This window comes from Streptomyces sp. NPDC031479 (assembly GCF_055581065.1).
Map to the genome: position 1 here is coordinate 1 of NZ_JBVIKC010000011.1, position 211315 is coordinate 211315.

Below are 211315 nucleotides of genomic sequence, written 5' to 3' on the forward strand. Positions count from 1 at the left end.
TGGCAAGGGCCGCCGCGCGGGAGTGAGGTGTCGAACACCCCCCGCGCCCGGCGCCCGGCGTTTGGCCACGGCCACGGACACGGCGAAGGGGCGGGGAGACCGGATGGTCTCCCCGCCCCTTCGCCGTACGGGTACCTCAGTGACGGGCCTGGAGGAGGTCCTCCAGCTGCTCCTCGCGGGCCTGGGCGGCCACGAAGAGGAGCTCGTCGCCGGGCTCCAGGGTCTCCTCGCCGTGCGGCGTGAGCACCCGGTTGCCCCGGATGATCGTGACGAGCGAGGTGTCCTCCGGCCAGGAGATCTCGCTGATCTGGGTGCCCGCGACCGAGGAGTCGGCCGGCAGGGTCAGCTCGACGAGGTTGGCGTCGCCGTGACTGAAGCGCAGCAGCCGTACCAGGTCGCCGACGCTGACGGCCTCCTCGACGAGGGCCGACATCAGGCGCGGGGTGGACACCGCCACGTCGACGCCCCAGGACTCGTTGAAGAGCCACTCGTTCTTCGGGTTGTTGACCCGCGCCACGACCCGGGGGACCCCGTACTCGGTCTTGGCGAGGAGCGAGACGACCAGGTTGACCTTGTCGTCACCGGTGGCGGCGATGACCACGTTGCAGCGTTGCAGCGCGGCCTCGTCCAGCGAGGTGATCTCGCAGGCGTCGGCCAGGAGCCACTCGGCCTGGGGGACCCGCTCCACCGAGATGGCGGTCGGCGCCTTGTCCACGAGGAGCACCTCGTGGCCGTTCTCCAGCAGCTCGCCCGCGATGGAGCGGCCCACGGCGCCGGCTCCGGCGATCGCGACCCTCATGCGTGTGCCTCCTCGGGCCCCTCGGCGAAGGCCGCCTCAACCTTGTCGATCTCGTCCGTGCGCATCATCACGTGGACGAGGTCGCCCTCCTGCAGGACCGTCTGCGAAGTCGGCAGCATCGCCTCGCCCAGGCGGGTGAGGAACGCGACACGCACGCCCGTCTCCTCCTGGAGCTTGCTCACCTTGTGCCCGATCCAGGCGGCGGAGGTGTGCACCTCCGCGAGCTGCACACCGCCGCTGGGGTCGCGCCACAGCGGCTCGGCACCCGAGGGCAGGAGGCGCCGCAGCATCTGGTCGGCGGTCCACCGCACGGTCGCGACGGTGGGGATGCCGAGGCGCTGGTAGACCTCCGCGCGCTTGGGGTCGTAGATGCGGGCGGCGACGTTCTCGACGCCGAACATCTCCCGGGCCACGCGGGCGGCGATGATGTTGGAATTGTCACCACTGCTGACCGCGGCGAAGGCGCCCGCGTCCTCGATCCCGGCCTCCCGCAGGGTGTCCTGGTCGAAGCCGACCCCGGTGACCCGGCGGCCGCCGAAGGAAGCCCCGAGCCGGCGGAATGCGGTGGGGTCCTGGTCGACGACCGCGACCGTATGCCCCTGCTGTTCCAGGGTCTGCGCGAGGGCGGAGCCCACTCTTCCGCAGCCCATAATGACGATGTGCACGGCCGTCCTTCCGGCTGACAGCGGCTCGCTGGTTACCAGCCTCATTGCATGCTCTGGCTAAACAGGGTCTCAGACCATGGCCCAAGCTACACACGGGCGGTCACCAGTGTGGCCTTTTGGGGTTCGTGGGGTGCCGTATTGGGGGCCCGTCGCCACGGATAAGGGGGCGGGGGGTTCGTCAGCCGGATTTCGAACGCTTACGATCCTCTGCGTGTCCAAACTGACCGACGTGCCCAAACGGATCCTGATTGGCCGGGCGCTACGCAGCGACCGCCTCGGGGAAACCCTCCTCCCCAAGCGGATCGCCCTTCCTGTGTTCGCATCCGACCCGCTCTCCTCGGTGGCCTATGCCCCGGGCGAGGTACTGCTGGTCCTGTCGATCGCGGGTGTGTCGGCGTACCACTTCAGCCCATGGATCGCGGTCGCGGTCGTCGTGCTGATGTTCACGGTGGTCGCCTCCTACCGGCAGAACGTCCACGCGTACCCGAGCGGCGGCGGTGACTACGAGGTCGCCAACACCAACCTCGGGCCCAGGGCCGGTCTCACCGTGGCGAGCGCCCTGCTCGTCGACTACGTGCTCACCGTGGCCGTATCGATCTCCTCCGGCGTCGAGAATCTCGGCTCCGCCGTCGATTTCGTCATCGAGCACAAGGTGCTCTCGGCGATGATCATGATTCTGCTCCTCACGCTGATGAATCTGCGCGGGGTCAAGGAATCCGGGAAACTCTTCGCCATTCCGACGTACGTGTTCGTCGGGGCCGTCTTCGTGATGATCGCGTGGGGCGCCTGGCGCGGCCTCGTGCTGGGCGACACCATGGAGGCACCCACCGCCGGCCTGGAGATCAAGGCGGAGCACCAGGGGCTGGCGGGCTTCGCGCTGGTCTTCCTGCTGCTGCGGGCCTTCTCCTCCGGCTGTGCCGCCCTGACCGGCGTCGAGGCGATCAGCAACGGCGTGCCCGCCTTCCGCAAGCCCAAGAGCAAGAACGCCGCCACCACCCTCGCCCTCATGGGCGCCCTGGCCGTCACGATGTTCTGCGGGATCATCGGGCTGGCCATGGCCACCGACGTGAAGATGGCCGAGGCCCCCGCGACCAACCTGCTGGACAACGGCGTCCCGGTCGGCGACTCCTTCGTCCAGCACCCGGTGATCTCCCAGGTCGCCGAGGCCGTCTTCGGCAACGGCAGCTTCCTGTTCATCCTGCTGGCGACCGCCACCGCGCTCGTCCTGTTCCTGGCCGCGAACACCGCGTACAACGGCTTCCCGCTGCTCGGCTCGATCCTCGCCCAGGACCGCTACCTGCCCCGCCAGCTGCACACCCGCGGCGACCGGCTCGCCTTCTCGAACGGCATCGTGCTGCTCGCGGGCGCCGCCATGCTGCTCGTGTGGATCTACGACGCCGACTCCACCAAGCTGATCCAGCTCTACATCGTGGGTGTCTTCGTCTCCTTCACGCTGAGCCAGATCGGCATGGTCCGGCACTGGAACCGCCACCTGCGCAGCGAGCGCGACCAGGCCGCCCGCCGCCGGATGCAGCGCTCGCGGGCCATCAACACCTTCGGCGCCTTCTTCACCGGCATGGTGCTGGTCGTCGTCCTGGCCACGAAGTTCACCCACGGCGCCTGGGTCGCCCTGCTCGGCATGGTGATCTTCTACGGAACCATGACCGCGATCCGCAAGCACTACGACCGGGTCGCCAACGAGATCGCCGCCGCCGAGGGCCCCAGCGACGACAGCGTGCGCCCCTCCCGGGTCCACTCGATCGTCCTGGTCTCCAAGGTCCACAAGCCCACCCTGCGCGCCCTCGCGTTCGCCAAGCTGACCCGCTCGGACACCCTGGAGGCGCTCAGCATCAGCGTCGACGCTGACGAGACCAAGGCGCTGAAGGCCGAGTGGGAGCGGCGCGGGATCAACGTCCCGCTGAAGATCCTCGACTCTCCGTACCGCGAGATCACCCGGCCGGTCGTCGAGTACGTCAAGGGGCTGCGCAGCGAGAACCCGCGCGACGCCGTCAGCGTCTACATCCCCGAGTACGTCGTCGGCCGCTGGTACGAGCACCTGCTGCACAACCAGAGCGCGCTGCGCCTCAAGGGCCGCCTGCTCTTCACTCCGGGTGTGATGGTCACCTCGGTGCCCTACCAGCTGGAGTCCTCGGAGCTCGCCAAGCGGCGGGCCAAGAAGCGCCAGGACTGGAACGCCCCGGGCGCGGTGCGCCGCGGTCCCGTCGACACTCCGCGCCCGCGGCCGAAGGACCCGGCGGGCAAGTAGCGCCGGAAGGGATGGTGAACGGCCGGACGAGATCCACGTAAACTGGTGGGTCGGTCGTCCGGCCGTTTCCCTTTGTCTTCACCTTGACCTCCTGGAGCCTCCCCACCATGACCGAGCAGAACGAGAAGCAGTCACTGGTCGGGGAGGAGTACGAGGTCGAGGTCGGTCCCGTCGCGCACGGAGGCCACTGCATCGCCCGCACCGCCGACGGCCGCGTCCTGTTCGTCCGCCACACCCTCCCGGGAGAGAAGGTCATCGCCCGTGTGACGGAGGGCGAGTCCGACTCCCGCTTCCTGCGGGCCGACGCGATCACGGTCCTCGACGCCTCCAAGGACCGCGTCGAGGCCCCCTGCCCGTACGCCGGCCCCGGCAAGTGCGGCGGCTGCGACTGGCAGCACGCCAAGCCGGGAGCCCAGCGCCGGCTCAAGGGCGAGGTCGTCGCCGAGCAGCTGAAGCGGCTCGCCGGCCTCACCCCGGAGGAGGCCGGCTGGGACGGCACCGTCATGCCGGCCGAGGGCGACAAGCTGCCGGCCGGGCAGGTCCCGCAGTGGCGCACCCGCGTCCAGTTCGCGATCGACGAGGACGGCAACGCGGGCCTGCGCAAGCACCGCTCGCACGACATCGAGCTGATCGACCACTGCATGATCGCGGCCCCGGGCGTCTCGGAACTCGGCATCGAGAAGCAGGACTGGCCCCAGATGGCGTCGGTCGAGGCCATCGCGGCCTCCGGCTCGAACGACCGCCAGGTGGTCCTGACCCCGCGCCCCGGCGGCCGCCTGCCCCTCGTGGAACTCGACAAGCCGGTCTCGGTCCTCCGGGTCGAGGAGAAGGACGGCGGCGTCCACCGCGTCCACGGCCGTCCCTTCGTCCGCGAGCGCGCCGACGGCCGTACGTACCGCGTCGGCATGGGCGGCTTCTGGCAGGTCCACCCGCAGGCCGCCGACACCCTGATCAAGGCCGTCATGCAGGGCCTGATGCCGCGCAAGGGCGAGATGGCCCTCGACCTGTACTGCGGCGTCGGCATCTTCGCGGGCGCCCTGGCGGAGCGCCTGGGCGACACCGGGGCCGTCCTCGGCATCGAGACGACGAAGCGCGCCGTCGAGGACGCCCGCCACAACCTGGCGGACTTCCCCCGGGTCCGCATCGAACAGGGCAAGGTCGAAGCCGTCCTCCCGAAGACCGGCATCACGGAATGCGACCTGGTCGTCCTGGACCCGCCTCGCGCTGGCGCCGGCAAGCAGACGGTCCGCCACATCGCGGGCCTCTCCGCCCGCCGCATCGCCTACGTGGCCTGCGACCCGGCGGCCCTGGCCCGCGACCTGGCGTACTTCGCCGACAACGGCTACAAGGTCCGCACGCTGCGCGTCTTCGACCTCTTCCCGATGACGCACCACGTGGAGTGCGTGGCGATCCTGGAGCCCATCGCAAAGGGTGTCTGACCCGTACCTTTACCCGGCGTGCGCGCCATGGGCGACTTCTTGAGGCGTGCCTGACGCGCGCCCGCCGTCTCCCCTGGCGGCGCATCAGCACGGAAGAGCCGCTTCTCGGACGGGACGTCGAACCCGGTTCGAGGGGCGGCTTTTCGCATGGGGAAGCCACCCGAGCTGCGCCGGCGGTTCGGGGACGGACTCCGCCGTCGCGTTCCGGTCCGATCCGTCAAGTGGTTCGGGGCATCCGGCTGGTCGATACGTGTTGGCCGACCGGGCAGAAGGTCGGGAGACTCAGGCTGTGAAGATGGGGATCTCTGGTTTCGAGCCGTCCTTCCTGGTCGGGCTCGACGCGGTTCGACAGGCGCACGGATCACGGCTGGCGGCGCTCGCCGGCAGGCGGTTGACGCGGTTCGCCGTGGTGCGTTTCGTCGAGGACGGGGACTGGTTCGCCGAGTGCCCGGTGGTGCTGGACTTCGACGGCGTCCAGGTGGAGGTCTGCCACTGGAAGTTCGACGAGCTCTCGATCGGCTGGGACACGATCGACACCGCGGCGGACATCGCCGGGTGGGAGTGGTCCGAACTGACGCCCCAGTGGTCTCAGCGCGATGGGCGCCTCGAACCGTTCGTCGGCCAGGAACTGCGCGAGGTCGCGCTCCTTGAGTGGCGGCCGGCAGGCCGTGACCTGGCGGCCGGAACGGTGACGGTGGAGTTCGCCTTCGCCGGGGGCTGTCTGCGGATCGTCAACGGACTCGACGAGAACCACATCGAGCTCGGTGGGGCCCAGCCGGACTACGTTCGGCACCGGCTGGGCCGATGAGTGCTACTGCCCCGTCTGTTTCCGGTTGATCTCCATGACCGGCAGCAGGGTGGCCCGAGCGAGGACCCCGATCTGCCGGGGAGCCGGCCCGGCCGGAGCGCCGGCGAATGCGGCCGACCCGGAGTAGGGGAGGACGCGCTCGCGCCGGGGCCGCAGCGAGCACCCGGTCCGCGCGACGTGGAAGACCCACCCCCAAGACCGCCCGCGGTGAGGTCAACGAACGTCTCAGCAGCGGGACATGGCAGATCTCGGGCACGGTCTCAGACGAGAGTGTGGCCGGCGGGACCACGCGCCGGTCGCCGCGTCCGTTGAATCGCCGGGGGCCGAGGAGTGGAGGCTCAACAGAATTGAGCCTCCGTTGAGGATTCACGAGGAAGTGGGAATTCGCGCGAGTCAAATTTCCCTGATCGGGGCCTGGAATCACAAAGAGGAAGTAAAGGGAGGTCAAGTGACGGCAGGGTTTCGGGAATTGAATGTGCAACTACCTGTGGAGTATGTCCGGATTGCCACTCTTTGCGTGTCGTCTTGCGTGCCGAGGTCTGCGGAAAATGTTCTGATTGTGTCCGAGTTTGTCCCCTTTCGGGGAGGGGTTTGGAGTGCTCGGGGCTGCAATTGACACGCCCCATTCGTGTTCGTAATGTTGCGAACACGCCAGGCGGAGACCAACGCCAAGGCGGGGCGCCCGTGCCAAACAAGCCGTCTGCACGGGTTCGAAACAAACTACGGGGGTAGTTCTGTGCACGGCGGGGACTCGGGTGGTTACGGCGGGGACAGTGGATCTGCGGGCGTTGTAGCCGGCAGTGGGTCCCAGGGTGGCGGCCACAAGACTTATAGGGATGACCTGCGAGAGTGGGCACCCATCTTCGGCATCAGCGCGGCGGTCATCGTGATCGGCCTGCTTGTTGTTGCCCTTTTCTGACAGGCTCTCCTGACTGCCGCCACGTCTGCGGCTTCGCGAAGCAGTGAGTGAAGCTCCTGCCTGCCTGCCTGTCTTCTGCCTGCCCATGCGGGCTCGTTGAGGCTCTCGCGAATGTCGTCGAGCGGGTACTCGTGATGGCGCGAAGTCATTTCGCCCTCCTCTGGCTCCTTCTCGTGTTCGCCGACGGTTTTCGGCATCTCCGGCCCGAGTCGGGCGGCGCGCGTCTCTCTGCGCTCCGGGAATTGCCTCTTTCGACTTCCCCACCCTTTCTCAGTGGTGCGGTTTCATTTCTCCATGCCCGTTCTGTGGTGCACTTCCGTGCGGCCTCTCCTCGGCATGGGAAAATTCCGGCGCGTCATGTGCCGACGGAATGGAGGTGGAAAAACAATGGAGAACAACACTCTGGATGCCCCGGTTCAGCACGAGGACATCGCTATCGAGGAACTCGCGGACACGGCCGGTGCGGGCACCGCGTTCTGTGTCGGGTCGGCTGGTTGCCCCAGCTCTGCCGGAACTGCGTCCAGCTTCGGCTAGAGGCCCTTTCCCGCCTGTATCGCGAATTTTGAGGGGAGGTGAAAAGCATGGAGAACACCCAGAACATCGAGATCGTCGAGGAGTTCGACGACATCGCCATCGAGGAGCTCGGTGACATGGCCGGTGCCGGTGGCACGACCAACACCGGTGGCACCTTCGGTTCGACCACCTGCCCCGCCTGCATCGGTACCGCGTTCAGCTGGAGCTGACGCGGACCTGCAAGGGCGCTGTGTGGACCCTCTGTTGTCGAGAGGAGGTGAACAGTGAACGACACCATCGCGGAAGCGGACCTCGACCTCTTCGAGGACGTAGCCATCGAGGAGCTGTCCGACGCCAGCGGCGCGGGCTGGTGCCTCGGCTCGGCCGGCACCTTCGGTTGCCCGAGCTCGGCCGGTTCGTACGGCACCACGACATCGCACTGACGTCTCGACGCGCTCAGGAGAACAAATGATCGACGATGGAATCCTCGCGGCCGAGCTGTCGGCCGGCCACACCGAGGACATCAGCATCGAGGACCTGACCGACGCCACGGGCGGCAGCTTCTGCCTCGGCACGGTCGGATGTGCGGGCTGCCCCTCTTCGGCCGGATCCGTCGGTACCGCCAGCTCTCACTGAGCCGCAAGGCCGCGGCCCGGCATCGCCAGGACGGACGTTTACGAGGTTCATGCAGAGAACCTCGTCCACGGGTCGATGGCGACGCCGGATGCCGTTGCCGGCACTTCTCAGTATGGCGGACCACGGCCTTCGCGGCCGACCCGATTCCCAGAAGGAGGTGAACTACATGAACTCTCTCGACGTCATGCGCAGCGAGATCGACGCCGCGGGCAACGCCCTGGCGGAGGACATCGCGATCGAGGAGCTGACCGAGGCGGGTGGCACCAACTGCTTCGGCACGCTCGGATCGATGGGCTGCCCGACCTGCTTCGGCACGTACGGCTGCGCCACCTGATGCACCGTCATCAGTGTGGCTGAGTAGCGCCTCGGGTGCTGCGCCCCGCCGCTGGATCACCGTCCAGCGGGACAACGGGGTGCAGCACCCGTCCAGTTTTGTTACGGCATGAAAGTGCCAGGCCGTTAAGGAATGTGGGAGTGTCAACGACTGAGAGTGCGCGACGCGTGTGGCGCTGGTTCGCCATGCAGGAGGACTCCGCCGCCGACAACACCGATCTCTTCGCGCAGCTGGTCACAGAATCGCCCGTTGTTCACTTTCCCGGGCTGTGGGTCATCTCGCGCCACGATCTGGTGGCGAAATTCAGCAACCATCCCGGGCTCACGATGGTCAGCCCCGACTTCCCGGCCGAGATGCGGGAAGAGAACCCGGACTTCACCGAGTTCTTCGGGAATTCGATGTCCGTGCGGGCGCCGGAGGACCACCGCAGGCTCCGCGGCGTACTCGCCCGGGAATTCACAGGGCGGTCCGTCGAGCGTCTGCGCGAGAAGATCTCCCACATCATCGACACGCTCCTGGCCGGCCCCACGGCCGAGGGCGGATGCGAGTTCGTGTCCCGCGTGGCGGTCCCTCTGCCCTCTCTGGTCACAGCGGCGCTGCTCGACCTGCCGGAGGAGGACTGGGCTCAGGTCACGACGTGGTCGCGGGGCATGCTGGCCCAGTTGGGCAAGAGCTTCCCCGGCAACCGGCCGACGGCGGATCCCATTTCCGTCGAGGGCTTCCGGGAGTTGCGCTCCTACGTCGAAGCGGTGGTCCGCGAGCGGGACGCGCTCAATGCCACCGACGTCATCTCTCGCCTCAACGCGTCGCGCCGCAGCGGCCAGCTGAGCCATGACGAAGTCGTCAACATGGTTCTGCTGCTCTTCATGACCGGGGTCGATACGGTCACCAGTGGCCTGACCAATGCCCTTCTCTGTCTGCTCACTCGGCCGGCGGAATGGCAGCGGGTTGCCGAGGACCCTGGGAAATGGGCTGCCCCAGCCTTTGCAGAATCGATCCGCCTGCGCGCGCCGGTCACCTTCGGGGCACGTGTCGCCGCGGAAGACCTCCCGATCGGAAATGTCGTCATACGCAAGGGGGAGATCGTGCTGCTCGCTTTCGCCTCCGCCAATCTCGACCCCCGCCGGTTCGAGGCGCCGCTGGAATTCCGCTGGGACCGCACCCAGAACGCCGGAATGTCGTTCGGTCACGGCGCCTATTTCTGCCTCGGTGCCGGGCTGGGCTCTCTCCAGTCCGAGTTGTTGCTCGCCCGGCTGGCCCAGGACGGCGTCGCCCTCGCGCAGACCGAGGACTCCCTTCCCTGGCGACGTGAGCTGACCTTCAACAGCCCCGCCGCCCTCCCCGTGCGGCTGGGATCCGGGCTGGAGGCGTGAGGATGCGCGACACGTCTTCCCCGAAGCGCGCGGTCGCCCGCCCGGTCAGAACCCGGCATGTGCGCCAGGTCGAGGAGGCCGACTGCGGAGCATCCTGCCTGTCGGTCCTCCTGGCCTGGTTCGGACGGCACGTGCCCTGGGGCGAGTTGCAGCAGGTGTGCGGGGGCGGACGCGACGGCGTGACGGCCGCCACCCTCATTCGCGCCGCCGCCCACTACGGACTGGCGGGAAGCGGCAAGCGGATCCGGCTGTCCGGCGACGACCAGGCCGACGCCAGGACCATGCGGTCCCTGGCGGCCCCCGCCATCCTCTTCGTCGGCGGCAACCACTTCGTGGTCCTGGACCACGTCTCCGAGCGGGGGGCCGTCAGCCTCAACGATCCGGCGATCGGCCACCGACTCATGCCGATGGCCGAGTTCCGTGCCTTCTTCAGCGGCATCGCCCTCGTCTTCACGCCCACGGAGGACTTCCGCCCGGCCGGGGTGCCGCACCGTTTGCGCGGCGACGTGCTGTCCTGGGCACGCCCGCGCCGTGGTCTGCTGGCCGGGGCGGTGATCGCCGGCACGTCGGCCGCCCTGGCGGCCGTGGCCACCGCACTGCTCATGCGGGCCGTCGTCACGGAGACGGCCCGTCCCGGCTCCGCCGGAGCCGGCACCATGCTGTGGGCCCTGGGGGGTGCGGCGGTCGCCGCGTTCACCGCGACCTGGATGCAGACCCGACTGCAGTCGGCGCTGCTGCGCCGCCTGTCGGTGGACCACTCCCGCTTCTTCGTACGGACGCTGCTGGATCTGCCCGCTTCCTTCTTCCAGCGGCGGTTCACGGGCGGGGTCGCGGCCAGAGTGCAGATCGCCGACACCATCGCCAACCAGCTCGCCGGCACCGTCGTACCGGTCTTCGTCGGCGGCGTGAGCATGGCGGTCGTGCTGGCCGTGCTGGCCTGGTTCGCCCCGGGTATCGCCGTGCTCGTGCTCTGCGGTGTCGGCTGCTCCATGGCGATCCTGCGGCGGGCCTCCACCGACGAGGCCTCCCGACAGGGCCGGCTGCTGGCCGAACAGGCCTCCCGGGACGGCGAGATGATCAGCGGCCTGAACATGATCGAGACATTGAAGGCTGAGGCCGCCACCACGGTGCTGCTCGATCGCTGGGAGCAGTCCCATGCCCGTGGTCTGGCCGTGGCGCACCAGTCCATGAGGTCGGCCCAGCGGATGCTGGGTACGGCCACGGTCGTCGACTCCCTCGTCTCCGTCGCCTCGGTGCTCTGGGCGGCCGCCGATGTCAGGCGGGGTGCCATGGCGCTGCCCGATCTGATGTCCGTCATCACCCTGGTCGGTGTCTTCCAGGCGTCGGCGGGCGCAGTGGCGCGCGGCGGTCTGTCGTTCGGGCAGTTGCGCGCCGGCTTCGCGGCCTTCGCCGACGTGGCCGGTTCGTCCGCCGGTTCGTCCGTCGGGCCGGACGATCCCGCGCGGCCGCCTCGAAGTGGCGAGACCACCGACGCGGCCCAGGCGGACGCGGTCCCCGTTGCCACCGGGACCGCGGCGCCCCGCACCGGCGCCGCCTCCGCACCCGCCGGCCGGCTCGAACTCGGCACCCTGGAATTCGGGTACGACGTCAACCGTCCGCCCCTGGTCCGCGGCGTCGACGTGCGGGTGCCGCCCGGCAGCCGCCTCGTGGTCGTCGGAGCCACGGGCAGCGGCAAGTCCACCCTGGCCCGTCTCGTCGTGGGAAGCAGCGCCCCGTGGGCCGGTTCGGTCACCCTCGACGGCATCCCGGTCACCGACCTGCCGCCCGGCTCCGTCGGCTACGTCAGCCAGCATCCCGTGCTCTTCGAGGGGAGCGTCGCCGAGAACGTCGCCTTCGGCGACGACGAGTTCGCCCCGGACCTGATCGACCAGGCCTTGGCCACCGCCTGCCTCGACGGGGTCGTAGCCCGCCGGGGAGGTCCGCGCGACGCCCGCGTGGAGCCGAACGGACAGAACTTCTCCGGCGGCGAGCGGCAGCGGCTCGCACTCGCCCGCGCCCTGTGCCGCCGACCCGCACTGCTGGTCCTGGACGAGGCGACGAGCGCGCTCGAAGGCCCTCTCGAAGCCAGGGTCGACGCCAACCTGCGCCGCCTGGGAACCACGACCGTGGTGGTGACCCACCGTCTCGGCATCGTGGAACCGGACGACCTGGTCCTCGTACTGCACCGCGGCGCACCCGCCCAGCTCGGTACGCACCGCGACCTGTCCGCCCGGCAGGGCCAGTACCGCGAACTGCTCGGAGCCAGCCGGTGACCCCGGCGGGAGAGGCGTGGGCCGCCCACCGGGACGCTCTGGAGCCGTTGCTCGCCGCCCTGGGCGTATCCGGGGAGGCGCTGCCGGACCGCTCGCCGGACGCCCCCGACCCGGTGGCCGCGGCCGCCGAGCGGTGCGGCGTCCGGGCCCACCGCGTGCCGGTCGGCGAGGCGCTCACCCGGCTGCCGAGGGTTCCCCTGCTCGCGTCCCGCGGCGGTGAACCGGTGGCACTGCTGCCCACCCGGCGGGGCTGGACCGCCGTCGCGGCAACGGGTGCGCCGGGACGTGCGCTGACGGCCGCCGACGCCAGGGGGTTCGACGAGAACTGCTGGGTCATGCGGCCCCGGCTGCCGCACACCGGGATCACGGGCCGTCGCCTGCTGCGGTTCTCCGTGCGCGGCGGCGCGATGCCCCTGACCGGTACGTTGCTGGGCGGCCTGCTGGCCGCGGTGCTGGCCTTCGCCGCCCCCATCGGCTCGATGCTGCTCATCACGGCGGTCCTCACCGACGACGACTCCCTCTTCGGCTGGACGTGTGCCGCGGTGCTCGGCGCCGTCCCGCTGGGCCGGCTGCTCGCCGAGATGCGCGACCGCTCCACCAGCGGACTGCAGACGCACATCGAGGCCGCCGTGGAACCGGCCGTCTGGGAGCGGGTGCTCAGTCTTCCGCTGCCCTTCCTGCGCCGCTATTCGAGCGTGCGGCTCCTCAACCACGCCGGGGGTATCGGCCGGCTGAGGTCCCTGCTGGGCCCCTCCGGCCTGGACGCCCTGCTGAGCGCGCTCTTCTCCGCCGTGGCGATCACTTTGCTCATGCTCGTCGACGGGGTGCTCGGTCTCGTCGCCGCGGCAGTCACCGCGGGCCTGCTGGCGCTGCTGGGATGGCTCTCGTGGGCACAGCAGAGGCACGACATGCGCGTGTACGACGCCGTGGAGAGCGTGCAGTCCACCGTCTATCCGGCGCTGCTCGGCATCGACGAGGTCCGCGCGTACGGAGCGCAGAAGCTGGTCTTCCGCAGGTGGTGGCAGGGGTTCGACGCCCAGAAGCGTGCCGACGACGCGGGCCTGCGCCATGCCGAGGTGTCGGCCGCGCTGATCGCCGCCGCGCTGCCGCTGCTGCTGTGCGTCCTCCTGCCGGTGGTCCAGTCGCGAGGCATCGGGATGACCGGCATCTGGGCGGTGTCCTTCGCCGGCGTCCAGCTGAACCTGGCGCTGAGCCGGCTGCCCGGCGTGCTCCAGGCGGTCTTCACGCTGCGCACCACCTACGCCCGGCTGGAACCCATCCTGTCGGCGGAGCCCGAGACGCCGCCCGCGGGCGTCGTGCCCGGCCGTCTCACCGGACGTGCCGAGCTGCGGGGGGTCACCTTCGGCTACCCGGGATCCGCGGAGCCGGTCCTGGACGGTGTCGACCTGACGGTGGCGCCCGGCGAGTTCCTGGCGGTCATCGGCGAGTCGGGTGCGGGCAAGTCCACCCTGCTGCGGCTGCTGCTGGGACTGGACCGGCCTGACGCCGGCGCCGTACTGCTGGACGGGCACGACCTCGCCGGGCTGGACCTCGGCGCGGTGCGCGGGCAGATCGGATACGTCCCGCAGGACAGCAAGGTGCTGCGCGGCACCGTCCGTTCGGTCATCCTCGGCAGCACCCTGGAGCACGACGAGGAAGCCGCCTGGCACGCCGCCGGGCTGGCCGGGATCGCAGAGGAGATCCGCGCCCTGCCGATGGGCATGGACACCCGGGTCACGGACGGCGAGTCCGGCTTCTCCGGCGGACAGCTGCAGCGCCTGCTGATCGCCAGGGCCCTCGTCGGCGAGCCGCGCATCCTGCTTCTCGACGAGGCCACCAGCGCGCTGGACAACGCCACACAGGACGAGATCAGCACGGCGATCGGGGCCCTCGGGATCACCCGGATCGTCGTCGCCCACCGCCTCAGCACCATCCGCCGGGCCGACCGCGTCGTGGTCGTCTCCGGCGGACGGATCACCGAATCCGGCAGTTACGACGCGTCGGCCGCACCCCGCGGCCTCTTCGCGGACCTCGACGCAACGACTTTGACGTGAGAAGGAAAGGCAACCGCACCATGACCAGCACCACAACCCGGTTCAAGAGGTACGTGCGCAGCACGACCGTGGCAGGGGACGGCGTCTACCTCACCACCGAGCGGTCCGGCCAGCTCCGGCTGGAAGGCCGGATGATCGAGCTCATGGCCCCGCTGCTGCAGGGCGGCCACACCCGCGAGGAGATCGCGGACCGGCTCTCGGGCGAGTTCTCGCCCGAGCGGGTCGGGCGCGCCCTGGACAAGCTCATCGCCGCCGGCCACGTCGTGGAGAGCGACGCCTCGGTCGACCCGCGCGCCGGGGGCTACTGGGAGCTGCTCGGCGTGAACGGCGACGAGGCCGTGCGTACGGTGCAGAACGCCGGTGTGGACGTAGTGGCTCTCGGCGACGTACGGGCCCAGTGGTTCACCGACGCGGCCGAGGCCTTCGGCATCCGTCTCGCGGACGCACCGGACAGCGCACTGACGGTCGTGCTGACCGACGACTACCTGCGGCCGGAACTGGACGACATCAACCGCCGGGCTCTCGCCGGCGGCAAGCCGTGGCTGCTGGTGAAGCCGGTCGGGGCGACGGTGTGGCTGGGGCCGGTCTTCCAGCCCGGCGTCAGCGCGTGTTACGAGTGCCTGCGCATACGGCTGGCCAACAAGCACATGCTGACCTCGTACCTCCGCCAGCGCGGCGTCCTCACCGACGTCCTGGTGAACTCGGTGACCGATGTGCCGGCCACCGTGGGGGTCGCCGCCCAACTGGCCGCCCTCGAAGCCGCGAAGTGGCTCGCCGGGGCCGTCGGCGGTGCCCTGCCCGGCACGGACGTCCCCCGCGACCAGGTCACGTCCCTCGACACGCTGACCCTGCGCACCGAGCAGCACCCGGTCACCCGGCGCCCGCAGTGCCCGGCCTGTGGCGACCCGGACCTCCAGGCGAAGCGGCAGCGGGGCCCGGTGGAACTGTCCAGCCAGGTCAAGGCCGTGGCATCGGACGGCGGCCACCGTGCCAAGGACCCGCAGGAGTTCCTCGACACCTTCCAGCACCTGGTCAGCCCGATCAGCGGCCCGGTGAGCAGCCTGGTCAAGGTTCCGCTGGACGTCGAAGGGCTCCACACGTACACGGCGGGACAGAACTTCGCCGTGCCGATGGCCAACGCCGCCGACCTGCGTGCCGGACTGCGCAGCGCCAGTTCCGGCAAGGGCATCAGCGACGTACAGGCCAGGGCGAGTGCCCTCGGCGAGGCGATCGAGCGGTACTCCGGGGTGTACCACCGGGACGAGGCGCGCATCACCAGCTCGTACGAGGAGCTCGGCGCCGACCGGGCCATCGAGCCCAACCTGCTCCACCAGTACAGCGACCGGCAGTTCGCGGACCGGCTCGAGTGGAACGCGCGGCCCTCGCACTTCCACTGGGTGTCGCCGCGGATGGACCCCGCCGAGCCGGTGGACTGGTCGCCGGTCTGGTCGCTGACCGAACAGCGCCACAAGTACCTGCCGACCTCGGCGCTGTACTTCTCGTACTCCAGCTCCGGCGAGGCGGTGCGCTTCAACGCGGGCGCCAACTCCAACGGGTGCGCGGCCGGCACGACCCTGGAGGACGCGATCCTGCAGGGCTTCTTCGAACTCGTCGAGCGGGACAGCGTCGCCATGTGGTGGTACCACCGGCTGCGGATGCCCCGGATCGACCTGGACAGCTTCGACGACCCGTACTTCCGCAAGTGGCAGGACCGCTACCGTTCGCTCGGCCGCGAGACGTGGGTGCTGGACGTCACCAACGACCTGGGCATCCCGTCGGTCGTCGCCGTGTCCCGTCGCACGGACAAGCCGGTGCAGGACGTCCTCTTCGCGCTCGGTTCGCACTTCGACATCAAGATCGCCATCGGGCGTGCGCTGTCCGAGATGAACCAGTTCCTGCCCGCCGTGATCGGCATGGGTGCGGACGGCTCCGGTACCTACGCCTACAACGACCCGGACCAGCTGAAGTGGTGGAAGACCGCGACCGTGGAGAACCAGCCGTACATGCGGCCGGCCGACGGGGTCGTACGGACCGCCGCCGACTACACCGAGCACCACTCGACGGACCTGCGCGAGGACGTACTGCGCGCGCAGCGTGCCGTCGAGGACAAGGGCATGGAAATGCTCGTCCTGGACCAGACACGGGTGGACATCGGCCTGCCGGTGGCCCGGGTCATCGTGCCGGGGATGCGTCACTTCTGGCCCCGCTACGCGCCCGGCCGCCTCTACGACGTACCGGTCGAACTGGGCTGGCTCGACCGCAAGCCCACCGAAGACGACCTCAACCCGATTGCGATGTTCCTCTGATGACCAACACGGATGTGATCCCGCACGGCCCGCTCACCGAGGCCACGGCCCTGCGCCAGGGCGTTCTCTGCGAGAACCGTGACTCCACGGTGCTGCTGTCGCTGCGCAACCAGACCGGGTACCGGCTGCGCGGGGTCACCCCCGGGATCCTGGGAGTGCTGGAGCGGCTCGCCCGCCACGCCGTGCCGACCGACCGGCTCGCCGCCGGTCTCGACACGCACGAGGAGCGCCAGCTCACCCGCGTGCTGGAGCGGATCTCGCCGTTCCTGGCCCGCTCCCTGATGTACCGGGACGTGGAGCTGATGGCGGTGGAGGCCACCGCCCCCGCCGAACCGTACGAGGTCGTCGACGTCCCCCTGGACGCCCCGGTCCGGCTGTCGAAGTTCGCGTTGCTGCGCCGGCGCGAGGGCGCGCTGGTGGTGGAGACACCGTTGACCGCCTACCGCTGCGTGCTCAGGTCGGCCGAGGCGGCCGCGGTCGCCTCCGCCCTGGGCGAGACGGCGACCGCCCGGGAGCTGGCCTCCGGGGAGCTGCCGGCCGAGGCCGTCGCCGCCGTGCTCGGGCACCTGGTCGGAGCGGGCTTCGCCGACCTGGGGACGCACCGGGACGGTTCGCCGGTCTTCGCCGCCGACGACGACGAGGTGCTGCGCCAGTGGGACTTCCACGACCTGTACTTCCACTCGCGCAGCCGCCTCGGCCGCACCGACGAACCGTACGGCGGCCGCTTCCCGTACGTCGGCACGATCGAACCGCTGCCGCCGGTCAAGCCGGCCCCGCCGGGCGAGCCCATCCCGCTGTTCCGTCCACTGCTCACCGACGTCCTCGCCAACGACCCGAGCCTCCTGGCCGTGATGGAAGGCCGGCAGTCGATCCGCAGTTACGGTGAGCGCCCGCTCGACGCGCGGCAGCTCGGCGAATTCCTCTACCGGACGGCGCGCGTCCGCGGCACCTACGGGCCGCGTCCGGACCAGAAGATGCCGTACGCCGGCTCGACCAGGCCCTATCCGTGCGGCGGGGCGGCCTACGAGCTGGAGCTGTACCTGACCATCAGGCGCTGCGAGGGCATCGAGCCGGGCATCTACCACTACGACGCGCTGGACCACTGCCTGCGTCTGGTGAACGCCGACCCGGGCCTGCGGCAGAACCTGCTCGACGTCGGATCCCTCTCCACCGGAGGCGAGGCGGTCCCGGACGTGCTCATCACGATGACGTCGAGGTTCCAGCGGCTCTCGTGGAAGTACCAGTCCATCGCCTACGCCGTGACGCTCAAGCACGCCGGTGTCCTCTACCAGACGCTGTACCTGGTGGCCACCGCCATGGGGCTCGCCGCCTGCGGACTCGGCAGCGGGAACTCCGAGCTGGCCGAGCGCGCCTTCGGACTCGATCCCCTCAAGGAGTCGGCCGTCGGCGAGTTCCTGCTGGGCAGCGCGCCGCAGATCAGGCCGCTCGGGGAGAGCGCTCGTCACGCCGCCGACTGGCGTCCGGGCAACGACCCGCAGTGGCAGCAGGAAGTGCGGCACCTGCTCCCTTGAGCAGGGCACGGAATCGAGAGCGAGGGAACTCCGTCATGGTGGACAGTGCGCCGATTGTGGTGTCCCGGGTCTGCGGACTGCCGGTGAGGGCGTTGGAGGCACTGCGGGCCGAGGAGACGCTCTCCCTGGTGCGCAAGGCGTTGGACCGCGAGGACCGCGCCGAACGGATCACCGAGGCCGTGGCCGACGATCTGCACCGGCTGGTGCCGACCGACGGGCTCGACCGGGCGGTCCGCAGGGGCGCGCTGCGCTTGCGCCGCGACGTGCACAACCTGCGGCTGACCGGGGCGACGGAGCAGGCGGCCGCGCTGGTCGCCCCCTGGCTCGACGGCGAGGCCCGAGACCGGCTGGAGCTGTGGTGCGCGGCGGTCCGGGAGCGGGCCGCACTGGTGGCACGGGCCGAGCGGGTGGCGGACAAGGAGATCGCGGACGCCGGGACCGCCATGACGGGCCTGCTGCGGGAGGAGCGGATCGCGCGCGGCCTCTCGCTGGCCAGCCCCTCCTTCACCCTTGAGCTCTTGGGGCACCGTGCCGGCAGGGCTCCCGCGTGGGATTCCCGGCTGGCACGCAGCGCCGCGGCGTATCTGTCGCGCGCCGCCGTCAAGCCCAGCCCGTTCGGCACCTTGACCACCGTCGGTGTGGCCGAGTGGCACGGCGGCCAGGCGGCGGCGTACCCGTCGCTCCCCGCCCGGGTGGTCTCCTCCTCCCGGGCGGCGGCGCTGGATCTGCTGCGCTCCTGGGTCGGTCACCCGGACGCGCCCGCGGGTCTGCGGCTGCTCGCCAACCCGAGCGTGCGGGCCGTCGGCGGAAGTGAACTCGCCGCCCTCCCGCTGTACTGCCACGCGGGCGGGGTCTACCTGCGTGCGGACGAGATCACCGATGTGGTCGAGGTACGGGGGAGGCTGAGTGCCCTGCCCGCCGGCCCGGTATCCGTCGCCGAGGCCATCGCGGCCCTTGAGGAGTTCGGGGCGGACGCCGCCTCCGTGCGGCGGCTGGTGGCCATGGGCGTGCTCCTCCCGGTCACCCCGTGGAGTGCCGGCGAGGGCCGCCACTTCACCGCGCTGGGACGCACCACCGGGCAGGCGCCCGGACCGGTCGCGGAGGCGGTCCGGGCCCTGGCCCGGGCGGAGGAGCTCGTGGCAGGTGACGCCGACGCGGGGGAGCGCGCCCGGGCGGTCACCCGGGCCCGTACCACCCTGGTGGAGGCCTGCCGTGCCCAGGACCGTCGGCCGCCCGACTGGCTGGCCGGTGCGGGGCTTGTGCACGAGGCAGTCGCCCATGACCCGCTTGCGAGCCCGAGGCTGGGCGAAGCCGTAAGGGCGGATCTGCACACCGCCGCCTCGGCGCTCACGCCGTCGATCCGGCGTGCGGCCCTGTACGACAGGATGCTCGGCCACTTCACACGGTGGTACGGCACGGGCGGAACGTCCGACCTGCTCTCCTTCTGCTACCGGTTCCTGGCCGCCGCTCCGGCGACGACGTGGCAGCCGGTGCCCGGCCTGCCGGTCGGCGCCGTGCCGACGGAGGGGCAGATGCGCGGTGACCGGACGCTGAGCCGGCCGAGCCACGTCGTCTTCTTCCAGGTGGCCGCGGGATCGGCCGAGCAGGTGGAGAGGGGTGACCACCTCCTGGTGGTCAACCGGGTCCACAGCGGCTTCCCCGGCATGGTCGGCCGATGGGCGGCGATCCCCGCCCTGCGCAGCGGGATCGACGACGCACTGACGCGGTGGCTGAGTGATCTCCATCCCGGCTGCCGGGTGTACCAGATGTCCGCGCACGCGGACTGGATCGAGTTCCAGCGCCCCGCTCTGCGCGGACTGCCGCGCGTCGGGTGGGGACCCGAACTGGCCGAGGCCGACGGCGGGACACAGGACCTGCGGGGATTCACCCTGGCCCACGATCCCGTCACGCACACGTTCCAGGTCCGGGACGCCCGTGCGGATCCGGCGGCGTTCGCCTACCTGGGGGCCGTCCCGGTGGCCTCGCTCCACGGGGTGGACCGCCTGCTGGCGACGCTGAGCGACCCCTGGGTCCTCGACACCGGCGACACCGGCGACACCGACGGTGCCGGTGGTGCCGGAGCGCCCTCGTCCTACCGGCCGCGCCTCCAGCGGGGCCGGATCGTCATGCGCCGGGCGTCGTGGCTGGTGGCCCCCGGCGAACTGCCCCGCCCGGGCCGGGGCCGGTCACCGGTGGACTTCCTGCTGGAGGTGGAGCGCTGGCGCGCCCGACTGGGCCTGCCGGACGAGGTCTTCCTCTCCCGCGTCACCGATCACGAGGGCATCCACCACAAGCCCCAGTGGGTCGGCTTCGACCACCCGCACGCCGTGTGGGCGGCCTTTCGGCAGATCGACGACGCCACCGCCTCGGTGGAGATCACCGAGGCGCTGCCCGCCCGCGACGGGCACTGGGCGGCCGACCCGCACCACCCCGCGGCGGCGACCGAATTCATCGCGATGCTGAGGCAGGACGGCCAGTGAGTGATCAGCAGGAATGGCTCTACTACCGGGTGTACGTGGCGAGCATCGCCGAGATACGTGACCTGGTGGAACAGGTGGTCGGCCCGGCCGTGCGCCGCTTCACCGCCGAGGACCCCGCACTGCGCTGGTTCTTCCTCCAGTACGTCGACCTGATCGGTCTCCAGCTGCGCCTGCGGCTGAGGGGCACGCCCGATCGACTGGCCCGATACGAAAGGGAGCTGGACCAGGACTTCCGTCGGGCGCTGGACGTCCTCGCCGCCGCGGACGGACCGCGCGGACCGCTGGCCGCCCACCGTATGGTCACCAAGCGCCTCTACGAGCCGGAGCACGGCAAGTTCGGCGGCCCCGCCGGGGTGGCGCTGGCCGAGCGTCTGATGCAGTGCGGCAGCGAGGCGGCGCTGGTCTGCTCCAGCCCGCGGCTGCGTCCGTTGCGCACCTCCCTCGCGGCGGCCCACACCGAGTTGATGGTCGCCCGGCTGCCCGCCGCGACGCGTACCTCTTTCCTGCACCAGTACGCGTGGTACTGGTCCGGGCGCGGCCGGCTCGACGCGCCGTTCGGCCGTACGCTCCCCGGGCTCTCGCCGGGCGACCCCGTGGCGATCCGGCGTACCGCCGTACTGCGCACACAGATCGACCAGGTGCTGCAAGTGCCCGCTCTGCGAGAGGCGTTGACCGGGTACGCGGACGAGTTCTGGCTCCGGGTGCGGCGGGCGGGGCTCCCCCGCCCCGACTACCTGACCGCGTTCCACCACATCCACCTGATGAACAACCGCCTGGGGGTCGTGCCCGGCGAGGAGATGCAGATCGCGCGGCTCCTGTGGCTGGAGGGACTGCGGAAGCCGCGGGCCGCCGCCACCGTGGATCCGGCCGCGGCCCGTGATCGCGAGCCGCTCCCGCTTCCCGGCCCCGCCGCATGACAAAGGTCATGCCCGGCCCCACGCGAACTCCATCCGCAACCCGTGAGGCTCTGCCCTGGCAGGCGGCACGCCGTGATTCCTAAGGTCTTCCCATGAGCGAACACCCCGTCATCGACGTCAGTGAACTGCGGCTGGACTACGGCGGGACGACTGCCGTCGACGGCATCTCGTTCCAGGTGTACCCCGGCGAGGTGGTGGCCCTGCTCGGGACCAACGGCGCGGGCAAGACGACCACCCTGGACGTGCTGGAGGGCTACCTCAAGCCCACCGGCGGATCGGTGTCGGTGTTCGGAGCCAACCCCCTCACGGAGCGGGCCCGGATAGCCTCCGACATCGGCATCATGCTCCAGGAAGCGGGATTCTTCGGCGACCTCACCGTCCTGGAGACCATCCGTGCCTGGCGCCGCTTCACACCGAACGCCGTCGACACCGACGAAGCGCTGAGGATCGTAGGCCTGGAGTCCAAGGCGAAGACCCCTGTCGGGCGACTCTCCGGCGGCGAGAAGCGCAGGCTCGACCTCACGCTCGCCGTGCTGGGACGGCCCAAGCTGCTCTTCCTCGACGAACCCACCACCGGGCTCGATCCGGAGTCGCGGCGCCAGACCTGGCGCTTCCTCAAGGAGATGGTCGACAACGGCATGACGATGCTGCTGACGACGCACTACATGGAGGAGGCCGAGTTCCTGGCCGACCGCGTCGCCATCATGGACCACGGCCGCATCGTCCGGCACGGTCCCGTCTCGGACGTCGTGGCCCGGGAGTCCAACGCCCGGATCTCACTGGCCGTCTCACCGGGCGTGAGCGCCCAGACGCTGCCGCCCCTCCCCGGCGCCGAGATCCGGGAGGCCGACGGCCGGATCACTCTGATCACCGCCGATCCGCAACCCGTCCTGCTGCACTTGCTGAACTGGGCCGACGGCAACGGTGCGGCCCTGCGCGGCCTCGAAGTGCGCACGGCATCACTGGAAGACGTGTTTCTCGATGTCGCGGCTTCCGGAAAGGTCCAGGCATGAGCTGGTTCCGCTTCACCTACTCGCAGTTCCTCCTCTCCCAGCGCGTCTACTGGCGGGACCTGGGCTTCGCCCTGACCGGCGCGCTGCTCCCGCTCGGCCTGAGCCTGGCGTACACCGTGAGCCAGCACGGTGAGGGGGAGATCGCAGGTTTCGACTCGGGGGTGTACCTGCTTCCCGGCTTCATCGGCTTCGTCCTGCTGTGGATCGTGTACAACGTCATCAACTCGGCCGCGTCCCGCCGGGACCGGCTGGTTTACAAAAGGCTGCGCGGCACCCCGCTGCCGGATACGGCCATTCTGGCCGGCGAAGCGGCCAGCGGCAGCGTCACCAGCCTGATCCAGGTCGCCATCCTGGTCGTCGCCGGGGTGGTTGCGATCGACGCGCCCATGCCCCGCAATCCCCTGCTGCTGCTCGTCGGCATCGTGCTCGGGGCGCTGGCCTTCTCCCTGCTGGCCATCGGTCTCTCCGGGCTGTTGCCCAGCGGGGAGGTCTCCACCTGGATCGTCACCCCGGTCATCCTGCTCATGATGATGACCTCCGGCATCGCCATGCCCATTTCGAGCCTCCCGGGCTGGGCGCAGCACATCGCGCCGTATCTGCCCTCCAGTCCGGTCGTCGAGATCGTCAGGACCGCCTACCTGGGCCGGGACTTCGCCAGCGACCCGGCAGCGTCGGGCCACCTCGCCACCGTCGGCTTCGTCGCGTCCTTCCAGGCCTGCGCCGCGCCCATCGGCCTGCTCTGCGCGTGGATGGGCCTGTCGTTCTCGATGGGCAAGCGGTTCTTCCGCTGGGATCCCCGCCGGTCCGCCTGAGTCCCGTCCGGCCGGCCCGGGTACGGCAGGCCGGACGGGGGGCCTGCGGTTGATCGAGCTCGGATACAGTCGCCCTGCAGCACATGGAGAACGATGAGGCGGTGGCAGATGCACGGGCGCACGCCCACCACGGTCGCCCGCGCCGTCGCCTGGCTGATCCTGCTGACGGCAACGGTCTTCCTCCTTGAGGCCATGGCCCTGTGGCTGGCCCACCGGCCGCCCCCCGGCCAGGTCGTCGCCGCCGTACTGGGCTCCGTGGCCTTCGGGTTCGGCTACGCCCGCACGGTGTGGGACGCCGTGGCCCGCGGCAGGGGGCGCAACCGGCACCAGGCGGACCTCGCGGTGTGTGCCAGCGTCTCCTTCGCCATGCTGCTGGCCCTCGGGCCGGCCTGGGGCGCACTGCCCTGCCTGGCCGCCGGAGCGGCCGTGGTGAGCCTCACCCCGCGGAGGTGGGGCTGGGTCGTACCGCTGATCCTCGCCGGCACCGCTCTGGCCGGGCTGATGCTGGCCGTGCCCGCCGACGTACTGGTGGACATGCTGGTCAAGAGCGCCGTCACCGTCATGGTGCTCGGAACGCTGGGGGTGCTGCCCCCGTTCGCCCGGGAGATGCACGACAACCGCGCCGAACTCGCCCGGCTGGCGGTCGTGGAAGAGAGGCTGCGCTTCTCACGCGACCTGCACGATGTGCTCGGCCACGGCCTGTCCGTGATCGGCATGAAGATGGAGGTGGCCCTCCTGCTCATCGGGAACGACCCGGACAAGGCGGCGGGGGAGATCCGGGACGCGCTCGGCATCTCGCGCGAATCGGCTTCCGATCTGCGCACCCTGGTCCGGGGGTACCGCCAGCAGTCCATCGCGGCGGAACTCGACGGTGTGCGCTCCGTCCTCTCCTCCGCGGGCATCGGCTGCCGAGCGGACGAGGTGCCCCCGGACATCCCGCAGCACGTGCAGGACGTGACGGGCTGGATCGTCCGCGAGGGCGTCACGAACATCCTGCGGCACAGCAAGGCCACGGAGTGCCGCATCAAGTTGAGGGTGAACGACGGACGACTCATGATCGAGATCTCGAACGACAACCCGATCGCCCCCGGGTCCGAGGGCCGCACGGGCGGCAGCGGACTGCGCGGTCTGCGGGAACGCCTCGCCGTCGTCGGCGGCGAGCTGACCACGGGCGTCCACAACGGTACGTTCACGCTGCTCGCGCACGCGCCGTTGGGTGAGGGCAAGCGACACGATTCCGGAGCCGAGGTGATCCACAGGTGACGATCCGCATCGTCGTGGCGGACAACGAGCAGCTGATCCGCGACTCGCTGTCCGTCATCCTCTCCGCGCCCGAGGACATGAACGTGGTCGCGGTCGCGGCCGACGGCGCCCAGGCCGTGGCCGCGGTACGCGAGGCCGGCGCCGACGTGGTCGTCCTCGACCTCGACATGCCGGTGATGAACGGACTGGAGGCGGCCGAGGCCGTCCGGGCCGAAGCACCCGACTGCGGAATCGTCATTCTCACCAGTCACGGACGCCCCGGGTACCTGCAGCGCAGCATGCGCCTGGGGGTACGCGGCTTCATCACCAAGGACACCTCGGCCGCGAAGCTGGCCGACGTCGTACGCCAGGTCCACGGCGGCGGCCGGTTCATCGACCCGGAGATCGCCACGGACGCACTGGCCCTCGGCGGCAGTCCGCTCAGCACACGTGAGCGCGAGGTGCTCACCCTCTCCGGCGAAGGGCTCAGGCTCGGAGAGATCGCGGGACGGCTGTGCCTGGCCGAGGGCACCGTGCGGAACTACATGTCCTCGATCATGAGCAAACTCGACGTGGACAACCGGGTCGCCGCCCACCGGGCGGCCAGAGAAGCCGGCTGGCTGTGACAGCTGCGACGGGGGAACACATGGACAGCACCAGCACCAGCACCACCAGCACCACCACCGGCACGGCCCCGCTCCATGAGGCGATCCGGTCGACGGTGGCGGGCCTCGACGGCGTACTGCCGCAGGCCCTCGAGCTCTACCGGGAGCTGCACGCGGCCCCCGAGCTGTCGGGGCAGGAGGAGCAGACCGCCGCGCGCTTCGCCGCATGGCTGAGGGACGCCGGATGCGAGGTGACGCAAGGCGTCGGCGGTCACGGCGTGGTGGGCGTCCTCCGCAACGGCGAAGGCCCGCTGGTGGCGCTGCGCGCCGACATGGACGCCCTCCCGATCGCCGAGTCCACCGGACTTCCGTACGCGAGCACCCGGACCGCGACGACGGACGACGGACGCTCCGTCCCGGTGGCGCACGCCTGCGGCCACGACGCCCATGTCGCGTGTGCGGCCGGCGCGGCATCCCTGTTGGGCCGCGCGCGCGACACCTGGTCCGGGACGTTCATGGTGATCGGGCAGCCCGCCGAGGAGACGCTGACCGGTGCCGGCGCCATGCTGGAGGACGGGCTGTTCGAACGGTTCGGTGTCCCGGACGTGATCCTGGCACAGCACGTCGCGCCCCTGCCGTGCGGAGTCGTCGCCCATGGACCCGGTGCGCTGACGGCGGCGACCACCGTGGTGGAGGTGGTCATCCACGGCCGGGGCGGCCATGGCGCGGCGCCCCACCTGAGCATCGATCCGGTGCTGACGGCCGCGGCCACCGTGCAGCGGCTGCAGTCGGTGGTCTCCCGGGAGAACAACCCGTTCGAACCCCTGGTCGTCACGGTGGGTGCCCTGCGCGCCGGGACCGTTCCCAATGTCATTCCCGACCGTGCCGAGCTGGGCATCAGCATCCGCTGCTATTCCGATGACCAACTGGATCGGGCCGTCGCGGCGGTCGAGCGGATCGTGCGGGCCGAATCTGCGGCGGCGGGATGCCCCCGTGACCCGGACATCACGGTCGGACCCAAGGCACCCGTGAACATCAACGACCCGGCCGCTGCCGCGCGGGTGCACGCCGCCCACACGGCGCTGCTGGGCCCGCGGCGCGTCCTGTCCACGCCGCCGATGCTGGCCGGTGAGGACTTTCCGTTCTTCGCGCACGGATCCACCCCGGCCGTCCCGACCGTGTACTGGTTCCTCGGGTGTGTGAGCGCCGCAGACTGGCGCGCCGCTCCCGGTGGTTCACCGCAGGAGAAGGTGCAGTCCCTGCCCGCCAACCACGCCGCGGACTTCGCTCCGGCCGCGGAGGCCACTTTGCGGCACGGCATCAGCGCCGCGGCCGCCGCGGTACTGGCGCTCGCGTCGGTGGAGCGACGGCAGGGGGCCGAGGCCGGCCACCGGTAGGGGGCGCGCGGCCGCCGTGCGGCGAATTCTGGGCCTTGTCGAGGGGTGCCGCGGGCAGGAGGATGCCTGCGACCGGACAGGGCGACCAGAGGGGGAACGCATGAGGCTGTGGGGGTCACTCGCCCGCGCCGCGCTGGTGCTGGCGTTGGCCGGGGTGGGGTTCGGGGGGACCGCGCAGGCCGCGCCGGCGGCTCCGCGGTTGCTCGTGAAGCGTACGAGCGGGCTGCTCGACGGGGACATCGTCGGGTTCTCGGTCACGGGCGGGCCGGCCAAGGCCTACGTGCTGGTCGAGCTCTGCGCCCCGGACACCGTCGCCGGTGCCTGTGACGCGGACACCGGCCGGCAGTTCCGCGTCCTTCCGGACGGCACGCTCCCGGTGTTCCCGAAGAAGCTCTACGCGCAGCTCGCGACCGGCGCCGGCACCTTCGACTGCCGTACCGCGACCGCCGCCCATCCGTGCCGGCTGGCGCTGACCGACATCACCGGGGCCGTCCTCACCACCGTCCCGCTGGCCTTCCGGCCGCACGGGGAACCGGAGGCGGCGCCCACGTTCCGGGTGGACCCGGACCAGGGGCTGGTGGACGGCCAGTCCGTGCACGCCACCGGGCGGGGCTACGAGCCGCAGTTCCACTCGGCGGTCATGGAGTGCGTCGCGGGTGCCACGGAGGAGGCCGGCTGCCGGGCCCGGGGCCGTCCGCCGATCACCACGGACCAGGGCAGGCTCGACGAGGAGGTCCTCGTCTCGGCGGCGTTCAACACCATCGACGGCCGGGCGGTCGACTGCCGCGTCGCGCCCGGGTGCGAGCTGATGGTCTTCGGGACCCGGGTCCGGGGTCCGCAATCGCTGCAGCACCCCCTCCGCTTCGCCCCGACGCCGACCCCGGCCCGCGACTGACGGCACCCCGCGCACGGCCCGGCTCCCACGAGCGACCACTCGTGGGAGCCGGGCCGTTGTCCGTGCTGGGTCAAGCGGAGCTTCCGGTTTCGTCGAGTGTGGCTTGAAATTGTTCTCTTGGCGAGGAGGGCGGGATGGCTCCGAGGGGTCAATTTCAGCCAATCCAGAGATGATCGATCAGCTTTCGGTCAGGGTGTCTCATCAGTCACTTGGCTTGCGTCAGGCATCTTTTCTGTCAGCGACAGACAGGTAGGCTGCTCCCGCTGGCCGGGCCCGGTCGGTGACGGGGGGAGATCCATTGGGTGAGCGGCTCAGTTTCAGAATTCTTGGTCCACTTATGGCCACCGTGGGGGAGCGGCCGATTCTGGTAGGAGGTGCCCGGCAACGTACGATTCTGGCCCTTCTGCTCCTGAGTCCCGGGCGGATTGTGCCAGTTGACACACTTGTCGATGTAGTCTGGAACGGCAGGCCTCCTGCCACCGCGCGGACGCAGGTGGCCATCGTCATCGCCGCCCTGCGCAAGGCCATCAAGACCGAGGGCGTGACCGAGGAAGTCATCGTCACCGCCCACCCCGGGTACCTGCTGCGTGCGGAGGGGCACGCGCTGGACACGGTCACCTTCACCGGGCTGGTCGCCGAGGCCGAGACCGCGGTCCGCGACGCCCGTCCGGCCGACGCGGCCCGCTGCTACGCCGAGGCCCTGGCGCTGTGGCGCGGACCGGCGCTCGCCGGGGTCACCGGACAGCTCGTCGAGGACGAGGCGGCCCGCTGGGAGGAAGTCCGGATCAACGCCTACGAGGCGATGACCAGCGTCCAGCTGGAGCTCGGCCGGCACCAGCTGCTGCTTCCGGAGCTGGCCGCTACCGTACGGGAACACCCGCTGCGCGAACGCACCCGCTACCACTTCATCCTCGCCCAGTACAGATCCGGGCGGCGGGCCGAGGCGATGGAGAGCTTCCGGGAGGCGAGACGCCAGTTCATCGACGAACTGGGCATGGATCCGGGTCCCGAGCTCCAGGAGCTGCACGACGCGATCCTGCGCGACGACCCCTCCCTGGCGTACGAGGCGCCTGTCGCGGCCGGCGCCGACGCGACGGGCGACGCCTTAGGGGCGCGCAACCGCGTCGTGCCCTCCGAACTGCCCCCCGACGTACCCGGCTTCGCCGGACGCAGGGAGGAACTCATCGCCCTCGACACCCTGGTGGACGGGCAGGGTGAGGACAGTCGCGCGCCCACCGTCGGGCTGATCACGGGCGTCGCGGGCGTGGGCAAGACCGGCCTCGCCGTCCGCTGGGCGCACCGGGTTACCGAACAGTACCCGGACGGGCGGCTGTTCGCCGACCTCCGCGGTTATGACGAGCACCACGCCCCGACCACCGCCGGGGACATATTGAGCCGATTCCTGCGCTCCCTCGGGGTGGAGAGCGAGGAGGTGCCCAACGGGCTGGAGGACCGGATCGCGCTGTACCGCAGCGTCCTGGCCGAACGCCGGGTGCTGCTGGTGCTCGACAACGTACGCACGTTCGCACAGATCCGGCCCCTGCTGCCGGGAAGCGGCGGCTGCACCGTCCTGGTCACGAGCCGGGAGCAGCTGGAGCAGTTGGTCACCTGGCCCCCGCGGGCCCGGGTCCACCTCGGGGTGCTTCCCGAGGACGAGTCCGTCGAGCTGCTCGGCCGGATCGTCGGGGAGGCCCGGATCCTGGCCGCACCCGAGGACTCGGCCCGGCTGGTCGAGCTGTGCGACCGGCTGCCCCTGGCGCTGCGCATCGCCGCGGCCCGACTGGCGTCCAAGCCGCACTGGTCGGTGCGGCACCTGGTGACCCGGCTCAGTGACGGGCGGCGCCGGCTGGACGAGCTCAGCCAGGGCGAGTCCCAGGTCCGGGCGAGCTTCGAGCTGAGCTACCGCTACCTGCACAAGGACGCGGCCCGGCTCTACCGCTACCTCGGGCTGCTCTCGGTACCGGACTTCACCGCGTGGGTCGGCGCGGCGCTGATGGACCAGGACGTGCTCGACGCCGAGCGGCTGATAGAGCACCTCGTGGACGCCCAGTTCCTGGAGGTCGTCGGCGTCGACGCCACCGGGCAGCTGCGCTACCGCTTCCAGAACCTGATGCGGCTCTACGCCGACGAGCTGGCGCGTGAGGAGGAGAGCGAGGAGGACCGGCTGGCGGCCTGCGACCGGGTGTTCCGGACCTGCCTGACCATCGCCGGGGAGGCGCACCGGCGCGAGTACGGAGGTGACTACGGCATCGTGCACAGCGAGGTGCCCCGGCGGGAGATCGACGCGGTCCTGCTGGAGGAACTCCTGGCGGCGCCGTTGGAGTGGTACGAGGCCGAGCGGCTCTCGCTGGTCGCCCTGGTCGAGCAGACGGCCCGCACGGGCCTGTCCGACCTCGCCTGGGACCTGGTCGCCTCGATGACGGTCCTGTTCGAGTCGCGGAACTACCTGGAGGACTGGCGCCGGTGCAGCGAAGTCGCGCTGAAGGCGGCGCGCGGGGCGGACAACCTGCGCGGGGAGGCGGCGATGGAGCAGCAGCTCGGCGCCCTGGACCTGCGGCTGCGGCTGCTCGACCGGTCCGCCGAGCGGCACGAGACGGCCCTCGACCTCTACGCGCGGGCCGAGGACGCGGTGGGCCGGGCCCTGGTCCTGCGCAACCTCGCGGTCATCGACCGGATCCGGGGGGAATACGGCCGGGCCGTGGAGCGGCTGGGTGAGGCGCTCCCGGTGTTCCGCGTGGCGGGTGACCGGGCCTCGGAGGCCTACGTGCTCAACGGGCTGGCCCAGCTCGCCCTCGACCAGGGCCAGCCGGAAGCCGCCGTGGAGCTGGGCCTGGACGCCGTACGGGTCTCCGAGGCCATCCAGGGCGGTGTCTCCCGCAGCCTGGCGCAGGGTGCGTACCGGCTGGCCAGCGCGTACCTGGAGCTGGGCAGGCTGGAGGAGGCCGAGGCGGCCTTCGCCCGTGCGGTGGGCATCGTGGAGGAGAAGTCCGACCTGCTCGGGCAGGCCTACGCGCTGCTGGGCCTGGCGCAGACCCGGCACTCGGCAGGCGCTGCCGAGGCGGCCGAGCGGACCTTCCTGGAGGCCCTGGAGGCGGCCCGGCGCACCCGGAGCCCGATGATCGAGGGACAGATCCGGCTCGCGCTCGGCGAGGCCTACCGGGGGAGCGGGCGCGACGAGGAGGGGCAGGCGCACCTGCGGGCCGCGCTCGGCATCTTCCAGGGCATCGGCGCCCCGCCGTGGGAGGAGAAGGCGGTGCGGGCGCTGGACCGGCCGGGTTCCGGCGGCGCGCCGGCGCCCGGGGGTGCGGGGAAGAACGCGTAAGCGTGCAATAACCCGGCGATAAAGCGGATCCCTAGCGTCATCGCAGACGAGAAAACTGCCGAGCTGTGGAGTCTGCGATGTCACGTACGACCGGCGCGCCCTCTTTCGCCGTGATCCCCGGCGCCCAGGTGCACGAAGTCCTGGACGGCCGTGCGCCCGAAGTGGTCGGATTGATCGAATCCGCATATCGGGTGCACGGTGAGGGCGGGACGGTGAATCCGCCGTCCTATTTCCTGCGCTTTCCCGACCGGCCGACCTCGCGCATCATCGCGCTTCCGGCGTCCATCGGGGGAGGGGCGCCGGTCGACGGAGTGAAGTGGATTTCCAGCTTCCCCGAGAATGTGGCGGCAGGAATTCCGCGCGCCTCGGCCGTACTGATCCTCAACGACCCGCAGACCGGCTACCCGATCGCCTGCCTGGAATCCTCGATCATCAGCGCGGCCCGCACCGCCGCCTCCGCCGCGCTGGCGGCCGACCGGCTCAGCCCGGCCGGCCGCCGCCCGCGCCGGATCGGCTTCTTCGGCGTCGGCCTGATCGCCCGCTTCATCCACCAGTACCTGGCGGGCACGGGCTGGGAGTTCGACGAGATCGGCGTGCACGACCTGTCCACCGAGCACGCCGAGGGCTTCGCCGACTACCTCACCCGCTCCGGCGAGCAGGGACCGGTCACCGTCCACGACAGCGCCGAGAAGCTGATCCGCGAGAGCGACCTGGTCGTCTTCGCGACCGTGGCGGGCACCCCCCACGTCACCGACCCGCAGTGGTTCGGGCACAACCCGCTCGTGCTGCACGTCTCCCTGCGCGACCTGTCGCCCGAGGTGATCCTCTCCGGCTTCAACGTCGTCGACGACATCGAGCACTGCCTCAAGGCCGACACCTCCCCCCACCTGGCCGAACAGCTCACCGGAAGCCGCGAGTTCGTCGACGGCACCCTCTACGACGTGCTCTCCGGGAAGCTTCCCGTCCCCGAGGACAAGCCCGTCTTCTTCTCCCCCTTCGGCCTCGGCGTGCTCGACCTCGCGGTCGGCCGGCACATCTACGACACCCTCCACGCGCAGGGCCGGCTGGCCGTCGTCGAGGACTTCTTCCACGAGATGCGCCGCTACGGCTGAGGCCTCCCGCTCCCCGCAATCCCCCACGGCCGCCCCCACCACGGCCCCGAGCCACCCGAGGAAAGTGAACCGGTGACCACACTGCTCGACACCACCACTCGGGCGCCGGCCGACCACGGCCGGCGCCCCCTCCCCGTCCGGATCGAGGAGAGCGCCCTCGACCCGCACCCGCCCATGGAGCTCTACGAGGCGCTGCGCGCCCGGTTCGGGGAGGACGTGTTCCTCCTGGAGTCCCTGGAGAGCCCCGAGTTCGACGGGAACTCGGCCGTCGTCGGCTTCGGCCGGCTCGCCGAGCTGCGGATCCACCCGGGGCGGATCTCCGCCGTCGGCGTGGCCCCCGTCCTGGCCGAGCTGTCCGCGGTCGCCGACCGGCTCGGGCTGGTCGAAGGACCCGGCGGAGACCGGCTGTTCGAGCGGCCCGGCCAGGTCTGGGACGTACTGCGGTCCGTGCAGGCGTCCTTCGACGTCGACAGCACCCGCCCCGAGTACGCCTTCGGCTTCCTCGCCACCATCGGCTACGGCGCCGCCTGGTACATGGAGGAGCTCCCCGCCCGCGACGGCTCCGGCGACGAGGCCCCCGACCTGGTCCTGACCCTGTTCCAGGACACCGTCTGGTACGACCTGGACGCCGGCACCGCCGTCCGGCTGGCGGCCCGGAGCGAGGCCTTCGGCCCCGACGGCGGCCCCGCCGCCCGCACCGACCTCGCCGGGATCGTCGAACGGCTGACGGCCGGCATGGCCGAGCCGGCCGGCCGGGCCCCCGGGGCCCCCGCCCCGCTGGCAGTCCGCGACAGCACGGACGAGGCCGCCTTCCTGGGCAACGTCGAACGCTGCCTGCGCCACATCGGCGTCGGCGACATCTACCAGATCCAGATCGGTCACCGCATCGAGGTCGACACGGCGCTGACCCCCGCGGACGTCTACCGCCGGCTGCGCGCGCGCAACCCCTCCCCGTACATGTACCTCGTCCCCCGCGACGGCTCCACGCTGATCGGCGCCAGCCCCGAGGTGCTCTTCCGCACCGAGGGCGACCGGATCGTCATGCGTCCCATCGCCGGCACCACCCCGCGCAGCGGGGACCCGGCGGTGGACGGGCCCCGGATCGAGGCCCTGCTCGCCAGTGAGAAGGAGCGGGCCGAGCACGTGATGCTGGTCGACCTGTGCCGCAACGACATCGGCCGCGTCAGCCTGCCCAGCACCCTGGACGCCCGCGACGTCATGACGGTCGAGACCTTCTCGCACGTCTTCCACCTGGTCTCCACGGTCGAGGGCCTGCTCGCCCCGGGGGAGGACACCTGGTCCGCGCTGGCCGCCACCTTCCCCGCCGGAACCGTCACCGGAGCCCCCAAGATCCGCGCCATGGAGATCATCTCCGAACTGGAGAGCGATTCCCGGGGCATGTACGCGGGGGCCGTCGGCCTGGTCGACGTCCGCGGCTGGTCCCGGCTGGCGCTGTGCATCCGTACGGTCACCCACGACGGGTCGACGTACTCCACCCAGAGCTGCGCCGGCATCGTCGCGGACTCCTCGCCCGCCGCCGAGTGGCGCGAGACCCTGCACAAGATGGGGGCCGCCTACTGGGCGCTCACCGGTGAGGAGCTGCTCCCGTGAAGGTCCTGCTCGTCGACGCGTACGACAGTTTCACCCACATCATCGACCAGTACCTGCGCACCCTCGGCGCCACCACCGAGGTCGTCCGCTCCCGCACCCGGAGCCCCGACGAGCTCGCCGCGCGGCTGCCGGACGCCGTGGTCCTGGGCCCCGGCCCGGGACACCCCGCCGAGTCGGGCCACGTCGAGCTGGTGCACCGCTTCGCCGGGCGGGTGCCGCTGCTCGGCATCTGCCTCGGTCACCAGGCCGTAGGCCTGGCCTACGGGGGCCGCGTGCAGGTGGCGGACCGGCTCAAGCACGGCAAGACCAGCGAGGTCGCCCATGACGGCGCCGGGGTCTTCGCCGGGCTCGACGCCCCCATGACCGCCACGCGCTACCACTCGCTCATCGTCGCCGAACCCCTGCCGCAGGAGCTGATCGCCACCGCGCACGCCGTGGACGACGGCTACGTGATGGGACTGCGCCACCGCACCCTCGCCGTCGAAGGGGTCCAGTTCCACCCCGAGTCGATCACCACGGTCGGCGGCATGCGGCTCCTGGAGAACTTCCTCACCACCGCACGGACCCAGCCCGCAGACGCCCTCGCCGGGTGACAAAGGAGCATTTCGTGGACCACGTGGATTCCTGGCGGGCCCTGCCCGCCGCACAACAGCCCGAGTGGCCCGACAGAGCGGCCCTGGACGCCGTACGGGCGCAACTGCGCGACAGCGTTCCGCTCGTCGTCGCCGCCGAGTGCGAGCAGCTGAAGGCGCGCCTCGGCGCCGTCGCCAGAGGGGAGGCCTTCCTGCTCCAGGGCGGGGACTGCGCCGAGACCTTCGCGGACGTGCGGGAGGACTCCGTACGCCGCAAGGTGCGCACCCTGCTCCAGATGGCGCTCGTCCTCCAGTACGCCGCCTCCGTGCCGGTCGTGAAGATCGGGCGGATGGCGGGCCAGTACGCCAAACCCCGCTCCAAGCCCACCGAGACCCGCGACGGGGTGACCCTGCCCGCCTACCGGGGCGACGCCGTCAACGGCTTCCCCTTCGAACCGGGCGAGCGGGAACCGGACCCCGGCCGGCTGCTGCGGATGCACCAGGCGGCCTCCGGCACGCTGAACCTCGTACGGGCCTTCACCACGGGCGGCTACGCGGACCTGCGCCAGGCACACGCCTGGAACCAGGACTTCGTGGCCCGCTCACCCGTCGGCGAGCGGTACTCGGCCCTCGCCACCCAGATCGACCAGGCCCTCAACTTCATGCGGGCCTGCGGGGCCGACGAACGCATCCAGCACGCCGTGGAGTTCTTCGTCAGCCACGAGGGACTGCTGCTGGAGTACGAGGAACCGCTGGTCCGTGAGGACCCGACGACCGGGCGGCGCTACTCGGGCAGCGGCCACATGCTGTGGATCGGGGAACGCACCCGGGACCTGGACGGGGCCCACGTGGAGTTCTTCTCGAAGATCGCCAACCCGATCGCGGTCAAACTCGGCCCGACCACCGACTCCGACACGGTGCTGCGGCTGATCGACCGGCTCGACCCCGAACGGGAGCCCGGCCGGCTCACGTTCATCGTCCGCATGGGCGCCGGGCAGGTCCGCGAGCGGCTGCCCGTGCTGGTGGAGAAGACGGCCGCGGAGGGGGCGCCGGTGGCATGGGTCAGCGATCCCATGCACGGCAACACCTTCGAGGCGCCGTCGGGGCTCAAGACCCGCCGCTTCGACGACATCGTCGACGAGGTGAAGGGCTTCTTCGAGGTCCACCGCGAGCTCGGGACGCATCCCGGGGGCGTGCACCTGGAGTTCACCGGGGGCGATGTCACCGAATGCGTGGGCGGCGGTGAGGAAGTGAGCCTGGACGGGCTGAGCGAACGCTATGAATCCACTTGTGACCCGCGGCTCAACCGCACCCAGTCACTGGATCTGGCCTTCCTGGTGGCCGAGATGTACCGGGAACGCTGAGCCTCCGCTTCCGGCTTTATCGCCGACCGGGCCGCGACGGGTCCTCAAGCGGTCCTCCAGCGGCCCCGGTCCGCTGGTCAAGCGGTGCCCCGATGCTCGTTATCGACATCGGGGCACCATCTGACCAGCAGTTATATCGTCATTATCGAAATGTGCCAGGCCCTGGAAGCAGAGCGATATCAGCTCGAAGCCGCTCCTTCCTAGTGTTCTTCTCACCGGAACAGACCGGAACTCAAGTGGGACTCAACGGGGGAGAAGAACCGAGATGCAGAACACGTGGCGCACCCAGGTCAAGCGGATCACCATCGCCATCGCCGTGGCCGTGGCCGTGGCCGGCGGAGTGCAGATCGCCGAAGAGGGATCCGACGCCGCCCCGGTCAGCATCACCGCCGACGGCACCCCGGGTGCCACGCCCGTCCCCGTTCCCACCACCACGTCCGAATCCGGAGAATGGCACTGATGGACCGCAACTGGAGCACGCTGCTGGAGACCCTCCTCGCCGGCCGGGACCTCGCTCAGGCCGACACCGGCTGGGCCATGCACCAGGTCATGCGCGGCGAGGCCACCGACGCCCAGCTCGCCGGCTTCCTGGTCGCCCTGCGCGGCAAGGGGGAGACGGTCGGCGAACTGGAGGGTCTGGTACGTGCCCTGCTCGACCACGCGGTGACCCTCGACGTGCCCGGCGCCACGGTCGACGTGGTCGGCACGGGGGGCGACGGCGCCCGTACGGTCAACATCTCCACCATGTCGGCGATCGTCGCGGCCGGCGCCGGGGCCCGGGTCGTCAAGCACGGCAACAGGGCGTCGAGTTCGGCCTCGGGATCCGCGGACGTGCTGGAGGCGCTCGGGGTCACCCTGCGCCTGCCGCCGGCCCGGGTCGCGGCGCTGGTGGAGGAAGCGGGGATCACCTTCTGCTTCGCCCCCGACTTCCACCCCTCGATGCGGCACGCCTCGCCGGTGCGCAAGCAGTTGGGGATCCCGACCGTCTTCAACGCCCTCGGGCCGCTGACCAACCCGGCCCGGCCGACCGCCCAGGCGGTCGGGGTGGCCGACGCGCGGCTGCTCCCGCTCATCGCGGGGGTGCTGGCCCGCAGGGGCACGAGCGCCCTGGTGTTCCGCGGGGACGACGGGCTCGACGAGCTCAGCGTCACCAGCACCTCGACCGTGCTGAGCGTCGAGGGGGGAAGGGTCCGGGAGGAATCCTTCGACCCCCGCGACCTCGGCATCGCGTTCGCCCCGGCCGACGCCCTGCGGGGCGCCGACGCCGCGTACAACGCGCAGGTGGCCCGACGGCTGTTCGCCGGCGGGGAGCGGGGCCCGGTCCGCGACGCGGTGCTGCTGTCGGCGGGGGCCGCGCTGGCCGCCGCCGGGCCGGCGGGCGGGCGCGGGGTCACCGAGCGGCTGCGGGAAGCCGTCGCCGTGGCGGCGGAGGCCCTCGACTCGGGGGCCGCGGAAGCGGTGCTGGACCGCTGGGTGCGGGCCGCCGCCGGACACGCCGGGGCACCGCTCGCCGCGGCGGGGCGGTGAGCGGTGGACACGTAGGGCGGGCATGACGCGCGAAACACGGGCGTGCGGCCGTACCGGTCCCTGGGAGGGGGACGGTACGGCCGCACGGCGGGTCGCGGTCAGGGAACGGGTGCGGGTGCGGGAGCGGGTCCCGGTGGGGTACGCCTCAGGAGACCGCGGCGGCCTGGGCCGGCAACTGCACCGGATCGTGTGCCAGGGGACCGTCGGCCGTGTCGTCGGCCTCCGTGCCCCGTGGCACCTTCCGGCGGATCCAGGACAGCGCGGGGCTGGTGACCGCCGTGGTGAGCAGGGCCATCAGGACCAGCATGGTGAACAGGTCCGGCCCGATCACCCCCAGTTCCAGCCCCAGGTTCAGCACCACCAGCTCGGTCAGACCGCGGCAGTTCATCAGGGCGCCGATCGACATGGCGTCCCGCCAGGACTGGCCGGTGGCCCGCGCCGCGGAGGTGCTGCCGCCCCACTTGCCGAGGAAGGCGACGACCATGACGGCCAGGGCCCACACCCACATCATCGGGTCGGCGACCACCAGCCCCACGTCGGTGCGCAGACCGGTGTTGACGAAGAACAGCGGCAGCAGGATCGGGATGGTGAAGGCCCGCAGCCGGGCCGCGCACAGCTCGATCACCCGGGAGCCGCGCGGGGTGATCACGCCGAAGACGAAGGCGCCGAACAGGGCGTGCACGCCGATCTTGTCCGTGGTGAAGGCCGACAGGCACAGCCCGCTGAACAGTACGACCAGCACGACGGAGTCCACCGTACGGGCGGCCCGCGTCGCCCACTTGGCCAGCAGCGGCCGGACGGCGTAGATCATGAAGGCCAGGAACAGGGCCGCCAGGGCCGCCGTGGTGGCCGCCTCGATGGGGGAGCTGCTGGTGCTGACGGCGACCACCGCGGCCAGCAGGCACCAGGCGGTCACGTCGTCCACCGCCGCGCAGGCCATGGCCAGGGCGCCGATCCGGGTGTTGTAGAGCCCCCGGTCGGTCAGGATCCGGGCCAGCACCGGGAACGCGGTGATGCTCATGGACACCGCGATGAACAGGACGAACGCGATCTTGGAGACCCCCTTGGGGGCCAGCGTGTCGTACATCAGGAGGGCCAGCCCGGAGCCGAGGAGCAGAGGGAGCGCGATGCTCGCCTGGCTGACGGCGATGGCCGTACGGCTGTGCCCGCGCAGGGCGGAGAGGTTCAGCTCCAGGCCCACGAGGAACATGAACGCCAGCAGACCCAGATTTCCGAACGCCCCGGTGAACGGCAGGACCGTCCCGGGGAACAGCCATGTCTGGGCCGAGGGCCACAGCCAGCCGAGGAGCGAGGGGCCCAGCAGGATGCCGACGGCGATCTCGCCGACCACCGGCGGCTGACCGAGGCGGCGGAAGAGCATCGCGCCGGCCTTGCACGAGATGATGACCGCGGGGATCGCGATCAGCAGGTCGGGGAGCGGGTCACGGGCGGACACGGGCGGCCTCCTTGGGTGCCGACGCGGCCGACGCGGCCGACGGGGCCGACGCGGTCAACGGGGCGGACGGGGCCGGCGTGGCGGCGGCGGGCGGGGCGGGTATCGCCGGCAGGGGTGGGGCCGCGGCGGGCGGGCCGGGCACGGCGGTGGCATCGGTCCAGCGGGCGTACCTGCGCTTGCCGTACAGCAGGGGCTCCTCCCCGTCGTGCAGCGAGACCCGGGTGACCCGGACGAACACCGCGGTGTGGTCGCCGAACTCGACGGCCCTGACCACCTCGCCGTCGGCGACGGCGTGCGAGGCCGCCGCCAGGTGCGGGCCGCCGGCCCCCAGCGGGAGCCGCCACTCGGTCCGCGCGAAGCGGTCCGGGGCGCCCGAGGCGAACAGGTCGGAGACGGGACGGGCGTTCTCGTGGAGCAGGTTGACGGCGACCTGGCCGGTCTCCAGCACGGCCTGCACGGTCGGGCTCTGCGTGCGCAGGCACAGCACGACGGTGGGCGGGGAGAGGGCCACGCTGGCGAGGGAGCTGCAGGTCATGCCGCGCGGCTCGGAATCCGTGCCGATCGTGGTGATCACCGAGACACCGGACGGGAACGCCGACATCAGGGGGCGGATGTCGGCTTCGGCCGCGCCGTCGGACTGATCGGCGCGCAGGGACGGGGAGGGCTGGGAGGTACGGGACATCTGTGGGGACTCCTGGGGATCGGGGTGCGGCGCGGGCCCGGAAGCCGGAGGGAGGGGCCGGCTCCGGGCCTGCGCACCGGGAGGAAGCGACTGCGGACTAGCCGTGCAGCTTGCGCAGGTAGTCGTACGTGCTCGGCAGCGTGTCGAGGAGGTGCTCCTGCTCCTGCTTGACCTTGCCGAACATGGCCTCGGCGCCCGCCACGGAATCGGGCTTGTGCGCGAGGATCGGCAGGGGGGCGTCCGGTTCGAGGCCGAGGCCCGCGAAGACGCAGTAGTAGCTGCCGTTGGTCCAGAAGTTCCGGAATTCCGCCTCGAAGTTCCCGTAGTACGTGGACTCGTCGGCGATCGGGGAGTTGATCGCCAGGCCGGCCTTGTACGCGGAGATCTTCTCCTGGATGTTCTGCGGCAGCGTGAGTTCCTTGTTCGCCCGCCAGAACGGGGTGTCATTGCGCGGCGCGTAGTAGAAGTGCGCCTGGATGAAGTCGCGGGTGTCGTCGAACATCACCTCGATCTCGCGGTTGAAGCTGTTGGCCAGCTCCGGGTTGAAGGTGCGGTCCGGGAAGTGCTTCGCCAGCTGGTAGATGGCCGCGGTGATGAAGTAGATCCCGGTCGATTCCAGCGGCTCCAGGAACGCGGAGGAAAGGCCGATGCTCACCACGTTGTTCACCCAGGCGCGACGGTTGCGGCCCACCCGGAACTTCACGTGGTTGAACTTCGTCGTCTCCGGGTCGAGGCCCCACAGCGCGCTGAATTCCTTGGTGGCCTCCTCCTTGGTCGTGAACTTGCTGGAGTAGACGTAGCCGGAGCCGAAACGGCCCAGCATCGGGATCTTCCAGGTCCAGCCGGAGGACATCGCGATGGCGGAGGTGTACGGCTCGATGCCGTTGGCCTCGTCGTCGTGCGGAACGGCGGTGGCGACGGCGCTGTCACACAGCAGGTGGTCGCTCATGTCGATGAACGGCTCTTCGAGGGCCTGGTTGATGAGCAGGCCGCGGAAGCCGGAGCAGTCCACGAACAGGTCGGCCTCCAGGACCCTGCCGTCCTTGGTGTGGAGGGCCTTGATGAAGCCGCGCTCGTCCTTCTCCGCGCGGGTCATCTCGCCCTGCACGTGGTTGACGCCCTGCTTCTCGGTGGCGAAGCGGCGCAGGAAGTCGGCGACCAGGGCCGCGTCGAAGTGCCAGGCGTAGCGGGTGGACGGGGTGCCGTCGAGCCACTTCGGGGACTTCTTCGCGTCCATGACCGGGGGCTCGCGGAAGCACGCGTAGTCGAACGGCTCCTCGGTCTGGCCCTCCAGCTTCCGCTTGGCCCAGTAGTGCGACATCGGGACGTTGTCGCTGTCCGGCAGGATGCCGAACGGGTGGTAGAAGTGGTCCGGCCCGCCGTTCTCCAGCTCCCGCGCGTTCGGCTCGCCCTGGCCGCCGGTTCTCCAGTTGACGAAGCGGACGGCCATCTTGAAGCTGGCGTTGCACTCCCGCATCCACTCCTCCTCGGCGATGCCGAGGTATTCGAAGAGGACCTTGTGCAGGTTCGGGACGGTGGCTTCACCGACACCGATCCGCGGGATCGCCGGAGCCTCCAGGACCGTGATGTCCACCGTGCCCTGGAGGGCCTTGCCGAGATAGGCGGCGGTCATCCAGCCGGCGGTTCCGCCGCCCAGGATGACGACTTTCTGAATGCGCGAGTCGGTGCCGGTCATGTGAGGGACTCTCTCTTCCGTCTTCATGGGGGACTTCCGTGGTGCGATGTGGAAGAGATTCAGGCCATCGACTATGCGCCACCTATAACCGGCCGTATGGCGTCGATATAGCGGATTGGCCGAATCTCAATCACGCTGTATCCGCACCCCGCAACTCCCAGCAGAGGATGGCTGCATCAGATGCCGTACGAAGAAGGGACGAAGGGAATCCTCTCCACCGTGGGAGGAACTCCGCTCATCGAACTGGAGCGTTTGCTGCCGGGCCTCGGCTCGCGGGTGTTCGCCAAGGTGGAGCGGTTCAATCCCGGAGGAAGTATCAAGGACCGCTCAGCACTCTCCATGGTGCTGGCGCGCATCAGAACCGGGGAACTCGTACCCGGAAAATCAACCGTGATCGAGTCGAGTTCCGGCAATCTCGCGATCGGGCTCGCCCAGATCTGCGGGTATTTCGGACTGCGTTTCATCTGCGTGGTGGACGCCAGGACGACCCGGCAGAACGTCGCGATCCTGCGGGCCTACGGGGCCGAGGTCGAGATCGTCGTCGACCCCGATCCGGCCACCGGTGAACTGCTGCCGGCCCGGCTCCGCCGGGTGGCCGACCTCGTCGCCGTGACGCCCGACGCCTACTGGCCCGACCAGTACTCCAACCCCCTCAACCCCATCGCCCACCAGAACACGATGCGCGAGATCGCCGAGGCCCTCGACGGCCGCGTCGACCAGCTCGTCGTGGCCGCGGGCACCAGCGGAACCCTGGGCGGCTGCGCGGAGTACATCCGCCGGCACGGGATGAACACCACGATCAACGCCGTGGACGCCATCGGCAGCGTGCTCTTCGGCCCGCAGGAGCGCCGCACCCGGCTCATCCCGGGCCACGGCGCCTCGGTGGTGCCCCGGCTGCTGCGTCCCTCGGACGCGGACCGGGTCATCCACGTCGGCGACCTCGACTGCGTCGTCGGCTGCCGGCGCCTCGTCCGTGACGAGGCGGTGCTCGCCGGCGGCTCCTCAGGGGCCGTCGTCGCGGCACTGGAACGGATCGCCCCCGACATCATCCCCGGCTCGAACGTGGTGCTCGTCCTGCCCGACGGCGGCGACCGCTACCTGGAGACGATCTACGACGACGCCTGGGTGTACCGCCAGTTCGGCGAGGTCTCGCACCTGTGGAAGGAGCCCCGGTCCGCGGGCCTCACTCCGCACCTGGTGGATATAGGCCACTGATAGCGGCCCCTCCCACCATCGAACCATCGCACCACCGCTGGCCCCGCCAGCCCCCCACCCCGAAAACCCACCGGGCGCCCACCCGGCACGGCACCGGCAGGTCCGCCGCGGACCGCCCTTCACCTGGAGGAACATCAGATGACCACCCAGATCCCCGCCCTCGACGCCGGGCGCAAGGAGCAGATCAAGGAAATCGTCTGCGACATCCTCGAACTCGACCTCGACGAGGTGACCGAGACGAGCCTCTTCAAGGAGGAGCACGACGCGGACTCCCTGCGCACCATCGAGATCCTGGCCTCGCTGGAGCGGGTCTTCGGCATCACGCTGGAGCAGTCCGAGCTCAGCCGCATGGTCAACCTGGTCGGCGTCTACGCCGTGATCGCGGAGGCCGAGGGCAAGTGACCACCGAGACGGCCGCGACGGGGCAGCGGACCGCTGCCCGGCACCGGGTGGTGATCACGGGTCTCGGTGTCGTGACGAGCATCGGCACGGGCGTGGACGCCTTCGCCGAGGGCCTGCGCGCCGGACGCAGCGGGGCCAAGCCCATCAGCGCGTTCGACACCACCGGCTTCGCCCACTCCAACGCCTGCGAGATCACCGACTTCGAGCCGGAGGCCTGGCTGCGCGAGCTGCCGGCCGACGAGCTCGGCCGGGCCGCCCAGTTCGCGGTCGCCGGGGCCCGGATGGCGGTGGCCGACGGCGGTCTCACCGAGGCGGACGTCCGGGCCAGGCGCTCCCTGGTCTCGGTCGGCACCACCGACGGCGAGTCCCGCGACCTGGACCACCTCACCGGGCTCCAGGTCGCCGGGGACGAGGACGCCCTCGACCCGGTGGTCGCCCGCCGCGTCTGGCCGGGCCGGCTCTCCGCCGGCATCGTCCGCGAACTCGGCCTGGAGGACGTGGAGACGGTCACCGTCCCCACCGCCTGCGCCGCCGGGAACTACGCGGTCGGCTACGGCTACGACGCGATCAGCTCCGGAGACGTGGAGATGGCCCTGTGCGGCGGGGCCGACGCCCTGTGCCGCAAGACGTTCACCGGCTTCTACCGGCTCGGGACCATCGCCCCCGACGTGTGCCGGCCCTTCGACGCCGACCGGCAGGGCATCCTCACGGGCGAGGGCGCCGGCATCCTGCTCATGGAGTCGCTGGAGTCCGCGCTGGCCCGCGGCGCCCGGATCTACGCCGAGGTCCTCGGCTACGGCCTGTCCTGCGACGCCAGCCACCCGGTCGCCCCCGACCGGGACTCGATCGCCCGCTGCATCACCGCGGCGCACGCCAACGCCGGGATCACCCCCGCCGACGTGGACTTCATCTCCGCGCACGGCACCGGGACCAGGGCGAACGACGTCACCGAGGTCGGCGCGATCCGTCAGGTGTTCGGCGAGGACCTGCCGCGCACCGTCTCCATCAAGTCGATGATCGGCCACACCATGGGCGCCGCCAGCGCCCTGGCCTCGGCGGCCTGCGCCCTCGCCCTGCGCGAGGGATTCATCCCGCCGACCATCAACCACCGCACCACCGACCCCGAGTGCGGCGTGGACTGCGTACCGAACGAGGCGGTCGAAGCCGACCTCAAGGTCGTGCAGAACAACGGACTCGCCTTCGGCGGCAACAACGCCGTCCTCGTCCTCGGCCACTGGGAAGACAGGAGCGCAGTCGCATGACGGAAACAGCAGCGGCGCGGCCCCGCGAGCGCCGGCTCGTCATCTCGGGCTGGGCCGTGACCTCCCCGTACGGCCTGGGCCGCCGGTCCTTCGCCGAGGGACTCCTGGCCGGGACCACGGCGACCTCCGCCGTCGACGGCGGGCAGTGGCCGGTCCCCTACGGGGAAGCGGGCCTCGTCCCGGGCTTCGACATCAAGGCCGTGCTCGGCCGCAAGGGCACCCGCTCCATGGACCGGGCCACCGGGATCGCCGTCGTCACCGTCGGCGAGCTCCTGGAGGACTTCGGCCAGGGCCTGGCCGCCGACCCGGAGAAGACCGGGCTGGTGCTCGGCACCTCCGGCAGCGTCCAGTCCATCATGGACTTCACCCGGGACGCCCTGACGGGGGAGAAGCCCTACCTCGTCGACCCGGCCCGGTTCCCCAACACGGTGATGAACTGCCCGACGGGCCAGAGCGCCATCCGGCACACCCTCAAGGGCCCCAACGTCACCGTCTCCGGCGGCTCGGCCACCGGCCTGCTGGCCCTGAACTACGCCTCCCGGCTGCTGCGCGGCGGCCACGCCAACGCGCTGCTGGCCGGCGCGGCCGAGGAGTTCTCCGTCCAGCGGGCCCGCCTGGAGCGGGTCGCCGACCACGGCGGGGCCGAGGCCGACCCGCTCGGCGAGGGCGCCGCGCTGTTCCTGCTGGAGAGCGGGGAGGCCGCCCGCGAGGGAGGCCGACGGGTGCTCGCCACCGTCCTCGGTTCCCGCTTCCGGGCCTTCCCGGAGAGCGGACGCGCCGGGGCCGCGCTGGCCCGCTGCGTCGCCGAGGTGCTCGCCGACGCGGGCGTGGGCCCCGAGGAAGTCGCCCTGATCGCGCCGGGCACCCCGCCGGGGCAGCTCGGCAAGCAGGAGGAGTCCGCGCTGGAGGGGATCGGCGGCGAGCGGATCGCCGTACGCCCGCTCGTCGGCGACGCGACCGCCGCCTCGGCCGCCTTCCAGCTGGCCGCCGTCCTGGCGCACGCCGGTGCGGACCCCGCCCTGGTGGACCGGCTCGCGCTGGTCACCGCCCTGGACCGGGACGGCACCGTCGGAGCCACCCTGCTGCGGCTCGGCTGAGACCGGCGAGGGGGGCGCACGCCACCGCGCCCCCCGGCCCCGTACCGCACCCCGCGCACCATCCCCCCATCCCCCGCGCTTACCCGCGTACGCGCGCACCCGCGTCCCGAAGAGAGAGGCATCTATCCATGTCCGAGACACCGAGGCCGGTAGCCCTCGTCACCGGCGGCTCGCGCGGCATCGGCCGGGCCGTGGTGGAGACCCTGGCACGGGACGGCCACGACGTGGCCTTCTGCTACCAGTCCAACGAGGAGGCCGCCGAGCTCGCCGCGAAGGCCGCCCGGGAGCTGGGGGCGCGGGTGCTGGCCCGCCGCGTGGACGTCACGGACCGCGAGCAGGTCCGGGCCTTCACCGCGCAGGCCGAGGCCGAACTGGGCCCGGTGGAGGTGCTGGTCACCGCCGCCGGCATCGTCCGCGACGGCCACCTCGCGATGATGAAGGACGAGGACTGGGACGCGGTGGTCCGCACCAACCTCGACGGGACGTTCAACTTCGCCAAGGCGCTGGCCTTCCCGATGATGAAGCGCCGCCGCGGCACCATCATCACCCTCTCCTCGGTCGCCGCCGCCGGCAACGCCACGCAGAGCAACTACTCCGCGACCAAGGCCGGGATCATCGGCTTCACCAAGGCCCTGGCCAAGGAGTCCGGCCGCAGCGGCCTGCGGGCCAACGCCGTCGCCCCCGGATTCATCGCCACCGACATGGTCGGGGGCCTGTCCGAGAAGCACGCCAAGGAGATGACGTCCCGGATCCCGCTGGGCCGCTTCGGCGAGGCCCACGAGGTCGCCGAGCTGGTGTCCTTCCTGGCCTCCGACCGCGCCGCGTACATCACCGGACAGGTCTTCCACATCGACGGCGGTCTGGTCGTCTGACCGGCCCCCACCAGTCCGACCAGCCTGATTCACAGAGGAGTTCGACATGGCCGGCCGTGCCGCCAAACCGCCCCGGTTCTACTTCAACCTGCGCAGCCCCTACAACTTCTTCGTCCTGCACGACCTGGAGCGCGAGCACCCCGGTCTGCTCGACCAGGTCGAATGGCGCCCCTTCTGGGAGCCCGACGAGACCAGCGCCAAGCTGCTGGACGAGGCCGGCGGGCAGTTCCCGTACACCCCCATGACCCGCGCCAAGCAGTTCTACATCCTGCGTGACGTACGCCGCCTCGCGGCCGAGCGCGGGCTGGCGCTGACCTGGCCGGCCGACCGCGCGCCGTGGTGGGAGCCGGCCCACCTGACCTGGTTCCTCGCCGTGGACGCGGGCCTGGGCCGGGAGTGGGTGGCCCGCGCGGGCCGGGCCCGCTGGCTGGAGGGACGCGACATCTGCGACCCCGCGACCATCCTCGAACTGGCCGTGGAGACCGGCCTCGACGCCGACGCGGTGGCCGCCGCCACCGACAGCCCGGAGCTGCGCGAGCGGGCCGTCGCCGCCCTGCTGGACGTGCACCGCGACGGGGTCTTCGGCGTCCCGTTCTTCGTCAACGGCAGCGAGCCCTACTGGGGCCTGGACCGGGTGGCCGCCTTCGCCGCCTCCTTCGGGGACGCCGCCCCCGCGGCCCCCGCCGCGCAGCCCGCCGAGACGGAGCTCGCGGTGGTCGGCGCCGGGCGCACCACGGACATGAGCCACGCGGGAGGCTGCGGATGACCGCCGTGACCGCCGTGACGGACACCGCCGCCGAGGGGCCCGGCGCCGTGCGGGCGCTGCCCCTGACCGCGATCCAGCAGTCCATGTGGACCGCCTACCGGGTCTCCCCCGAGGCCTCCGCCTACAACATCGTCATGCCGCTGCGGCTGCGCGGCCGGGTCGACCCCGCCGCCATGGACGCCGCCGTCACCGCCGTCGGCGCCCGCCAGGAGCTGCTGCGCTCGGTGTTCACCGAGAACGCCGAAGGGGTCCGCCGCACCGTGGGCGAACAGCCCCTGGTCCGGCTGGAGTTCCGCGACCTCGACGGCGCCGGCGAGGAGGCCCTGCACCGGGCCGCCGAGGAGGCCGGGGCCCAGCCCTTCCGCCTGGAGTCCGCGGCCTTCCGCGTGGTGCTGCTGCGCAACACCGACGAGGACTGGGCGCTGGTCACCTCCGCCCACCACATCGTCAGCGACTTCACCTCGCGCTGGCTGCTGGTGCGCGACGTCCTCGACGCCTACGAGGGCTTCGCGTCCGGGCAGGAACCCCGCTGGCGGCCCATCCCCGGCTCCTACGCCGACCACGCCGCCGAGGAGCTGCGCTACACCGCCTCCGCCTCGGGCCTGCGGGCGGCCGAGCTGTGGCAGGAGTCGGTGGGGCGGGCCCCCGCCGCCGAACTCCCCCTGGACCGGCCCCGGCCCGCGCTGCGCTCCTACCGGGGCGGCACCGTCGTGCGGCAGCTGGCCGCGGAGAGCGCCGCCGCCCTGGCCCCGGCCGCCGCCGTCGCGGGGGTGACCCCCTTCGCCTACCTCCTCGGCGTCTTCCAGGCCCTGACCCACCGCTGGACCGGCCAGGAGGCCTTCGTCCTCGGGGTCCCGGCCACCAGCCGGATGGGCCGCGCGCAGCGGGACGTGATCGGCTGCTTCCTCAACACCATGCCGGTACGGGCCGACTTCACCGCCGGCTCCACCTTCCGCAGCGCGGCCGAGCAGGCCGGGCAGCGGGTGATGGGCGGCATGATGGGCGTCCGCTACCCGTGCGCGCTGGCCTTCCCCCGGGCCACGGTGTTCCGCACCGCCCTGTTCCTCGTCCAGATGGACCGGATGGAGCCGCCCGTGCCGAACGTCGCGCCGGGCGCCGCCGAGGGACCGTCCGTCCCGTACGCCGGGCTGGACATCGCCCTGATCGACGTCCCGCAGCAGGAGGGCCAGCTGGACCTGCTCCTGCGCATCGAGCAGACCCCCGAAGGGGTCACCGCGGTCTTCTCGTACGACACGGACGTGCTGGACCGCGAGACCGTCGCGCGCTTCGCCGACGGGTACGAGCGGATGCTGGCGGCCGCCGTCGCCGAGCCGGACACCCGCGTCGCCGACGTGGAGCTGGCGGGCGCGGGGGAACTGGAGGCACTGCTGGCCCTGGGCTCCGCGGGCGGAGCCGGCGCGGACTTCGGATCCTTCGACTCCGCCGACGAGTTCGACTCCTTCGAGAGTGCCTGGGAGTACCGGTGAGCCTCGAAGTCGCCGTGATCGGCGCGGGTCTGGGCGGCCTCACCGCCGCCGCGGCCCTGTACGCCCGGGGCCTGGACGTCACCGTGTACGAGCGGGGCGGGGCCCTGCGCGAGCAGGGCGTGGGCATGCACCTGGGCCCGAACGGCACCCGGCTGCTGGAGCGCCTCGGCCTCGGCCCGCGCCTGGCCGAGCTGGCGGTCCGCCCCGAGGCCCTGGAGGTCCGGGCCTTCCACAACGGCGCGCGGGTCGCCGTACAGGAGATGGGCGAGGCCTGGGAGCGGCAGTTCCGCGCCCCCTACCTCACCGTCCACCGCGGCGACCTGCACCGGATGCTCGCGGGACTGGTGCCCGGCGAGCGGGTGCGCACCGGCAAGGAGCTCGTCCGCCACGAGGAGGCCCCCGACGGGGTGCTCCTGGAGTTCGCCGACGGCACCACGGGCCGGGCCGACGTCCTGGTCGGCGCCGACGGGGTCCACTCGGCGGTGCGCCGCGCGGTGGCCGGCGCGGACGCCCCCGTGTACTCCGGCAACAGCGCGCTGCGTGGGCTGGTGGACGCGGCGGACGTGCCCTCGCTGGACCCGGGCCGGATGTACATGTTCGCGGGCCCCGAGTCCCGGGTGCTGTGCTACCCGGTCAGCGGCGGAAGGCAGTTCACGTACGTGGTGGTCACCCCCGCCGACGAGGGCGACGCCGAGTCCTGGACCAGCGCCGGCGACCGGGCCGACCTGGACGCCGTCCTCACCGGCTGGACGCCCGAGGTGCGCCAACTGGTCGGCGCCGCGGGCGAGGTCCGCCGCTGGGCCCTCTACGACCGGGCCCCGCTGGAGCGGTGGAGCACCTCCCGGGCGACCCTGCTCGGGGACGCGGCCCACCCGATGCTGCCCCACCACGGACAGGGCGCCAACCAGGCCGTCGAGGACGGCGTGGCGCTCGCCCTGTGCCTCGCCCGCGCGGACGAGGACGCGCGGGGCGTCGCCGAGGCCCTGGAGCGCTACGAGTCGCTGCGCCGCCCGCACACCACGAAGGTCCAGCTCGGATCGCGCACGGGCCGTCCCGCCCCGGGCGCCGGAGGCCGGCCCGGTGGCGTCAAGGAGGCCGCCGCGGACGTCGGCTGGATCCTCGGCCACGATGTCGAGGCCGCCTTCGAGGCCGCCTTCCCGACCCTCCCCCAGGGCGCTCCCGGCACCGCCGGCACCGGCCTGAGCGGCGCCGCCGCCTGACCCGCCACAACCCGCACACCGCAGGGCCCCCGAAGCCGACAGGCATCGGGGGCCCTGCCGCGTTCCGGCACGTATATGCGCTCGATAGGGCATCGATAGCGCCCTCTTCAAGGATGGCGGCACCTGACCACGCGAAGGGAACAGCGATGAGCGAACAGCAGAACGAGAACCAGGCGGACACGGTCCACCGCGTCGTCCTCAACGACGAGGAGCAGTACTCGATCTGGTGGGCCGACCGCGACCTGCCCGCCGGCTGGCACGCCGAGGGCACCGAGGGCACCCGCGAGGAATGCCTCGCCCGGATCACCGAACTGTGGACCGACCTGCGCCCCGCGAGCCTGCGCCGCCGGATGTCCGCGGGTTCCGCCGCCTGACCACCCGGACGTGCGGGCCACCCGGGCGCCCCGGCCCCGGGAAGCGGCCGACGCCACCCCCGATCCCGATGAAGGAGAGAACGTGAACGACCGTACGCAGTCGGGATCCGCCCCCGGCCGTCTGCTGCTGCCCGGCCTGTTCAGGGCCCAGGCCGCCCGCACCCCCGAAGCCCCCGCCGTCCTCGCCACCACGGGGGCCGACTGGACCTACGCCGACCTGGAGCACCACGCCGCCCGCTACGCAGCCGCCCTGCGGGCCGGCGGAGTGGCGCCCGGCGACTTCGTCGGCGTCTGCCTGCCGCGCGGCCCCGAGCTGATCGCCGCGCTGCTCGGCGTCTGGTTCGCCGGCGGCGCCTACGTCCCGCTCGACCCGACCTACCCCGAGGCCCGGCTCGCGCTGGTCCTTCAGGACGCCGGCGCCACCGTGGTCCTCGCCGGTCACGGCACAGCCGCCCGCCTGCCCGCCGGACTCACCGTCCTGGACGTCGCCGACGCCCCCGACTCCGCCTCCGCCGCGGAGGCCGCCGGCTTCCCGCTCGCCCCCGACCCGGCCCGGCCCGCGTACGTCCTGCACACCTCCGGCTCCACCGGCCGCCCCAAGGGCGTCCTCGTCCCGCACGCCGGCATCGCCAACCGGGTGCGCTGGCTGGCCCACCGGCACAAGCTCGGCCCCGCCGACCGCTTCCTGCTCAAGACCACCGTCGGCTTCGACGCGGCCGGCCTGGAGCTCTTCTCCCCGCTGATCAGCGGGGGAGCGGTGGCCGTGGCCCCCCAGGACGCCGAACGCGACCCGGCCGCGCTGCTGCGCGCCGTCGGCGACCACAAGGTGACCGTCCTCCAGGGCGTCCCCTCCGTCTACCGGCGCCTGGCCGAACAGTCCGGCTGGGAGCGCGCCACCGCCCTGCGCCTGATCTTCAGCGCGGGCGAGCCGCTGCACGCCGAACTCTGCCGGGCCCTCGCCGAACTGGCCCCGCGCGCCGAGATCTGGAACACCTACGGTCCCACCGAAGCCTCCGTCGACATCACCGAGCACCGCTGGGACCCCGCGCAGGAGACCGGCGCGGTCCCCATCGGCCGGCCCATCGCCCACATGCGGGCCCTCGTCCTCGACCCGGCCGGCCGGCCCGTCCCGGTCGGCGTCCCCGGCGAACTGCACGCCGGGGGCATCGGCCTCGCCCTCGGCTACCAGGGCCGCCCCGACCAGACCGCCGAACGCTTCGTCCCCGACCCCTACGGCCCGCCCGGCGAGCGGCTCTACCGCACCGGCGACCGGGTCCGCTGGCAGGCCGACGGCACCCTGGAGTACCTCGGCCGCCTCGACCACCAGGTCAAGGTCAACGGGGTCCGCATCGAGACCGGCGAGGTCGAGGCCGCGCTGGCCGCCCACCCGTGGGTGCGCGGCGCCGTCGCCGCCGCGGTCCCCGACGGCGACGGCGGACACCGCCTCGTCGCCTGGGTCCGCTCCCGCGGCGAGCGGCTGCGCCCCGAGGAACTGCGCACCTTCCTGCGCCGCTCCCTGCCCGACCCGCTGATCCCGTCCGTGTACGTGCCCGTCGCCGACTTCCCGCTCACCGCCAACGGCAAGATCGACCGCTCGGCCCTGCCCGAGCCCGCCTCCGCGGCGGCCGAGGCGGAGACCGCGCACGTCCCCGTACGCACTCCGGCCGAGCGGGTCGTCGCCGAGCAGTGGGCCGCCCTCCTGGACATCCCCGCCGCCCGGATCGGCGCCACCAACGACTTCTTCCAGCTCGGCGGGGCCTCCCTGCTGCTGAGCCGGCTGGCGCAGGCCCTGACCGCCGCCTCCGGCACCACGGTCCCGCTGCGCGCCCTGTTCACCGCCACCACCGTCGAGTCGCAGGCCGCCCTGCTGGCCGACGCCCCCGCCCTCGCGGGCACCGCCACCCCGGACGCCGCCCCGGCCACCGCCGACGACGCCGTCCGGCCCGTGCCCCGCGGCGGAGCGGGACTGCCGCTCTCGCCGGGCCAGCAGGGCCTGTGGCTGATGGACCGGATGCGCCCCGGCAGCGCCGAGTGGAACGCGCCCGTCTTCATCACCCTGCCGCCCGCCTACGCCGACGACACCGTCGCGGCGGCCCTGCACGCACTCGCCGTCCGCCACGAGATCCTGCGCACCCGCTACGTCCTGCGCGGCACCGAGCCGGTCCAGATCGCCGACCCCACCCCGCGCGTCGAGCTGCGCGCCACCCGCGCCGAGACCGCCGAGGCACGCAACGTCCTGATCGAGGACGAGTTCAGCCGTCCCTTCGACCTGGAGAACGGGCCCGTCTGGCGGGCCCTGACCGTCCGCGGCGCCGGCTCCCTCCACCTGGTCCTGTCCATCCACCACATCGCCTGCGACGGCTGGTCCTCGGTGGTCCTGGAACGCGACCTGCTGGCCCTCGCCGAGGCCGCGCACCACGGCACCGACGCCGAGCTCCCCGCCCTGCCGGTCCAGTACGCCGACCACGCCGTCCACCAGCGCCGCCGCCTGACGGGATCCGCCGCGACCGGGGAACTGGCCCACTGGAAGCGGGCCCTGGAGGGGTCCGTCCCCGCCGACCTGCCCGCGGACCGGGCCCGTCCGGCCGTCCGCGACGGCGTCGGCGCCGCCCACGTGTTCACCGTCCCCGCCGCACTCGCCGACCGGGCCGCCGCCTTCGGGCGCGGCCACGGGGCCACCCTCCAGCAGACCCTGCTGACCGTCTTCGGGACGCTCGTCGCCCGGCTCACCGGCCAGTGGGACGTGCCGGTCGGCGTGCCCGTCGCCGGCCGGGAGCGGCCGGAGGTCGCCGACGTCGTCGGCTTCTTCCTGAACACGCTGGTGATGCGCTGCGACGCCCCGGCCGACGCCACCTTCGAGGAGGCGCTGATCCGGGTCCGGGACACCGCCCGCAGCGCCTTCGCCCACCAGGACCTGCCCTTCGACCGCCTCGTCGCCGAGCTCGACGACGCCCGCGACCCCGGCCGCACCCCCCTCTACCAGGTCATGTTCGACCTCCACGAGGAGGGCCGGACCGGCACGGCCGCCGCCGAGGGCGACATCGAGGCCTTCCGCGGGGCCTGGCGCAGCGCCCGTACCGACCTCACCTTCGTGCTCCAGCGCCAGGGCGACGGCTCCCTGCTCGGCCTGGTCGAGTACGCCACCTCCCTCTTCGACCCGGCCACCGTGGAGCGCTTCGCGGCCGGCTGGGTGCGGCTGCTGGAGTCCCTGGTCGACGAGCCGTGGGTGCGCCTGGACCGGGCCGCGCTGCTGCCCGACTCCCTGCGCGAGGAGGTCCTCGCCCTCGGCCCCGGAGCCCCCGAGCCCGGCACCGCCGGTGCGGCCGACGACCTCGTCCACACCGTGATCTCCGCCACCGCCCGTGCCAACCCCGAGGAGACCGCCGTCGTCTGCGGCGGCGAGAGCTGGACCTACGCCCGACTGGAGCGCCGTGCCGAGGCCTTCGCCCGGCGGCTCGGCGAACTGGGCGCCGGTCCCGAGACGACGGTCGCCGTCATGCTCGGCCGCACCCCCGACCTGATCGCCGCCTACCTCGGCGTCTGGAAGGCCGGCGCCGCCTGGGTGCCGCTCGACGCGGCCGCGCCGGTCGAACGCCTCGGCTACGTCCTGGACGACGCCGGGGCCCGGCTCCTGGTCTCCGACCTGGCGGGCGCCGCCCGGCTGCGCGGCCACCACGACGGGCCCTGGCTGGCCGTCGACACCGACGAGCGGCTCGCCGCCTTCGACGGCGCCCCGGCCGCCCCGGCCGACAGGGCCGGCGCCCCGGCCGCCGCGGGCAACGCGACCGGTGCGTCCGCCGCCCTCGCCGCCTGCAGCGACCCCGCACTGGCCGCCGACGGGATCGACGCCTGGTCCCGTACCGCACACCCGGGCGGGGCCCCGGCCGACGCGGCCCGGCTGGCGTACATCATGTACACCTCCGGCTCCACCGGGCGCCCCAAGGGCGTGGCCGTCGAGCACCGCACCCTGCTCGCCATGCTCCGCGCCTCCCAGGCCCACCTGGACTTCGGGCAGGGCCCCGACGACGCCTGGCTGGCCCTGGCCCAGCCCACCTTCGACATCTCCTGCACCGAGCTGCTGATGCCGCTCGTCGCCGGGGGCCGGGTGGTCCTGGCGCAGGAGCGGGACCTCGCCGACCACGCCGCGCAGCTGCGGCTCATCGAGGAGCACGGCGTCAGCCACCTCCAGGTCGCGCCGCCGCACTGGCAGATGCTGATCGACGCGGGCCTGGGCCGGCGCCCCCTCGTCGGCCAGACCGGCGGCGAGCCCTGCCCGCCCGCCCTGGCCCGGGACCTGTCCCGCCGTCTGCTGCGCTTCGTCAACGAGTACGGGCTCACCGAGACCACCATCGCCGCCACCCGCTGGGACGCGTACGACACCGCCGCCTCCGTCCCCGTCGGCCGCGCCTACCCGCACGTCACGGCCCGGGTCCTCGACGAGTACCTGGAGCCCGTTCCGTACGGCACCACCGGCGAACTGTGCGTCGGCGGATCCGGACTGGCGCGCGGCTACCACGGCCGCCCCGACCTGACCGCCGCCGCCTTCGTCCCCGACCCGTACGGGCCCCCCGGTGCCCGCCTCTACCGCACCGGCGACCGCGCCCGGATGCTGCCCGACGGCACCCTGGAGTTCGCCGGCCGCGCCGACGGCCAGGCCAAGATCCGCGGCCGCCGCGTGGAGACGGGTGAGGTGCAGGGCGTCCTCGCCGAGCACCCGGGGGTCGCCCAGTGCGCCGTCGTCGTCCACGGCACCGGTTCCACGGCCGCGCTCATCGGCTACTGGGTCCCGCGCGGCGACAACCCGCCCGGTGACGGGGAACTCCTGGACCACTGCGCCCGCCGCCTGCCGGACTACATGGTCCCCGCGCTGCTGGTGCCCGTCCCGCGGATCCCGCTCACCCGCCACAACAAGGTGGACGTCAAGGCCCTGCCCGCCCCCGACCTCGCCGCCGCCCTCTCCGACGAGCCCTACACCGCGCCCGAGGGCCCGGTCGAGGAGATCGTCGCCGAGATCTGGGCCGAGGTCCTCGCCGGGGAGGACGGCACCACCCGCCGGATCGGCGCCCGCCAGGGCTTCTTCCGGATCGGCGGCAACTCCGTCCTCGCCGCCCGCGTCATCGCCCGCCTCCACGAGGAGTTCGACGTCGAGATGCCCCTGCGCGCCGTCTTCGAACACCCCACCGTCGCCGGCCTCGCCGCGGCCGTCGAAGAAGCCGTACGCACCGAGATCGAAACCCTCGACCACGCCGAACTCGCCATCGCCCACAGGGAGTACCAGCCGTGACCGCACCCACCGCACCCACGCAGGAAGAGCTGCGGGCGGAACTGCTGCGCCGACGGCTCGCCGGACGCGCGGGCCGCACCGCGGGCCGCGGCCCCGCCCGCACCGGGATCCCGCGCGCCGACCGGGAGGCCCCGCTGGCGCTCTCCGCCGGCCAGCGCCAGCTGTGGTTCCTCCACCAGCTCGACCCGGACAGCCCCGAATACCTGCTGCCGCTCGCGCACCGGCTGCGCGGCACCCTCGACGAGAGCGCCCTGCGCCGCTCCTTCGACGCCCTGGCCGCCCGCCACGAGATCCTGCGCACCCGCTACCTCCTCGAAGGCGGCGAGCCCCGGCAGGTCGTCGACCCGGCCGGCCCCGTCGACTACGCCGTCAGCGAGGTCACCGGCATCGACGCGGCCGACCGCGACGCCGCCGCGGCCGCCTTCGCACAGGCCCGCGCCGGCGAGGTGTTCGACCTGGCCGCAGAGGCCCCGCTGCGGGTCCGCCTGCTGCGCCTCGCCGCCGACGACCACGTCCTGGTCGTCGTCATGCACCACATCGCCTGCGACGCCCTGACCCGGCCGCTGATCCTGGCCGACCTGGCCGCCTGCTACCGGGCCGCCGGCACCGTCACCGGTCCGCTGGACGGCGTCCTGCCCGAACCCCCCGTCCAGTACGCCGACTACGCGGCCTGGCTGAACGCCCGCCAGTCCGGCCCCGCGGCCGAGGCCGCCCTCGACTGGTGGCGCGGACAGCTCGCCGGCACCGAACCCCTCGGCCTGCCCACCGACCGGCCCCGCCCCTCCGTCCGCGGCTGGGACGGCGCCGTCGCCGGGTTCGACGTGCCCGCCGAGGTCGCCGCCCGGCTGCGCGCCCTCGCCGAACAGGAGGGCGCCACCCTCTTCATGGTCCTGCTCAGCGCCTACCAGGCACTGCTGGGCCGCTACACCGGCAAGCAGGACGTCGCCGTCGGCACCGCCGTCTCGGGCCGCACCCGCCCCGAACTGCGGCAGATGGCCGGCTACGCCTACAACAGCCTGGTGCTGCGCGGCCGCTGGCAGGGCGACCCGGCCTTCCGGGAGCTGCTCGCCGGCAACCGCACCACCGTCCTGGACGCCTTCGACCACCAGGACACCCCCTTCGACAGGATCGCCGACGAACTCGAACCCGAACGGGACCTGTCCACCACCCCGCTCTTCCAGGTGATGTTCGACCTCGCCTCCGGCCACGGCTCCGACAGCCCCGACCTGCCCGGCCTCACCGTCACCCCGGTCGCCGCCAGCGGCCGCATCGCCCGCTTCGACCTCACCCTGCACCTGTCCGAACGCGCCGACGGCTCCCTGCACGGTGCCCTGGAGTACTCCACCGACCTGTTCGAGGCCGCCACCGCCGAGCGGATCACCGGCCACTACGCGGCCCTGCTCGCGGCCGTCGCCGAACGGCCCGGCGCCCCCCTGTCCACCCTCGACTTCCTCGGCGCCGCCGAGCGCGCCCTCCTGCTCGACGGCCCGGCCGAACCGGTCGGCGCCCCCGTGGACGCCGCCGCCCTGCGGCCCGTCTTCGAGACCATCGCCGACCGGATCGAGGCCACCCCCGGCGCGGTCGCCGTCCGGCACGCCTCCGGCGAGCTCACCTACGCCGAACTCGACGCCCGCGCCGACCGGTTCGCCCGCCGCCTGGTCCAGCTCGGAGTCCGCCCCGACGACACCGTCGGCGTCCTGCTCGACCGGGGCCCCGACCTCGTCGCCGCCCTCCTCGGCATCTGGCGCGCCGCCGCCGCCTACGTGCCGATCGACCCGGGTTACCCCGACGAGCGCATCGCCTTCATGCTCGGCGACACCGCCACCCGCCTCGTGATCACCCAGGCCCGCCACGCCGGCCGCTTCGACGGCCCCGGCCTCGTCGTCGTCGACGACCCGGCCGAGCGGGCCGCCCTGGCCGCCGCCGAGGCCGAACTGCCCACCGCGTACGACCTCGACCAGCTCGCCTACGTCATCTACACCTCCGGCTCCACCGGCAAGCCCAAGGGCGTCCTCATCGGCCACCGCGGCCTGGCCAACTACCTCACCTGGACCGCCGGCGCCTACGCCACGGCCGGCACCGGCGGCGCCCCACTGTTCTCCTCCGTCGCCTTCGACCTCGGCGTCCCCGACCTGTACGCCCCCCTGATGACCGGCCAGGCCGTCCACCTGCTCCCGCAGGACTTCGACACCGCCGACCTCGGCACCCTGCTGGCCGACGGTGGACCGTACGCCTTCATCAAGCTCACCCCGGGCCACCTCGACCTGCTCTCGCAGCAGCTCACCGACGGGCAGATCCGCGACCTGGCCGGGCTGGTCATCGCCGCCGGCGACTCCTTCACCCACCGCCTCGCCGAACGCTGGGCCGCCGCCGCGGGACCCGGGGGCACCCGCCTCGCCGCCGAGTACGGACCCACCGAGATCACCGTCGGCAACTCCGCCCACTTCCTGCCGGCCGACGGCACCGCCCACGGCCCGGTCACCACCGAGCTCGTCTCCATCGGCCGGGCCGTCCCCAACACCACCATGTACGTGCTCGACGAGCGGCTGCGCCCGCTGCCCCTGGGCGTCCCCGGCGAGGTGTGGATCGGCGGCACCGGACTGGCCCGCGGCTACGCCGGCCGCCCCGACCTGACCGCCGAACGCTTCCTGCCCGACCCCTACGGCGCCCCCGGCGCCCGCATCTACCGCACCGGAGACCTCGCCCGGGTCCTGCCCGACGGCAGCCTCGACTTCGTCGCCCGCATCGACCACCAGGTCAAACTGCGCGGCTACCGCATCGAACTCGGCGAGATCGAGACCGCGCTCACCGCGCTGCCCGCCGTGGCCGAGGCCGTCGCCCTGGTCCGTGAGGACACCCCCGGCGACAAGCAGCTCGTCGCCTACCTGGTCCCCGCGCCCGGCGCCGCCGACGCGGACCTCGCCCCCGCGGCCCTGCGCGACGCGCTCGGCGAGGCCCTGCCCGCCTACATGGTCCCCTCCGCCTACCTGCGCCTGGACGCGCTCCCGCTGACCGCCAACGGCAAGCTGGACCGCCGCGCCCTGCCCGCCCCCGGCCGCGAGGCCACCACCGTCGGCGAACACGTCGAGGCGCGCGACGCCGCCGAAGCCTCCATCGCCGCCGTCTGGGCCGAGGTCCTCGGCCTGGAGACCGTCGGTGTCCACGACAACTACTTCGACCTCGGCGGGGACTCCATCCGCGCCGTCTCCCTCGTCGGTGCCCTGCGCGAGGCCGGCTGGGAGACCAGCGTCCGCGACGTCTTCGAGCACCGAACGGTCGCCAAACTGCGCGCCGCCCTCGGCGACCAGGCCGGCGACGGCTCCGCCGAGCGGGCCGACGGCCCCGTCGCACCCTTCGCCCTGATCGGCGAAGAGGACCGGATCACCCTGCCGCAGGGCGTCACCGACGCCTACCCGGTCTCCCGGATCCAGGCGGGCATGCTCGTCGAGATGCACGGCCGCAGCGGCGAGAACCGCTACCACAACATCACCTCCTTCCGGATCCGCGACGAACTCCCCTTCGACCCGGCGGTGTTCCAGCGGGCCGCGGACCTGATCGTCGAGCGCCACGAGGTGATGCGGACCTCCTTCGCCCTCTCGGGCTACAGCGAACCCCTCCAGCTGGTGCACGAGGCCGGCTCCGTATCGATGCCCTGCCTCTTCGAGGACCTGCGCCACCTGCCGCGCGAGGAGCGCGAGTCCACCCTGTGGTCCTTCGCCGACCGCGACCGCGAGGAGCTCTTCGACCTCACCGCGGCCCCGCTCATGCGGATGGCCGTCCACCTCGTCGACGACGAGAGCTGGTGGCTGTCCATCACCGAGTGCCACCCGGTCATCGAGGGCTGGAGCTACCACTCCCAGCTGATGGAACTGCTGCGCGCCTACCGGGCGATCCGCACCGGCGGCGAGCCCGACCCGGCGCCGCCCGTCCCGGCCGTCCGCTACGCCGACTTCATCGCCGGCGAACTGCGCTCCCTGGAGTCCGCCGAGGACCGCGACTACTGGCGCGGACTCGTCGACGGCCACGAGAAGTTCACCATCCCCACCGGCTGGGCCGGCGACCCGCGCGGCGCGGACGAGCGCTACCGCATCGACCTCGAACTCGGCGACGTGGAGCCGGGCCTGCGGGCCCTCGCCTCCGCCGCGGAGGTCCCGTACAAGAGCGTCCTGCACGCCGCGCACAGCAAGGTCCTGGCGATGCTCACCCGGGCCGGGAGCTTCCGCGGCGGCATGGTCGCCGACGCCCGCCCCGAGGAGGCCGGCGCCGAACGGGTCTCCGGCATGTACCTCAACTCGGTGCCCTTCCCCTACCGCAAGGGCGCCGCGACCTGGGGCGAGCTCGCCCGGGAGGTCTTCGCCCGCGAGGTCGAACTGTGGCCCCACCGCCGCTACCCGATGCCCGCCATGCGGGTGGCCGGCGGCGAGAGCCACCTGATCGACGTGCTCTTCCACTACCTGGACTTCCACCAGGTCGACGTCGAGCTCATCGACATCATGGCCAGCCGCGACGACAGCCCCAACGAGTTCCCGCTCGTCGTCGGCACGCCGGTGCGCGGCCACCTCTCGATCGCCTCCCGCACCCGGACCCTCGCCAAGGCCAACGCCGAGCGCCTCGCCGCCCTCTACAAGGCGGTCCTCACCGACATGGCCCGCACCGGGGCCGGAGGCGACGCCCGCGGCGGCTTCCCCAACCACCAGGAGCACTACCGCCTCGCCGCGCCCGCCCTCCCGCACCCCGAGACCCCCGTCGAAGCCCTCGCCGGCTTCGAGGCGCAGGCCGCGCGCACCCCGTGGGCCACCGCCCTCACCGGCGCGGGCACCCCGGACGGCTCCGGCACCTCGTACGCGGAACTGGACGCACGGGCCAACCGGATCGCCCGCCGCCTGCGCGCGCTCGGCGCCGGCCCCGAGACCCGGGTGGCCGTCCTGCTGGACCGCGGGCCGGAGCTGGTCGCCGCCCTGCTCGGCGTGTGGAAGGCCGGTGCGGCGCAGCTGCCGGTCGACCCCTGCACCCCGGCCGCCCGGCTGTCCGCGCTCGGCTTCGACCTGGCGCTCACCCAGGGCGCGTACGCCGACCGGTTCGCCGGGACGACCGGCGCCGGGCGGATCCTGCTCGCCGAAGAGGTCTCCCAGGAGGGCGACGACGGCCCGCTGGGGCTGGACCTGGACCCCGACCGGCTCGCCTACGTCCTGTACACCTCCGGCTCCACCGGCACCCCCAAGGGCGTCGAGATCAGCCACCGCTCGCTCGCCCACTACCTCGACTGGGCCGTACGGGCCTACGCCGAGACCGGCTCCGGCGGCGCCCCCTGGTTCACCTCGGTGGGCTTCGACCTGGGCCTGCCCGCCCTGTACGCGCCGCTGATGACGGGGCAGCCGGTGCGCCTGCTGCCGCAGGACTGGCAGCCGGGGGAGTTCGGCCCGCTGCTGATGGCCGGGGCCCCGTACGCCTTCGTCGGCCTCACGCCCGGCCACCTCCAGCTCCTGGAGGCGCAGCTGAGCGACTCCGAGCTCGGCGGCCTCGCCGCGATCGCGGTCTGCGCCGGCGACGCCTACCCCACCGCGCAGGCGGAACGGGTCGCCGCCCGCATCGCCGCGGCCGGCGGGCGGATGCTGCTCGGCGCCGAGTACGGTCCCACCGAGGCCACCGTCGCCGCGACCTTCGGCCACGTACGCCCCAACACCCGGCGCACCCTGGTCCCGCTCGGCTCCCAGCTGCCCGGGGTGCTGCTGCGGATCCTCGACGACCGGCTGCGGCCCTTGCCCGACGGGATCACCGGCGAGGTCTGGCTCGGCGGCGAGGGACTCGCCCGCGGATACGCCGGGGCGCCCGCCCTGACCGCCGCGTCGTTCCTGCCCGACCCGTACGGCCTCCCCGGCACCCGCATCTACCGCACCGGGGACCTCGCCCGCATCCTGCCCGGGGGAGTGCTGGAGTTCACCGGCCGCGCCGACGAGCAGGTCAAGGTGCGCGGCCACCGCGTCGAGCCCGGCGAGGCCGAGGCCGCCCTGACCGCCGACCCGGCCGTCCGCGAGGCGCTCGTCACCCCCGTGGACGCGGCCGACGGCGGCAAGCGGCTCGCCGCCTGGGTGGTCCCGGCCGACGGGCATTCCGTCGAGGTCCCCGCCCTGCGCGACCGGCTGCGGGCGGTCCTGCCCGCCGCCGCCATCCCCGCCGCCGTCACCGTCGTCGACCGGCTCCCGCTGACCGCGAACGGCAAGCGGGACAAGGCCGCCCTGGCCTCGCGCCGGGCCACCGCGACGCCCCTGCCGTACACCGCCCCGCGCACCGACCTGGAGAAGGTGCTCGCCGAGGTCTGGTCCGAGGTCCTCGGCCTCGAACAGGTCGGCGTCCACGACGACTTCCGCGACCTCGGCGGCGACTCGCTGCTCGTCGCCCCGCTGCTCGTCGCCGCCCGCCGGCACGGGCTCACCCTCGACCTCGCCACCGCGCTGCGCAACCACACGGTCGCGCGGACCGCCGCCGCACTCGAAGCCGCCGCTCCCCACACCGGCGCAGACCACCCCGAGAAGGGCTGATCCGATGGACCCGCAGCACACGAACGACCCCGGCGGCCGCCGCCCGGCGCGCCACCTCATCTCCATCGACGACCTCACCGACCGGGACCTGCACCGGATCGTCGCCCGCGGCGCCGAGTTCTCGGCGGGCACCGTCACCCGCTCCCGTGCCCTGGAAGGCCTGGTCGCCGGCGTCTACTTCGCCAAGACCTCCACCCGCACCCGCACCGCCTTCTCCTCCGGGGCCCTGCGCGTGGGCGCCCGGATCGTGGCGTACGGCCCCGGCGACCTCCAGCTCAACACCGGAGAGTCCGTCGAGGACACCGGACGCGTGCTCTCCGGCATGCTCGACGTCCTCGTCGCCCGCACCGCCGGCCCCGAGGCCGAACTGCGCGGCTGGGCCGCCCAGGACCGGATGGCCGTGGTCAACGCGATGAGCGCCGAGGAGCACCCCACCCAGGCCCTCACCGACCTCACCACCCTGCTGCGCCACTTCGGCCGCGTCGACGGACTGCGCGTCCTGTACGTCGGCGAGGGCAACAACACCGCCGCCGCACTGGCCCTGGCCCTGACCCGGTTCCCGAACGTGCACTTCGAGCTGCGCACGCCGCCCGGCTACGGGCTGCTGCCCTCCATCGCCGAGCGGGCCCGCGCCCGGGCCGCGCGCAGCGGGGCGGTGCTCGTCGAACGGCACGACATGGACGTGCTGCCCGAGGGCTTCGACGTCGTCTACACGACCCGCTGGCAGACGACGGGCACGCAGAAGCCGGACGCGAACTGGCGCGAGATCTTCGCCCCGTTCCAGGTCACCTCCGGTCTGTGGGAGAGCAGCCCGCGCGCCGTGTTCATGCACGACCTGCCCGCGCACCGGGGCGAGGAGGTCACCGCGGAGGTGCTGGACGGTCCGACGAGCATCGCCTTCGCCCAGGCCACCAACAAGATGCACAGCGCCATGGCCGTACTGGAGTACACCCACTCCGCTCCGGCGGACGGCGACGCCACCGGCCCCCGCTTCGCCGCGGACCTGGACGACGCGCACCTCGCGACGGCCGTACGGTGACCCCGCCGCCGAAGACGGTGACGGACCCGGCGGTCCTCCCGTGGGAGCTGGCGGCCGCCGCCCCGGCGGGAGAGGCCCCGCAGCCCCGGACCGACCCGGGGACGGAGCCCCGGCCCACGGGCCGGGCCGAGCCCGGGGCCCGGTCCGGGAGCGGGGAGGCGGCCCCGGCCCCGGAGCACGGCGAGGCCCCGTCGGCAGCCGTTCCGCTGCGCCGCAACCGCGACTTCGGGCTGCTGTGGGGCGGCGCCGGACTCTCGCTCCTCGCCGGCCGGGCGACCGCCGTCGCCTACCCGCTCACCGTCCTGTGGATCACCGGTTCGCCCGGTGACGCCGGCCTGGTCGGCACCGCCCTCCTCCTGCCCCAGCTCCTCGTCCAGCTCCCCGGCGGCGCCCTCGTGGACCGCTGGGACCGGCGCCGGATCATGATCGGCGCGGGCCTCGGGCAGGCGCTGGTCGCCGGGGCCGTCGCCGCCCTGCTGCTCAGCGGGCACGTGTGGCTCTGGGCCCTGCTCGCGGCGGCCTTCACCGAGGGCACCCTCGGGGTGCTGCACCAGCTCGCCGAGCGGGCCGCGGTCCCCGCCGTGGTCCCCACGGAGCAGCTCCCCGCCGCCCTCACCGGCAACGAGGCCCGGACCCGCGGCGCCGCCATCGCCGGGCAGCCGCTCGGCAGCGGCCTCGTCGCCCTGGGCTCCTCCTTCCCGTACGTGGCCGCCCTCGTCGGCCAACTCGCCTCCGTCGTCCTGCTCTTCGGAGTACGGGGCAAGCTCCAGGCCGAGCGCACCGGGCCCCGGCCCGATCTGGTGCGGGAGATCAAGGAGGGGCTCGTCTGGATGTGGCGCCAGCGCTTCCTGCGGGCCGTGATGGCCGCCGTGGCCGTCTCCAACGTGCTGTTCCAGGGCCTCAACCTCGCGGTCATGACCGGCATCCAGGAGAACCACGGCTCCCAGTTCCAGATCGGCGTCGTGCTCTCCCTCAGCGGGGCCGGCGGACTCGTCGGCGCCATCACCGGCGGCTGGTGGGCCACCCGCTTCTCCCTGCGCACCCTGGTGCTCGGCGGGCTGGCCGTCTGGACCGCCCTCATGGTCCCCGTCGCGTTCCTGCGCGACCCCTACGCCCTGGGCGCGCTGTTCGCCGCCAGCGGCTACGTCGGCGGCGTGTTCAACGTCGCGGGCGGGGTGTTCATGGTCCGCGTCGCCCCCGACCGGATGCGCGGCAGGGCCAACTCCCTCGCCATGCTCGTCGGCGGCGGCGCCATGGCGGCCGGTCCCGTGGCCGCCGGCTTCGCCCTGGAGGCCTTCGGCCCCACCCGTACCGTGCTGGGCCTCAGCGTCGCCATGGGCGTCACCGCGCTCGTCGCGCTGCTGTCGCCGTCCCTGCGCCGCAACCCCCTGGAGAAGGGCTCCCCGGAGCCCGTGTAGCCACCTCCGGGCCCCGCCTGTGACCTGCGCGAACAGCGATATAGGGCAGGTATGGCGGGGCCCGGGAGAGTAAACCCATCGCACCCCCCGATGATCCGTCCGCATCCGAGACAGAGCCAGAAGGAGCACGACCATGCCGCTCAACTCCATGGACCGCAGGAGCGTCCTGCGGACCGCCCTGGGCGCCGCAGGCGCCGCGGCCGCGGTCACCGTCCTCGGCGCGGGCCCGGCGGCCGCCCACGGCCGCCGCCCGCAGCTGCCCAAGGTCGAGGGCCTGGTCGGCGACCGCTGGGCGAGCGAGTTCTGGTACGAGTACGACGAGATGTCCTACTACACGCCGTCGGACGGGATGAAGGCCGCGGTCGCGGCCATCACGGCGCCCTTCGGCGGCTTCACCAAGTCCTACGACGCCTGGCTCGCCACCCGCCAGGGCGGCCGCTACCCGCGCAGTTGGATGGAGCTCATCCAGCCCAACAAGGCCCACTTCGAGCTGCTCTCCCGCGAGCAGAAGAAGGTCTACGACAAGTGGTACGGCCACGACCCCAAGGGACTGGTCTTCGCCTTCCAGGAGTTCGGCCAGGGCACCCTGTTCGACCCGCGCCGCCCGGCCGGCAACAAGGTCCACATGATGAACTACACGCCGCCGGAGGCCACCCACGCCTACCACCGCTGGCACGCCTACCTGCAGTCCTTCCAGCTGCTCGGCATCGACCGCCGGTTCTGGGCGCACATCAACCGCCTCGCGGGCGCTGCCTGGGAACTCCAGTCCATCGCCAAGCCGGTGAACGACGCCAACGACAACAAGCACCTGCCCAGGCACGTGGTCCGCCACGTCACCGACAAGTGGCTGTGCCGCTCCGACGAGAAGGTCACCAAGGCCTTCGACGTCTGGCCCTACCCGGTCGACCTCGGCAAGTAGTCCGGCTGTACCCCCGCTCCACACGACTCAGGAGGATTGGCACACCATGCGAGACACGACCGGATCTTCACCCCGAATCGGCGTCTGGATGGTCGGCGCGCGAGGCTCGGTCGCCACGGCCGCCATCGCCGGCGTCGCCGCCATCGTCGCGGGTGCCGCCTCCCCCGTCGGGTGCGTCACCGAAACACCCCCGTTCCGTGACGCACCTCTGCCGGCCCTCGCCGACCTGGTGTTCGGCGGCCACGACGTCGTCGACACCCCCCTGTCGGCGAGGGCCGGCCAACTCGCCGGGGCGGGCGTCCTGCCCTTCGCCGTCCTCAAGGCCCTGGACACCCCGCTGGCCGCCGCCGAGCTGGAGATCCGCGACGGTTCCGCCCGCCCCGGCGAGTCGCAGTCCGACACCGCCGCCCGCCTCGCCGAGGACATGGCGGCCTTCCGCGACCGGCACGGCCTGGAGCAGGTGGTCGTCGTCAACGTCTCCTCCACGGAGCCGATGCCCGAACCCGACCCCGCCTTCCTGAGCCTGGCCTCCCTGGAGGCCGCCCTCACGGCCGGCTCCGTCACCCTGCCGGCGAGCTCCCTCTACGCCTACGCGGCCTTCACCGCGGGCTGCTCCTACGTCAACTTCACCCCGTCGGCGGGCGCCGCCCTGCCCGCCCTGGAGGAACTGGCCCGGCTGCGCGGGGTCCCGCACGCCGGCCGCGACGGCAAGACCGGCGAGACCCTCGTCAAGAGCGCCCTCGCCCCGATGTTCACCCAGCGCGCCCTGCGCCTGCGGTCCTGGTCCGGCACCAACCTGCTGGGCGGCGGCGACGGCGCGACCCTCGCCGACCCGGCGGCGGCCCGATCCAAGACCGAGTCGAAGCAGCGCAGCCTGGAGGAGACCGTCGGCCACGCGGTCCAGGGCCAGACGCACATCGACAACGTCCCCGAGATGGGGGAGTGGAAGACCGCCTGGGACCACATCTCCTTCGAAGGCTTCCTCGGCGTCCGGATGACCATGCAGTTCACCTGGCAGGGCTGCGACTCCGCGCTGGCCGCCCCGCTGGTCCTGGACCTCGTACGGCTGGCCGCGCTGGCCGGGCGGCGCGGCGAGTCCGGGGCCCTGGCCGCCCTCGGGTTCTTCTTCAAGGACCCGGCCGGCTCCACCGAGCACAACCTCACCCTCCAGTACGAGGCCCTCACCGCCTGGGCCGCGAACCCCGCCCCGGCGTCCACCGTGACGGGCGCCGATCCGCTGACGGGGGCCCGGCCGTGACCACCGCCACCGTCCCGGGGCACGACGCCCGCCCCGGGACCGCCGGCCCCGCCGGCGGGAGCGGACCCCTGCGGCTGCCGCCGTTCCCGGGCCGCGCCTTCCGCGCCCGGCGCACCCTGCGCGCCTACGCCGAGCTGGTCCGGGCGCCCGCCGCGATCACCGTGCCCGGCGACGTCCTGGCCGGCGCCCTCGCCGCCGGACGCGGCACCGGCCCCCGCACCCTCGGCCTCGCCGCCTCCTCCGTCTGCCTCTACTGGGCGGGCATGGCCCTCAACGACTGGGCCGACCGCGAGCTCGACGCCGTGGAGCGGCCCGAACGCCCGCTGCCGTCCGGCCGGATCCGCCCCGAGGCCGCCCTGGCCACCGCCGCCGGGCTGACCGCGGCCGGTCTCGGCGTCGCCGCTCTGGCCGGTGGCCCGCGCACCGCCCTGCGCCGCACCCTGCCGCTGGCCGCCGCCGTGTGGGCCTACGACCTCGGCGCCAAGGCCACCCCCCTCGGCCCCGCCGTGATGGCCACCGCGCGCGCCCTGGACGTCCTGCACGGCACCGGGCCCGCCCCGGTCCGCCCCGCCCTCGTCCCGGCCGCCGCCGTGGCGGTCCACACCCTGGGCCTGACCCGGCTCAGCCGCCACGAGGTCGACGGCGCCCCGCCCCGCGAGGCGGCCCTGACCCTCGCCGCCGCGGCGGCCGCGGCCGCCGGCACCGCGCACCGCGGCACCGGACCCGCCCAGGCGGCCGCCCTCGCCCTGTACGCCACCAGCTTCGGACCCGCCCTCACCCGCGTCCTGCGCGACCCCGCCGCCCCCCGCGTGCGCCGGGCCGTCGGAACCGGCATCCACGCCCTGCTGCCCCTCCAGGCCGCCCTGGCCGCCCGGGCCGGTGCGCCGCGCGTCGCCGTACCGCTCGCCGCGGCCCTGCCGCTGGTCCGCCGCCTCTCCCGGAAGGTGTCCTCCACATGAGCACCCCGACCGGACCGCGGTTCTCCTACGGCACCAACGGCCTCGCCGACCACCGTCTGGGCGACGCGCTGCGCCTCCTCGCCGACCTGGGCTACGAGGGCGTCGCGCTCACCCTCGACCACCAGCACCTGGACCCGTACGCACCCGGTCTCGCCGCGCGCGTCGACGAGGTCCGGCGCGCCCTGGACGCCACCGGTCTCGCCGTCGTCGTGGAGACCGGCGCCCGCTACCTCCTCGACCCGCGCCGCAAGCACCGCCCGACGCTGCTCTCCGCCGAACCCGAGGGCCGTCGGCTGCGCCTGGACCTGATGCGCCGGGCCGTCGGCATCGGCGTGGAACTGGGTGCCGGCGCCGTCCACTTCTGGAGCGGCACCCCCGACCCGGACACCACCCGCGAACAGGCCTGGCAGCGGCTGGTCGACGGCTGCGCCGAGACCGTCGGCCACGCCGAGGCCGCGGGCATCGACCTCGCCTTCGAACCGGAGCCCGGCATGCTCGTCGCCGACCTCGCCGGCTACCGCAGGCTGCTGGCCGACCTCGGCCGCCCGGACCGCTTCCGGCTCACCCTGGACATCGGCCACTGCCGCTGCCTGGAGCCCTACCCCGTGGCCGACTGCGTGGCACTGGCCGCCGACCGCCTGGCCCACGTCCAGATCGAGGACATGCGCCGGGGCACCCACGAACACCTGCCCTTCGGGGAGGGGGAGATCGACTTCCCGCCCGTGCTCGGCGCCCTCGCCGACGTCGGCTACCGGGGTCTCGTCTCCGTCGAACTCCCGCGCCACAGTCACGCCGGCGCCGAGACCGCCCGCCACAGCATCGCGTTCCTGCGCGAGGCGGCCGCCCGTCAGGCGTCCCGCGACACCCGTCCGCAGCAAGAGCCGTCGAAGGAGGCCGTACCGGCATGACCGCCCCCACCCTCGCCCCGCCCGTCCCGGTGGCACCCGCCCCCGCCGCCGACCACGCCGACCACGCCGTCCACGCCGACCACGCCGTCCACGACGCGCTGACCCTGCGCACCCTGGAGGAGTCCCTGCGCTCCGTCCTCGACCAGGAGCACCGGGCCGGACTCGTCGCCGACACCGCCGCCGTGGCCGCCGAGGGCCCCGCCGCCCTGGACCGCCGCTTCCCCGCCGCCGGACGCGACTACGGCCGCGGCCCCCTGCCCGGCTGGGCCGACTGGGCCGTCGAGGACGCCGTCCGCGCCGTCCTCCTGCTCGCCCTGACCCGCCACGGCACCTCCGGCGCCGCCCTCGCCCGCGAGGCCGGCGAACGCTACGCCCACGGGGACGCCGCCGAGCGCCGCGGCGTACTGCGCGCCCTGCCCTTCCTCCCGCTCGGCGACCGCGCGGTGCACCTCACCGACGACGCCGTACGGACCAACGACAACCGGCTCATCGCGGCCGCGCTGGGCCCCTACGCCCGCGCCCACCTCGACCAGTACCGCTGGCGCCAGGCCGTCCTCAAGTGCCTGTTCACCGGGATACCGCTGGCCAAGGTCGCCGGACTGCACGAGCGCCGGGACGCCGAACTGGCGCGGATGGCGCACGGCTTCGCCGCCGAGCGGCGCGCCGCCGACCGCCCCGTGCCGGCCGACCTGTGGACCGTAGCCACCCTCGACCACTGACCCCGCCACCCACCCCTACCGGAGCCCGACCATGCGCATCTTCGACCCGCACATCCACATGACGTCCCGCACCACGGACGACTACCGAGCGATGCACGCCGCCGGCGTCCGCGCGCTGGTCGAGCCCGCGTTCTGGCTTGGGCAGCCGCGCACCTCCCCCTCCAGCTTCACCGACTACTTCGACGCCCTCCTGGGCTGGGAGCCCTACCGCGCGGCGCAGTTCGGCATCAGCCACCACTGCACCATCGGCCTCAACCCCAAGGAGGCGAACGACCCGCGCTGCACCCCCGTCCTGGACCTGCTGCCGCGCTACCTCGCCAAGGACGGGGTCGTGGCCGTCGGCGAGATCGGCTACGACACCGTCACCGACGCCGAGGAGCACGCCTTCGCCGTCCAGCTCTCCCTCGCCGTCGAGTTCGGCCTGCCGGCCCTCGTCCACACCCCGCACCGCGACAAGGCGGGCGGCACCGCCCGCTCCCTGGCCGTGATCCGGGAGTCGGGCATCGATCCGGGCTTCGTCGTCCTCGACCACCTCAACGAGGTCACCGTCCGGGAGGTCCGCGACTCCGGCTGCTGGATGGGCTTCTCCATCTACCCCGACACCAAGATGACCCCGGACCGCATGGTCGCCATCCTCAAGGAGCACGGCACCGAGCGCATCCTCGTCAACTCCGCGGCCGACTGGGGCCACAGCGACCCGCTCCTCACCCGGGCCACCGGCGACGCCATGCTCGCCGCCGGCTTCGACGAGGACGACGTGGACCGCGTCCTGTGGCGCAACCCGGTCGCCTTCTACGCGCAGTCCGGCCGGCTCGGCCTGGACGGCTACACGGACGAGCAGGCCGCGGGGCTGTACGCCGGGAACTCGATCGCCCGCGGCGGAAACTGATCAGGAAAGAGGAGCCGCCTGATGCGCTTCCGCCACCCGGACGGCACCGCCGTCCACCTCGCCTACTGCACCAACGTGCACCCCGCCGAAACCCTGGAGGGCATCACCGCCCAGCTCGCCGCGTACGCGGAACCGGTCCGCCGCGCCGCGGGGGAGTCCGTCATCGGACTCGGCCTGTGGCTGCCGGTGGACGCGGCGGCGGCCCTCGCCGCCGACCCGGCCGCCGTCGGCCGGCTGCGCCGCGAGCTCACCGCCCGCGGACTGGAGACGGTGACCCTCAACGGGTTCCCGTACAAGGGCTTCCACGCTCCCGTGGTCAAGCGGGCGGTGTACTACCCGGACTGGTCCGAGCCCGCCCGCCTCGACTACACCCTGAACCTGGCCCGGGTCCTGGCCGGGCTGCTGCCCGACGACGCCGAGCGCGGCTCGGTCTCCACCCTGCCGCTGGCCTGGCGCACCGCCTGGTCGCGCACCCAGCAGGCCGCCGCCACGCGCCAGCTCGACAAGCTCGCCGCCGGACTGCGCCGCATCGAGGCGGAGACCGGCCGGACCGTGCGCGTCGCCGTGGAACCCGAACCGGGCTGCGTCGCCGAGACCACCGCACAGGCCGTCGAGGCGCTCAAGGGCGTCGACCACGAATGGATCGGGCTCTGCCTGGACGCCTGCCACCTGGCCGTCGCCCACGAGGAGCCGGACGCCGCCGTCGCCGAACTCCTGACCGCCGGACTCCAGGTGGTCAAGGTCCAGGCCTCCAGCGCCCTCCAGGCCGCCGACCCGGCGGACCCCCGCGTCCGGGAGGCCCTGGCGGCCTTCGCGGAGCCCCGCTTCCTGCACCAGACCCGCGAGGCCGCCCCGGCCGGCGGCGCCCTGCTCGGCTCCGACGACCTGGGACCGGCGCTGGCCGGGGCCCTGCCCGGCGAGGCGCCCTGGCGGATCCACTACCACGTACCGCTGCACGAGGAGCCGGCCCCGCCGCTGGCCTCCACCGGCCCGGTGCTGCGCGACACCCTCCGGGCCCTGTTCGGAGGGGACCACGCCGTCACCGACCACATCGAGGTGGAGACGTACACCTGGTCGGTGCTGCCCGAGGGCAGCCGGCCGGTGGGCGACGCCGGGCTGGCCCGGGGCATCGCCGCCGAACTCGACTGGACCGCCCGGGAGCTGACCGCACTGGGCCTGACCCGCACGGCGCCCGCCCCCGTACCGCCCGCCCCCATGCCGTCCGCCGCGCGGAAGGAGCCCGGCTCATGACCCCCACCGCCCGGAAGAAGACGGCCGTCCTGTGCACCGTCGGCCTCACCCCACGGCTGCTGCCCCACATGCCCAACGTGCGTGCCATCGGCGAGCGGGGCTTCGCGGCACCCCTCGACACGGTGTTCCCCGCCGTCACCGCCACGGTCCAGGCCACCCTCACCACGGGGACGCTGCCGCGCGACCACGGGGCGGTCGGCAACGGCTGGTACTTCCGCGACCACGGCGAAGTGATGATGTGGCGCCAGCACAACGCCCTGGTGCGGGGCGAGAAGGTCTGGCAGGCCGCCCGGCGCCAGGACCCGGACCACACCACCGCCTACCTGTGCTGGTGGTGGGCCATGGGCGCCGACGTGGACACCGTCCTGACCCCCCGGCCCGTCTACCACTACGACGGCCGCAAGGCTCCCGACTGCTACACCGTCCCGGCCGCCCTGCGCGACGAACTCACGGCGGCCCAGGGTGAGTTCCCGCTCTTCAACTACTGGGGTCCGACGGCCTCCCTCACCTCCACCCGGTGGATCGCCGGCGCCGCCCGGCACGTGGCCGACACCCGCGACCCCGACCTGTCCTTCATCTACGTCCCGCACCTGGACTACGACCTCCAGCGCTTCGGCCCCGACGGCCCCGAGGCCGTCCGCGCCGCCCGCGAGGCCGACGCCGCGCTCGGCCCGCTCCTGGACGACCTCCGCGAGCGCGGCACCACCGTCGTCGCCCTCAGCGAGTACGGCATCTCGCCCGTCAGCCGGCCCGTGGACATCAACCGCGCGCTGCGCCGCGAGGGGCTGCTGTCCGTCTACGCCCAGCGGGGCATGGAGTACCTCGACCCGTACACCTCACGGGCGTTCGCCGTCGCCGACCACCAGGCCGCGCACGTCTACGTGGCCGACCCGTCCGACGTCCCGCGCGTGCGCGACGTCCTGAAGTGCCTGGACGGGGTCGACGAGGTCTGGGACCGCACCCAGCAGGCCGACTACGGCATCGACCACCCGAACGCGGGCGAACTGGTGGCCGTATCGGAGCCGGACGCCTGGTTCACCTACTACTACTGGCTCGACGACCGGCGCGCCCCCGACTTCGCGCGCGGCGTCGAGATCCACCGCAAACCCGGCTACGACCCGGCCGAACTGTTCTTCGACCCCGCCGATTCGGCGGCCAAGGCGAAGGCCGGCCTCGCCGTGCTGAAGAAGAAGGCGGGCCTGCGGGCACCGCTGCAGGTGGTGCCGCTCGATCCGGGCTGCGTCCGCGGCAGCCACGGGCGGCTGCCCGAGGACGACCGGGACGGACCGCTGCTGCTCTGCTCCGACCCGTCGCAGGAACGCGCCCGCTACCACGCCACCGAGGTGAAGGACCTGCTCCTGCGCCTCGGTGGACTGACCTGACAACGCCCTCAAGGGGGAGAGGAGGATCCGATGACCAGCCAGACCCTGGCCGCCGTCCGCGGCCGCATCGACCACACCGACCACACCGGTGTACTGCCCGTGCCCGAATCGGCCGCACGGGAGGCGGCCAGACTCCGGGCGACCGGCGAGGCCCACGTCTGGTGGTGGCCGCTCGAAGACCGGGTCGACCAGGCCGACTTCGACCTGCTCGACGAGGTCGAGCAGGTCCGCGCACGGCGGTTCCGTCTGGAACGGGACGCCGCCGCGTTCATCCGTACCCGGGCCGGTGCCCGGCGCGCCATCGGCGGGCTGCTGGGCGTGGACGCACGTGAGGTGGCCCTCGGCCGCCGCGTGTGCCCCGGCTGCGGTGACCTGGAGCACGGCCCGCCGGCCGTGGCCGCCCCCGCCGTCGGACTCGCGCTGAGCCTGACCCGGACCAGCGGCTGCGGGGTGCTCGCCCTGCACGCCGGCGACTGGATCGGGGTGGACGTCGAGGCCCTGCGGCCCGTCGAGTCCGGCTCCCTGGCCGGCGTGGTGCTCGCGCCCGCCGAGCACGCGTACATCCTGTCCCTGCCCGCCGGGCCCGAGCGGACCGCCGCCTTCCACCGGGTGTGGACCCGTAAGGAGGCCGTTCTGAAGGGAGTCGGGCTCGGGCTCCTCGGCATCGACCTCAACGCGCTGGACGTCCGGCCCGGCACGGCCGGCCCCGTCGAGGTGGAGCACGGCTACCAGGGCGAGGTCAGCAGCTGGCAGATCGACGACCTCGACCTCGACGGGAACTGGTCGGCCTCCCTGGCCCGCCCCGTCGACGGCTCCCCCCTCGGGGCGGTCCACCGGCACCGCCCCGCCTGATCCGCGTCCGCCCGCCCCGGACCCGCCCCCGCGGCGGGGTCCGGGGCGGGCGCACGGCCTCCCCGCACGGAGAACCCACCCCTCCCGGAGCTCCTCATGGCCCAGCCCGCCCTCCAGACCGCCGCCCCCGCGCCCGCCCCCGCGCCCGCCCCCACGCCTGCAGCCGCGCCCACGGCCGCGCCCGCCGTGGTGTCCGCCGTGCCCGCCGCGCCGGCCGCGCCCGCCACCGTCCCGGCCGCAGCCGCCCCGACCGCCGCTCCCGCCCGGCCAGGGCCCCCGCACACCCCCGCCCCCGGGGCCCGCGCCGTGGCCGCCGGGGTGCTCGCGGTCGCCCTGCTGCTGTCCGCGGGCGCCCTCGTCGGCGGCGCGCTCCAGGACTTCCTGGACCGGATGGCCGGGGTCTTCGCGCTGGTCGCGCTCTCGGTCTCGGTGATGCTCGGCCTCGCCTCCGTCTTCCGGGACGTCCTCACCCCCGGCCGGCGGCAGCTCGCCCAGCTCCTGCACCGCGCCGCGGGCCTGGCCGGGGTCGGCTTCCTGCTCGTCCACATCGGCGTCAAGGTGGCCGGCGAGGAGATCGCGGCGAGCGACGTCCTCCTCGGCAGCGGGGACCTCCTCGTCGACTTCGGCTCCCTGGCCGCCCAGCTCTTCGTGCTCGCGCTGATCACCGGCCTGTGGCGGGGCGTCTTCGCCACCCGCCGCTGGATCCGCCCCTTCCGGATGCTGCACGGGCTCGCCTACGCCGGCTGGGTCGCCGGGGTCGTCCACGGACTCGGCGCCGGCCGGACCCCCGCCCCGTGGGTCACCGCCTGCTACGTCCTGTGCCTCGCGGCCTCCGCCGCGGCCCTCGTCCACCGCTGGAGGAGGGGCCGCCGCCGCTGAATCCTCCCGCGAACGTCCCTTTCCGGCCGCAGGCGCCAGCCCGCGGCCGGAAAACCGTACCCCGGGGCCTTTTGAGTAGAGGGAATATAGAACCGCCGTCCAGGATCGGTGGTGTTGCATCCGCCACATCTTGCGGATGAGGCTGCTGACATTCCCCCCTCAAAAGCTTTGGAAGGACTGGTCGCGCATGAGGACCGAGACGAACAGCCGCCGCGGGCAGAACGGCGCCGGGTCCCCGGGGTTCGCGCTGCGCCTGGACGGAGTCGTGAAGGAGTACGGAAAGGCCGGCCGGGGCGTGCGGGCGCTGGACGGGGTCTCGGTGGGCATCGAGCGCGGTTCGTTCACGGCCGTCATGGGACCCTCCGGTTCCGGCAAGTCGACGTTCCTGCACTGCGCCGCGGGCCTCGACAAGCCGTCGAGCGGTTCCGCGTACATCGGTGACACCGAGCTCGGGGGAATGAACGAGACCCAGCTGACGAAGCTGCGCCGCGAGCGCATCGGCTTCGTCTTCCAGGCGTTCAACCTCATCCCGGCGCTGTCGGTACGACAGAACGTCGAGCTGCCGCTGCGCCTGGCCGGCGAGCGCCTCGACTCCGGCTGGCTGGAGGAGATCCTCACGCGCGTGGGCCTGGGCGGCCGTGCCACCCACCGCCCCGCGGAGCTCTCCGGCGGCCAGCAGCAGCGCGTGGCGATCGCCCGTGCCCTGATCACCCGCCCCGACGTCATCTTCGGCGACGAGCCGACCGGTGCCCTCGACACCGTGACCGCCAAGGAGATCCTCTCCCTGCTGCGCTCCTGCGTCGACGAGACCGGTCAGACCGTGGTCATGGTCACCCACGACCCGGTCGCCGCCTCCTACGCCGACACCGTCCTCTTCCTCGCCGACGGCCGGATCGCCGACCGCATGCAGGCCCCCACCGCCGACCGCGTCGCCGACCGCATGACCCACCTGGGAGCGTGGGCCTGATGCTGCGTTATGCGTTGCAGACCCTGCGCGCCCGCAAGGGCGGCTTCATCGGGGCGTTCCTCGCCCTCTTCTGCGCGGCCGCGCTCGTCACGGCCTGCGGCATCCTGCTGGAGACCGGGCTGAGGGGGACCATCGGCACCGAGCGCTACGCCGGCGCCCCGGTGATCGTCGGCGGCGACCAGAACGTGCACCAGGTCACCGTCAAGCAGAAGGGCGACAAGACCAAGACCAAGAAGAAGGAGAAGCCGCTCGGCGAGCGCGTCTGGCTGCCCGCCGACACCGTCACCAAGGTCGCCTCGCTGCCCGGCGTCCGGGCGGCGCTGCCCGAGATCACCTTCCCGGCGTACGCGGTCACCCCCAAGGGACAGGTGGTCCCGGGCGTCGACGACAAGCCCTCCTTCGGACACGCCTGGACCTCCGCGCCCCTGACCCCCTTCACCCTGGCCGAGGGCGCCGCCCCGGTCGGCGCCGACGAGGTCGTCGTCGACCGTGAACTGGCCCGGCGGGCCGGCATCAAGCCCGGCACCGAACTGACCGTCCAGGCCACCGGTTCCCCGCGCGTCTACCGGGTCACCGGCATCGCGGCCCCCGCCGGCCACGACCTCAAGCAGCAGACCTCGCTGTTCTTCTCCGACGCCGAGGCCGGGCGGCTGTCCGGCCGCGCCGACCAGGTCGCCGTCGTCGGAGTGCTGCCCAAGGAGGGCGTGTCCACCTCGGAGCTCGCCGGCCAGGTCCGCCAGGCCCTCGACGGCACCTCCGCGGAGGTGGTCACCGGCGGCGAGCGCGGCCCGGTCGAGTTCCTCGACGCGGCCAAGGCCCGGATCAAGCTGGTCTCCATGGGCGGCGCCATCGGCGGCACCTCGCTGCTCGTCGCGATCCTCGTGGTCGTCGGCACCTTCGCCCTCTCCATCCAGCAGCGCTACCGCGAACTGGCCCTGCTGCGCGCCATCGCGGCCACCCCCAAGCAGGTCCGCCAGCTCATCGGCCGCGAGGCGCTGATCGTCGGCGCCCTCGCCGGTGTCCTCGGCTCGATCACTGGCCTGCCCATCGCCTACTGGCTGCACGGCAAGTTCGTCGGCTTCAAGGCGATCCCCGACACCCTCGAAGTCACCTTCAGCGTCTTCCCGTTCTTCGCCGCCATCGGCGCGGCCCTGCTGGGCGCCTGGGCAGCCGCCCGGATCTCCGCCCGCCGCACCGCCCGCATCCGTCCCGCCGAGGCCCTGTCCGAAGCGGCCATGGAGCAGCGGAACTTCGCCTGGGGCCGGCTCGGCGCCGGCGCCGCGTTCCTGGCCGGCGGGATCGTACTGCTCGCCGTACTCGCCGCGCTGCGCAGCGAGCCGGCGTCGACCCCGGTGACGTTCCTGTCGGTCGTCGTGCTCTCGGTGGCGGTCTCGCTGCTCGGGCCGCTGATCGCCCGGATCGCGGTCGGCGTCCTCGGGGTCCCGCTGCGGGCCTCCCGGGTCGGCGGCTACCTGGCCACGGCCAACGCCCGCGCCAACACCAAGCGGGTCTCCGCGGCGGTCACCCCGCTCGCCCTGCTGATCGGCATGGCCTGCACCGTCTTCTTCGTGCAGACCACGATGGGCGCGGCGGCCACCGCCCAGGCCCAGGCCGGCAACAAGGCCGACTGGGTCGTCGGGGCGGCCGGACCCGGCGTGCCCGCCCAGGCCGCCGAGAACCTGCGCAAGGTTCCCGGCGTGTCGGCGGTGACCGAGGTCGTCCGCACCTCCGTGCGCGTCGGCCTGGAGAAGTACCCGGCGCAGGGCGTCTCCACCGACGGCCTGACCCGCACCTGGGACCCGGGCGTCACCGGGGGCACCCTGGACGGCTTCGGCGCGCAGAGCGTCGCGCTGAGCGACGTGGCGGCCGACAACCTGGGCAAGAAGCCCGGCGACAAGCTGAAGCTGACCCTCGGCGACGGCACCGAGACCGAGCTGACCGTCGCGGCCGTCTACGACCGCGGCCTGGGCTTCGGCGACCTGACGATGTCCCACGAGCTGGTCTCGAAGCACGTCGACAACCCGCTGGCCTCCTCGCTGCTGGTCAAGACCGCCGACGCGGGCAAGCCCGGCCGCGCCGACCTCCAGAAGGCCCTCGCCGGCCTGCCGGGCGTCGGGGTGCTCGACCGCGACCAGGTCAAGGACCTGCAGGCCGAGGTCCAGCAGTCCAACGCCGAGGTGAACTACGTCGCGATGGGCCTGATCATCGCCTTCACCGCCATCGCCGTGGTCAACACGCTGGCCATGTCGGTGTCCGACCGCACCCGCGAGTTCGCGCTGCTCCAGCTCGTCGGCACCACCCGGCGCCAGGTGATGCGCATGCTCCGCATCGAGGCGGCCCTGGTGATCGTGATCTCCTCGGTCCTCGGCACCGGCATCGCCTTCGCGGTGCTCACCGCCTTCAGCATCGGGATGACCGGCTCCGCGTCCCCCTCCATCGACGGCTGGATGTACCTGGGCGTCCTGGGCTTCGCGGCGCTGCTGACCGCCCTGGCCACGCTGGTCCCGGGCCGTCTGGCCCTGGCGGGCCGGCCGGCGGACGTCATCAGCTCACGGCAGTAGGCACCACGACGGCCGGAGGGCCGGCCCCCACAAGGGGCCGGCCCTCCGGCCGTTCCTACCGGCTCTCGAAGAGCGGTGGGCGGCACGTCAGTTGAGCACCGCGCCACCGCCCTTGCGGTCCACCCGGCTGCGGCGGTGGTCCAGGTGGGCGTACACCCGGTGGAGCCAGCGGTCCTGGCCGTCGTAACGAGGGGTGAAGGAGGTCCGGCCGTGCACCGCGAGCCGGTTGTCGACCACCGCGAGGTCCCCGACCCGCAGGGCCAGCGCGGACATCGTCCGCATGAGGGCCTCGCGCAGCTCGCCCATGGCGGCCTTCGCCTCGTCGTCCAGCGGATGCGTCGCGGCGAAGTCCACCAGGATGTTCGGGTCCTGGGGGTCCCCGACGAGCACCGCGTGGGCGGGGGTCACCGAGTTCAGGTCGCCGAAGGACGGCGGCGGCTCGGTGAGGAACCGCGGCGCGGCCAGTACGGACACGGTGCGGGCGGACAGCAGCGGAAGGGCCCGCCGGATCGAGGACGTGCACAGCTTCGCATCGCCGGTCGGGTCCTCGCGGACGCAGAGCAGGCCGACGTAATCGGGCTTGTTGTCATGGAAGGCGTTCTCGACGTGGAGTTCCAGCAGAACGGAGCCGGCATTGCTCTGGGAACTCTCGCTCCCCGGAACCGGGACGACGTTCTGGACGAGCGCACCGGTCTTTTCGCTGCGATAGGCGATCACCTCCCCGAGCTGGAGCATGGCCGCCGTGACCAGAGCCGACGCCACGGCCGGCACCCGTTCCACGGAACCGGGCACGGTCGGCGTCTCCGGCAGCGGGTCGTTCGCGACCACCGGCACGTTGCGCAGCAGCAGGACCCCGTCGGGGCCGGCGTCGTGGCGGAACCGGCGCAGCGCGGCCAGCACCGAACGGGGCAGCGCCGACGAGGCGTCCCGCACGGTGTCCAGCCAGGCCGGATCGTCGATCAGGGCCGGGGTGGCCCGCAGCACGTCGGTGGCGACGGCGATCAGCCCGGCGCGCTCGGCGTCGGTGAGCGTGACGGCGTCAGGGGCCGTGCCGGTCGCGGGAAGGGTAAGGGTGTGTTCCTGAATCCGCGGCATGAAGAAATCCTCGGGTTGATGAACGATGACCCGAGTCAGTTTCCGGACCTGTCCTATCCCATTCCTATGGGGAAGGCTTCCGAATGGTCCGCGTATCCGTGTATAGGCGGGAAATAGTTGCCCACCGCATGGTTATGGGGCGGCTTTGTCTACGGTTTCCCCGGGGAAATCCCGGCGAATTCCTGCCGACCGCCGCACGTCCCGCACCATCCGACGGGGGAGTAGAAGGGAGGACTTCATGGCATCAGGCACGGAAGGCCACGCCCATGGCACGGCGATGGCCGTCGCCGACGCCCTCGGCGCACGGGGGGAGGCCCACGTCTGGTGGTGGCGTACGCCGGAGCACACCGATCCGGCCGATCTGCCGCTGCTGGACACGGAGGAGTTCCGGCGGGCGCTGTCCCTGCCCGCCGAACGCGACGCCGCCGCCTTCGTCCGCTCCCGCGCCGCGGCCCGCCGGGCCCTCGCCGGGCTGTTCGGTCTCGGGCCCGGGGACATCGCCCTCGGCCGGCGCTCCTGTCCCGGCTGCGGCGACGGCAGTCACGGCCCGCCGAAGCTGGTCGTCCCGGACCTGGGTCTCCCGCTCAGCATGAGCCGTACCGCGGGCTGCGGGATCTTCGCCCTCGGCGCGGGCGCCTCGATCGGCGTGGACGCCGAGTCGGTGCGCCCGGTCCGCGGGTCGGCGACCACCGACGCGGACCTCACGGCCGCGGAGCGCGACCACCTGGCGGCGCTCCGCCCCGGTCCCGAGCGGGACGCGGCCTTCTACCGGATCTGGACCCGCAAGGAGGCCGTGGTCAAGGCCACCGGGCTCGGGCTGTCCGGAGTCGAACTGGGCCTGCTGGAAACCCATCCGGGCCGCGAGGGTCCGGTCCGGGTCACCCACACCCACCGCGGCCGGACCACCGCCTGGACCGTCGAGGACCTCCGGCTCCTGGACGGCGTCGCGGTGGCGCTGGCCCGGCCGGCGGGACCCGCCGCGCACGGACCCGTGCACCACCACACCGACCACTGAGACCTCCTCGACCCTGCGCACCGCACCGACACCGGCCGTCACCTCCGCGCCGGTCACCTCTCCGCCGGTCACCGTCCTGACCGTCACCGCCCCGTCCGTCACCGCTCCGACCGTCACCGCCCCGTCCGTCCCGGTACCGCCTCAGCGAAAGGCCGTAGAGCCATGACCATCGAGTCCTTCTTCCCCGTGGAACAGCTGATCGCGGAGAACGCCTTCCAGGCCGCCTCCACCGCCGAAGCCCCCTCCGGTGCCCCCGCCTTCGACTCGCCCGGGCAGCTGCTGGGGCTGGGTTCCGAGGACCTCGCCGCGTACTTCGAGGCGATCGCGGAAGCCGTGGAGCGGGACGACCCGGGCCCGGCCGCGCGCGGCGGCTGGGAGGAGCGGGAGCGGCTGCGCTTCTCCACCTGGGTCCGCCGGGTCTACGAACACCCGCTCTCGCCGGCCGTCTTCGCCCTCCCGGTCACCGGTGTGATCCGCGAGTTCCAGCTCGGCCAGGCCGCGGAACTCGCGTTCCGCATCGACGTCGGCCGGGCCCGGGCGAAGGCCGCGAAGCCGTCCGCCGAGGTACGGGCCACGGCCGCCGTGGCCTCGGCCTGGGCGATCGCCGCCGACGCGCTGTCCCGCTCGCCCCGGCCCCCGCGCGAGCGGGTCGTCGGCGACGTGTGGACCATCGTCCGCGAGACCATCGAGCCGGCCCTGCGGCCCACGGGCACCTTCCACCTGCGGTCCCACAGCTCGTGGTGAGCACCGCAGGGTGACTCACCGCACCGCGGAGGGGAAGGCGTCCCGGGTGGTCAGGGAGACCGCCAGCAGCCGGACCAGGTCGTTCCACCGGTACAGCGGCCGGCCCTGGGAGTCCAGCCCGGACAGTTCCAGCAGGGCGCGGTCCACCAGGGTGTCCAGGGCCGCCTCCGCCTCCTCCTCCGCGGTGCCCAGCACCAGCGCCGCGTACTGGGCGCAGAAGGGTTCCGCGTCCCCGTCCGCGAGCCCGGTCAGCGCGGCCAGCTCCGGCTCCTCCAGCAGCCGTACGGAATGCACCAGGGCCTCCCGCACGCTCACGTCGCCGTACGACAGCTCGGCCAGCCGGGTACCGGGGTCGGCGAGCCGGGCCGCGAGCCGGGCCACCGGCCAGTGCGGCCGCGCCGCGAGCCGGGCGCCGGTGACGTGCAGGGCCAGCGGCAGCCCGGCGCAGTACGCCACCAGGTCGTCGGCCGCGTCCGGGTCCGCGTCCAGCCGGGCGCGCCCCACCAGCGAGGCGAGCAGTTCCAGCCCCTCCTCGTCGTCCACCAGGGCCAGCGCGGTGGTGTCCGCGCCGGCGACCCGGGCCAGCCGGGCCTGACTGGTGATCAGCACCGCCGACTCCGGGCCCCCCGGCAGCAGCGGGGCCACCTGGCGGTCGCCCACGGCGCCGTCCAGGACCAGCAGCAGCCGGGCGCCCGAGGTCCGGGTCCGGTACAGCCGGACCAGTTCCTCCAGGTCCCCGAAGGCGGCGGCCGGAGGCGGTTCGCCGAGGGCGCGCAGCAGCCGGACCAGCACCTCGGCGGGGTCCTTCGGGGCGCCGTCCGGGTGGCAGAGCTCCACGAAGAGCTGTCCGTCGGGGAAGTGCGCGGCGCAGTCCTGGGCCGCGCGCACCGCCAGGGCCGTCTTGCCCGCCCCGGCCATGCCGGTGATCAGCAGCCGGCGCGGGCGGCCGTCCTCGCGGCCCAGCCTCGCGCGCAGCGATGCCAGTTCGGCCCGGCGTCCGGTGAACTCGCCGTACGGCGCGGGCAGCATCGCGGGCACCGCCCGGGCCGCCGCCGTGCCCGCGGCCGGTGCCGTGGATCCGGTCGGGCCCGGGGCCGCCGGGTCCTGCGGGGCGTCCGCGGCGGCGGGCGGGGAGCCGGCGGAGGCGCCCAGTCCGAGGCCACCGCCGAGCACCGCCTGGTAGGTGGACCCGAGCGCCTCGCCCGGGTCCACGCCCAGCTGGTCGGCGAGGACCGCGCGCCCCTCGTAGTACGTGTGCAGCGCGTCGGCCTGCCGCCCGCAGCGGTACAGGGCCGTCATCAGCTGGGCGCGCAGCCGTTCCCGTACGGGGTGCTCGGCGACCAGTCCGGTGAGCTCGGCGGTGACCTGCTCGTGGCGGCCGACGGCGAGGTCGGCCTCGATCCGGCTCTCCAGCGCGATCATCCGCGCCTCCTCCAGCCGGGGCAGTTCCGCCTCGATCATCTGCTCGGTCGCGTTGGCCAGCGCGGTGCCCCGCCACAGGTCCAGGGCGTCGCGCAGCAGCGTGCCCGCCTCGTCGAAGCGGCGGTCGGCTAGGGCCTCGCGGCCCAGGCGGTCCAGGCGGTCGAACTCGGTGAGGTCGATCCACGCCCCGGGTGCCCGCAGCACGTAGCCCGGCTGCCGTCGGACGATCTCGATCTCCGGGCCGAGGTGCTTGCGCAGCCTCGACATGTACGTGTAGATCTGCGCGCTGGCCGTGGCCGGCGGGTCCCACCCCCACAGGAGGGCGCTGAGCCGGGCATCGGAGACCACGCGTCCTTCGGACAGCAGTAGCGCCGCGAGCACCGTATGGACCTTGGAACCGGAGAGCGGGATCGTACTGCCGCCTCCCCGTTTGGCCTCGATCGGCCCGAGCAGCCGGAAGTCCATGCGGCACCCCCTTCTGGTGTGAGCATCCGTTCTGGATTCCAGAAGCTAACGGGGGGCCTTATTGGAGGGTTATCGCCGCGCGCCCGGCTCCCGCCGCGGGGGGGATATGCGCAGGTCGCCAGGGGCGGGGAGGAGGGCCCGGCCGGGGTGCGGCGCGGCCGGCGCGGCGTCAGACCGGCAGTCCGGTCGGCTCCTTGACGCGCTTCATGATGATCTGGGAGTTGACCTCGGTGATCCCGGAGAGCGCCGTGAGCCGCTCGATCCAGAGGCGTTCGTACGCGCGCAGGTCGGCGACGGCGATGCGCAGCAGGCAGCCCGGACTGCCGAAGAGGCGGTAGGCCTCGATGACGTCGGGAATGTCCTGGAGCGCCGCCTCGAAGGCCTCGACGGCCTCCCGGTCCCGCTTGACCTCGACGGACACCAGCACCTCGAACCCGCGCCCGACGGCCTCGGGGTCGATCACGGCCCGGTACCCCTGGATCACCCCGTCCTGCTCCAGCTGGCGCACCCGGCGCATGCAGGGGGAAGGGGTCAGACCGACCCGCTGGGCCAGTTCCTGGTTGCTGAGGCGGCCGTCGCGCTGGAGCTCGCGCAAGATTTCGTGATCGATGGCATCCATGACGCAATTATCATCCACGGTTTATTGCAGGCGCGCCGAAACACGCAATCGCATTGCGCGTAGATCTCACTATCATTGCCGGGTATAGGAAATCTGTACGAGATCTACGCGAGGGAAGGTGGCCAGGCCATGGGACGCATCGTCGTCATCAGCACCGGCGGGACGATAGCCAGCCGGTGGATGGGCTCCGGCTTCGCCGCCGAGGCCGACGGACGCGAGGTGATGGCCACCGCCCCCCTGCCCGAGGGCGTCACCGTCGACGTCGTGGACCTGTTCAGCGTGAACAGCCCCCGGCTCACCACCGCCCACCAGCTGACCCTCCTGCGCACCGTCCACGAGGTGCTCGCCGACCCCGGCGTCGACGGCATCGTCGTCACGCACGGCACCGACACCCTGGAGGAGTCGGCCTTCCTCGTCGACCTCCACCACCACGACGCGCGCAGCGTCGTGTTCACCGGCTCGCAGCTCCCCATGGGCTCCGCCGAGGGCGACGGTCCCGGCAACCTCTACGACGCCCTGCTCACCGCCGCCACCACGCGCGGACTCGGCGTCCTGATCACCTTCGCCGGCCGGGTGCACGCCGCCCGGGGCACCGTGAAGACCCAGGCCGTGGCGCTGGACGCGTTCGCCGACCCCTCCAAGGAGCTCCTCGGCAAGGTCGGCTTCGGCAAGGTCGCCGTGCTGCGCGGCCCGCAGCGGACGGCCCCGCTGCCCCTGCCCGCGATGCCGGAGCTGCCGCCGCGCGTGGACATGGTGATGCACCACGCCGACGGCGACCCGGTGCTGCTGAACGCCGCCGTCGAGGCGGGCGCCAAGGGCATCGTCCTGGTGGGCACGGGCGCGGGCAACGCCACCCCGGAGATCGTGGACGCGGTGGCCGCCGCCGTCGCCCGCGGTGTCCTGGTCGCGCTGACCACGCGGGTCGCGGCCGGCCCCGTCACCGAGATCTACACCCACGGCGGCGCGGTCGACCTCGTCGCCGCCGGAGCCGTCCCGACCGGCACCCTGCGGGCCGGCCAGGCCCGGATCGCGGTCCTCTCCGCGCTGCTGGCCACCCCCGAGCCGGCCGAACGGGCCCGCGTCCTGCACGAGGTGCTCGGCGCCGCGGGCTCGGTACTGATCGACGCGTAACCGCCGGGACGGCACGGGGCGCGGACGCGGGGGTCACGCCCCCGCGCCCCTTCCGTCCCGACCGCACGCGCCCCTTCCGTCCCGACCGCACGCGGACCTGACGGCCCGGCCGCACGCGGTCCGGTCAGCCGCGGCCGAACGCCGACAGGATCCGGTCCGCCGCCGAGGTGGCGGTGACGGTACCCGACCGCACCCCCGCCTCCAGCTCCGGAGCCAGCTCCCGTACCGCCGGATCGGCCCGCAGCCGCTCCAGCAGTTCGTCGCGGACCATCGACCAGGTCCATTCCACCTGCTGCGCCGCGCGCTTGGCCGACAGCCGGCCGCCCGCGTCCAGCAGCGTCCGGTGCTGTTCGAGCCGGTTCCAGACCTCGTCGAGCCCCGCCGACTCCCGCGCGCTGCACGTCAGCACCGGCGGGGTCCAGGCGGCGTCCGCCGGGTGCATCAGCCGCAGCGCGCCCGACAGTTCCCGGGCCGCCGCCTTCGCGTCGCGCTCGTGCGGACCGTCCGCCTTGTTCACGGCCAGCACGTCCGCCAGCTCCAGGACGCCCTTCTTGATGCCCTGCAACTGGTCGCCCGTACGCGCCAGCGACAGCAGCAGGAAGGAGTCCACCATCCCGGCGACCGTGGTCTCCGACTGGCCCACGCCCACCGTCTCGACGAGGACCACGTCGTACCCGGCCGCCTCCATGACGATCATCGACTCGCGGGTCGCCTTGGCGACCCCGCCCAGCGTCCCCGCGGACGGGGACGGCCGGACGAACGCCGCCGGATCGACGGCGAGCCGCTCCATCCGCGTCTTGTCGCCGAGGATGGACCCGCCCGTCCGGGTGGAGGACGGGTCCACGGCCAGCACCGCCACCCGGTGGCCCAGCCCGGTCAGCATCGTGCCGAACGCGTCGATGAAAGTGGACTTGCCCACCCCCGGCACCCCGCTGATGCCGATCCGCCGGGCACTGCCCGCGTGCGGCAGCAGCCGGGTCAACAGAGCCTGCGCCAGGGTGCGGTGGTCCGGCCGGGTGGACTCGACGAGAGTGATCGCCCGCGCGATGTGCGCGCGCTTCCCGTCGAGCACGCCCTTCACGTACACGTCGATGTCGATCTTCGGGGGCATTCGCGCGGCGCCTACAGCTCGTGGCCCAGGTCCGCGGCCAGCCGCGTCACCAGGTCGTGGGCCGCGTCCGGGATGACCGTGCCCGGCGGGAACACCGCCGTCGCGCCCATCTCCAGCAGCGTCGGCACGTCGGCCGGCGGGATCACCCCGCCCACCACGATCATGATGTCCTCGCGCCCCTCCTCCGCCAGCTGCTCGCGCAGCGCCGGAACGAGGGTCAGGTGACCGGCCGCCAGCGACGACACGCCCACCACGTGGACGTCCGCCTCGACGGCCTGGCGGGCCACCTCCGCCGGGGTCTGGAACAGCGGGCCGACGTCCACGTCGAAGCCCAGGTCGGCGAAGGCCGTCGCGATCACCTTCTGGCCGCGGTCGTGCCCGTCCTGGCCCATCTTGGCGACCAGGATGCGCGGACGACGGCCCTCGGCCTCCTCGAACCGGTCGACGAGCGCTCGGGTGCGCTCCACGGACGGGGACTCGCCTGCCTCGGTGCGGTACACACCCGAGATCGTACGGATCTGGCTCGCGTGCCGCCCGTACACCTTCTCCAGTGCGTCCGAGATCTCACCGACCGTGGCCTTGGCGCGCGCCGCGTCCACCGCCAGGGCGAGCAGGTTGCCCTCCCCGCTGCCGGCCGCGTTCGTCAGCGCCCGCAGGGTGTCCTGGGTACGCGCCTCGTCGCGCTCCTCGCGCAGCCGCCGGAGCTTGGCGATCTGCTGGGCGCGCACCGAGGAGTTGTCGACCTTGAGCACCTCGATCTGCTCGTCGCTCTCCACCCGGTACTTGTTCACGCCGATCACCGGCTGCCGGCCGGAGTCGATCCGCGCCTGCGTGCGGGCGGCGGCCTCCTCCACCCGGAGCTTCGGGATGCCCGCGTCGATGGCCTGCGCCATGCCCCCGGCCGCCTCGACCTCCTCGATGTGCTGCCAGGCCCGCCGCGCCAGGTCGTACGTCAGCTTCTCGACGTACGCGCTGCCGCCCCACGGGTCGATCGACCGGCAGGTCCCCGACTCCTGCTGCAGCAGCAGCTGGGTGTTGCGGGCGATGCGCGCCGAGAAGTCCGTCGGCAGCGCCAGGGCCTCGTCGAGGGCGTTCGTGTGCAGCGACTGGGTGTGCCCCTGGGTCGCCGCCATCGCCTCGATGCACGTACGCGTCACGTTGTTGAAGACGTCCTGGGCGGTCAGCGACCAGCCCGAGGTCTGCGAATGCGTGCGCAGCGACAGCGACTTGGCGTTCTTCGGATCGAACTGCTTGACCAGGCGCGCCCACAGCAGCCGGGCCGCACGCAGCTTCGCGACCTCCATGAAGAAGTTCATGCCGATCGCCCAGAAGAACGACAGGCGCGGCGCGAACGCGTCCACGTCCAGGCCGACCGCCTGACCGGCCCGCAGGTACTCCACCCCGTCCGCGAGCGTGTACGCCAGCTCCAGGTCGGCCGTCGCCCCGGCCTCCTGGATGTGGTACCCGGAGATCGAGATCGAGTTGTACCGCGGCATGTTCTGCGAGGTGAAGGCGAAGATGTCGGAAATGATCCGCATCGACGGCTTCGGCGGGTAGATGTAGGTGTTGCGGACCATGAACTCCTTGAGGATGTCGTTCTGGATGGTCCCGGCGAGCTTGTCGGGCGAGACGCCCTGCTCCTCCGCCGCCACGATGTAGAGGGCGAGGACCGGCAGCACCGCGCCGTTCATCGTCATCGACACCGACATCTTGTCGAGGGGGATCCCGTCGAACAGCTGGCGCATGTCGTAGATCGAGTCGATCGCCACGCCCGCCATGCCGACGTCACCCGTCACGCGCGGGTGGTCACTGTCGTAGCCGCGGTGCGTCGGCAGGTCGAAGGCCACCGACAGGCCCTTCTGGCCCGACGCGAGGTTGCGCCGGTAGAAGGCGTTGGACTCCTCCGCCGTGGAGAAGCCTGCGTACTGCCGGATCGTCCAGGGCTGGTTCACGTACATCGTCGGGTAGGGGCCGCGCAGGTACGGGGCCACACCCGGGTACGTCGCCAGGAAGTCCAGGCCCTCCAGGTCCCGCCCCGTGTACAGCGGCTTCACGCCGATGCCCTCGGGGGTCTCCCACAGCAGGTCGGCGGCCGCGGTGCCGGTGGACTCCTTCACCGCGGAGCGCCACTGCTCCTCGGACACCCCCCGGGCGGCGGTGGGGCCGAGCGGCAGCTCGGAGAAATCGGGGACGCTCAAGACAGCACTCCCATCCGGTCGAGTACGGAGGACAGCACGGCGACGGCATCACAGCCGGCGAAGACGTACTCGTCCACGGAAGCCTCTGCGGTGCCCGGCCGGCCGGCGAGGAAGACGGTCGTGGCGCCCGCCGCGCGCAGCGCCCCGGCCACCGCCGCGGCCTGCTCCTCGTACAGCGCGTCGCTGGAGCAGAGCACGGCCATGCCGTCCGCGCCGCTCGCCGCGTACGCCTCGGCGGCCGTCGCCGGATCCACCGACACCGGGTCGTGGACCGGTTCGATGCCGCCCGCCTGGAACAAGTTCGAGGCGAAGGTGGCACGGGCGGTGTGCGCCGCCGCCGGACCCAGCGCCGCGAGGAAGATCCGCGGCCGGGCGCCGGTGGCGGCCAGGTGCGCGTCGCTGCGGGCGCGCAGGACCTCGAAGGCCTCGTCGCGCCGGACGCGGGGGAGCCCGCCGGCCCGGCGCTCGGGCGCCGCTTCGCGGACCACCGGCTTCTCCGACAGCAGCGGGAACTCGCTGACGCCGGTGATCGGTTCGCGGCGCGTGGCCAGCTTCTTCGCCCGCGCGGACCAGGTGGCGGCGAGCCGCTCCGTGACCAGCCCCGAGCGCAGCGCGGCGGCCAGCCCGCCGGCCCGCTCCACGGTCCGGAAGAACTCCCAGGCGGCCTCGGCCAGTTCGTCCGTGAGCCGTTCCACGTAGTACGAGCCGCCGGCCGGGTCGATCACCCGGGCCAGGTGCGACTCCTCCAGCAGCACGGTGGAGGTGTTGCGGGCGATCCGGCGCGCGAAGGCGTCCGGCAGGCCCAGCTCGTTGTCGAAGGGGAGCACGGTGACGGAGTCCGCGCCGCCCACGCCCGCCGCCATGCAGGCGACCGTGGTGCGCAGCATGTTCACCCACGGGTCGCGCCGGGTCATCATCACCGGCGAGGTGACGGCGTGCTGCCGCTGGGCGCCCGCCTCCGGAGCCCCGCAGGCCTCGGCGATCCGGGCCCACAGGCGCCGGGCGGCGCGCAGCTTGGCGATGGTCAGGAACTGGTCCGCGGTCGCGGCGTAGCGGAACTCCAGCTGCCCGAGGGCGGCTTCGGTGGTGAGACCGGCGTCGGTGAGGGTCCGCAGGTACGCCACCCCGGTGGCCAGGGACAGCCCCAGCTCCTCGGCGGCCGAGCCGCCCGCCTCGTGGTACGGCAGGGCGTCCACGGTCAGCGCCTGCACGCCCGGCCAGGAGGCGGCCGCCTCCCGGGCCAGTTCGACGGCGGGCGACTGGTCCAGGGCTTCACCGGTGCGCGCCTCGTGCCCCAGCGGGTCGATGCCGAGGGCGGCGCGCGCGTCCTGCGGGGCCACTCCGCGCTCCGCGTACAGGGCGAGCAACGCCCGTGCGGCGTCGGCGTATTCGGCTCCCGCATCCAGGACCACGGGCGCGAGGTCGAGGTAGACGCCCTCCAGTGCCCGCGCGAGGCCGTCGGCCGGCAGACCGCCCCGGCCGACGGTCAGCCAGAGGGAGGTGGTGCCGTTCTCGAGGTCGGCGAGGGCCGCCTCGTTGATCCGTACCGGGTCGCTGCCCGCGAACCGCTGGCGCACGTCCCAGCCGGAGACGCCGGTCCCGGCGGGCGTCCCGCCGCGCACGAAGGGTGCGAAGCCCGGGAAACCGGTGTCGGGGCCGTCCCCGTCGGGGCGTGCCGTGTACAGCGGGCGGGTGATGAGCCCGTCCTCGAGTGTGGTGGACAGCGCGTCTTCCGCCGCCTCGCCGGATACTTCCTTGCCCGACTTGCGCAGTACGCCCTCGACGAGGCGTTGCCACTGCTCATGTGTCGTTTCGGGAAATTCGGCGGCCAGGGAGAGCCCGTCGTCAGGCAGGACCGTCATGGCTCGAATGCTAGGGGGGCCCGCTTAAGCGAGACCATAACCGCCGGATGTGATCTCGCACTCCCAGGTCAGCCCGGCGGGGTCCCGGAACAGCGGGTCCAGCAGCACCGTCGCGGCGGCCTGCGGGAGCACGGCCGGACCGGCGTGCGGGGCGATGATCCGTGCGGGATCGTCGCACACGTGCGAACGCTCGACGGCGGCGGCGCGGATCTCGTCCAGGTAGCCCTCATGGAGTACGCCGGACAGTTCGGTGACGACCATCACGGCCGGGTTGAACACGTCGAGCAGCAGCGCCGCGGCCCGTCCGACGTCCCGGGCCCGCTCGCGCAGCAGTCGGTCCGCCCGGGGGTCGCCGGCCGCCGCGGCGTCGACGAGGAGGGGGACGGACGGATCGGGCACGATCCCGCGCCGCACGGCCTCGGCGCCGAGCGCGGTGTCGGAGGCGGCCGCCTGGAGGCAGCCCGTACGTCCGCACGCGCAGACGGCCCCGGACCCGGGCACCGGCAGGTGCGCCACGTCGCCCGCGGCGGAGCCGGGACCCTGGTGGACCGTGCCCTCGATGCCGAACGCGGCGTCGACGACGTTGCCGATGAACAGGTGCACCAGGCTCCGGCGGGCCGCCGGATGCCCGAAGAGGACCTCCGCCCCGGCGACGGCACGGGCGTGGTTGTCCACGTGCACCGGCAGGCCGAGGGCCTGTGACAGCTCGGCGGCCAGCGGCCGCTGCCGCCACCCGAGCGCCGGATGCCGTACGACGGTCCCCGCGTCGGGCCGGACCCAGCCGCCGAGTGCGGCGCCGACGCCGAGGAGGGGCCGGCCGCCGGGGGCGTGCTCCCGCAGGAAACGGCCGAGTTCCGCCGCGATGCGGCCGGAAAGGGCCGGGTCCAGCGGGTCCCGGTGCGGGAAGGCGCGGCGGGCCAGGACCTGCCCGCGCAGGTCGACGACGCTGAAGGTGGAGGCGGGCACCCCGATGTGCAGCCCGGCGGCGACGGGCCCGCCGACGGCCCCGGTGTGCAGGTCCAGGGGGATCCGGGGCCGGCCGGAGGAGGCCCGGCCGGCGGGGTCGGGCAGCTCGCGCAGCAGCCCGGCGCGGAGCAGGCCGGTGGTCTGCCGCGACACCGCGGCGGGGCTGAGCCCGCACAGCGGGGAGATCCCGCTGCGGGCCACGGGCCCGTGGTCGAGCACCGTCCGCAACACGGAGGCGGCATTGGCGACCCCCCGCCGGTCCCCGGCCATTCGCGTCATCCCCCGATCATGCCGGACCCCGCGGGGCGGCGGCGGCCGCGGGCGCGGGCTGCGGGAGCCGTCCCCCTGGGGGTGGGTTCCGAAGGGTCAGGTCTGTTGGTGGAAGCGGGTCGTGCGGCGGGGCCCGGGCGGAGGCGGGGAGTGCCGCTCCGACCGTGTCGACGGGCGGCCGACAGCGGCCCCGGAGCGTGTGGCGCGCGTGCTGCGTGGCGGGGGCATTGCGGGGCCGTGAAATCCAGCCATGGTTTCCGGCCGCCAGGTGGTGGGGAAAGGCCAGGTCAACGCCGGTGCGGGAGGTTCGGGGCCGGGTGCGGGGAGGGGGTTGACCCGCGACGGGGGCGCTGACAGGCTCCGGGTCATGACCGCGAACGTCCACCTCGCCCCGCGGCTCTGCACCCCCGGCCCCTGTCCCACGCCGGACCGGTGTCCGGGCCTCTGTTGCTCCTGACCCGCGCCCCGGGCCCCGGAGCCCGCTCCGGCGGGCCCGGCCCCTGCCCGCACGCGGCAGGGCCGTCCCCTCGCCGGAGCCGGCCCTGCGGCCGGTAGCGTCCGCGACCCCGTATCGGCCGTCCTGACCCGTCCGCCCGGCGGACCCCGCCTCGACGGCCCGTTCCCTCGGGAACCGGGTCCGGCGGGCCCGTCGGCCGGTTTCCCGGAGCAGCTCGGAACGCATCGGGCCCGGCCCGGGGGACCCGGTTCGACGGGACCCTCCTCCGGCCGGCCCTTCGGCCCGCGCGCTTCGGAGCCCCGCTCCCGGCCCACCGGCCCGGTTCCCCCGACGGATCCGGACCGGGCCCCCGGTGCGGGGACCCCCGGTTCGGCCGGCCCGCTCCGTCGACCGCGGGCTCCGGCCCGGGGGACCGGAGCCCGCGGCCGGGGCCTCCGGCCGGGCGGCCGACCGTTCCGAGGGCGGGGTCCGCGGCCCGCTGTCCCGGGCCCCGCCGGACGCCCGGGGAAGCCGGGCGCGACCCGACGGGCGCGAACCGGCGGGCCCGACGGGCGCCCCTCCAGGAGCAGTTCCGATCCGTGGCGCCCGTACGCCTCGGCTCATTTCTTCCGCAGCGGAAATAAACCCACCACCAACCACCCCAGGAGTTCCCGTGACCACGCTCACCGCCACCACCACCGCCACCACCACCGTCACCAGGATCGGCGGCCGCATCGGAGCCGAGATCGGCGGCGTACGGCTCGGCGGGGACCTCGCCCCCGCGGCCGTCGCCGAGATCCGCACCGCCCTCCTCGCCCACAAGGTCGTCTTCTTCCGCGGCCAGGACCACCTCGACGAGGCCGGCCACGAGGCCTTCGCCCAGTTGCTCGGCACGCCGGTCGCCCACCCCACCGTCCCCTCCGCCGACGGCCGTTACGCCCTCGGCATCGACTCCCACCACGGCGCCCGCGCGAACCAGTGGCACACCGACGTCACCTTCGTCCCCGCCTATCCCGCCTTCTCCATCCTCCGCGCCGTCACCATCCCCCCGTACGGCGGCAACACCCTCTGGGCCAACACCGCCACCGCCTACACCCACCTCCCCGAGCCGCTCCGCGTCCTCGCCGACTCCCTGCGGGCCGTCCACTCCAACGAGTACGACTACGCCGCCCTGAAGCCCGACGCCCTGCCCGAGGCACTCGCCCAGTACCGCGAGATCTTCACCTCGACGAAGTTCCTCACCGAGCACCCGGTGGTGCGCGTCCACCCCGAGACCGGCGAGCGCACCCTGCTCCTCGGCAACTTCGTCCAGCGCGTCAACGGCCTCACCGGCCGCGACTCCCGTACCCTCCTGGACCTCTTCCAGGCCCACATCGAGAGCCCCGAGAACACCGTCCGCTGGCAGTGGCGGGCCGGCGACGTCGCGATCTGGGACAACCGCGCCACCCAGCACTACGGCGTGGACGACTCCGACGACCACGAGCGCACCCTGCGCCGCGTCACCGTCGACGGCGACGTCCCGGTCGGCCCCGACGGGGTGCCTTCCCGCCTGATCAGCCCCGAGACCGTCCCGGCCCCCTCCTTCGGCATCCCCTCCGGCGCGTCCGGCGACGCCGACGCCTCCGGGGCACCCGCCTCCGCCTGATCCCCGCCCCCTCCGGGCCGTCGCCCGGCCCGCCCTCCGCCCGAGGAGCCCCCGTGCCCAAGCTGCTCGCCCTCACCGGCAGCCCCTCCACCCACTCCCGCACCGCCGTCGTCGCCGACCACGTGCTGCGCCGGCTCTCCCACTCCGGGTTCGAGACCGCCCACCTCGCCGTACGCGACCTGCCCGCCGCCGACCTCCTCGCCGCCCGCCGCGGCGAGCCGGAGATCCGCCGGGCGCTCGAAGCCGTCGCCGAAGCCGACGGCCTGGTCATCGCGACCCCGGTCTACAAGGCCTCGTACACGGGCCTGCTCAAGGCCTTCCTCGACCTGCTCCCGCAGGACGGCCTGGCCGGCAAAACGGTTCTTCCGCTCGCCACCGGCGGCAGCCTCGCCCACGTCCTGAGCATCGACTACGCCCTGCGCCCGGTCCTCGCCGCCCTCGGAGCCCGGCACGTGACCGCCGGCCGGTTCGTCCTTGACTCCTCCGTCGAGCGCGGGGCCGGTCCCGACCGGCTGCGCCCCGAGGCCGAACTGGACCTCTTCCAGGCCGTCGACGAGTTCTCCGACGCCCTGAGCGCCTCCCGGGCCGCCGCCCTCAGCCCGGCCCCCTGACCCCGAGCCCCCGACCACCCCGCAGCCAGCGACAAGGATCCGCCATGCCCGCAGCCCCCACCCCGACCACCCGCTCCCGGCGCCAGTTCCTCACCCTGCTCGGCATCTCGGCGGCCGCGGTGAGCTGCGGCACGGCCACCGCGACCGGCGGGCCCGCCTCCGGATCCGCCGGCGCACCCGGCAAGCAGATCACCGCCCTGAAGTACCAGGGCGCGGTCGGCGCCGTCACCCTTCCCGAACTCGCCGCCGACCTCGGCTTCCTCGGCGGCCTCACCCTGGACTGGGTGGGCAACACGATCAGCGGCCCGCAGGACATCCAGTCCGCCGCGACCGGACAGACCCACTTCGGCGGCGCGTTCAATGGCGCGGTCGTCAAACTCGTCGCGGGCAAGGCCCCGGTGAAGGCCGTGATCTCGTACTACGGCTCCGACAAGGAGACGAACCTGGGCTACTACGTCCTGGAGGACAGCCCCATCCGTTCCCCCCGCGACCTGATCGGCAAGAAGGTCGGGATGAACACCCTGGGTGCCCACGCGCAAGCCCTCCTCGACATCTACCTGAGCCGGGGCGGCCTCTCGCGCGCCGAGTCCGACAAGGTCGAGGCCCTGGTCGTCCCGCCCGTCAACACCGAACAGTCCCTGAGGCAGAAACAGATCGAGGTCGGCGTCCTCAGCGGGGTGCTGCGCGACAAGGCCGTCGCGGCCGGCGGCATCCGCCCGCTGTTCAGCGACTTCGACCTGCTGGGCGCCTTCAGCGGCGGCACGTACGTGATGACCGAGCGCTTCATCAAGGAGAACCCGGACACCGTACGGACCTTCGTGACGGGCGTGGGCAAGGCCATCGACTGGTCCCGCACCACACCCCGCGAGGAGGTCATCGCCCGGATGACGGAGATCGTCCGCAAGCGCGGCCGCAACGAGGACACCTCGATTCTGAAGTACTGGCGCTCGTACGGGGTCGCCGCGCCCGCGGGCCGGATCGAGGAGAAGGAGTTCCAGCTCTGGATCGACTGGCTCGCCGAGCGCGGCGAGGTCAAGAAGGGCCGGCTGCGCGCCGCGGACCTGTTCACCAACGAGTTCAACGGCAACGGGAAGGGCTGACGGCCATCATGGCGAAGATCGTGTTCGAGTCCGTCACCAAGACCTTCCCCACCAAGGACAAGAAAAGGAAAGAGGAGTTCACGGCTCTCGACGGGATCGACCTGGAGATCGGCGCGGGGGAGTTCGTGGTCGTGGTCGGCCCCAGCGGCTGCGGCAAGTCCACCCTCCTGGACCTCCTCGGCGGCCTCACCCGCCCCACCGCGGGCCGGATCCTGCTCGACGGCGAACCGGTCACCGGCCCGGGTCTGGACCGGGGCATCGTCTTCCAGCAGTACGCCCTGCTGCCCTGGCGCACCGCGCTGGGCAACGTCGAGTTCGGCCTGGAGGCCACGGGCGTCCCCCGACGGCAACGGGCCGCGAGGGCGCGCGAGTTCCTGGACCTGGTCGGCCTCACCGGATTCGAGGACCGCCACCCGCACGAGCTCTCCGGCGGCATGCGCCAGCGGGTCGCGATCGCGCGCTCGCTGGCCTACGACCCGGACGTGCTGCTGATGGACGAGCCGTTCGCCGCCCTCGACGCGCAGACCCGCGAGTCCCTCCAGGACGAACTGCGCCGCATCTGGCAGCGCACCGGCAAGACCGTCGTCTTCATCACGCACGGCATCGAGGAGGCCGTGTACCTCGGCCAGAAGGTGGCCGTCATCACCTCCCGGCCGGGCAGGGTCAAGGAGGTCGTCCCGGTCTCCTTCGGCGACCGGGCCGCCGGAGCCACGGGCGAGGACCTGCGCTCCAGCCCGGAGTTCGCCCGCTACCGCCACGAGATCTGGACCCTGCTCCACGACGAGGTGGCCCGCGCCCAGCGACTGGAGAAGGAAGAGGCCGCCGCATGAGCACCGACACCCGCCAGGCACAGCCCGCCGCCGTGGAACCCGCCCCGGCCCCGGCACCTGCCGTGGAGCCGGCCCCGGCAGCCGCGTCCGCCGTGGAGCCCGCCCCGGCGGCCCCGGCAGCGGCTCCGGCCCCCGCGCCCGCCGACGGGACCGCCGGCGCCGCACCGCGCCCCGAGACCCCGCGCGTCCCGCGCCCGCCGGCCCCCGCTCTGCGCCGGGCCGGGGCGGTGCTCCGGTGGCTGAGGGCCGGCCTGCTGCGCTCGGCCGCGGTCCTGCTCCTGCTCGCCGTATGGGAGGCGGCGCCCCGGGCCGGACTGGTCGACGCCACCTTCCTGCCACCGGCCAGCGAGGTGGCCCGCGCCTGGTGGGACCTGCTCGGCGACGGGCAACTCGGCGAGCACACCCGGGCCAGCCTCACCCGCTCCTTCGGCGGCTTCGCCATCGCGGTTGCGGTCGCCGTCCCGTCGGGCCTGCTGATCGGCTGGTACCGGCCGGTCGCGGCCTTCCTCGGCCCCCTGCTCGAACTCTTCCGCAACACCGCCGCCCTCGCGCTGCTGCCCGTCTTCGTACTGCTCCTCGGCATCGGGGAGACCTCGAAGGTGTCGATCGTCGTCTACGCCTGCGTGTGGCCGATCCTGCTGAACACCATCAGCGCCGTCGGCAACGCCGACCCCACCCTGGTCCGGCTGGCCCGCTCGATGGACCTGTCCACGCCCCGGCTCTTCCAGAAGGTGATCCTGCCGTCCGCCGTCCCGGTGATCTTCACCGGCATCCGGCTGGCGGGCGCGGTCTCGATCCTCGTCCTCGTGGCCGCCGAGATGATCGGCGCGAAGGCGGGACTCGGCTACCTGATCAACGCCTCGCAGTTCAACTTCGCGATCCCGCAGATGTACGCGGGGATCGTGACGATCTCCGCGATCGGCGTCGCCTTCAACCAGGTCCTGGTCGCGATCGAACGCCGCCTCAGCCTCTGGCGTGTCCCCGCGGCCTGAAGCGCCCGCCCCCTCCACGAGCCCCCTCCGCCCAGGCCCCTCCACCCGCCACCGGCCCACCGGCCTCCGGCCCACGGGGCCCCTGTCTCTGGCCCACCGGCCTCTGGCCCACCGGGCCCCTGCCTCCGGCCCACCGGCCTCCGGCCCACCGGGCCCCAGCCTCCGGCCCACCGGCCCCGGCCCGTCGCCCCCGGGCCCGCGACACCCACCACCCGCGGAGCGCACCGCATCCGCGTCCACCGACAGGGAACAGACATGCCCGCACCCCGCCGCACCCTCCACCTCAACGCCTTCCTGATGAACGCCGGCCACCACGACGCCGCCTGGCGCCACCCGGACGCCAGCCCCGAGCGTGTCACCGACCTGCGCTACTTCCAGGAACTGGCCCGCACCGCCGAACGCGGCCGCCTCGACTCGATCTTCTTCGCCGACGGCCTCGCCCTGTGGGGCAAGGCCCGCCACAACGCCCTGGGCGGCTTCGAGCCGCTGACCCTGCTCTCCGCGATCGCCGCCGTCACCGAGCACATCGGGCTCATCGCGACCGTCTCCACCACCTTCAACGAGCCCTTCCACACCGCCCGGAAGTTCGCCTCCCTCGACCACATCAGCAACGGCCGCGCCGGCTGGAACATCGTCACCTCCGGCACCGTCGACGAGGCCCGCAACTTCAACCGCGACGAACACCTGGAGCACGGCCTCCGCTACGACCGCGCCCGCGAGTTCCTCGACGTGGCCACCAAGCTCTGGGACAGCTGGGAGGACGACGCGATCGTCCTCGACAAGGAGGGCGGCGTCTACGCCGACACCGACAAGCTGCACCCCGCCGCCCACCGCGGCGAGTACTTCGGTGTCGCCGGACCGCTCAACGTCCCCCGCTCGCCCCAGGGTTACCCGCTCCTCGTCCAGGCGGGCTCCTCCGAGGACGGCAAGGAGTTCGCCGCCCGATACGCGGAGGCCGTCTTCACCGCCCAGCAGACCCTCGCCGACGGCCAGACCTTCTACAAGGACCTCAAGTCGCGCCTGGCCCGCTACGGCCGCGCCGAGGACGACCTCCTCGTCCTGCCCGGCATCGCCCCCGTCATCGGCTCCACGGAGGCCGAGGCGAAGGCCCTGGAGCGGGAGCTCACCGAACTCCAGGTGCCCGAGTACGGTCTCGCGCAGCTCTCCGGCATGCTCGGCGTCGACCTCACCGGGGCCGACCTCGACGGCCCGCTGCCCGCACTCCCCGAGGAGCGGGACATCAACGGCAACAAGAGCCGCTTCACGCTCGTCGCCGAACTGGCCCGCCGGGACGGGCTCACCCTGCGCGAGCTGATCGCCCGCCTCGGGGCCGGGCGCGGTCACCGCGTGTTCGCCGGCACCCCCGAGCAGATCGCCGACCAGCTGGAGGAGTGGTTCACGCACGGCGCCGCCGACGGCTTCAACATCATGGCGCCCGTCCTGCCCACCGGCCTCACCGACTTCGTCGACCACGTCGTGCCGGTCCTCCAGCGCCGGGGCCTCTTCCGGACCGAGTACACCGGCGCCACGCTCCGGGAGAACTACGGCCTGCCGCGTCCCGCCAACCGTCACACCCGGCCGACCGGGTGAGCGGACCTCCCGGGTGGTCCGGGAGGTGGCGCGCGGGCGGCCGGAGTGCGCAACTCCGGCCGCCCCGCGGGCGTTCCCCCGTACTCAGACGGTGAGGACGATCTTGCCGCGGGCCTGGCCCGTCGCGCTCAGTTCCCACGCCGCGGCGGCGTCGGAGAGCGGCAGGACGTGTCCCACCTTGACGGTGATCGTGCCCGTGTCGGCGAGCTCCGCGAGCGCGGTGAGGTCGGCCGTGGAGGCGCGCGCCCAGATGTGCTTGGCGCCCTTGGAGTCGGCGTCGTTGTCGGCGACGGAGATCACCGCGCCGCCCGGCCGGACGATCGACTGCAGCAGTTCGACGCCGCCGTCGCCGTAGAAGTCGAGCCCGGCGTCGACGCCCCCGGGTGCCAGCTCCCGGACCCGCTCGGCCACCCCGTCCCCGTACAGCACCGGCTCGGCGCCCAGGGAGCGCAGGTAGTCGTGGTTGCGGGCGCTCGCCGTGCCGATGACGCGGGCGCCGAGGTGGACCGCGATCTGCACGCCCAGAGAGCCGACACCGCCGGCGGCCGAGTGGATGACGACGGTCTGGCCGGCCGTGACGCCCGCCCGGGTGACGGCCTGGTAGGACGTGAGCCCGGCCAGGGGGAGGCCGGCGGCCTGTTCGAAGGTCAGCCCGCGCGGCTTGGGGGCGAGGGTGCGCACGGGGGCGGCGACCAGCTCGGCGTAGGTGCCGAGCTGCACCCATTCCTTGCGGACGTAGCCGTAGACCTCGTCGCCGACGGCGTAGTCGTAGGTGTCGGGGCCGACGGCCTCGACGGTTCCCGCGACGTCCCAGCCGGGGATGACGGGGTGGCGGACTTCGAGGACGTGACCGAGGAAGCCGGCGGCGAGCTTCCAGTCGACGGGGTTGACGCCGGCGGCCTTGACGCGGACGAGGACCTCGCCCGGCCCGACCTTGGGCTCCGGTACCTCAACGAGCTCTAACCGGGTCGGAGTTCCGTAGGTGCTGTAGGTGATTGCCTTCATGTACACCCCAACGATCCGGTTCCGGAGACTGTTCCGGAAGGCGGACGCCCGGTTCCCGGGCTCCAGGAGGGATCCAGCGGAGCTCCGGCGATCCTCAGGCCGGCAGGGTGTTGCGGTGCGAACGCCGCCGGGCCGCGCTGAGGAGGGCCTGGATCTGGGCGCCCGACTGGTCGACGTCGTCCAAGGGGGAGGGGAACGGCAGCCGTACGTCGCGGTGCCCGTGGTGCTCCTCCAGGCGCAGGGTGATCCCGTACCGGTCCAGGGCGAGCGGCAGTGCGCGGACCACGGCGGCCGAAGGCGCGGGCCGCACCAGCCGCAGCAGCAGGGTGACGAGCTCGGGGTGGTCGTCGAGCAGGTGGGTGAGCATGCCGGCCTCGTACGCGGCCAGCGGGTCCGGCCGGGCCCGGTCCAGCTCCTCCAGCCCGATGTACGCGGTCCCGTCCTCGGTCTCCAGGACCGCCCGGCCGTACTCGACGCAGGTGCTGCCGCCGGGAGCGGCCCCCTCGTCGGCGTGGCCGCCCCCGGAGTAGGGGGTGAGGAGGCGGCCCAGGACGGTGACGCGGGCGCGCACGCGGTCGCGCGCCGGGGTCGGGGCGACGTCGGTGAACTCCAGCCGGATCGCGGGGCGCTCGTCGGGGACCGGGAGGCCCGGCTCCCCGGCGGCGGGCGCGGCCGGGTGCAGGTGGAGCCGCCCGAGGACGTCGGAGCCGTCGAGGTGGCGCACCTCGTGGCGGACCCCGTCGACGACCACGGTCATGGAGTGGGCCGCGGCCAGCACGGACCGGACGCGCTCGGCGTCGCCGGGCCGGACCGTGGCGGGAGTGGCGGGATCACCGGACAGGCGCATGCGGAGGTCTCCATCATCCGAGCGAGTTAGGTATGCCTAACCTAACCTATTCGTCGGTCGGGGAGTACCCCGCGGGCCAGCCGGCCGAGGGTCTCGGCGATCCGTTCGGGCGGCAGGCCGAGGGAGTGCCGCTGGAACTGGTAGACCTCCGGCGCGAGCGGGCTGAGCAGCACGTCCACGTCGGCGTCGGGATCGGCCGCGCCGGCGTCCACCAGCAGACTCCGTACGTGCGTCCGCCAGTGCCGGTAGGCGGCGCGGCCGAAACGGTCGGGCCCCGGGCGGATGCCCAGGGCCAGTGGCAGGTGTCGCTCCAGGTGTTCCAGTGCGGCGGCGTAGAAGGCCGCGAGCCGCTCCGCGGGCGGCGCTCCGGGTCCGAGCGGCGGCGCGCCGAAGGCCAGGCGGCCCTGCAGGATGCGCTCGTGTTCGTCGAGGAGGGCGGCGGCGACGGACGGCGGGTCGGGGAACCGGCGGTACAGGGTGGCCCGGCCGACCCCGGCGGCCTTGGCGATCTGGTCCATCGTCACCGTCCGGGGGTCCTGTTCGGTGAACAACTGCTCGGCGGCACCCAGGATCTGGGCGCGGTTGCGGACCGCGTCCGCCCGCTGCCGGCCCCGGGGGGACGGAATCAGGCCACCGGTACCCGGCGCGGCGCGCCGGACGGGGCCACCGCCTGTGATGTCGCGTACCGTGCGGACCTCGTCGCCATTGGTCATGGCGGCGACCCTACGTGCTTCGTGTCGGTGTTGGGCTGAACGGGTGAAACGCGAGAAGATGGGGGGATGCACATGAAGCGCACGGCCGAGGCGGCCCGGTGAGCAGGTACGACGTCACCGACGAACAGTGGGAGGGACTCGCGCAGGTGGTGCCGCTGCGCAGTCGCAACGAATGGCCCTCCCGGGTGGACCACCGCACGATCCCCACAGCGCCCGGGGCGTCCGCGGCGGAACAGCGGCGCTTCGTGGTGATCCGGGTCCAGATCTTCGCCGACGCCCGGGAGGTGGCGGAGTACCTGATCGCGCAGATCCCGGTGCTGCTCGACCTCACGGGCGCGGACGGTGAAGTGGCCAAGCGGATCCTCGACTTCAGCAGCGGTGTCGTCTTCGGACTGGGCAGCGGGATGCACCGGGTCGACCGGAACGTCTTCCTGCTGGCGCCGGTCGGGACCGAGGTCGAGGGGATCGCGGCGGCGGCCGTCCCCCGATCGTAGGAAGGTCGGGGCGGTGGAACGGTTCGCCGTACCCGAGGGCGGGCCGCCGGACCGTACCGTCCGGCCATGGACGCCACCCTGGACGCGGCACGGCCCGCCGCCGACCTCCCTTCCGAATCCCGTACCTCTCCGGATTCCCGCCCCTCTCCTCCTGGTTCCGCCCCTTCCTCCGCTTCCCCCGCCGCCCCTCCCCCCGCCCCTTTAGGGGCGATCGCGGGGCCGAGGCGGCCCGCGGTCACCGAACTGCGGCTGGCCGCCTTCGGCCGGCACCGGGCGGCGGCCTTCCCGCTCGGCCCCGTGACCCTGTTCGCCGGGGCCAGCGGCAGCGGCAAGTCCCAGGCCCTGGCCGCCTACGCGGCCCTGTCCCGGCTCGCCTCGGGGGCCGCCCTGGACGAGGTGTTCCCCGACCCGGTGGCCCACGTGCCCGAACGGGCCCTGCCCGACCCGGACGGGCGGCGGGGCTTCCGCGTCGGCTGCACGGTCGACGGCCCGGCCGGGCCCGTCCGCCTCGACCTCGCCGTCCAGGCCGAACCCACGCTGCGGGTCGTCGGCGAACGCCTCGCCCAGGACGGCCAGATCCTGCTCACCACCGCCCTGCGCGACCCGCGCCGCCGCTCGGTCCAGGCCGCCTGGTTCACCGGCGGCGCCATCGGCGTGACCCGCGCCCCGCTCCCCGACGACCGCCTCGCCACCGCCCTGTTGCCGCTGCGGGTGGCCGGCGCCACCGCCGGGCAGCGCCGGGTGCTCGCCGCCGCGGAGCAGGTCGTGGTGGCCCTGCGCTCGGTGTTCCCCTGCGACCCCCGGCCCGAGCGGATGCGCGCGCCGGTCCCGCAGGGCGACGGGCGGCTGCGGAGCGACTGCCGGAACCTGGCCGACGTACTGCGCCGGACCCGCCACGAGTGCGCCACCCGGCACGCCCTGCTGGCCGCGGCGGCCCGCACCGGCTGCGCCGGGCCGGTCGCCGGGCTGGACGTACGGGGCGCGGCAGCCGGACCCGGGGGTGCGGGCCGCGGCGCGGTCGGCGGTCCCGGCGGTTCGGGCGGCGGTCCGGGCGGTCCCGGCGGGGGCCTGGTGGCGGCCGTGCTGGACCGGGGCCCCGACCTGCCCGCGACCGCCCTCGGCCGGCTCGGCGCGGGCGAACTCCGTTTCCTCGCGCTGGCCCTCGTCCTGCTCACCGGGCCCGGGGTGCTGCAGGTGGAGCCGGTCGCCGACGTGCTGGCCGCCCGGCAGGCGCTCACCGTCCTCGCCGACGACCTCGACCGCGGTCTGGACCGGGGGCAGAGCGCCGAACTGCTGCGCCTGGCCCTGCTGTCCGGCGGCCGCGGCCACGTCCGGCTGGCGGCCGCGGTGGGTGAGGAGACCGCGGGAACCGGGCGCGGGCTCCCGGGCGTCTCGGTGGTAGACCTGATCCCATGAGTGCTGTCCCCGAGAACCCCGAGCCCGAGTCCCCGCACGGCGAACGGCTCTACCGGCTCCAGCGACGGCTGGCCGACTTCGCGGCCGCCCGGGACTGGGGCCCGTACCACACGCCCAAGAACCTCGCCGTGGCCCTGAGCGTCGAGGCGTCCGAACTGGTCGAGATCTTCCAGTGGCTGACACCGGAACAGTCGGCCGCGATCATGGAGAAGCCCGAAAGTGCCCATCGGGTGGCCGATGAGGTGGCCGATGTGCTCGCGTATCTGCTGCAATTCTGTGAGGTTCTCGGGGTGGATGTGCTGGATGCGCTCGCCGCGAAGATCGAGAGGAACGAGGTCCGCTTCCCGGCGACCGGCAGTTCGGCCTCTGATCGTCACTCTTCGGAGTGATGGTGTCATCCACAACCATGTTTGTGTCCACAGATTTCCGAATACCCCTGGCTTTACTGGCCCGTTGCCTTCACTCTGGGTAGTGAAGGACGGCGGGATGTCGTGCGGACGGGGGACGGCATATGGATGCGGTACGGCTCATCGCGGCCGGCCGGCACGCGCTGGCACAGAGCGGAGCTGCGTGGGACATCGTCGGCGAGGCCTGGCAGGCCCAGGCGCTGGCGCAGGGGATAGGGAGCTGGCTGGCGGTCACCGGACCGCCGGAGCTGAGAGCGGAGGCACGGGGGCTGGGGGAAGCGGGAGGCAGAGGCTGCGGGGTCATCGACCGGGCGGCGCTGCGCGGTGAGGGCAGCGCGCCCGAACAGCCGCCGCGCGCCGCGCGGCTGACGGAGGTGACCGACGCGCGGCAGGCGCTGCTGGGACTGCAGGCACTGCTCGGCGAGGTGGGGATAGCGCTCGTCGGTGTGGCCTGCGGGACGGACGACGAGGGCCTGTACTGGCAGTGCATAGAGTCGATCGACGCGGCCGACGAGTCGAGCGACCGGGTCCGCGCACTGCTGCGCCGGATGACCGTACGGGAACGGGGGTCGGCCTCCGGGGTGGTCTGAGGCCGGGGGTCGAGGGGTCCCGCCGTGCGCGACGGGACCCGGGCACGGCACGGTCAGTGGGAGCGGTCGGAGCCGCGCTCGCTCTCGTGCGCGTGGGCGCCCGGGGAGACCGGCGTGCCGGAGGGAGCGCGGTCCGCGGAGCGCTGGAGGTCGGCATCGAGCCGGGACAGGTCGGCGTTCAGCGCGGCCATCAGCTCTTCCATCTGCTGCAGCAGGCCCTTCGGCGCGCCACCGTCCGGGGTGGGTACCGCGGGCTCCCGGCGCGCCGGGTCGTGGGCCGCCTGCCCGGTCTGTCCGTTTTCCCGGCGGGTCTCCGGCACGGCCTCGTGGGACATGGCGGCCTCCTCGGCCCTGGCCCTTCCGGGTGGAGAGGGGCGGTGGACGCACCGGCGAGAGGCCGCCGGCGCGCGGGCCGGGCGGTCCGGCTCCGTCCGGGCCAACGAGCCCCATCCGTGCTGGTCACTGGCCGGGCGGGGGGTGGACCTTCCGGTTGACGTGGATTCACCCGGCAGGGACCGGAAGGGCAGGATGGAAGGCATGGATCTCCGCATTTTCACCGAGCCGCAGCAGGGCGCCGACTACGACACCCTCCTGACCGTCGCCAAGGCCACCGAGGACCTCGGGTTCGACGCGTTTTTCCGGTCAGATCACTATCTGAAGATGGGTTCCGTCGACGGGCTGCCCGGCCCCACCGACGCCTGGATCACCCTCGCGGGTCTGGCCCGTGAGACCCGGCGGATCCGGCTGGGCACGCTGATGACGGCCGGCACCTTCCGGCTGCCAGGCGTCCTCGCGATCCAGGTCGCCCAGGTCGACCGGATGTCCGGCGGCCGGATCGAACTCGGACTGGGCGCCGGCTGGTTCGAGGAGGAGCACAAGGCGTACGGGATCCCCTTCCCGGCGGAGCGGATGGCCCGGCTGGAGGAGCAGCTGGCCGTCATCACCGGCCTGTGGGCCACCGAGCCGGGTGCCACCTTCGACTACCGGGGCGACCACTACCGGCTGGAGAACTCCCCGGCCCTGCCCAAGCCCGCCCAGGCCAAGGTGCCCGTCCTGATCGGCGGCCACGGCGCCCGGCGCACCCCGCGCCTCGCCGCCCGGTACGCGGACGAGTTCAACATGCCGTTCGCGTCGATCGCCGACAGCGAGCGGCAGTTCGGCCGGGTCCGGGAGGCGGCCGAGCAGGCGGGCCGCAAGGCCGACGACCTCGTCTACTCCAACGCCCTGGTGGTGTGCGTGGGCAAGGACGACGCCGAGGTCGCCCGCCGGGCCGCCGCCATCGGCCGCGAGGTGGACGAGCTGAAGGCCAACGGCCTCGCCGGCTCCCCGGCCGAGGTGGTCGACAAGATCGGCGCCTATGCCGCCATCGGCTCCTCCCGCGTCTACCTGCAGCTCCTCGACCTCGACGACCTCGACCACCTGGAGCTCATCTCCGCCCGGGTGCTCTCCCAGCTCGCTTAGGAGGGCAGCCGACCATGCCCCGCGCGACCGGCCCCCTCGCCGATGCCCTGGAGAGCCGGAGCGTCCTGCTGGACGGCGGACTCAGCAACCAGCTCGCCGCCCAGGGCTGCGACCTGTCCGGGGGCCTGTGGACCGGCCGGGTGCTCGCCGAGCACCCGGACCAGGTGGAGGCCGCCCACACGGCGTACGTCCGGGCCGGCGCCGAGGTGCTGATCACCGCGAGCTACCAGGTCGGGGACGATCCGGTCCTGCTGCGGCGCAGCGTTCGGGTGGCCGGCCGGGCCGCGCGGGCCGCAGGCCACGAGGTGTGGGTGGCCGCCTCCGTGGGCCCGTACGGGGCGGTCCTCGCCGACGGTTCCGAGTACCGGGGCCGGTACGGCCTGGGCGTGGCCCGGCTGGCCGCCTTCCACCGCCCCCGGATCGAGGCCCTGGGCGGGGCGGACGTACTGGCCCTGGAAACCGTCCCCGACACCGACGAGGCGGAGGCCCTGCTGCGCGTCCTGGCCGGCACCGGGGCCCGCGCGTGGCTCTCCTACACCGTCGAGGCCGGCCGCACCCGGGCCGGCCAGCCCCTCGACGAGGCCTTCGCCCTCGCGGCCGCCGCCCCCGAGGTCATCGCGGTCGGCGTCAACTGCTGCGATCCGGCCGACGTGCTCCCCGCCCTGGAGGCGGCCGCCTCCGTCACCGGCAAACCCCTGGTGGCCTACCCCAACGACGGCTCCGTCTGGGACGCCGCCACCCGCACCTGGAACTCCCCGTCCGCCCCCGCCCCCTGGAACGTGGCGGCCTGGCGCGCGGCGGGTGCCCGCCTCATCGGCGGCTGCTGCCGCGTCGGACCGGACACCATCGCCTCCCTGCGCACCCGACCGTCCTGATCGGCGCCCCCGGGCCGTCGGCCGGCCCGACCCGCGAACCACCGGCGCGGGGGAGGGTAAATCCGTTGGCCCGAGGGCGACGCTCCGGTCATGCTGAAGCGCATGTTCCTCGCGATCAGCACCACGGGCACCGCCGAGAATCCGGCCACTGACCTGGGCTTTCTGCTGCACAAGCACCCGGGCAGGGCGCAGGGGTTCACCACCTCGCACGGCACCGCCCACGTGTTCTACCCCGAGGCCACGGCCGAGCGGTGCACGGCGGCCCTGCTGCTGGAGGTGGATCCCGTCGCGCTCGTGCGGCGCTCCCAGGGCAAGGGCCGGGGCGGAGCCCCCGACGCGGCGCTCGCGCAGTACGTCAACGACCGTCCGTACGCGGCCTCCTCCCTGTTCGCCGTCGCGCTGGGCAAGGTCTTCCGCAGCGCGCTGGCCGGCACGTGCGCGGCCCGGCCCGAACTGGCCGGGCAGCCGCGTCCGCTGCGCGTCGAGCTCCCGGTGCTGCCCGCCCGGGGCGGCGCGGACCTGGTGCGGCGGCTCTTCGGACCGCTGGGCTGGAGCTCCGTACGCACCGAGCCGGTCGCGCTGGACGAACGCTTCCCCGAGTGGGGCGACAGCCGCTACGTGCGGCTCGTCCTGGAAGGCGAGCTGAAGCTCGACGACGCCCTGCGCCAGCTGTACGTGCTGCTGCCCGTGCTGGACGACGCCAAGCACTACTGGGTCGCCCCCGACGAGGTCGACAAGCTGCTGCGCGCCGGAGACGGCTGGCTGGCGTCGCACCCCGAGCACGCCCTGATCGCCGCCCGCTACCTGGCCCGGCACAAGCGGCTCACCCAGGACGCGATGGAGCGCCTGGAGCTGGCCCGCCTCGCCGAGGCCGACGGCAGCGAGGCCGGAGAACTCGACGACGCCGCGGAGGAGTCCCAGGACGGCGCGGAGCGATCGGTCCCGCTCGCGGTGCACCGGCGCGAGGCGATCCTCGCCGCCCTGCGTTCCGCCGGGGCCGCCCGGGTCCTGGACCTGGGCTGCGGACAGGGGCAGCTCGTCCAGGCCCTGCTGAAGGACGTGTCCTTCACGGAGATCGTCGGCGTCGACGTGTCGGTGCGGGCGCTGGCCACCGCCGCCCGGCGGCTGCGGCTGGAGCGGATGGGGGAGCGCCAGAGCTCCCGCGTCACCCTCCTCCAGGGCTCGCTCGCCTACACCGACAAGCGGCTGGCCGGCTACGACGCGGCCGTGCTCAGCGAGGTCGTCGAGCACCTCGACCTGCCGAGGCTGCCCGCGCTGGAGTACGCCGTCTTCGGCGCGGCCCGCCCCCGCACGGTGCTCGTGACCACCCCGAACGTCGAGTACAACGTCCGCTGGGAGTCGCTGCCCGCCGGGCACGCCCGCCACCGCGACCACCGCTTCGAATGGACCCGCGAGGAGTTCCGCGCCTGGGCCGGCCGGGTCGCCGCCCGGTACGGCTACACCGTCGCGTACGTACCCGTCGGCGATGACGACCCCGAGGTGGGTCCGCCGACCCAGATGGCCGTCTTCACGGCCGCCACCGGCCCCACCGGCTCCACCGGCATCACCGCCACCGTCACCCCGAAGGAGGGCGAGGCAGCATGAGCACTCCCACCACCCACCGCGTCCTCCCCGTCACCGACCTGTCCCTCGTCGTCCTGATCGGGGCCACCGGATCGGGGAAATCCACCTTCGCCCGCAAGCACTTCAAGGGCACCGAGGTGCTGTCCTCCGACTTCTGCCGGGGCCTGGTCGCCGACGACGAGAACGACCAGAGCGCCAGCAAGGACGCCTTCGACGTCCTGCACCACATCGCGGGCAAGCGCCTCGCCGCCGGACGCCTGACGGTCGTCGACGCCACCAGCGTCCAGCCGGAATCGCGCCGTCAGCTCGTCCGGCTCGCCCGCGAGCACGACGTGCTGCCCATCGCCATCGTCCTCGACATGCCGGAGTCCGTCTGCGCCGAGCGCAACGCGGCCCGCCCGGACCGTGCCGGGCTGCCCCGCCGGGTCATCCAGCGCCACCGCTCCGAACTGCGCCGCTCGCTGCGCGGCCTGGAGCGCGAGGGCTTCCGCAAGGTGCACGTGCTGCGCACGGTGGAGGAGGCCGAGTCCGCCGAAGTCGTCCTGGAGAAGCGGTTCAACGACCTCACCCACCTCACCGGTCCCTTCGACATCATCGGTGACATCCACGGCTGCGCGTCCGAACTGGAGACCCTGCTCGGCAAGCTGGGCTACGAGGACGGCGTCCACCCCGACGGGCGCACCGCAGTCTTCGTCGGCGACCTCGTCGACCGCGGCCCCGACAGCCCCGGCGTCCTGCGCCGGGTGATGGGCATGGTCGGGTCCGGCAACGCCCTGTGCGTCCCCGGGAACCACGAGAACAAGCTCGGCCGTTACCTCAAGGGCTCCAAGGTCCAGCTGACCCACGGCCTCGCGGAGACCGTCGAGCAGCTCGGGCGCGAGTCCGAGGAGTTCGTGAAGGAGGTGCGGGCGTTCATCACCGGCCTGGTCAGCCACTACGTCCTCGACGGCGGCCGGCTGGTGGTGTGTCACGCGGGCCTGCCCGAGAAGTACCACGGCCGCACCTCCGGCCGGGTCCGCTCGCACGCCCTCTACGGGGAGACCACGGGCGAGACCGACGAGTTCGGCCTGCCCGTGCGCTACCCCTGGGCCGAGGACTACCGGGGCAAGGCCGTCGTCGTCTACGGCCACACTCCGGTCCCGGACACCACCTGGATCAACAACACCATCTGCCTCGACACCGGCGCCGTCTTCGGCGGCCGGATGACCGCCCTGCGCTGGCCCGAGCGCGAACTGGTCGACGTACCGGCCGAGAAGGTCTGGTACGAGCCGGTCAAGCCGCTCGTCGCCGAGGTTCCGGGCGGGCACGACGGCCGCCCGCTGGACCTGGCCGACGTACAGGGCCGCCGGGTGGTGGAGACCCGTCACCTGGGCAACGTGGCCGTCCGCGAGGAGAACGCGGCGGCCGCCCTGGAGGTCATGAGCCGCTTCGCGGTGGACCCCCGGCTGGTGCCCTACCTCCCGCCGACCATGGCCCCGACCGCCACCGCCGCGCAGGAGGGCTGGCTGGAGCACCCGGCCGAGGCCTTCGCCCAGTACCGCGCCGACGGCGTCGAGCGGGTGGTGTGCCAGGAGAAGCACATGGGCTCGCGCGCCACCGTCCTGCTCTGCCGTGACGCCGACGCGGCCCGCGAGCGGTTCGGGGTCGACGGCACCGTCACCGGCTCCCTCTACACCCGCACGGGACGGCCCTTCTTCCAGGACCCCGAGGTGACGGAGGCGTTCCTCGCCCGCCTGCGCGCGGCGGTCGACGGCGCGGGCCTGTGGGAGGAACTCGCCACGGACTGGCTGTTGCTCGACGGTGAGCTGCTGCCCTGGTCCCTGAAGTCCACCGGCCTGCTCCGCAACCAGTACGCCGCCGTCGGCGCGGCCTCCCGCGCCGTGTTCCCGGACGCCCTCGCCGCCCTGGAGGCGGCCGCGGCCCGGGGCGTGGACACCGGCGCCCTGCTGGAGCGCCAGCGCGGCCGGGCCGCCGACGCGGCCGCCTTCACCGAGGCGTACCGGCGGTACTGCTGGACCACCGACGGGCTGGACGACGTACGGTTCGCGCCGTTCCAGCTGCTCGCGGCGGCCGGCCGTTCGCTGGCCGCCGTGCCGCACGACGAGCAGCTGGCGTGGCTGGACCGGCTGGCCGACGCCGACGAACGGGCCGCCGCCGCCGACCGGTCCGGCGCTCCGCTGCTGCGGCGCACCGGCCGGATCCTCGTGGACACCGGGGACGAGGCGTCCGTGCGGGCCGCCACCGACTGGTGGCTGGAGCTGACCGCCGGCGGCGGTGAGGGCATGGTCGTCAAGCCGCTCGCGGCGTGCGTCCGCGACGGGAAGGGCCGGCTGGTCCAGCCGGGGGTGAAGGTCCGCGGACGCGAGTACCTGCGGATCATCTACGGCCCGGAGTACACGCGTCCGGAGCAGCTGGAGCGACTGCGTCCGCGGTTCCTCGGGCACAAGCGCTCGCTCGCCCTGCGCGAGTACGCGCTCGGGCTGGAGGCGCTGGACCGGCTGGCCGCGGGGGAGCCGCTGTGGCGGGTCCACGAGGCGGTGTTCGCCGTGCTCGCCCTGGAGTCGGAGCCGGTGGACCCCCGGCTGTGAGCAGGCCGTGACCCCGGCGGTGACCCCGGCCGAGGGACGCGCGGCGTAAAGCGCAGGCCCCCGTACGGCCTTGAATTAGGTCGTATGGGGGAACTTCCGCGGTGAAGTCCGGGGAAAACACCGGCCGGATCGTTCATCCAGGGCAGCGGAATGTCCGCGAACCCGGAAGGACGGAACGTCACCTATGAAGATGACCGCGCGCGGAAGCATTGCGGCGCTCATGACCTGTATGGCCGCGGCCGGCGCGGCCACCCCGGCCGTGGCCGACTCGGTTCCCGTGGGAGTCCCGCTGGAGGCGGTGGAGACCACGCTGGGCGTACCCACCCCGCACATCGCCACCGCAGTTCCGGTGCCGGTCGTAGGAGCCCCCGAGGCGCCCCGCCACCACAAGGGCGACATGCTCCCGACCCCGCTGCTCCCGGTGGTGCCGATCGGCACCGACCTCGGTGTCACCCGGGTCACCTCGCCCGTGCCCAACCTGCTGGGCGACCCCGCGACGGACGGGGAGGGTTCGCTGGAGTCCCCGGCCACCACCCTGCTCACCCGGAGCCCCGGAGCCGTCGTCGGCTCGCCCCTGACGATGCCGGACGGCGGCAACAGCGGCATCCCGAACCTGACCGCCCCCAAGCTGGGCGTGATCGCTCCGGAAGTGATCGGCGCCCCGACGGCACTTCTCGGCCTGCGCTGAGCCCCCACAGCCGACGCCAGGTCAAAAAGCCGTCCGGTCTGGGTACGTGTACGGCATGGGATTCCATGTCGACTCCGAGACCGGGCGGCTCCGCCGCGTCATCCTCCACCGGCCCGATCTGGAGCTGAAGCGGCTCACACCAAGCAACAAGGACGCCCTGCTCTTCGACGACGTGCTGTGGGTGCGCCGCGCCCGCCAGGAACACGACGGTTTCGCGGACGTGCTCCGTGACCGGGGTGTCGCCGTCCACCTCTTCGGCGACCTGCTCCGGGAGTCCCTCGACATCCCCGAGGCCAGACACCTCGTACTGGACCGGGTCTTCCACGAGAAGGAGTACGGCCCCCTCGCCACCGACCACCTGCGTGCCGTCTTCGACGGGCTCTCCTCGGCCGACCTGGCGGAGGCCCTGGTCGGCGGCATGACCAAGCGGGAGTTCCTGGAGCGGCACGCCGAGCCGGTGTCGGTGCGCTTCCACGCGCTGGAGACGGACGGTTTCCTGCTGGGCCCGCTGCCCAACCACCTCTTCACGCGGGACACCTCCGCCTGGATCTACGACGGGGTGTCGATCAACGCCATGCGCTGGCCCGCCCGTCAGCGCGAGACCGTGCACTTCGAGGCGATCTACCGGCACCACCCGCTGTTCACCGGCTCGGGGGCCTTCCACTTCTGGTCGCAGGGGCAGGTGGACTACCCCTCGACCATCGAGGGCGGGGACGTCCTGGTCATCGGCAACGGCGCCGTGCTGATCGGGATGAGCGAGCGGACCACCCCGCAGGCGGTGGAGATGCTCGCGCGCGGCCTGTTCGCGGCCGGCTCGGCGACGGCCATCGTGGCGCTCGACATGCCGAAGCGCCGGGCCTTCATGCACCTGGACACGGTGATGACGATGGTCGACGCAGATACGTTCACTCAGTACGCGGGGCTCGGCATGCTCCCCTCCTACACGATCCGGCCCGGCGAGCGCCCCGGGGAACTGCGGGTGAGCGACCATCCGGCCGAGCACATGCACCGGGCGATCGCGGCAGCCCTCGGCCTGGAGCGGATCAGGGTGCTGACGGCCACCCAGGACGTGCACTCGGCGGAGCGCGAGCAGTGGGACGACGGCTGCAACGTGCTGGCGGTGGAACCGGGGGTGGTGGTCGCGTACGAGCGGAACGTCACCACCAACACGCACCTGCGCAAGGAGGGCATCGAGGTCATCGAGATCCCGGGGAGCGAGCTGGGACGGGGCCGGGGCGGGCCGCGGTGCATGAGCTGCCCGGTGGAGCGGGACGCCGTGTGATCAGGGACGCAGGACCCTGCCAGACTGTATATCAATGCAGAGGATCGTATAGACTTCCAGCATCCCCTGTCAGCGCCACCCTGGAGTGTCCCCCATGGCCACCGACCTCTTCGGCCGCAGTTTCCTCAAGGAGCTCGACTTCACCGCCGCCGAGTTCCGCGGTCTGGTCGAACTCGCCGCCGAACTCAAGGCCGCCAAGAAGGCCGGGACCGAGCGGCGTCGCCTCCAGGGCAAGAACATCGCGCTGATCTTCGAGAAGACCTCGACGCGCACCCGCTGCGCCTTCGAGGTCGCCGCGGCCGACCAGGGCGCCCACACGGTCTACCTCGACCCCACCGGCTCCCAGATCGGCCACAAGGAGTCCGTCCGGGACACGGCCCGGGTGCTCGGCCGGATGTTCGACGGGATCGAGTACCGGGGCGACAGCCAGGACGCGGTCGAGGAGCTCGCCGCGCACTCGGGCGTCCCCGTCTTCAACGGCCTCACCGACGACTGGCATCCCACCCAGATGCTCGCCGACGTGCTCACGATGACCGAGCACGGCGACAAGCCGCTGGAGCGCATCGCCTTCGCCTACCTCGGCGACGCCCGCTTCAACATGGGCAACTCCTACCTGGTCACCGGCGCGCTGCTGGGCATGGACGTCCGCATCGTCGCGCCGAAGGCCTACTGGCCGGCCGAGGCCGTCGTGGCGCGGGCCCGGGAGCTGGCCGCGGCCAGCGGGGCCCGGATCACCCTCACCGAGGAGGTCGCGGAGGGCGTGGCCCAGGCCGACTTCGTGGCCACGGACGTGTGGGTGTCGATGGGCGAGCCCAAGGAGGTCTGGGACGAGCGGATCTCGGCCCTGGCCCCGTACGCCGTCACCATGGACGTGCTGCGCGCGACCGGGAACCCCGACGTGAAGTTCCTGCACTGCCTGCCCGCCTACCACGACCTGGGCACCAAGGTGGCCCGCGAGGTCCACGAGCGGCACGGGCTGGACTCGCTGGAGGTCACGGACGAGGTGTTCGAGTCGGCGCACTCGGTCGTCTTCGACGAGGCCGAGAACCGGCTGCACACCATCAAGGCCGTCCTCGTGGCGCTGCTCGCCGGCCCGGGTACCGGGGCGTAGCGGCCGCCTCTCCCGGCCACCGCCCCTCCCGTCCGCGCCGTCAGGCGGTCGCGGCGCGGGCCGGCAGGGTGAACCACACGGCCTTCCCGCGCGCGGTGCGCCGGTGGCCGCAGGAGGAGCTGAGGGTCCGGATCAGCAGCAGGCCGCGGCCGTGCTCCTGCCAGGGGTCGGGAGGGGTGTCGTCGGGGCGGGCGGCGAGATCGCCCGGCGGGCGCGGGTCACCGTCGTGCACCTCCACCTGGCAGCCGTTCGCCAGCAGCTCCACGACCAGCTCGATCGGGGCTCCGCCGCCGGAGGTGTGCTCCACGGCGTTCGCGACCAGCTCGGCGGTCAGCAGCTCCGCGGTGTCCCGGTCGGCCGAGGGGCCGTTGTCCGTGAGGGCGGTACGGACGAGGGCGCGCGCGAGGGGCACGGCGGCGGTGGAGTGCGGAAGGGCGATCCGCCAGGCGGAGGCGTCGGGCAAGGCGGATCCGTCCGTTCCGGAATCGTCGCGGGGGCGTGGAGCAGCGGTGCGGCGGGAGTCGGTCCGGTGGCGCCCGGGTGAACTCCCGCTTTCAACGATACGAAGTGGAATTCCGGCTCCGCAGGGCACCCCGGCCGAAGCGCAAGGGACCGGGGTCGGTGACACCAGGGACCTTCGGCATGTTTTGGCGGCGGGGCCGGGCCGGGGCCGGCCGCCGGGCTCCTGTGTCGCGTTTCCGTGACGATAGTCACGAGTCGGTGATACCGTCGGTTCCGTGAGCCCCTTCACCGGTTCCACCCCATCGACCGAACGGTGGCGCAACCTGCGGGTGACCCGGCAGGACGGTGTCGCCACCGTGACCCTCGACCGCCCCGAGAAGCTGAACGCGCTCACCTTCGGCGCCTACGCCGACCTGCGCGACCTGCTCGCCGAACTGTCCCGCGAACGTTCCGTACGCGCCCTCGTGCTCGCCGGCGAGGGCCGTGGCTTCTGCTCCGGCGGGGACGTGGACGAGATCATCGGTGCCACCCTCGCCATGGACACCGCCCAGCTCCTCGACTTCAACCGGATGACCGGCCAGGTGGTCCGGGCCGTCCGCGAATGCCCCTTCCCGGTGATCGCCGCCGTGCACGGGGTGGCCGCCGGAGCCGGAGCCGTCCTCGCCCTCGCCGCCGACTTCCGGATCGCGGACCCCACCGCCCGGTTCGCCTTCCTCTTCACCCGCGTCGGCCTCTCCGGCGGGGACATGGGCGCCGCCTACCTGCTGCCCCGGGTCGTCGGCCTCGGCCACGCCACCCGGCTGCTGATGCTCGGAGAACCCGTACGCGCCCCCGAGGCGGAGCGGATCGGCCTGCTCAGCGAGCTGGTCGACGAGGGCAAGGCCGATGTCCGGGCCGCCGAACTGGCCGCCCACCTCGCCGCCGGACCCGCCCTCGCGTACGCGCAGACCAAGGCCCTGCTGACGGCGGAACTGGACATGCCGCTGGCCGCCTCGGTCGAACTCGACGCCAATACCCAGGCGCTGCTGATGCACGGCGAGGACTACGCGGAGTTCCACGCGGCCTTCACCGGGAAGCGGCCGCCGCGCTGGAAGGGCAGGTAACGCCATGCGGGTCGCCGTCGTGGGCGGGGGGCCGGGGGGACTGTACGCCGCCGCGCTGCTGGCACGGCAGGGGCACCAGGTGGAGGTCTGGGAGCGGGGTGCCCCCGAGGACACCTTCGGCTTCGGCGTCGTGCTCTCCGACGAGACCCTCGGCGGCATCGAACGCGCCGACACGGTCGTGCACGCCGCCCTCGGCGGCGAGTTCGTGCGCTGGGACGACGTCGAGGTCGTCCACCGGGGCCGGCTGCTCACCTCCGGCGGCCACGGCTTCGCCGCGCTCGGCCGGCGCCGGCTGCTGGAGATCCTGCACGAGCGCTGCGCGGGCCTCGGGGTCCGGCTCCGCTTCCGCACCCCGGCACCCGACGCGGAAGAACTGGCCCGTACGCACGACCTGGTCGTCGCGGCGGACGGGGTGCACAGCGCGACCCGGGAGAAGGGCGCGGCGCACTTCCGTCCCACCGTCACCGAAGGGCGCTGCCGCTACATCTGGCTGGCCGCCGACTTCGCCTTCGAGGCCTTCCGCTTCGAGATCGCGGAGACCGCGCACGGGGTGATGCAACTGCACGCCTACCCGTACTCCGACGACTCCTCGACCGTGATCGTCGAGATGCGGGAGGAGGTGTGGCGCGCCGCGGGCTTCGACCTGTGCGACGAGCAGGAGTCCGCCTCCCGGTGCGCCAAGATCTTCAGCGAGGCCCTGCGCGGCAGGCCGCTGAGGGGCAACCGCTCGGCGTGGACCCGCTTTCGCACCGTGGAGAACGCGCGCTGGTCGCACGGCAACGTGGTCCTGCTCGGGGACGCCGCGCACACGGCCCACTTCTCCATCGGCTCCGGCACCAAGCTCGCCGTCGAGGACGCGCTGGCGCTCGCCGAGGCACTGGCGGCGGTCACCGAGGAGGAAGCGGGCACGGCGGGACCGGCTCCGGAGGGGATCCCTCCGGCCGGTGTGGCACGTGCCCTGGCGGCGTACGAGGCCGCGCGGCGGCCCGCCGTGGCCAGCACCCAGCGGGCGGCGGCCGCCAGCATGCGGTGGTTCGAGGAGATCCAGGGCTACGTCGGCCAGCCCGCCCGGCAGTTCGCCTTCAACCTGCTGACCCGCAGCCGGCGGGTGACGCACGAGAACCTGCGGCTGCGCGACGCACGCTTCACGCGAGCGGTGGAAGAGGAGTTCGGCTGCCCGGAGGGCGCGGCGGGAACCCCGCCGATGTTCACCCCGTTCACCCTGCGGGGACTGACCCTGCGCAACCGGGTCGTCGTCGCGCCCATGGACATGTACTCGGCACGGGACGGGGTGCCGGGGGACTTCCACCTGGTGCACCTCGGCGAGCGGGCCCTCGGCGGGGCCGGGCTCGTCATGACGGAGATGGTGTGCGTCAGCGCCGAAGGCCGGATCACCCCCGGCTGCACGGGTCTGTGGACCTCGGGGCAGGCGACCGCCTGGAAGCGGATCGTCGACTTCGTCCACACTTCCGCGCCGGGCACCGCCCTCGGCGTCCAGCTCGGGCACTCGGGCCGCAAGGGCTCGACGAGGGTGATGTGGGAGGGCATGGACGAGCCGCTGCCCGAGGGCAACTGGCCGCTCGTCGCCGCCTCCGCACTGCCCTACCGGCCCGGTGTGTCCGCAGTCCCGCGCGCCCTGGACGCCGCCGACCTCACCGCCCTGCGCTCCGACTTCGCGGCGGCCGCCGTGCGCGCCGCGGAATGCGGCTTCGACCTGCTGGAACTGCACTGCGCACACGGCTACCTGCTGTCCGGGTTCCTGTCGCCGCTCACCAACCGCCGTGACGACGCCTACGGCGGCCCCCTGGAGAACCGGCTGCGTTTCCCGTTGGAGGTCTTCGACGCGGTCCGCGCCGTGTGGCCGGCGGACCGCCCGATGACGGTCCGGATCTCGGCGACCGACTGGGCGCCCGGCGGCACCGCGCCGGACGAGGCGGAGCGGATCGCCGCAGCCTTCGCCGCCCACGGCGCGGACGCCGTCGACGTGTCCACCGGCCAGGTCGTGGCCGAAGAGACCCCGGAGTACGGGCGTTCCTACCAGACCCCGTACGCCGACCGGATCCGCAACGCGCTCGGCGTCCCCGTCATCGCCGTCGGCGCCATCTCCTCCTGGGACGACGTCAACTCCCTGCTGCTGGCGGGGCGCGCCGACCTGTGCGCCGTGGGACGCCCGCACCTGTACGACCCGCACTGGACCCTGCACGCGGCGGCCGACCAGGGGTACGAGGGACCGGGCGCGCCCTGGCCCGCCCCTTACCGGGCCGGCAGCCGCAAGCCGCCGACCGGGAAGGGGTAGCGGGGGCGGTGGCGGTGGCGGTGGGACGGGGAGTTCAGAGCGCCTCCAGGAGGACGCGGTCCTCGACCGGGACGTAGCCGGCGCGCTGGTAGATGCCGTTGCTGGTGGGGTTGGCCAGGTCGGTGAAGAGCAGGACCTCGCGGGCGCCGGCCGCGTGGGCGGCTCCGCTCGCCGCGTGGGTGACACCGGCTGCGTAGCCGCGGCCCCGGACGGCGGGCGGGGTGTAGACGGGGCCGACGCGGGAGGCGCCGGCGATGGGGCGGGAGAACGCCGCCAGGGACACCGGGCTGCCGTCGTGCTCCCAGAGCAGGGCGCCGCCGTAGGAGAGCCGCTCGCGCAGGGCGGCCTCCGAGGCGCGGCCGGGCTGGTCCGTCTCCCGATAGAACTCCTCGACCCAGGCCAGCAGGAGGGGCAGGTCCGCCTCGGCCGCGAGCCGGGGCCGTCCGGCCGGGGCGGGGTCCGGGGCCGTCAGGGTGCCGAGGCGGTACAGCCGGAGCTCCTCCACGATCCGGGCGGGCCTCTCCCAGGAGGCGGCGAGCGCAAGGGCGTCCGGCCGGCGGGCGTTGATCCCGCTGACCTCGGCGAGCAGCGGGTCGGCCGTGAGCGCCGGGCCGAGCGCCCGGACGGCTTCCGGCGGCAGGGTGCCGAGCAGCAGCGGGAACGGCGGCGTGCGCAGCAGGGCGCCCGCGACGGTTCCGTCGGCGCCGGTCCACCAGCCGAAGACGGGCTCGGCGTCGCCGTGGGCGTGGAGGCCGCGCCGCTGCAGGGAGTCGGTGACGGTGAGCAGGCTGGTGTTGACCACCGGCCGAGCCGCCAACGCGGGGCGTGCGGCGCTCAGATAGGCCGCCAGATCATTGCTGAAGGTCCATGTCATGGCTCATCGTGACGGGCGCCCGGAGCCGTGCGCACCCGAATTTCCGGGGTGCTCGCGGGGAGGTCGGGGGCGCTCCCCCACGTGGGGGAGAGGGCTCCCCCACGTGGGGGAAGCGGCGGTGCCGGGCCGCTGGGATCTTGGGAATGCGGCCGGAGCACAGGCCGCTCCGACGGCCCCGCCGGGGCCCGGCAGGAGGAGGCGCCATGAAGAACCCCGTCCCGCGCGCGAAGCCGTACCGCCGCCCCGTGCCGGAGGCCCGCCGCAGCCGGTCGCTACGTCCGTACGAAGCGGGCGCCCGCGTCCCGCAGCCGGGTGTGCAGCTCGGTGAAGACCGCCGCCGCCCGGTCGCCCGGCCAGTCCGCGGGGAGCAGCTCGCGGGGCAGTCCGGGATCCGCGTAGGGCAGCCGCCGCCAGGAGTCCAGGGCGGCGAGGTAGGTCCGGTACGCGGCCTCCGGCGTGGGCTCGGGGCCCGACTGGAGGGCGCGCAGCGCCGGCTCGTGCAGATCGAGGAACTCCTCGTGCTGCTTGGCCAGCGCCGCCAGGTCCCACCAGCGGGCCACCGCCTCGGCGGTGGGCGCGAAGCCGAGGTGGGAGCCGCGGAAGAGCTCGACGTAGGCCGTCAGGTGCAGCCGCTCCAGTGTGTGCCCGGTCTCGCGGGCCAGCTGGGCCGGGGCGATCCACACGCCCGGGGCCACCGCCCCGAAGCCGAGCCGGGCGAGGCGGGAGCGCAGCAGGTGCCGCTTGTTGCGCTCCTGCTCCGGGACGGAGAAGACCGCGACGAGCCATTCCTCCGACACCTGAGGGGGGCCGTAGATCCGCCGGTCCCCGTCTTCCAGCAGCAGCCGGGCCTCCTCGGAGAGGTCGTAGGCGGCGGCGCCGTCGGCGGTCTTGGCGGGCACCAGGAAGCCGCGCCGCTTCAGCCGGGACACCGAGGAGCGGACGGAGGGCGCGTCGACGCCGGCCGCGCCCAGCAGGCGGACCAGCGCGGACACCGGGACGGGTCCCTCGAAGGTCCGCCCGTAGGCGCCGTAGAACGTGACGATCAGAGATCGCGGAGTGTGCTGCTCGACCACGGGTTCACTCTAGATCGCGCAGCCGGAAGCGCTGAAGTTTCCCGGTCGCCGTCCTTGGCAGTGCCGGAAGGAAGACGAAGGAGCGCGGGCACTTGTGCGGGGCCAGCTCGGAGCGCATGTGGGTGCGCAGGACGTCCTCGGTCAGCACCGATCCGTCGCGCGGGACGATGTGGGCGACCACGATCTGGCCCCTGCGCTCGTCGGGCAGCCCGACCACCGCCGCCTCCACGATGTCGGGGTGGCGCAGCAGGGCCTCCTCCACCTCCGGGCCCGCGATGTTGTATCCGGACGAGATGATCATGTCGTCGGCGCGGGCGACGTAGCGGAAGTAGCCGTCGGCATCGCGGACGTAGGTGTCACCGGTCAGGTTCCAGCCGTCGCGGACGTACTCCCGCTGGCGGGGGTCGGCCAGATAGCGGCAGCCGACGGGCCCGCGTACGGCCAGGAGCCCGGGTTCGCCGTCCGCCACGGGCCGGCCCGCGGGGTCCACCACCCGGGCCTCCCAGCCGGGCACCACCCGGCCCGTGGCGCCGGGGCGGGTGTCCTCGTCGGCCGCGGAGATGAAGATGTGCAGCAGTTCGGTGGCGCCGATGCCGTTGATGATCCGCAGTCCGGTGCGCTCGTACCAGGCCTGCCAGGTGGCGGCGGGCAGGTTTTCGCCGGCCGAGACGCAGCGGCGCAGCGCGGACAGGTCGTAGGCGCCCGTGTCGTAGGGGCCCAGGGTGTCCAGCATCGACCGGTAGGCGGTGGGAGCGGTGAACAGGACCGTGACCCGGTGCTCGGCGAGCGCGGGGAGCAGGGCGCGGGGCGCGGCCTGTTCCAGCAGCAGCGCGCATGCCCCCGCGCGCAGGGGGAAGACGACCAGTCCGCCGAGTCCGAAGGTGAACCCGAGCGGGGGACTGCCGGCGAACACGTCGTCGGGGCGGGGCCGCAGCAGATGGCGGGAGAAGGTGTCGGCGATGGCGAGGAGGTCGCGGTGGAAGTGCATGCAGCCCTTGGGGCGGCCGGTGGTGCCGGAGGTGAAGGCGATCAGCGCCACGTCGTCGGCAGAGGTCTCGACGGCGGGATAGGGCTCCCGGTGGGTCTCGGCCAGCCGCAGCAGGTCGTCGGGGGCCTCCCCGCCGTAGGCGGCGATCCGCAGGCCGGGCACCTCGGCCTTGACCAGGTCGTCCAGGACGTCGGCGTGACAGACGGCGTGGCCGACCCGGGCCATGGAGCACACCGTCGCCAGCTCCTGGGCCCGCTGCTGGGCCAGCACGGTGACGGCCACTGCGCCCGCCTTCATCACGGCCAGCCAGCAGGCGGCGAGCCACGGCCCGGTGGGGCCGCGCAGCAGCACCCGGTTGCCGGGGACCACGCCGAGGTCGCTGGTCAGGGCGTGGGCGAGCGAGTCGACGCGCCGGCGCAGCTCCCCGTACGACCACACTTCGCCCGAGCCCGAGCGGAAGGCGGGGCGGTCGGGGCCGAACCGGGCGACGGTGGCGTCGAGCAGTTCGGCACCGCAGTTCAACCGGTCCGGATAGGCCAGTTCGGGCAGCTCGAAGAGGAGCTCCGGCCAGGCGTCGGCGGGCGGCAGGTGTTCGCGCGCGAAGGTGTCGGTATGAGCGGAAGGCTTGAGCTCCAAGGCGGGTTCGCCCCCTTGCGACGTCCGGACGGGGTGGAGCCGGCCGTGCGGTGCCTCTCCCCGTTGACCCCGGGAAGCTGCCTCTAGAGCGTATCGTGATGGTGACGACAGTCAAGAGGACGCGATAGGACTGGGGCATTCGGATGGCCGGATTCGCGCTCGGGGTGGATGAAGAGGAATGGTGCGGGCAGTTGCGCGCCCTGTCGGCGGGGCGGTTGCGGGCGCTCGCCGAGAAGGGTGAGCCCGGCCGGGTGAACCGGCCGCTGCTGGCGGCGCTCGGTGAGCTGGGCCTGCTGGACAAGGTGTTCGACTCCGGCGCGCTGGAGCTGTGCCTGCTGCGGGAATCGCTCGCCTACGGCTGCACCGAGGCGGAGACGGCCCTGGCCCTCCAGGGCCTGGGGGCGCACCCGGTGCTGAGGTCGGGCAGCGCGGAGCAGCGCGAGCGGTGGCTGCCGGGGGTGCGGGAGGGCCGGCTGGTGGCGGCGTTCGCGCTCAGCGAGCCGGGCGCGGGATCGGACGCGGCGGCCCTGGCGCTGGAGGCCGTCCCGGACGGGGCGGGATGGCGGCTGCACGGGCAGAAGTGCTGGATCTCCAACGCCCCCGAAGCCGATTTCTACACCGTCTTCGCCCGGACGGGTGAGGCGCCGGGTTCGCGGGGGGTCACCGCGTTCCTGGTCCCGGCGGACCGGCCGGGGCTGGGCGGCGAGGCCCTCGACATGCTCTCGCCGCACCCCATCGGCTCGCTCGCCTTCGACGGCGTGCCGGTCGGCCGCGCCGACGTCCTGGGGGAGCCCGGGCACGGGTTCCGGGTGGCGATGGAGACCCTGAACCTGTTCCGGCCGAGCGTGGGCGCCTTCGCGGTCGGCATGGCGCGGGCGGCCCTGGACGCGACGCTCGCCCACACGGCCGGCCGCACCGCCTTCGGCGGGGTGCTGGCGGACCTCCAGGCCGTCGCGCACCGGGTCGCGGAGATGGCCACCCGCACCGAGGCCGCCCGGCTGCTGGTGTACGCGGCGGCCGGCGCCTACGACGGGGGCTCCCCCGACGTCCCCCGGCGGGCGGCCATGGCGAAGCTCCTGGCCACGGAGACGGCCCAGTACGTCGTGGACCACGCCGTCCAGCTGCACGGGGCGGTCGCGCTGCGCCGCGGCCATCTGCTGGAGCACCTCTACCGGGAGGTGCGGGCGCCCAGGATCTACGAGGGCGCGAGCGAGGTGCAGCGCACCCTCATCGCGAAGGAGCTCTACCGGAAGGCGTCGACGGGATGAGCCTGGAGCGGATCAACCCCGAGGAGCTGTCCCCGGCGACCGGCTTCTCGCACGCCGTCACCGCCACCGGGGGCCGGCTGGTGTTCCTGGCCGGCCAGACCGCGCTGGACGGCTCCGGCGAGGTCGTGGGGGCGACCCTGCCGGAGCAGTTCGAGCGGGCCCTCGCCAACCTGCTGACGGCCCTCGCGGCGGCCGGCGGCACCCCGGCGGACCTGGCGCGGGTGACGGTGTACGCGGTGGACGTGGCGGCCTACCGCGACCACGCCGCCGAGCTGGGCCGGATCTGGCGCCGGCTGGCGGGGCGCGAGTACCCCGCGATGGCGGTGGTCGGCGTGGTCCGCCTCTGGGACACGCGGGCCCAGCTCGAACTGGACGGCTTCGCGGTCCTCCCCTAGCCGCCCGCCCCGCCCCCCGCCGCCCCAACCCCCCCGGCCCCGTGCCGCAAGGGCCGGGGGGCGGGGTGCGGGCGCGGCGTCAGGAGCCCGCGGAGTCCAGGAGGGTGCCCATCCACTCCTCCACGCCCGCGACCGTCCGCGGCAGGGCCCCCGACATGAGCCGCGCCCCGTCGGCGGTGATGACCAGGTCGTCCTCGATGCGCACGCTCACCCCGCGCAGCTCGGCCGGCAGCGTCTCGTCGTCCGGCTGGAGGTAGAGGCCGGGCTCGACGGTCAGCACCTGGCCCTCCTCCAGGACGCCCTCCAGGTACGTTTCGGCCCGCGCCTTCGCGCAGTCGTGGACGTCCAGCCCCAGCATGTGCCCGCTGCTGCACAGCGAGTACCGCCGGTGCAGGTCACCCTCGGCGTTCTTCAGCACGCCCCACTCCGCGAGCCCCTCCGCGATGACCTTCATGCCGGCCCGGTGGAAGTCCCCGAACCTCGCCCCCGGCCGCAGCGCCGCGATGCCCGCCTCCTGTGCGGCCAGCACCAGTTCGTAGACCTGCCGCTGGACGGGGGAGAAGCGCCCGGACAGCGGGAGGGTGCGGGTGATGTCGGCCGTGTAGAGGGTGTCGGTCTCCACGCCCGCGTCCAGGAGGAGCAGTTCGTCCCGGTTGAGCCGGCCGTCGTTGTGGATCCAGTGCAGGATGCCCGCATGGGCTCCCGAGGCCGCGATCGTGCTGTAGCCGGTCCCGTTGCCCTCCGCCCGGGCGCGCAGTCCGAACACCCCCTCGATCCAGCGCTCCCCGCGCGGGTGCGCGAACGCCTGCGGCAGGGCCCGTACGACGTCCTCGAAGCCGGCCGCCGTGTGGTCCACGGCCAGCTGCAGCTGGTCGATCTCCCATGCGTCCTTGACCAGCCGCAACTCGGAGAGCGCGGCGGCCAGTTCGCCGTCCGTGGCGGCGTTGCGGGCCGGCGGCTCCCCCAGGGTGTCCAGGTGCGCGCAGCGGATGCCGGTCAGCCGCTCGGCCTCCGCGAGGTCCGGGCGGCGCCCCACCCAGAACTCGCCGTAGCGGCGGTCGCGGAAGAACTCCTCGTTCCCGTTTGCCCGGGGCGAGCGCGGCCTCAGGTACAGCACGGCCTCGTGCCCGTTCGGGCCGGACGGCTCCAGGGCCAGGACGTGCCCGGCCTGGTCCTCGCCCGTCAGTCCGGTCAGCCAGGCGTACGCGCTGTGGGGCCGGAAACGGAAGTCGGCGTCGTTGGAGCGGACCATCAGTTCGCCGGCCGGGATGAGCAGCCGCTCGCCGGGGAAGCGCGCCGAGAGCCTGGCGCGGCGGGCCGGGGTGACGGCGTGCGAGGGGACGCGGGCGGCGGCGGGAAGCGGGGTGGCCGCCCAGTTTCCGGCCATGAACCGGGACAACTCTGCTGATACGGGCAGATCGTGGCTGCCGGTGTTGAGGCGGGCGGAGGTGTCGCTCACGGAGGCTCCCTCAAGAAGTACCGAACTGGTGGGCGCACAGGGCTTGCCAGTGCAATTTCACATTACTATGTTACAGCTCACATCGCGGCACGTTAATCCCCGTCAAACGCCGTGTGAAGCAGGGCAGTTCACGCACCATTTCCCCCACCTCCATCCCCACCAGGAGCTCTCGGTGTCCCAGCACAGAGTTGTGCGTACGTCCCTCCTCTCCGCCGCCGTGGCGGTCACCCTCCTCGCCACCGCCGGCCAGGCCGTGACCCAGGCCGCGGAGCGGGGCACCCCCCTCGCCGCGACCGGTGCCTCCGCACCCGCCGCCTTCACCTCGGGAGCCCCGGGCGCCACCGGCACCACGACGCCGAACCCCTTCGACGAGGTCGACCACCGGGCCGACGCCCAGGAGCTCGTCCCGGCGCCCGCCCCCGCCCCCGGCGGCAAGTCCGTCACCGACGGCAGGGTGCCCGGCGCCGCCCCGGCCGTCTCGGCCCCGGGCTCCTCCGCGTCCGCCGAGCGCGCGGAGAAGAGCCGCAAGGCGGCCTCCGCCCAGGCCGCACCCACCGCGCGCAGCGTCGCCGCGGGCGTCCCCTGCACCCTTGACGGGATCACCGGCCTCTCGCCGGACCGGTTCGCCGACTTCCTCGCCGACCCGGCCGTCACCGCCGACGGCTGCCTGCGCAACCTCATCTGGACCTGGGACGCGCGCCTGGCGCCGGTCATGTCCGACGCGCACGTCCAGGCCGTCTCCCGCCGGATATCCAGCCTGGCCGCCGCCCACGACGGCCGTAACTCCTCCCACCTGGAGGAGATGTTCACCTACCTGCACGCCGTCGTGTACCACGACTACTCGCGCTCCGAGATCGACGTCACCGACGCCCCCACCGTCGACGCGATGCGCCGGGCCATCGCCGACTTCGGTGACGCCGCCCGCACCTTCGACGTGACGGCCACCAACGCCCGCACCCTGCGCGAGGCCCTCTACGCCGGCAGCGCCCCGGGGCTGCGCCAGCACCAGCTAGGCCTCATCAAGCGGGTCCTGGCCACCATGGACCCGTCCCACCCGGCCACCAACCTCGACGCCGGCTGGGCGGGCGCCGCGCTCTCCGCGCTGTCCGTCAACTACCTGGGCGTTTACCCGGGCAACCAGGACGCCGCCTTCCACTCCGCGGTCGCGGGCGACGCCGCCTACCGCGCCACCTTCAAGGCCTTCGCCGGCTACACCCACCTCAAGGGCACGGCCAACGCCTGGGTGGTGCGCGACGCGATCAGCGAGTACGGCCGCTTCGGCCAGGTCGACGGCCTCAAGGGCCAGGTGGTCACCGACCTCGGCGCCATGCTGCAGCCGCTCAAGTCCACCTTCGGCACCGAGCCCTGGGCCAAGGCCGTCTCCTGGCTGAACCTCTACGAGGCCTGCAAGCAGTACGGGGTGTGCAAGGAGGACATCGAGAAGCAGCTCTTCCCGAACACCTACACCTACGACAACGGCGGCATCAAGGTCCGCACCGCCCTCGACCGGGCCACCGTCGACCAGCTCTACTACGCGAGCAAGCAGGTCAAGACGCAGTTCCACCGCGTCATCGGCACCGACCAGCCCCTGGCCGGCGACACGAACACCACCCTGAACATCGTGCTCTACGCCTCCCGCGCCGACTACGAGAACTACCACCCCCTCCTCACCGGCTACGGCACCAACAACGGCGGCATCTACATCGAGAACGGCGCCACCTTCTACACCTACCAGCGCCGCGTCCCGCAGGACTCCTCCCTCACCCTCGAAGAGCTCTTCCGCCACGAGTACACGCACTACCTCAACGGCCGCTTCGCCGTCCCCGGCTCCTTCGGCCAGGGCCCCTGGTACCAGGGCGACCGCACCACCGCCATGGACGAGGGCACCGCCGAGTTCTTCGACGGCGCCACCCGCGACAACGGCATCGCCGTCCGCAAGTCCCTGGTCCGGGGCATCATCAACGACACCTCCGGTGGCGGCCCCCGCATGAGCGTCCAGCAGCTGCTCAACGCCACGTACGACGGCGACGGGTTCCGCTTCTACAACTACGCGGGCACGTTCTTCGAGTTCCTGTGGACCGAGAAGCCCTCCCTGCTGCGCGAGATGTACGGCTACCTGCGCGCCAACGACGTCGCGGGCTACGACGCCTGGCGCAACCGCATGGGGTCGGACACCTACCTCCAGCGCGACTACAACACCTTCCTGGACGCGCAGATCGCCAAGGTGGACCAGCTCTACGTCCCGAACACCACCTTCACCGCCAACGACCAGCTGCGCGACTCCGCGCTCTCCTCGGTCAAGTCCGCCTTCGCGGCGGCCACGTACAACACCCCGGACTGCGTGGAGAACGGCGACCCCGGCAAGCGCCGCTTCACCTGTACCGGCCGGATCACCGCCAACCTGAAGAACTGGCGCAGCGACGACCAGAACTTCAAGGACATGTCCGAGACGGTGGACTACTTCATCCTCGACCGGGCGGGCGCGGCCTCCAACAACCTGGCCGACATGAACTGCTCCTTCGCTCCGGTGGAGATCTGGGACAGCAAGGTCGCGGGCACCTCCTCGTTCAGCTGTGAGGGTCCCCTGCGCAGCTGACGGCCACCGGGCCGGTCCCGATTCCCGCGGGGGGCGGGACCGGCCCGGGGCATCCCCTCCGGCATGCCTAGGCAGCCCCTAAAGAATGTGACATATTACTGTCGTGTCCCAGAACCACTCCCCGGACGTCGTGATCATCGGCGCCGGTGTCGTCGGCGCCGCGTGCGCGTACTACGCGAGCCGCCGCGGGCTCTCCGTGGCCGTCGTCGACCGCGGCCCCGTCGCTGGCGGCACGACCGGTGCCGGCGAGGGCAACCTGCTCGTCTCCGACAAGGAGGCCGGCCCGGAGCTCGACCTCGCGCTCCTGTCGGCCCGGCTCTGGCGGGAACTGGCGGAGGTCCTCCCGCGGGAGACCGAGTACGAGCCCAAGGGCGGCCTGGTCGTCGCCCCCGACGAGACCACCCTCAAGGAGCTCCGCACCTTCGCGGACGGCCAGCGCGCCGCGGGCGTGACCTCCACCGAGGTGGGGCCGGACGCCCTGCGCGACCTGGAGCCGCACCTGGCCCCGGGGCAGGCGGGAGGCTTCCACTACCCCCAGGACGCCCAGGTCCACCCGGCCCAGGCCGCGGCCCGCCTGCTGGCCGCGTCCGGCGCCGACCGCTACCTCGGCGAGGAGGTCACCGAAGTGCTCCTGCGGGGCGGCCGAGCCGTCGGCGTCCGCACGCCCCGCCGCACCCTCCTTGCACCGGCGGTGCTCAACGCGGCGGGCACCTGGGGCGGCCACATCGCCTCCCTCGCGGGAACCACCCTGCCGGTCATGCCGCGCCGCGGCTTCGTCCTGGTCACCGAACCCCTGCCCCGGGTGGTCCGCCACAAGGTCTACGCCGCCGACTACATCGCCGACGTCGCCAGCGACTCCGCGGCCCTGCAGTCCTCGGCGGTGGTGGAGGGCACCCCGTCGGGCCCCGTCCTGATCGGCGCGACCCGCGAACGGGTCGGCTTCGACCGGACCCTGTCCACCGAGGCCCTGCGCCGGCTCGCCCGCCAGGCGGCGGCGCTCTTCCCGGTCCTGGCGGACACCCGCGTCCTGCGCACCTACCACGGCTTCCGCCCCTACCTCCCCGACCACCTTCCGGCGATCGGCCCCGACCCCCGCGTACCGGGCCTCTTCCACGCCTGCGGCCACGAGGGCGCCGGCATCGGCCTGGCCCCGGCCACGGGCGCCCTCATCGCCGCCTCCCTCACCGGAACCGACCCCGCCCTGGACCCGACGCCGTTCCGCCCGGACCGCTTCGATGCCCCGGACCCGGATTCCGAGGGCGACCCGGGCCGGGGGCGGGACGGGGCGCCGTCCGGGACGTAGAGCGTGATGTGGTGGCGCGAGGTACCGGTGCGCCGGCGCAGCCCCGGACGGGGCGCCACGAACCACGCGGTCCCGGACGGCACCCAGCCCCGGCCCACCCCACCCAGCGCAGACCCCGCCAACCCCCGACCCCGCCACCCCCGACCCCGCCCCACAAGGCAAGACCCCGAGGAGACCCCGCTGATGCGCAGCCCCCGCTCGCTGGTAGGCGGCACCCCGGCGGCCACGTACCCGGTCACCTTCGACGGCCGTGAACTGACCGCCCAGGAAGGCCAGAGCATCGCCGCCGTCCTCTGGAACGCCGGGATCCTCGCCTGGCGCACCACCCGCGAAGGCGGCTCCCCGCGCGGGGCGTTCTGCGGCATCGGTGCCTGCTACGACTGCCTCGTCACCGTCAACGGCCGCCCGAACCAACGGGCCTGCCTCGTCCCGGCCCGCCCCGGAGACTCCGTCACCACCCAGGAGGGCACCGGACATGCCGACCTCGCCGTCTGACCGGGCCGCCCACGCCGCGGTCCCCGCGCCCCCGGCCGATCTCGCCGTCGTGGGCGCCGGCCCCGCCGGACTCGCCGCCGCCGTCACCGCGGCCCGGCTCGGCCTGCGCGTCACCCTCCTCGACGCGGGGGAGCGCCCCGGCGGCCAGTTCTACCGCCACCCGGCCCCCGGCCTCGGAGCCCTCCGCCCCCAGGCCCTGCACCACGACTGGCGGGCCTTCACCGCGCGCGAAGCCGCCCTGCGCGCCCACGTGGCGGCGGGCCGGATCGCCCACCACCCCTTCCACCACGTCTGGACGGTGGTCCCGGACGGCGCCGACGGCTGGACCCTGCACGCCGTCGCCGGCCCCGAGGAGCGGCCGGCCGCCTTCGGCGCCCGCGCCGTCCTGCTCGCCACCGGCGCCTACGAGCGGCAACTGCCGTTCCCCGGCTGGAACCTGCCCGGGGTCGTCGGCGCGGGCGGGGCGCAGGCCATGCTCAAGGGCGGCCTCGTGCTGCCCGGCAGCCGCGTCGTCGTCGCCGGGAGCGGCCCGCTGCTGCTCGCGGTGGCCGGCTCCCTCGCCGCCGCCGGGGCCGCCGTGCCCGCCGTCGTCGAGGCGGCCTCGTACACGGCGTACGCCCCGCAGGCCCGCGCCCTGCTGCGCAACCCGGCCAAGCTCGCCGAAGGCGCCGTGTACGGGGGCGCCCTGGCGCGCCACGGCATCCGCCTGCTGACCCGGCACGCGGTGACCGAGGCGCACGGCCGGGGCCGGGTGGAGGCCGTCACGGTCGCCCGCCTCGACCGGGACTGGCGCCCGCTGCCCGGCACCGCCCGCAGGATCCCCTGCGACGCCCTGGCCGTGGGCCACGGGCTGGTGCCCCAGCTGGAACTGGCCACCGCCCTCGGCTGCGACACCCTCCTGGCCCCCGACGGTACGGTCGCCCTGGACCTGGACGCGGCGCAGCGCACCTCGGTGCCCGGCATCTGGTCGGCCGGCGAGACCGGCGGCATCGGCGGTGCCCAGCTGGCCCTGACCGAGGGGGAGATCGCCGCGCACGCGATCGCGGGGGCGCCCGTCGCGCCCTCCCTCACCCGGACCCGGGCCAGGCTGCGGGCCTTCGCCGGGGCGATGGCCGCCGCCCACCGTCCCGGCGCGGGATGGACGGACTGGCTGCCCGACGCGGCCACCGTCTGCCGCTGCGAGGAGGTCCCGGCGGGCGGGATCCGCGAGGCCGTCGCCGAGCTCGGCGCGCGGGACGCCCGTACCGTCAAACTGCTCACCCGGGCCGGGATGGGCTGGTGCCAGGGGCGGATGTGCGGTCCGGCCGTCGCCGCGCTGGCCGGGGAGGACCCCGCGCCCGACCGGCGTCCGCTGTCCTGCCCCGTTCCGCTGCGCCACCTGGCCGCGCTGCCCGCGCCGCCCGACACCGAACTTCCCCCCTCCGCCCGCTGATCGGGCACTCCTGGCCCTTGTGGCCACCTCATACCCACTAGTAAAATGTCACACACCACACTAGGGAGTCTGCTCATGAACCACGCGCCCACCCCCGCGCCCCGTCCCGACACCCGCACGCGCCCCTGGCACGGCATCATGGTCGCCACCGCCCTCCCGCTGCGCGAGGACCTGAGCGTCGACTTCGACGCCTACGGTGAGCACGTGGCCTGGCTGATCGCCGAGGGCTGCGACGGCGTCGTGCCCAACGGCTCCCTCGGCGAGTACCAGACCCTCACCGACGAGGAGCGGGCCCGCGTCGTGCGCACCGCCGTCGAGGCCGCCGGTGACGGCGCCCGCGTCATGCCCGGCGTCGCCGCGTACGGCAGCGCCGAGGCCCGCCGCTGGGCGGAGCAGGCCGCCGAGGCCGGCGCGGGATCCGTCCTGCTCCTGCCGCCCAACGCCTTCCGCGCCGACGAGGCCACCGTCCGCGCCCACTACGCGGAGGTCGCCGGCGCCGGGCTGCCCGTCGTCGCGTACAACAACCCCATCGACACCAAGGTGGACCTGACGCCGGCACTGCTCGCCCGCCTGCACGGCGACGGCAGCATCGTCGCCGTCAAGGAGTTCAGCGGGGACGTCCGCCGCGGCTACGAGATCGCCGAGCTCGCCCCGGGCCTCGACCTGCTCATCGGCGCCGACGACGTCCTGCTCGAACTCGCCCTCGCGGGCGCCGTCGGCTGGATCGCCGGGTACCCCAACGCCCTGCCGCGCTCCTGCGCCACCCTCTACCAGGCCGCCGTCGCAGGAGACCTCGCCACGGCCCTGCCGCTCTACAAGTCCCTGCACTCGCTGCTGCGCTGGGACTCCAAGACCGAGTTCGTCCAGGCCATCAAGCTCTCCATGGACCTGGCCGGCCGTCCCGGCGGGGCCACCCGGCCGCCCCGCTTCCCGCTCTCGGGCGAGATCGAGGCCTCGGTGCGCGCCGCGACCGAGAAGGCTCTCGCCGAAGGCCTGAACTAGCGTCAACCAGGCCCCGAACCGGGCCCCGACCAGAGGGAAACCCATGCGCACGCGCCACATCTACCACGCGGTGGACTCGCACACCGAGGGCATGCCCACCCGGGTGATCACCGGGGGAGTCGGGGTGATCCCGGGCTCCACCATGGCCGAGAAGCGGCTCCACTTCATGGAGCACACGGACCACGTCCGCACCCTGCTCATGTACGAGCCGCGCGGCCACGCGGCGATGAGCGGCGCCATCCTCCAGCCGCCCACCCGGCCCGACGCCGATTTCGGCGTGCTCTACATCGAGGTGTCGGGCCTGCTGCCGATGTGCGGGCACGGCACGATCGGGGTGGCCACCGTCCTGGTCGAGACCGGCATGGTCCCGGTCGTCGAGCCGGTCACCACGGTCCGGCTCGACACCCCGGCCGGTCTGGTCAGCGTGGACGTACGGGTCGAGGACGGCGCGGCCACCGCCGTCACCCTCACCAACGTCCCGGCCTTCAGCGTCGGTCTCGACCTGAAGGCCGAGGTCCCCGGCTACGGCACGGTCACCTACGACCTCGCCTACGGGGGCAACTTCTACGCCTTCGTCGAGCTGGACGCCCTCGGCCTCCCCTTCGACCGCTCCCGCAAGGAGGACCTGATCGCCGCGGGCCTGGCGATCATGGACGCGATCAACGGCGGTCCGGACCGGCCCGTCCACCCCGAGGACCCGGCGATCGCCGGCGTCAAGCACGTCTACCTCGCCGCCCCCGGCTCGGACGCCCGCCGCTCCCGGCACGCCATGGCCATCCACCCGGGCTGGTTCGACCGCTCGCCCTGCGGTACGGGGACCAGCGCGCGCATGGCCCAGTTGCACGCCCGCGGCCTGCTCGAACTCGACACCGACTTCGTCAACGAGTCCTTCATCGGGACCGAGTTCACCGGCCGCCTCACGGGGCGGACCACCGTCGGCGGCCTCCCGGCCGTGGTCCCCACCGTCACCGGCCGGGCCTGGATCACGGGCACCGCCCAGTACTTCCTCGACCCGACCGACCCCTTCCCCGGAGGGTTCCTGCTGTGATCAGCGTCCGCACCACCGACTACCACACGGCGGGGGAGCCCTTCCGGATCGTCGACCTCGCGGCGGGCGACATCGCGCCCGCCCCCGGGGACACCGTCGCCGAGCGCTGCGCCACGGTCATCGGCCCCGGGGGTTCCGGGACCGCGCCGAGGCGGAGCGCGCTGGACGACGTACGGCGCCTGCTCGTGCAGGAGCCGCGCGGGCACGCCGGGATGTACGGCGGGTTCGTGGTCCCCCCGGACGACGACGGGGCGCACTTCGGGGTGCTGTTCTGGCACAAGGACGGCTACTCCACCGCGTGCGGCCACGGCACCATGGCGCTCGGCGTCTGGGCGGTGGAGACCGGGCGGGTCCCGGTGCCGCACGACGGGGACGTCCAGGTGCGGATCGACGTCCCCTCGGGTCGGGTCGGGGCCACCGTCCACCGCGACGGGGGCCGCACCACGGGAGTCACCTTCCGCAACGTCCCCGCCCGGGTGGGCGCCCGGAAGGTCCCGGTGGCCACCACGCTGGGCCTCGCCGAGGTGGACATCGCGCACGCCGGGGCCTGTTACGCCTCCGTCGCCGCCCGGGACCTCGGCCTGGACGTGTCGCGCGCCGCGCTGCCCGACCTGGTGCGCGCCGGGCAGGAGATCCGGGCCGCACTGGCCACCCATCCCGCCACCTGGCACCCGGGCGGGCCGCTGCTGTCCGGGGTGTACGGGGTGGTCCTCTACGAGGAGCTGCCCGACACCCCCTTCGGGCCGTACCAGCGCAACGTCACCGTCTTCGCGGACGGGCAGATCGACCGCTCCCCCTGCGGTTCCGGCACCTCGGCCCGGCTCGCCCTGCTCGCGGAGGACGGGCGGCTCGGGCCGGGGGAGGACCTGCTGCACGAGTCGGTGGTGGGCACGGTGTTCACCGGCCGGATGCTGGAGGGCGGGGTCACGGAGGTCACCGGCACGGCCTACCGCACCGGCGAGCACACCTTCACCGTCGATCCGCACGACGCCCTCGGCACGGGGTTCCTGCTGTGACGGCCCACCCGGTGCCCGCCCACCCGGTGCCCGCGCTGCCGCAGTACGACGCCGGGCGGATCGCGGGTCTGCTCACCCCCGCCGGGGCGGCCGACGCCCTCGCCGAGGCCCTGCGCGCCGGGCTCGATCCGGAGGGCTGCCCGCAGCGCAGCTCCCTGCCCGCGCCGGGCGGCGAACTGCTGCTGATGCCCGCCGCGTCGGCGGAGTACGCGGGGGTGAAGATCGCCGGGGTGGCCCCGGGCAACCCGGAGCGCGGCCTGCCCCGGATCACCGGAAGCTACCTGCTCCTCGACGGGGCGACCCTGTGTCCGGTGGCCCTGTTCGACGGCGCGGCCCTGACGGCCCTGCGCACCCCGGCGGTCTCCGCGCTGGCGCTGCGCCACCTGGCCCCGGCCGGGCCGGCGGGGCGGCTGGTGCTGTTCGGCTCCGGGCCCCAGGCCTACGGTCACCTCGACGCGGTGCTCGCGGAGCGGGAGCCGGCGGAGGCGGTGGTCGTCGCCCGCGACCCCGGACGGGCGGGGGCGCTCGTCGCGTACGCCCGTGGGCGGGGTGTCGCGGCGCGCACCGGCACCGCGGCGGACGTGGCCGGTGCGGACCTGGTGGTCTGCTGCACCACGGCCCGCGAGCCGCTGTTCGACGGGCGCCTGGTGGCCCCGGGCGCGCTGGTGGTGGCCGTGGGCTCGCACGAACCGGGCGCCCGCGAGACGGACACGGCCCTCGTGCGGCGCGCGGCCGTGTACGTGGAGTCACGCGCGGCGGCCCTGCGCGAGGCGGGGGACCTGCTGGTCCCGGAGGCGGAGGGGGCGATCGGGCCCGGTCATATCAGCGGAACGCTCGCCGACCTGGTCACCGGGCGGATTTCCCCGGGAGGGCGGACCGGTTGTCCACAGCTCTTCAAGAGCGTGGGCATGGCCTGGGAAGATCTCGCAGTGGCGGTCGCACTGTTCCGGGCCGCAGGGACGAGTAGCGCAACGTGACATTGTACGCTGTTCCTCTGCTCGTCGCGGTGTCGGGGGTCTCGGAGGAAAAGCACATGGGTGACCTGAAGCAGCACAGTCTCATCAAGGCCCAGGAACGGCTCCGCGACCAGGTCGGCCACGCCCTCCGAGCGGCCCTGATCGCCGGGGAACTGCGCCCCGGGAGCGTGTACTCGGCCCCCGGCCTCGCCGCCGAACTCGGCGTCTCGGCCACGCCCGTGCGCGAGGCCATGCTCGACCTGGCCCGGGAGGGCCTGGTCGAGCCGGTCCGCAACAAGGGGTTCCGGATCACCGAGGTCAGCGAGCGCGACCTCGACCAGTACACGGAACTGCGGACGATGATCGAGGTGCCGACCGTCGGGCGGATCACGAAGATCGCCACGGCCGAACAGCTGGAGGCCCTGCGCCCCATCGCCGAGGAGATCGTCACCAGCGCCCGCGAGCACAACCTCATCGGGTACCTGGAGGCCGACCGCCGCTTCCACCTCTCCCTGCTGGCCCTGGCGGGCAACGACCGCCTCGTGGAGACCGTCGGCGACCTGCGCAAGCGCTCCCGCCTGTACGGCCTGACCGGCCTGGACGAGGCGGGCAAGCTGGTCTCCTCCGCCGAGGAGCACATCGAACTCCTCGACCTGATGCTCACGGGGGACTCCGACGCGGCCGAGGCCTGCATGCAGCGCCACCTCGGTCATGTCCGTTCCCTCTGGGCGCAGGGCCGCGACGAGCCGGTCGGCCGCATCCCGGGGGGTCTCGGGTCGGGCATCTAGGGCCACCCGCGCCGCCGGTGCGGTGAGCGGGGGAGTGCGCCGGGCGGGTGGAGCTCTTGGCGCCCAAGGGTGATCGTCACGAACAGAGGTGGCTTCCGCCCGGAATCCGTCTACCAACACCAGGTCATGTGCACCGAGTGATGGGTTCCCAGCCATGCTGAAGACTGCATTCCGGCTTGCCTCCGCCACCGCCCTGGTCGCCGTGTCGCTGGCGTTCGGCTCGCCCGCCGGCGCCGCGACGGATCCGTACCCGGGTACCCCGCAGCAGATCCGTGATACCGGCCCCTGCGGCCCGACCGGCGGCTACCGCGCCTCGGAGTGGCTGCAGACCACGACGGACCCCGGGATCCGGCCGCAGGTGGACCTCGCCGCGGTGAGCGAGGCCTGGTACTGGCGGCACGACGTGAACACCCTGTGGCGGGGCGACACGCGGCCGAACCCCCAGGCGATCTTCAACAGCGGCTTCACCCCGCGGGGCTCGGACCTCACCCCGCTGGCGCAGTGGATCATCGGGGGAGCCGGGCAGCAGAACGCCGCGCACGTGAGCACCAGTTGTGAGCGGTGGGTGGCGCAGGAGTTCGCCACGGGCGGCGGGAACGACGGCTGGGTCTACGCGATCCAGGCCCCCGGCGGGATCGACGTCAACGCCACCGCCCGCCAGACGGGCCTCCAGTCGCCGTTCCTGTGGAACAAGGAGATCGACTTCCCCGGCGGCATCGAGGGCAGGTTCATCGAGGGGGCCTGCCAGTACCACTTCGTCGGCCTCGACCCGCAGACGAACGACCGGATCTACCGCAACCTCGGCTGCGTGACGAACCCCGGTTTCCGTCCGGCCACGGGCAAGCACAAGGACAAGGACAAGGGCATGGAACCGGCCGGTTCGCCGCACTGAGCCGGTCCGCGCCCCCGGGCGGTCCCCGCAGCCGGGCTGCGGGGACCGCCCGGCAGTTCCAACTCCCCTTCGGGCGGCCGGATTTGGACACGGCTGGATAACGGGGGCGCCAACCCCTTGTCAGTACAATTTCACATTACTATGTTACCGGTCACATCCTAAAGCGCGGCCCTTCACTGGAGTGACCCATGACCAAGCGCACCCAACTCGCCCTCGCCACCGCCGTGGTGGCCGCTCTCGCACTCGGTGCCTCGGGTTGCTCCGACCCCAAGAAGGGCGCGAACGCCGGTCCCTCCGCGGCCAACCCGGCCGCCGCCAACGACGGCAAGACCCTCGGTGGCACCCCCGTGAAGGGCGGCACCCTCACCGTCCTGTCCAACCAGGACTTCGCCCACCTCGACCCCGCCCGCAACTGGGTGATGCCGGCCATGGACTTCGGCACCCGCCTGCTCTACCGCACGCTCGTCACCTTCAAGGGCGAGCCCGGCAAGGGCGGCAGCGAGCTCGTCCCCGACCTCGCCACCGACCTCGGCACCCCCTCCAACGGCGGAAAGACCTGGACCTTCACCCTCAAGGAGGGCGTGAAGTACGAGGACGGCTCGCCGATCAAGGCCCAGGACATCAAGTACAACGTCGAGCGCTCCTTCGCCCCCGACCTCACCGGCGGCCCCGACTACGCCGCCCAGTACCTGGCCGGCACCGAGGGCTACAAGGGCCCCCTGGAAGGCAAGCACCTCGACTCCGTCAAGACCCCCGACGACCGCACGATCGTCTTCGAACTCAAGCGCCCCGTCGCCGAGTTCTCCCAGACCGCCACCCTGCCCACCTTCGCGCCGGTCCCGCAGTCCCAGGAGAAGGGCACCCAGTACGACGCCCGCCCGTTCTCCTCGGGCCCGTACAAGATCGAGACGTACGACCGCGACAAGAAGCTGGTCCTCGTCCGCAACGAGCACTGGGACCAGAAGACCGACTCCGTCCGCAAGGCCTACCCGGACAAGTTCGTCGTGGTCATGGGCCTCAAGGGCGGGCAGGTCGACGACCGCATCATCGCCGGCGAGGGCGCCGACGCCTCCACCGTCGAGTACTTCAACATGCGCCCCGAGAGCGCCCCGAAGGTCCTGCCCAAGCCCGAGATCAAGGCCCGCCTGCTCGCCGAGTCCCAGGGCTGTACGGTCATGCTCCACCTGAACAACTCACGCGCCCCCTTCAACGACCCCAAGGTCCGCGAGGCCATGCAGTACGCGGTCGACAAGGAGGCGATCATCACCGCCGGCGGCGGCCCCGCCCTCAACGAGGTGGCCACCGCCTACCTGCCCCCGGCCCTCTCCGGAGGCAAGCAGGCCGACACCCTCAAGATCCCGGCCTCGGGCGACCCCGCCAAGGCCAAGGAACTGCTCAAGGCCGCCGGCAAGGAGCACCTGAAGGTCTCCCTCGCCGTCTCCACCGGGGACAAGGGCAAGGCGGAGGCCATCCAGCAGGGCCTGGCCCGGGCCGGCGTCGAGGTCGTCATCGACACCGTCGACCCCGGCGCCTACTACGACGTCATCGGCGACCTCTCCACCACCCCCGACATGACCTACACCGGCTGGTGCCCCGACTACCCCTCCGGCTCCACCTGGCTCCCCTTCGTCTTCGACGGACGCACCATCAAGGACAAGGGCAACCAGGGCAACTACGCCCAGTTCCGCGACGAGGCCACCATGAAGCGGATCGACGAGATCAACGCCATGGCCGACGCCAAGCAGGCCAACCAGGCCTGGATCGACCTCGACGCCGAGATCATGAAGAAGTCCCCCTCCATCCCGGTCCTCCTGGAGCGCAAGCCGCTGCTCGTCGGCCCCAACATCGCCGGCGCCTACGGCCACCCCGTGTGGACCGGCACCATCGACTACGGGACCGTGGGCCTCAAGGACCCGTCGAAGAGCCAGGGCTGAGGACGCCGGAGCCCGAAGACACCATGACCACCACCGCATCCGGCGCCGCCCCCGAGGCGGCCCCGGCCGGAACACCGGCCGCGGACACCGCCCCGGGCAGCAGCCCCTGGCAGCTCGCCCGCCGGGAACTGCGCCGCCGCCCCGCCGTCCGCGTCAGCCTCGGCGTCGTCCTCCTCTTCGTCCTGATGGCCCTGGCCGCCCCCTGGCTGGGCGCCCTCGGCGGCTGGTCCCCGGACGAGTTCGACAAGGCCGCCATCGACCCCTACCTCGGCGGACAGCCCCTCGGCTCCTTCGGCGGGATCAGCCCCGAGCACTGGCTCGGCGTGGAACCCGTCACCGGACGCGACCTGTTCGCCCGCGTCGTGCACGGCGCCCAGGTCTCCCTCCTGATCGCCTTCGCCGCCACCGCCATCGTCGTCCTCGCGGGCACCGCCGCCGGGATCGCCGCCGGCTACTTCGGCGGCCGCACCGACGCCGTCCTGTCCCGGCTCATGGACCTCACCATGTCCTTCCCCTCGCTGATCTTCATGATCGCGATGCTGTCGGTGGCCAAGGACGTCAACCGGATCGTCCTGATGACCAGCGTCATCGGCCTCTTCGGCTGGCCCGGCGTCGCCCGCGTCGTCCGCGGCCAGACCCTCTCCCTCAAACACCGCGAGTACGTCGACGCCGCACGCGTCGGCGGCGCGAGCTCCTGGCGGATCCTGACCCGCGACATCCTCCCCGGCGTCTCGGGCCCGGTCATCGCCTACACCACCCTGCTCATCCCCGGCATGATCAGCACCGAGGCGGCCCTCAGCTACCTCGGCGTGGGCGTGCGCCCGCCCACCCCCTCCTGGGGCCAGATGATCGCCGAGTCCGTGGCCTTCTACGAGACCGACCCCATGTACTTCGTCATCCCGAGCGTCTTCCTCTTCCTCGCCGTGCTCGCCTTCACCCTCCTCGGCGACGCCCTGCGCGACATCCTCGACCCGAGGGGCGGCCGCACGTGATCCTCTACCTGGTCCGCCGCCTGCTCGCCCTCGCCGGCGTGCTCCTCGCCATCGCCGCCGTCACCTTCCTCATCTTCTACGTCCTGCCCACCGACCCCGCCGCCGCGGCCTGCGGCAAGACGTGCAGCCCCGAACGGCTCGCCGACGTGCGGCAGTACCTCGGCCTCGACAAGCCCGTCTGGAAGCAGTTCGCCGACTTCCTCACCGGCATCTTCACCGGGCGCACCCTCGGCACCGGACAGTTCGCCGTCCAGTGCGACTTCCCGTGCCTGGGCTACTCCTACGAGAACTCCCTGCCCGTCTGGGACCTCCTGATGGACCGGCTCCCCGTCTCGGCCTCCCTCGCCGTCGGCGCCGCCGTCCTGTGGCTGCTGCTCGGCCTCGGCGCCGGGGTCACCGCCGCCCTGCGCAAGGACACCGCCACCGACAAGGCACTGATGGTCGGCGCCGTCGCCGCCGCCTCCCTGCCCGTCTACTTCACCTCCGTCATGCTGATCTACGGAGTCATCCGCGTCGCCGACCTGCTCCCGTACCCCAGCTACCAGGCCCTCACCGACGACCCGCTCGCCTGGGCCTCGAACCTGCTGCTGCCCTGGACGGCCCTCGCCCTGCTCTACGCCGCCATGTACGCCCGCCAGAGCCGCGGTTCGATGATCGAGGCGATGGCCGAGCCGTACATCCGCACCGCCCGCGCCAAGGGCATGCCCGAGCGCACCGTCGTCGTCAAACACGGACTGCGCTCCGGGATGACCCCGATCCTCACCATCTTCGGCATCGACCTCGGCGGGCTCCTCGCCGGAGCCGTGATCACCGAGTCCATCTTCGGACTCCCCGGCATCGGCAGGCTGTTCTACGGGGCGCTCGTCAGCTCCGACCAGCCCGTGGTCCTCGGGGTCACCCTGCTCGCCGCCTTCTTCATCGTCGTCGCGAACCTCGTCGTCGACCTCCTGTACGCCGTCGTCGACCCGAGGGTGAGGTACTGATGACCACCGCACCGCCCCTGCTCGAAGTGCGCGACCTGCGCGTCACGTTCACCACCCCGCGCGGCACCGTCCGGGCCGTCGACTCCCTCGGCTTCACCGTCGAGGCCGGACGCACGCTGGGCATCGTCGGCGAATCAGGCTCCGGCAAGTCCGTCACCTCGCTCGCCGTCATGGGCCTGCACCGGGCCGGCGCCGAGGTCACCGGATCCGTCAGCCTCGCCGGACGGGAACTCACCGGACTCTCCGAGAAGGAGCTGTCCGCCGTGCGCGGCCGCCGGATGGCCATGATCTTCCAGGACCCGCTGTCCAGCCTGCACCCCTACTACACCGTCGGCGAGCAGATCGCCGAGCACTTCCGGGTCCACTTCCGGGCCGGGCGGGCCGCCGCCCGCAAACGGGCGGTCGACATGCTCGGCGAGGTCGGCATCCCCGAACCGGCCCGCCGCGCGGGGGAGTACCCGCACCAGTTCTCCGGCGGCATGCGCCAGCGCGCCATGATCGCCATGGCCCTGGCCTGCGAGCCCGACCTGCTGATCGCCGACGAGCCCACCACCGCCCTCGACGTCACCGTGCAGGCACAGATCCTGGAGCTGATCGCCCGCCTCCAGCAGGAGCGCGGCCTCGGCGTCGTGATGATCACCCATGACCTCGGGGTGGTCGCCCGCGTCGCCCACGAGGTGCTCGTCATGTACGGCGGCCGCGCCGCCGAACAGGCCTCCGTCGACGAACTGTTCGCCGGGCCCGCCCACCCGTACACCCGGGGCCTGCTCGACTCCCTGCCCCGCCTCGACACCCCCGACGACGCCCCCCTGCCCTCCATCCCCGGCTCCCCGCCGTCCCTGCTGGCCCCCGCCCCGGGCTGCGCCTTCGCCCCCCGCTGCACCCGGGCCGCCGCCCGCTGCACGGAGGAACGACCGCTGTTCGTCCCGTACGGGGACGGCCCGCGGCACGACGTGGCCTGCCACTTCGCGGGAGCGCGCACCCCCGAGGAGGCGGTCCGATGACCGGCACCGGCACCGAGACCCCCGAGCGTCCGCTGCTCTCCGTCCGGGACCTGACCATGACCTTCCCCGGCCGGCGCGCCCTGACCGGCCGCCGCGGCGCGCCCGTGCGGGCCGTCGACGGGATCTCCTTCGACCTGGCGGCGGGCGGGACCCTCGGCCTGGTCGGGGAATCGGGCTGCGGCAAGTCCACCACCGGCCGGATGCTGGTGCGGTTGCTGGAACCCACCTCCGGCAGCGTCACCTTCGACGGCAAGGACATCAGCCGGCTCTCCCAGGGCGCCCTGCGGCCCCTGCGCAGGAACATCCAGATGGTCTTCCAGGACCCGCACTCCTCCCTCAACCCCCGCCAGACGGTGGCCCGGATCATCTCCGACCCGCTGCTGGTGCAGGGCTGGAGCGCGGCGGACGCCCGCCGCCGGGCCGCCGAGCTGATGGAGCTGACCGGACTGATCCCGGAGCACATCGACCGCTACCCGCACGAGTTCTCCGGCGGCCAGGCCCAGCGCATCGGCATCGCCCGCTCCCTGGCCACCAACCCCCGGCTCATCGTGGCGGACGAGCCGGTCTCCGCCCTCGACGTCTCCGTCCAGGCGCAGATCGTCAACCTGATGGAACGGCTGCGGGTGGAACTGGGCCTCGCCTACGTGTTCATCGCGCACGACCTCTCGGTCGTCAAACGGGTCAGCGACCGGGTCGCCGTCATGTACCTCGGCCGGATCGTCGAGATCGGGGACAAGAAGTCCCTCTACGAGAACCCGCAGCACCCCTACACCAGGGCGCTGCTGTCGGCCGTCCCGCTGCCCGACCCGGCGGCGGAGCGGCGGCGCGAGCGGATCGTCCTGCTCGGCGACCCGCCGAGCCCGGCGGCTCCGCCCCCGGGCTGCACCTTCCACCCCAGGTGCCCCAAGGCCCAGGACATCTGCCGCACGGAGCGCCCGCTCCTGCAGATCGCCGCCTCCCGAGAGGTGGCCTGCCACTTCCCCGGTGACTGACGGGGATCCAGGGGAAGAAAGAGGGCCCCGCGGACGAAGCCGTCCGCGGGGCCCTCCGCGTACCGCTAGGAGACGGCCAGTTCGCGGCGGAAGAACGCCAGTTCCTGCGCCATCACCTTCTCGCGGGTCCCGCCCGGGGTCATGTGGGTGACGCCCGGCAGGGCCAGCAGGTGGTGGGGGCGGCCCGCGTCGGTCAGGGCGCGGGACAGGCGCAGGGTGTGGGAGGGGTGGACGTTGTCGTCGGCCAGGCCCGTGACCAGCAGCAGCGGCCGGGTCAGCCGCGGCGCGTCGGGGAGCAGGCAGTCCCGTTCGTACACCTCGGGGTGTTCCTGCGGAAGCCCCAGGTACCGCTCGGTGTACGCCGTGTCGTAGTGCCGGAAGTCGGTCGGAGCGGCCCCCGCGGCCGCCGCGTGGAAGACGTCCGGGCGGCGCAGTACGGCCATCGCCGCCAGGTAGCCGCCGTAGGACCAGCCGCGTACGCCGACCCGGCCGAGGTCCAGGTCGCCGTGGCGGGCGCCGAGGGCCCGCAGGGCCGCGACCTGGTCCTCCAGGGTGACCTCGGAGAAGCCCCGGTACATGGCGTGGGTGAAGGCGGGGGAGACGTAGGGGGTGCCCCGGTTGTCGACGGTGACCACCGCGAAGCCCTGGTCGGCCCACCACTGCCGGGCCTGCCAGCGGCGCGGCTCGGCGGTCACGTCCTGGAAGCCGGGGCCGCCGTAGCTGTCCATCAGCACGGGCAGCCGCCGGCCCGGGACGTGGTCGCGCGGCAGTACGAGGGCGGTGGGCACGCCGTGCTCCGTGACCCGCTCCAGCACGGGGACCACCCGGTACGGCAGCGGCGCCGACAGGTCGCGGGGGACGAACGCGCGGCCGTCGGCGGTGCGCACGGTGCGCCGGAAGCCGTCGGTGTCGGCCGAGGTCAGCAGCAGCGTCCCGGAGGAGGCCTGTACGGAGTGCACCCCGGGCCCGTCGGCGAGCGGGGTCAGCCCGCCGGTGTCCGGGTCCAGCAGCAGCACCTGCTGCTCGGAGGGGTCGCGCAGTCCGGCCTCGATCAGGAGCCGGCCCTCGTGGATCCCGGCCACGCGGCGGACCTGGATCCCGTCACCGGTGAGCGGCTTCCCGTCGAGGGCCAGGCCGCGCGCGGCCCCTCCGGGGGTGTCGGCGGCGGTGAGCATCCGCCCGTCGGGCAGCCGGGCCGGGGTGCCGGGTACCAGCGGGTCCACCCACTGGGGGTGCGTGGTGACCGACAGCTCCCGGGTGCGTCCGTTGGCCGGATCGACGCTGAGCAGCAGGACGCTGCGCTGGAGCCGGTCCTGGACGGTCAGCAGGATCTCCGTCGGCGACTCCCAGTCGGCGTCCGAGACGTAGGGGTGGGTGGTCGCGTCCCAGACGACGCGCACGCGGCTGCCGTCCGGGCCCAGCACCCACAGCTGGACGTCGGCGTTGGGGCCGCCCGCCTCGGGGTAGGCGAAGTCCTCGGCGGGCAGCTCCGGGTGGGCGGGGTCGGCGAACCAGCGCCGCTGCAGGGCGCTCTCGTCGACCCGGGCGGCGAGCAGGGTGATCCCGTCCGGGGACCACCAGTGGCCGCGGGCGCGGCCGAGCTCCTCGGCGGCGGCGAACTCGGCGACGCCCCAGCGGGCCCCGTCGTCGGGGCTGATCCGGCCGCCCGGGGCGACGTGGAGGGCGTCGTCGGCGACGTACGCGGTGCGCGATCCGTCGGCGTTGGGGCGGGGGTCGAAGGCGGGGCCGGCGGAGGGTATCCCGGCCGGTCCGCCGATGCCGTCCCAGGTGACCCGGAAGAGCCGCCCGTACAGGGGGAAGACGGCGCTGCGCCCGTCGCCGGAGAGGGCGTACGAGCCGATCCCGGCGGCGACGAGCCGGGTGCGCTCGCGCAGGCGCCTCTCGGTGACGGGGAGTTCACCGGGCTCGTGGGAGAGCGCGCGGGGGTCGGCGAGCAGGGTTTCGGTGCCGGTGGCGGTGTCGAGCACCCACAGGGCTTCGAGGGCGTCGGTGGGCCCCGTCGAGCGCAGGAACCACAGGAGGCGGCCGTCGTCGCCGAAGGCGAGGGCGCGGGGCGCTCCGTGGGTGAACCGGGCCGTGTCGGCGGAGAGCCTGAGGAAGTCGTCCATGATCCCAGTCTGACATGTGCAATATCACATGGCATAGAGAGGGGCGGAGGACTGGGCCGTTCGAGTGGTGACCCCCGGGGGGCGGGCATAGCGTCGACTAGTGGACCCGAACGCACTGCCGACCAACAAGGGGACCGACGGCACGGTCCGAGGGGGCGGAAAAGGGCTGGCCCTGTTCGTGATCGCCTCCTGCCAGCTCATGGTCGTTCTCGACATCACCATCGTGAACATCGCGCTACCACACATCCAGACCGCGCTCGACTTCTCGACGGAGAGCCTGTCCTGGGTGGTCAACGCGTACACCCTCACCTTCGGCGGACTGCTCCTGCTCGGCGGGCGGACCGGCGACATCCTCGGCAGGAAGCGCGTCTTCATCTTCGGTGTCCTGCTCTTCGGCCTGGCCTCCCTGCTCGGCGGCCTGGCCCAGAACGAGGGCCAGCTGATGGCCGCACGGGCCCTCCAGGGCGTCGGCGGCGCCATCGCCTCGCCGACCGCGCTCGCCCTGATCACCACCACCTTCCGTGAAGGCCCGGCCCGCAACCGGGCCTTCGGCGTGTTCGCCGCCGTCTCGGCGGGCGGCGGTGCGATCGGCCTCCTCGCGGGCGGCGTCCTCGTCGAATGGCTCAACTGGCGCTGGGTGTTCTTCGTGAACGTCCCCATCGCCGTGCTGATCGCCGTGCTCGCGACACGGGTCCTGCACGAATCCGAACGCCATCCCGGACACTTCGACCTCGCCGGCGCGCTGCTGTCGACCACCGGCATGGTCGCCCTCGTCTACGGGTTCATCCGCGCGTCCCAGGAGGGCTGGGACGACCCCTACACGATCGGCTCCTTCATCGCCGCCGTGGTCCTGCTCTCCCTGTTCGTCCTCAACGAGCGGCGCTCGCCCCAGCCGATCACCCCGCTGCACATGTTCGCCGACCGCAACCGGGCCGGCACCTACGGGATCATGCTCTTCCTCGCCTGCGCGATCTTCGGCATGTTCTTCTTCCTCACGCTCTTCGTGCAGAACGTCCTCGGCTTCAGCCCGCTGCAGGCGGGGCTCGCCTTCCTCCCGGTCAGCGTGATGATCGCGATGGCGGCCGGCGTCACCTCGCAGCTGCTCCCCAGGTTCGGGCCCAAACCCTTCATGGTCACCGGAGCCCTGTGCTGCGCGGCCGGGCTGGCCTGGCTGACCCGGATCGACGTCGACTCGACGTACCCGGGCAGCATCCTCGGCCCGATGCTGGTCTTCGCCACCGGCATGGGCCTGCAGTTCGTCTCGCTGACCCTGATGGCCCTGTCCAACGTGCCCGACCGGGAATCGGGCGCCGCGTCCGGCCTGCTCAACACGATGCAGCAGATCGGCGGCTCGCTCGGCCTCTCCATCCTGGTGACCGTGTTCGGCACGGCCAGCCGCAACGAGGCCAAGGAGCAGGTCCCGGACTTCCTGACCTCCTCCACCCCCGCGCAGAAGCTCCTCTTCGCACACACCCACCAGCTCCCCAAGCCCTGGGCCGACCAGGTGCTCACCTCCGGCGTGAGCACGGCCTTCGTGGCGGCCGCGGCCTTCACCCTGATCGGTGCGGCCATCGCCCTCTTCGTGATCCAGGTCCGGCCCTCCGACCTCGCGCGGCTCCAGGGGAACCACACCCCGGCGGCCGTCCAGGGGGAAACGGGCGGGTAGGGTCGTAGATCATCGACTTCGGGGGGAATCCGATGCCCAGATCCACCACCGCCCGACGGGCGACCACCGCCGTACTGGCGCTGTCCCTGGCCGTCCTCACCGCGGCCTGCGGCAACGACGCCGCGCCGAAGGCCTCCTCGGCCCCGTCGCCGGCGTCGGCCGCCTCACCGGGCACGGTCCCGTCGACGGCGTCCGACCCGTCCGGCCCGTCCGCCGCGAGCGCACCGCCTTCGCCCCGCGTGCCGGGGAGCACCCCGTCCATGTCGGCTCCGGCCGACGGCGGCGCGCCCGCCCCCGGGCCGGAGAAGGTCCGGGACGCCTTCGCCGGGCTCCAGGCCACCCTGGGCGAATCCTGCACCCCGGGGAACTGCGCCTACTTCCTCGGCCGGGTCCACGACGAACTCCACCGGATGGACCGCGCGATGAAGGCCGACCCGAAGGGCCCCGGCCACTTCCCCGAGCCGATCGCCGCCGTGGCGAAGCTCGACCGGGAGCTCGGCGGCGACCGCACCTTCGAGAACCTGAAGAAGCACCAGAGCACCCTCATCGGCACCCGCGACGAGATCAACACCTGGATGCAGGACCACCCCGACGACTACCGCTGATCCCGGCTCAGGTCCGGACGCGGCGGATCCGGCAGCGGGCCGGGCCCGTCGTGCGCAGGGTGATCCCGGCGCTCACCGGCACCTCGGTGTCCACCGCCTCGAACTCGTAGGCGCGCAGGACCATCGCCAGCGCGATCACCGACTCCAGCATCGAGAAGTGCTGCCCGATGCAGGCGCGCGGGCCGCCACCGAACGGGAACCAGGCGTAGCGGGGGCGGGCCGCCTCCGCCTCCGGGGTGAAGCGGCCGGGATCGAAACGGTCCGGGTCGCTCCAGTACCGGGGGTGGCGGTGCGTCACCCAGGGCGCCAGGATCACGGTGGCGCCCGCCGGGACGGTGTGGCCGTCGATCACGGTGGTGGCCACGGCCTCGCGGCCGATGACGGGGGCGGCCGGGTAGAGCCGCATCGCCTCCTTGAGCACCTGGGTGAGGTACGGGAGCCGGTCCAGGTCGGCGGCCTGCGGCGGGCGGTCGCCCAGCACGCGGGAGACCTCCTCGCGGGCCCGCGCCTGCTCCTCGGGGTGGCGGCCGAGCAGGTGCAGGGCGAAGGCCAGCGAGGTGGCGGTCGTCTCGTGGCCGGCCAGCAGGAAGATCAGTACCTGGTCGCGGAGTTCGGCCGCGTCGAAGCCTCCGTCGTCCGCGCTCCGGGTGGCGGCGAGCAGGGTCAGCAGGTCCTCGCCTCCCGCCCCCCGCCCGTCCGGGGCGTCACGGCGCGCCGAGATGATCCCGTCGCAGACGGCGTACAGCTCCTCCATCGCCGCCGCCGCCCGCCGGTTGCCCGGGGTCGGCCAGCCGCGCGGCACGTTGGCGGGGGAGTAGCCGCGGCGCAGCACGTACTCCGTGATGACGGGGAAGCAGCGGTCCACGACGTCCACGGTGGCGTCCACGTCGGTGCCGAAGAGGATCCGGGCCACGGCGCGCAGGGCCAGGTGCGTCATCTCCTCGCCGACGTCGACGACCCCGTCACCGCCGTCCTCCCAGCCGGCGAGGGTGCTCGCGGTCTCGGTGGCGACGGCGTCGGCGTAGCCGTCCACCCGCTTGCGGGTGAACAGCGGCTGCACGAGCCGGCGCTGTCGCAGGTAGTCCTCGTCCTGGCTGGTCAGCAGGCCGTTGCCGAAGGACTCCCGGATCTCCTGGTAGAAGGGGTTGTCCTTGCGGAAGTTGGCGGACTCGGTGGCCAGCACCCGCTGGGCGCCCTCCGCGGAGAAGACGCAGTACAGCTCGGCGCGCAGTCCGGGCGGACCGGCCGGGATCCGCACGACGTCCCCGTGCCGCCGGCGGGCGCGCAGATAGGTGCCCAGGGAGTCCGACTTCAGGTCGAGGAGCGACCCGAGCAACGGGAGGCCCTCCAGAGCGGGGACCTCCGTGCCCGCGTCCGCTCCGTGCTCTGTTCCCACTGTCATGACCGCCCCCCTCGAAACCGTACCGGCGGCCGATTCTGCCGCCCCCGCCCCGCCCCGACGAGGCCTTTCTCCGGCCACCTGACCGAAAACCGCTGCCGAGCCTGCGATCGGCTGACCCCGCCCCCTGCCACCGGGCACGACCGAGCGGGCCGAGGGCCCGAACGAGCCACCCACGAAAGGCGATCGGAGGTGAAGGGGCGGGATTCGTTCGGTGACGGGACAGTCGATAGGGTGTCGGATCACGACCGCACCCGGTTCGACCCACGGGCGGGTCAGGGCTCTGCCACCACGCGTGGCACCCCTACGGCCGCCATGCCGGCACCTCCTGCCCGGGGCTCGGGAAACCGGGGCGGTCTTCACGGCCGGGCAGTCGGGCCCCGGTCGACGGGCCAGGAGGAACGCGTGGCACAGATCATCGCCGAGGTCTCAAGAACGTTCAACGAGTTCCTGCTCTTGCCGAACAGGACCAGGACCGACTGCTCGTCGGCGACGGTCGACCTGCGCACGCCCCTGGTGCGGCACGTCGTGGGAGAGCGGTCGGCGATCGAGCTCGGCTCCCCGTTCACGTCCGCGATCATGCAGGCCGTCAGTACACCGGAACTCGCGATCGCGCTCGCGCGCAACGGCGGTCTGAGCTTCCTGCACCACAACCAGTCGATGGAGGACCAGGCCGCGGCCGTCCGCCAGGTGAAGAACTTCAAGGCGGGGTTCGTCACCAGCGACACCAACGTCCGCCCCGACGACAGCCTGAGCCACCTGGTCGCCGTCATGGAACGCACCGGCCACAGCACCGCCGCGGTCACCCACGACGGCAGTGCCACCGGGCGTCTGCTCGGCCTGGTCACCTCCCGCGACTTCCACCCCCGGCGCCATGACCTCGACGGTCCGGTGGGCGGTCGGATGACCCCCATCGCCGACCTGCCCCACGCCGGGGCCGACACCACGCTCTCCGAGGCCAACGCCCGGCTGTGGGACCAGCGGCTGGACTGCCTCCCCGTGGTGGACGCCGAGGGCCACCTGCAGTACCTGGTGTTCCGGTCCGACTACGCGGACAACAAGCGCTTCCCGAACCAGGCCGTGGACGGCGCCAAACGCCTGCGCGTGGGCGCGGGCGTCAACACCCACGACTACCGGGAGCGCGTCCCCGCCCTGTTGGAGGCGGGCGCGGACGCCCTGTGCTTCGACTCCTCCGACGGCTACAGCGACTGGCAGGCCCAGGCCCTGACCTGGGTGAAGAAGAACTACCCGGAGATCCCGGTCGGCGGCGGCAACGTGGTCGACGGGGAAGCGTTCACCTTCCTCGCCGAGGCCGGAGCGGACTTCGTCAAGGTCGGCGTCGGCGGCGGCTCCATCTGCATCACCCGCGACCAGAAGGGCATCGGCCGCGGCCAGGCCAGCGCGGTGCTGGACGTCGCCGCGGCCAGGGACGCCTTCCGCGAGCGCACCGGCGAGTACGTGCCGATCTGCTCCGACGGCGGTCTGGTGCACGACTACCACGTGGCCCTGGCGCTGGCGATGGGAGCCGACTTCGTCATGATGGGGCGCTACTTCGCCCGCTTCGACCAGGCCGCCGGCGCGAAGCTCCCCACCCGGGACGGCTTCGTGAAGGAGTACTGGGGCGAGGGGTCGAACCGGGCCCGCAACTGGCAGCGCTACGGCCAGGGCGGCCAGGGCCTGATCTTCGAGGAGGGCGTCGACGGCTACGTCCCCTACGCCGGCGACCTCAACGAAGGGCTCGCCCTGACCATCGCCAAGCTCAAGACCACGATGGTGTCCTGCGGCTCCGCCACCCTCGCGGAGCTCCAGTCCACGGCCCGGCTGACCCTGGTCTCCGACCAGAGCTTCCAGGAGAGCCACGCCAACGTCACCCTGCGGGACACCCCGGCGACCGTGGCGTAGGCGTAGGCGTAGGCGTAGGCGTAGGCGTAGGCGTAGGCGCAGGCCACGCGGGTGCGGGTCGCGCGCCGGCCTCCCGAACGGAACGAGGCCCCATCGCTCTCCGCGAAGAGCGATGGGGCCTCGTCCGGGTGACGAACCGTGTCCCGGTCGGTCCCGGTATGCCCTGATCCTCAGATGTCGCGGAAGATCTCGATCTGGGCGCCCACGGAGTTGAGGCGCTCGGCGAGCTCCTCGTAGCCGCGGTTGATGACGTAGACGTTGCGCAGCACCGAGGTGCCCTCGGCCGCCATCATGGCGAGCAGGACGACCACCGCCGGGCGCAGGGCCGGCGGGCACATCATCTCGGCGGCGCGCCAGCGGGTGGGGCCCTCGACCAGGACGCGGTGCGGGTCCAGGAGCTGGAGGCGGCCGCCGAGGCGGTTGAGGTCGGTCAGGTAGATGGCCCGGTTGTCGTACACCCAGTCGTGGATCAGGGTCTGGCCCTGGGCGACCGCGGCGATGGCGGCGAAGAACGGGACGTTGTCGATGTTCAGCCCGGGGAAGGGCATCGGGTGGATCTTGTCGATCGGCGCTTCGAGCTTCGAGGGGCGGACCGTGAGGTCGACCAGGCGGGTGCGGCCGTTGTCGGCCACGTACTCCGCGGAGCGGTCGTGGTCGAGGCCCATCTCCTCCAGCACCGCGAGCTCGATCTCCATGAACTCGATCGGGACCCGGCGGATCGTCAGCTCCGACTCGGTGACGACGGCGGCGGCGAGCAGGCTCATCGCCTCGACCGGGTCCTCCGAGGGGGAGTAGTCCACGTCGACGTCGATGACGGGGACGCCGTGGACGGTGAGCGTGGTGGTGCCGATGCCCTCGACCTTGACGCCCAGCGCCTCCAGGAAGAAGCAGAGGTCCTGGACCATGTAGTTGGAGGAGGCGTTGCGGATGACCGACACGCCGTCGTGGCGGGCCGCGGCCAGCAGGGCGTTCTCGGTGACCGTGTCCCCGCGCTCGGTCAGCACGATCGGGCGGTCGGGGGAGACCCCGGCCTCGACCTGCGCGTGGTAGATGCCCTCGGTCGCGGTGATGTCCAGGCCGAAGCGGCGCAGGGCGATCATGTGCGGCTCGATGGTCCGGGTGCCGAGGTCGCAGCCGCCGGCGTACGGCAGGCGGAAGTGGTCCATCCGGTGCAGCAGGGGGCCCAGGAACATGATGATGCTGCGGGTGCGGCGGGCCGCGTCCGCGTCCATGGCGTCCATGTCGAGACGGGCCGGCGGGACGATCTCCAGGTCCACGCCCTCGTTGATCCAGCGGGTGCGGACGCCGATGGAGTTCAGGACTTCGAGGAGCCGGTAGACCTCCTCGATGCGCGCCACCCGGCGCAGCACCGTACGGCCCTTGTTGAGCAGCGTGGCGCACAGCAGGGCGACGCACGCGTTCTTGCTCGTCTTGACGTCGATGGCACCGGACAGGCGACGGCCGCCCACGACGCGCAGGTGCATCGGCCCGGCGTAGCCCAGGGAGACGATCTCGCTGTCGAGGGCTTCCCCGATGCGGGCGATCATCTCAAGGCTGATGTTCTGGTTGCCGCGTTCGATGCGGTTCACGGCGCTCTGGCTGGTGCCGAGTGCGTCGGCGAGCTGACTCTGTGTCCAGCCGCGGTGTTGCCGGGCGTCACGGATGAGCTTGCCGATGCGTACGAGGTAGTCGTCTGCCATGGGTGCACCGTATCTCAGATATGAGATTCGGCTCGCGCCGGGCGTGGCGTACGGGTGTAACCCTCCGTCAGCTCCCGCTCGGCTCCCATGGTGGGGCCGGAACGCGCGCGGTGCACGCGGAGTCGGCCGGACGGGTCACCGGTCCCGCGCCGGCGGCTCCGTCCGCCTCGGTGCCCGCCGGAAGCGGTGCCGGCCCCTGTCGCCCCCGTGGACCGTCGCGTACGGGTCCGGCCGCGACGCCGCCGCCACTGCGGGGGCCGCGCGCGCCGAAGCCGCCCGTCCCGCCTCCGAGTCGGGGTCGTGCACCACGAGGCCGCCGGCCAGGGCCATCCGTACGCCCGTCCCGCTGACGTCGGCCACCGGACAGCGCGTCACGTTCCGGTGCCCCGTCACCTGACGGGCGTACGCGTATCCACCCAAAGCGGCGCGTACCGCCCGGTCTCCGAGTCCGTGGGCGTGCATCTGCCGGCCCGGTTGAAGGCGGCGCTGAGCCGGCCGTAGTCCGCCGCCGAGGTGCGGAGCCCGCCCCGGTTCGGGGTCGGGCCGCCCTGCCCGTCGAGGTACGGATCCAGCAGGGCGGCCGTCTGCGCCGGGTACTCGACGACCCCGTCCAGGAAGACCTTGACCATCCCGAACCGGAACCCCGGCACCCCCTCGAACTCCCGCCGCAGGCCGCGTGCGTACGCCGGCGCGACGTCCGGGTCCTCGGCCTGCTGCGCCGAGAGCGCCCGGGTCGGGCGTGGCCGCCGCGATCCCGGCGATGTCCAGGGCCCGCTGATTGCCCCACAGGTCGTGCCCGTCGCCGCCGACGAGGGCGACGGGCCGGCGGTCCGGGGCGCTCCCCGGCGCCGGGCGGGTGGACGCGGCCGTCGTGGATGCCGCCCATCACGGTGTTGCCGCGGGCGCCGACCGCCTCGGTGTCCCGGCTCCCGTACCGCCGCAGCGCGGCGCGTCGGACCCGGCGGCCAGGACTCCGTTTGATCGAGAGCTTGACCGGAACCCGTCCCGGGCGACGAAATCCGTACGATGGCCGCGTGCGCATCCCCTTCCCGGGCCCCGCGTCCTCCCCGACGCCGACGCCGACGCCGACGCCGACGCCGACGCCGACGCCGACGCTGGCACCGGCCGCCGCCGCGCGCCACGGCATCCGGATTCCTGGTGGAGGCCCGGCGGAGGGCGGGCCGCTGCTGGTGTGCGCCAGTGGGGATCCGGGGTACGCCGAGAACGAACCCTCCGTGACCACCGTCACCCCCGATCCGGAGCGGATCGCCGAATCGGCGGTTTCGTCCCTGGTCAAGCTGATCGAATCCGGACATGCGGAATCGACTGGCCGACTGACGGTCCCGGCGGGGCTGCGGGTGCGCGCCTCGTCCCGGACCCCTCTCATGTACTAGAGTTATCTCGACATCGAGATATCTGCCCAAGACGTACCGCAGCCGTCCCGCCGGTAAGGGTTACCTAACTGAGCCTTACCTTAGCGGATTGGCCGGAGTGCCTCGCGGCAGGATTGCGGTAATACGCGCGAAATCATGCATGAAGGAGACTGTCGTGTCGGCGAACAGCTTCGACGCCCGCAGCACGCTGCAGGTGGGCGACGAGTCGTACGAGATCTTCCGGCTGGACAAGGTCGAAGGCGCCGCCCGCCTTCCCTACAGCCTGAAGGTCCTTCTGGAGAACCTGCTCCGTACCGAGGACGGCGCGAACATCACCGCCGACCACATCCGGTCGCTCGGCAACTGGGACTCGCAGGCCCAGCCCAGCGAGGAGATCCAGTTCACGCCGGCTCGCGTGATCATGCAGGACTTCACCGGCGTCCCCTGCGTCGTGGACCTCGCCACCATGCGCGAGGCCGTGAAGGCCCTCGGCGGCGACCCGGCGAAGATCAACCCGCTCTCGCCCGCCGAGATGGTCATCGACCACTCGGTCATCGCCGACAAGTTCGGCACGAAGGACGCCTTCGCGCAGAACGTCGAGCTGGAGTACGGCCGCAACAAGGAGCGCTACCAGTTCCTGCGCTGGGGCCAGACCGCCTTCGACGACTTCAAGGTCGTCCCCCCGGGCACCGGCATCGTCCACCAGGTCAACATCGAGCACCTGGCCCGCACCGTCATGGTCCGGGGTGGCCAGGCGTACCCCGACACCCTCGTCGGCACCGACTCGCACACCACCATGGTCAACGGCCTGGGCGTGCTGGGCTGGGGCGTCGGCGGCATCGAGGCCGAGGCCGCGATGCTCGGCCAGCCGGTCTCCATGCTGATCCCGCGCGTCGTCGGCTTCAAGCTGACCGGCGAGCTGCCGACCGGCACCACCGCCACCGACCTCGTGCTGACCATCACCGAGATGCTGCGCAAGCACGGCGTCGTCGGCAAGTTCGTCGAGTTCTACGGTGAGGGCGTCGCCGCCACCTCGCTCGCGAACCGCGCCACCATCGGCAACATGTCGCCGGAGTTCGGCTCCACCGCCGCGATCTTCCCGATCGACGACGAGACGCTGAAGTACCTGCGCCTGACGGGCCGCGACGCCCAGCAGGTCGCCCTGGTCGAGGCGTACGCCAAGGAGCAGGGCCTGTGGCTGGACCCGGCCGCCGAGCCGGACTTCTCCGAGAAGCTGGAGCTCGACCTCTCCACGGTCGTCCCCTCCATCGCCGGCCCGAAGCGCCCGCAGGACCGCATCGTCCTCGCGAACGCCTCCCAGCAGTTCGCCCTGGACGTCCGCAACTACGTGGACGACGCCGACGAGGCGGGCAAGGAGTCCTTCCCGGCCTCCGACGCCCCGGCCTCCGTCAACGGCGTGCCGACCCGCCCGACCCAGGTCACCCTGGCCGACGGCACCTCCTTCGAGATCGACCACGGCGCCGTCACCGTCGCCGCGATCACCTCCTGCACCAACACCTCGAACCCCTACGTCATGGTCGCCGCGGCGCTCGTGGCCAAGAAGGCGGTCGAGAAGGGTCTCGCCCGCAAGCCGTGGGTCAAGACCACCCTGGCCCCGGGCTCGAAGGTCGTCACCGACTACTTCGACAAGGCCGGCCTGACCCCGTACCTCGACAAGATGGGCTTCAACCTCGTCGGGTACGGCTGCACCACCTGCATCGGCAACTCCGGTCCGCTGGACGAGGAGATCTCGAAGGCGATCAACGAGCACGACCTCGCGGTCACCTCGGTCCTCTCGGGCAACCGCAACTTCGAGGGCCGCATCAACCCCGACGTCAAGATGAACTACCTGGCCTCCCCGCCGCTGGTCGTCGCGTACGCCATCGCGGGCTCCATGAAGGTGGACATCACCAAGGACGCCATCGGCACCGACACCGAGGGCAAGCCGGTCTTCCTCGCGGACATCTGGCCCTCCGAGGCCGAGGTCAACGACGTCGTGGCGAACGCCATCGGCGAGGACATGTTCAGCAAGTCCTACCAGGACGTCTTCGCGGGCGACGCCCAGTGGCAGGCGCTGTCGATCCCGACGGGCAACACCTTCGAGTGGGACCCGCAGTCCACCTACGTCCGCAAGCCCCCCTACTTCGAGGGCATGACGATGGAGACCACCCCGGTCTCCGACATCGCCGGCGCCCGCGTGCTGGCGAAGCTGGGCGACTCGGTCACCACCGACCACATCTCCCCGGCGGGTGCGATCAAGGCCGACACCCCGGCCGGCAAGTACCTCACGGAGCACGGCGTCGAGCGCCGCGACTTCAACTCGTACGGTTCCCGCCGCGGCAACCACGAGGTCATGATCCGCGGTACCTTCGCCAACATCCGCCTGCGCAACCAGATCGCGCCGGGCACCGAGGGCGGCTTCACCCGCGACTTCACCGTCGAGGGCGCGCCGGTCGCGTTCATCTACGACGCCTCGCAGAACTACCAGGCCGCCGGCATCCCGCTGGTCATCCTGGCGGGCAAGGAGTACGGCTCGGGCTCGTCCCGCGACTGGGCCGCCAAGGGCACCGCGCTGCTCGGCGTCAAGGCCGTCATCGCCGAGTCCTACGAGCGCATCCACCGCTCCAACCTGATCGGCATGGGCGTCCTGCCCCTGCAGTTCCCCGAGGGCGCCACCGCGGCCTCCCTGGGCCTCACCGGCGAGGAGACCTTCTCCTTCACCGGTGTGGAGGAGCTGAACGCCGGCACCACCCCGCGCACGGTCAAGGTCACCACCGACACCGGTGTGGAGTTCGACGCGGTCGTCCGCATCGACACGCCGGGTGAGGCCGACTACTACCGCAACGGCGGCATCATGCAGTACGTCCTGCGGAACCTCATCCGCGGCTAGGCACTGCGGCCGCCGACTCGGGCGGCACCGAAGGGCCGTATCCCCGACACGGGGGTACGGCCCTTTCGCTTATTTGGCCGGAAGCCAGGTTTCGGGGAGGTCTCAACTCGGAAAAGCTGACGGACAACCGTGCGCATGATCTTGCTCACATGAACGGAAGTGGACTATACCTGTGCGCGTCCGGCCCACCGCGGCACGAGCGGCTCCGGACCGGGGGACGGGCGGGGACCTGCGGTGCGTCCGCATGCACGGCAACAGCCGTGTTTTCCGGCCTCCTTCACACTTCTGACGAAGGCGAGGACATGAGCATGGGATCCACTGGTGAGGGCCTCGGCCGCCGCGATCTGATCAAGCGCTCGGCCGCACTCGGACTGATCACGGTACCGACGATGAGCTTCCTGTCCGCCTGCGCCTCCGGCGGTGAGGACGGCTCCACCAAGGGCCCGGACAAGGCGCCGGTGACCAAGGAGAACCCCTTCGGCGTCGCCAAGGGCGGCAAGCTCGACGTCGTCGTCTTCAAGGGCGGCTTCGGCGACGACTACGCGAAGGCCTGGGAGGCCGCCTTCGACAAGAAATGGGGCACCACCAGCAGCCACCTGGGCACCCAGGAGATCACCGGAAAGCTGCAGACGCGCTTCAACGGCGGCACCCCGCCGGACGTCGTCGACGACTCCGGCGCCCAGAAGATCAAGCTGGACGTCCTCGCCAAGGGCGGCCAGCTCGCCGACCTCGCCCCGGTGCTCGACGCCCCCTCGCTCGACGACCCCTCCAAGAAGGTCCGGGACACGCTGATCGCGGGCACCGTCGAGCAGGGCATGCAGGGCGGCAAGTTCGTCGCGCTCAACTACGTCTACACGGTGTTCGGCTTCTGGTACTCCGGCAAGCTCTTCAAGGAGAAGGGCTGGACGGCGCCCAAGACCTGGGACGAGTTCCTCGACGTCTGCAAGAAGGCCAAGGACGCCGGCCTCGGCGGCCTCGCCCACCAGGGCAAGTACCCGTACTACATCAACGTCGTCATCATGGACCTGATCGCCAAGAAGGGCGGTCTGGAGGCCATGAAGGCCATCGACAACCTGGAGCCGAACGCCTTCGAGGGCAGCGCCGCCGCCCTCGCCGCGATCGAGGCCGTGTACGAGGTCGTCGAGAAGGACCTGCTGATGCCGGGCACCAACGGCCTCACCCACACGGAGTCGCAGACCGCCTGGAACCAGTACAAGGCGGCCTTCATCCCCTCGGGCTCCTGGCTGGAGAACGAGCAGCTCAAGCAGACCCCCGGCGACTTCGACATGCAGTTCCTGCCGGTGCCGCCGCTGGCCGACAGCAAGCTGTCCTTCGAGGCCATCCGGGCGGGTGCGGGCGAACCCTTCATCGTCCCGGAGAAGGCCGCCAACAAGGCGGGCGGCCTGGAGTTCGTCCGCTCGATGCTCTCCCGCGAGTGGTCCACGCTCTTCGCCCAGCAGGCCAACTCGCTCACCGTGGTCAAGGACGGCGTCGACCCCAACGTCAAACTGCGGCCGGGCACCCAGTCGGCGGTGACGGCGCTCAAGGCGGCCGGGGACAACACCTTCAATTTCCTGTACCCCGACTGGTACAGCGCGATGGACACCGAGATCCAGGACGCGTCCAACGAGCTGATGGCCAAGCGGATCCAGCCAAAGGAGTGGATCAAGCGGGCCCAGGCCGCGGTGGACAAGGCCGCCAAGGACCCGAGCGCCAAGAACAACCACCGCAGCTGACACCGCGTCCCAGGGACGGACACCCATGAGCCAAGTAGCCACGAGCAGACGGCGGGTCGGCTTCATCGCCGGTTTCCTCGTCCTGCCCCTCGCGCTGTACCTGACCTTCGTCATCTGGCCGTACGTCCAGACGTTCGGCTATTCCTTCACCAACTGGTCCGGCCAGTCGCCGACGTTCGGCTTCGTCGGCCTGGACAACTACACGGCCCTGATGAAGGACGAGGTCTTCCTCGGCGCCCTGTGGCACAACCTGCTGCTCCTGCTGTTCGTCCCGGCGCTGACCATCCTGCTCGCCCTCTTCTTCGCCTTCATGGTGAACGTGGGAGGGCGCAGCGGGGCGGGCGGTGTCAGGGGCGTCCGGGGCTCCGCCTTCTACAAGATCGTCTATTTCTTCCCGCAGGTCCTCTCCCTCGCCATCCTCGCGGTCCTGTTCGGCGCCGTGTACCGCAGCGACGAGGGCGGGCTGCTCAACGGCTTCCTCATCCGCCTCGGCCTCGTCGACCCGGCGCACCCGGTCGAATGGCTCAACGAGCCGGACCTGGTGCTCTGGTGCCTGCTGCTCGTGGTCGTCTGGCACGGCGTCGGCTTCTACCTGGTGCTCTTCTCCGCGGCCATGCAGTCCATTCCCAAGGACATCTACGAGGCCGCCCTGCTGGACGGCGCCGGCCGGGCCCAGACCTTCGTCAAGGTCACGCTGCCCCTGCTCTGGGACTCCGTACAGACCTCGGCGGTCTACCTGGGCATCGCCGCGATGGACATGTTCGTCCTGGTGTCGACGATGACCTCCGGCCAGTTCGGCGGAGGGCCGGACCACCACAGCGAGGTCATGGCGACCGTGCTGATGCGCAACTTCCTCTACTTCGGCAAGAGCGGCTACGCCTGCGCCATGGGCGTGGTCATGCTGGTCCTCACCATGATCCTTTCCCTTGTCACGCTGCGCGCCACCCGCCGCGAGCGCATCGAGTTCTGAGCGGGAGACACCATGACCACAGTGATCAAGGCGCCCGGCGAGGCCGCGGCGGAACGGTCCGGGGGCGGCGGCCGCCGGACCGGGGAGGGCCAGAACCGCCGCTCCGACGGCATGGCGCTCAACGTCTTCTCCCACGGCTTCCTGGCCGTCTGGGCGATACTGATCGTCCTGCCGCTGTTCTGGCTGATGCTCGGCTCCTTCAAGACCGACTCCCAGATCGGCGGATCGGCCCTCGGCTGGCCCTCCAACTGGCACCTCGACGCCTTCGCCCGCGCCTGGGACAAGGGCATCGGCGACTACTTCGCCAACACGATGATCGTGATGGTGTTCTCGGTACCGCTGACGATGCTGCTCGGCTCGATGGCCGCGTACGTGCTGGCCCGGTACCCCTTCCGGGGGAACCGCCTCATCTACTACTTCTTCGTCAGCGGGGCCATGTTCCCCGTCTTCCTGGCGCTCGTCCCGCTGTTCTTCATGGTCAAGCGGCTCGACATGCTCAACAGCTACCAGGGGCTGGTCCTGGTGTACGTCGCCTACTCGATGCCCTTCACGGTCTTCTTCATGCACTCCTTCTTCCGCACCCTGCCGACGGCGGTGCACGAGGCGGCGGTGATCGACGGGGCCTCCGACACCCGGATCTTCTTCCAGGTGATGCTGCCGATGGCCAAGCCCGGCCTGATCAGCGTCGGGATATTCAACGTCCTGGGGCAGTGGAACCAGTACATCCTGCCCTCCGTGCTGATGCAGCCCCAGAGCGGCTCGGACCCCGAGCGCTACCTGCTCACCCAGGGTCTGATCCAGCTCCAGCAGCAGATGGGGTACGAGACGGACCTGCCGGTGCTGTTCGCCGGCGTGACCATCGCGATCATCCCGATGGTGGTGGTCTACCTGTCCTTCCAGCGCCAGATCCAGGCCGGACTGACCTCCGCCACGCTCAAGTAGGTCCCCTCGTCAGCGTGCGGGATCGGGTACCACCGACCAGCTGACCGCCGAGACCGAGGGGTCGAGGGAGAGGTTGCTGACCGCCTCCTCCAGCGCCCGGCACCCCTCGCCCTCGGCGGTCAGCAGCGCCGACACCGTCACCCGCCCCGGCACCGGGCCGTCCTGGCTGCGGATCTCCCGCAGCTGGTACCCGGGCCGGCCCAGGGCGTCGGCCACCCGGTGGCGGACGTGGGCCTCCTCCGCCTCCAGGCAGACCGCCTCGAAGTGGTAGTCGACGGCCACCTCGGCCCCGCCGCGCGGCTCCCGGTCGAGCCGCCGGCCCAGCGGGCGCAACAGGAGGTTCGCCCCCACCACGCCCGCCGTGCCGAAGGCGGCCAGCACGAACAGGCCCACCCCGGCCAGGCAGCCCACGGCCGCCGAGCACCACAGGGTGGCCGCCGTGTTCAGGCCCCGGACGCTCAGCCCGTCCCGCATGATCACCCCGGCGCCCAGGAAACCGATCCCGGAGACGATCTGGGCGGCGACCCGCGAGCCGTCGTAGTCCACCTCGGAGACCGCGCCGAGGAACCCGTACTGCGAGAGCAGCACGAACAGCGCGGCCCCGCCCGCCACCAGTGCGTTGGTGCGCAGGCCCGCCAACCGGGCCCGCCACTGCCGTTCCAGGCCGATGACCGCCCCGAACCCGAGCGCGGCCGCCAGGTGACCGGCCATCTCCCATTCCGTGAGCAGGGTCATCGGCCCGCCCCCTTCCTACAGCCAGGTCTTGAAGGTGCGGATGTACCAGGTCTTCACCAGCTGGGTGAGCGTGCAGTACGCGAGGAGCACGACGATCAGCCAGGGGAAGTAGCTCGCCGGCAGGGCCACGAAGCCCAGCGAGGGAGCCAGCGGGGAGAAGGGCAGCCAGAGCCCGGTCAGCACCGCGAGGACGGTCATCACCATCACCGGCCAGGAGGCCCGCGACTGGAGGAAGGGGATCTTGCGGGTACGGATCATGTGGACGACCAGCGTCTGCGAGAGCAGGCCCTCGACGAACCAGCCGGACTGGAAGAGCGACTGGGCGGCCTCGTTGTCGGCGGCGAAGACGTTCCACATGATCAGGAACATGGCGATGTCGAAGATCGAGCTGATGGGCCCGATGGTCACCATGAAACGGAAGATGCCCTTGGCGTCCCAGTTCCGCGGCTTGCGCAGGTACTCCTCGTCCATCCGGTCCCACGGGGTGGCCAGCTGGGCGATGTCGTAGACCAGGTTCTGCACCAGCAGCATGATCGCGAGCATCGGCTGGAAGGGGATGAAGGCGCTGGCCACCAGCACCGAGAAGACGTTGCCGAAGTTCGACGAGGCCGTCATCTTGATGTACTTGATGGTGTTGCCGAAGGTGGTCCGGCCCTGGACGACACCCTGCTCCAGGACGGTCAGGTCCTTCTCCAGCAGGATGATGTCCGCCGACTCCTTGGCGATGTCGACGGCGGTGTCGACCGAGATGCCGACGTCGGCGTCGCGCAGCGCCGCCGCGTCGTTGATCCCGTCCCCGAGGAAGCCGACCGTGTGCCCCTCGGCCTGCAGCGCCCGCACGATACGGGCCTTCTGGACGGGGTTGACCTTGGCGAAGACCGTCGTACGGGCGGCCAGCGCGCGCAGCGCCACCTCGTCGAGGCCGTCCAGCTCGGCGCCCGCGACCACGTGGCCCACCTCGATGCCGACGTCGGCGCAGACCCGGGCCGCCACCAGCTCGTTGTCGCCGGTGACCACCTTCACGGCGATGCCCTTGTCGGCCAGGCCGCGCAGGGCCGCGGCCGCGGAGGCCTTCGGCGGGTCGAGGAAGGCGAGGAAGCCGACCAGGGTCAGACCGTCCTCGTCGGCCACGGAGTAGGTGTCGCGCGGGGCGGCGACCGTACGGGTGGCGACGGCCAGGACCCGCAGGCCCCGCCGGTTGTTGTCCTCGGCGATCCGGGTGACGTGCCACCGCAGCTGATCGGTCAGTTCGACCTTCTCGCCGCGGTCCCTCATGTGGGTGCACAGGTCGAGGACCTCCTCGACCGCACCCTTGGTGATCATCACGTGCTCGGCGCGGCCGCCGGCGCCGAGCACGCTGTTGCGGTTCAGGACCACGGACATCCGGCGCCGGGCGAAGTCGAAGGGGATCTCGTCGACCATCGAGAACCGTGCGTCGACGACAACCTCCTCGGCCTCGTCCACGCGGTTGATGACCGCCCGGTCCATCAGGTTCCTCAGGCCGGTCTGGAAGTGGGCGTTGAGGTAGCCGTACTCCAGGACCTCGCCGTCCTCGTTGCCGTGGACGTCCAGGTAGCGGTCCAGGACGATGCGGTCCTCGGTGAGGGTGCCGGTCTTGTCGGTGCACAGGACGTCCATCGCGCCCAGGTTCTGGATCGCGTTGAGCCGCTTGACGACGACCTTCCGCTTGGACATGGCCACCGCGCCGCGCGCCAGGTTGGCGGAGACCACCATCGGCAGCATCTCGGGGGTCAGGCCCACCGCGACGGCGATACCGAAGAGGAAAGCTTCGTTCCAGTCGCCCTTGGTGAAGCCGTTGATCATGAAGACGACGGGGACCATCACCAGCATGAAGCGGATCAGCAGGAAGCTGACCCGGCGCACGCCGTTGTCGAAGTTGGTCTGCGGGCGCTCGCCGACCAGCGAGCCGGCCATCGAGCCGAAGTAGGTGTCGGCGCCGGTGGCGACGACCACGCCGGTCGCGGTGCCGGAGGTGACGGAGGTGCCCATCAGGCAGAGGTTGTCGGCCTCGACCGGGTCGGTGGTGGCGTGCTGGCCGAGGTCCTCGGCGCGGGTGTCGGCCTTGGCCACCGGCAGCGACTCGCCGGAGAGCGCGGCCTGGGAGACCATCAGGTCCTTCGAGGTGAGGATCCGCAGGTCGGCCGGGATCAGATCGCCGGCGGCCAGCTTGACCAGGTCGCCCGGGACCACCTGGTCCATGGGCACCTCGAAGGTGGTGGGGCCCGAGCCGCTGCCGGCCCGGCGCTGCACCGCGCAGGTGGTGGTGACGAGCTTCTTCAGCGCCTCGGCGGCCCGGCCCGAGCGGTACTCCTGCCAGAAGCGCAGCAGCCCGCTGAGCCCCACCATCACGGAGAGGATGATGACGCCGGGGTCCGCGGGATCCTGCCAGAACATGACGGCGGCCAGGAAGACCAGTACGCCGATGAAGGGGTTCCAGAACGCCTTCGCGAGCTGGGCGGACCAGTGCGGGGCGCGCTCGTGGGCGACGGTGTTGGCGCCGTGCCGCTGCAGGCGAAGCGCCGCCTCGTCGTGAGTGAGGCCGTTGTACGAGGTGTCCGCGTCCTGGAGGACCCGGACGACGGGGCGGGAGCTGATGCCGACGAGCCGCTCGCCGACGAGGCGGGTCGCGGCTTCCAGCTCGGAGGCCTTGCGCTCGCGGCGGGAGCGGCCCGGCGGGGCGAGCTTCGTGGGGGAACGAGGGGTGAGCATCGTCATGACGACTACCTCCCTCCACGGTGTCCGGGCGGCGTGGAGCCGGCCGGTCACGTGGAGTGGTCGTGGCGCGGCGCACGGGGGCACGGAAGGCCGCGGATGCGCCGAGGGGCATGGATGACGCAGCCCGTCACGAGGTGCAGGGCATGCGGAAGGAATGAAAGGATGCACGCAGACGGCGGAGCACCGCCGTGCGCGTTCAGGTGGAGGTCAGCTGATCAACGGGTCAGCCGACACGAGCGCTGCAAAGACTTCGATCGGGACTCATCCCGAACACCTCCTTGCGTAGCGCCGTCATCACAGGGCGCCAGGTCCGGCCGGAAAGGCCGCAGAGGACCGGCGCCTCAGCGACCGTAGCACGATCCAGGAGGCCGCTGTTTCCTCCTTTTGGCCACTGGTGTCCGATTCGTGCTGCGTCAGCCTCTTGACGTCCGGATACCCAAAGGCTCGACTTAAGGTTCACAAGTTGGAGAGACGCCGGGGTCTCGGAGCGCGCAGCCGCGACGACCGGCCGGGGGGCGACGGCTGGCCGTCGCTTAAGGGCAGGAGTGGATGAGTCGTGCAGACTCCCGGATCGCAGTCCTCGCTGCATCGCGCGAACCTCGAACGCGTCGTGCGGGCCGTGCGCCTCGCGGGTTCGCTGACCCAGGCGGAGATCGCCCGCACCACCGGACTGTCGGCGGCCACGGTCTCCAACATCGTCCGTGAGCTCAAAGAGGCCGGGACCGTAGAGGTCACGGACACCTCGGCCGGCGGCCGCCGGGCCCGCAGCGTCTCGCTCAGCGGGGACGCGGGCATCGTGATCGGCGTGGACTTCGGCCACACCCACCTGCGGGTGGCCGTCGGCAACCTCGCGCACCAGGTCCTGGCGGAGGAGTCCGAGCCGCTGGACGTGGACGCCTCCTGGGTGGACGGGTTCGACCGGGCGGAGGCGCTGGTCGGCCGCCTGATCGAGGGCGTGGGCGTGGGCCGGGACAAGGTCATCGGCGTCGGGCTCGGCGTCCCCGGTCCCATCGACGTGGAGTCGGGCACCCTGGGGTCGACCGCGATCCTGCCGGGCTGGGCCGGGATCAACCCGCGCCGGGAACTCTCGCAGCGCCTCGGCGTGCCCGTCTACGTGGACAACGACGCGAACCTCGGGGCGCTCGGCGAACTCGTGTGGGGGAGCGGCCGGGGGGTCAAGGACCTGGCGTACATCAAGGTGGCCAGCGGCGTGGGCGCGGGCCTGGTGATCAACGGGCAGATCTACCGGGGACCGGGCGGCACCGCCGGGGAGATCGGGCACATCACCCTGGACGAGTCCGGTCCGGTCTGCCGCTGCGGCAACCGCGGCTGCCTGGAGACCTTCGCCGCCGCCCGCTACGTGCTGCCGCTGCTCCAGGGCAGTCACGGCCCGGAGTTGACGATGGAGCGGGTGGTCGAGCTGGCCCGTGAGGGCGATCCGGGCTGCCGCCGGGTCATCAGTGACGTCGGCCGGCACGTCGGCAGCGGGGTGGCCAGCCTCTGCAACCTCCTGAACCCGAGCAGGGTGGTGCTGGGGGGCTCGCTGGCCGAGGCGGGAGAGCTCGTGCTGGCTCCGATCCGCGAATCCGTGGGGAGGTACGCCATCCCCAGCGCGGCCCGGCAGTTGTCGGTGCTGACGGGGTCGCTGGGCAGCCGTGCGGAAGTGCTCGGCGCGCTGGCCCTCGTACTCAGCGAGATGGGTGATTCGACGCTTTTGGCGGAAAATGGGATCGGAGTGCGCGCTCCCGCGCTCATGTCTTCAGTTAGATAACGGATGGCACCGTTGTCATCTCGTTAAGGATTCACTCCTTGACGGCAAACTCGCGGCCGGGGTTGACTCACACCCACCTCGGCCGCGGTGTTGCGGCCTCGTCAGGGAGGTTCAACCAATGAACACGCGTATGCGCAGAGCCGCCGTAGCCGTCGCCGCCGGTGCCATGGCCGTCTCGCTGGCCGCCTGTGGCAGTGCCAAGGAGGCGGGCGGGGAGAAGAAGGCCTCGGGCGCCGCCGTCGGTGACGCGATCAAGGTCGGTCTGCTCCTGCCGGAGAACCAGACCGCGCGCTACGAGAAGTTCGACAAGCCGCTGATCGAGAAGAAGGTCAAGGACCTGACCGGCGGCAAGGCCGAGGTCGTCTACGCCAACGCCAAGCAGGACGCGACCACGCAGAACTCGCAGGTCGACACGATGATCACCAACAAGGTGAACGTCCTGATCGTCGACGCGGTCGACGCCAAGGCCATCGCGGGCGCGGTCAAGAAGGCCAAGGACGCCGGCATTCCGGTCGTCGCCTACGACCGCCTGGCCGAGGGCCCGATCGACGCCTACACCTCCTTCGACAACGAAGAGGTCGGCAAGGTCCAGGGCAAGGCGCTCCTGGAGGCCCTGGGCGACAAGGCCAAGGACGGCCAGATCGTCATGATGAACGGCTCCGTCACCGACCCGAACGCCGCGCTGTTCAAGAAGGGCGCGCACTCCGTCCTCGACGGCAAGGTGACCATCGGCAAGGAGTACGACACCAAGGAGTGGAAGCCGGAGAACGCCAACACCAACATGGCGGGCGCGCTCTCCGCGCTCGGCAAGGACAAGGTGACCGGCGTCTACTCCGCCAACGACGGCATGGCCGGCGGCATCATCACCGCCCTCAAGGCCGCCGGGCTCTCCCCCCTGCCCCCGGTCACCGGCCAGGACGCCGAACTCGCCGGTGTGCAGCGCATCGTGGCGGGCGAGCAGTTCATGAGCGTCTACAAGCCGTACGCCCCGGAGGCCTCGGCCGCCGCGGAGATGGCCGTCGCCCTCGCCAAGGGCGAGAAGATCGACGGGATCATCAACAACAACATCGACAGCCCGACCACCAAGGCCGTGCCGTCCGTGCTGATCCCGGTCGTCTCGCTCACCAAGAGCAACATCAAGGACACCGTCGTCAAGGACGGCGTCTACACGGTCGAAGAGATCTGCACCGACAAGTACGCGGCCGCCTGCGCCACCCTCGGCCTGAAGTAGGACCGTCCGCCGGGGCTCCCGAGGGGCCCCGAGGAGGTCCTCCGAGGCCCCCCGCGCGAACGCCCGTGTGAAGAAACGTCTCCTCCAGCGAGACGCCCCGCGCCTGCCCGGCGCCCCGCACCTTCATCCCGCCACCCGCGGGGCGCTGGGCAGAAACGATTCACCTTCTTTCCGTGTCCCCCATCCGCCCCGCTCCTGCTCTTTTGCACGACATCCCCGCCGGTCAGGCGGCGAAGGAGATGGTTCATGTGTCCGCTGCGCCCGTGCTGGCGTTGCGAGGGGTTTCGAAGCGGTTCGGCGCCGTTCAGGCCCTGACCGACGTAGAACTCGAAATCCACTCCGGTGAGGTGGTCGCCCTGGTCGGCGACAACGGCGCCGGCAAGTCCACGCTGGTCAAGACGATCGCCGGCGTGCACCCCATCGATGACGGCGTCATCGAGTGGGACGGCCGCCCGGTCTCCATCGGAAAGCCCCACGACGCCCAGAACCTGGGCATCGCGACGGTCTACCAGGACCTCGCGCTGTGCGACAACATCGACGTCGTCGGCAACCTCTTCCTCGGCCGTGAGCTCAAGCGCTTCGGCGTCCTCGACGAGGTGGAGATGGAGCGCCGCGCCCGCGAGCTCCTGACCACCCTGTCCATCCGGATCCCCAGTGTCCGGATCCCCATCGCCTCGCTCTCGGGCGGCCAGCGCCAGACCGTGGCGATCGCCCGTTCGATGCTCGGCGAGCCCCGGCTCGTCATCCTCGACGAGCCCACCGCCGCCCTCGGCGTCGAGCAGACCGCACAGGTCCTCGACCTGGTGGAGCGGCTGCGCGAGCGCGGCCACGCCGTCATCCTCATCAGCCACAACATGGCCGATGTGAAGGCCGTCGCCGACAAGGTGGCGGTGCTGCGGCTGGGCCGCAACAACGGTGTCTTCAACGTCGCCGACACCTCGCAGGAAGAGATCATCTCCGCCATCACCGGGGCCACGGACAACGCCGTGACCCGCCGGGCGGCCCGTACCGGGGAGGCCCGCAAGTGAGCACCCACCAGCCTGCCGCCGATCCCCTCGACAAGGGGACGCAGCAGCACGTCGACCCGGTCAACCCGGCAGCGGCGGCGGACGCCATCCCCGCCGTGGACCCCCGCCTGCTCGTGCGCGAGCAGGGCCTGAGCGGCTACCTCAACGAGTTCGGGCGCAAGCTGAAGGCCGGCGACCTGGGCTCCCTCCCGGTCGTCCTCGGGCTGATCGTCATCTGGAGCATCTTCCAGAGCCTGAACTCGAACTTCCTCTCCCCGGAGAACCTCACCAACATCGCGATCACGATGGTCGCCACCGGCATGATGGCCGTCGGCATCATCTTCGTGCTGCTGCTCGGCGAGATCGACCTCTCCGTCGGATCCGTCAGCGGTGTCTCGGGTGCGATCGTCGCCGTCCTCGCCGTCACCCACGGCGTGAACGAGTGGCTCGCGATCCTCGCCGCCGTCGCCGGCGGCGCCCTCATCGGCGCCATCCACGGCTTCTTCTTCGCCAAGATCGGAGCCCCGGCCTTCGCGGTCACCCTGTCCGGCCTGCTGTTCTGGTCGGGCGCGATGCTGCAGATCCTCGGCAGCAACGGCACCATCAACCTCGACCCCGACGGCGTGGTCGGGCAGCTGACCACGTACTACTTCTCGGACGTGGCGGCCGGTTACGGTCTCGCGGCGCTCGCCGTGGCGGCGTACTTCCTCGCCACCTTCTTCGACAACCGCCGCAGGGGGGCCGCCGGGGTCCCCTCGCGGCCGCTGACCGAGATCCTGCTGCGCACCGGCGTGCTCGCGCTCTTCACCTTCGGGCCCGCCGCCGTGTTCAACCAGTACAAGGGCCTGCCGCTCGCGGTGGTGCTCTTCGTGCTGGCGCTGGTCGGCACGGACTTCCTGCTGCGCCGCACCACCTTCGGCCGCAACGTCTTCGCCCTCGGCGGCAGCGTCGAGGCCTCCCGCCGCGCGGGCATCAACGTGGCCGGGATCCGCATCGCCGTGTTCTCCATCGCCGGCACCTTCGCCGCCGTCGGCGGGCTCTTCTGGGCCTCCAAGATCGCGGCGGCCAACCAGAGCGCCGGCGCCGGTGACCTGCTGATGAACGTCATCGCGGCGGCCGTCATCGGCGGCACCAGCCTCTTCGGCGGCCGGGGCCGGACCTGGAACGCCCTCCTCGGCGTCATGGTCATCACCTCCATCCAGTACGGTCTGGCCCTGGAGGGGATCGCGACGCCCATCCAGTACATGATCACCGGTGCCGTACTGCTGGCCACGGTCGTCATCGACTCGGTGACGCGCAAGACCCAGAAGACCGCAGGACGCGCCTGACCGCGGGCCCCCCGGGGCCACGCGGGACGGTAAGACCCGTCACAGTGCCCGGTGCCACTTCGTGTGGCACCGGGCACCTGTGCGTAGATCGATACGCACGACTGTACGGATATACGCCCGTTTGGGAGGTGTGATTCCCGGATGAGGTGTACAGGTATGACAAAGGTGTGACCCTCGCGGTACCGCCCGATGACCGCCCTCGCGGGCGGAACATTAGACTCGACAGACCAGCAAGCAACTGCAAGGAGGCACGGGTGCTGCTGACCCGCATCAAGGGACCGCGCGATCTGGACCGGCTCGGCCAGGAGGAGCTCAACCAGCTCGCGGCCGAGATCAGGTCCTTCCTCGTCGACGCCGTCTCCAAGACCGGCGGGCACCTCGGCCCCAACCTCGGCGTGGTCGAACTGACGATCGCCCTGCACCGGGTCTTCGAATCGCCCAAGGACAAGGTCCTCTTCGACACCGGCCACCAGGCCTACGTCCACAAGCTGCTCACGGGCCGCCAGGACTTCTCCGACCTGCGCAGCAAGGGCGGCCTGTCCGGTTACCCCTCCCGCGCCGAGTCCGAGCACGACGTGATCGAGAACTCGCACGCCTCCACGGTGCTGGGCTGGGCCGACGGCTTCGCCAAGGCCAACGAGGTGCTCGGCCGCGAGGACCACCACGTCGCCGCCGTCATCGGCGACGGCGCGCTGACGGGCGGCATGGCCTGGGAAGCGCTGAACAACATCGCCGCCGCCAAGGACCGCCCGCTGGTCATCGTCGTCAACGACAACGAGCGTTCGTACGGCCCCACCATCGGCGGCCTCGCGAACCATCTCGCGACCCTGCGCACCACGGACGGCTACGAGCGCTTCCTGGCCCGCGGCAAGGACCTCCTGGAGCGCACCCCGGTCGTCGGGAAGCCGCTGTACGAGACCCTGCACGGCGCCAAGAAGGGCCTCAAGGACTTCATCGCCCCGCAGGGCATGTTCGAGGACCTCGGCCTGAAGTACATCGGCCCCATCGACGGCCACGACATCGAGGCCCTGGAGTCCGCCCTGACGCGCGCCAAGCGCTTCAGCGGCCCGGTCATCGTGCACTGCCTCACTCAGAAGGGACGGGGCTACACCCCGGCCCTGGAGCACGAGGCGGATCGTTTCCACGCGGTCGGCGTGATCCACCCGGACACCGGTCTGCCGGTGAAGACGGCCGCGGCCAGCTGGACCTCCGTCTTCGCCGACGAGATGGTCAAGCTCGGCCACGAGCGCGAGGACATCGTCGGCATCACCGCCGCCATGCTCCACCCGGTCGGACTCCACAAGTTCGCCGAGGCCTTCCCGAACCGCATCTACGACGTGGGCATCGCCGAACAGCACGGCGCCACGTCCGCGGCCGGCCTGGCGAGCGGCGGCGTCCACCCGGTCTTCGCCGTCTACGCGACCTTCCTCAACCGCGCCTTCGACCAGGTCCTGATGGACGTCGCCCTGCACAAGTGCGGGGTCACCTTCGTCCTGGACCGGGCCGGCGTCACCGGTGACGACGGCGCCTCCCACAACGGCATGTGGGACATGTCCATCCTCCAGGTCGTCCCCGGCCTGCGGCTGGCCGCCCCGCGCGACGCCGAGCAGCTGCGCGCGCAGCTGCGCGAGGCCGTCGAGGTCAAGGACGCCCCCACCGTCGTGCGCTACTCCAAGGGCGTCGTCGGACCGGCCGTCCCGGCCGTCGGCAGGATCGGCGGCATGGACGTGCTGCGCGCCCCCGGCGCCGAGGTCACCCGGCCGGACGTACTGCTCGTCTCGGTCGGCGCCCTCGCCCCGATGTGCCTGGAGATCGCCGACCTGCTCGACAAGCAGGGCATCTCGACGACCGTGGTCGACCCCCGCTGGGTGAAGCCGGTGGACGAGGCCATGGCCCCGCTCGCCGAGCGCCACCGCGTGGTCGTCACCGTCGAGGACAACGGCCGTACCGGCGGCGTCGGCGCCGCCGTCGCGCAGGCCCTGCGCGACGCGGGCGTGGACGTGCCGCTGCGCGACTTCGGCATCCCGCAGCGCTTCCTCGACCACGCGCTGCGCAAGGAGATCATGGCCGAGATCGGCCTGACCGCTCCGGACATCGCCCGCCAGGTCACCGGACTCGTGGCGAAGCTGGACGGGCGCTTCGACACCGAGCCGGCCGCCACCGTCGACTAGATCGCCGCGCGGTTGCACGTCACGGGCCGGGAGATCACCCTTGAAGGGGTGGGCCTCCCGGCCCGTTCGTGCGTCGTCACCTTTCGGAGGTGCGTCGGTGAGCAAGGATCTGAACAGCGTCTTCCGCACCAAGACGGTGGAGCAGTCCATCCGCGACACGGAGGAGCCGGAACACGCGCTCCGCAAGTCGCTCTCCGCCTGGGACCTGACGGTCTTCGGTGTGGGCGTCATCATCGGCACCGGCATCTTCGTGCTCACGGGCATCGCAGCCCGCAACAATGCCGGACCCGCCACTGCCCTCGCCTTCGTCGCATCGGGCATCGTCTGCGCTCTCGCAGCGCTCTGCTACGCCGAGTTCGCCTCCACCGTGCCGGTGGCCGGATCGGCGTACACCTTCTCGTACGCCTCGATCGGTGAACTGCCCGCCTGGATCATCGGCTGGGACCTGGTGCTGGAGTTCGCGCTCGGCACCGCCGTCGTGGCGGTCGGCTGGTCCGGGTACGTGCGCCACCTCATGCACACCAACCTCGGCTGGGACCTGCCCAAGACCCTCGCCGGGCCCGACGCCGGAGGAAGCTTCGACCTGCTGGCCTTCCTGCTGGTCCTGGTGCTGACCGTGATCCTGGTCGTCGGGACGAAGCTCTCGGCGCGGATCACCGCGGTCGTGGTGGCCATCAAGGTCTTCGTGGTCCTGCTGGTCATCGTCGCGGGCCTGTTCTTCATCAAGGCCGACAACTACACGCCGTTCATCCCTCCGGCCCAGCCGCAGGAGGCGGGCAACGGCCTGCACGCGCCACTGGTCCAGCTGCTCTTCGGCTACGCGCCCACCAACTTCGGCGTCATGGGCATCTTCACCGCGGCCTCCCTCATCTTCTTCGCCTTCATCGGCTTCGACGTCGTGGCGACCGCCGCCGAAGAGACCAAGAACCCCCAGCGGGACATGCCCCGCGGCATCCTCGGCTCGCTGCTGGTCTGCACCGTGCTGTACGTCGCGGTGACACTGGTGGTCACCGGTATGCAGAAGTACTCGGAGATGTCACCGACGGCGCCACTGGCCGAAGCCTTCAAGTCGGTGGACCAGCCCTTCTTCTCCGGTGCCATCAGTCTCGGGGCGGCGGTCGGTCTGATCACCGTGTGCATGATCCTGCTGCTCGGCCAGACCCGCGTGTTCTTCGCGATGAGCCGTGACGGACTGCTGCCGCGCGTCTTCTCCGTCACCCACCCGAAGTACCGCACCCCCTACCGGGCGACCATCCTGCTCGGCGGGATCATCGCCGTCGTCGCGGGCTTCACCAGCCTGGAGAAGCTCGCGGAACTGGTGAACATCGGCACCCTGTTCGCCTTCGTGCTCGTTGCCCTCGGCGTGATCATCCTGCGCAAGACCCGCCCCGACCTGCACCGGTCCTTCCGCACCCCCTGGGTGCCGGTGATCCCGATCCTGTCGATCGCGGCCTCGCTCTGGCTGATGCTCAACCTGCCTGCCGAGACCTGGATCCGGTTCGTGGTCTGGATGGTCATCGGCATCGTCGTCTACTTCCTCTACGGCCGCGGCCACAGCCGGCTCGGCCGCGGTGAGGACGTACGCGTCGAGCACCGCTAGGGGGCGGGATCCTGGCTCGCGGACGGTGAGGGCGAGGCCTTAGGTTCCTTCGGGGCCTTGCCCGAGCCGCCCTTGGCGGGGGAGTCCTTCGCGGCGGCGGGGATCTTCTGGTCGGTCCGCAGGGCCTCCCACAGCAGGGAGGCCTGCTCCTGTGCGATGACGACCCGGTTCCGGTCCACCTTGTCGTAGTCCACCGGCAGCATGATGGTCTCCATGGTGGACGGGTCCACGCCCTTCATGCTCCGCGCGAAGTCGGACAGCGCGGTGAGCGAGGCCAGATCGGAGTCGGTGGTCAGCGACTTGGTGCCGGCGTCGGCGAGCTTGTAGAGCCGGGCCGGGTTGCCGAGGGCGTCCTGCTTCTTGATCTCGGACAGCATCGCGAGCATGAACTGCTGCTGGAGCCCTATGCGTCCGAGGTCGCTGCCGTCGCCGTACCCGTAGCGGGTACGGACGAACTTCAGCGAGTCCGTGCCGTTGAGGCGGTGTGTGCCCGCGTCCAGCTTCAGACCGCCCTTCGCGCCGCTCATCGGCTGGTCGAGGGTGACGGTGACCCCGCCGAGGGCGTCCACCAGGCCCTTGAACCCCGCGAAGTCCACCTCGACGAAGTGGTCCACGCGGATCCCGGACAACTGCTCCACCGTCTTGACCACGCAGGCCGGACCGGCCACCGAGTAGACGGAGTTGAACATGACCCGGTTCGCCGCCGGAACGTTTCTTCCGTCCTTGTCCTTGCACTCGGGCCGGGAGATGAGGGTGTCGCGCGGGATGCTCACCGCGGTGGCCCTGGCGCGGCCCTCGGGTATGTGCACCAGCATCGCGGTGTCCGAACGGGCCCCGCTGACGTCGCCGTGGTCGAGCTCCCCGTTGGCCCCGGCACGCGAATCGGAGCCGAGGACGAGGACGTTCTGCGCGTTCTCGACGACCTTGGCCGGCCGGTTGTCGGTGCCGATCGCCTTGTCCAGGTCGACGCTTTCGATGTTCCCGTTGAGGTGGCTGTAGAGCCACCATCCCGATCCCGCCCCGCCGAGGACCAGGACGGCCGCCGTCCAGGCCAGCCCGCGCCGGATCCGGGCGGCGCGCGAACGGGCCGGGCGCGGGGCGGGCCCGCCGGACGCGTCGCCCTCGGTCGGGGTCGTCGTGGCGGTGGTGTCTGAGGTCATGCCCGGGACCGGCCTTCCGAACGGGATGCGGGGAATCTCGCGGGCAACAACATAAACGCAGGATCGCGTCAGAAGACCCCCGGGGTATCCTGATTCCGTTCGAATGGTGAAGGGGAAGGGTTGCTGGCGGTCCATGGCGACGCGATCCAGGCGCAATTCGCCCACATCCACCCGCCGCCCCGCCGGACCACCCGCACCGGCCTCCGCGCGTGACTGGAACACCGTCGCACTGGGGCCCGTACGGGGCCGCTGGCTCCTCGCCGGCAAGGACGGACGGCTCACCGCCTACGCGCGCACCGAGGACGGACTGCTGCGCTGGACCGAGCGCGCCCCCGGCGGGCCCGGCTGGAGCGGCCCCGAGCTCTTCCCCGCCGAGGAGCTGACCGACCTCGCCGTGGGCCAAGGCCCCGACGGCTACGCGCACTTCGTGGGCCGGCGAAGGCGCCGCGCCGGGGAGGGCGACCCGGGCGACACCGTCACCTACCACCACGCGGTGCAGTACCAGAGCGGCCGCCCGATGGGCCCCTGGGAATCGCTGGGCACCCTCTACCGCAAGCCCGACATGTCCCACCGCGGCGGCCCGCCGGTCCTCGCCGTGGACGCCCAGGGCGCACCGCACGTGTTCGTGCGCAACGCCGGGCGCGGGGTCCACGTACGGCGCCAGGACAAGAAGGGCGGCTGGGGCGCGTGGGACGACCTGCGCGGCAGCAAGACCTTCGAGGGGGCCTGCGCCGACTCGACCGCCGAGGGCCGCGTCCGGTTCGCCGCCCCGGGCGAGAAGGGCATCTCGCTGTGGGCCCAGAGCGCGCCCGGCGGCCCGCTGGTCAAGGCGGAGGACGTCCCCTGCCTGGCCCAGGACGGCTCGCTCTGCGTCCTGGAGACCTCCCCGGGCCGGGTCACCCACTTCTGGCACGCGGCCGACGGCAGCGGGGTGTTCGGCTACCGCGAGGGCGCCGGGGTGCTGGCCCTCGGCGGCGGACCGGCCTACGGGACCGTCGCCGCCGCCCGCGCGGTGGTCGACGGCTACGACTGCACGGTGCTGGCCCACCGCACCGTCGGCGGGCGCACCGCCCTGGCCGCGTACCCCACGGAGCACGAGGCCGCCGGACTGTGGTGGACCGAGATCGGCGAGGAGTGCCTGGAGTCCCCGGCCCTCGCCGTCGACGCGTACGGCCTGGTCGTCATCGCCTCGATCAGCGCCCGCGGCGAACTGCTGGTCAACCGGCAGAAGGACGGCTCCTCGCTCTCCCTGGGCCGCTGGCAGCGGTTCTGACGCCGTTACGAGGGCGTCCTCGCCCGGTCGCGCGGCTGCGGCGGGATCCGGGCCAGGCCGTGCCGGTCCACCGCCAGGGCGGAGATCCGCCGCAGGAAGTCCACCGAGCGCTCCGCCGTGTCCGGGGTGATCCAGGCGTCGTCCATCTCGCAGAGCTCCACCCGCACCGGCGAACTCCCCAGCACGATCGGGAGGGTGTACGCGACGGTGGACGCGAAGGTCAGCACGGACTGCCCGATCGGCTCGGTCAGCGCGGTCAGTTCCAGCGGCAGTTCGGGATGGACGATCTCCAGGCCCGTGGCCGCGGCGATCCGCTCCAGCTTCTGCGCGCTCTCCCGGCGGTGCGCCAGATAGCGGCCGGCCGCACGGGAGCGGGCGATCCAGCCGACGGCGTCGATGTACAGGTCCTGGTCGACGACCCCGGTCTCCACGAGGGAGCTGCCCGCCAGGTCGGCCCCGGCGCGCACCCGGACGGGACCGAAGGTCTCCCGGCTCCAGGCGTAGTCGTTCGGGCGCACCTCGGTGCCCGGGGGAGCGGAGACGGGCATGCAGGTGAAGAAGACGGCGCGCTCCAGCCCGTCGCGGGCCAGCCAGCGGTTGACGGGGCCGCCCTTGGCGGCGGAAGGCTTGATGTCGCCCTGGTGCCACCGGGTCAGCTGCTGCCCGTACGTCAGCAGGCTGACCAGTTCGGTGGTGGCGGTGCCGTCGTCGACGACGACGACCTCGCGGGCCTTGGAGCGGGGCAGCAGGAGCTGGATGGTGCGGGAGAACAGGTCCCCGATGACCAGCCGCTCGGCTGCCGCCACCGCCCGTCCCAGGCGCATCAGTTCGCCCGCCCGTCCCAGATAGCCCGCGCGGACCTCGTAGCGCCGCCACACCACCTTGGCCTGGGAGGCGAACCGGCACAGCCGGCGGACCTGCGCGCGCGAGCGCGGGTCCGTCGGCTGGAGGACGGCGACGGTGAGGGACGCTGCCTCGCCCGGGTGGACGTGGGCCCACTCCAGGACGTTCAGTAGTTGAGCCGGGCTCTCCACCAGGGCGAGGGTGTCGCTCATGCCGTGGTCGTCACGCCCTCGGCGGGGAGGGGGTTCTGGACGCGGCGGAGCTTCTTCATGGGGCCGAGCTCGGACGCGTAGACCTTCTTGACGCCGTCGCCGAGGGCGGTCTCGATGGTGCGGATGTCGCGCACGAGGCGGGCGAGGCCGCCGGGTTCGACGGAGGCGGCCTGGTCGGAGCCCCACATGGCGCGGTCGAGGGTGATGTGCCGCTCGACGGCGCAGGCGCCCATGGCGACGGCGGCCACCGTGGTCTGCAGGCCGGTCTCGTGGCCGGAGTAGCCGACGGGCACGTTCGGGTAGGCCGCCTCCAGGCTGTTGATGACCCGCAGGTTCAGCTCCTCGGCCCTGGCCGGGTAGGTGGAGGTGGCGTGCAGCAGGACGATGTTCTCGCTGCCGAGCACCTCGACCGCGTGCCGGATCTGCTGCGGGGTGGACATGCCGGTGGACAGGATGACCGTCTTGCCGGTGGCGCGCAGGGCGCGCAGCAGCTCGTCGTCCGTCAGCGAGGCGGAGGCCACCTTGTGGGCGGGGACGTCGAACTTCTCCAGGAAGGTGACGGCCTCGGTGTCCCAGGGGGAGGCGAACCAGGCGATGCCGCGGGCGCGGCAGTGCTCGTCCACGGCGCGGTACTCGTCCTCGCCGAACTCCACGCGGTGGCGGTAGTCGATGTACGTCATCCGGCCCCAGGGGGTGTCGCGCTCGATGTCCCACTGGTCGCGCGGGGTGCATATCTCGGGCGTGCGCTTCTGGAACTTCACCGCGTCACAGCCCGCGTCGGCGGCCGCGTCGATGAGTGCCAGGGCGTTGGCGAGCTCACCGTTGTGGTTGATCCCGATCTCGCCGATCACATAGGTGGGCCGGCCCGTGCCGACCTCCTTGTTCCCGATCCGGCGGATCCGGTTGCTGTGCACCACTGTTCAGAGTTCCTTTCCGAGGTACTGCGAGGGGTCCGGCGACGACGGGGCCGCCGGGGTCTGCTGCGGGTCGAGGAGGGGCGCGAGGGCGCGGGCCCGGTCGAGGTCGCCGGGCTCGTCGATCTCCACGGCCCGTTCCGGGGCGGTGGGGACGAGCTGCGTCCGGCCGAAGAAGCGGTGGCCGTGGCGGCGGAAGCCGTCGGCCCGCATCGCGTAGACGGCCCCCGACTCCAGGTACTCGGGCGTACGGTCCTGGCGGCGCTGGCGGACGGCGCTGTCGTGGTTGACGCCGTGCGCGCGGTGGCCGGGTCCGGCGCCGGGCGCGGCGCTCCAGAGGAAGCCGTGGAAGGGGACGGCGGTGAACGCGGAGTCGGCGCCGTCGCGCACCACCGCGAGGACCGTCTCGTCCACCTCCTCCGCGGTGACGAAGGGGCTGGTGCACTGGACGAAGACCAGGACGTCCACGGGCTCCCCGTGCCGTTCCTCCAGCCGGTCCAGCGCGTGCAGCAGCGCCGATTCGCTGGAGGCCTCGTCGGAGCCCAGCTCGGCGGGCCGCTCGACCACCTCCGCGCCGGCGGCGCGGGCCGCGGCGGCGATCGCCGCGTCGTCGGTGGACACCGCGACCCGGGTCACGTGGACCGCGCCGAGGCAGGCGCGCACGGCGCGGGCGACGAGGGGGACCCCGCCGACCTCGGCGACGTTCTTCCCGGGAATGCCCTTGGAGCCGCCCCGGGCGGGTATGACGGCGGTGACGTTCACAGGGTTCTCTCCGGGGGCCGGTTGGGTGTGCGGGGCGGTCACACGCCGCCCCACTGCTGGATCTTCGGTGCCACGCGCTGGACGCCGAACTGGTAGGCGACCTTCAGGACGCGGCGCGAGGTGCGCCGCATCGGCCCGCTGGAGCGCGCCGTGGCGCCCGCTCCGGGGGAGCCGTCGAGGTTCAGACCCCGGCGGCGCAGCAGGGCGCCGACGTACTCGGGGGCGCTTTCGGCCGTGTAGTAGGGGGATATCGGGGGCAGCGGACGGCTGCGCAATTCCCCGATCCGCGTCCGCAGTTCCCCGAACGGGTCCACGGCGCGGATTCCCTGGTCGGCGGTCCAGGACTCGTGCGCGAGCGGGGCGGCGCCCTCGTCTATCGCGGACCAGTCGGTGACGCAGCCGGAACCGACGAAATAGTGGTTCCCATGGATTTCCCGCACTCCCAGATCGCTCAGGATTGCGGTGGGCATTCCGCGGTGCATCGATTCCAGGGCTGCCGTGGAACTGACCGTCACCAACAGGTCGGTACGGTCGAGGGTTTCCGACATGTTGCCGTAGACGAAATGCAGGTTGCGGGGCAGTGGTTCTTCCATCTGGTCCGCGAGGACCTGGTAGTGGTGCGCTTCGACGTGGGTGGTGGCCTCGCCGGGCTTGCTGCGGAGTTTCACGAGCACGTCGCGTCCGGGGCGCAACCGCGCGTGGGATATCGCCCGGCGCAGCATGTAGAGGCGGCCATTGCGGTCGGCGGGTACCGAGGGCTGAACGGCGAAGCACACCGTATAAGGGTGCCGGGCGTGCGTCCGGTTCGGGTCGTAGGGTCTTTGGTCGAGGAAGGGGAGGGCGGTCTGGACGATGCAGGATCCCGGAATTCCGAGGGGTTCGTACACCTCGCCGAACCGGCGCCGGTCGAAAGGGCTGTTGGCGAGGACGATATCCGCGCCGGCGCGCAGCAGCAGGCCGTCGGCCATTTTCTCGTAGACGACGCCGACGTATCCGGTCATGAGGACCGGCCGGCGGGGCGCGCCGCGGAACCGGGCGGCCAGTGCGTGCAGGGCGGCGTGGGTGGAGCCGCCGACCGTGCCCAGGATGACGAGGTCCGCCGCGTCCAGCTCGGGGGCCGCCGCGAACTCGGGGAGCGTGGACTCGGTGATGGAGGCGGGGGCGATGCCGACCTCGGCCAGTTGCCGCGCCGTCGGAGTGCTCCTGCCGCGCAGCATGTGTGCGTGCACCTCACTGCCGGGAGCCAGGCCCACCGCCAGCCCCGCACCCCATTTCCAGCGGGTGTCGGAGTCTGCGAGCACGTGGATGCGCACTGGTGATTCCCGGGTCGGTGGGTGGTGTCCAACTGCCGTCGACACGACCGCGGCTGGGCGCTTGCCGGCGGGTTTGCCGCGCGGCCCGTTAGACCTTACATGCTGATCCGATCCTTACGTGTCACGAAAAGGCCTCGACGGGCAGGGGAGTTGTACGTCACACCGGGGTGATTGTACGGGGGCTTCGAGTGGTTCTGTCATGATGGCGGCGCGTTACTTGATCGTAGGCTGGAGGGGGCGTGCGGCCGGCCGGTCCCGGTCGCCTCCCGGGGGTGTGTGAAAGAAATGAGAATGAGGTGAGTACTTTCGATGGTGACCCTTTCGGTAATCGTTGCCATGTGTGACGTGCGGGACTACTGTCGGACGGCACTCAAGTCCTTGGCGCTGAATGCCAGGGAGGATTTCGAGTTCATCGTCGTGGACGACGGGTCCGTTGACGGGACATCGGAGATCCTCCGGGAGATGGTGCCGAGGATCCCCGGCGCCGTATTGATCCGCAATCAGTACAACCTGGGAATCTCGGCCACCCGGAACATCGGCCTCTCGGCGGCGCGCGGGCGTTTCTTCACCTTCCTCGACGGGGACGACTGGTACGCCCCCGGATATCTCGCGCAACTCGTCGGCTGGATGGGTGAGTCGGGGGTCGACTTCCTACGCACCGGCCATGTCCGGGTCTACGGCAGGAAGCGCAAGATCGTCATGGCGCCGCTCGCCCCGAGGGCCCTTCCGCTGAATCCCACGGATTACATCGGACCCGTGGACGCCTCGACCTTCATGGACTACCCGCAGTCCTGGGCCGGCATCTACGACCGCGAGCGCCTCCTGGAGGCCGACGCGCTGTTCTTCGACGAGACCCTGCGCACCGCCGAGGACCGCCCGTGGTTCTACAAGCTGCACCTGCGGACCCGATCCTTCGGAGTCGTCGACCTCCACGGCATCTTCTACCGTCGTGATGTGTCCACTTCACTCACCAAGGTGCCGGACGAACGGCAGCTCGACTTCCTTCCCGCCTTCCGGCTGATTTTCGACGAGCTCGACCGCCATCCACGCGGATATGAACTGTCGTTCAAGGCGATGCGAACTCTCTGCGCGCTCATCGTGATTCACATGGACCGCGCCGAGTCGTACGAGGAACTCATCCGGGGCCTGCTGCTGGAACGCAGCGCGCAGATCCTCCGGGACCTCCCCCAGGACGTCCTGGAGGGGACGCTGTCAGGAATGGACTCCGCACGCGTGAACAAGCTCAGGGCACTGATCTCCCGGCACCAGGGCGCCGCCGCCCGATGACCCGGATATTCGCCGCCTCCACCCTCTACGGCGCCATGACGGTGGCCGCCGCCATCGAAGCGGGCCAGCTCGGCCAGGACGACCGCGAGCGCATCCTGCTCGTGTGCAACAACGTCGACATCCCCGAGGTCGCCACCCCGCTGCACCGGATGCCCGGCGCCGCCGCCGTACTCGCGCGCTTCCACCGGGTCGTCTACTGGAACGACCTCATCTACCCCTTCCACCCCGCGCTGTGGTCCCCGCGGGACGAGGACGCCCCGCTGTGGCGCACGGTCATGGCGGAGAAGATCGGCATCCGGCCGGGCCCCCTGGAACTCGTCGTCGAGTCCATCCAGGTCAAACCCGCCCAGACGCTCTGCAAGATCTTCTCGGACGCCACCCTCGCCGTCTACGCCGACGGGGTCATGAGCTACGGCCCGACCCGCAACGACCTGCCCCGCTCCCTCCACGGCCGGATCGCACAGGTCCTCTACCTGGACCTCGTGCCCACCCTGCTGCCCATGCTCCTCACCGAGTACGGGATCCCCTCGCGGCCCGTGCACACCGGCGCCGTCCTCAAGCTGATCGCCGAGGTCACCCGCGAGTGCGCGCCGATCCTCGACCGCGTGATCCCGCCCGCGCTGGCGCGGCTCGGCCCGGAGACCGCCCTCCTCCTCGGCCAGTACCTCTCCCCGCTCGGCATCCTCACCGAGGAGGAAGAGGAGGAGCTGCACCTGCGCATGTTCCAGAACGCCCTGGCCCTCGGCCACGGCGCCATCGTCTTCAAACCGCACCCCAGCGCCCCCTCCAGCCTCGCCGACACCCTCGGCGAGGCGGCCCGCGAGGCGGGCGTGCCCTTCCTCGTCCTGGACGTCCCGGTACTGGCCGAGACGGTCTTCGAGTACCTGCGCCCCCGTCAGGTCATCGGCTGCTTCTCCACCGGCCTGTTCACCGCACGCGCCCTGTACGGGATCCCCGTCGCCCAGATCGGCGCCCTGGAGGTGATCCGGCGGATGCGCCCCTACGCCAACAGCAACCGCATCCCCGCCACCCTCACCCACGCCCTGCTCCCCGACCTGGAGGCGCCCACCGGCGCCGCGGCCGACCGGGTGCTGGACGTCGAGCACATCCGCGCCGAGGTCACCCCGTACGTCCAGGCCGTCGGCTACTGCATGCAGCCCAAGCGGTACGCCTTCCTGCGCCCGGTCGCCGAGGCGTACGTCGCCGCCGCCGTCGACCAGTGGGAGGGCCGCCCCGAGCTCTCCATGCACTTCAACGAGCGCACCCGGACCCGGCTGGAACTGCCCGGCCCGCGCACCTGGAAGTGGCGCCGGGGCAAGGGCTGGACCCTGCGCGCCACCGGCGAGCGCACCGAACCGGACGACGTGCCCTTCACCGACATCACCCTCGGCGGGTTCGCCTCCCTCGTGGAGGCCAAGGACGACCGGGGCGTCCTGGAGGTGGGCGCCCGGCTGCTCGCCGAACACGAGAACCTCGACCTGCTCATCGGCATGGCCCAGGCCCACATCCGCCGCAAGGAGACCGACCAGGCCAAGCGCCGGATCGAGCGGGCCGTCGAGATCTCCGCGGACAGCGGGCGCGCGCTGGTCTGGCTGAGGATCGCGGAGACCGCCGCGAAGCTGGGCAAGCCCGGCGACGACCTGCGCCGCCGGGCGGGACAGCGGGCGCTGAGCATCAACCCCGCGTCGCCCGCGGCCCAGCGACTGGTCAAGAACGGCCGCCTCGGCCGCCGCTGACGGCCCCGGGGCCGCTCCCGGGACACGGGGAACGGCCCCGGACACGGGGAACGGCCCCGGACACGCGAACGGCCCGTCCGCACCGGGTGCGGACGGGCCGTTGCGCGTAGCGCCGTGGGTTACGCCGGGACGCTGGCGACACCCGGGGCGAGGAACTTCTTGCCGTTCACCCGCTCCGAGACGCCCTCACGGTCCAGGTACGGCGTGATGCCGCCCAGGTGGAAGGGCCAGCCGGCACCCGTGATGAGGCAGAGGTCGATGTCCTGGGCCTCGGCCACGACACCCTCCTCCAGCATCAGGCCGATCTCCTGCGCCACCGCGTCCAGGACGCGGTCGCGGACCTGCTCCTCGGTCAGGACGGAGTCGCCCTGGACCAGGAGCGCGGCGACCTCGGGGTCGAGCTCCGGCTTGAAGCCGTTCTCCGCGTTGTAGACGTAGAAGCCGCGCTTGCCGGCCTTGACCACGGCCGCCAGGTTCGGGGAGACGGTGAAGCGCTCCGGGAAGGCGCGGTTCAGGGTCTCGGAGACGTGCAGACCGATCGCCGGACCCACGAGCTCCAGCAGCACCAGCGGGGACATCGGCAGGCCGAGCGGCTCGATGGCCTTCTCCGCCGTGACGACCGGGGTGCCCTCGTCGATGACGTTCTGGATCTCGCCCATGAAGCGGGTCAGGATGCGGTTCACGACGAACGCCGGGGCGTCCTTGGTGAGCACCGCGGTCTTCTTCAGCTTCTTGGCGACACCGAAGGCCGTGGCCAGCGAGGCGTCGTCGGTCTGCTCACCGCGGACGATCTCCAGCAGGGGGAGGATCGCGACCGGGTTGAAGAAGTGGAAGCCGACCACGCGCTCCGGGTGCTGGAGCTTGGAGGCCATCTCCGACACCGACAGCGAGGAGGTGTTGGTGGCGAGGATCGCGTGCGCCGGGGCGACCGCCTCGACCTCCGCGAACACCTTCTGCTTGACGGACATCTCCTCGAACACGGCCTCGATGATGAAGTCCGCGTCCGCGAAGCCCTCGGCCTTGTCGAGCACACCGGTCACCAGGGCGGTCAGGCGGTTGGCCTTGTCCTGGTTGATGCGGCCCTTGCCGAGCAGCTTCTGGATCTCGGCGTGGACGTAGCCCACGCCCTTGTCCACGCGCTCCTGGTCGATGTCGGTGAGGACCACCGGCACCTCCAGGCGGCGCAGGAAGAGCAGCGCCAGCTGCGAGGCCATCAGGCCCGCGCCGACGACGCCGACCTTGGTGACCGGGCGGGCCAGGGACTTGTCCGGGGCACCGGCCGGGCGCTTGGCGCGCTTCTGGACCAGGTTGAAGGCGTAGATGCCCGAGCGCAGCTCGCCGCCCATGATGAGGTCGGCCAGGGCCGTGTCCTCGGCGTCGAAGCCGGCCTGGAGGTCGCCGGACTTGGCCGCGGCGATGATGTCCAGCGCGCGGTAGGCGGCCGGAGCGGCTCCGTGCACCTTGGAGTCCGCGATGGCGCGGCCCTTGGCGACGGCCGCGTCCCAGCCCTCGCCGCGGTCGATCTCGGCGCGGACGACCTCGGTCTCGCCCCCCAGGACCTTCGCGGTCCAGATCAGGGACTGCTCCAGGAAGTCCGCGCCCTCGAAGAGGGCGTCGGCGATGCCGAGCTCGAAGACCTGCTTGCCCTTGAGCTGGCGGTTCTGGTTGAGCGAGTTCTCGATGATGACCGAGACCGCGCGCTCCGCGCCGATCAGGTTCGGGAGGAGGGCGCAGCCGCCCCAGCCCGGGACCAGACCGAGGAAGACCTCGGGCAGCGAGAAGGCCGGGATGGCCTTGGAGACGGTGCGGTAGGTGCAGTGCAGACCGACCTCGACACCGCCGCCCATCGCCGCGCCGTTGTAGTACGCGAAGGTGGGGACGGCCAGCGCCGCGAGGCGCTTGAAGACGTCGTGGCCGCCCTTGCCGATGGCGAGCGCCTCGTCGTGCTTCTTCAGCAGCTCGACGCCCTTGAGGTCGGCGCCGACCGCGAAGATGAACGGCTTGCCGGTGATGCCCGCGCCGACGATGGAGCCCGCGAGGGCCTCCTGCTCGACCTGGTCGATCGCCGCGTTCAGGTTGGCGAGGGACTGCGGGCCGAAGGTGGTCGGCTTGGTGTGGTCGAAGCCGTTGTCCAGCGTGACGAGCGCGAAGCGCCCGGCGCCGAACGGCAGGTCCAGGTGGCGCACGTGCGCCTGGGTGACGACCTCGTCCGGGAACAGCTCGGCCGCGCCCTTCAGGAGCTCAGCGGTGGTGCTCACTTGGAGTCTCCCTCGGCGTTGAAGTTCGGGTTCTCCCAGATGACCGTGGCGCCCATGCCGAAGCCGACGCACATGGTGGTCAGGCCGTAGCGGACGTGCGGCTGCTCCTCGAACTGGCGGGCCAGCTGCGTCATCAGGCGGACGCCGGAGGAGGCCAGCGGGTGACCGAAGGCGATGGCACCGCCGTACTGGTTCACGCGGGCGTCGTCGTCGGCGATGCCGTAGTGCTCCAGGAAGGCGAGGACCTGGACGGCGAACGCCTCGTTGACCTCGAACAGGCCTATGTCGTCGATCGTCAGACCGGCCTGCGCCAGGGCCTTCTCGGTGGCCGGGATCGGGCCGTAGCCCATGACCTCCGGCTCGACACCCGCGAAGGAGTACGAGACCAGGCGCATCTTGACCGGGAGGTTGTTCTCCCGGGCGAAGTCCTCGGACGCGATGATCGCGGCGGTGGCACCGTCGTTGAGACCGGCGGCGTTGCCCGCGGTGACCCGGCCGTGCGTACGGAACGGGGTCTTCAGGCCGGCCAGGTTCTCCAGCGTGGTGCCCGGGCGCATCGGCTCGTCGGTGGTGACCAGGCCCCAGCCCGTCTCACCGGCCGCCTCGTTGGTGTTGCGCACCGAGATCGGGACCAGGTCCTGCTGGATCTTGCCGTCGGCGTACGCCTTGGCGGCCTTCTCCTGCGAGCGCACGGCGTACTCGTCGGCGCGGAGCTTGGTGATCGTCGGGTACCGGTCGTGCAGGTTCTCGGCGGTCATGCCCATGAACAGGGCGGACTCGTCGACCAGCTTCTCCGAGACGAAGCGCGGGTTCGGGTCGACGCCCTCACCCATGGGGTGGCGGCCCATGTGCTCGACACCGCCGGCGAGGGCGACGTCGTAGGCACCGAAGGCCACACCGCCCGCGACGGCGGTCACGGCGGTCAGCGCGCCGGCGCACATGCGGTCGATGGAGTAGCCCGGGACCGACTGCGGGAGACCCGCGAGGATGCCGGCCGTGCGGCCCAGCGTCAGGCCCTGGTCGCCGATCTGCGTGGTCGCGGCGATGGCGACCTCGTCGATCTTCGCGGGGTCCAGGTCCGGGTTGCGGCGCAGCAGCTCCCGGATCGCCTTCACGACGAGGTCGTCGGCGCGGGTCTCGTGGTAGATGCCCTTCGGGCCCGCCTTGCCGAACGGGGTGCGGACGCCGTCGACGAAGACGACGTCCCTGACGGTACGAGGCACGTTGGCTCTCCTCCAGGTGCGGGTGTGCACTGCTGCGCGGGGGCGGCCCGGCCGATGTGGCTGAGCGCCCGCTCACCCGGCCCATGCTACTTGCGGGTAACCCGTGTGCACACCCCCTCCCCGAACAGCGGCGAAGGTCACACCGGCCCGCGCGCCCCGAGCCCCCTCGCGCCCCCGTCGCGCGCCCGGCCGATCGGAGCGTCCCGGGCTACCCGAAGGGGTCGGACATCGGGCCCGACGGCCCGGTGTCCCACGCCGCCCAGCAGTTCGGGCCGTACGCCATCCAGCACCCCGGCAAGGTCCGCAGCCTCTTCCTGCTGGCGCCGGTCTTCCCGCCGAACGGCAGGGCGAGCGCGGCCGGGACCGACTTCGGCGCGCCGGTGCCGCTGCCGGTGTCCCTTCCGGCGGCGGCCTTCGGCTTCCCGATGACCGTCGGTACGAAGGGCGGCCTCGACGAGTCGTGGGGCAACGACCTGAAATGCCCCGACCAGCGCGAGCCGGGATGGTCGACGAGGTGTGGAAGGCCATCAAGAAGCCGAAGGAGCTGATGTTCCGGATCGCCTGCGCGGGGCACCAGGCGCCCTGGGAGCGGGTGGCGAACGACGTGCACACCATGTCCGAGCACTGGCTCAAGCAGGGCAAGGTCGAAGGCGCGGAAACCGGGAGCTACTACCGGGACGCGGACGGGGCCCTCACTCCCCTGGAGTAAGGGCCCCGTCCGGGTCCGTCGGTCCGGCCGGTCAGGCCGTCGCCGCGAGGGCCGTGACCAGCGCGGGCGTCACCTGTTCGATCTGCCAGGGGCGGGCGCCGTAGGCGGCCAGGGCCTCGGCGACCGTGCCGGGCTCCAGCCGCTGCGGGGGCTCCCAGCACAGCCGGCGCACGGTGTCCGGGGTGATCAGGTTCTCCTGGGGCAGGTTCAGCCCCTCGGCCAGTGCCGAGACGGCACTGCGGGCGGCGGACAGGCGCGCGGCGGCGGCCGGGTCCTTGTCCGCCCAGGAGCGCGGCGGCGGCGGGCCCGCCGGGGTCGCCCCCGGCTGCGGCAGCTCGCTCTCGGGCAGGGCCCTGGCCCGGTCCACGGCGGCCATCCACTGGTCCAGCTGGCGCCGGCCCATGCGCTGTCCGTAGCCGGGCAGGGCCGACAGGGCGTGGACGTTCGCGGGGAGGGCCAGGGCAGCCTCCACGATCGCCGCGTCGCCGAGCACCTTGCCGGGGGACACGTCCCGGCGCTGCGCGATCCGGTCGCGGGACTCCCACAGCTCCCGGACCACGGCCATCTGCCGGCGCCGGCGCACCTTGTGCATGCCGGAGGTGCGCCGCCAGGGGTCCTTGCGCGGCGGGGCGGGCGGCGCGGAGGCGATCGCGTCGAACTCCTGGCGGGCCCACTCCAGCTTGCCCTGCCGGTCGAGCTCCTTCTCCAGCGCGTCCCGCAGGTCCACCAGCAGTTCCACGTCGAGCGCCGCGTAGCGCAGCCAGGGCTCGGGCAGCGGGCGGGTGGACCAGTCGACGGCGGAGTGGCCCTTCTCCAGTACGTAGCCCAGCACGCTCTCCACCATCGCCCCGAGGCCGACCCGGGGGAACCCGGCCAGCCGGCCGGCCAGCTCGGTGTCGAAGAGGGAGGTGGGGGCCATGCCTATTTCGCGCAGGCAGGGCAGGTCCTGGGTGGCGGCGTGCAGGATCCACTCGGTGCCGGACAGCGCCTCTCCCAGGGAGGAGAGGTCCGGGCACCCGACCGGGTCGATCAGCGCGGATCCGGCACCCTCGCGGCGCAGTTGCACCAGGTAGGCGCGCTGTCCGTAGCGGTATCCGGAGGCGCGTTCGGCGTCGACGGCCACCGGTCCGGTGCCTGCGGCGAAGGCCGCGACGACCCGGGCCAGCCCGTCCGCGTCGGCCACGACCGGGGGGATCCCCTCGCGGGGTTCTAGCAACGGAACAGGCAGCCCATCGGACGAAACCTCTTCGTCCGGGGGGCCGCCCCCGGTGGTGGTGCGCAGGCCTGCTGCGGTCTCTTGGGCGTCGGTCACCGGTCAAGGGTATCCGTGGATGTGACGCGCCCGTCGCCGGAACGTTCCGTCGACGGGCGCGAGGAGGAGGGGCCGGGCGGCTCCAGGGGTTCCCGGAGCGGTGTCCGGGGGCCTCGGGGCAGGATCAGTGGATGATTCCGGTCCGCAGGGCGACGGCGACCATGCCGGCCCGGTCGCCGGTGCCCAGCTTGCGGGCGATCCGGGCGAGGTGGGACTTGACGGTCAGGGCGGACAGGCCCATCGAGACGCCGATGGCCTTGTTGGACTGGCCCTCCGCGACGAGGCGCAGGACCTCGACCTCGCGGCCGGAGAGCTCTCGGTAGCCGCCCGGGTGGCTCGGGGCACCCGGGGGGCGGCGGTGCATACGGGCGGCGGCGGCACCGATGGGGGCGGCGCCGGGCCGGGTGGGGAGCCCGATGTTGGTCCGCGTACCGGTGACGACGTAGCCCTTCACACCGCCCGCGAGGGCGTTGCGCACGGCGCCGATGTCGTCGGCGGCGGACAGGGCCAGGCCGTTCGGCCAGCCGGCGGCGCGGGTCTCGGAGAGCAGGGTGAGACCGGAACCGTCGGGCAGGTGGACGTCGGCCACGCAGATGTCGCGCGGGCTGCCGACGCGGGGGCGGGCCTCCGCGATGGACGACGCCTCGATCACGTCACGGACTCCGAGGGCCCACAGATGGCGGGTCACGGTGGAACGGACGCGCGGGTCGGCGACGACGACCATGGCCGTCGGCTTGGTCGGGCGGTAGGCGACCAGGCTTGCGGGCTGCTCAAGAAGAACGGACACCTAGGCCTCCTGGGGGAGTGGCGGGACGGCCGGCTGGGGGAAGGCAGCCGGTGCGAACCGTGCGGATGGTCACTGACTCCTTCGGCACGTCACCCGCCCGGCTTTAGGGAATGATCACGATTTGGTGAGTAACAATTCGGGCAATTCGGACGCACGATCGATCAAGGGATGATCAGAAGGCCGCAATCCGCGCACCGTTTCGACAGTCCCTTGCGCACGCGATCGGTCGTTCCCGGCACCGGAACGCCGCCGGAAGCCTCCGCCACCCGCCCGAGCGCAGTCGGAGCGCCGCCGCAACGCCGCCCGAACGCGGCCGGAGCGCGGCCGGACGGCCCCGGCCGACCGCGCGGGAACCGCTTCCTACGGGTGGTGCGGACCGCGCCGCTGCGGCAGGGACACCACGCCCGTGGCGGTGTCCGTCGGCCCGACCGGGGGCAGTCCCGCGATCTGGCACAGCAGCTCGCACCAGGCCGCCAGGTGCGCCGGGGTGTCCGGCACCCCGCCCACCCCCTCGCGGGGGGTCCACGAGGCCCTGATCTCGATCTGGGTCGCCGGACGCCGCTCCCGGAGCCCGCCGAAGTAGTGCGAGCTCGCCATCGTCACGGTGCCGCTTGCCTCGCCGTACGCCAGCCCGCGGGCCTCCAGCGCCCCCGTCAGCCAGGACCAGCACACCTCCGGGAGGAGGGGATCCGCGGCCATCTCCGGCTCCAGCTCCGCCCGTACGAGCGTCACCAGGCGGAAGGTGCCCTGCCAGGCGTCGTGCCCGGCGGGATCGTGGAGCAGGATCAGCCGGCCGTCGGCCAGGTCGTCCTCGCCCTCCACGACCGCCGCCTCCAGCGCGTACGCGTAGGGGGCCAGTCTCTGCGGGGGCTTCGTGGGGTCGATCTCGATCCCGGACCGCAGCCGTGCCTTCTTCAAGCCGTCGACCGCCCGGCGGAAAGGGAGCGGGACCGAGCTCTCCTTCGCGCTGTCCGTACCGTCAGCGCCATCTGAAAATCGTCCCTGAGCCGCAGCCATGCCGGGAAGACTAGGCGGAACGAGCGCCCCGGCGGCGCAGGGACACCCGTGCCGGGCCGGGCACTTCTTCATACGTGCGAAGATTTGCCGCGTGAGCGCCACTACCCGCCCCACGGGCCAGCCGAGTCAGACGTACGATTCCGCCTTCCTGAAGGCGTGCCGGCGGGAGCCGGTCCCCCACACCCCCGTGTGGTTCATGCGGCAGGCGGGCCGCTCACTCCCCGAGTACCGGAAGGTGCGCGAGGGCACGGCCATGCTGGAGTCCTGCATGCGCCCCGACCTGGTCACCGAGATCACCCTGCAGCCCGTGCGGCGCCACGGCGTCGACGCGGCGATCTTCTTCTCCGACATCGTGGTGCCGCTGAAGGCCATCGGTGTCGACCTGGACATCAAGCCGGGCGTCGGCCCGGTCGTCGCCAACCCGATCCGCCGCCGCGAGGACCTCGCACAGCTGCGCGACCTCACCCCGGAGGACGTCCCGTACGTCACCGAGGCGATCGGCATGCTCACGGGTGAACTCGGCGGCACGCCGTTGATCGGGTTCGCGGGCGCGCCTTTCACCCTCGCGAGCTACCTCGTCGAGGGTGGTCCGTCCAAGAACCACGAGCACACCAAGGCCCTCATGTACGGGGACCCGGAGCTCTGGGCCGACCTCCTGGACCGCCTCGCCGAGATCACCTCGGCCTTCCTCAAGGTCCAGATCGAGGCCGGTGCCTCCGCGATCCAGCTCTTCGACTCCTGGGTCGGCGCCCTCGCCCCGGCGGACTACCGGCGCTCGGTGATGCCCGCCTCGGCGAAGGTCCTCGAATCCGTCGCCTCGTACGGAGTCCCGCGCATCCACTTCGGTGTGGGCACGGGCGAGCTCCTCGGCCTCATGGGCGAGGCCGGCGCGGACGTCATGGGCGTCGACTACCGGGTCTCGCTGGACGAGGCCGTCCGCCGCGTCGGCCCCGGCAAGGCGCTCCAGGGCAACCTGGACCCCGCCGTCCTCTTCTCCACCACCGAGGCCGTCGAGGCCAAGACCGACGAGGTCCTGGCCGCCGCGGCGGGCCTGGAGGGCCACGTCTTCAACCTGGGCCACGGCGTCCTCCCGACGACGGACCCCGACGCGCTGACCCGCCTGGTGGACTACGTCCACACCAAGACCCGGCGCTGATCCGCTTCCGTACACCGAGACGTCGGTACTGTGCCGTGCATGACATGGCACGGGCCGACGTTTCGCATATCCGACGGGGAGACCATCAACGGGGTCTGGCGCCTCGTCTGGCGTCGCCACGAGTTCGACGGCGAGCACTACCCCGATCACCTCTTCGTCTATGCGGACGGCCGGATCACCGTCGGCGGGCATGAGCCCACCGACCTCGCCGGACTGCGCGAGCGGCTGGCCGCCGGGAAGGTCGCGCCGGAGCGGCCGGACGCGCGGGAGTGGCCCGTGGGCGAGCCCACCAAATGGGAGTCGCGCAACCCCGAGCCGCTCACCCAGGAGGGCTTCCTCCTGGAGGTCGCCGACGAGATCGACCGGCTGGCGGGCCGCCCGGGGGCCGGCGACCGGCTCTGGGACGCCGTCCGCGACCACCGGCGGGAGCCGACCGAGGCCCACCGGGCCCGGCTCCGGGACGCCTACCTCGCCGTCCCCGCCCACCTCAGGGTGTACGTCCTCGGCGACATGGACCACCAGGACCGCCCGCTGCGGATGCTGCTCACCGATCTCGGGCAGCCCGTGGACGGCGACGGTCCGGTGGCGACGGAAGAGGGCCACCGGTGGGCCCTCGCCTACTTCGACGACGCGGTGGACGGCGAGGCCCGCCACGAGCGGTGGCTGACCCTGCGGTACGCCGACGAACCGGCCGGGGCCCCCGGGCCCCCGGTCGTCCTGCACGAGACGTTCCACCCCGGCGGCCCGCCCGCCGAGCCGGGCCCCTTCGTCCTGCGCAACGACCACGAGGCCCCCTTCGTCCACGCCGGGGTGAGCTACCCCAGCGTGACCCACGCCTACTGGGCCCTCTCGGCCGCCGATCCCGCCGACCACGACCGGATCCGCGCCGCCGCCACCGCCCACGAGGCGCACGAGGCGGGCGGCCCCGCGGCCCGGCGCGCCGACTGGCCCGCCGTACGGCTCGCCGTCATGGCCGCCCTGCTGCGCGCCAAGTTCGGCCAGCACCCCCGCCTCGCCGAGGTCCTGCTCGCCACCGGCGACGCGGGCATCCTCTACACCGGCCTCTCCGACGCCCCCTTCTGGCGCGACGAGGGCCCCCGAGGCGGCCGCAACTGGATGGGCCGCCTCCTGGAACTGGTCCGCTCCGAGCTGCGCGCCGCCGCCCCGCCTCAGACCCCCGCCGCCCGGACCGCCGAGACCGCCTTGCGGGCGGCCACCAGCACCGGGTCCCAGACCGGGGAGAACGGCGGGGCGTAGCCCAGGTCCAGGGAGACGACCTGGTCCACCGTCATCCCCGCCGTGAGGGCGACCGCCGCCACGTCCACGCGCTTCGCGGCCCCCGCGCCCCCGACGATCTGGACGCCGAGGAGGCGGCCCGTGCGGCGCTCCGCCAGCATCTTGACCGTCATCGGCTCCGCCCCCGGGTAGTAGCCGGCGGTGTTCGTCGAGCTGATGGTGGCCGTCACGAAGCGCAGACCCGCCTCCAGGGCGTCCCGTTCGCGCAGCCCCGTACGGGCGATCTCCAGGTCGCAGACCTTGCTGACGGCCGTGCCGACCACCCCGGGGAAGGTCGCGTAGCCGCCGCCCACGTTCGAGCCGATCACCTGGCCGTGCTTGTTGGCGTGCGTGCCCAGGGCGATGTGCCGGGTGCGGCCCGCGACCAGGTCCAGCACCTCCACGCAGTCGCCGCCCGCCCAGACCTCCTCGTGGCCGCGCACCCGCATCGACAGGTCGGTGAGCAGGCCGCCCGAGGTGCCCACGGGGAGGCCCGCCGCGCGGGCGAGGGCGGTGCGGGGCTCCACGCCGAGGCCGAGTACCACCACGTCCGCCGGGTACTCGTCGCCGGCCGCCGTGGCCACCGCGACGGCCCGGCCCTCCTCGTCCGTGAGGATCTTCGTCACCTCGGCGCGGGAGACCGTGACGATCCCCATGCGGTTCATAGCGCCGTGCACGAGCCCGCCCATGTCCGGGTCCAGCGTGGCCATCGGCTGCTCGCCCCGGTGCAGGACGGTGACCCCGTAGCCCCGGCGCACCAGGGCCTCCGCCATCTCCACGCCGATGTAGCCCGCGCCGACCACCACCGCCCGGCGGCCCGGAGAGCGTTCCAGGGTCTCCATCAGCCGCCGGCCGTCGTCCAGGGTCTGCACCCCGTGCACCCCGTGGGCGCCGATGCCCGGCAGGCGGGGGCGCACCGGGCGGGCGCCGGTCGCCAGGACCAGCTTGTCGTAGGCCGTCCAGGACTCCGCGCCGCTCTCCATGTCCCGGGCGCGCACCCGCCGGCCGGCCAGGTCCAGCTCCACGACCTCCGTCCGGGTGCGCAGGTCGATGTCCCGGGCCCGGTGCTCCTCGGGCGTACGGGCGATCAGGTCGTCCCGGGCGGACACCTGCCCGCCGATCCAGTACGGGATCCCGCACGCCGAGTACGAGGTGAAGTGCCCGCGCTCGAAGGCGGTGATCTCCAGCTCCGCCGGGCCCTTCAGCCTCCGGGCCTGCGACGCGGCGGACATCCCCGCCGCGTCACCGCCCACCACCACCAGTCGTTCCTTCGCCATCGTCCGCCCCGTCCCGTTCCGTTTCGTCCCGCGTTCGTCGTCAACCGGGGTCCACGCTACGGGCGCGGGCGCGCTCAGCCCTCAGGATCGGCCACAGCCCCGTCGGAGGCGGGTGCGCCGGTCCCGGCGGGCACCGGCCGGCGGGGCACCTGCGCCGGGACGCGGCCCGGCTTGGCCGGGGCGGGGCGCAGCCGGCGGTACAGGCGGAACCCGAACAGGGCGGCGGCGGCCGTCACCGCGAACGGCAGGATCACGGCGACGGCCAGCGCCAGGTACCGCACCACCGTGACGAACACCGACCAGCCGCCGCCCAGGGCGTCCCCGAAGGAGGGGTCCCCCTCCTCCCGCGTCTTGCGCTCCACCGCGGCCGGCTCCGAGACCGACACCGTGATCGTCCCCAGGGAGGTCTGGTCCTTCAGGGCGGTCTGCTGCGCGATCAGCGACTCCAGGTCCGACTGGCGCCGGCTCAGCTCGCCCTCCAGCATGACCACGTCACCGAGCGCCGAGGCCTTGTCCATCATCTCCCGCACCCGGGCGACGCTGGCCCGCTGCGACGCCACGCGGCTCTCGACGTCGGCGACCTTCTGGGTCACGTCCTGTGCCTCGACCTTGCGGCCCAGCAGCTTTCCGCTGCCCTCCAGGGCGCCGATCACCGCGTCGAAGCGTTCGCCCGGCACCCGCAGGGTCAGCGTCGAGGCGAGCCGGCCGTCCGCGCCGCGCTGGGTGGACTCGTTGCCCACGTACCCGCCCGCGCCGTCGGCCGCCGTACGGGCCGCGGTGAGGACCTTCTGCGGTTCGGCCGTCTCGATCGAGAGGGTCCCCGTACGGATCACGTTCGGACGGACCGCCGCCGGGGCCTGCCCGGCGCCCTTGGCATCGGTCGCCGCCGGGCCCGCCGCCGGGGCCTGCCCGGCCGCCGCCCCGCCGCCCGGCGCGCCCTCGCCCCGGGCCGCCGGGGCCACGGCCGCCTTGTCCGAGGAGCTGCCGGAGCCGGCGGCTCCGCATCCGGTGAGCGTGAGGACGCCGGCCAGCGACAGCGCGGCCAGCGCCGCCGCCGTACGGCGTCCGGTGTCGAACGTGTGGGTCGAGCGCATCGTCAGTACCCCCCGGGGATCGGCTGATGTCGCCGCTTCGACGTTCAGGGTGGCGACCCGGGTTCCGTACGCGCGGTTCCGGAGCGGTCCCGATGCGGTCACGTTCCGGCCTCGCCGGGCGGTCTGAGACCATGTGTCCATGCACGAAGCGGACATGCGTACGGACCGGCAGGCCCCCACCCGCCACGTCGTCGTCATCGGCGGCGGCATCGCCGGTCTCGCGGCCGCCCACCGGCTGCTCGCCGACGGCGTCCGCGTCACGCTCCTGGAGGCCGGTCCGCGCCTCGGCGGCAAGCTGTACGCGGGCGAGCTCGCCGGGGTCCCCGTCGACCTCGGCGCCGAGTCCGTCCTCGCCCGCCGCCCCGAAGCCGTGGACCTGGCCCGGGCCGTGGGGCTCGGCGACGCGCTCCAGCCGCCCGCCACCGCCACCGCCCACCTGTGGACCCGGGGCGCGCTGCGCCCGATGCCGCGCGGCCACGTCATGGGCGTGCCCGGCGACACGGCCCCGCTGGCCGCCTCCGGAGTCCTGTCCGCCGAGGGCCTCGCCCGCATCGCCGCCGACACCGGCCTCCCGCCCACGGAGGTCGGCGACGACGTGGCCGTCGGCGAGTACGTCGCCGCCCGGATGGGCCGCGAGGTCGTGGACCGGCTGGTCGAACCGCTGCTCGGCGGGGTCTACGCGGGCGACGCCTACCGCATCTCGATGCGCGCCGCCGTCCCCGCCCTCTACGAGGCCGTGCGCACCCACCCCACGCTGACCGGGAGCGTCCGCGCGGTCCAGGCGGCGGCCGCGGAGCGGACCACCGTCATCGGCGCGGCGGCCACCGGCGCCTTCTTCGCCGGGATCTCCGGCGGCATCGGCCGGCTGCCGGTAGCCGTCGCCGACGCCTGCCGGGCCGCCGGGGCGCGGATCCTGACGGGCGCCCCGGTGAGCGGGATCGGCCGGACGCCCGGGGGCTGGCGGATCACGACCGCCGACGAGGTCCTCGACGCCGACGGGGTGGTCCTCGCCGTCCCGGCCGGGCCCGCCGCCCGGCTGCTCGGCGCGCTCGCCCCGACCGCGGCCGCCGCGCTGCACGAGGTCGAGTACGCCTCCATGGCCCTGGTCACGATGGCCTTCCGGCGTTCCGACCTTCCGGCCCCGATCGCCGGGGGCGGCGCCAGCGGGTTCCTCGTACCGCCCGTCGACGGCCGGACGATCAAGGCCTCCACCTTCTCCAGCAACAAGTGGGCCTGGGCCGGGGCCGATCCGGACCTGTTCCTCCTGCGGACCTCCGTGGGCCGGCACGGCGACGAGGGCGACCTCGGGCGCGAGGACGGTGAGCTGGTCGGCCTCTCCCTCACCGACCTCGGCGAGGCCGTCGGCCTCACGGCCCGGCCGGTGGCCTCCACCGTCACCCGCTGGGACGGCGGACTGCCGCAGTACCCCGTGGGCCACCTCGCCCGGGTCGCCCGGATCCGGGCCGCCGTGGCCGAGCTGCCGGGCCTCGCCGTCTGCGGAGCCGTCTACGACGGGGTCGGGATCCCGGCCTGCGTCGCGAGCGCCGGGAAGGCCGCCGACGCGGTGACGGCCGGGATGGCCGCGATGGCCACCCCTGGCACGGACCACTGATCAGCACACGGGACAATGGACACATGACTGCACCAGAGAAGATCCCCAACGCGGGGAAGAAGGCGAAGGACCTCAACGAGGTCATCCGTTACACCCTGTGGTCCGTCTTCAAGCTGAAGGACGTCCTCCCGGAGGACCGCACCGGCTTCGCCGACGAGGTCCAGGAGCTCTTCGACCAGCTGGCCGCCAAGGACATCACCGTCCGCGGCACCTACGACGTCTCCGGCCTGCGCGCCGACGCCGACATCATGGTCTGGTGGCACGCGGAGACCGCGGACGAGCTGCAGACCGCGTACAACCTCTTCCGCCGCACCAAGCTGGGCCGCGCCCTGGAGCCGGTGTGGTCGAACATGGCCCTGCACCGCCCGGCCGAGTTCAACAAGTCCCACATCCCGGCCTTCCTGGCCGACGAGGTCGCCCGCGACTACGTCAGCGTCTACCCCTTCGTGCGCTCGTACGACTGGTACCTGCTGCCCGACGAGGACCGCCGCCGCATGCTCGCCGACCACGGCAAGATGGCCCGCGGTTACCCGGACGTGCGCGCCAACACCGTCGCCTCGTTCTCGCTGGGCGACTACGAGTGGCTGCTGGCCTTCGAGGCGGACGAGCTCTACCGCATCGTCGACCTCATGCGCCACCTGCGCGCCTCCGAGGCCCGGATGCACGTCCGCGAAGAGGTGCCCTTCTACACCGGGCGCCGCAAGTCCGTCGCCGATCTGGTGGCCGGACTCGCCTAGACCTCCCCTGGGGGGAAGGACCGGGGGACCGCTCGTGACACAAGAGCGGCTTCCGGGGATCGGGAGGCCCTGCCCCCGAATCGACGCAGCCGGAGACCCCGCCCGGAAGTTCAGACGACTGGCGGCAGCAGCGCCCTGGGAGCGCTTGCTGCCCGGTCGTCCAGCGACACCGGTGCGGGCTCCGGATGCGGCGCACACGTGACGCGCCACCCCGGAGTGGCGCCCGTGAGCAGGTACCGCTCCACCCGCCGGTCCACGCAGCCGTTGCGTCCGCCGGCCACCCCGTGGGTGCCCGCTCCCTCCTCCGTGACCAGCGAGGCCCCGCCGCCGAGCCGCCGTTGCAGCTCCAGCGCACCCGGGTACGGGGTCGCCCCGTCCCGTTCCGCCGCCACGATCAGCGTGGGGGGCAGCCGCCCCGGACCCGCCCCGACGTCGGCGGGCCGTTGCCGCCCGGCCGTCGGCCAGGAGGCGCACGGCAGGTTCAGGAAGGCGTTGGCCCAGGTCTCGAAGGGCGCGTGGCGGGCCAGTTCGGTGTTGTCGCGGTCCCAGGTCTCCCAGTCGGCGGGCCACGGGGCGTCGTTGCACAGCACCGCGGTGTACACGGCGGTCGCGTTCTCCGCCTCCGCCGCCGTCCGCGGATCGCGCGCGGCCTGACGCGTCAGCGGCCCCGCGTCCCCGCGCAGGAAGGCCGCCAGGGCCGCGGCCCGCTCCGGCCAGACGTCGTCGAAGTACGCCGTCTGGAGGTACGCGGCGTGCAGTTCGCCGGTCCCCACGACCCCGCCCGCCGGAGTCCGGGCCACCGTCGCGCGGACCCGCCCGTAGGCCGCCCGTACCGCCCCGGGCGTGGCACCGAGCCCGTACACGGCGTGGTGCCGGGCGGTCCAGGCGAGGAAGTCGGCCCAGCGGCGCTCGAAGGCGGGCGCCTGGGCGAGGTTGTCGAGGTACCAGATGCGGCGCGGATCGGGGTCGACGGCCGAATCGAACACCATGCGGCGCACGTGGTCCGGGTACCGGGTCGCGTACACGGCCCCCAGGTAGGTCCCGTACGAGGCCCCCACGAAGGTCAGCCGGCGCTCGCCGAGCGCGGCCCGCAGCACGTACAGGTCACGGACGTTGTTCAGGGTCGTGTAGTGCGCGAGCGCGGCGCCGGCGTGCCGGGCGCAGCCCCGCGCGTAGGCCCGTGCTGCGGCGAGCCGCTCCCGCTTGTAGGCCGGTGACGGCACGGCCGGGACCTGGGTGGGGCCCTGCGGCCGTTCGTCCGGGTCCTGGCAGGAGAGCGGGGCCGGACCGCCCACTCCGCGCGGGGCGTAGCCGACGAGGTCGTAGGCGGCCGCGATCCGGCTCCACGCGGGCCGGCCCCCGAGCAGCGGGAAGTAGGTCCCCGACGCCCCGGGGCCGCCCGGGTTGTACACGAGAGAGCCCTGCCGGACGGCGTTCCCGCGGCCGGTGGCCGGGATCCGGCTGACGGTGAGGGAGATCTGCGGGCCCCCCGGGCGGGCGTAGTCCAGCGGGACCCGCAGCGCCGCGCAGCGCACGGCCCCGGGCAGTTCCTCGGCGGCGGGGCAGGGACCGAAGCCGAGCCGGGCGGCGCCGGCCCGGCGGGCGGCCAGTTCGGCCCCGGCGTCCTCGGCGGAGGTGGGGGCGTCCCGGGGGGCGGCGGCCGCGGCGGGCGCCGGGAGGCACAGGGCGAGGGAGAGGAGCGCGGCGGCGGCTCCGTAACGGTGTGCACGCCTCGTCCGCATCGCGACCCCTTCGTCTCATCGTCCGATCCGATGAGATGTCAAGGCCGTACCGCTGTACAGGCCCGCGCCCGGGTGTCGCCGCCGCTACCCCCGGTTGCCGTACGCGGGATCAGGAACTGCTGCCGCAACTGGAGCTGCTGCTGGAACAGCTGGAGCTGCTGCCGCCGCAGCTCGAACTGCTCCCGCCACAGCTGGAGCCGCTGCCGGAACAGCTCGAACCGCTGCTGCCGCAACTCGAACCGCTGCCCCCGCAGCCGGATCCGGAGGACCCTCCGCAACCGCTGCCCGAAGAACCGCAGCCGCCCGGACCGGTGGAGGAGCCGCCGTCGCTCGCGGCGCACCAGAGCACCGGGAGGAGGTCGGCGGACGAGGTGGACGAGGTGGACGAGGTGGACGACGAAGCGCGCGGGCCGTACGACGACCCCGTGCGCGTACGGGCCCGCGACTGGGCCGCGGCCAGCCGCGTGCTCCGGGCGGCGGGCAGCAGTTGTCGCCGCAGGTCCGGATCCCGCAGGCCGCGCAGCCCGAACAGGGCCGTCTGTACGTGATCGGCCGGGTCGCCCGCGTACCGCGCCCGCATCCCGGCCAGCGCCGCCCGGCCCGCCGGGGTGATCCGCCGTCCGGCCCGCTTCGCGCACACGCCGCCTACGGCGATCCCGGCCAGCAGCGCGGGAAGCACCTTGACGATGAACGGCACCTGGGGGTCCGGATCCATGGCCCAGGCCACGAAGGTCAGCGGCAGCGACACCGGCACCAGCATCCCGCACACCAGGGCCTGGACCAGCCCCCACCGCCGCAGCCCGCGCCCCGTGCCGGGCGGGGCGATCAGCCCGCGGGCCGCCAGCCCGTCCCCCGTCTCCTGGACGGCGGGGTCGAGCATCGCGGCGTAGCGCACCTGGTACAGCCACCCCGAGGGTGCCTGTCGCAGCGCCAGCAGCACGGCGCGCTCGGCGGGGTCCGTGGCCGGCGCCCCGGGCCGCGCCTGGACGATGCCGGGGCCGCCGCCCGCCAGCCGGCCGTCGCCCAGCAGCGAGACGAGCGCGGCGTCGACGACGGCGCCGGGACCGCCCGCCAGGAAAGCCGCCTCCGACAGGTCGTGCAGGGTGGGCGAGGTCCCGGGCACCCGTGGCCTCGCCCGGAACAGGGCGCGCAGCAGCAGCGAGCTGGAGCCGAGGACGGCGGCCCAGACGGCGATGGCGACGACGTTCACGAGGCTCTCCCCGTCAGGGCACGGGCCCAGCGCGTGATCCGGCCCGGCGGCCGCGCCCCGGACCGCTGCCGCCACCAGGCGGTGAGCCGGCGGCGGGCGGCCGGGTCGGCGGGCAGGTCCTGGACCAGCAGGTGTTCGGCGAAGTCCAGGGCGTCACGGCGGTACCCGGACGTCATGGGGCGGTTGCGGGCGTAGCCGAGGAAGGCCGCGCGGTAGGCGTCGGGCCCGCCCAGTATCCGCGGCAGCTCGGGCGCGACCTTCGCGACGACCGAGGCCCGCTTGGCGGCCAGGGCCCGGGCCTGGACCCGGATCCGCCGCCGGTCGAAGCCCTCGGGCACCGGGGTACCGGCGACCAGCGCCGACAGCAGGGCCGCCTGCCCGATCCCCACGCGGGTCCGGGCGGCGTCGAGGGCCGGCGCGTCCCGCACACCGGGATCCGCGCCGCCGCCGTCGCCGTCCGGCGCACTCCCGGGGCCCTCGGCGTCGGGCGCGCCCCCGGCGTCGGCCGTGCCCCCGGCGCCGTGAGGAACCTCCGCACCCGCAGGGGCCCCCGCACCCGCCGGACCGGCCCCGCCCGGCCCCGGCCCCGGGCCCGTCGTGCCCGTCGTGGCCGTCACCACCTCGCGGATCCGGACCAGTTCGGCGGCCAGTTCCGCCTCCGCCGGGAAGTCGTCGTCCCGCTCCAGCAGGACCCCCGGCGGGTCCACCCGCTCCCGCAGCGCCGCCAGTACGTCGAGCACCACCGGCGGCACCGGGTGCGCGTGGGTGTCGTGCCACACGCCGTCCCGCTCCACGCCCCCGGCCACGTGTACGTACGCGAGGGCCTCCAGCGGGATCCCGTCCAGTACCGCCGACGGGTCCTCGCCCCGGTTGACCCGGTTCGTGTGCAGGTTGGCCACGTCGACGAGCAGCCGTACGCCGGTCCGTTCCACCAGCTCCGTCAGGAACCGCGCCTCCGTCAGCTCCTCCCCGGGCCAGGAGAAGAGCGCGGCGATGTTCTCCAGCGCCAGCGGCACCGGCAGCGCGTCCTGCGCGATCCGGACGTTCTCGCACAGCACGTCCAGCGCGTCCCGGGTGCGCGGGACCGGCAGCAGGTGTCCGGCCTCCAGCACGGGGGAGGAGGTGCGTACGAAGGCGATGTGCTCGGTGACCAGGGGCGCCCCCAGCGCCACCGCCCGCTCCCCGAGCGCGGCCAGCTTCGCCGGGTCGGGACGGTCGGCGCCGCCGAGGCCCAGCGAGACCCCGTGCGGGACGACCCGTACCCCGCGCTCGCGCAGCCGCAGCAGCGACTCGGGCAGGTGACCGGGGCAGACGTTCTCGGCGACGACCTCGACCCAGTCGAGGTGTTCGAGCCGCTCCACGGCCTCCGCGATCTCCGGCCGCCAGCCGATGCCCACCCCCAGGCGCGCCATGGGCTTCATGGTTCCCTCGCCCCCCTTTCGCCGGCCCCCGCCGGTACTCACCGGCCCGCATCCGTGCTCGTCGGTCCGTATGACCGTGTGATGGCCCCGACGGCGCGGGGCCAACCGTGAGGAAGGGACGTTCAGAGCAACATTTGAGGTTCCCGGCTCAGAGCCGGGCCCGCAGCGCCGGGTGGTCCGCGACCACGGTGCAGGAGCCGGGGGCGATCTCGGTGAACCCGGCGTCGCGCACCACCGGCAGCCCGCTCCCGCTGAGCGCCGCCCACCGCTCGCGCGCGGCCGTGCGCACGGCCAGCCGAAAACCGGACTCCCGCCACCCGTCCCGCTCGGCCGGCGTCAGTTCCCACCAGGCCAGCTGCGCCGCGTGCCCGGCCTGGGCCATCGCCTTGCCGGCCGACATGTCGAGGTCCGGGTTCAGCCACAGCACGGGCAGCTCCGCCGCGGCGGGTGCCGCCGCAGCGGGGTCGTCCAGGTCGGTCCCCGAAACCTGCAGCTTGGCCAGCTCCTTGGGCCACCCGTCGAGCGGCACCGGCGGGAAGACCCGGACCTCGGCCCGCTCGCCGTGCACCGTGACGCCCGGGAGGGTCCCCGCCTTGCGCCACTCCGCCCCGCGCGCCCTGCGCACCACCTTGCGGATCCGGGCGTCCTGCCAGTCGCGCACGGCCTCGGCCCACTCGCCCTCGCCGTGCGCCCGTTCGTCCGTCAGCAGCACCAGGACCGCGCGGGCCGCCGTCTCCAGCGCGTCGGTCCGGGCCGGCGGGTCCGCCTTCTCGATCCGCACGACCAGCGGCAGGACGAACTGCGGCGCCTCGTCGCGCGCCGCCCGCTCCTGCCGGAACGGGCTGTCCGCGCCGACGGCGGGTACGTCTGAGGTCTTGGGTGCGTCCTTCGTGCTCATCCGCCCAAGGATGCCAGCCTCCGCCTTGAGGAGGATGTCCCGGGTGCGTGCCCCGGGCGAGGATCGGGACCATGCAGAGTGATCTTTTCGCCTCCGAGAACCTGGCCCGACCGGCCACCGCACCGGGCATGACCCTTCAGAACGCCAAGTCCGTCAAGTACGCCGTGAACGGCGAGATGCTGGCCCGTCAGGGCTCGATGGTCGCCTTCCGGGGCGACCTCCGGTTCGAGCGCAAGGGCCAGGGCATAGGCGGCATGCTCAAGCGCGCCGTCACCGGCGAGGGGCTCGCGCTGATGTCCGTACGCGGGCAGGGCGAGGCCTGGTTCGCCCACGAGGCGGGCAACTGCTTCATCATCGACTTCGAGCCGGGCGACGCCTTCACCATCAACGGGCGCAACGTCCTGTGCTTCGACCCGACGCTGTCCTACGAGATAAAGATGGTGAAGGGCGCCGGGATGACCGGCGGCGGCCTCTTCAACAGCCTCTTCACCGGCACCGGCAAGCTCGCCGTCGTCTGCGACGGCCACCCGATCATCATCCCGGTGACCCCGCAGGCACCGGTGTACGTGGACACGGACGCGGTCGTCGGCTGGAGCGCCGCGCTGGACACCGGGCTGCACCGCTCCCAGTCGGTCGGCTCGATGATCCGCGGCGGCTCCGGCGAGGCCGTCCAGCTCAGGCTGAGCGGCGAGGGCTTCGTCATCGTGCGGCCGAGCGAGGTCACCGAATCGGCGCCGGGACACTGAAACTCACCGGAGTCGGCCGCCGCTACGGACGGCGGCGGCCCTGGGTGCTGCGCGGGGTCGCCCTGGAGCTCCCGCCCGGGGCCCTGGTCCGCATCGAGGGCGGCAACGGCGGCGGCAAGTCCACCCTGCTGCGGATCCTCGCCGGCGTCGACACCCCCACGGAGGGCCGCGTCGCGGGCCGCCCGCACCGGACCGCCTACGTTCCCGAACGCTTCCCGGCGGCCCTGCCCCTGACGGCCGGTTCCTACCTGACCCACCTGGGCCGGGTGCACGGCCTGACCGGCCCGGAGGCGGCCCGCCGGGCGGCCGCGGCACTGGAGCGGTTCGGCGCCGCCGCGTACGCCCGCACCCCGCTGGCCGAACTGTCGAAGGGGACCAGCCAGAAGGTGGCCGTCGCCCAGGCGCTGCTCGCCGAGCCGGGGCTGCTCGTCCTCGACGAGGCGTGGACCGGGCTGGACGCCCCGGCCCGCGCCGAGCTGGACCGGGCCGTCACCGAACGCACGGCGGCCGGAGGCACGGTGGTCTTCGTCGACCACGACCCGGCGCGCCTCGCGGGCCGGCCGGACGCCCGCCACCGGATCGAGGCCGCCGCCCTGATCCCGGTCCCCGCCGCCGTCCCGGTCGGGGCGGCGCGTCCGGATTCCGTCCGCATCCACGCGGCCGGCCCGCCCGGCGCCGCCCCGCCGCCCGGCCTCGCCACCGTGCCCGCCCCCGGTGGCGGGGTCCTGCTGACGGTGGACGCGGACCGTTCCGACGCCGTACTGCGCGAGCTGCTCACGGCCCGGCCGCCCTGGCACATCCGCGCCGTGGAGGAACTGCGATGACCGCCCTGCTGCGTTACCAGGCCGCGCTGCTGCTGCGCTCACAGCGCTGGATCGCCCCGCTCGTCGTCTACGCCGCCTTCGTGGCCGTCGGCATCCGGCCCGGTGACCGCGCCCTGGACTCCCTCGGTTACGCCGCCGCCGGGCTGGTCCCGCAGACGGCCTGGCTGGTCCGGATCTGTGTGAGCGCCGAGCCTCCGGCGGCCCGTGCCTGCGCCGCCGCCGCGGCGGGACCGCCCCGGGTGCACGCGGCGGCCCTCCTCACCGCCCTGGGCGGCGCGCTCACGGCCGGCGCGGCGGGCGCCGGCTACGCCCTGCTGTGCGGCGGGCCCGGCGGGAAGCCCCCCGCCGCCACCGCCGCCGCCGGGGCGGTCGCCGTCCTGGTGTGCGCCCTGACGGGGGCGGCCGTCGGGGCGCTGTGCAGCCGGCCGCTGGTCCGGGGGCGCGGCCTCGCGGTGCTCGCGGGCGGCCTCGGGTCCCTGCTGGCCTGGGTGGCGGCGTTCTCCCCGGCCCGCGGCGCGGTGTCCGCCCTGGTCGGGGCCGCCCGCACCGACGGCGTACCGTTCCCGCTGGGTTCTCTGGCCGCGGCGGCGCTCCTCGCCGCGGCGGCGGGCACGCTGGCCTGCCTCGTCAGCGCCCGGCGGGAGTAGGCCGCTCCGTCCGGCCTTCCCCGGGCGGAGCGGGCCGGGTTCGCGAGGCCCCTACCCCAGGTAGGGCGTGGAACGATGTTCGAGAAAATGTTCCAGGCGCAGCCGCTGCGTGTGGTGCATGTTCAAGGAGCCGAGTCCAGCCGGCTCGACGAACCGCAGTTCGGTGCTCTCGTCGGAGATGGCCGGGATGCCGCCGACGACACGCGCTGTGAAGCAGACGTTGAACTGTCGCCGCACTTCCCCGTCGCTGTACTCGATGATGTGGCGGGGGTCGGTGTACGTGCCGACGAGTCCTGTGATCTCCACGTCGAGGCCGGTCTCTTCCTTGACCTCCCGGACGGCCGTGCCGGGCAAGGAGTCGCCCAGGTCCATGCCGCCGCCGGGAAGCGCCCAGAGACCGTTGTCCCGCCGACGCTGGAGCAGGATGCGGCCCCTGTCATCGGTGACCACCGCTGAGGCGGCTACGACCATGCTGTTCGGCTCCGGCGCGTGTGGATCGTCGTAGTACTCGGTGCGTGCCATCGGGTCATCCCTCCACTGGTCGGGCCGTCTCCCACACAGCGCTGAAGCTGGCCGCGTACATGTCGAAGATGCCCCCGTCGCCGTTGCGACGCAGGTGCCACACGGGCGCACCGTACGCGTTCACGCCCCAGACGTGCGTGTTGACCAACGCCTGGTCATCCGCCCGGTAGATGCTGTTGTAGAGGGTCGTCCCGTGCGTTCGCAGTTCGATTCCCGGTTCGTCGGCCAACGGCCGGTAGTGCATGAGGGCGAGGCGGCAACGGGATTCGATGCCATGCCCGAACCTCTCTTCCCGCCCGCGCCGCTGGATGTGCGGGCTGTCCGCGTCACCGACTGCGACACGGACCGCACAGCCTTCGGCGGCCCGCTCGCGCAAGAGATCGTTCAACCGGGGGTGGGCCTCGTGGAGGAACACGGCCGCGTAGACCAACACGTCGATACGCTCTCGCGCCGTGGCGAGGAGATCCACGAACACGGATACGGGGAGGTCCGCACGCTGGTCGTACAGTGCTACGAGTTCCGGACTGACGGCGCGAGCGGCGCGTGCCTGTCTGAGGGCGGGCCAGAGGGCATGCAGGTCTTCGCCCAGCGTCTCCGCGGCTCTGAGTGCTGTTGCCCGCCGGGGGACGCGCCCGAGATTCACCCATCGCTCAACACTCTTCGGGTCCACTCCCGTGGCCGTCGCCAACGCTGCGTGTGTCCAACCGCCTGATGCCATCAAGGCCCTCAACCGCTCGTTGCCCATGGGGACGTTCTACATGCCGTGGGACGTCCCGAAGTGACGAACGTACGAGGTTCCTCCGTCCCGGCGACCGGCAGCACGATCAAGGACGCAAGCAGTGCGGCGAAGGGGTACAGGATGAGTGACACGGTGACGGACGAAGCTTCCCACGCGCAGGTGTGGGAATACCTGACGTACGCGCCAGGGGGTGAGCGCTGTGCCGACTGCCGGAGGGTGATCGGATCGTTCGAGCCCGCCCGCCGGGGACGCGGGGGCGGCACGTCCGGGCCGCCCGTGGTGATCTACCGCCACACGGACATGGCTCAGTGCTCCGACCGGGCGGTGAGTGCGTGATGGACATGCAGACCTGGCGTGGCGCGCACAGGCGGGCGGACGACGCGCGGGAAGCCCTCGTGGCCGCTCTGGCCGCGCTCGACGTGCCTGAGGCGACGCGGAACACGGTGCGTCCCGTTGTGAGCCGCGACGGCACCCCCTGCGTACACCTCGGGCCGATCCCGGCCGATGTGGCGGAACGGCTGGCCGAAGCGCTTCGGATGCCGTTTTCCTGCTGAGGAGGGGCGGGACCCGAGCAGCCCCGTCCGGCAACGGCGGGGAGGCCGGCTCTGTGCGGGAGCGCGCCGCGCGAGGGGCCGGGTGCGGCCCGGATCCTCCCGCGGCGGCCCCCCGCGGTGCACCGGCCCGCGTACGCTCGGGGGTATGGACCAGCCCCAGCAGGACCGGCCGCAGCAGGACCGGCCGCAGCCGGACGCTTCGTACTGCCCCGCGCCCGCCGCGCCCGCCGGACGGGTACCCGGGCCGCCGTACGCCGACTGCCTGGAGTGCGGCGAGCCCACCGAGTACGGGGTCGCGACCCCGGGCGTGGTGCTGTGCCCGGTGTGCGAGTGGCAGGAGGCGCAGCGCACCGCCTGCTCCGGATGAATCGTCACTTCCCCATCAGCTCGGACACCTTCACGAAGCGGTACCCCCGTTTGCGCAGCTCCGGGACGATCTTCCGGATGGCCTCCTCGGTGACGGGGGCCGCGCTGCGGGTGCAGTGCATGACCACCACCGAGCCGGGCTTGACCCCGGCCAGGACCTCCTCGGCCACCGCGTCGGGGTCCTTCGCGAAGGCGTCGCCGCTGACCACGTCCCACTGCACGGCGGTCACCTTGGCGGGCGCCAGGGCCCGCAGCGCCCCGTCGTCGTAGCAGCCGCCCGGGAAGCGGAAGTAGGGCACCGTGTTGACGGCGCCCGCCTTCCTGAACGCCGCGAAGGCCTGCTCCACGTCCGACCGGGCGGCGTCGCCGTCGAGGGTGGGGAGGCCGTAGCAGGGGGACTTGAAGGCGTGGTGGCTGTACGAGTGGTTGGCGATCTCGAAGTTGGGGTCGGTGCCGATGGACTTCGCCTGGTCCGGGTACTCCTCCGCCCAGCGGCCCGTCATGAAGACGGTCGAGGGGACCCGGAGCCGGCGGAGGGTGGAGATCAGCTCCGGGTTGTCGAAGTGTTCCCCGGACGCGGCCCGCGGCCCCTGGTCCGAGGTCATGTCGGCGTCGAAGGTGAGGGCCACGGCCTTGTCGGCGCGCTGGCGCGTGCGCTCGAAGACGGGCGTCAGGCCGTTCGGCCCGGGGGCCAGGGTGGGGGCCCGGCCCGGGGCGCCGGGCAGCGGGGACGCGGGTGCGGAGGGGGAGGCGGGCGCGGCCGTCGGGCCGGACGCCGCGTGGGTGCCCATGCGGGCCTGGCCGCCGTCCCGCGGCGTGCCGGCGCCGCCCCCACATCCCGCGAGGGCGGCGCTGAGCGCGGCCACGGCCGCCACTTTGCGTACAGAAAGGGTCACGTACGCAAAATATATGACTATGTGGCAATCGGACGTTTACGGCAGGGCCGGACGTCACACCACCGGGCCCCCGTGGGGACGGCGCGGGGGCCCGGTGACGGGCGCGGATCAGACGAGCTCGGCGCTCAGGGTGATCGTGGTGCCGGTCAGCGCCTGGCTGACCGGGCAGTTCTTCTTGGCGTCCTCGGCGGCGGCGGCGAAGCCCTCGGCGTCCAGACCGGGCACCTCGGCGCGCACGGTCAGGTGGATGCCGGTGATGCCCTCACCGGGCTGGAAGGTGACGTCCGCCTTGGTCTCCACCCGGGTGGGAGGGGTACCGGCGCCGTCGAGGCCGTGCGAGAGCGCCATCGAGTAGCAGCTGGAGTGGGCGGCGGCGATCAGCTCCTCCGGGCTGGTCTTGCCGTTCGCGGCCTCGGCGCGCGAGGGCCAGGAGACCTCGAACGAGCCCCGGCCCGAGGAGTCGAGGGAGACGGTGCCGGCACCCTTGAGCAGGTTGCCTTCCCAGACGGTGTGGGACGAGCGCGTGGTGGCCATGGTGGATCCCTTCGAAGGTATGGAAACGGCCGGGCCGCCAGAGCGCCCGGCCGTGCCAAACCTACTGCGACACCAGGGGTTTCGCGTCGCGGGCGAGCGCGGTGAGCCGCGATATGGCTCGGAAGTACTTCTTCCGATAACCGCCGTTGAGCATTTCTTCACTGAACAGCCGGTCGAAGGGCACCCCGGAGGCCAGGACCGGCACCTCGCGGTCGTACAGCCGGTCGGCGAGCACCACCAGGCGCAGCGCCGTCGACTGGTCCGGGACCGGGCCGACATCGGTCAGGCAGACGGCCGCTATGCCGTCGGTGAGGGCCCCGTAACGGCTCGGGTGGACCTTCGCCAGGTGCTCCAGCAGGCCCGGGAAGTCGTCGAGGCTCGCGCCCGGGGTCCCGTACGCGGCCTTCGCCACCTGCTCGTCGGTGAACGGCGCCGGGGCCTCGGGCAGGCCGCGGTGGCGGTAGTCCTGGCCGTCGATCCGCAGCGGCCGGAAGTGCGCCGAGAGCCCCTGGATCTCGCGCAGGAAGTCGGCGGCGGCGAAGCGGCCCTCGCCGAGCTTGCCGGGCAGGGTGTTGGAGGTGGCGGCCAGGGCCACGCCCTGCTCGACCAGCCGGCTCAGCAGGGAGGAGACGAGCACGGTGTCGCCCGGGTCGTCCAGCTCGAACTCGTCGATGCACAGCAGCCGGTGCCCGCCCAGGGTCTGCACGGTCTGCTGGAAGCCGAGCGCGCCGACCAGGTTGGTGAGCTCCACGAAGGTGCCGAAGGCCTTGAGCGCGGGCTCGGCCGGGGTGGCGTGCCAGAGGGAGGCGAGCAGGTGGGTCTTGCCGACGCCGTAGCCGCCGTCGAGGTAGACCCCGCGCGGACCCGCGGCCGGCGCGGCGGGCTTCTTCGAGAACCAGCGCCGCTTGCCCGCGCCGGTGGCGTGGGCCCCGCCCAGGCCGGCGGCGAAGCCGCTGAGGACGGTGACGGCCTCGGCCTGGCTGGGCTGGGCCGGGTCCGGGTCGTAGGTGTCGAAGCGCACCGAGTCGAAGCGCGGGGGCGGCACCATCTCGGCCACCAGCCGTTCGGCGGGCACCCGCGGTTCGCGGGCGCACAGGGCCAGCGGGCCCGCGTCGGCTATCGGGGGCTGCCCGGACGGGGCAGATCCGGAGGTCGAGAGTGAAGTTGACACAGCCCTTAACTCTACGCGGCGTGTCAGACTGCACCGATGCGACGCCTGCTCCCTGTGACCGATCAGACATCCGCCCCGTCCTCCCCGGACCCGGCCGACCGCGAGTGGTCGCTGGACGAGCTCGCGGACGCCTACGCCTATCCGGAGCTCGCCCCCGGCGCGCACTGGCTGCGGGCGAACATGGTCTCCACGCTGGACGGGGCCGCCCAGCACGAGGGGCGCTCACAGCCGATCTCCGGCGAGACCGACATGCGGATCTTCGGCACCCTGCGGGCCCTTGCCGATGTGGTGGTCGTCGGCGCGGAAACGGTTCGCCAGGAGGGTTACCGCCCGGCCCGCGCCCGGGAGGCCTTCGCGGCCCGCCGCGAGGCCGCCGGCCAGGGTCCCGCCCCCGCCATCGCCGTGGTCACCGCGAGCCTGGACCTGGACTTCACCCTGCCCCTGTTCACCTCCCCCCTCGTGCCCACCCTGGTGGTCACCGGGGCCGCCGCGCCCGCCGACCGGGTGGCCGCGGCCACCGCCGCCGGGGCCGAGGTCGTCGTGGCGGGCGAGGGGGTGGGCGCGGACCCCGCACAGGTCGTACGGGAGCTGGCCGCGCGCGGGCTGCGCCGCCAGCTGACCGAGGGCGGGCCCCGGCTGCTGGGGCAGTTCGTGGCCGCCGACGCGCTGGACGAGCTGTGCCTGACGATCTCCCCGACCCTCACGGCGGGCGGTGCCCAGCGGATCGCGGGCGGGCCCTCCGTCACGGTTCCGCACCGGCTCGCGCCCGCCGTCGTACTGGAAGAGGCCGGGTTCCTGTTCACGAGCTACCGTCGGATCTGAACAAGGGGCGGAATTTGTCGTTCCGCTTAGCTTCCGCCGGGCACATACCTGGGCACATATATCTGCGCAAGGCCCCGCGCGACTGCGGGGCAGGATGGTTTCCGCAGGGGCCGGCCGACCGGCCCCGGCCCATGAAGGAGAGGGCGTCCGTGTTCACGAGCGTATTGATGATCGAGCAGCCGCTGACCACGGTGGACGTGGACTTCGTCACCACCCTGCACGGAGACGACCAGGTCTCCTTCGTCGTCCTCATGCAACCCAGGGGAGACCAGGACCGACTGCTCCGCGCCATCGACGACGTAGCGCTCGGCGAGCTTCCCGAAGCCCTCCACGAAGGCGACGAGCCCGGGGGCGAGGCCGCCCGGGGCCCTGCCGCACAGGCCCTCGAACACTCCCTCGCGTCCCTGCGCAAGAAGGGAGCCAAGGCCGTCGGACAGATCATCGAGAACCACCCCCTCGACCACCTCAAGAGCGTCGTCGACGAGACGTCCGCCGACGAGGTGATCGTCCTGACCGCTCCGCACTTCGTCGAGGAGTTCTTCCACCGGGACTGGGCCTCCCGGGCGCGGCACAAGGTCGGGGTTCCGGTGCTCAAGCTCTTCGCCCACAACGAATAGGCTGGGGCGGCACAGCCCCACCGCACCCCCTCGATCCTGGAGCGACCTGAATGAAGCCCGGCCTGCCGACCGCGATGGAACGGCCCCACTTCATCGGCATCGGCGGCGCCGGCATGTCCGGCATCGCGAAGATCCTCGCGCAGCGCGGCGCGCAGGTGGCCGGCAGCGACTCCCGTGACTCCGAGACCGCCCAGGCGTTGCGCGCCCACGGCGCCACGGTCCACATCGGGCACGCCGCCGGCCACCTCGCCGACGACACCACCTGCGTGGTCGTCTCCAGCGCCATCCGCTCCGACAACCCGGAGCTGGCCCGCGCCGCCGAGCTGGGCATCCCCGTCGTGCACCGCTCGGACGCCCTCGCCTCGCTGATGGACGGCCTGCGCCCCATCGCCGTCGCCGGCACGCACGGCAAGACCACCACCACCTCGATGCTGGCGGTCTCCCTCTCGGCGCTGGGCCTCGACCCCTCCTACGCCATCGGCGGCGACCTGGACGCCCCCGGCTCCAACGCCCACCACGGCGAGGGCGGCATCTTCGTGGCCGAGGCGGACGAGAGCGACCGCAGCTTCCACAAGTACGCGCCCGAGGTCGCGATCATCCTCAACGCGGAGCTCGACCACCACGCGAACTACGCGTCGATGGAGGAGATCTACGAGTCGTTCGAGACCTTCGTCTCCAAGATCGTCCCCGGCGGCACCCTGGTCGTCGCCCACAGCCAGGACGGCGCCGCCGAGATCGCCCGCCGCGTCGCGGGCACGCAGGGCCTCACGGTCGTCACGTACGGCGAGGAGGACGGCGCCGACGTCCGCATCACCAAGATCACGCCGCGCGGCCTGACCAGCGAGGTCACCGTCCTGCTCCAGGACCGGATGCTCACCTTCACCGTCTCGGTGCCCGGCCGCCACTACGCGCACAACGCCGTCGCGGCCCTCGCCGCCGGCGTCGCCCTCGGCATCCCGGCGCACAACCTGGCCTCCGCCCTCGGCAAGTACACCGGCGTCAAGCGCCGCCTCCAGCTCAAGGGCGAGGCGGCCGGCGTGCAGGTCATCGACTCCTACGCGCACCACCCGACCGAGATGAACGCCGACCTGGAGGCCATCCGCGGCGCCGCCGGGGACTCCCGCATCCTGGTCGTCTTCCAGCCGCACCTCTTCTCCCGCACCCAGGAGCTGGGCAAGGAGATGGGCCAGGCCCTCGCGCTGGCCGACGCCTCCCTGGTCCTCGACATCTACCCGGCCCGCGAGGACCCGATCCCCGGCATCACCAGCGAGATCATCATCGCCGCGGCCCGCGCCGCCGGCGCCGACGTCACCGCCGAGCACTCCAAGGAGGACGTCGCCGACGTGATCGCGGGAATGGCCAAGCCCGGTGATCTCGTTCTGACCATGGGCGCGGGCGACGTCACCGATCTGGGACCCCGGATCCTCGCCCGGCTGTCGAACTGAGGGAGCGGGAACGTCATGGCGTACGAGGTCCAGAAGACGGACGAGCAGTGGCAGGCCGAGCTGACCCCGTCCGAGTACCAGGTGCTGCGCCTCGCCGGCACCGAGCCGGCCTTCCGCGGTGAGTACACCGACACCAAGACGGAGGGCGTCTACTCCTGTCGCGCCTGCGACGCCGAACTCTTCCGCTCCACGGAGAAGTTCGACTCGCACTGCGGCTGGCCGTCCTTCTTCGACCCGAAGGACACCGAGGCCGTCGAACTGATCGCCGACACCTCGCACGGCATGGTCCGCACCGAGGTCCGCTGCGCGAAGTGCGGCTCCCACCTGGGACACGTCTTCGACGGCGAGGGCTACCCGACCCCCACCGACCAGCGGTACTGCATCAACAGCATCTCCCTGAGGCTCACCCCGACCGAGGGCTGAGCCCCGGCCCCGCCCGCACCCGGCCCCGCCCGCACCCGGGCGCACGCGCACCGGGTGCGGGCGGTTCAGCCGGAGAGGGAGCCGAGGTGGTCCGCCAGGGTGCGGGCCGGGGACCAGCCCCGGGAGCGGGCCCTGGTGAGGTCCAGGACCACCGGGTGGGACAGCTGGTCCACCGCGTAGCGGCTCAGGGCGGGCTCGGAGCCGGTCAGGCGGGACACCGCCTCCGCCGCCCCGGCCGCCGTACGGGCCAGCGGGAGCGGCAGGTGCCGGATCCGGGCCCGCACCCCGTGGGCCCGCAGCACCGCGCCGACGGCCGCGTCCCGGCCGTACGGCCGCGCGTCCGCCACGTTGTACGCGCCCGGGGTCCAGCCCGCCGCCGCCAGGCAGGCGTCCGCCAGGTTCTGCACCGCCGTCAGGCTCAGCCGTACGTCCGGACCCGGCAGCAGCAGCGTCCCCGCCCGGACCCGGGACAGCAGCCGGGGCAGCAGCTGGGTGTCGCCGGGCCCGTAGACCGCCCTCGGCCGCAGCACCACCGCACCCCCGGCCAGGGCCAGCGCCTCGCCGGCCGCCTTGGTCCGGCCGTAGGCGTTCAGCTGGCCCTCCCGCGGATGGTCCTCGGCCACCAGCTCCCGCCCCCGGCGCGGGTCGTACACGCTGGCGCTGCTCACCCACACCACCGGCCGCCCCGCCGCCGCCCGCAGCAGCCGCGCCGTGCCGTCCACGTTCACCGCCCGCATCGCCGCCTCCGCACGCGAACCCGGCGCCGGGTCGCCGACGGCCGCCGCGCAGTGCACCACGAAATCCGCCCCGGCCAGGTCCGGCTCCGTACGCGCCGCGTCCCAGAACCGGTGTTCCCCCACCGGACCCGGCCGCCGCCCCACGCACACCACCGAGGCCCCCGCCGCGGCCGCCGCCCGGGCCACCCACCCGCCACAGAAGCCGCTCGCCCCCGTCACCGCCACGCGCGGCCTCACGCCCCCGCCCCCACCGTCAGCGAACGCCACCCCGGCAGCGCCGCCCGCCGGTCCACCCGGGCCCCGGTCACCACCGGCCGGTACGGGGCCAGCGCCTCCAGTACGTCACCCAGCAGCACCTCCGCCAGCCGGGCCCCGGGACAGGCGTGCGACCCCGCCCCGAACACCAGCCGCGCCACCCCCGGCCCGGCCGGGTCCCGCCCGTCCGGATCCCGCCGGTGCGCCCCCGCCGCGTGCCGCGCCACCAGGACGAGGCGGTCCCCGGCCCGTACCGGGCAGCCCCCGACCGTCCCCGCCGCCGCCGCGACCCGGGGCAGCACCGGCGAGGCCGCCGTCACCCGCAGCAGCTCCTCCACCAGCCGCGGCCGCAGCTCCGCGTCGGCGGCCTGCTCCCACAGCCCCGCGTCCGCGCACCAGGCGACCGCCCGCGGCAGCGCCGCCACCGTGGTGTTCACCGCCGCCACCGCCACCATCGCGGGCAGCGCCTCCTCCCCGCGGCCCAGCAGCAGCCGCAGCCGACGGGCCGCCCGCTCCGGGGGGGGGGGGGGGGGGGGGGGGGGGGGGGGGGGGGGGGGGGGGGGGGGGGGGGGGGGGGGGGGAGGGGTGGGGGGGGGCCCTGGGGCGGAG

Annotated in this window: 175 protein-coding genes; 124 read left to right on the forward strand and 51 right to left on the reverse strand. The window is 72.8% G+C overall.

Annotation, left to right across the window (positions count from 1 at the left end; genetic code table 11):
• Positions 1-136 precede the first annotated feature (136 nt).
• Positions 137-799 (reverse strand): potassium channel family protein, encoded by a 663-nt coding sequence (locus ACZ5D2_RS14630; RefSeq protein ID WP_266842943.1) that lies wholly within the window; start codon positions 797-799, stop codon positions 137-139.
• Complete coding sequence (locus ACZ5D2_RS14635; protein ID WP_266842945.1) at positions 796-1464, reverse strand: potassium channel family protein; 669 nt, start codon at positions 1462-1464, stop codon at positions 796-798. The genes ACZ5D2_RS14630 and ACZ5D2_RS14635 overlap by 4 nt, the downstream gene beginning before the upstream one ends.
• Before the next feature lie 211 nt (positions 1465-1675).
• On the opposite strand from ACZ5D2_RS14635, the gene ACZ5D2_RS14640 reads away from it, so the two are divergent.
• From ACZ5D2_RS14640 to trpD, 28 genes are all read left to right on the forward strand, one after another.
• Entirely contained in the window at positions 1676-3730 is a 2055-nt protein-coding gene (locus ACZ5D2_RS14640; RefSeq protein ID WP_266842947.1) for an APC family permease, read from the forward strand.
• Between the two features lie 107 nt (positions 3731-3837).
• Positions 3838-5169, forward strand: coding sequence for a class I SAM-dependent RNA methyltransferase (locus ACZ5D2_RS14645; RefSeq protein ID WP_468929329.1), 1332 nt, complete (start codon positions 3838-3840; stop codon positions 5167-5169).
• 295 nt (positions 5170-5464) lie between these two features.
• Entirely contained in the window at positions 5465-5977 is a 513-nt protein-coding gene (locus ACZ5D2_RS14650; RefSeq protein ID WP_468929332.1) for a hypothetical protein, read from the forward strand.
• 1306 nt (positions 5978-7283) lie between these two features.
• Positions 7284-7430 (forward strand): thiocillin family RiPP, encoded by a 147-nt coding sequence (locus ACZ5D2_RS14655; protein ID WP_468929335.1) that lies wholly within the window; start codon positions 7284-7286, stop codon positions 7428-7430.
• A 47-nt stretch (positions 7431-7477) separates the two neighbouring features.
• Entirely contained in the window at positions 7478-7639 is a 162-nt protein-coding gene (locus ACZ5D2_RS14660) for a RiPP peptide (protein ID WP_371676270.1), read from the forward strand.
• A 54-nt stretch (positions 7640-7693) separates the two neighbouring features.
• Positions 7694-7852 (forward strand): thiocillin family RiPP, encoded by a 159-nt coding sequence (locus ACZ5D2_RS14665; RefSeq protein WP_371676269.1) that lies wholly within the window; start codon positions 7694-7696, stop codon positions 7850-7852.
• 25 nt (positions 7853-7877) lie between these two features.
• Positions 7878-8045 carry a thiocillin family RiPP gene (locus ACZ5D2_RS14670; protein WP_371676268.1) on the forward strand — a complete coding sequence of 56 codons (168 nt, stop codon included), beginning with the start codon at positions 7878-7880 and terminating at the stop codon, positions 8043-8045.
• 166 nt (positions 8046-8211) lie between these two features.
• Positions 8212-8379: a hypothetical protein gene (locus tag ACZ5D2_RS14675; protein ID WP_371676267.1), complete on the forward strand. Its 168-nt coding sequence runs from the start codon at positions 8212-8214 to the stop codon at positions 8377-8379.
• Positions 8380-8519: 140 nt separating this feature from the next.
• Positions 8520-9752, forward strand: a complete 1233-nt coding sequence (locus ACZ5D2_RS14680) for a cytochrome P450 (RefSeq protein ID WP_371676266.1) — start codon at positions 8520-8522, stop codon at positions 9750-9752.
• A 2-nt stretch (positions 9753-9754) separates the two neighbouring features.
• Positions 9755-12025 (forward strand): ATP-binding cassette domain-containing protein, encoded by a 2271-nt coding sequence (locus ACZ5D2_RS14685; protein ID WP_371676265.1) that lies wholly within the window; start codon positions 9755-9757, stop codon positions 12023-12025.
• Between the two features lie 1157 nt (positions 12026-13182).
• Positions 13183-14079, forward strand: coding sequence for an ATP-binding cassette domain-containing protein (locus ACZ5D2_RS14690; RefSeq protein ID WP_468929532.1), 897 nt, complete (start codon positions 13183-13185; stop codon positions 14077-14079).
• Between the two features lie 20 nt (positions 14080-14099).
• Positions 14100-16385 carry a TOMM precursor leader peptide-binding protein gene (locus ACZ5D2_RS14695; protein WP_371676263.1) on the forward strand — a complete coding sequence of 762 codons (2286 nt, stop codon included), beginning with the start codon at positions 14100-14102 and terminating at the stop codon, positions 16383-16385.
• On the forward strand, positions 16385-17917 hold the full coding sequence (locus ACZ5D2_RS14700) for a SagB/ThcOx family dehydrogenase (RefSeq protein ID WP_371676262.1): 1533 nt from the start codon (positions 16385-16387) through the stop codon (positions 17915-17917). Before ACZ5D2_RS14695 ends, ACZ5D2_RS14700 begins: the two co-directional genes overlap by 1 nt.
• A 35-nt stretch (positions 17918-17952) precedes the next feature.
• Positions 17953-20397, forward strand: a complete 2445-nt coding sequence (locus tag ACZ5D2_RS14705) for a lantibiotic dehydratase (RefSeq protein WP_371676261.1) — start codon at positions 17953-17955, stop codon at positions 20395-20397.
• Positions 20394-21314 carry a thiopeptide-type bacteriocin biosynthesis protein gene (locus ACZ5D2_RS14710; RefSeq protein WP_371676260.1) on the forward strand — a complete coding sequence of 307 codons (921 nt, stop codon included), beginning with the start codon at positions 20394-20396 and terminating at the stop codon, positions 21312-21314. Before ACZ5D2_RS14705 ends, ACZ5D2_RS14710 begins: the two co-directional genes overlap by 4 nt.
• A gap of 92 nt (positions 21315-21406) precedes the next feature.
• Entirely contained in the window at positions 21407-22327 is a 921-nt protein-coding gene (locus ACZ5D2_RS14715; RefSeq protein WP_371676259.1) for an ABC transporter ATP-binding protein, read from the forward strand.
• A complete protein-coding gene (locus ACZ5D2_RS14720) occupies positions 22324-23139 on the forward strand; it encodes an ABC transporter permease (RefSeq protein ID WP_214931779.1) in 816 nt (271 codons plus the stop codon). The genes ACZ5D2_RS14715 and ACZ5D2_RS14720 overlap by 4 nt, the downstream gene beginning before the upstream one ends.
• A gap of 108 nt (positions 23140-23247) precedes the next feature.
• The gene (locus ACZ5D2_RS14725) at positions 23248-24402 is read left to right on the forward strand and encodes a sensor histidine kinase (RefSeq protein WP_371676258.1); all 1155 of its coding nucleotides are present in this window, start codon (positions 23248-23250) and stop codon (positions 24400-24402) included.
• Positions 24399-25007, forward strand: coding sequence for a response regulator transcription factor (locus tag ACZ5D2_RS14730; protein ID WP_371676257.1), 609 nt, complete (start codon positions 24399-24401; stop codon positions 25005-25007). Before ACZ5D2_RS14725 ends, ACZ5D2_RS14730 begins: the two co-directional genes overlap by 4 nt.
• 20 nt (positions 25008-25027) lie before the next feature.
• Positions 25028-26383, forward strand: a complete 1356-nt coding sequence (locus ACZ5D2_RS14735) for an amidohydrolase (RefSeq protein ID WP_371676256.1) — start codon at positions 25028-25030, stop codon at positions 26381-26383.
• A gap of 100 nt (positions 26384-26483) precedes the next feature.
• Entirely contained in the window at positions 26484-27278 is a 795-nt protein-coding gene (locus tag ACZ5D2_RS14740) for a neocarzinostatin apoprotein domain-containing protein (RefSeq protein ID WP_371676255.1), read from the forward strand.
• Between the two features lie 337 nt (positions 27279-27615).
• Positions 27616-30600, forward strand: a complete 2985-nt coding sequence (locus tag ACZ5D2_RS14745; RefSeq protein WP_371676254.1) for an AfsR/SARP family transcriptional regulator — start codon at positions 27616-27618, stop codon at positions 30598-30600.
• A 77-nt stretch (positions 30601-30677) separates the two neighbouring features.
• Positions 30678-31712, forward strand: coding sequence for a 2,3-diaminopropionate biosynthesis protein SbnB (gene sbnB / locus ACZ5D2_RS14750; protein WP_371676253.1), 1035 nt, complete (start codon positions 30678-30680; stop codon positions 31710-31712).
• Between the two features lie 72 nt (positions 31713-31784).
• Positions 31785-33323 carry an anthranilate synthase component I family protein gene (locus ACZ5D2_RS14755; protein ID WP_371676252.1) on the forward strand — a complete coding sequence of 513 codons (1539 nt, stop codon included), beginning with the start codon at positions 31785-31787 and terminating at the stop codon, positions 33321-33323.
• Complete coding sequence (locus ACZ5D2_RS14760; protein WP_371676251.1) at positions 33320-33916, forward strand: anthranilate synthase component II; 597 nt, start codon at positions 33320-33322, stop codon at positions 33914-33916. The genes ACZ5D2_RS14755 and ACZ5D2_RS14760 overlap by 4 nt, the downstream gene beginning before the upstream one ends.
• 23 nt (positions 33917-33939) lie before the next feature.
• Complete coding sequence (locus tag ACZ5D2_RS14765; RefSeq protein ID WP_371681132.1) at positions 33940-35259, forward strand: class II 3-deoxy-7-phosphoheptulonate synthase; 1320 nt, start codon at positions 33940-33942, stop codon at positions 35257-35259.
• A gap of 265 nt (positions 35260-35524) precedes the next feature.
• Positions 35525-35719, forward strand: a complete 195-nt coding sequence (locus tag ACZ5D2_RS14770) for a hypothetical protein (RefSeq protein WP_371676250.1) — start codon at positions 35525-35527, stop codon at positions 35717-35719.
• Positions 35719-36786 carry an anthranilate phosphoribosyltransferase gene (trpD, locus tag ACZ5D2_RS14775; RefSeq protein WP_371676249.1) on the forward strand — a complete coding sequence of 356 codons (1068 nt, stop codon included), beginning with the start codon at positions 35719-35721 and terminating at the stop codon, positions 36784-36786. Before ACZ5D2_RS14770 ends, trpD begins: the two co-directional genes overlap by 1 nt.
• Before the next feature lie 145 nt (positions 36787-36931).
• Here trpD and ACZ5D2_RS14780 read toward each other — a convergent pair whose 3' ends face one another.
• The 3 genes from ACZ5D2_RS14780 to ACZ5D2_RS14790 form a co-directional block, all read right to left on the reverse strand.
• Entirely contained in the window at positions 36932-38242 is a 1311-nt protein-coding gene (locus tag ACZ5D2_RS14780) for a cation:proton antiporter (RefSeq protein ID WP_371676248.1), read from the reverse strand.
• Complete coding sequence (locus tag ACZ5D2_RS14785) at positions 38229-38924, reverse strand: flavin reductase family protein (RefSeq protein WP_371676247.1); 696 nt, start codon at positions 38922-38924, stop codon at positions 38229-38231. The genes ACZ5D2_RS14780 and ACZ5D2_RS14785 overlap by 14 nt, the downstream gene beginning before the upstream one ends.
• Positions 38925-39021: 97 nt before the next feature.
• Positions 39022-40620 (reverse strand): tryptophan halogenase family protein, encoded by a 1599-nt coding sequence (locus ACZ5D2_RS14790; protein WP_371676246.1) that lies wholly within the window; start codon positions 40618-40620, stop codon positions 39022-39024.
• 180 nt (positions 40621-40800) lie between these two features.
• Here ACZ5D2_RS14790 and sbnA point away from each other — a divergent pair, with 180 nt between their 5' ends.
• The 25 genes from sbnA (at position 40801) to ACZ5D2_RS14915 (ending at position 77139) form a co-directional block, all read left to right on the forward strand.
• Complete coding sequence (gene sbnA, locus ACZ5D2_RS14795) at positions 40801-41835, forward strand: 2,3-diaminopropionate biosynthesis protein SbnA (protein ID WP_266843108.1); 1035 nt, start codon at positions 40801-40803, stop codon at positions 41833-41835.
• Between the two features lie 138 nt (positions 41836-41973).
• Positions 41974-42237, forward strand: a complete 264-nt coding sequence (locus tag ACZ5D2_RS14800) for an acyl carrier protein (RefSeq protein ID WP_280914146.1) — start codon at positions 41974-41976, stop codon at positions 42235-42237.
• Entirely contained in the window at positions 42234-43499 is a 1266-nt protein-coding gene (locus ACZ5D2_RS14805) for a beta-ketoacyl-[acyl-carrier-protein] synthase family protein (protein WP_371676245.1), read from the forward strand. Before ACZ5D2_RS14800 ends, ACZ5D2_RS14805 begins: the two co-directional genes overlap by 4 nt.
• Complete coding sequence (locus tag ACZ5D2_RS14810; protein WP_371676244.1) at positions 43496-44596, forward strand: beta-ketoacyl synthase N-terminal-like domain-containing protein; 1101 nt, start codon at positions 43496-43498, stop codon at positions 44594-44596. The genes ACZ5D2_RS14805 and ACZ5D2_RS14810 overlap by 4 nt, the downstream gene beginning before the upstream one ends.
• Positions 44597-44724: 128 nt before the next feature.
• Entirely contained in the window at positions 44725-45468 is a 744-nt protein-coding gene (gene fabG / locus ACZ5D2_RS14815) for a 3-oxoacyl-[acyl-carrier-protein] reductase (protein WP_371676243.1), read from the forward strand.
• 46 nt (positions 45469-45514) lie between these two features.
• Positions 45515-46234, forward strand: a complete 720-nt coding sequence (locus ACZ5D2_RS14820) for a 2-hydroxychromene-2-carboxylate isomerase (protein ID WP_371676242.1) — start codon at positions 45515-45517, stop codon at positions 46232-46234.
• The gene (locus ACZ5D2_RS14825) at positions 46231-47721 is read left to right on the forward strand and encodes a condensation domain-containing protein (protein ID WP_371676241.1); all 1491 of its coding nucleotides are present in this window, start codon (positions 46231-46233) and stop codon (positions 47719-47721) included. Before ACZ5D2_RS14820 ends, ACZ5D2_RS14825 begins: the two co-directional genes overlap by 4 nt.
• The gene (locus ACZ5D2_RS14830; protein WP_468929362.1) at positions 47718-48941 is read left to right on the forward strand and encodes an FAD-dependent monooxygenase; all 1224 of its coding nucleotides are present in this window, start codon (positions 47718-47720) and stop codon (positions 48939-48941) included. Before ACZ5D2_RS14825 ends, ACZ5D2_RS14830 begins: the two co-directional genes overlap by 4 nt.
• Before the next feature lie 146 nt (positions 48942-49087).
• Complete coding sequence (locus ACZ5D2_RS14835) at positions 49088-49315, forward strand: MbtH family protein (protein WP_266843120.1); 228 nt, start codon at positions 49088-49090, stop codon at positions 49313-49315.
• Between the two features lie 82 nt (positions 49316-49397).
• On the forward strand, positions 49398-54599 hold the full coding sequence (locus tag ACZ5D2_RS14840) for an amino acid adenylation domain-containing protein (RefSeq protein ID WP_371676239.1): 5202 nt from the start codon (positions 49398-49400) through the stop codon (positions 54597-54599).
• Positions 54596-61138 (forward strand): amino acid adenylation domain-containing protein, encoded by a 6543-nt coding sequence (locus ACZ5D2_RS14845; protein WP_468929366.1) that lies wholly within the window; start codon positions 54596-54598, stop codon positions 61136-61138. The genes ACZ5D2_RS14840 and ACZ5D2_RS14845 overlap by 4 nt, the downstream gene beginning before the upstream one ends.
• A 4-nt stretch (positions 61139-61142) precedes the next feature.
• Entirely contained in the window at positions 61143-62177 is a 1035-nt protein-coding gene (locus ACZ5D2_RS14850) for an ornithine carbamoyltransferase (RefSeq protein WP_468929369.1), read from the forward strand.
• The gene (locus ACZ5D2_RS14855; RefSeq protein ID WP_468929372.1) at positions 62174-63595 is read left to right on the forward strand and encodes an MFS transporter; all 1422 of its coding nucleotides are present in this window, start codon (positions 62174-62176) and stop codon (positions 63593-63595) included. Before ACZ5D2_RS14850 ends, ACZ5D2_RS14855 begins: the two co-directional genes overlap by 4 nt.
• Before the next feature lie 133 nt (positions 63596-63728).
• Positions 63729-64514 carry a Tat pathway signal sequence domain protein gene (locus ACZ5D2_RS14860; protein WP_371676235.1) on the forward strand — a complete coding sequence of 262 codons (786 nt, stop codon included), beginning with the start codon at positions 63729-63731 and terminating at the stop codon, positions 64512-64514.
• Between the two features lie 46 nt (positions 64515-64560).
• Complete coding sequence (locus ACZ5D2_RS14865) at positions 64561-65772, forward strand: inositol-3-phosphate synthase (protein WP_468929376.1); 1212 nt, start codon at positions 64561-64563, stop codon at positions 65770-65772.
• A complete protein-coding gene (locus ACZ5D2_RS14870; protein WP_468929379.1) occupies positions 65769-66731 on the forward strand; it encodes an SCO3242 family prenyltransferase in 963 nt (320 codons plus the stop codon). Before ACZ5D2_RS14865 ends, ACZ5D2_RS14870 begins: the two co-directional genes overlap by 4 nt.
• The gene (locus ACZ5D2_RS14875; protein ID WP_371676232.1) at positions 66728-67639 is read left to right on the forward strand and encodes a sugar phosphate isomerase/epimerase family protein; all 912 of its coding nucleotides are present in this window, start codon (positions 66728-66730) and stop codon (positions 67637-67639) included. Before ACZ5D2_RS14870 ends, ACZ5D2_RS14875 begins: the two co-directional genes overlap by 4 nt.
• Positions 67636-68358 (forward strand): EboA domain-containing protein, encoded by a 723-nt coding sequence (locus ACZ5D2_RS14880; RefSeq protein WP_468929383.1) that lies wholly within the window; start codon positions 67636-67638, stop codon positions 68356-68358. The genes ACZ5D2_RS14875 and ACZ5D2_RS14880 overlap by 4 nt, the downstream gene beginning before the upstream one ends.
• 31 nt (positions 68359-68389) lie before the next feature.
• Positions 68390-69247, forward strand: coding sequence for a TatD family hydrolase (locus ACZ5D2_RS14885; protein WP_371676230.1), 858 nt, complete (start codon positions 68390-68392; stop codon positions 69245-69247).
• Positions 69248-69268: 21 nt separating this feature from the next.
• Positions 69269-70498: a metabolite traffic protein EboE gene (eboE, locus tag ACZ5D2_RS14890; RefSeq protein WP_371676229.1), complete on the forward strand. Its 1230-nt coding sequence runs from the start codon at positions 69269-69271 to the stop codon at positions 70496-70498.
• Positions 70495-71880, forward strand: a complete 1386-nt coding sequence (locus ACZ5D2_RS14895) for an alkaline phosphatase family protein (RefSeq protein ID WP_371676228.1) — start codon at positions 70495-70497, stop codon at positions 71878-71880. Before eboE ends, ACZ5D2_RS14895 begins: the two co-directional genes overlap by 4 nt.
• Before the next feature lie 30 nt (positions 71881-71910).
• Positions 71911-72732: a 4'-phosphopantetheinyl transferase superfamily protein gene (locus ACZ5D2_RS14900; RefSeq protein ID WP_371676227.1), complete on the forward strand. Its 822-nt coding sequence runs from the start codon at positions 71911-71913 to the stop codon at positions 72730-72732.
• Between the two features lie 96 nt (positions 72733-72828).
• Complete coding sequence (locus ACZ5D2_RS14905; protein WP_371676226.1) at positions 72829-73611, forward strand: ferric reductase-like transmembrane domain-containing protein; 783 nt, start codon at positions 72829-72831, stop codon at positions 73609-73611.
• A 187-nt stretch (positions 73612-73798) separates the two neighbouring features.
• Positions 73799-74578 carry an ABC transporter ATP-binding protein gene (locus tag ACZ5D2_RS14910; protein WP_266843146.1) on the forward strand — a complete coding sequence of 260 codons (780 nt, stop codon included), beginning with the start codon at positions 73799-73801 and terminating at the stop codon, positions 74576-74578.
• Positions 74578-77139, forward strand: a complete 2562-nt coding sequence (locus ACZ5D2_RS14915) for an ABC transporter permease (RefSeq protein ID WP_371676225.1) — start codon at positions 74578-74580, stop codon at positions 77137-77139. Before ACZ5D2_RS14910 ends, ACZ5D2_RS14915 begins: the two co-directional genes overlap by 1 nt.
• 87 nt (positions 77140-77226) lie before the next feature.
• On the opposite strand, the gene ACZ5D2_RS14920 is transcribed toward ACZ5D2_RS14915, so the two are convergent.
• On the reverse strand, positions 77227-78234 hold the full coding sequence (locus tag ACZ5D2_RS14920) for a TauD/TfdA family dioxygenase (RefSeq protein WP_371676224.1): 1008 nt from the start codon (positions 78232-78234) through the stop codon (positions 77227-77229).
• A 238-nt stretch (positions 78235-78472) separates the two neighbouring features.
• Between ACZ5D2_RS14920 and ACZ5D2_RS14925 the strand changes: the two genes are divergently transcribed.
• Positions 78473-79249 (forward strand): 4'-phosphopantetheinyl transferase family protein, encoded by a 777-nt coding sequence (locus ACZ5D2_RS14925; RefSeq protein ID WP_266843152.1) that lies wholly within the window; start codon positions 78473-78475, stop codon positions 79247-79249.
• Between the two features lie 162 nt (positions 79250-79411).
• Positions 79412-79993 carry a hypothetical protein gene (locus ACZ5D2_RS14930; protein WP_371676223.1) on the forward strand — a complete coding sequence of 194 codons (582 nt, stop codon included), beginning with the start codon at positions 79412-79414 and terminating at the stop codon, positions 79991-79993.
• A gap of 15 nt (positions 79994-80008) precedes the next feature.
• On the opposite strand, the gene ACZ5D2_RS14935 is transcribed toward ACZ5D2_RS14930, so the two are convergent.
• Positions 80009-81880 (reverse strand): AfsR/SARP family transcriptional regulator, encoded by a 1872-nt coding sequence (locus tag ACZ5D2_RS14935; protein WP_371676222.1) that lies wholly within the window; start codon positions 81878-81880, stop codon positions 80009-80011.
• A gap of 169 nt (positions 81881-82049) precedes the next feature.
• Positions 82050-82499 carry an Lrp/AsnC family transcriptional regulator gene (locus ACZ5D2_RS14940; RefSeq protein ID WP_266843156.1) on the reverse strand — a complete coding sequence of 150 codons (450 nt, stop codon included), beginning with the start codon at positions 82497-82499 and terminating at the stop codon, positions 82050-82052.
• A gap of 129 nt (positions 82500-82628) precedes the next feature.
• Here ACZ5D2_RS14940 and ACZ5D2_RS14945 point away from each other — a divergent pair, with 129 nt between their 5' ends.
• Positions 82629-83630, forward strand: coding sequence for an asparaginase (locus tag ACZ5D2_RS14945; RefSeq protein ID WP_371676221.1), 1002 nt, complete (start codon positions 82629-82631; stop codon positions 83628-83630).
• Between the two features lie 124 nt (positions 83631-83754).
• On the opposite strand, the gene meaB is transcribed toward ACZ5D2_RS14945, so the two are convergent.
• The 4 genes from meaB to ACZ5D2_RS14965 are packed head-to-tail and all read right to left on the reverse strand — an operon-like array spanning position 83755 to position 90046.
• Complete coding sequence (meaB, locus tag ACZ5D2_RS14950; RefSeq protein ID WP_371676220.1) at positions 83755-84741, reverse strand: methylmalonyl Co-A mutase-associated GTPase MeaB; 987 nt, start codon at positions 84739-84741, stop codon at positions 83755-83757.
• Positions 84742-84752: 11 nt separating this feature from the next.
• Complete coding sequence (gene scpA, locus ACZ5D2_RS14955) at positions 84753-86939, reverse strand: methylmalonyl-CoA mutase (protein WP_371676219.1); 2187 nt, start codon at positions 86937-86939, stop codon at positions 84753-84755.
• Positions 86936-88801, reverse strand: coding sequence for a methylmalonyl-CoA mutase family protein (locus ACZ5D2_RS14960; protein WP_468929397.1), 1866 nt, complete (start codon positions 88799-88801; stop codon positions 86936-86938). Before ACZ5D2_RS14960 ends, scpA begins: the two co-directional genes overlap by 4 nt.
• Before the next feature lie 24 nt (positions 88802-88825).
• The gene (locus ACZ5D2_RS14965; protein ID WP_371676217.1) at positions 88826-90046 is read right to left on the reverse strand and encodes an ROK family transcriptional regulator; all 1221 of its coding nucleotides are present in this window, start codon (positions 90044-90046) and stop codon (positions 88826-88828) included.
• Between the two features lie 1100 nt (positions 90047-91146).
• Between ACZ5D2_RS14965 and ACZ5D2_RS14970 the strand changes: the two genes are divergently transcribed.
• The 6 genes from ACZ5D2_RS14970 to ACZ5D2_RS14995 all read left to right on the forward strand — a co-directional run bounded on the left by ACZ5D2_RS14970 (position 91147) and on the right by ACZ5D2_RS14995 (position 97241).
• Positions 91147-92118 (forward strand): TauD/TfdA dioxygenase family protein, encoded by a 972-nt coding sequence (locus ACZ5D2_RS14970; RefSeq protein WP_371676216.1) that lies wholly within the window; start codon positions 91147-91149, stop codon positions 92116-92118.
• A 53-nt stretch (positions 92119-92171) separates the two neighbouring features.
• Positions 92172-92729: an NADPH-dependent FMN reductase gene (gene ssuE / locus ACZ5D2_RS14975; protein ID WP_371676215.1), complete on the forward strand. Its 558-nt coding sequence runs from the start codon at positions 92172-92174 to the stop codon at positions 92727-92729.
• Positions 92730-92773: 44 nt separating this feature from the next.
• On the forward strand, positions 92774-93829 hold the full coding sequence (locus ACZ5D2_RS14980; RefSeq protein ID WP_371676214.1) for an ABC transporter substrate-binding protein: 1056 nt from the start codon (positions 92774-92776) through the stop codon (positions 93827-93829).
• Between the two features lie 8 nt (positions 93830-93837).
• Positions 93838-94659, forward strand: coding sequence for an ABC transporter ATP-binding protein (locus ACZ5D2_RS14985; RefSeq protein ID WP_371676213.1), 822 nt, complete (start codon positions 93838-93840; stop codon positions 94657-94659).
• Complete coding sequence (locus ACZ5D2_RS14990; RefSeq protein ID WP_371676212.1) at positions 94656-95651, forward strand: ABC transporter permease; 996 nt, start codon at positions 94656-94658, stop codon at positions 95649-95651. The genes ACZ5D2_RS14985 and ACZ5D2_RS14990 overlap by 4 nt, the downstream gene beginning before the upstream one ends.
• 255 nt (positions 95652-95906) lie before the next feature.
• Complete coding sequence (locus ACZ5D2_RS14995; protein ID WP_371676211.1) at positions 95907-97241, forward strand: LLM class flavin-dependent oxidoreductase; 1335 nt, start codon at positions 95907-95909, stop codon at positions 97239-97241.
• Between the two features lie 84 nt (positions 97242-97325).
• Here ACZ5D2_RS14995 and ACZ5D2_RS15000 read toward each other — a convergent pair whose 3' ends face one another.
• The 3 genes from ACZ5D2_RS15000 to ACZ5D2_RS15010 form a co-directional block, all read right to left on the reverse strand.
• Entirely contained in the window at positions 97326-98246 is a 921-nt protein-coding gene (locus tag ACZ5D2_RS15000) for an NADP-dependent oxidoreductase (RefSeq protein ID WP_371676210.1), read from the reverse strand.
• A 94-nt stretch (positions 98247-98340) separates the two neighbouring features.
• Positions 98341-99093: a DUF2470 domain-containing protein gene (locus tag ACZ5D2_RS15005; RefSeq protein ID WP_371676209.1), complete on the reverse strand. Its 753-nt coding sequence runs from the start codon at positions 99091-99093 to the stop codon at positions 98341-98343.
• A 41-nt stretch (positions 99094-99134) separates the two neighbouring features.
• Positions 99135-99806 (reverse strand): TetR/AcrR family transcriptional regulator, encoded by a 672-nt coding sequence (locus ACZ5D2_RS15010; RefSeq protein ID WP_371676208.1) that lies wholly within the window; start codon positions 99804-99806, stop codon positions 99135-99137.
• 98 nt (positions 99807-99904) lie between these two features.
• On the opposite strand from ACZ5D2_RS15010, the gene ACZ5D2_RS15015 reads away from it, so the two are divergent.
• The 4 genes from ACZ5D2_RS15015 to ACZ5D2_RS15030 all read left to right on the forward strand — a co-directional run bounded on the left by ACZ5D2_RS15015 (position 99905) and on the right by ACZ5D2_RS15030 (position 102713).
• Complete coding sequence (locus tag ACZ5D2_RS15015; protein WP_048477630.1) at positions 99905-100300, forward strand: cell division protein SepF; 396 nt, start codon at positions 99905-99907, stop codon at positions 100298-100300.
• A 66-nt stretch (positions 100301-100366) separates the two neighbouring features.
• Positions 100367-101716 (forward strand): AAA family ATPase, encoded by a 1350-nt coding sequence (locus ACZ5D2_RS15020; protein WP_371676207.1) that lies wholly within the window; start codon positions 100367-100369, stop codon positions 101714-101716.
• Positions 101713-102105 (forward strand): nucleotide pyrophosphohydrolase, encoded by a 393-nt coding sequence (locus tag ACZ5D2_RS15025; protein WP_371676206.1) that lies wholly within the window; start codon positions 101713-101715, stop codon positions 102103-102105. Before ACZ5D2_RS15020 ends, ACZ5D2_RS15025 begins: the two co-directional genes overlap by 4 nt.
• A 122-nt stretch (positions 102106-102227) precedes the next feature.
• Positions 102228-102713, forward strand: a complete 486-nt coding sequence (locus tag ACZ5D2_RS15030; protein ID WP_030238259.1) for a DUF6099 family protein — start codon at positions 102228-102230, stop codon at positions 102711-102713.
• A 53-nt stretch (positions 102714-102766) separates the two neighbouring features.
• On the opposite strand, the gene ACZ5D2_RS15035 is transcribed toward ACZ5D2_RS15030, so the two are convergent.
• Positions 102767-103048 carry a hypothetical protein gene (locus ACZ5D2_RS15035; protein WP_371676205.1) on the reverse strand — a complete coding sequence of 94 codons (282 nt, stop codon included), beginning with the start codon at positions 103046-103048 and terminating at the stop codon, positions 102767-102769.
• A gap of 202 nt (positions 103049-103250) precedes the next feature.
• Between ACZ5D2_RS15035 and ACZ5D2_RS15040 the strand changes: the two genes are divergently transcribed.
• The 7 genes from ACZ5D2_RS15040 to argF all read left to right on the forward strand — a co-directional run bounded on the left by ACZ5D2_RS15040 (position 103251) and on the right by argF (position 112302).
• Complete coding sequence (locus ACZ5D2_RS15040) at positions 103251-104174, forward strand: LLM class F420-dependent oxidoreductase (RefSeq protein WP_371676204.1); 924 nt, start codon at positions 103251-103253, stop codon at positions 104172-104174.
• A gap of 14 nt (positions 104175-104188) precedes the next feature.
• Complete coding sequence (gene mmuM, locus ACZ5D2_RS15045; protein WP_371676203.1) at positions 104189-105049, forward strand: homocysteine S-methyltransferase; 861 nt, start codon at positions 104189-104191, stop codon at positions 105047-105049.
• Positions 105050-105151: 102 nt separating this feature from the next.
• Complete coding sequence (locus ACZ5D2_RS15050; RefSeq protein ID WP_371681131.1) at positions 105152-106654, forward strand: 3' terminal RNA ribose 2'-O-methyltransferase Hen1; 1503 nt, start codon at positions 105152-105154, stop codon at positions 106652-106654.
• Positions 106651-109221, forward strand: a complete 2571-nt coding sequence (locus ACZ5D2_RS15055) for a polynucleotide kinase-phosphatase (protein ID WP_371676201.1) — start codon at positions 106651-106653, stop codon at positions 109219-109221. Before ACZ5D2_RS15050 ends, ACZ5D2_RS15055 begins: the two co-directional genes overlap by 4 nt.
• Before the next feature lie 184 nt (positions 109222-109405).
• On the forward strand, positions 109406-109909 hold the full coding sequence (locus ACZ5D2_RS15060) for a hypothetical protein (RefSeq protein WP_371676199.1): 504 nt from the start codon (positions 109406-109408) through the stop codon (positions 109907-109909).
• 55 nt (positions 109910-109964) lie between these two features.
• A complete protein-coding gene (locus ACZ5D2_RS15065; protein WP_371676198.1) occupies positions 109965-111191 on the forward strand; it encodes an arginine deiminase in 1227 nt (408 codons plus the stop codon).
• Positions 111192-111285: 94 nt separating this feature from the next.
• Positions 111286-112302: an ornithine carbamoyltransferase gene (gene argF, locus ACZ5D2_RS15070; protein WP_468929415.1), complete on the forward strand. Its 1017-nt coding sequence runs from the start codon at positions 111286-111288 to the stop codon at positions 112300-112302.
• Between the two features lie 40 nt (positions 112303-112342).
• Here the strand turns inward: argF and ACZ5D2_RS15075 are convergent, their stop codons facing one another.
• Positions 112343-112765 carry an ATP-binding protein gene (locus ACZ5D2_RS15075; protein WP_371676196.1) on the reverse strand — a complete coding sequence of 141 codons (423 nt, stop codon included), beginning with the start codon at positions 112763-112765 and terminating at the stop codon, positions 112343-112345.
• Between the two features lie 274 nt (positions 112766-113039).
• On the opposite strand from ACZ5D2_RS15075, the gene ACZ5D2_RS15080 reads away from it, so the two are divergent.
• Together ACZ5D2_RS15080 and ACZ5D2_RS15085 are read left to right on the forward strand one after the other, a co-directional pair.
• Positions 113040-113867: an enoyl-CoA hydratase family protein gene (locus tag ACZ5D2_RS15080; protein WP_280914197.1), complete on the forward strand. Its 828-nt coding sequence runs from the start codon at positions 113040-113042 to the stop codon at positions 113865-113867.
• Positions 113868-113871: 4 nt separating this feature from the next.
• Positions 113872-116163 (forward strand): bifunctional salicylyl-CoA 5-hydroxylase/oxidoreductase, encoded by a 2292-nt coding sequence (locus tag ACZ5D2_RS15085; RefSeq protein ID WP_468929419.1) that lies wholly within the window; start codon positions 113872-113874, stop codon positions 116161-116163.
• A 34-nt stretch (positions 116164-116197) separates the two neighbouring features.
• Here ACZ5D2_RS15085 and ACZ5D2_RS15090 read toward each other — a convergent pair whose 3' ends face one another.
• The 3 genes from ACZ5D2_RS15090 to ACZ5D2_RS15100 all read right to left on the reverse strand — a co-directional run bounded on the left by ACZ5D2_RS15090 (position 116198) and on the right by ACZ5D2_RS15100 (position 119734).
• Complete coding sequence (locus ACZ5D2_RS15090) at positions 116198-117037, reverse strand: GNAT family N-acetyltransferase (protein ID WP_468929421.1); 840 nt, start codon at positions 117035-117037, stop codon at positions 116198-116200.
• A 272-nt stretch (positions 117038-117309) separates the two neighbouring features.
• Positions 117310-118110 (reverse strand): PaaX family transcriptional regulator, encoded by an 801-nt coding sequence (locus tag ACZ5D2_RS15095; RefSeq protein WP_371676193.1) that lies wholly within the window; start codon positions 118108-118110, stop codon positions 117310-117312.
• 4 nt (positions 118111-118114) lie between these two features.
• Entirely contained in the window at positions 118115-119734 is a 1620-nt protein-coding gene (locus ACZ5D2_RS15100) for an AMP-binding protein (protein WP_468929424.1), read from the reverse strand.
• A gap of 143 nt (positions 119735-119877) precedes the next feature.
• Between ACZ5D2_RS15100 and ACZ5D2_RS15105 the strand changes: the two genes are divergently transcribed.
• Both ACZ5D2_RS15105 and ACZ5D2_RS15110 read left to right on the forward strand, forming a co-directional pair.
• A complete protein-coding gene (locus tag ACZ5D2_RS15105) occupies positions 119878-121002 on the forward strand; it encodes an acyl-CoA dehydrogenase family protein (protein ID WP_371676191.1) in 1125 nt (374 codons plus the stop codon).
• On the forward strand, positions 120999-121397 hold the full coding sequence (locus ACZ5D2_RS15110) for a RidA family protein (RefSeq protein ID WP_371676190.1): 399 nt from the start codon (positions 120999-121001) through the stop codon (positions 121395-121397). Before ACZ5D2_RS15105 ends, ACZ5D2_RS15110 begins: the two co-directional genes overlap by 4 nt.
• 79 nt (positions 121398-121476) lie before the next feature.
• Here the strand turns inward: ACZ5D2_RS15110 and ACZ5D2_RS15115 are convergent, their stop codons facing one another.
• The gene (locus tag ACZ5D2_RS15115; protein WP_371676189.1) at positions 121477-122856 is read right to left on the reverse strand and encodes an aminopeptidase P family protein; all 1380 of its coding nucleotides are present in this window, start codon (positions 122854-122856) and stop codon (positions 121477-121479) included.
• 172 nt (positions 122857-123028) lie between these two features.
• Between ACZ5D2_RS15115 and ACZ5D2_RS15120 the strand changes: the two genes are divergently transcribed.
• From ACZ5D2_RS15120 to ACZ5D2_RS15190, 15 genes are all read left to right on the forward strand, one after another.
• A complete protein-coding gene (locus ACZ5D2_RS15120; RefSeq protein WP_468929429.1) occupies positions 123029-125452 on the forward strand; it encodes a collagenase in 2424 nt (807 codons plus the stop codon).
• Between the two features lie 103 nt (positions 125453-125555).
• A complete protein-coding gene (locus tag ACZ5D2_RS15125; protein ID WP_468929432.1) occupies positions 125556-126755 on the forward strand; it encodes an NAD(P)/FAD-dependent oxidoreductase in 1200 nt (399 codons plus the stop codon).
• Between the two features lie 183 nt (positions 126756-126938).
• Positions 126939-127250 carry a (2Fe-2S)-binding protein gene (locus ACZ5D2_RS15130; RefSeq protein WP_266843208.1) on the forward strand — a complete coding sequence of 104 codons (312 nt, stop codon included), beginning with the start codon at positions 126939-126941 and terminating at the stop codon, positions 127248-127250.
• Positions 127231-128682 carry an FAD/NAD(P)-dependent oxidoreductase gene (locus tag ACZ5D2_RS15135; RefSeq protein WP_468929435.1) on the forward strand — a complete coding sequence of 484 codons (1452 nt, stop codon included), beginning with the start codon at positions 127231-127233 and terminating at the stop codon, positions 128680-128682. Before ACZ5D2_RS15130 ends, ACZ5D2_RS15135 begins: the two co-directional genes overlap by 20 nt.
• A gap of 75 nt (positions 128683-128757) precedes the next feature.
• Positions 128758-129684: a dihydrodipicolinate synthase family protein gene (locus ACZ5D2_RS15140; RefSeq protein WP_371676185.1), complete on the forward strand. Its 927-nt coding sequence runs from the start codon at positions 128758-128760 to the stop codon at positions 129682-129684.
• A gap of 43 nt (positions 129685-129727) precedes the next feature.
• A complete protein-coding gene (locus ACZ5D2_RS15145) occupies positions 129728-130732 on the forward strand; it encodes a proline racemase family protein (RefSeq protein WP_371676184.1) in 1005 nt (334 codons plus the stop codon).
• On the forward strand, positions 130729-131748 hold the full coding sequence (locus tag ACZ5D2_RS15150; RefSeq protein ID WP_468929440.1) for a proline racemase family protein: 1020 nt from the start codon (positions 130729-130731) through the stop codon (positions 131746-131748). Before ACZ5D2_RS15145 ends, ACZ5D2_RS15150 begins: the two co-directional genes overlap by 4 nt.
• The gene (locus ACZ5D2_RS15155; RefSeq protein WP_468929442.1) at positions 131745-132725 is read left to right on the forward strand and encodes an ornithine cyclodeaminase family protein; all 981 of its coding nucleotides are present in this window, start codon (positions 131745-131747) and stop codon (positions 132723-132725) included. The genes ACZ5D2_RS15150 and ACZ5D2_RS15155 overlap by 4 nt, the downstream gene beginning before the upstream one ends.
• 56 nt (positions 132726-132781) lie before the next feature.
• Positions 132782-133492, forward strand: a complete 711-nt coding sequence (locus tag ACZ5D2_RS15160; protein ID WP_037688398.1) for a GntR family transcriptional regulator — start codon at positions 132782-132784, stop codon at positions 133490-133492.
• A 154-nt stretch (positions 133493-133646) separates the two neighbouring features.
• On the forward strand, positions 133647-134384 hold the full coding sequence (locus tag ACZ5D2_RS15165) for a scabin-related ADP-ribosyltransferase (protein ID WP_371676181.1): 738 nt from the start codon (positions 133647-133649) through the stop codon (positions 134382-134384).
• Between the two features lie 188 nt (positions 134385-134572).
• Positions 134573-136318, forward strand: coding sequence for an ABC transporter substrate-binding protein (locus ACZ5D2_RS15170; protein WP_371676180.1), 1746 nt, complete (start codon positions 134573-134575; stop codon positions 136316-136318).
• A gap of 23 nt (positions 136319-136341) precedes the next feature.
• The gene (locus ACZ5D2_RS15175) at positions 136342-137310 is read left to right on the forward strand and encodes an ABC transporter permease (RefSeq protein ID WP_371676179.1); all 969 of its coding nucleotides are present in this window, start codon (positions 136342-136344) and stop codon (positions 137308-137310) included.
• Positions 137307-138293 (forward strand): ABC transporter permease, encoded by a 987-nt coding sequence (locus ACZ5D2_RS15180; RefSeq protein WP_371676178.1) that lies wholly within the window; start codon positions 137307-137309, stop codon positions 138291-138293. The genes ACZ5D2_RS15175 and ACZ5D2_RS15180 overlap by 4 nt, the downstream gene beginning before the upstream one ends.
• Positions 138293-139297 carry an ABC transporter ATP-binding protein gene (locus tag ACZ5D2_RS15185; RefSeq protein ID WP_371676177.1) on the forward strand — a complete coding sequence of 335 codons (1005 nt, stop codon included), beginning with the start codon at positions 138293-138295 and terminating at the stop codon, positions 139295-139297. Before ACZ5D2_RS15180 ends, ACZ5D2_RS15185 begins: the two co-directional genes overlap by 1 nt.
• Positions 139294-140289 (forward strand): ABC transporter ATP-binding protein, encoded by a 996-nt coding sequence (locus tag ACZ5D2_RS15190; protein ID WP_371676176.1) that lies wholly within the window; start codon positions 139294-139296, stop codon positions 140287-140289. The genes ACZ5D2_RS15185 and ACZ5D2_RS15190 overlap by 4 nt, the downstream gene beginning before the upstream one ends.
• A 65-nt stretch (positions 140290-140354) precedes the next feature.
• On the opposite strand, the gene ACZ5D2_RS15195 is transcribed toward ACZ5D2_RS15190, so the two are convergent.
• Positions 140355-142418 carry a S9 family peptidase gene (locus tag ACZ5D2_RS15195; protein ID WP_468929450.1) on the reverse strand — a complete coding sequence of 688 codons (2064 nt, stop codon included), beginning with the start codon at positions 142416-142418 and terminating at the stop codon, positions 140355-140357.
• A gap of 199 nt (positions 142419-142617) precedes the next feature.
• On the opposite strand from ACZ5D2_RS15195, the gene ACZ5D2_RS15200 reads away from it, so the two are divergent.
• A complete protein-coding gene (locus ACZ5D2_RS15200; protein WP_371681129.1) occupies positions 142618-144084 on the forward strand; it encodes an MFS transporter in 1467 nt (488 codons plus the stop codon).
• A gap of 32 nt (positions 144085-144116) precedes the next feature.
• Complete coding sequence (locus ACZ5D2_RS15205; protein WP_371676174.1) at positions 144117-144689, forward strand: hypothetical protein; 573 nt, start codon at positions 144117-144119, stop codon at positions 144687-144689.
• 7 nt (positions 144690-144696) lie between these two features.
• On the opposite strand, the gene ACZ5D2_RS15210 is transcribed toward ACZ5D2_RS15205, so the two are convergent.
• Positions 144697-146091 carry a cytochrome P450 gene (locus tag ACZ5D2_RS15210; RefSeq protein ID WP_371676173.1) on the reverse strand — a complete coding sequence of 465 codons (1395 nt, stop codon included), beginning with the start codon at positions 146089-146091 and terminating at the stop codon, positions 144697-144699.
• A 402-nt stretch (positions 146092-146493) separates the two neighbouring features.
• Between ACZ5D2_RS15210 and ACZ5D2_RS15215 the strand changes: the two genes are divergently transcribed.
• Entirely contained in the window at positions 146494-147990 is a 1497-nt protein-coding gene (locus ACZ5D2_RS15215) for an IMP dehydrogenase (protein WP_371676172.1), read from the forward strand.
• A gap of 170 nt (positions 147991-148160) precedes the next feature.
• On the opposite strand, the gene ACZ5D2_RS15220 is transcribed toward ACZ5D2_RS15215, so the two are convergent.
• The 3 genes from ACZ5D2_RS15220 to ACZ5D2_RS15230 form a co-directional block, all read right to left on the reverse strand.
• Positions 148161-149690, reverse strand: coding sequence for a helix-turn-helix domain-containing protein (locus tag ACZ5D2_RS15220; protein ID WP_371676171.1), 1530 nt, complete (start codon positions 149688-149690; stop codon positions 148161-148163).
• A 135-nt stretch (positions 149691-149825) separates the two neighbouring features.
• A complete protein-coding gene (locus ACZ5D2_RS15225) occupies positions 149826-150083 on the reverse strand; it encodes a hypothetical protein (RefSeq protein ID WP_468929456.1) in 258 nt (85 codons plus the stop codon).
• Positions 150080-150340: a hypothetical protein gene (locus ACZ5D2_RS15230; protein ID WP_468929458.1), complete on the reverse strand. Its 261-nt coding sequence runs from the start codon at positions 150338-150340 to the stop codon at positions 150080-150082. Before ACZ5D2_RS15230 ends, ACZ5D2_RS15225 begins: the two co-directional genes overlap by 4 nt.
• A 384-nt stretch (positions 150341-150724) precedes the next feature.
• On the opposite strand from ACZ5D2_RS15230, the gene ACZ5D2_RS15235 reads away from it, so the two are divergent.
• From ACZ5D2_RS15235 to ACZ5D2_RS15255, 5 genes are all read left to right on the forward strand, one after another.
• A complete protein-coding gene (locus tag ACZ5D2_RS15235) occupies positions 150725-151084 on the forward strand; it encodes a substrate-binding domain-containing protein (RefSeq protein ID WP_468929461.1) in 360 nt (119 codons plus the stop codon).
• Positions 151085-151223: 139 nt separating this feature from the next.
• Positions 151224-153953, forward strand: coding sequence for an aconitate hydratase AcnA (gene acnA / locus ACZ5D2_RS15240; protein WP_468929464.1), 2730 nt, complete (start codon positions 151224-151226; stop codon positions 153951-153953).
• A gap of 308 nt (positions 153954-154261) precedes the next feature.
• A complete protein-coding gene (gene ngcE / locus ACZ5D2_RS15245; RefSeq protein WP_371676166.1) occupies positions 154262-155689 on the forward strand; it encodes an N-acetylglucosamine/diacetylchitobiose ABC transporter substrate-binding protein in 1428 nt (475 codons plus the stop codon).
• A 25-nt stretch (positions 155690-155714) separates the two neighbouring features.
• Positions 155715-156659, forward strand: a complete 945-nt coding sequence (locus ACZ5D2_RS15250) for a carbohydrate ABC transporter permease (protein ID WP_371676165.1) — start codon at positions 155715-155717, stop codon at positions 156657-156659.
• 12 nt (positions 156660-156671) lie between these two features.
• Entirely contained in the window at positions 156672-157601 is a 930-nt protein-coding gene (locus ACZ5D2_RS15255) for a carbohydrate ABC transporter permease (RefSeq protein WP_468929469.1), read from the forward strand.
• Between the two features lie 9 nt (positions 157602-157610).
• Here the strand turns inward: ACZ5D2_RS15255 and ACZ5D2_RS15260 are convergent, their stop codons facing one another.
• A complete protein-coding gene (locus ACZ5D2_RS15260; RefSeq protein WP_371676163.1) occupies positions 157611-158336 on the reverse strand; it encodes an MgtC/SapB family protein in 726 nt (241 codons plus the stop codon).
• Positions 158337-158351: 15 nt separating this feature from the next.
• Positions 158352-161072, reverse strand: coding sequence for a magnesium-translocating P-type ATPase (gene mgtA, locus ACZ5D2_RS15265; protein WP_371676162.1), 2721 nt, complete (start codon positions 161070-161072; stop codon positions 158352-158354).
• 556 nt (positions 161073-161628) lie between these two features.
• Here mgtA and ACZ5D2_RS15270 point away from each other — a divergent pair.
• The 6 genes from ACZ5D2_RS15270 (at position 161629) to ACZ5D2_RS15295 (ending at position 170180) form a co-directional block, all read left to right on the forward strand.
• Complete coding sequence (locus ACZ5D2_RS15270) at positions 161629-162843, forward strand: ROK family transcriptional regulator (RefSeq protein ID WP_371676161.1); 1215 nt, start codon at positions 161629-161631, stop codon at positions 162841-162843.
• Positions 162844-162961: 118 nt separating this feature from the next.
• Positions 162962-164074, forward strand: coding sequence for a sugar ABC transporter substrate-binding protein (locus ACZ5D2_RS15275; protein WP_371676160.1), 1113 nt, complete (start codon positions 162962-162964; stop codon positions 164072-164074).
• Positions 164075-164313: 239 nt separating this feature from the next.
• Positions 164314-165102, forward strand: coding sequence for an ATP-binding cassette domain-containing protein (locus tag ACZ5D2_RS15280; RefSeq protein ID WP_266844108.1), 789 nt, complete (start codon positions 164314-164316; stop codon positions 165100-165102).
• Positions 165099-166409 (forward strand): sugar ABC transporter permease, encoded by a 1311-nt coding sequence (locus tag ACZ5D2_RS15285; RefSeq protein WP_468929477.1) that lies wholly within the window; start codon positions 165099-165101, stop codon positions 166407-166409. Before ACZ5D2_RS15280 ends, ACZ5D2_RS15285 begins: the two co-directional genes overlap by 4 nt.
• A gap of 254 nt (positions 166410-166663) precedes the next feature.
• A complete protein-coding gene (gene dxs / locus ACZ5D2_RS15290; RefSeq protein ID WP_371676158.1) occupies positions 166664-168580 on the forward strand; it encodes a 1-deoxy-D-xylulose-5-phosphate synthase in 1917 nt (638 codons plus the stop codon).
• 97 nt (positions 168581-168677) lie between these two features.
• Positions 168678-170180 (forward strand): amino acid permease, encoded by a 1503-nt coding sequence (locus ACZ5D2_RS15295; protein ID WP_371676157.1) that lies wholly within the window; start codon positions 168678-168680, stop codon positions 170178-170180.
• On the opposite strand, the gene ACZ5D2_RS15300 is transcribed toward ACZ5D2_RS15295, so the two are convergent.
• Positions 170177-171340 (reverse strand): LCP family protein, encoded by a 1164-nt coding sequence (locus tag ACZ5D2_RS15300; RefSeq protein WP_371676156.1) that lies wholly within the window; start codon positions 171338-171340, stop codon positions 170177-170179. The genes ACZ5D2_RS15295 and ACZ5D2_RS15300 overlap by 4 nt on opposite strands.
• 133 nt (positions 171341-171473) lie before the next feature.
• Between ACZ5D2_RS15300 and ACZ5D2_RS15305 the strand changes: the two genes are divergently transcribed.
• Positions 171474-172613: a PLL family lectin gene (locus tag ACZ5D2_RS15305; protein ID WP_371676155.1), complete on the forward strand. Its 1140-nt coding sequence runs from the start codon at positions 171474-171476 to the stop codon at positions 172611-172613.
• 5 nt (positions 172614-172618) lie between these two features.
• Here ACZ5D2_RS15305 and ACZ5D2_RS15310 read toward each other — a convergent pair whose 3' ends face one another.
• The 4 genes from ACZ5D2_RS15310 to ACZ5D2_RS15325 are packed head-to-tail and all read right to left on the reverse strand — an operon-like array spanning position 172619 to position 176657.
• On the reverse strand, positions 172619-173668 hold the full coding sequence (locus tag ACZ5D2_RS15310) for a hypothetical protein (protein WP_371676154.1): 1050 nt from the start codon (positions 173666-173668) through the stop codon (positions 172619-172621).
• Positions 173665-174582 carry an N-acetylneuraminate synthase family protein gene (locus ACZ5D2_RS15315; protein ID WP_371681128.1) on the reverse strand — a complete coding sequence of 306 codons (918 nt, stop codon included), beginning with the start codon at positions 174580-174582 and terminating at the stop codon, positions 173665-173667. Before ACZ5D2_RS15315 ends, ACZ5D2_RS15310 begins: the two co-directional genes overlap by 4 nt.
• 6 nt (positions 174583-174588) lie before the next feature.
• A complete protein-coding gene (locus ACZ5D2_RS15320; RefSeq protein WP_371676153.1) occupies positions 174589-175344 on the reverse strand; it encodes an acylneuraminate cytidylyltransferase family protein in 756 nt (251 codons plus the stop codon).
• A gap of 38 nt (positions 175345-175382) precedes the next feature.
• The gene (locus ACZ5D2_RS15325) at positions 175383-176657 is read right to left on the reverse strand and encodes a DUF6716 putative glycosyltransferase (RefSeq protein WP_468929484.1); all 1275 of its coding nucleotides are present in this window, start codon (positions 176655-176657) and stop codon (positions 175383-175385) included.
• A 309-nt stretch (positions 176658-176966) separates the two neighbouring features.
• Between ACZ5D2_RS15325 and ACZ5D2_RS15330 the strand changes: the two genes are divergently transcribed.
• Entirely contained in the window at positions 176967-177944 is a 978-nt protein-coding gene (locus tag ACZ5D2_RS15330; RefSeq protein WP_371676151.1) for a glycosyltransferase family 2 protein, read from the forward strand.
• Entirely contained in the window at positions 177941-179680 is a 1740-nt protein-coding gene (locus tag ACZ5D2_RS15335; protein WP_371676150.1) for a polysialyltransferase family glycosyltransferase, read from the forward strand. The genes ACZ5D2_RS15330 and ACZ5D2_RS15335 overlap by 4 nt, the downstream gene beginning before the upstream one ends.
• Before the next feature lie 119 nt (positions 179681-179799).
• Here ACZ5D2_RS15335 and ACZ5D2_RS15340 read toward each other — a convergent pair whose 3' ends face one another.
• Both ACZ5D2_RS15340 and ACZ5D2_RS15345 read right to left on the reverse strand, forming a co-directional pair.
• Positions 179800-181938, reverse strand: a complete 2139-nt coding sequence (locus ACZ5D2_RS15340) for a 3-hydroxyacyl-CoA dehydrogenase NAD-binding domain-containing protein (protein ID WP_371676149.1) — start codon at positions 181936-181938, stop codon at positions 179800-179802.
• Positions 181935-183161, reverse strand: a complete 1227-nt coding sequence (locus ACZ5D2_RS15345; RefSeq protein ID WP_366864286.1) for a thiolase family protein — start codon at positions 183159-183161, stop codon at positions 181935-181937. Before ACZ5D2_RS15345 ends, ACZ5D2_RS15340 begins: the two co-directional genes overlap by 4 nt.
• A gap of 245 nt (positions 183162-183406) precedes the next feature.
• Here ACZ5D2_RS15345 and ACZ5D2_RS15350 point away from each other — a divergent pair, with 245 nt between their 5' ends.
• Together ACZ5D2_RS15350 and ACZ5D2_RS15355 are read left to right on the forward strand one after the other, a co-directional pair.
• Positions 183407-183709: a hypothetical protein gene (locus ACZ5D2_RS15350; RefSeq protein WP_371676148.1), complete on the forward strand. Its 303-nt coding sequence runs from the start codon at positions 183407-183409 to the stop codon at positions 183707-183709.
• Positions 183676-183870, forward strand: coding sequence for a hypothetical protein (locus tag ACZ5D2_RS15355; protein ID WP_468929491.1), 195 nt, complete (start codon positions 183676-183678; stop codon positions 183868-183870). The genes ACZ5D2_RS15350 and ACZ5D2_RS15355 overlap by 34 nt, the downstream gene beginning before the upstream one ends.
• Positions 183871-183901: 31 nt before the next feature.
• On the opposite strand, the gene ACZ5D2_RS15360 is transcribed toward ACZ5D2_RS15355, so the two are convergent.
• The 3 genes from ACZ5D2_RS15360 to ACZ5D2_RS15370 form a co-directional block, all read right to left on the reverse strand.
• Positions 183902-185182 (reverse strand): HRDC domain-containing protein, encoded by a 1281-nt coding sequence (locus ACZ5D2_RS15360; RefSeq protein ID WP_371676146.1) that lies wholly within the window; start codon positions 185180-185182, stop codon positions 183902-183904.
• Positions 185183-185306: 124 nt separating this feature from the next.
• Entirely contained in the window at positions 185307-185969 is a 663-nt protein-coding gene (locus ACZ5D2_RS15365) for a helix-turn-helix transcriptional regulator (RefSeq protein WP_030234764.1), read from the reverse strand.
• A 360-nt stretch (positions 185970-186329) separates the two neighbouring features.
• Complete coding sequence (locus tag ACZ5D2_RS15370; protein ID WP_285542421.1) at positions 186330-186986, reverse strand: DUF3000 domain-containing protein; 657 nt, start codon at positions 186984-186986, stop codon at positions 186330-186332.
• Positions 186987-187077: 91 nt separating this feature from the next.
• Between ACZ5D2_RS15370 and hemE the strand changes: the two genes are divergently transcribed.
• On the forward strand, positions 187078-188142 hold the full coding sequence (hemE, locus tag ACZ5D2_RS15375; RefSeq protein WP_468929496.1) for a uroporphyrinogen decarboxylase: 1065 nt from the start codon (positions 187078-187080) through the stop codon (positions 188140-188142).
• 39 nt (positions 188143-188181) lie between these two features.
• On the forward strand, positions 188182-189399 hold the full coding sequence (locus ACZ5D2_RS15380) for an NADAR family protein (protein ID WP_285542423.1): 1218 nt from the start codon (positions 188182-188184) through the stop codon (positions 189397-189399).
• On the opposite strand, the gene ACZ5D2_RS15385 is transcribed toward ACZ5D2_RS15380, so the two are convergent.
• Both ACZ5D2_RS15385 and ACZ5D2_RS15390 read right to left on the reverse strand, forming a co-directional pair.
• The gene (locus ACZ5D2_RS15385; RefSeq protein WP_468929500.1) at positions 189312-190694 is read right to left on the reverse strand and encodes an FAD-dependent oxidoreductase; all 1383 of its coding nucleotides are present in this window, start codon (positions 190692-190694) and stop codon (positions 189312-189314) included. The genes ACZ5D2_RS15380 and ACZ5D2_RS15385 overlap by 88 nt on opposite strands.
• A 74-nt stretch (positions 190695-190768) precedes the next feature.
• Positions 190769-191788 (reverse strand): DUF4349 domain-containing protein, encoded by a 1020-nt coding sequence (locus ACZ5D2_RS15390; protein ID WP_371676143.1) that lies wholly within the window; start codon positions 191786-191788, stop codon positions 190769-190771.
• A gap of 139 nt (positions 191789-191927) precedes the next feature.
• Here ACZ5D2_RS15390 and hemG point away from each other — a divergent pair, with 139 nt between their 5' ends.
• Positions 191928-193400 (forward strand): protoporphyrinogen oxidase, encoded by a 1473-nt coding sequence (gene hemG, locus ACZ5D2_RS15395; RefSeq protein WP_468929504.1) that lies wholly within the window; start codon positions 191928-191930, stop codon positions 193398-193400.
• 23 nt (positions 193401-193423) lie between these two features.
• Entirely contained in the window at positions 193424-194137 is a 714-nt protein-coding gene (gene hemQ / locus ACZ5D2_RS15400; RefSeq protein ID WP_030234751.1) for a hydrogen peroxide-dependent heme synthase, read from the forward strand.
• 110 nt (positions 194138-194247) lie between these two features.
• Here the strand turns inward: hemQ and ACZ5D2_RS15405 are convergent, their stop codons facing one another.
• From ACZ5D2_RS15405 to ACZ5D2_RS15420, 4 genes are all read right to left on the reverse strand, one after another.
• Positions 194248-195879, reverse strand: a complete 1632-nt coding sequence (locus tag ACZ5D2_RS15405; RefSeq protein ID WP_468929508.1) for an alpha/beta hydrolase — start codon at positions 195877-195879, stop codon at positions 194248-194250.
• Positions 195880-195988: 109 nt separating this feature from the next.
• Positions 195989-197089, reverse strand: coding sequence for a TIGR04222 domain-containing membrane protein (locus tag ACZ5D2_RS15410; RefSeq protein WP_371676140.1), 1101 nt, complete (start codon positions 197087-197089; stop codon positions 195989-195991).
• A complete protein-coding gene (locus tag ACZ5D2_RS15415) occupies positions 197086-198510 on the reverse strand; it encodes an MbnB/TglH/ChrH family RiPP precursor modification enzyme (protein WP_371676139.1) in 1425 nt (474 codons plus the stop codon). The genes ACZ5D2_RS15410 and ACZ5D2_RS15415 overlap by 4 nt, the downstream gene beginning before the upstream one ends.
• Positions 198511-198658: 148 nt before the next feature.
• A complete protein-coding gene (locus ACZ5D2_RS15420) occupies positions 198659-199408 on the reverse strand; it encodes an aminoacyl-tRNA hydrolase (RefSeq protein ID WP_371676138.1) in 750 nt (249 codons plus the stop codon).
• A gap of 71 nt (positions 199409-199479) precedes the next feature.
• Between ACZ5D2_RS15420 and ACZ5D2_RS15425 the strand changes: the two genes are divergently transcribed.
• Genes ACZ5D2_RS15425 through ACZ5D2_RS15435 form a run of 3 tightly spaced genes read left to right on the forward strand, consistent with a single transcriptional unit; the run spans position 199480 to position 201625 of the window.
• Entirely contained in the window at positions 199480-200154 is a 675-nt protein-coding gene (locus tag ACZ5D2_RS15425; RefSeq protein ID WP_371676137.1) for an AIM24 family protein, read from the forward strand.
• The gene (locus ACZ5D2_RS15430) at positions 200151-200978 is read left to right on the forward strand and encodes an ABC transporter ATP-binding protein (protein WP_371681127.1); all 828 of its coding nucleotides are present in this window, start codon (positions 200151-200153) and stop codon (positions 200976-200978) included. The genes ACZ5D2_RS15425 and ACZ5D2_RS15430 overlap by 4 nt, the downstream gene beginning before the upstream one ends.
• Positions 200975-201625, forward strand: a complete 651-nt coding sequence (locus ACZ5D2_RS15435) for an ABC transporter (protein ID WP_371676136.1) — start codon at positions 200975-200977, stop codon at positions 201623-201625. Before ACZ5D2_RS15430 ends, ACZ5D2_RS15435 begins: the two co-directional genes overlap by 4 nt.
• A 51-nt stretch (positions 201626-201676) precedes the next feature.
• Here ACZ5D2_RS15435 and ACZ5D2_RS15440 read toward each other — a convergent pair whose 3' ends face one another.
• Both ACZ5D2_RS15440 and ACZ5D2_RS15445 read right to left on the reverse strand, forming a co-directional pair.
• On the reverse strand, positions 201677-202147 hold the full coding sequence (locus ACZ5D2_RS15440; RefSeq protein ID WP_371676135.1) for an NUDIX domain-containing protein: 471 nt from the start codon (positions 202145-202147) through the stop codon (positions 201677-201679).
• Positions 202148-202151: 4 nt separating this feature from the next.
• Positions 202152-202892, reverse strand: coding sequence for an XRE family transcriptional regulator (locus tag ACZ5D2_RS15445; protein WP_468929515.1), 741 nt, complete (start codon positions 202890-202892; stop codon positions 202152-202154).
• 329 nt (positions 202893-203221) lie between these two features.
• Here ACZ5D2_RS15445 and ACZ5D2_RS15450 point away from each other — a divergent pair, with 329 nt between their 5' ends.
• Both ACZ5D2_RS15450 and ACZ5D2_RS15455 read left to right on the forward strand, forming a co-directional pair.
• Positions 203222-203440 (forward strand): hypothetical protein, encoded by a 219-nt coding sequence (locus ACZ5D2_RS15450; RefSeq protein ID WP_371676133.1) that lies wholly within the window; start codon positions 203222-203224, stop codon positions 203438-203440.
• A gap of 145 nt (positions 203441-203585) precedes the next feature.
• Positions 203586-203807 carry a hypothetical protein gene (locus ACZ5D2_RS15455; protein WP_468929519.1) on the forward strand — a complete coding sequence of 74 codons (222 nt, stop codon included), beginning with the start codon at positions 203586-203588 and terminating at the stop codon, positions 203805-203807.
• A gap of 4 nt (positions 203808-203811) precedes the next feature.
• On the opposite strand, the gene ACZ5D2_RS15460 is transcribed toward ACZ5D2_RS15455, so the two are convergent.
• The 3 genes from ACZ5D2_RS15460 to zapE all read right to left on the reverse strand — a co-directional run bounded on the left by ACZ5D2_RS15460 (position 203812) and on the right by zapE (position 206407).
• Positions 203812-204702 (reverse strand): polysaccharide deacetylase family protein, encoded by an 891-nt coding sequence (locus ACZ5D2_RS15460; RefSeq protein ID WP_371676131.1) that lies wholly within the window; start codon positions 204700-204702, stop codon positions 203812-203814.
• A 108-nt stretch (positions 204703-204810) separates the two neighbouring features.
• A complete protein-coding gene (locus ACZ5D2_RS15465) occupies positions 204811-205236 on the reverse strand; it encodes an OsmC family protein (protein ID WP_266843285.1) in 426 nt (141 codons plus the stop codon).
• A gap of 61 nt (positions 205237-205297) precedes the next feature.
• The gene (zapE, locus tag ACZ5D2_RS15470; RefSeq protein ID WP_371676130.1) at positions 205298-206407 is read right to left on the reverse strand and encodes a cell division protein ZapE; all 1110 of its coding nucleotides are present in this window, start codon (positions 206405-206407) and stop codon (positions 205298-205300) included.
• A 36-nt stretch (positions 206408-206443) separates the two neighbouring features.
• Between zapE and ACZ5D2_RS15475 the strand changes: the two genes are divergently transcribed.
• From ACZ5D2_RS15475 to msrB, 4 genes are all read left to right on the forward strand, one after another.
• Entirely contained in the window at positions 206444-207229 is a 786-nt protein-coding gene (locus ACZ5D2_RS15475; RefSeq protein WP_371676129.1) for a pyrimidine reductase family protein, read from the forward strand.
• A 131-nt stretch (positions 207230-207360) separates the two neighbouring features.
• Positions 207361-207846, forward strand: a complete 486-nt coding sequence (locus ACZ5D2_RS15480; RefSeq protein ID WP_371676128.1) for an indole-3-glycerol phosphate synthase — start codon at positions 207361-207363, stop codon at positions 207844-207846.
• 50 nt (positions 207847-207896) lie between these two features.
• Complete coding sequence (gene murC, locus ACZ5D2_RS15485; RefSeq protein WP_371676127.1) at positions 207897-209291, forward strand: UDP-N-acetylmuramate--L-alanine ligase; 1395 nt, start codon at positions 207897-207899, stop codon at positions 209289-209291.
• 15 nt (positions 209292-209306) lie between these two features.
• Positions 209307-209714 (forward strand): peptide-methionine (R)-S-oxide reductase MsrB, encoded by a 408-nt coding sequence (gene msrB / locus ACZ5D2_RS15490; protein WP_266843290.1) that lies wholly within the window; start codon positions 209307-209309, stop codon positions 209712-209714.
• 65 nt (positions 209715-209779) lie between these two features.
• On the opposite strand, the gene ACZ5D2_RS15495 is transcribed toward msrB, so the two are convergent.
• Both ACZ5D2_RS15495 and ACZ5D2_RS15500 read right to left on the reverse strand, forming a co-directional pair.
• The gene (locus ACZ5D2_RS15495; protein ID WP_371676126.1) at positions 209780-210688 is read right to left on the reverse strand and encodes an NAD-dependent epimerase/dehydratase family protein; all 909 of its coding nucleotides are present in this window, start codon (positions 210686-210688) and stop codon (positions 209780-209782) included.
• Positions 210685-211161 carry a cytochrome P450 family protein gene (locus ACZ5D2_RS15500; protein ID WP_468929529.1) on the reverse strand — a complete coding sequence of 159 codons (477 nt, stop codon included), beginning with the start codon at positions 211159-211161 and terminating at the stop codon, positions 210685-210687. The genes ACZ5D2_RS15495 and ACZ5D2_RS15500 overlap by 4 nt, the downstream gene beginning before the upstream one ends.
• Positions 211162-211315 lie beyond the last annotated feature (154 nt).

Bases quoted from the DNA above. Each gene is read 5' to 3' on its own strand.
- ACZ5D2_RS14630 (WP_266842943.1), bottom strand. From the start codon at position 799: ATGAGGGTCGCGATCGCCGGAGCCGGCGCCGTGGGCCGCTCCATCGCG.
- ACZ5D2_RS14645 (WP_468929329.1), top strand. From the start codon at position 3,838: ATGACCGAGCAGAACGAGAAGCAGTCACTGGTCGGGGAGGAGTACGAG.
- ACZ5D2_RS14650 (WP_468929332.1), top strand. From the start codon at position 5,465: ATGGGGATCTCTGGTTTCGAGCCGTCCTTCCTGGTCGGGCTCGACGCG.
- ACZ5D2_RS14655 (WP_468929335.1), top strand. From the start codon at position 7,284: ATGGAGAACAACACTCTGGATGCCCCGGTTCAGCACGAGGACATCGCT.
- ACZ5D2_RS14660 (WP_371676270.1), top strand. From the start codon at position 7,478: ATGGAGAACACCCAGAACATCGAGATCGTCGAGGAGTTCGACGACATC.
- ACZ5D2_RS14670 (WP_371676268.1), top strand. From the start codon at position 7,878: ATGATCGACGATGGAATCCTCGCGGCCGAGCTGTCGGCCGGCCACACC.
- ACZ5D2_RS14675 (WP_371676267.1), top strand. From the start codon at position 8,212: ATGAACTCTCTCGACGTCATGCGCAGCGAGATCGACGCCGCGGGCAAC.
- ACZ5D2_RS14685 (WP_371676265.1), top strand. From the start codon at position 9,755: ATGCGCGACACGTCTTCCCCGAAGCGCGCGGTCGCCCGCCCGGTCAGA.
- ACZ5D2_RS14690 (WP_468929532.1), top strand. From the start codon at position 13,183: ATGACCGGCATCTGGGCGGTGTCCTTCGCCGGCGTCCAGCTGAACCTG.
- ACZ5D2_RS14695 (WP_371676263.1), top strand. From the start codon at position 14,100: ATGACCAGCACCACAACCCGGTTCAAGAGGTACGTGCGCAGCACGACC.
- ACZ5D2_RS14700 (WP_371676262.1), top strand. From the start codon at position 16,385: ATGACCAACACGGATGTGATCCCGCACGGCCCGCTCACCGAGGCCACG.
- ACZ5D2_RS14705 (WP_371676261.1), top strand. From the start codon at position 17,953: ATGGTGGACAGTGCGCCGATTGTGGTGTCCCGGGTCTGCGGACTGCCG.
- ACZ5D2_RS14715 (WP_371676259.1), top strand. From the start codon at position 21,407: ATGAGCGAACACCCCGTCATCGACGTCAGTGAACTGCGGCTGGACTAC.
- ACZ5D2_RS14720 (WP_214931779.1), top strand. From the start codon at position 22,324: ATGAGCTGGTTCCGCTTCACCTACTCGCAGTTCCTCCTCTCCCAGCGC.
- ACZ5D2_RS14725 (WP_371676258.1), top strand. From the start codon at position 23,248: ATGCACGGGCGCACGCCCACCACGGTCGCCCGCGCCGTCGCCTGGCTG.
- ACZ5D2_RS14735 (WP_371676256.1), top strand. From the start codon at position 25,028: ATGGACAGCACCAGCACCAGCACCACCAGCACCACCACCGGCACGGCC.
- ACZ5D2_RS14740 (WP_371676255.1), top strand. From the start codon at position 26,484: ATGAGGCTGTGGGGGTCACTCGCCCGCGCCGCGCTGGTGCTGGCGTTG.
- ACZ5D2_RS14745 (WP_371676254.1), top strand. From the start codon at position 27,616: ATGGCCACCGTGGGGGAGCGGCCGATTCTGGTAGGAGGTGCCCGGCAA.
- sbnB (WP_371676253.1), top strand. From the start codon at position 30,678: ATGTCACGTACGACCGGCGCGCCCTCTTTCGCCGTGATCCCCGGCGCC.
- ACZ5D2_RS14770 (WP_371676250.1), top strand. From the start codon at position 35,525: ATGCAGAACACGTGGCGCACCCAGGTCAAGCGGATCACCATCGCCATC.
- trpD (WP_371676249.1), top strand. From the start codon at position 35,719: ATGGACCGCAACTGGAGCACGCTGCTGGAGACCCTCCTCGCCGGCCGG.
- ACZ5D2_RS14785 (WP_371676247.1), bottom strand. From the start codon at position 38,924: ATGTCCCGTACCTCCCAGCCCTCCCCGTCCCTGCGCGCCGATCAGTCC.
- ACZ5D2_RS14790 (WP_371676246.1), bottom strand. From the start codon at position 40,620: ATGACCGGCACCGACTCGCGCATTCAGAAAGTCGTCATCCTGGGCGGC.
- sbnA (WP_266843108.1), top strand. From the start codon at position 40,801: ATGCCGTACGAAGAAGGGACGAAGGGAATCCTCTCCACCGTGGGAGGA.
- ACZ5D2_RS14800 (WP_280914146.1), top strand. From the start codon at position 41,974: ATGACCACCCAGATCCCCGCCCTCGACGCCGGGCGCAAGGAGCAGATC.
- ACZ5D2_RS14810 (WP_371676244.1), top strand. From the start codon at position 43,496: ATGACGGAAACAGCAGCGGCGCGGCCCCGCGAGCGCCGGCTCGTCATC.
- fabG (WP_371676243.1), top strand. From the start codon at position 44,725: ATGTCCGAGACACCGAGGCCGGTAGCCCTCGTCACCGGCGGCTCGCGC.
- ACZ5D2_RS14820 (WP_371676242.1), top strand. From the start codon at position 45,515: ATGGCCGGCCGTGCCGCCAAACCGCCCCGGTTCTACTTCAACCTGCGC.
- ACZ5D2_RS14825 (WP_371676241.1), top strand. From the start codon at position 46,231: ATGACCGCCGTGACCGCCGTGACGGACACCGCCGCCGAGGGGCCCGGC.
- ACZ5D2_RS14835 (WP_266843120.1), top strand. From the start codon at position 49,088: ATGAGCGAACAGCAGAACGAGAACCAGGCGGACACGGTCCACCGCGTC.
- ACZ5D2_RS14850 (WP_468929369.1), top strand. From the start codon at position 61,143: ATGGACCCGCAGCACACGAACGACCCCGGCGGCCGCCGCCCGGCGCGC.
- ACZ5D2_RS14860 (WP_371676235.1), top strand. From the start codon at position 63,729: ATGCCGCTCAACTCCATGGACCGCAGGAGCGTCCTGCGGACCGCCCTG.
- ACZ5D2_RS14865 (WP_468929376.1), top strand. From the start codon at position 64,561: ATGCGAGACACGACCGGATCTTCACCCCGAATCGGCGTCTGGATGGTC.
- ACZ5D2_RS14875 (WP_371676232.1), top strand. From the start codon at position 66,728: ATGAGCACCCCGACCGGACCGCGGTTCTCCTACGGCACCAACGGCCTC.
- ACZ5D2_RS14880 (WP_468929383.1), top strand. From the start codon at position 67,636: ATGACCGCCCCCACCCTCGCCCCGCCCGTCCCGGTGGCACCCGCCCCC.
- ACZ5D2_RS14885 (WP_371676230.1), top strand. From the start codon at position 68,390: ATGCGCATCTTCGACCCGCACATCCACATGACGTCCCGCACCACGGAC.
- eboE (WP_371676229.1), top strand. From the start codon at position 69,269: ATGCGCTTCCGCCACCCGGACGGCACCGCCGTCCACCTCGCCTACTGC.
- ACZ5D2_RS14895 (WP_371676228.1), top strand. From the start codon at position 70,495: ATGACCCCCACCGCCCGGAAGAAGACGGCCGTCCTGTGCACCGTCGGC.
- ACZ5D2_RS14900 (WP_371676227.1), top strand. From the start codon at position 71,911: ATGACCAGCCAGACCCTGGCCGCCGTCCGCGGCCGCATCGACCACACC.
- ACZ5D2_RS14905 (WP_371676226.1), top strand. From the start codon at position 72,829: ATGGCCCAGCCCGCCCTCCAGACCGCCGCCCCCGCGCCCGCCCCCGCG.
- ACZ5D2_RS14910 (WP_266843146.1), top strand. From the start codon at position 73,799: ATGAGGACCGAGACGAACAGCCGCCGCGGGCAGAACGGCGCCGGGTCC.
- ACZ5D2_RS14915 (WP_371676225.1), top strand. From the start codon at position 74,578: ATGCTGCGTTATGCGTTGCAGACCCTGCGCGCCCGCAAGGGCGGCTTC.
- ACZ5D2_RS14920 (WP_371676224.1), bottom strand. From the start codon at position 78,234: ATGCCGCGGATTCAGGAACACACCCTTACCCTTCCCGCGACCGGCACG.
- ACZ5D2_RS14925 (WP_266843152.1), top strand. From the start codon at position 78,473: ATGGCATCAGGCACGGAAGGCCACGCCCATGGCACGGCGATGGCCGTC.
- ACZ5D2_RS14930 (WP_371676223.1), top strand. From the start codon at position 79,412: ATGACCATCGAGTCCTTCTTCCCCGTGGAACAGCTGATCGCGGAGAAC.
- ACZ5D2_RS14935 (WP_371676222.1), bottom strand. From the start codon at position 81,880: ATGGACTTCCGGCTGCTCGGGCCGATCGAGGCCAAACGGGGAGGCGGC.
- ACZ5D2_RS14940 (WP_266843156.1), bottom strand. From the start codon at position 82,499: ATGGATGCCATCGATCACGAAATCTTGCGCGAGCTCCAGCGCGACGGC.
- ACZ5D2_RS14945 (WP_371676221.1), top strand. From the start codon at position 82,629: ATGGGACGCATCGTCGTCATCAGCACCGGCGGGACGATAGCCAGCCGG.
- meaB (WP_371676220.1), bottom strand. From the start codon at position 84,741: ATGCCCCCGAAGATCGACATCGACGTGTACGTGAAGGGCGTGCTCGAC.
- ACZ5D2_RS14960 (WP_468929397.1), bottom strand. From the start codon at position 88,801: ATGACGGTCCTGCCTGACGACGGGCTCTCCCTGGCCGCCGAATTTCCC.
- ACZ5D2_RS14965 (WP_371676217.1), bottom strand. From the start codon at position 90,046: ATGACGCGAATGGCCGGGGACCGGCGGGGGGTCGCCAATGCCGCCTCC.
- ACZ5D2_RS14980 (WP_371676214.1), top strand. From the start codon at position 92,774: ATGCCCGCAGCCCCCACCCCGACCACCCGCTCCCGGCGCCAGTTCCTC.
- ACZ5D2_RS14985 (WP_371676213.1), top strand. From the start codon at position 93,838: ATGGCGAAGATCGTGTTCGAGTCCGTCACCAAGACCTTCCCCACCAAG.
- ACZ5D2_RS14990 (WP_371676212.1), top strand. From the start codon at position 94,656: ATGAGCACCGACACCCGCCAGGCACAGCCCGCCGCCGTGGAACCCGCC.
- ACZ5D2_RS14995 (WP_371676211.1), top strand. From the start codon at position 95,907: ATGCCCGCACCCCGCCGCACCCTCCACCTCAACGCCTTCCTGATGAAC.
- ACZ5D2_RS15000 (WP_371676210.1), bottom strand. From the start codon at position 98,246: ATGAAGGCAATCACCTACAGCACCTACGGAACTCCGACCCGGTTAGAG.
- ACZ5D2_RS15005 (WP_371676209.1), bottom strand. From the start codon at position 99,093: ATGCGCCTGTCCGGTGATCCCGCCACTCCCGCCACGGTCCGGCCCGGC.
- ACZ5D2_RS15010 (WP_371676208.1), bottom strand. From the start codon at position 99,806: ATGACCAATGGCGACGAGGTCCGCACGGTACGCGACATCACAGGCGGT.
- ACZ5D2_RS15020 (WP_371676207.1), top strand. From the start codon at position 100,367: ATGGACGCCACCCTGGACGCGGCACGGCCCGCCGCCGACCTCCCTTCC.
- ACZ5D2_RS15025 (WP_371676206.1), top strand. From the start codon at position 101,713: ATGAGTGCTGTCCCCGAGAACCCCGAGCCCGAGTCCCCGCACGGCGAA.
- ACZ5D2_RS15030 (WP_030238259.1), top strand. From the start codon at position 102,228: ATGGATGCGGTACGGCTCATCGCGGCCGGCCGGCACGCGCTGGCACAG.
- ACZ5D2_RS15035 (WP_371676205.1), bottom strand. From the start codon at position 103,048: ATGTCCCACGAGGCCGTGCCGGAGACCCGCCGGGAAAACGGACAGACC.
- ACZ5D2_RS15040 (WP_371676204.1), top strand. From the start codon at position 103,251: ATGGATCTCCGCATTTTCACCGAGCCGCAGCAGGGCGCCGACTACGAC.
- mmuM (WP_371676203.1), top strand. From the start codon at position 104,189: ATGCCCCGCGCGACCGGCCCCCTCGCCGATGCCCTGGAGAGCCGGAGC.
- ACZ5D2_RS15050 (WP_371681131.1), top strand. From the start codon at position 105,152: ATGTTCCTCGCGATCAGCACCACGGGCACCGCCGAGAATCCGGCCACT.
- ACZ5D2_RS15055 (WP_371676201.1), top strand. From the start codon at position 106,651: ATGAGCACTCCCACCACCCACCGCGTCCTCCCCGTCACCGACCTGTCC.
- ACZ5D2_RS15060 (WP_371676199.1), top strand. From the start codon at position 109,406: ATGAAGATGACCGCGCGCGGAAGCATTGCGGCGCTCATGACCTGTATG.
- ACZ5D2_RS15065 (WP_371676198.1), top strand. From the start codon at position 109,965: ATGGGATTCCATGTCGACTCCGAGACCGGGCGGCTCCGCCGCGTCATC.
- argF (WP_468929415.1), top strand. From the start codon at position 111,286: ATGGCCACCGACCTCTTCGGCCGCAGTTTCCTCAAGGAGCTCGACTTC.
- ACZ5D2_RS15085 (WP_468929419.1), top strand. From the start codon at position 113,872: ATGCGGGTCGCCGTCGTGGGCGGGGGGCCGGGGGGACTGTACGCCGCC.
- ACZ5D2_RS15090 (WP_468929421.1), bottom strand. From the start codon at position 117,037: ATGACATGGACCTTCAGCAATGATCTGGCGGCCTATCTGAGCGCCGCA.
- ACZ5D2_RS15105 (WP_371676191.1), top strand. From the start codon at position 119,878: ATGGCCGGATTCGCGCTCGGGGTGGATGAAGAGGAATGGTGCGGGCAG.
- ACZ5D2_RS15110 (WP_371676190.1), top strand. From the start codon at position 120,999: ATGAGCCTGGAGCGGATCAACCCCGAGGAGCTGTCCCCGGCGACCGGC.
- ACZ5D2_RS15130 (WP_266843208.1), top strand. From the start codon at position 126,939: ATGCGCAGCCCCCGCTCGCTGGTAGGCGGCACCCCGGCGGCCACGTAC.
- ACZ5D2_RS15135 (WP_468929435.1), top strand. From the start codon at position 127,231: ATGCCGACCTCGCCGTCTGACCGGGCCGCCCACGCCGCGGTCCCCGCG.
- ACZ5D2_RS15140 (WP_371676185.1), top strand. From the start codon at position 128,758: ATGAACCACGCGCCCACCCCCGCGCCCCGTCCCGACACCCGCACGCGC.
- ACZ5D2_RS15145 (WP_371676184.1), top strand. From the start codon at position 129,728: ATGCGCACGCGCCACATCTACCACGCGGTGGACTCGCACACCGAGGGC.
- ACZ5D2_RS15160 (WP_037688398.1), top strand. From the start codon at position 132,782: ATGGGTGACCTGAAGCAGCACAGTCTCATCAAGGCCCAGGAACGGCTC.
- ACZ5D2_RS15165 (WP_371676181.1), top strand. From the start codon at position 133,647: ATGCTGAAGACTGCATTCCGGCTTGCCTCCGCCACCGCCCTGGTCGCC.
- ACZ5D2_RS15170 (WP_371676180.1), top strand. From the start codon at position 134,573: ATGACCAAGCGCACCCAACTCGCCCTCGCCACCGCCGTGGTGGCCGCT.
- ACZ5D2_RS15175 (WP_371676179.1), top strand. From the start codon at position 136,342: ATGACCACCACCGCATCCGGCGCCGCCCCCGAGGCGGCCCCGGCCGGA.
- ACZ5D2_RS15185 (WP_371676177.1), top strand. From the start codon at position 138,293: ATGACCACCGCACCGCCCCTGCTCGAAGTGCGCGACCTGCGCGTCACG.
- ACZ5D2_RS15190 (WP_371676176.1), top strand. From the start codon at position 139,294: ATGACCGGCACCGGCACCGAGACCCCCGAGCGTCCGCTGCTCTCCGTC.
- ACZ5D2_RS15195 (WP_468929450.1), bottom strand. From the start codon at position 142,418: ATGGACGACTTCCTCAGGCTCTCCGCCGACACGGCCCGGTTCACCCAC.
- ACZ5D2_RS15200 (WP_371681129.1), top strand. From the start codon at position 142,618: ATGGTCGTTCTCGACATCACCATCGTGAACATCGCGCTACCACACATC.
- ACZ5D2_RS15205 (WP_371676174.1), top strand. From the start codon at position 144,117: ATGCCCAGATCCACCACCGCCCGACGGGCGACCACCGCCGTACTGGCG.
- ACZ5D2_RS15210 (WP_371676173.1), bottom strand. From the start codon at position 146,091: ATGACAGTGGGAACAGAGCACGGAGCGGACGCGGGCACGGAGGTCCCC.
- ACZ5D2_RS15220 (WP_371676171.1), bottom strand. From the start codon at position 149,690: ATGGCAGACGACTACCTCGTACGCATCGGCAAGCTCATCCGTGACGCC.
- acnA (WP_468929464.1), top strand. From the start codon at position 151,224: ATGAAGGAGACTGTCGTGTCGGCGAACAGCTTCGACGCCCGCAGCACG.
- ngcE (WP_371676166.1), top strand. From the start codon at position 154,262: ATGGGATCCACTGGTGAGGGCCTCGGCCGCCGCGATCTGATCAAGCGC.
- ACZ5D2_RS15250 (WP_371676165.1), top strand. From the start codon at position 155,715: ATGAGCCAAGTAGCCACGAGCAGACGGCGGGTCGGCTTCATCGCCGGT.
- ACZ5D2_RS15255 (WP_468929469.1), top strand. From the start codon at position 156,672: ATGACCACAGTGATCAAGGCGCCCGGCGAGGCCGCGGCGGAACGGTCC.
- ACZ5D2_RS15260 (WP_371676163.1), bottom strand. From the start codon at position 158,336: ATGACCCTGCTCACGGAATGGGAGATGGCCGGTCACCTGGCGGCCGCG.
- mgtA (WP_371676162.1), bottom strand. From the start codon at position 161,072: ATGACGATGCTCACCCCTCGTTCCCCCACGAAGCTCGCCCCGCCGGGC.
- ACZ5D2_RS15275 (WP_371676160.1), top strand. From the start codon at position 162,962: ATGAACACGCGTATGCGCAGAGCCGCCGTAGCCGTCGCCGCCGGTGCC.
- ACZ5D2_RS15280 (WP_266844108.1), top strand. From the start codon at position 164,314: ATGGTTCATGTGTCCGCTGCGCCCGTGCTGGCGTTGCGAGGGGTTTCG.
- ACZ5D2_RS15300 (WP_371676156.1), bottom strand. From the start codon at position 171,340: ATGACCTCAGACACCACCGCCACGACGACCCCGACCGAGGGCGACGCG.
- ACZ5D2_RS15305 (WP_371676155.1), top strand. From the start codon at position 171,474: ATGGCGACGCGATCCAGGCGCAATTCGCCCACATCCACCCGCCGCCCC.
- ACZ5D2_RS15310 (WP_371676154.1), bottom strand. From the start codon at position 173,668: ATGAGCGACACCCTCGCCCTGGTGGAGAGCCCGGCTCAACTACTGAAC.
- ACZ5D2_RS15330 (WP_371676151.1), top strand. From the start codon at position 176,967: ATGGTGACCCTTTCGGTAATCGTTGCCATGTGTGACGTGCGGGACTAC.
- ACZ5D2_RS15335 (WP_371676150.1), top strand. From the start codon at position 177,941: ATGACCCGGATATTCGCCGCCTCCACCCTCTACGGCGCCATGACGGTG.
- ACZ5D2_RS15370 (WP_285542421.1), bottom strand. From the start codon at position 186,986: ATGGCTGCGGCTCAGGGACGATTTTCAGATGGCGCTGACGGTACGGAC.
- ACZ5D2_RS15380 (WP_285542423.1), top strand. From the start codon at position 188,182: ATGACATGGCACGGGCCGACGTTTCGCATATCCGACGGGGAGACCATC.
- ACZ5D2_RS15385 (WP_468929500.1), bottom strand. From the start codon at position 190,694: ATGGCGAAGGAACGACTGGTGGTGGTGGGCGGTGACGCGGCGGGGATG.
- ACZ5D2_RS15390 (WP_371676143.1), bottom strand. From the start codon at position 191,788: ATGCGCTCGACCCACACGTTCGACACCGGACGCCGTACGGCGGCGGCG.
- hemG (WP_468929504.1), top strand. From the start codon at position 191,928: ATGCACGAAGCGGACATGCGTACGGACCGGCAGGCCCCCACCCGCCAC.
- hemQ (WP_030234751.1), top strand. From the start codon at position 193,424: ATGACTGCACCAGAGAAGATCCCCAACGCGGGGAAGAAGGCGAAGGAC.
- ACZ5D2_RS15405 (WP_468929508.1), bottom strand. From the start codon at position 195,879: ATGCGGACGAGGCGTGCACACCGTTACGGAGCCGCCGCCGCGCTCCTC.
- ACZ5D2_RS15415 (WP_371676139.1), bottom strand. From the start codon at position 198,510: ATGAAGCCCATGGCGCGCCTGGGGGTGGGCATCGGCTGGCGGCCGGAG.
- ACZ5D2_RS15420 (WP_371676138.1), bottom strand. From the start codon at position 199,408: ATGAGCACGAAGGACGCACCCAAGACCTCAGACGTACCCGCCGTCGGC.
- ACZ5D2_RS15425 (WP_371676137.1), top strand. From the start codon at position 199,480: ATGCAGAGTGATCTTTTCGCCTCCGAGAACCTGGCCCGACCGGCCACC.
- ACZ5D2_RS15435 (WP_371676136.1), top strand. From the start codon at position 200,975: ATGACCGCCCTGCTGCGTTACCAGGCCGCGCTGCTGCTGCGCTCACAG.
- ACZ5D2_RS15440 (WP_371676135.1), bottom strand. From the start codon at position 202,147: ATGGCACGCACCGAGTACTACGACGATCCACACGCGCCGGAGCCGAAC.
- ACZ5D2_RS15445 (WP_468929515.1), bottom strand. From the start codon at position 202,892: ATGGGCAACGAGCGGTTGAGGGCCTTGATGGCATCAGGCGGTTGGACA.
- ACZ5D2_RS15450 (WP_371676133.1), top strand. From the start codon at position 203,222: ATGGACATGCAGACCTGGCGTGGCGCGCACAGGCGGGCGGACGACGCG.
- ACZ5D2_RS15455 (WP_468929519.1), top strand. From the start codon at position 203,586: ATGGACCAGCCCCAGCAGGACCGGCCGCAGCAGGACCGGCCGCAGCCG.
- ACZ5D2_RS15465 (WP_266843285.1), bottom strand. From the start codon at position 205,236: ATGGCCACCACGCGCTCGTCCCACACCGTCTGGGAAGGCAACCTGCTC.
- ACZ5D2_RS15475 (WP_371676129.1), top strand. From the start codon at position 206,444: ATGCGACGCCTGCTCCCTGTGACCGATCAGACATCCGCCCCGTCCTCC.
- ACZ5D2_RS15480 (WP_371676128.1), top strand. From the start codon at position 207,361: ATGAAGGAGAGGGCGTCCGTGTTCACGAGCGTATTGATGATCGAGCAG.
- murC (WP_371676127.1), top strand. From the start codon at position 207,897: ATGAAGCCCGGCCTGCCGACCGCGATGGAACGGCCCCACTTCATCGGC.
- msrB (WP_266843290.1), top strand. From the start codon at position 209,307: ATGGCGTACGAGGTCCAGAAGACGGACGAGCAGTGGCAGGCCGAGCTG.
- ACZ5D2_RS15500 (WP_468929529.1), bottom strand. From the start codon at position 211,161: ATGGTGGCGGTGGCGGCGGTGAACACCACGGTGGCGGCGCTGCCGCGG.